At 72.4% G+C, this 230,686-nt stretch carries 179 protein-coding genes and 5 pseudogenes (2 of these 184 cut by a window edge); 89 read left to right on the top strand and 95 right to left on the bottom strand.

What is annotated here, in order from left to right:
- The 3 genes from H297_RS34740 to H297_RS34750 form a co-directional block, all read right to left on the bottom strand.
- A protein-coding gene (locus tag H297_RS34740) for a non-ribosomal peptide synthetase (RefSeq protein ID WP_051351568.1) crosses the window boundary here: on the bottom strand, window positions 1-2,290 show its 5' portion. 1,055 nt of this gene lie to the left of the window's left edge; the window shows 2,290 of its 3,345 coding nt (coding positions 1-2,290); its start codon is at window positions 2,288-2,290; its stop codon lies off the left edge, out of view.
- Window positions 2,287-8,733 carry a type I polyketide synthase gene (locus H297_RS34745; RefSeq protein WP_051351569.1) on the bottom strand — a complete coding sequence of 2,149 codons (6,447 nt, stop codon included), beginning with the start codon at window positions 8,731-8,733 and terminating at the stop codon, window positions 2,287-2,289. The genes H297_RS34740 and H297_RS34745 overlap by 4 nt, the downstream gene beginning before the upstream one ends.
- A 191-nt stretch (window positions 8,734-8,924) precedes the next feature.
- Window positions 8,925-9,656 (bottom strand): thioesterase domain-containing protein, encoded by a 732-nt coding sequence (locus H297_RS34750; protein WP_158693650.1) that lies wholly within the window; start codon window positions 9,654-9,656, stop codon window positions 8,925-8,927.
- A gap of 326 nt (window positions 9,657-9,982) precedes the next feature.
- Between H297_RS34750 and H297_RS0105860 the strand changes: the two are divergent.
- Both H297_RS0105860 and htpG read left to right on the top strand, forming a co-directional pair.
- Window positions 9,983-10,552, top strand: a pseudogene (locus tag H297_RS0105860) (alpha-L-rhamnosidase C-terminal domain-containing protein); the annotation flags it as partial.
- 181 nt (window positions 10,553-10,733) lie between these two features.
- Window positions 10,734-12,728, top strand: coding sequence for a molecular chaperone HtpG (gene htpG / locus H297_RS0105865; RefSeq protein WP_027736280.1), 1,995 nt, complete (start codon window positions 10,734-10,736; stop codon window positions 12,726-12,728).
- A 66-nt stretch (window positions 12,729-12,794) separates the two neighbouring features.
- Here htpG and H297_RS0105870 read toward each other — a convergent pair whose 3' ends face one another.
- The 3 genes from H297_RS0105870 to uriH form a co-directional block, all read right to left on the bottom strand.
- Window positions 12,795-13,502 carry an aspartate/glutamate racemase family protein gene (locus tag H297_RS0105870; RefSeq protein ID WP_027736281.1) on the bottom strand — a complete coding sequence of 236 codons (708 nt, stop codon included), beginning with the start codon at window positions 13,500-13,502 and terminating at the stop codon, window positions 12,795-12,797.
- Between the two features lie 304 nt (window positions 13,503-13,806).
- Entirely contained in the window at window positions 13,807-15,249 is a 1,443-nt protein-coding gene (gene uriT, locus H297_RS0105875; protein WP_027736282.1) for a uridine transporter UriT, read from the bottom strand.
- A gap of 5 nt (window positions 15,250-15,254) precedes the next feature.
- The gene (gene uriH / locus H297_RS34755; protein WP_486589421.1) at window positions 15,255-16,346 is read right to left on the bottom strand and encodes a uridine-preferring nucleoside hydrolase UriH; all 1,092 of its coding nucleotides are present in this window, start codon (window positions 16,344-16,346) and stop codon (window positions 15,255-15,257) included.
- A 297-nt stretch (window positions 16,347-16,643) separates the two neighbouring features.
- On the opposite strand from uriH, the gene H297_RS34760 reads away from it, so the two are divergent.
- The 4 genes from H297_RS34760 (at window position 16,644) to H297_RS0105900 (ending at window position 20,819) form a co-directional block, all read left to right on the top strand.
- On the top strand, window positions 16,644-17,927 hold the full coding sequence (locus H297_RS34760) for a LacI family transcriptional regulator (RefSeq protein WP_051351628.1): 1,284 nt from the start codon (window positions 16,644-16,646) through the stop codon (window positions 17,925-17,927).
- On the top strand, window positions 17,924-18,832 hold the full coding sequence (gene rbsK, locus H297_RS0105890; protein ID WP_027736283.1) for a ribokinase: 909 nt from the start codon (window positions 17,924-17,926) through the stop codon (window positions 18,830-18,832). Before H297_RS34760 ends, rbsK begins: the two co-directional genes overlap by 4 nt.
- 117 nt (window positions 18,833-18,949) lie before the next feature.
- Window positions 18,950-19,396 (top strand): MarR family transcriptional regulator, encoded by a 447-nt coding sequence (locus tag H297_RS0105895; RefSeq protein ID WP_027736284.1) that lies wholly within the window; start codon window positions 18,950-18,952, stop codon window positions 19,394-19,396.
- Entirely contained in the window at window positions 19,389-20,819 is a 1,431-nt protein-coding gene (locus H297_RS0105900; protein ID WP_027736285.1) for an MFS transporter, read from the top strand. Before H297_RS0105895 ends, H297_RS0105900 begins: the two co-directional genes overlap by 8 nt.
- Window positions 20,820-21,060: 241 nt before the next feature.
- On the opposite strand, the gene H297_RS0105905 is transcribed toward H297_RS0105900, so the two are convergent.
- The 4 genes from H297_RS0105905 to H297_RS0105920 all read right to left on the bottom strand — a co-directional run bounded on the left by H297_RS0105905 (window position 21,061) and on the right by H297_RS0105920 (window position 26,025).
- Window positions 21,061-22,425: a GH1 family beta-glucosidase gene (locus tag H297_RS0105905; protein WP_027736286.1), complete on the bottom strand. Its 1,365-nt coding sequence runs from the start codon at window positions 22,423-22,425 to the stop codon at window positions 21,061-21,063.
- A 212-nt stretch (window positions 22,426-22,637) separates the two neighbouring features.
- Window positions 22,638-23,477: an ABC transporter permease subunit gene (locus H297_RS0105910; protein ID WP_027736287.1), complete on the bottom strand. Its 840-nt coding sequence runs from the start codon at window positions 23,475-23,477 to the stop codon at window positions 22,638-22,640.
- Between the two features lie 85 nt (window positions 23,478-23,562).
- Entirely contained in the window at window positions 23,563-24,660 is a 1,098-nt protein-coding gene (locus H297_RS34765) for a carbohydrate ABC transporter permease (protein ID WP_051351629.1), read from the bottom strand.
- Between the two features lie 48 nt (window positions 24,661-24,708).
- A complete protein-coding gene (locus H297_RS0105920; protein WP_027736288.1) occupies window positions 24,709-26,025 on the bottom strand; it encodes an ABC transporter substrate-binding protein in 1,317 nt (438 codons plus the stop codon).
- 236 nt (window positions 26,026-26,261) lie between these two features.
- Here H297_RS0105920 and H297_RS0105925 point away from each other — a divergent pair, with 236 nt between their 5' ends.
- On the top strand, window positions 26,262-27,527 hold the full coding sequence (locus H297_RS0105925; RefSeq protein WP_027736289.1) for an ROK family protein: 1,266 nt from the start codon (window positions 26,262-26,264) through the stop codon (window positions 27,525-27,527).
- A gap of 69 nt (window positions 27,528-27,596) precedes the next feature.
- Here the strand turns inward: H297_RS0105925 and H297_RS0105930 are convergent, their stop codons facing one another.
- Window positions 27,597-28,136: a GNAT family N-acetyltransferase gene (locus H297_RS0105930; protein WP_027736290.1), complete on the bottom strand. Its 540-nt coding sequence runs from the start codon at window positions 28,134-28,136 to the stop codon at window positions 27,597-27,599.
- Between the two features lie 126 nt (window positions 28,137-28,262).
- Complete coding sequence (locus H297_RS34770; RefSeq protein WP_078513774.1) at window positions 28,263-28,970, bottom strand: TetR/AcrR family transcriptional regulator; 708 nt, start codon at window positions 28,968-28,970, stop codon at window positions 28,263-28,265.
- Window positions 28,971-29,042: 72 nt separating this feature from the next.
- Between H297_RS34770 and H297_RS0105940 the strand changes: the two genes are divergently transcribed.
- The 3 genes from H297_RS0105940 (at window position 29,043) to gad (ending at window position 32,787) form a co-directional block, all read left to right on the top strand.
- Entirely contained in the window at window positions 29,043-30,572 is a 1,530-nt protein-coding gene (locus H297_RS0105940; protein WP_027736291.1) for an FAD-dependent monooxygenase, read from the top strand.
- Between the two features lie 162 nt (window positions 30,573-30,734).
- A complete protein-coding gene (locus tag H297_RS34775; protein WP_051351572.1) occupies window positions 30,735-31,259 on the top strand; it encodes a molybdopterin-dependent oxidoreductase in 525 nt (174 codons plus the stop codon).
- Window positions 31,260-31,365: 106 nt separating this feature from the next.
- Complete coding sequence (gad, locus tag H297_RS0105950; protein ID WP_027736292.1) at window positions 31,366-32,787, top strand: glutamate decarboxylase; 1,422 nt, start codon at window positions 31,366-31,368, stop codon at window positions 32,785-32,787.
- Window positions 32,788-32,851: 64 nt separating this feature from the next.
- On the opposite strand, the gene H297_RS34780 is transcribed toward gad, so the two are convergent.
- From H297_RS34780 to H297_RS42585, 5 genes and pseudogenes are all read right to left on the bottom strand, one after another.
- Window positions 32,852-33,331, bottom strand: coding sequence for a hypothetical protein (locus H297_RS34780; RefSeq protein ID WP_051351573.1), 480 nt, complete (start codon window positions 33,329-33,331; stop codon window positions 32,852-32,854).
- A gap of 50 nt (window positions 33,332-33,381) precedes the next feature.
- Entirely contained in the window at window positions 33,382-34,020 is a 639-nt protein-coding gene (locus H297_RS0105960; protein ID WP_027736293.1) for a YceI family protein, read from the bottom strand.
- Between the two features lie 239 nt (window positions 34,021-34,259).
- On the bottom strand, window positions 34,260-35,447 hold the full coding sequence (locus H297_RS34785; protein WP_158693651.1) for an alpha/beta fold hydrolase: 1,188 nt from the start codon (window positions 35,445-35,447) through the stop codon (window positions 34,260-34,262).
- 64 nt (window positions 35,448-35,511) lie between these two features.
- A complete protein-coding gene (locus tag H297_RS40160; protein ID WP_078513776.1) occupies window positions 35,512-36,546 on the bottom strand; it encodes an AraC family transcriptional regulator in 1,035 nt (344 codons plus the stop codon).
- A gap of 500 nt (window positions 36,547-37,046) precedes the next feature.
- Window positions 37,047-37,578: pseudogene (locus H297_RS42585) on the bottom strand (IS5 family transposase); the annotation flags it as partial.
- A gap of 144 nt (window positions 37,579-37,722) precedes the next feature.
- Here H297_RS42585 and H297_RS0105975 point away from each other — a divergent pair.
- Entirely contained in the window at window positions 37,723-37,914 is a 192-nt protein-coding gene (locus H297_RS0105975; protein ID WP_027736294.1) for a hypothetical protein, read from the top strand.
- Window positions 37,915-38,019: 105 nt separating this feature from the next.
- Here the strand turns inward: H297_RS0105975 and H297_RS0105980 are convergent, their stop codons facing one another.
- Together H297_RS0105980 and H297_RS0105985 are read right to left on the bottom strand one after the other, a co-directional pair.
- On the bottom strand, window positions 38,020-38,823 hold the full coding sequence (locus tag H297_RS0105980; RefSeq protein ID WP_037792998.1) for an alpha/beta fold hydrolase: 804 nt from the start codon (window positions 38,821-38,823) through the stop codon (window positions 38,020-38,022).
- A gap of 79 nt (window positions 38,824-38,902) precedes the next feature.
- Window positions 38,903-39,862, bottom strand: coding sequence for a GntR family transcriptional regulator (locus H297_RS0105985; protein ID WP_027736296.1), 960 nt, complete (start codon window positions 39,860-39,862; stop codon window positions 38,903-38,905).
- Window positions 39,863-40,022: 160 nt separating this feature from the next.
- Between H297_RS0105985 and H297_RS0105990 the strand changes: the two genes are divergently transcribed.
- The 3 genes from H297_RS0105990 to H297_RS0106000 all read left to right on the top strand — a co-directional run bounded on the left by H297_RS0105990 (window position 40,023) and on the right by H297_RS0106000 (window position 44,089).
- On the top strand, window positions 40,023-41,324 hold the full coding sequence (locus tag H297_RS0105990; protein WP_027736297.1) for an aspartate aminotransferase family protein: 1,302 nt from the start codon (window positions 40,023-40,025) through the stop codon (window positions 41,322-41,324).
- Between the two features lie 206 nt (window positions 41,325-41,530).
- A complete protein-coding gene (locus H297_RS34795) occupies window positions 41,531-42,250 on the top strand; it encodes an alpha/beta hydrolase (protein ID WP_486589422.1) in 720 nt (239 codons plus the stop codon).
- A 252-nt stretch (window positions 42,251-42,502) separates the two neighbouring features.
- Window positions 42,503-44,089 carry an acyl-CoA synthetase gene (locus H297_RS0106000; RefSeq protein WP_027736298.1) on the top strand — a complete coding sequence of 529 codons (1,587 nt, stop codon included), beginning with the start codon at window positions 42,503-42,505 and terminating at the stop codon, window positions 44,087-44,089.
- 201 nt (window positions 44,090-44,290) lie between these two features.
- Here the strand turns inward: H297_RS0106000 and H297_RS0106005 are convergent, their stop codons facing one another.
- Window positions 44,291-46,630 carry a SpoIIE family protein phosphatase gene (locus H297_RS0106005; protein ID WP_486589423.1) on the bottom strand — a complete coding sequence of 780 codons (2,340 nt, stop codon included), beginning with the start codon at window positions 46,628-46,630 and terminating at the stop codon, window positions 44,291-44,293.
- Window positions 46,631-46,896: 266 nt separating this feature from the next.
- Here H297_RS0106005 and H297_RS0106010 point away from each other — a divergent pair, with 266 nt between their 5' ends.
- Window positions 46,897-48,243, top strand: a complete 1,347-nt coding sequence (locus H297_RS0106010) for an MFS transporter (protein ID WP_027736300.1) — start codon at window positions 46,897-46,899, stop codon at window positions 48,241-48,243.
- A 102-nt stretch (window positions 48,244-48,345) separates the two neighbouring features.
- Here H297_RS0106010 and H297_RS0106015 read toward each other — a convergent pair whose 3' ends face one another.
- The 6 genes from H297_RS0106015 to H297_RS0106040 form a co-directional block, all read right to left on the bottom strand.
- A complete protein-coding gene (locus H297_RS0106015; protein ID WP_027736301.1) occupies window positions 48,346-49,221 on the bottom strand; it encodes a glycoside hydrolase family 16 protein in 876 nt (291 codons plus the stop codon).
- Window positions 49,222-49,803: 582 nt separating this feature from the next.
- Window positions 49,804-50,598 carry a class I SAM-dependent methyltransferase gene (locus tag H297_RS0106020; protein WP_027736302.1) on the bottom strand — a complete coding sequence of 265 codons (795 nt, stop codon included), beginning with the start codon at window positions 50,596-50,598 and terminating at the stop codon, window positions 49,804-49,806.
- 134 nt (window positions 50,599-50,732) lie between these two features.
- Window positions 50,733-52,394, bottom strand: coding sequence for an ATP-binding cassette domain-containing protein (locus tag H297_RS34800; RefSeq protein WP_051351576.1), 1,662 nt, complete (start codon window positions 52,392-52,394; stop codon window positions 50,733-50,735).
- Window positions 52,391-53,281 (bottom strand): ABC transporter permease subunit, encoded by an 891-nt coding sequence (locus H297_RS0106030; protein ID WP_078513778.1) that lies wholly within the window; start codon window positions 53,279-53,281, stop codon window positions 52,391-52,393. The genes H297_RS34800 and H297_RS0106030 overlap by 4 nt, the downstream gene beginning before the upstream one ends.
- Complete coding sequence (locus H297_RS0106035; RefSeq protein ID WP_027736304.1) at window positions 53,278-54,225, bottom strand: ABC transporter permease; 948 nt, start codon at window positions 54,223-54,225, stop codon at window positions 53,278-53,280. The genes H297_RS0106030 and H297_RS0106035 overlap by 4 nt, the downstream gene beginning before the upstream one ends.
- A 1-nt stretch (window position 54,226) precedes the next feature.
- Window positions 54,227-55,768 carry an ABC transporter substrate-binding protein gene (locus H297_RS0106040; protein ID WP_027736305.1) on the bottom strand — a complete coding sequence of 514 codons (1,542 nt, stop codon included), beginning with the start codon at window positions 55,766-55,768 and terminating at the stop codon, window positions 54,227-54,229.
- 178 nt (window positions 55,769-55,946) lie between these two features.
- On the opposite strand from H297_RS0106040, the gene H297_RS0106045 reads away from it, so the two are divergent.
- From H297_RS0106045 to H297_RS34810, 3 genes are all read left to right on the top strand, one after another.
- Entirely contained in the window at window positions 55,947-56,405 is a 459-nt protein-coding gene (locus tag H297_RS0106045; protein WP_027736306.1) for an Rrf2 family transcriptional regulator, read from the top strand.
- 172 nt (window positions 56,406-56,577) lie between these two features.
- Window positions 56,578-57,498: a sulfite exporter TauE/SafE family protein gene (locus H297_RS34805; RefSeq protein ID WP_486589424.1), complete on the top strand. Its 921-nt coding sequence runs from the start codon at window positions 56,578-56,580 to the stop codon at window positions 57,496-57,498.
- A 164-nt stretch (window positions 57,499-57,662) separates the two neighbouring features.
- Window positions 57,663-58,910 (top strand): acyl-CoA dehydrogenase family protein, encoded by a 1,248-nt coding sequence (locus H297_RS34810; protein ID WP_037793003.1) that lies wholly within the window; start codon window positions 57,663-57,665, stop codon window positions 58,908-58,910.
- A gap of 54 nt (window positions 58,911-58,964) precedes the next feature.
- Here H297_RS34810 and H297_RS0106060 read toward each other — a convergent pair whose 3' ends face one another.
- On the bottom strand, window positions 58,965-59,774 hold the full coding sequence (locus tag H297_RS0106060; protein WP_027736307.1) for a methyltransferase domain-containing protein: 810 nt from the start codon (window positions 59,772-59,774) through the stop codon (window positions 58,965-58,967).
- 207 nt (window positions 59,775-59,981) lie between these two features.
- On the opposite strand from H297_RS0106060, the gene H297_RS0106065 reads away from it, so the two are divergent.
- Window positions 59,982-60,653 carry a chitinase gene (locus H297_RS0106065; RefSeq protein ID WP_486589440.1) on the top strand — a complete coding sequence of 224 codons (672 nt, stop codon included), beginning with the start codon at window positions 59,982-59,984 and terminating at the stop codon, window positions 60,651-60,653.
- Window positions 60,654-60,821: 168 nt separating this feature from the next.
- Here H297_RS0106065 and H297_RS34815 read toward each other — a convergent pair whose 3' ends face one another.
- Window positions 60,822-61,157, bottom strand: a complete 336-nt coding sequence (locus H297_RS34815) for a WhiB family transcriptional regulator (protein WP_064744781.1) — start codon at window positions 61,155-61,157, stop codon at window positions 60,822-60,824.
- A 234-nt stretch (window positions 61,158-61,391) separates the two neighbouring features.
- Here H297_RS34815 and H297_RS34820 point away from each other — a divergent pair, with 234 nt between their 5' ends.
- The 4 genes from H297_RS34820 (at window position 61,392) to H297_RS0106090 (ending at window position 67,567) form a co-directional block, all read left to right on the top strand.
- Entirely contained in the window at window positions 61,392-62,615 is a 1,224-nt protein-coding gene (locus tag H297_RS34820) for an MBL fold metallo-hydrolase (protein ID WP_037793004.1), read from the top strand.
- 304 nt (window positions 62,616-62,919) lie between these two features.
- Window positions 62,920-64,071, top strand: coding sequence for a trypsin-like serine protease (locus tag H297_RS0106080; RefSeq protein WP_027736309.1), 1,152 nt, complete (start codon window positions 62,920-62,922; stop codon window positions 64,069-64,071).
- Window positions 64,072-64,386: 315 nt separating this feature from the next.
- Window positions 64,387-66,561, top strand: a complete 2,175-nt coding sequence (locus tag H297_RS0106085) for a PI-PLC domain-containing protein (RefSeq protein WP_037793210.1) — start codon at window positions 64,387-64,389, stop codon at window positions 66,559-66,561.
- 211 nt (window positions 66,562-66,772) lie between these two features.
- The gene (locus tag H297_RS0106090) at window positions 66,773-67,567 is read left to right on the top strand and encodes a GntR family transcriptional regulator (RefSeq protein WP_051351580.1); all 795 of its coding nucleotides are present in this window, start codon (window positions 66,773-66,775) and stop codon (window positions 67,565-67,567) included.
- A 40-nt stretch (window positions 67,568-67,607) separates the two neighbouring features.
- Here H297_RS0106090 and tmpA read toward each other — a convergent pair whose 3' ends face one another.
- From tmpA to H297_RS0106110, 4 genes are all read right to left on the bottom strand, one after another.
- Window positions 67,608-69,257: a 2-trimethylaminoethylphosphonate dioxygenase gene (tmpA, locus tag H297_RS34825; protein ID WP_037793007.1), complete on the bottom strand. Its 1,650-nt coding sequence runs from the start codon at window positions 69,255-69,257 to the stop codon at window positions 67,608-67,610.
- Between the two features lie 483 nt (window positions 69,258-69,740).
- Window positions 69,741-70,331 (bottom strand): hypothetical protein, encoded by a 591-nt coding sequence (locus H297_RS0106100; RefSeq protein WP_027736312.1) that lies wholly within the window; start codon window positions 70,329-70,331, stop codon window positions 69,741-69,743.
- A complete protein-coding gene (locus tag H297_RS40165) occupies window positions 70,331-72,628 on the bottom strand; it encodes a DnaB-like helicase C-terminal domain-containing protein (protein WP_051351581.1) in 2,298 nt (765 codons plus the stop codon). The genes H297_RS0106100 and H297_RS40165 overlap by 1 nt, the downstream gene beginning before the upstream one ends.
- Before the next feature lie 232 nt (window positions 72,629-72,860).
- Window positions 72,861-73,838 carry an alpha/beta hydrolase gene (locus H297_RS0106110; RefSeq protein ID WP_027736313.1) on the bottom strand — a complete coding sequence of 326 codons (978 nt, stop codon included), beginning with the start codon at window positions 73,836-73,838 and terminating at the stop codon, window positions 72,861-72,863.
- 243 nt (window positions 73,839-74,081) lie between these two features.
- On the opposite strand from H297_RS0106110, the gene H297_RS0106115 reads away from it, so the two are divergent.
- Window positions 74,082-74,306 carry a hypervirulence associated TUDOR domain-containing protein gene (locus H297_RS0106115; RefSeq protein WP_027736314.1) on the top strand — a complete coding sequence of 75 codons (225 nt, stop codon included), beginning with the start codon at window positions 74,082-74,084 and terminating at the stop codon, window positions 74,304-74,306.
- Between the two features lie 2 nt (window positions 74,307-74,308).
- On the top strand, window positions 74,309-74,644 hold the full coding sequence (locus tag H297_RS0106120; RefSeq protein ID WP_037793010.1) for a DUF3140 domain-containing protein: 336 nt from the start codon (window positions 74,309-74,311) through the stop codon (window positions 74,642-74,644).
- Between the two features lie 15 nt (window positions 74,645-74,659).
- Here the strand turns inward: H297_RS0106120 and H297_RS0106125 are convergent, their stop codons facing one another.
- The 9 genes from H297_RS0106125 to H297_RS0106165 all read right to left on the bottom strand — a co-directional run bounded on the left by H297_RS0106125 (window position 74,660) and on the right by H297_RS0106165 (window position 84,097).
- Window positions 74,660-76,171 (bottom strand): cryptochrome/photolyase family protein, encoded by a 1,512-nt coding sequence (locus H297_RS0106125; RefSeq protein WP_486589425.1) that lies wholly within the window; start codon window positions 76,169-76,171, stop codon window positions 74,660-74,662.
- 104 nt (window positions 76,172-76,275) lie between these two features.
- Entirely contained in the window at window positions 76,276-76,656 is a 381-nt protein-coding gene (locus tag H297_RS0106130) for a VOC family protein (RefSeq protein ID WP_027736317.1), read from the bottom strand.
- 96 nt (window positions 76,657-76,752) lie between these two features.
- Window positions 76,753-77,616, bottom strand: coding sequence for a lysozyme (locus H297_RS34835; protein WP_051351582.1), 864 nt, complete (start codon window positions 77,614-77,616; stop codon window positions 76,753-76,755).
- A gap of 323 nt (window positions 77,617-77,939) precedes the next feature.
- Window positions 77,940-78,938: an ester cyclase gene (locus H297_RS0106140; RefSeq protein ID WP_027736318.1), complete on the bottom strand. Its 999-nt coding sequence runs from the start codon at window positions 78,936-78,938 to the stop codon at window positions 77,940-77,942.
- A 108-nt stretch (window positions 78,939-79,046) separates the two neighbouring features.
- Complete coding sequence (locus H297_RS34840; RefSeq protein WP_064744782.1) at window positions 79,047-79,856, bottom strand: aldolase/citrate lyase family protein; 810 nt, start codon at window positions 79,854-79,856, stop codon at window positions 79,047-79,049.
- Window positions 79,853-80,689, bottom strand: coding sequence for an SDR family oxidoreductase (locus H297_RS0106150; RefSeq protein ID WP_078513780.1), 837 nt, complete (start codon window positions 80,687-80,689; stop codon window positions 79,853-79,855). Before H297_RS0106150 ends, H297_RS34840 begins: the two co-directional genes overlap by 4 nt.
- Window positions 80,686-81,996, bottom strand: coding sequence for a histidinol dehydrogenase (gene hisD / locus H297_RS0106155; protein WP_027736320.1), 1,311 nt, complete (start codon window positions 81,994-81,996; stop codon window positions 80,686-80,688). Before hisD (H297_RS0106155) ends, H297_RS0106150 begins: the two co-directional genes overlap by 4 nt.
- Before the next feature lie 155 nt (window positions 81,997-82,151).
- Window positions 82,152-82,964, bottom strand: a complete 813-nt coding sequence (locus H297_RS34845) for an alpha/beta fold hydrolase (protein ID WP_064744783.1) — start codon at window positions 82,962-82,964, stop codon at window positions 82,152-82,154.
- A complete protein-coding gene (locus H297_RS0106165) occupies window positions 82,964-84,097 on the bottom strand; it encodes a cupin domain-containing protein (protein ID WP_027736321.1) in 1,134 nt (377 codons plus the stop codon). Before H297_RS0106165 ends, H297_RS34845 begins: the two co-directional genes overlap by 1 nt.
- A gap of 248 nt (window positions 84,098-84,345) precedes the next feature.
- Between H297_RS0106165 and H297_RS0106170 the strand changes: the two genes are divergently transcribed.
- Window positions 84,346-85,344: a LacI family DNA-binding transcriptional regulator gene (locus tag H297_RS0106170; protein ID WP_027736322.1), complete on the top strand. Its 999-nt coding sequence runs from the start codon at window positions 84,346-84,348 to the stop codon at window positions 85,342-85,344.
- A 148-nt stretch (window positions 85,345-85,492) separates the two neighbouring features.
- Here the strand turns inward: H297_RS0106170 and H297_RS34850 are convergent, their stop codons facing one another.
- The 6 genes from H297_RS34850 to H297_RS0106200 all read right to left on the bottom strand — a co-directional run bounded on the left by H297_RS34850 (window position 85,493) and on the right by H297_RS0106200 (window position 92,895).
- On the bottom strand, window positions 85,493-86,995 hold the full coding sequence (locus H297_RS34850) for an amino acid permease (protein WP_486589426.1): 1,503 nt from the start codon (window positions 86,993-86,995) through the stop codon (window positions 85,493-85,495).
- Window positions 86,996-87,053: 58 nt separating this feature from the next.
- Complete coding sequence (gene hisD, locus H297_RS0106180; protein WP_027736323.1) at window positions 87,054-88,415, bottom strand: histidinol dehydrogenase; 1,362 nt, start codon at window positions 88,413-88,415, stop codon at window positions 87,054-87,056.
- A 170-nt stretch (window positions 88,416-88,585) separates the two neighbouring features.
- A complete protein-coding gene (locus H297_RS0106185; protein ID WP_027736324.1) occupies window positions 88,586-89,497 on the bottom strand; it encodes a LysR family transcriptional regulator in 912 nt (303 codons plus the stop codon).
- Between the two features lie 182 nt (window positions 89,498-89,679).
- A complete protein-coding gene (locus H297_RS0106190) occupies window positions 89,680-91,113 on the bottom strand; it encodes a WGR domain-containing protein (RefSeq protein WP_027736325.1) in 1,434 nt (477 codons plus the stop codon).
- A 233-nt stretch (window positions 91,114-91,346) separates the two neighbouring features.
- Window positions 91,347-91,772 (bottom strand): SRPBCC family protein, encoded by a 426-nt coding sequence (locus H297_RS0106195; protein ID WP_027736326.1) that lies wholly within the window; start codon window positions 91,770-91,772, stop codon window positions 91,347-91,349.
- A gap of 163 nt (window positions 91,773-91,935) precedes the next feature.
- Window positions 91,936-92,895: an NAD-dependent epimerase/dehydratase family protein gene (locus H297_RS0106200; RefSeq protein WP_027736327.1), complete on the bottom strand. Its 960-nt coding sequence runs from the start codon at window positions 92,893-92,895 to the stop codon at window positions 91,936-91,938.
- A 247-nt stretch (window positions 92,896-93,142) separates the two neighbouring features.
- On the opposite strand from H297_RS0106200, the pseudogene H297_RS41235 reads away from it, so the two are divergent.
- The 5 genes and pseudogenes from H297_RS41235 to H297_RS43155 form a co-directional block, all read left to right on the top strand.
- A pseudogene (locus H297_RS41235) lies at window positions 93,143-93,331 on the top strand (fumarylacetoacetate hydrolase family protein); the annotation flags it as partial.
- Complete coding sequence (gene ilvD, locus H297_RS0106210; protein ID WP_027736328.1) at window positions 93,328-94,974, top strand: dihydroxy-acid dehydratase; 1,647 nt, start codon at window positions 93,328-93,330, stop codon at window positions 94,972-94,974. The pseudogene H297_RS41235 and the gene ilvD, both read left to right, overlap by 4 nt.
- 342 nt (window positions 94,975-95,316) lie before the next feature.
- Window positions 95,317-95,664: a VOC family protein gene (locus tag H297_RS0106215; protein ID WP_027736329.1), complete on the top strand. Its 348-nt coding sequence runs from the start codon at window positions 95,317-95,319 to the stop codon at window positions 95,662-95,664.
- Window positions 95,665-95,818: 154 nt separating this feature from the next.
- On the top strand, window positions 95,819-96,652 hold the full coding sequence (locus H297_RS0106220) for a DUF8017 domain-containing protein (RefSeq protein WP_486589427.1): 834 nt from the start codon (window positions 95,819-95,821) through the stop codon (window positions 96,650-96,652).
- Window positions 96,653-97,093: 441 nt separating this feature from the next.
- The gene (locus H297_RS43155) at window positions 97,094-97,270 is read left to right on the top strand and encodes a hypothetical protein (RefSeq protein WP_158693653.1); all 177 of its coding nucleotides are present in this window, start codon (window positions 97,094-97,096) and stop codon (window positions 97,268-97,270) included.
- Here the strand turns inward: H297_RS43155 and H297_RS0106225 are convergent.
- Window positions 97,267-98,067: an FCD domain-containing protein gene (locus H297_RS0106225; RefSeq protein ID WP_078513782.1), complete on the bottom strand. Its 801-nt coding sequence runs from the start codon at window positions 98,065-98,067 to the stop codon at window positions 97,267-97,269. The two genes, H297_RS43155 and H297_RS0106225, sit on opposite strands and share 4 nt — an antisense overlap.
- 96 nt (window positions 98,068-98,163) lie before the next feature.
- Between H297_RS0106225 and H297_RS34855 the strand changes: the two genes are divergently transcribed.
- From H297_RS34855 to H297_RS0106240, 3 genes are all read left to right on the top strand, one after another.
- The gene (locus tag H297_RS34855; RefSeq protein WP_051351584.1) at window positions 98,164-98,994 is read left to right on the top strand and encodes a carbon-nitrogen hydrolase family protein; all 831 of its coding nucleotides are present in this window, start codon (window positions 98,164-98,166) and stop codon (window positions 98,992-98,994) included.
- Complete coding sequence (locus H297_RS34860; protein WP_051351585.1) at window positions 98,988-100,454, top strand: APC family permease; 1,467 nt, start codon at window positions 98,988-98,990, stop codon at window positions 100,452-100,454. The genes H297_RS34855 and H297_RS34860 overlap by 7 nt, the downstream gene beginning before the upstream one ends.
- Window positions 100,455-100,632: 178 nt before the next feature.
- Window positions 100,633-101,457, top strand: a complete 825-nt coding sequence (locus tag H297_RS0106240; RefSeq protein WP_027736332.1) for a glycerophosphodiester phosphodiesterase family protein — start codon at window positions 100,633-100,635, stop codon at window positions 101,455-101,457.
- A gap of 91 nt (window positions 101,458-101,548) precedes the next feature.
- On the opposite strand, the gene H297_RS34865 is transcribed toward H297_RS0106240, so the two are convergent.
- Both H297_RS34865 and H297_RS0106250 read right to left on the bottom strand, forming a co-directional pair.
- Window positions 101,549-102,748, bottom strand: coding sequence for a chitinase (locus H297_RS34865; RefSeq protein ID WP_078513783.1), 1,200 nt, complete (start codon window positions 102,746-102,748; stop codon window positions 101,549-101,551).
- 145 nt (window positions 102,749-102,893) lie between these two features.
- On the bottom strand, window positions 102,894-103,832 hold the full coding sequence (locus H297_RS0106250) for a helix-turn-helix domain-containing protein (RefSeq protein WP_027736333.1): 939 nt from the start codon (window positions 103,830-103,832) through the stop codon (window positions 102,894-102,896).
- Between the two features lie 242 nt (window positions 103,833-104,074).
- On the opposite strand from H297_RS0106250, the gene H297_RS0106255 reads away from it, so the two are divergent.
- Together H297_RS0106255 and H297_RS34870 are read left to right on the top strand one after the other, a co-directional pair.
- Window positions 104,075-104,602: a hypothetical protein gene (locus H297_RS0106255; protein ID WP_027736334.1), complete on the top strand. Its 528-nt coding sequence runs from the start codon at window positions 104,075-104,077 to the stop codon at window positions 104,600-104,602.
- On the top strand, window positions 104,599-105,042 hold the full coding sequence (locus H297_RS34870; protein WP_051351586.1) for a DUF6010 family protein: 444 nt from the start codon (window positions 104,599-104,601) through the stop codon (window positions 105,040-105,042). Before H297_RS0106255 ends, H297_RS34870 begins: the two co-directional genes overlap by 4 nt.
- A gap of 33 nt (window positions 105,043-105,075) precedes the next feature.
- Here the strand turns inward: H297_RS34870 and H297_RS0106265 are convergent, their stop codons facing one another.
- Window positions 105,076-105,441, bottom strand: a complete 366-nt coding sequence (locus H297_RS0106265; RefSeq protein ID WP_027736335.1) for a hypothetical protein — start codon at window positions 105,439-105,441, stop codon at window positions 105,076-105,078.
- A gap of 5 nt (window positions 105,442-105,446) precedes the next feature.
- Window positions 105,447-107,213, bottom strand: coding sequence for an aa3-type cytochrome oxidase subunit I (gene ctaD, locus H297_RS0106270; RefSeq protein WP_027736336.1), 1,767 nt, complete (start codon window positions 107,211-107,213; stop codon window positions 105,447-105,449).
- Between the two features lie 765 nt (window positions 107,214-107,978).
- Here ctaD and H297_RS0106275 point away from each other — a divergent pair.
- The 3 genes from H297_RS0106275 (at window position 107,979) to H297_RS0106285 (ending at window position 111,744) form a co-directional block, all read left to right on the top strand.
- A complete protein-coding gene (locus H297_RS0106275; protein WP_051351587.1) occupies window positions 107,979-109,406 on the top strand; it encodes a serine hydrolase domain-containing protein in 1,428 nt (475 codons plus the stop codon).
- Window positions 109,407-109,557: 151 nt separating this feature from the next.
- Window positions 109,558-110,379, top strand: a complete 822-nt coding sequence (locus tag H297_RS0106280; RefSeq protein WP_037793231.1) for an SAM-dependent methyltransferase — start codon at window positions 109,558-109,560, stop codon at window positions 110,377-110,379.
- 72 nt (window positions 110,380-110,451) lie between these two features.
- The gene (locus H297_RS0106285) at window positions 110,452-111,744 is read left to right on the top strand and encodes an FAD-binding protein (protein ID WP_051351588.1); all 1,293 of its coding nucleotides are present in this window, start codon (window positions 110,452-110,454) and stop codon (window positions 111,742-111,744) included.
- A 126-nt stretch (window positions 111,745-111,870) separates the two neighbouring features.
- Here H297_RS0106285 and H297_RS0106290 read toward each other — a convergent pair whose 3' ends face one another.
- The 5 genes from H297_RS0106290 to H297_RS0106310 form a co-directional block, all read right to left on the bottom strand.
- On the bottom strand, window positions 111,871-112,632 hold the full coding sequence (locus tag H297_RS0106290) for a hypothetical protein (protein WP_027736340.1): 762 nt from the start codon (window positions 112,630-112,632) through the stop codon (window positions 111,871-111,873).
- A 171-nt stretch (window positions 112,633-112,803) separates the two neighbouring features.
- Window positions 112,804-114,015: an MFS transporter gene (locus H297_RS0106295; RefSeq protein WP_037793016.1), complete on the bottom strand. Its 1,212-nt coding sequence runs from the start codon at window positions 114,013-114,015 to the stop codon at window positions 112,804-112,806.
- An 8-nt stretch (window positions 114,016-114,023) separates the two neighbouring features.
- Window positions 114,024-114,584, bottom strand: a complete 561-nt coding sequence (locus H297_RS0106300; RefSeq protein WP_027736342.1) for a GNAT family N-acetyltransferase — start codon at window positions 114,582-114,584, stop codon at window positions 114,024-114,026.
- Window positions 114,581-115,900, bottom strand: coding sequence for a DUF6271 family protein (locus H297_RS0106305; protein WP_027736343.1), 1,320 nt, complete (start codon window positions 115,898-115,900; stop codon window positions 114,581-114,583). The genes H297_RS0106300 and H297_RS0106305 overlap by 4 nt, the downstream gene beginning before the upstream one ends.
- The gene (locus H297_RS0106310) at window positions 115,882-116,946 is read right to left on the bottom strand and encodes a phytanoyl-CoA dioxygenase family protein (RefSeq protein ID WP_027736344.1); all 1,065 of its coding nucleotides are present in this window, start codon (window positions 116,944-116,946) and stop codon (window positions 115,882-115,884) included. Before H297_RS0106310 ends, H297_RS0106305 begins: the two co-directional genes overlap by 19 nt.
- A 725-nt stretch (window positions 116,947-117,671) precedes the next feature.
- Between H297_RS0106310 and H297_RS0106315 the strand changes: the two genes are divergently transcribed.
- The 3 genes from H297_RS0106315 to H297_RS41240 all read left to right on the top strand — a co-directional run bounded on the left by H297_RS0106315 (window position 117,672) and on the right by H297_RS41240 (window position 122,175).
- The gene (locus tag H297_RS0106315) at window positions 117,672-119,198 is read left to right on the top strand and encodes a glycoside hydrolase family 3 N-terminal domain-containing protein (RefSeq protein ID WP_027736345.1); all 1,527 of its coding nucleotides are present in this window, start codon (window positions 117,672-117,674) and stop codon (window positions 119,196-119,198) included.
- A gap of 229 nt (window positions 119,199-119,427) precedes the next feature.
- A complete protein-coding gene (locus H297_RS34875) occupies window positions 119,428-119,877 on the top strand; it encodes a hypothetical protein (RefSeq protein ID WP_037793018.1) in 450 nt (149 codons plus the stop codon).
- A gap of 282 nt (window positions 119,878-120,159) precedes the next feature.
- Window positions 120,160-122,175 (top strand): SpoIIE family protein phosphatase, encoded by a 2,016-nt coding sequence (locus H297_RS41240; RefSeq protein WP_051351589.1) that lies wholly within the window; start codon window positions 120,160-120,162, stop codon window positions 122,173-122,175.
- Between the two features lie 18 nt (window positions 122,176-122,193).
- Here H297_RS41240 and H297_RS0106330 read toward each other — a convergent pair whose 3' ends face one another.
- From H297_RS0106330 to H297_RS0106340, 3 genes are all read right to left on the bottom strand, one after another.
- Window positions 122,194-123,210 (bottom strand): PHP domain-containing protein, encoded by a 1,017-nt coding sequence (locus H297_RS0106330; protein WP_027736347.1) that lies wholly within the window; start codon window positions 123,208-123,210, stop codon window positions 122,194-122,196.
- 272 nt (window positions 123,211-123,482) lie between these two features.
- On the bottom strand, window positions 123,483-124,472 hold the full coding sequence (locus tag H297_RS0106335) for an adenosine deaminase (RefSeq protein ID WP_027736348.1): 990 nt from the start codon (window positions 124,470-124,472) through the stop codon (window positions 123,483-123,485).
- A 57-nt stretch (window positions 124,473-124,529) separates the two neighbouring features.
- On the bottom strand, window positions 124,530-125,141 hold the full coding sequence (locus tag H297_RS0106340) for a TetR/AcrR family transcriptional regulator (protein WP_027736349.1): 612 nt from the start codon (window positions 125,139-125,141) through the stop codon (window positions 124,530-124,532).
- Between the two features lie 331 nt (window positions 125,142-125,472).
- Here H297_RS0106340 and H297_RS0106345 point away from each other — a divergent pair, with 331 nt between their 5' ends.
- Window positions 125,473-128,376 carry a penicillin acylase family protein gene (locus tag H297_RS0106345; RefSeq protein WP_027736350.1) on the top strand — a complete coding sequence of 968 codons (2,904 nt, stop codon included), beginning with the start codon at window positions 125,473-125,475 and terminating at the stop codon, window positions 128,374-128,376.
- Between the two features lie 202 nt (window positions 128,377-128,578).
- Window positions 128,579-129,721 carry a M24 family metallopeptidase gene (locus H297_RS0106350; RefSeq protein ID WP_027736351.1) on the top strand — a complete coding sequence of 381 codons (1,143 nt, stop codon included), beginning with the start codon at window positions 128,579-128,581 and terminating at the stop codon, window positions 129,719-129,721.
- Between the two features lie 8 nt (window positions 129,722-129,729).
- On the opposite strand, the gene H297_RS0106355 is transcribed toward H297_RS0106350, so the two are convergent.
- A complete protein-coding gene (locus tag H297_RS0106355; RefSeq protein WP_027736352.1) occupies window positions 129,730-130,638 on the bottom strand; it encodes a LysR family transcriptional regulator in 909 nt (302 codons plus the stop codon).
- A gap of 84 nt (window positions 130,639-130,722) precedes the next feature.
- Between H297_RS0106355 and H297_RS34880 the strand changes: the two genes are divergently transcribed.
- The gene (locus H297_RS34880; protein WP_486589428.1) at window positions 130,723-131,712 is read left to right on the top strand and encodes an EamA family transporter; all 990 of its coding nucleotides are present in this window, start codon (window positions 130,723-130,725) and stop codon (window positions 131,710-131,712) included.
- Window positions 131,713-131,761: 49 nt separating this feature from the next.
- Here H297_RS34880 and H297_RS0106365 read toward each other — a convergent pair whose 3' ends face one another.
- The 4 genes from H297_RS0106365 to H297_RS0106380 all read right to left on the bottom strand — a co-directional run bounded on the left by H297_RS0106365 (window position 131,762) and on the right by H297_RS0106380 (window position 138,473).
- Complete coding sequence (locus H297_RS0106365; protein ID WP_027736353.1) at window positions 131,762-133,678, bottom strand: DUF2264 domain-containing protein; 1,917 nt, start codon at window positions 133,676-133,678, stop codon at window positions 131,762-131,764.
- Between the two features lie 116 nt (window positions 133,679-133,794).
- The gene (locus tag H297_RS0106370) at window positions 133,795-136,227 is read right to left on the bottom strand and encodes a polysaccharide lyase 8 family protein (protein ID WP_027736354.1); all 2,433 of its coding nucleotides are present in this window, start codon (window positions 136,225-136,227) and stop codon (window positions 133,795-133,797) included.
- A 111-nt stretch (window positions 136,228-136,338) separates the two neighbouring features.
- On the bottom strand, window positions 136,339-137,433 hold the full coding sequence (locus tag H297_RS0106375; protein ID WP_078513785.1) for a LacI family DNA-binding transcriptional regulator: 1,095 nt from the start codon (window positions 137,431-137,433) through the stop codon (window positions 136,339-136,341).
- Window positions 137,434-137,486: 53 nt separating this feature from the next.
- Window positions 137,487-138,473 (bottom strand): hydroxyacid dehydrogenase, encoded by a 987-nt coding sequence (locus H297_RS0106380; protein ID WP_027736356.1) that lies wholly within the window; start codon window positions 138,471-138,473, stop codon window positions 137,487-137,489.
- A 276-nt stretch (window positions 138,474-138,749) separates the two neighbouring features.
- Between H297_RS0106380 and H297_RS0106385 the strand changes: the two genes are divergently transcribed.
- From H297_RS0106385 to H297_RS0106405, 5 genes are all read left to right on the top strand, one after another.
- Entirely contained in the window at window positions 138,750-139,748 is a 999-nt protein-coding gene (locus H297_RS0106385; protein WP_027736357.1) for an ABC transporter permease subunit, read from the top strand.
- A 109-nt stretch (window positions 139,749-139,857) separates the two neighbouring features.
- Complete coding sequence (locus H297_RS0106390) at window positions 139,858-140,736, top strand: carbohydrate ABC transporter permease (RefSeq protein ID WP_027736358.1); 879 nt, start codon at window positions 139,858-139,860, stop codon at window positions 140,734-140,736.
- Window positions 140,737-140,806: 70 nt separating this feature from the next.
- The gene (locus tag H297_RS0106395) at window positions 140,807-142,480 is read left to right on the top strand and encodes an extracellular solute-binding protein (protein WP_027736359.1); all 1,674 of its coding nucleotides are present in this window, start codon (window positions 140,807-140,809) and stop codon (window positions 142,478-142,480) included.
- Window positions 142,477-143,982, top strand: coding sequence for a M1 family metallopeptidase (locus tag H297_RS0106400; protein WP_027736360.1), 1,506 nt, complete (start codon window positions 142,477-142,479; stop codon window positions 143,980-143,982). The genes H297_RS0106395 and H297_RS0106400 overlap by 4 nt, the downstream gene beginning before the upstream one ends.
- Complete coding sequence (locus H297_RS0106405; protein ID WP_051351590.1) at window positions 143,979-146,207, top strand: right-handed parallel beta-helix repeat-containing protein; 2,229 nt, start codon at window positions 143,979-143,981, stop codon at window positions 146,205-146,207. The genes H297_RS0106400 and H297_RS0106405 overlap by 4 nt, the downstream gene beginning before the upstream one ends.
- Window positions 146,208-146,275: 68 nt before the next feature.
- Here H297_RS0106405 and H297_RS0106410 read toward each other — a convergent pair whose 3' ends face one another.
- Complete coding sequence (locus H297_RS0106410; RefSeq protein WP_027736362.1) at window positions 146,276-146,686, bottom strand: rodlin; 411 nt, start codon at window positions 146,684-146,686, stop codon at window positions 146,276-146,278.
- 261 nt (window positions 146,687-146,947) lie between these two features.
- On the opposite strand from H297_RS0106410, the gene H297_RS34885 reads away from it, so the two are divergent.
- Window positions 146,948-147,565 (top strand): DUF6328 family protein, encoded by a 618-nt coding sequence (locus tag H297_RS34885; protein WP_051351591.1) that lies wholly within the window; start codon window positions 146,948-146,950, stop codon window positions 147,563-147,565.
- 46 nt (window positions 147,566-147,611) lie between these two features.
- On the opposite strand, the gene H297_RS0106420 is transcribed toward H297_RS34885, so the two are convergent.
- Window positions 147,612-148,529, bottom strand: coding sequence for an NADP-dependent oxidoreductase (locus H297_RS0106420; protein ID WP_199787164.1), 918 nt, complete (start codon window positions 148,527-148,529; stop codon window positions 147,612-147,614).
- Between the two features lie 375 nt (window positions 148,530-148,904).
- On the opposite strand from H297_RS0106420, the gene H297_RS0106425 reads away from it, so the two are divergent.
- The 4 genes from H297_RS0106425 (at window position 148,905) to H297_RS0106445 (ending at window position 154,186) form a co-directional block, all read left to right on the top strand.
- Entirely contained in the window at window positions 148,905-149,735 is an 831-nt protein-coding gene (locus tag H297_RS0106425; protein ID WP_027736364.1) for an IclR family transcriptional regulator, read from the top strand.
- A 138-nt stretch (window positions 149,736-149,873) separates the two neighbouring features.
- A complete protein-coding gene (locus tag H297_RS0106435) occupies window positions 149,874-151,550 on the top strand; it encodes an OPT/YSL family transporter (protein WP_078513788.1) in 1,677 nt (558 codons plus the stop codon).
- 138 nt (window positions 151,551-151,688) lie between these two features.
- Entirely contained in the window at window positions 151,689-152,753 is a 1,065-nt protein-coding gene (locus tag H297_RS0106440) for a 2,5-dihydroxypyridine 5,6-dioxygenase NicX family protein (RefSeq protein WP_027736366.1), read from the top strand.
- Window positions 152,754-152,836: 83 nt separating this feature from the next.
- Window positions 152,837-154,186: an alpha/beta fold hydrolase gene (locus tag H297_RS0106445; RefSeq protein ID WP_051351592.1), complete on the top strand. Its 1,350-nt coding sequence runs from the start codon at window positions 152,837-152,839 to the stop codon at window positions 154,184-154,186.
- Window positions 154,187-154,275: 89 nt separating this feature from the next.
- On the opposite strand, the gene H297_RS34890 is transcribed toward H297_RS0106445, so the two are convergent.
- From H297_RS34890 to H297_RS0106490, 9 genes are all read right to left on the bottom strand, one after another.
- On the bottom strand, window positions 154,276-154,641 hold the full coding sequence (locus H297_RS34890) for a hypothetical protein (protein WP_051351593.1): 366 nt from the start codon (window positions 154,639-154,641) through the stop codon (window positions 154,276-154,278).
- 106 nt (window positions 154,642-154,747) lie between these two features.
- On the bottom strand, window positions 154,748-155,917 hold the full coding sequence (locus H297_RS0106455) for a beta-1,3-glucanase family protein (RefSeq protein WP_027736368.1): 1,170 nt from the start codon (window positions 155,915-155,917) through the stop codon (window positions 154,748-154,750).
- Between the two features lie 485 nt (window positions 155,918-156,402).
- The gene (locus tag H297_RS0106460) at window positions 156,403-158,682 is read right to left on the bottom strand and encodes an AAA family ATPase (RefSeq protein ID WP_027736369.1); all 2,280 of its coding nucleotides are present in this window, start codon (window positions 158,680-158,682) and stop codon (window positions 156,403-156,405) included.
- A gap of 155 nt (window positions 158,683-158,837) precedes the next feature.
- A complete protein-coding gene (locus H297_RS0106465) occupies window positions 158,838-161,933 on the bottom strand; it encodes a glycoside hydrolase family 38 N-terminal domain-containing protein (protein ID WP_027736370.1) in 3,096 nt (1,031 codons plus the stop codon).
- Window positions 161,934-162,003: 70 nt separating this feature from the next.
- Window positions 162,004-164,145, bottom strand: a complete 2,142-nt coding sequence (locus H297_RS0106470; RefSeq protein WP_027736371.1) for an endo-beta-N-acetylglucosaminidase — start codon at window positions 164,143-164,145, stop codon at window positions 162,004-162,006.
- Window positions 164,142-165,479, bottom strand: a complete 1,338-nt coding sequence (locus tag H297_RS0106475) for a hypothetical protein (protein ID WP_027736372.1) — start codon at window positions 165,477-165,479, stop codon at window positions 164,142-164,144. The genes H297_RS0106470 and H297_RS0106475 overlap by 4 nt, the downstream gene beginning before the upstream one ends.
- A gap of 67 nt (window positions 165,480-165,546) precedes the next feature.
- Window positions 165,547-166,494, bottom strand: a complete 948-nt coding sequence (locus tag H297_RS34895) for a carbohydrate ABC transporter permease (protein WP_078513789.1) — start codon at window positions 166,492-166,494, stop codon at window positions 165,547-165,549.
- Window positions 166,491-167,420: a carbohydrate ABC transporter permease gene (locus tag H297_RS0106485; protein WP_027736373.1), complete on the bottom strand. Its 930-nt coding sequence runs from the start codon at window positions 167,418-167,420 to the stop codon at window positions 166,491-166,493. The genes H297_RS34895 and H297_RS0106485 overlap by 4 nt, the downstream gene beginning before the upstream one ends.
- A gap of 57 nt (window positions 167,421-167,477) precedes the next feature.
- The gene (locus H297_RS0106490; RefSeq protein ID WP_027736374.1) at window positions 167,478-168,761 is read right to left on the bottom strand and encodes an ABC transporter substrate-binding protein; all 1,284 of its coding nucleotides are present in this window, start codon (window positions 168,759-168,761) and stop codon (window positions 167,478-167,480) included.
- A gap of 482 nt (window positions 168,762-169,243) precedes the next feature.
- Here H297_RS0106490 and H297_RS0106495 point away from each other — a divergent pair, with 482 nt between their 5' ends.
- Complete coding sequence (locus tag H297_RS0106495) at window positions 169,244-170,260, top strand: LacI family DNA-binding transcriptional regulator (RefSeq protein ID WP_027736375.1); 1,017 nt, start codon at window positions 169,244-169,246, stop codon at window positions 170,258-170,260.
- Between the two features lie 83 nt (window positions 170,261-170,343).
- On the opposite strand, the gene H297_RS34900 is transcribed toward H297_RS0106495, so the two are convergent.
- Genes H297_RS34900 through H297_RS0106515 form a run of 4 tightly spaced genes read right to left on the bottom strand, consistent with a single transcriptional unit; the run spans window position 170,344 to window position 174,909 of the window.
- Window positions 170,344-171,375 carry a tocopherol cyclase family protein gene (locus H297_RS34900; protein WP_051351595.1) on the bottom strand — a complete coding sequence of 344 codons (1,032 nt, stop codon included), beginning with the start codon at window positions 171,373-171,375 and terminating at the stop codon, window positions 170,344-170,346.
- Window positions 171,372-172,466 carry a polyprenyl synthetase family protein gene (locus tag H297_RS34905; protein ID WP_037793022.1) on the bottom strand — a complete coding sequence of 365 codons (1,095 nt, stop codon included), beginning with the start codon at window positions 172,464-172,466 and terminating at the stop codon, window positions 171,372-171,374. Before H297_RS34905 ends, H297_RS34900 begins: the two co-directional genes overlap by 4 nt.
- The gene (locus H297_RS34910; protein WP_078513790.1) at window positions 172,463-173,812 is read right to left on the bottom strand and encodes a prenyltransferase; all 1,350 of its coding nucleotides are present in this window, start codon (window positions 173,810-173,812) and stop codon (window positions 172,463-172,465) included. The genes H297_RS34905 and H297_RS34910 overlap by 4 nt, the downstream gene beginning before the upstream one ends.
- A complete protein-coding gene (locus H297_RS0106515; protein ID WP_027736376.1) occupies window positions 173,809-174,909 on the bottom strand; it encodes a methyltransferase in 1,101 nt (366 codons plus the stop codon). Before H297_RS0106515 ends, H297_RS34910 begins: the two co-directional genes overlap by 4 nt.
- Window positions 174,910-175,053: 144 nt before the next feature.
- Between H297_RS0106515 and hppD the strand changes: the two genes are divergently transcribed.
- The 6 genes from hppD (at window position 175,054) to wrbA (ending at window position 182,828) form a co-directional block, all read left to right on the top strand.
- A complete protein-coding gene (gene hppD, locus H297_RS0106520; RefSeq protein WP_027736377.1) occupies window positions 175,054-176,235 on the top strand; it encodes a 4-hydroxyphenylpyruvate dioxygenase in 1,182 nt (393 codons plus the stop codon).
- Between the two features lie 32 nt (window positions 176,236-176,267).
- Complete coding sequence (locus tag H297_RS34915; RefSeq protein WP_078513791.1) at window positions 176,268-177,005, top strand: demethylmenaquinone methyltransferase; 738 nt, start codon at window positions 176,268-176,270, stop codon at window positions 177,003-177,005.
- On the top strand, window positions 177,002-178,456 hold the full coding sequence (locus tag H297_RS34920) for a geranylgeranyl reductase family protein (protein ID WP_078513792.1): 1,455 nt from the start codon (window positions 177,002-177,004) through the stop codon (window positions 178,454-178,456). Before H297_RS34915 ends, H297_RS34920 begins: the two co-directional genes overlap by 4 nt.
- A gap of 1,154 nt (window positions 178,457-179,610) precedes the next feature.
- The gene (locus H297_RS0106535; protein ID WP_027736378.1) at window positions 179,611-180,186 is read left to right on the top strand and encodes a DUF4232 domain-containing protein; all 576 of its coding nucleotides are present in this window, start codon (window positions 179,611-179,613) and stop codon (window positions 180,184-180,186) included.
- Between the two features lie 525 nt (window positions 180,187-180,711).
- Window positions 180,712-182,142, top strand: a complete 1,431-nt coding sequence (locus H297_RS0106540; protein ID WP_037793024.1) for a cytosine permease — start codon at window positions 180,712-180,714, stop codon at window positions 182,140-182,142.
- A gap of 62 nt (window positions 182,143-182,204) precedes the next feature.
- Window positions 182,205-182,828, top strand: a complete 624-nt coding sequence (wrbA, locus tag H297_RS0106545; RefSeq protein ID WP_027736380.1) for an NAD(P)H:quinone oxidoreductase — start codon at window positions 182,205-182,207, stop codon at window positions 182,826-182,828.
- Window positions 182,829-182,979: 151 nt separating this feature from the next.
- Here the strand turns inward: wrbA and H297_RS0106550 are convergent, their stop codons facing one another.
- Window positions 182,980-184,431 carry an MFS transporter gene (locus H297_RS0106550; RefSeq protein ID WP_027736381.1) on the bottom strand — a complete coding sequence of 484 codons (1,452 nt, stop codon included), beginning with the start codon at window positions 184,429-184,431 and terminating at the stop codon, window positions 182,980-182,982.
- 185 nt (window positions 184,432-184,616) lie between these two features.
- Between H297_RS0106550 and H297_RS34925 the strand changes: the two genes are divergently transcribed.
- Entirely contained in the window at window positions 184,617-185,117 is a 501-nt protein-coding gene (locus H297_RS34925) for a MarR family transcriptional regulator (protein WP_051351596.1), read from the top strand.
- Window positions 185,118-185,221: 104 nt separating this feature from the next.
- Entirely contained in the window at window positions 185,222-186,211 is a 990-nt protein-coding gene (locus H297_RS0106560) for a patatin-like phospholipase family protein (RefSeq protein ID WP_027736382.1), read from the top strand.
- Window positions 186,212-186,276: 65 nt separating this feature from the next.
- Here H297_RS0106560 and H297_RS44045 read toward each other — a convergent pair.
- The 3 genes and pseudogenes from H297_RS44045 to H297_RS34930 form a co-directional block, all read right to left on the bottom strand.
- Window positions 186,277-186,597, bottom strand: a pseudogene (locus H297_RS44045) (hypothetical protein); the annotation flags it as partial.
- A gap of 155 nt (window positions 186,598-186,752) precedes the next feature.
- Entirely contained in the window at window positions 186,753-188,126 is a 1,374-nt protein-coding gene (locus tag H297_RS0106565; protein ID WP_037793025.1) for a cryptochrome/photolyase family protein, read from the bottom strand.
- Between the two features lie 204 nt (window positions 188,127-188,330).
- Window positions 188,331-189,416 carry a M64 family metallopeptidase gene (locus tag H297_RS34930; RefSeq protein ID WP_051351597.1) on the bottom strand — a complete coding sequence of 362 codons (1,086 nt, stop codon included), beginning with the start codon at window positions 189,414-189,416 and terminating at the stop codon, window positions 188,331-188,333.
- Between the two features lie 182 nt (window positions 189,417-189,598).
- On the opposite strand from H297_RS34930, the gene H297_RS0106575 reads away from it, so the two are divergent.
- Window positions 189,599-190,936 carry a helix-turn-helix domain-containing protein gene (locus tag H297_RS0106575; protein ID WP_027736384.1) on the top strand — a complete coding sequence of 446 codons (1,338 nt, stop codon included), beginning with the start codon at window positions 189,599-189,601 and terminating at the stop codon, window positions 190,934-190,936.
- Between the two features lie 36 nt (window positions 190,937-190,972).
- On the opposite strand, the gene H297_RS0106580 is transcribed toward H297_RS0106575, so the two are convergent.
- From H297_RS0106580 to H297_RS0106590, 3 genes are all read right to left on the bottom strand, one after another.
- Entirely contained in the window at window positions 190,973-192,142 is a 1,170-nt protein-coding gene (locus H297_RS0106580) for a substrate-binding domain-containing protein (RefSeq protein WP_027736385.1), read from the bottom strand.
- A gap of 219 nt (window positions 192,143-192,361) precedes the next feature.
- Window positions 192,362-193,057, bottom strand: a complete 696-nt coding sequence (locus tag H297_RS0106585; RefSeq protein WP_051351598.1) for a heparin lyase I family protein — start codon at window positions 193,055-193,057, stop codon at window positions 192,362-192,364.
- A gap of 52 nt (window positions 193,058-193,109) precedes the next feature.
- Window positions 193,110-195,620: a polysaccharide lyase 8 family protein gene (locus H297_RS0106590; protein ID WP_027736387.1), complete on the bottom strand. Its 2,511-nt coding sequence runs from the start codon at window positions 195,618-195,620 to the stop codon at window positions 193,110-193,112.
- 180 nt (window positions 195,621-195,800) lie between these two features.
- On the opposite strand from H297_RS0106590, the gene H297_RS0106595 reads away from it, so the two are divergent.
- From H297_RS0106595 to egtD, 5 genes are all read left to right on the top strand, one after another.
- A complete protein-coding gene (locus H297_RS0106595; protein WP_027736388.1) occupies window positions 195,801-196,088 on the top strand; it encodes a hypothetical protein in 288 nt (95 codons plus the stop codon).
- 157 nt (window positions 196,089-196,245) lie between these two features.
- Window positions 196,246-197,685, top strand: a complete 1,440-nt coding sequence (gene egtA, locus H297_RS34935; protein WP_037793028.1) for an ergothioneine biosynthesis glutamate--cysteine ligase EgtA — start codon at window positions 196,246-196,248, stop codon at window positions 197,683-197,685.
- Entirely contained in the window at window positions 197,682-199,025 is a 1,344-nt protein-coding gene (egtB, locus tag H297_RS0106605; RefSeq protein ID WP_027736389.1) for an ergothioneine biosynthesis protein EgtB, read from the top strand. Before egtA ends, egtB begins: the two co-directional genes overlap by 4 nt.
- Entirely contained in the window at window positions 199,025-199,777 is a 753-nt protein-coding gene (egtC, locus tag H297_RS0106610; protein WP_027736390.1) for an ergothioneine biosynthesis protein EgtC, read from the top strand. Before egtB ends, egtC begins: the two co-directional genes overlap by 1 nt.
- Window positions 199,774-200,745, top strand: a complete 972-nt coding sequence (egtD, locus tag H297_RS0106615) for an L-histidine N(alpha)-methyltransferase (protein ID WP_027736391.1) — start codon at window positions 199,774-199,776, stop codon at window positions 200,743-200,745. Before egtC ends, egtD begins: the two co-directional genes overlap by 4 nt.
- 85 nt (window positions 200,746-200,830) lie before the next feature.
- Here the strand turns inward: egtD and H297_RS34940 are convergent, their stop codons facing one another.
- Window positions 200,831-203,554, bottom strand: a complete 2,724-nt coding sequence (locus H297_RS34940) for a SpoIIE family protein phosphatase (RefSeq protein WP_037793031.1) — start codon at window positions 203,552-203,554, stop codon at window positions 200,831-200,833.
- Between the two features lie 166 nt (window positions 203,555-203,720).
- Here H297_RS34940 and H297_RS34945 point away from each other — a divergent pair, with 166 nt between their 5' ends.
- The 9 genes from H297_RS34945 to H297_RS0106665 all read left to right on the top strand — a co-directional run bounded on the left by H297_RS34945 (window position 203,721) and on the right by H297_RS0106665 (window position 211,890).
- The gene (locus H297_RS34945; protein WP_051351599.1) at window positions 203,721-204,182 is read left to right on the top strand and encodes a tautomerase family protein; all 462 of its coding nucleotides are present in this window, start codon (window positions 203,721-203,723) and stop codon (window positions 204,180-204,182) included.
- 4 nt (window positions 204,183-204,186) lie between these two features.
- Window positions 204,187-204,459 carry a DUF6332 family protein gene (locus H297_RS0106630; protein WP_027736392.1) on the top strand — a complete coding sequence of 91 codons (273 nt, stop codon included), beginning with the start codon at window positions 204,187-204,189 and terminating at the stop codon, window positions 204,457-204,459.
- Between the two features lie 232 nt (window positions 204,460-204,691).
- Window positions 204,692-205,810, top strand: a complete 1,119-nt coding sequence (locus H297_RS0106635; protein ID WP_078513826.1) for an ROK family transcriptional regulator — start codon at window positions 204,692-204,694, stop codon at window positions 205,808-205,810.
- A 65-nt stretch (window positions 205,811-205,875) separates the two neighbouring features.
- Window positions 205,876-207,210: an ABC transporter substrate-binding protein gene (locus H297_RS0106640; RefSeq protein ID WP_027736394.1), complete on the top strand. Its 1,335-nt coding sequence runs from the start codon at window positions 205,876-205,878 to the stop codon at window positions 207,208-207,210.
- Window positions 207,211-207,219: 9 nt separating this feature from the next.
- Window positions 207,220-208,221 carry a carbohydrate ABC transporter permease gene (locus tag H297_RS0106645; RefSeq protein ID WP_027736395.1) on the top strand — a complete coding sequence of 334 codons (1,002 nt, stop codon included), beginning with the start codon at window positions 207,220-207,222 and terminating at the stop codon, window positions 208,219-208,221.
- Between the two features lie 3 nt (window positions 208,222-208,224).
- Window positions 208,225-209,163 carry a carbohydrate ABC transporter permease gene (locus H297_RS0106650; RefSeq protein ID WP_027736396.1) on the top strand — a complete coding sequence of 313 codons (939 nt, stop codon included), beginning with the start codon at window positions 208,225-208,227 and terminating at the stop codon, window positions 209,161-209,163.
- A gap of 7 nt (window positions 209,164-209,170) precedes the next feature.
- A complete protein-coding gene (locus H297_RS0106655; protein WP_027736397.1) occupies window positions 209,171-210,436 on the top strand; it encodes a 6-phospho-beta-glucosidase in 1,266 nt (421 codons plus the stop codon).
- Between the two features lie 14 nt (window positions 210,437-210,450).
- Window positions 210,451-211,494 (top strand): BadF/BadG/BcrA/BcrD ATPase family protein, encoded by a 1,044-nt coding sequence (locus H297_RS0106660; protein WP_051351640.1) that lies wholly within the window; start codon window positions 210,451-210,453, stop codon window positions 211,492-211,494.
- A 141-nt stretch (window positions 211,495-211,635) separates the two neighbouring features.
- Window positions 211,636-211,890 carry a hypothetical protein gene (locus H297_RS0106665; RefSeq protein ID WP_051351600.1) on the top strand — a complete coding sequence of 85 codons (255 nt, stop codon included), beginning with the start codon at window positions 211,636-211,638 and terminating at the stop codon, window positions 211,888-211,890.
- 94 nt (window positions 211,891-211,984) lie between these two features.
- Here the strand turns inward: H297_RS0106665 and H297_RS0106670 are convergent, their stop codons facing one another.
- Both H297_RS0106670 and H297_RS0106675 read right to left on the bottom strand, forming a co-directional pair.
- A complete protein-coding gene (locus H297_RS0106670) occupies window positions 211,985-212,176 on the bottom strand; it encodes a hypothetical protein (RefSeq protein ID WP_027736400.1) in 192 nt (63 codons plus the stop codon).
- Window positions 212,177-212,423: 247 nt separating this feature from the next.
- On the bottom strand, window positions 212,424-214,046 hold the full coding sequence (locus H297_RS0106675; RefSeq protein ID WP_027736401.1) for a hypothetical protein: 1,623 nt from the start codon (window positions 214,044-214,046) through the stop codon (window positions 212,424-212,426).
- Between the two features lie 624 nt (window positions 214,047-214,670).
- Between H297_RS0106675 and H297_RS34950 the strand changes: the two genes are divergently transcribed.
- From H297_RS34950 to H297_RS34960, 5 genes are all read left to right on the top strand, one after another.
- On the top strand, window positions 214,671-215,147 hold the full coding sequence (locus tag H297_RS34950) for a hypothetical protein (protein ID WP_486589429.1): 477 nt from the start codon (window positions 214,671-214,673) through the stop codon (window positions 215,145-215,147).
- A gap of 173 nt (window positions 215,148-215,320) precedes the next feature.
- On the top strand, window positions 215,321-215,992 hold the full coding sequence (locus tag H297_RS0106685) for a DUF5134 domain-containing protein (RefSeq protein ID WP_027736402.1): 672 nt from the start codon (window positions 215,321-215,323) through the stop codon (window positions 215,990-215,992).
- Window positions 215,993-216,147: 155 nt separating this feature from the next.
- Window positions 216,148-217,086, top strand: a complete 939-nt coding sequence (locus H297_RS0106690) for a M56 family metallopeptidase (protein WP_027736403.1) — start codon at window positions 216,148-216,150, stop codon at window positions 217,084-217,086.
- Between the two features lie 131 nt (window positions 217,087-217,217).
- The gene (locus H297_RS34955; RefSeq protein ID WP_078513796.1) at window positions 217,218-217,937 is read left to right on the top strand and encodes a phosphatase PAP2 family protein; all 720 of its coding nucleotides are present in this window, start codon (window positions 217,218-217,220) and stop codon (window positions 217,935-217,937) included.
- Between the two features lie 474 nt (window positions 217,938-218,411).
- Window positions 218,412-219,173, top strand: coding sequence for a TetR/AcrR family transcriptional regulator (locus H297_RS34960; protein ID WP_078513797.1), 762 nt, complete (start codon window positions 218,412-218,414; stop codon window positions 219,171-219,173).
- 72 nt (window positions 219,174-219,245) lie between these two features.
- On the opposite strand, the gene H297_RS34965 is transcribed toward H297_RS34960, so the two are convergent.
- Window positions 219,246-219,920: a DUF6214 family protein gene (locus tag H297_RS34965; RefSeq protein ID WP_486589430.1), complete on the bottom strand. Its 675-nt coding sequence runs from the start codon at window positions 219,918-219,920 to the stop codon at window positions 219,246-219,248.
- A gap of 384 nt (window positions 219,921-220,304) precedes the next feature.
- Between H297_RS34965 and H297_RS43160 the strand changes: the two are divergent.
- The 4 genes and pseudogenes from H297_RS43160 to H297_RS0106725 form a co-directional block, all read left to right on the top strand.
- Window positions 220,305-220,562, top strand: a pseudogene (locus tag H297_RS43160) (exo-alpha-sialidase); the annotation flags it as partial.
- A 67-nt stretch (window positions 220,563-220,629) separates the two neighbouring features.
- Window positions 220,630-221,307, top strand: coding sequence for a uracil-DNA glycosylase (locus H297_RS0106715; protein WP_027736404.1), 678 nt, complete (start codon window positions 220,630-220,632; stop codon window positions 221,305-221,307).
- Window positions 221,304-222,473: a BadF/BadG/BcrA/BcrD ATPase family protein gene (locus H297_RS34970; protein ID WP_037793036.1), complete on the top strand. Its 1,170-nt coding sequence runs from the start codon at window positions 221,304-221,306 to the stop codon at window positions 222,471-222,473. The genes H297_RS0106715 and H297_RS34970 overlap by 4 nt, the downstream gene beginning before the upstream one ends.
- Window positions 222,474-222,717: 244 nt before the next feature.
- The gene (locus H297_RS0106725) at window positions 222,718-223,719 is read left to right on the top strand and encodes a hypothetical protein (RefSeq protein ID WP_027736405.1); all 1,002 of its coding nucleotides are present in this window, start codon (window positions 222,718-222,720) and stop codon (window positions 223,717-223,719) included.
- A gap of 300 nt (window positions 223,720-224,019) precedes the next feature.
- Here the strand turns inward: H297_RS0106725 and H297_RS0106730 are convergent, their stop codons facing one another.
- Together H297_RS0106730 and H297_RS0106735 are read right to left on the bottom strand one after the other, a co-directional pair.
- A complete protein-coding gene (locus tag H297_RS0106730) occupies window positions 224,020-225,123 on the bottom strand; it encodes a lactonase family protein (protein WP_027736406.1) in 1,104 nt (367 codons plus the stop codon).
- Between the two features lie 131 nt (window positions 225,124-225,254).
- On the bottom strand, window positions 225,255-228,527 hold the full coding sequence (locus H297_RS0106735; RefSeq protein WP_027736407.1) for a family 78 glycoside hydrolase catalytic domain: 3,273 nt from the start codon (window positions 228,525-228,527) through the stop codon (window positions 225,255-225,257).
- Window positions 228,528-228,795: 268 nt separating this feature from the next.
- Here H297_RS0106735 and H297_RS0106740 point away from each other — a divergent pair, with 268 nt between their 5' ends.
- Window positions 228,796-229,479: an HAD family hydrolase gene (locus tag H297_RS0106740; RefSeq protein WP_027736408.1), complete on the top strand. Its 684-nt coding sequence runs from the start codon at window positions 228,796-228,798 to the stop codon at window positions 229,477-229,479.
- Window positions 229,480-229,585: 106 nt separating this feature from the next.
- On the opposite strand, the gene H297_RS0106745 is transcribed toward H297_RS0106740, so the two are convergent.
- Window positions 229,586-229,795: a hypervirulence associated TUDOR domain-containing protein gene (locus tag H297_RS0106745; RefSeq protein WP_027736409.1), complete on the bottom strand. Its 210-nt coding sequence runs from the start codon at window positions 229,793-229,795 to the stop codon at window positions 229,586-229,588.
- An 18-nt stretch (window positions 229,796-229,813) separates the two neighbouring features.
- A protein-coding gene (locus H297_RS34975; protein ID WP_051351601.1) for a cytochrome d ubiquinol oxidase subunit II crosses the window boundary here: on the bottom strand, window positions 229,814-230,686 show its 3' portion. 198 nt of this gene lie beyond the right edge of the window; the window shows 873 of its 1,071 coding nt (coding positions 199-1,071); its start codon lies beyond the right edge, outside the window — the gene reads right to left on this strand; the stop codon is at window positions 229,814-229,816.

Raw genomic sequence — 230,686 nt, forward strand, 5'->3', positions numbered from 1 at the left:
TCAACGCCGGAGCCGAATTCCACACCGTCACCCCACACGCCACCATCTCCTCCGACCACACCGCCGGATCCCGCCGCGCATGCTCACCCGGCAACACCAACCCCGCCCCCACACCCAACGCACCAAACACATCCCACACCGACAAATCAAACGACAACCCCGACACACCAAACACCCGATCCCCCACCCCCACACCCCACCGCTCACACACACCCACCACCGTATTCACCGCAGCACCATGCTCCACCGCCACACCCTTCGGCACCCCCGTCGACCCCGACGTAAAAATCACATACGCCAGATCACCGGCCTCGGACCGCACGACAGGAGGCAGCGGCGCCGCGTCCTCCGTAGCGGGAAGCCGGTCCACCTCCAGCGCTCCGGGAACGGCGAGCCAGGACTGGGACAGCACCTGGCCGGCTCCCGCGCGCCGCAACACGCTGTCCCGCCGGTCCTGCGGCCAGCCGGGGTCCACAGGCACGTAGGCGGCGCCGCACTTGAGCACCCCCAGCACCGCCGCGATCTGCTCGCAGCTCTTGTCCATCACCACGCCGACCAGCTCGCCCCGCGCGCAACCCTCGGCCGCCAGCCGACCTGCCACCCGGTCGGAGAGGGCGTCGAGTTCCGCATAGGTGAGCTGCTCGTCCTCACAGATCACCGCCACCGCATCCGGCGTACGCTCCACCTGCCGCACGAACAGACCGTGCAACGTCTCCGCCGGCACCTCACCAGCCGTATCGTTGTACACCGCACGCGCCGCACGCTGCTCAGCCGGCAGCAGACAGGGGCCGGGCCCGTCCCAGCCCTCCTGGTGCTCCAGGGAGCCGAGCAGCCGGACACAGGCGTCGAGCATCGCCTCGGGCACTCCGTCGGGGAACAGGTCCGCGACCACGTCCCAGTGCATCTGGAGCGCACCGTCGTCCTCGAAGACCTGGTGGTCGATCCACACCTGCGGAGTCTGCGAGATGCCGTGGACCTGCTCGCCCAGCCAGCGGAACGGCTCCATGCCGTGTCCGCGGTGGTTGATCAGGCTGGTCAGTACGACCGGCGCGGACGCCTCGCCCTGCTGCCGGGTGATCTCCCGCAGCACCTCGACACCGCTGACCCGGGTGTGTTCCAGCCGCTCGTGGAGCTGCTCCTGCAGGCGGTGGGCGCGCTCCGCGAACGGGACGTCACCGCTGTGATCGGCGTCCAGCAGGACGAAGGAGGTGAAGTCCCCGGCGATGTCGTCGACCTCGCGATGGAGTGGCAGCCGGTTGAAGAGGGTGAGGGACAGCAGATGGCGGGGGTTCCTGCTCCACCGGGCCAGTACGGCGCTGTAGGCGGTCAGCAGCACGGCGGAGGGGGTGAGCCCGTTGAGAGAGGTCCGCTCCTTGATGCGCGCCCACACCTCGGCGGGCACCTGCCGGGCGTGCCGTTCGAAGCGTGTGCTCTCCAGGGTGTCCGGGGCCTGGCGCAGCGGAAGCTGCGGCGGGGACGGCAGTTCGGCCGCGCAGGCGCGCCAGTAGTCCTGCGCGGCCCGGTACTCCGGCCCGTCGCGCAGGGCGCGTTCGGCCAGCACGTAGTCGCGGAAGCCCAGTTGAAGTGGCGGCAGTGCGCAGTCCGGGTCCTCGTAGAGGCGGCCGCACTCGGTGAAGGCCACCTGCCAGCTCCAGCCGTCCATCGGGAGGATGTCCCCGCTCAGGTGCACCCGGCGGCGGCCGTCGGGCAGCAGGCTGACCCGCAGGTCGTGCAGCGGCCAGCGGTCGGCAGGCAGCACCTGGTGCGACATCTGCGCCCGGATGCCGGCCAGTTCCTGCTCGGCCTGTGTCTGCTCCAGCTTCCGCAGGTCGTGCACGCGCACCGTCGCTTCGGGCGGGTCGGGCAGCACGCGCTGGAGGCCGTCCGGCCCGACGACGGCCCGCAGCATGCCGTGCCGTCGTACCACCTGCTGCCAGGCCCGCTCGAAGCGGCCGGGGTCGAGGTGGTCGTTGTCGAACTCCATGTACAGGTGCGCGGAGACCCCGCCCATGGAGTAGGCGTCGGTACGGCCCAGCCAGTACGCCTCCTGGATGTCGGTGAGGGGGAAGGGCTCGTGCGCGTGGTCCGGATCCGGGCGCAGGACCGGCCCGGTCAGCTCCGCGACCAGTGCGTCACGGTGCCGGGTGAGGGCCCCGCGCAACCGGGCGTCGAGCACCCCTTCGGGGGCGCGGCAGCGCAGCTTGCCGTCCTCGACGCCGAGTTCGGCGCCGCGCCGGCGCAGTTCGGCCAGCAGTTCCTGGGGGGTCGTCTCCTCGTAGGGGGCGCTCACAGCTCCACCACCTCCCAGCCGTCGTCGGTGCGGGTACTGGTCGGGACCTCGGCCGGGCCGTCCGCCGCGGTCTGCGGGGCGGACGGGGCGCTGTCCTCGGCGGTGCTGCCGAGTTTCTCCCCGACGGCGGCGGCCACATCGGTGAGTGTGTGCCGGCCCAGCAGCTTGACCACCGGAAGGGTGACGTGCAGGTCGCGCTGGATCCGTGTGCGTACCTCGGTGGCCATCAGGGAGTCGAGCCCCAGCCGGTTGAGCGGGCGGGTGTGCGGGATGCGGTCCGCGCTCGACCCCAGGACACGGGCGAGCTGTTCGGCCAGGTAGCGGTGGAGCCCCTCGCTGTCCTCCGGGAGCACAGCCGAGGACAGCGGCGCCTGTTCCGGGTCGGGTTCCGGTTCCGGCGCCGCGGCCTGTGCGGCAGGGCCGCCTGCGGCCTCCGGCGCTGCGGGTACTGCCACCGCGCGCAGCAGCGGGGCCTGAGCCGCCTGCGGGTAGGCCGCACGCCAGGTGGCCCAGTCGGTCGGCATCACCACGGTGCCGTCCGCTGCTTCCGGGCCCTCGGCGAGCAGTGCCGCGAGGATCTGGATGCCCTCCGCCGGGGCGAACGCCCTCATGCCGCGCGGCACCAGTGAGCGCTCCTCCTCGGCCGCTGTCCGGGCGACCATGCCGACCTCGTCCCAGAAGCCCCAGTTGACCGCGAACGCAGGCATTCCCGTGCGGCGCAGGTGGCGGGCGAAGGTGTCGAGGAAGGCGTTTCCCGCCGCGTAGCCGCCGAGCATGGGAGAGCCCAGCACGCTGGAGCCGGAGGAGAACAGCGCCAAGAAGTCCAGCGGCTCCTTCTCCAGCACCCGGGCCAGCACCCGGGTCCCCTCGATCTTGGCGCGGGTCGCCCGTTCCAGGTCCGCCGCACCGGTGTCGGCGAGCGTCCGGTACTCCAGTACACCCGCGGTGTGCAGCACTCCGCGCACCGGCGCAAGACCGGCGGCCGACCGGCGGTCCAGCACCTGGCGCAGCGCCGGTTCGTCGGCGGCGTCGAGTGCGGCGTACTCCACCTGGGCGCCGGCTTCACGCAGTTGTGCCAGCAGCGGGTGCGGGTCCGCCGGCAGTGCGCTCCGTCCGGTGAGGAGGAGCTGCCGGGCACCGCCGGCCACCAGCCAGCGGGCTGTCTCGCCGCCGATCCCGCCGAGTCCGCCGGTCACCACGTAGGTGGCGTCCGGACGGATCGCCGGCCCCTCCTGTGGCCGGCCACCCGGTCGGCTGGTGCGGGACATGTCGAGCACGACCTTGCCCGTGTGGCGGGAGCGCGCCATCAGCCGGAAGGCGGCGACCGGTTCGTACGCCGGGAACTCGTGGTACGGCAGCGGCCGCAGCACGCCCTGGCCGGCCAGGGAGAGCACCTCCCGCAGCACGCGCCCGGCCTCCTCGGGGCGGTTCTCGATCATGTCGATCACATCGACGGCCGAGAACGACTGGTTGCGGGCCAGCGCCGCCATGCCGATCGGCCGGTTCTCGGCGATGTCCCGCTTGGTCAGCTCGACGTAGTGGCCGTAGGGGGCGAGGAGTTCGAGGTTGGTGTCCACGGCCTCGCCGGTGAGGGTGTTGAGCACCACGTCCACTTCCCCGACGGCCTCGGCGAACTCCCGGCCGAAGTCCAGGGAGCGCGAGTCGGCGACGTGGCGTACGCCCAGCGCCCGCAGCAGGGTCCGTTTCTCCTCGCTGCCCGCGGTGGCCAGCACCCGCGCTCCGCGCCACTGTGCGATCTGGAGCGCCGCCATGCCGACTCCGCCGGTTCCGGAGTGCACGAGCACACGGTCGCCCTCGGTGATCCGGGCCAGTCCGACCAGCGCGTGATGGGCGGTGAGGAACGCGGCCGGCACCGTCGCGGCCTCGGCGGTGGTCATCCGCTTCGGCACGGGCGCCGCCAGGCAGGACCGGGTGACCACATGGTCGGCCAGCGTGGGATGCGCGAGGGCCACCACCTGGTCGTGCACGGCGAGTTCGTGCACTCCGGGGCCGACCGCGCTGACGGTGCCCGCGCACTCCCAGCCGAGCATCGGGCTGCCGGTGCCCTGCCCCGGGTAGGCGCCCATGGCGCTGAGCACGTCACGGTAGTTGAGCGCGGCATGCGCCACCCGGATCTCGATCTCACCGGGCCCCGGCGCCCGCCGTCCGGTCTCCCGCAGCTCCAGGTCGTCCAGGCTTCCGGGGGCGTCCATGCCCAGCAGCCGGGTGCACTCCTGGGCGGGCGCCTGCTGCGGGGTGCGGGGGCGGCGGGGTACCAGCCGGGCGGCGCTGCGGCGGCCGCTGCGCAGCGCGATCTGGTCCTCGGCGGTGTCGCCGCTCAGCAGTTCGGCGACGAGGGTGCGGGCCGCGTCTCCCGGGTCCTCGGCCGGATCCAGGTCGAGCAGGGTGGTGCACAGCCCCGGCTGTTCCTGCGCCAAGGTGCGGCCCAGACCCCACAGGGGTGCCTGGGAGGGGTTCACGTCGTCCGCGGAGCCGACCTGCTGGGCCCCTCGCGTCACCAGCCACAGCCGGGGCTGTGCCTCGCCGAGTGCACGCACCTGTTCCAGTACCGGGCCGCAGACGTCGGCGCCGCCGGGCGGCGCGGACGCCGTGGTGGGCACCGTGGTGGGCACCGCGGTGAGCGCACGCAGGTCGACGAGCGCCTCGGGGACGGTGCCGGCAGCGGTGAACTCCTCCGCACCGCGGGCGTGGTGGCCCGCCTCCCGCAGCAGCGTGACGACCGCGTCCCGCGGCCCGTCCGGGTCTCCCACCACCAGCCAGTCGGCCGGGGCCGTGCCGGGCACGGCCGGAGCGGGCTGCCAGCGGAGGGTGTACTGCCAGTCGGGGTGCGTCCCTGCGCTTCCGTCCTGCGGCAGGTACCGCAGCCGCAGGTCCCGCAGCTCGGCCAGGTGTGCTCCGCCCGCGTCGAGGACGTCGATGTCACCGGTGAAGGCTTCCCCGGCCACGTCGGAGGTGAGGCGTACGTGTGCCCACATCCGTGTGGTGGCCTTCCGGTGCACCCGCAGTCGTCCGAGGCTGCCCAGGACGAAGGCGTCCTCGGCGCAGTCGGCCTCACCGGGCCAGGCGACCGTGGCGGCGAGGGTCTGCCCGACGGCGTCCAGCAGGGCGGGATGGAAGACGTGCGCGGACAGGTCACGCAGCGGCGGGCACTCGATGGTGGCCACGGCCTCGCCGGCGCCCCGGGCGACCTCGTTGATGCCGCGGAAGACGCCGCGCCACTCGTTGCCGCGCTCGGCGTGCCGCCGGTAGAACTCCTCGCCCGCACGCCGGTCCCCGCAGCGGGCCGCCACCTGCTCCATCGGCTGCGCGGGGTCCGCCGGGCCCGCAGGCAGGAGGAGGCCGGTGACGTGCGGCTGCCAGGGCTCGTCGGACGCCACCCGGCTGGCCACCTCGAAGCGGTGCCCGGCGCCCTGCGGGGTGGTGCTGATGCGCAGTGCCGGAGGTTCGCCGGGCAGCAGGAAGAGGGCGGAGCGGAAGTCCAGGCCTGCGACCTCGGCGCAGCCGCCGAGGAGTTCCCGCCCGGCGGCCAGTGCCAGCTCCACGTAGGCCATGCCGGGCAGGATCACGGTGCCGTGCACCCGGTGGTCGTTGAGGTAGGCGTTGCGTGTCAGGTCCAGCGGTCCCTCCCACACCCCGTCCGCGACGAACCGGCCCAGCAGCGGGTGCGGGGCGGCGGCGGACGGCGCCTGCCCGCCCACCGCGGCGAGGGCGGGGGCGGCGGGCGGCGAGGGTGCGTGCCAGTGGCGTTCGCGCTGCCAGGGGTGGCCCGGCAGGGTGGTCAGGCGGGCCTCCGGGTCGCACACCTCGGCCCAGTCGGCCGTCACGCCCGCCGTGTGGAGCAGGCCGAGCGCATCCAGCAGGCTCTCCCGCTCGCCCTCCTCCCGACGGAGCGAACCGGCCGAGCGGCCTTCCAGACCGAACGCGTCGAGGTTCTCCTGGACGGCGGTGTGCAGGATCGGGTGGGGGCTGATCTCCAGGAAGACCGTGCGGCCCCCGGCGTCGCTCCCCTCCTGGGCTTCGGCGCGGACGCAGGAGGAGAACGCCACCGGACGGCGGAGGTTGTCGGCCCAGTAGGCGGCGTCCATGGCACTGCCGTCGATCACCGCGTCCCGCACGGTGGACCGGATGGGGATCTGCCCGGCGGCGGGGCGGATGTCGGCGAGGGAATCGGTCAGTTCCGTGCGCAGGGCGTCCATCTGCGGGCTGTGCGAGGCGAAGTCGACGTTCACCCGGCGGGCGAAGATCTCCCTCTCGGTCAGGTCGGCCAGCAGCCGGTCCACCGTCTCGGGAGCGCCGGAGACGACGGTGGAGCCGGGGCTGTTGCTCACGGCGACGGAGACGGAGTCCGCGGCGCCGGTGTCCCGCAGCAACTGCTCGCACGCGTCGGCCGGCAGCTCCACCCAGGCCATCGTGCCCTGCCCGGAGAGCCGTTTGGCGAGCTTGCTGCGGCGGCAGATGACGGCACCGGCGTCGGCGGTGCTCAGCGCGCCGGCGACGCAGGCGGCGGCGGTCTCCCCCATGCTGTGCCCGAGGACGGCGTCGGGGTGGATGCCCCAGGAGCGCCACTGTGCCGCGAGGGCGACCTCCATCGCCCACAGGGTGGGCTGGATGATGTCGAGCGTGCCGAACCGCTCCTCGTCGCCCGCGCGCAGCAGTTCCAGGACCGACCAGCCGGCTTCGCGCTGGATCACCGCGTCGCACTCGGTCAGGGCGCCTCGGAACGCCGCGGAGGTCTCCAGGAGTTCGCGTCCCATGCCGAGCCACTGCGAGCCCTGGCCGGGGAACACGAAGACGACGCGGGGCCGTGCAGCCGTCGAAGCGGTGTCGCAGTGGGCTCCCCGCGGCAGTGCGCGGTCGGAGCCTTCGCAGTAGCCGCTCAGCGCGGCGGCGGCCTCCTCGGTGGTCCGCGCGACGACGGCCAGGCGTATCTCCTCGTGCTCGCGCCGTACCGCCTGGGAGTACGCCAGGTCCCGCAGCGCGGGTGCCTGTGCCGACCGCAGCAGTCCGGCGGTGCGGGCGGCGAGGTCGCGCACGGCTTCCTCGCTCTGCCCGGAGACGGTCAGCAACTGGGGGCGGCCGGTGTCCTGCGCGGGCTCCGGAGCCGGAGCGGCCTCCACGACAAGGTGCGCGTTGGTGCCGGAGATGCCGAAGTTGGATATCCCCGCCAGCGCGGGTCGGCCGTCCTCGGGCAGCTCGGTGACCTGGGTGGGCAGGTCGAAGGGGAGCCGCTCCCACGGAATGGCGCTGGAGGGGGTGCGCAGGTGCAGCACGGGCGGCACCGTGCCGTGCTGCAGGCTGAGCACCGTCTTGAGGAGCGAGGCGATGCCCGACGCGGCCTCGGTGTGCCCGATGTTGGTCTTGACGGAACCGACCAGCAACCGCCGGTCCCGCCCCGGGCCGAGCACCTCTCCCAGCGCCTCCAGCTCCACCGGATCTCCGGCCCGGGTGCCGGTGCCGTGCGCCTCGACGTAGTCGACGCGGGCGGGGTCGACACCGGCGTCTGCGTACGCGGCCTGGAGGACCTGCCGCTGCCCCTCGACTGCGGGGGTGGTCAGATAGCCGCTGGAGCGGCCGTCGTTGGTGACGGCGGAGCCGCGCAGCACGGCCCGGACACGGTCGCCGTCGGCCCTGGCCCGGCTGAGCGGTTTGAGTACCACCAGCCCGGCACCGTCGCTGCGTACGAAGCCGTCGGCGCGCTCGTCGCCGAACTTGCAGCGGCCGTCGGCCGCGAGCATGTCGGCGCTGCGGTAGGTCAGCGTCTCGTGCGGCAGCAGGACGAGGTTCACCCCGCCGACCAGCGCGAGACCGCACTCGCCCGAGCGCAGCGCGCGCAGTGCCTGATGCACCGCCACCAGCGCGCTGGAGCATGCGGTGTCCACGGTGAAGCTGGGCCCGCGCAGGTCGTAGGTGTAGGAGAGCCGGCCAGAGGTGGCGGCGCGGGAGGCCGCCCCGGTGGTGGAGTACAGGCTCAGGTCGTGCGGGTCGCGGCACTGCAGGTGCCAGTAGTCCCCGCCGAGCTGTCCGACGTAGACACCGGTATCGCTCCCGGCGAGCGACGAGGCGGGGAGCCCGGCGTCGACCAGGGCGTCCTGGGCGACCTCCAGCATCAGCCGCTGCTGCGGGTCCATCCGGGCCGCTTCCTTGGGCGAGATGCCGAAGAACGCGGCGTCGAACCGGTCGATGTCCTCCAGGAAGCCGCCGAGCCGCCCGGCCTGACTCTCACCGGTGAGGGCCTCGGTGATCTCCGCACGCTCGGGAGGCACGGGAGCGATGGCGTCCCCGCCGGAGGCCAGGAGTTCCCAGAAGGTCGCGAGGTCGGGCGCGCCCGGGAATCTGCCGGCCATTCCGATGACGGCGATCGGCTCGTGATCCGGGGCGTGCGCTGGGCCGGTACCGGCCGGCGATTCTTCGGAGAGCAACACCGATTCCCTTTCGTACGGGGCCGCGCGACGTGCAGGTCTGCACAGCGACAAGGATTTCCCCGGCGCCTCCGGCTTGCCGGGGCCCGAGACACGCTGGTGCCGTCGCGCGAGTGGCAGAACGCGACGGAAGTGGAATCAGCAGGCGTGCGAGACGCGGGTGGGCAGGAGTTACGGGAGAGAAGGCACGTATATCAGCGGGCGAGGCGGGCGCGTGCGCGCATCCCGCGCTGAATACCGCTTTCCACCATGCCCGTCAGCAGGTGACGAGCGGAGTTGAGGAAGAAGTGGTCGCCGGGCAGTTGCCGCGAGCGGAACACCCCGGTGGTGGTCTCCCGCCAGGCGGCCAGCTCCGGTTCGGAGACGGTGGGGTCGCTGACGCCGCCGAAGGCGGTCACGGGGCAGTCGAGCGGCGGCAACCCGGCCCAGGTGTAGGTGTCGCTGATGGTGAAGTCGGCGCGCAGCGCGGGCAGCGCGTAGCGCAGGAACTCCGGCTCGGCCGCCAGTTCGGCCGGCATGCCGCCCAGCTCGGTGACGCCGTCCACGAACGCGTCGTCGGGCAGCCCGTAGAGCGCGGGCACCCGGTCCGGAAGCTGCGGTGCGCGGTGCCCGGCGACGAACAGGTGGTCCGGGCCGGTCAGGCCCGCGTCCCGCAGCCAGTGCGCGGCGTGGTACGCGACCAGCGCCCCGAGGCTGTGCCCGAAGAGCGCGTAGGGAACGTCGAGGTGCGGACGCAGGGCGGTGGCGGCGCCGTCGACCAGGCTTTTCAGGTCTGCGCACGGCTCCTCGTCCACGCGGTGTTCACGCCCGGGCGGCACGAGCGGAATCACCTCGACCCACGGCGGGAACGACTCGGACCAGTCCCGGTAGACCGCGGCTCCGCCTCCCGCATAAGGAAAACAGAAAAGCCGGAACCTGACGTTCACCGGGCGTATTTCTCGCGGAAACCACGAGTCGACCATGCATTCCCCCCGTGCCGTGGAGCACCTGCCGCCATTGCCAGCCACCTTCCTACCATGCACGCATCCGCCATGGCGGCTCTGTTGTGATTTGTCTCGAACAACTCCCAAAGAATTCCTGATGATTAACGCTGTGTAACACAGAGTTCCTGGTCGACGGGGATGAGGAATCCACCCTTCCATGAGGAAGCATTGCTTCCGACCACTTCCCCTCGACAGAGGGCATGAATTCGAGCCATACGAGCGGGCGGACACGCCACCCGTCCACGACGGGATCGGCGGGAGGCAGCGGGCGCACCATCACGGAGAAGGACGGCAGCCACCTGGACACCGGCATCTTCGGCACCCGCTACCTGGTCGACGCCCTGGCCGCCGTCGACCGCACCGACCTGGCCATGACGCTGCTCCACCGCCGCGACTACCCGGGCTTCGGCTTCCAGATCGCCCACGGTGCCACCACGAGCTGGGAGCAGTGGCTCTACCGCGCCTCCATGGACACGCACGACCACGCGATGTTCGCCGGCGTCAACACCTCGCTGTACACCGTGCTCGCGGGCATCCGGCCCGCACAGCCGGGCTACCGCCGAATCGACGTCGCACCGGCCGTCCCCCGCTCCCTGGACCACGTCTCCGCCGCGCTGGAGACGGTGCGCGGCCGCGTCGCCAGCCGGTGGAGGCGCAGCGGCGGCACGCTGCGGCTGTCCGTCACGATCCCGGCCAACACCACGGCCACCGTCGGCGTTCCGGTGACGGCGCGGCACCACCGGGTTCAGGCTCCCGACGGGGCCCGGCAGACCGAGGCCACCGAGCGCACCGCCGGCTACCGGGTCGGCTCCGGCACCTGGACCTTCACCGTGTCGTGAAGCCGCGGGCCCTGCCGACTCCGCCGGGCGGTCCCTCGTCGGCGCATCGGGGACGCCGGTTCATGGTGAGCGCGGCGGCGTGCGCCGGTGTGCGCGGATGCGGCAGCGGACGTCCCACCTGCTCGCATACAGTGCGTAGGTCAGTTCCGTCACCGGATGGCCCGAGAAGGAATCACGGATCATGTCGACCGAGACAATCGAGACGTTCGAGTTCCAGGTGGAAGCCCGTCGGCTCCTCCAGATGATGGTGCACTCCATCTACTCGAACAAGGACGTGTTCTTGCGGGAACTCGTCTCCAACGCCTCCGACGCGCTCGACAAGCTGCGTCTGGAGGCGCTCCGCGACGACTCCCTCGACGCGGACATCTCCGACCTGCACATCGACATCGAGGCCGACAAGGAGGCCCGTACGCTCACCGTGCGGGACAACGGCATCGGCATGTCACGCGACGAGGTCGTCGAGCTGATCGGAACGATCGCGCACTCGGGGACCGCTCAATTCCTGGAAAAGCTCTCGGAGGCGCAGCAGGCCAAGGGCGGCGGCGAGGACGGCGGCTCCCCCGCGGCGGAGGAGCTGATCGGGCAGTTCGGCATCGGCTTCTACTCCGGCTTCATGGTCGCCGACGAGGTGACGTTGCTGACCCGCCGTGCCGGCGAGGAACAGGGCACCCGCTGGAAGTCCACCGGCGAAGGCACCTACACGATCGAGGACGTCACGGACGCCCCGCAGGGCACCTCGGTCGCTCTGCACCTCAAGCCGGTGGACACCGAGGACAGGCTCTACGACTACACCTCGCCGTGGAAGATCAAGGAGATCGTCAAGCGGTACTCGGACTTCATCACCTGGCCCATCAGGATGGCCGCCGAGCCCGTCGGGACGCCCGGCGGCGGGAGTGCGGACGAGGAGGGGCCGGACGGCGAGAGCGAGGCCGGTGAGGGGGCCGCTCAGGAGCCCGAGACGCTGAACTCGATGAAGGCCCTGTGGGCCCGCCCACGCAGCGAGGTCTCCGACGACGAGTACCACGAGCTGTACAAGCACATCAGCCACGACTGGAACGACCCCCTGGAGACGATCCGGCTGGCGGCGGAGGGCACCTTCGAGTACCAGGCGCTGCTGTTCATCCCCTCCCAGGCGCCGCACGACCTCTTCCAGCAGGGGGCGAAGCGGGGCGTCCACCTGTACGTGAAGCGCGTCTTCATCATGGACGACTGCGAGGCGCTGCTGCCGCCCTACCTGCGGTTCGTCAAAGGTGTCGTCGATGCGCAGGACCTCTCGCTCAACGTGTCGCGGGAGATCCTGCAGCAGGACCGGCAGATCCAGCTCATGCACCGCCGGCTGGCGAAGAAGGTGCTCTCCACGGTCAAGGAGATGCGCACCAAGGACCCGGACCGGTACGCCACGTTCTGGCGGGAGTTCGGCAGCGTCCTCAAGGAGGGGCTGCTGAGCGACTTCGAGAACCGCGAAACCCTCCTGGAGGTCGCCTCCTTCGCCTCCACGCACGACAAGGACGAGCCCACCACGCTGGCGCAGTACGTGGAGCGGATGAAGGAGGGCCAGGAGCACATCTACTACGTCACCGGCGAATCGCGCTCGGCCGTCGAGAACTCGCCCCACATGGAGGCGTTCCGGGCCCAGGGCATCGAGGTGCTGCTGCTGACCGACCCGGTCGACGAGGTGTGGGTCGAGGCCGTCCCCGACTTCGAGGGCAAGCAGCTCCGCTCCGTCTCCAAGGGTGAGGTCGATCTCGGCACCGAGGAGGAGAAGCGGGAGAGGGAGACCGAGCGTGAGCAACAGCAGCAGGAGTTCGCGGACCTGCTGTCCTGGATGACCGAGCGGCTGAGCGAGGACCTCAAGGAGGTGCGCCTCTCCTCGCGGCTCACCGACTCCCCGGCCTGCGTCGTCTCGGACACGCACGATGTGACGCCGGCGCTGGAGCGGATGTACCGGGCCATGGGACAGGAGGTGCCGCACAGCAAGCGGATCCTGGAGCTCAACCCCGGGCACCCGTTGGTCAAGGGCCTCAACCGTGCCTACGGCGAGCAGACGGACCGCACCGAGCTGGGCGGGACGGCCGATCTGCTGCACGGCATGGCGCTGCTGGCCGAGGGCGGTGAGCTGGCGGACCCGGCGGGCTTCGTCAAGGTGCTCGCCGACCGCCTGGAGCGCACCTTGTGAGCACCGGGGCGGCCGTGCCTCCGCCGGAGGGCGGGGGCACGGCCGCCCCGCGGTGGGCTCCGCCACTCATGCACCGCGCTCGGACCCGGCCAACGCGGTGTCCACGGCCGCCTGTGCGTGCAGCCGGGCGGTGGGGAAGACCGGCACGGGGCTGTCCGCCGGACCGATCAGCAACTCGATCTCGGTGCAGCCCAGGACGACACCTTCCGCCCCCGCCGCGACGAGGTCCTCGATGATCCGCTGGTAGGCCCTGCGCGAGTCCTCCTCCACCCGCCCGAGGCAGAGCTCCTCGTAGATCACCCGATGCACGAGCGCGCGGTCCGCGGGGGCGGGCACGTACACCTCCGGTCCGCCGGCCTCCAACCGCCCGCGGTAGAAGTCCTGCTCCATCGTGAACGCGGTGCCCAGCAGTCCGACCCGGCGCACACCCGCTGCCCGTACGGCAGCGGCCGTGGCGTCGGCCAGGTGCACAAAGGGAATCGACACGGCGGCCGCGACCTGGTCGGCCACCTTGTGCATGGTGTTGGTGCAGAGCAGCACCATGTCGGCGCCGGCGCGCTCCACGGCCCTGGCGGCCGCGGCCAGGAGCTCGCCCGCCTCCGGCCAGCGATCCTCGACCTGTAGCCGCTCGATGCGGGCGAAGTCCACCGAGTACAGCACGCAGGAGGCCGAGTGCAGCCCGCCGAGCCGCTGCCGCGTGAACTCGTTGAGCAGCCGGTAGTACTCTGCGGTCGACTCCCAACTCATCCCGCCGATCAGCCCGATCGTTCTCATTGCCGCCTCCTCGCGCGCTGCCGGGGGCTCATGCTGCAAGAGAGCCCGGATCAAAGCAATTCAAGATTTTGTGCGGCACTCCAGAAGGGTCGCTTATGCCCCGGGCTCGTCCGGGTCGGCGTCCGGTGGGCCGACCGCTCATCAGCATGTGCAGCGGCGAACGCTGGAGCCGCCGCATCAGAGGACTCGCAGTCCGGACGCGAGCCGTACGCCACCGCTGAACACCCGTGTGGCCTCCCCGTCAGGAGCGCGTCCCGGACGGGGAGGCCACACGGTCGGCCGGGTGGGTCCGGCCGGAGACCGGTCATTCCGCTTCGGCCGCGACCGGCTTCGGGATGAGGAAGGAGGTGGCGAACGCGAAGGCGAGCAGCACCACACCGGCGGTCATACCGGCCGCGTACCCGGTGGGCGAGGAGGCGTCATCCGGCAGGGCTGCAGTCTGCACGGCGTAGACCACCGCGAAGCTGAGCCCCGAACCGAGGTTGAAGGCGCCTGCGTTGAGCCCCGGCAGGAAGCCCGGGTTCTCGCGGGGCGAGTGCACGATGCCCAGTCCGTTGAGCACGATGTTGGCCACGCCCGCGTACGCCGCACCGACCAGGATCGAGGCCGCCAGCAGCAGCCAGCGCGAGTGCGCGTCCAGAGTGAGCAGCATCAGCACGACCGTGGCCGCCGCACCGACCAGTCCGGCGCGCAGGATCCGGCCGTAGCCGTGGGTGGCGGCCAGCCGGCCGGCGAGGGGCCCCATGGCGAGGCCCGCCAGCGCGTACGGGGTGAGCGTCCACCAGGCGGACTGCTCGGCCGACATGCCCAGTCCGGCTTCGGCGTCCTGGGCGAACGACGGCAGCAGGCCGTTCATGACGGCGAAGACACCGGTCATGGTGAGCACCGTGGTCAGCAGCGTGGCCCAGGTGGCCCGTCGCCGCAGGTGGTGGGTGGCCACCAGCGGGTGCGCGCCGCGGTCCTGGACGCGCCAGAACAGTGCGAAGGCCGCCGCCGAGACCACGACGAGCCCGACGGCGAGCGGCCAGTTCGCCGCCCCCAGCTTGCCCGCCTCGTTCAGTGCGATGAGCATCGCGCCCACGGAGACGACGAGCAGCAGGACTCCGGGCCAGTCCATCCGCGTGCCGGAGGCGGCGCACGACTCGGGCGCCAGCGTCGCCACGAGGACGGCGCCGAGGGCGGCGACCAGGGTCATCGCCCAGAAGACGGCGGAGAAGCCGTGGTGGTCGGCCAGGTAGCCGCCGGCCAGCGAGTCGACGCCGGCGATGCCGCCGTTGACCGCGGTGATGACCCCGAGCAGGGTGCCGTACCTCTTCGGCTCGCCGACCTCGACCCGCAGCATGATCAGACACAGCGGGACAGTCGGCCCGGACACGCCCTGGACGACGCGGCCTGCGAAGAGCATCGGGACGCTGTTGGCCAGCGCGGCGACGACGCAGCCGACGGCCATCAGCGCGAGCATCCCGACGAGCACCTTGCGGCGGCCGACGAGGTCGCCGAGGCGCGGAAGGAAGAGGGAGAAGAGGGCGGCCGAGGTGAAGAACGCCGTCTGCGTCATCCCGATCTCGGCCGAACTGGCGTGCAGCGTGTGCTCGATGCTGTTGAGCGCGGGGCTGAGCATGCTCGCGTTCAGCTGGAAGGCGAAGCAGGCCACGAGCAGCGCCGCCATCAGCACACCGACGCGTACGGGTCTGCCGTCGCGCAGGTGGCCTTCCGGGGCGGCCGTGACAGAGGTGGTGCCGGTCATGTGCGTCACGCCCGCTCGTGGCGCGCGCCGGCCGGAGCGTCGGTGGACTCCGGCGCGGTGCCCGCCTGCGGGGCGGTGTCCACGGAGGTGGCCTCGGCGGCGGCGCCGACGGTGCCCGAGGCGTCCTCGGCGGCCGAGCGTGCCGCGTCGGCACCGCCCCCTTCGCCGATCCGCTCCAGCGCATCGATCACCAGGTCCCAGAACCGGGCGTGGTCGAGGTCGACGGCGACCTGGGTGCGGCAGCCGTCCGGCGCCGGTGCCCGGAAGTCGGCGACCGTCATGCCCAGCGTCAGCCCGCCGCGCAGCTCGATGTCGACGGGCGCCTTGCGCACCGTCATCACGTCCGGGTCGATGACGTAGGCGACGGCACACGGGTCGTGCACCGGCGGGTGGGCGAAGCCCTGCTCCTGAAGGTAGGTGGCGCCGAAGAAGTCCAGCAGTTCGTTGACGAAGGCCGCCGGACGGGTCCCCAGCTTCGCGATCCGCTCGGTGACCTCACCGGTGGCCAGCGCCTGGTGGGTGAGGTCGAGGCCGACCATGGTGACCGGCCAGCTCTCGTTGAAGACGATGTGCGCGGCCTCGGGGTCGATGACGATGTTGAACTCGGCCACCGGGCTCCAGTTGCCCTGGTGGTAGCCGCCACCCATCAGGACGACCTCGCGCACGCGCTCCGCGATCCGTGGCTCCTTGCGCACGGCCAGTGCGATGTTGGTCAGCCCCGCCGTCGGGACGAGGGTGATCTCGCCGGGTTCGTGAGCCATCACCGTGTCGATGATGAGGTCCACCGCGTGCCGCTCGTCCACGTCGAACGCGGGCTCGGGCAGCACCGGGCCGTCCAGGCCGGACTCACCATGAATGTCGGGCGCCGTCTCCACCGTGCGGACGAGTGGCCTGGGGCAGCCCGCCGCGAACGGGACACCGGTGATGCCCGCGATCCGGGCGACGGCGAGCGCGTTGCGCGTCACCTTCTCCAGCGTCTGGTTGCCGACGACTGTGGTGACGGCGACCAGCTCGACGTCCGGGTTGCCGTGCGCGAGCAGCATCGCGATCGCGTCGTCGTGCCCCGGGTCGCAGTCGAGGATGATCTTTCTGGCCACGAAGAGCCCCTTTGCTCAGCCCTTCCGCCGCTTCGCCCCCGGGACCCGAGCGGCGGTGCGACGAGAGGGCGGGAGGCATGTCACGGAGCGAAGGAAGGTGGGAAAACGTTCTCCCACGACTCTGCTCAGCACCCTGGTGGATGTCAATGGACGACTGGATCACATCAGCACACAGCGGTATGGGCCGGGCGCCGACCGGCTGATAACGTTTGCCGACCTCCGGTCGTGCGTGCGGGACAAGCCCCCGCCGCCCGAGGTGGAGATCCCGCCGGCTCCGACGAAGAAGTGGTGGCCGCCATGCGCCCAGGCTCCGACATCACACTGCGCGATGTGGCGCGCGCCTCGGGCTGCTCCGTCTCCACCGTCTCGCGCGTACTGTCCGAGGCCCGGCCCGTCGGGGCCGGGACCGCGCGCCGGGTCCGCGAAGCCGCCGAACGCCTCGGCTACCGGCCCAACCACGTCGCGCGCGCCCTGCGCAGCAGGAGCACCGCCACCGTCGGGCTGGTCCTCCCCCAGATCACGAACCCCTTCTACCCCGCACTGGTGCGCGAGCTGACGCACGTGCTGGACGAGCGCGGCCTGGCCGTGCTCCTCGCCGACTGCGACGACGATCCGGACAAGGAAGCCGCCCGGATCGAAGCCCTGCTGGCCCGGCAGGTCGACGCACTGCTCGTCGTGCCCGTGGACGAGCACCGCAGCCGGCCCGCCGTCGCGGCGGCCGCCGCACGCGTCCCGCTCGTCCTGCTCGACCGGAGCTGCGGGCCGGGGGTCGCCGACCTCGTGGCGGTCGACAACGCCGCCGGGATGGCGCTGGTCTTCGAGCATCTGGCCGCCCAGGACCGGCACCGCCCCTGCTACATCGGTGCCGTCGGCACCACATCGGCGGCCACGGAGCGCCGCGCCGCCTTCGAGGCGGGAGTCTCGTCCCTGGCCCCCGACGATCCGCCCCTGCTCGCCCTGGGTGAGTTCTCCGCCGCCTGGGGCAGGGAAGCCGTCGACCGGCTGTGGGACGAACACCGCCGCGGCGCCGCCCCCGCGCCGGATGCCGTGGTGTGCGGCAACGACCTGATCGCGCTCGGCGCGCTGCAACGGCTGCGGCAACGCGGCGCCGAGGTGCCGCGCCAGGTCGTCGTCACCGGCTTCGACGACATTCCGCCCGCCGATCTCGCCGACCCCGCCGTGACCACCGTGCGGCAGCCGGTGCGGGACATCGCTGTCGAGGCGGTGCGCCTGCTGGAGGCGCGGCTCGCCGACCGGCACGGTACCGGCGGCGCCGAGGCCGAAGCCACCGGTTCGGCACCCGGCGGCGGCGCTCCGGCACCGGACACCGGCCGTTCGGCACCCGATGCCGTCGGCTCCGCCGCTGACGGCCACGCCCGCGCCGCCCGCAGCGGGTCACCCGGCGGGGGCGCGGCCCGGCACGCCGTGCGGCTCGCGCCGCAGCTCGTCGTCCGGGCGTCGACGGTGCCGGTGCCCGGCGCTCACCCGTCCTTGACGGACGGTGACGCCCGGGACGCCCGTGGCGGCCCCGGCACCCCCGAGTCCCCGTCCGTTCCTCTCCCCCAGAAGGCAACACCGTGATCGCAGTCGTCGGAAGTCTCAACCTCGACCTCGTCACCTCCGTCCCGCACCACCCGGTGCCCGGCGAGACGGTGCTCGGCGAGGACCTCGTCCAGCACCCCGGTGGCAAGGGCGCCAACCAGGCTGTGGCCGCGGCGCGACTCGGTGGGGACGTCTCGTTCGTCGGCCGGGTCGGTGACGACGACGCCGCGGAGGTGATGCTGGGAGCCGCCAAGGAGCAGGGTGTGGACGTGGGTCACATCCAGCGGACCCCGGGCGTCCCGACCGGCCGTGCCCTCATCGCCGTCAGCCCGGAGGGTGAGAACACCATCATCGTCAGCCCGGGGGCCAACTCCCGCCTTGCCGCGGCCGACTGCGCGGCAGCGGCGGACATGCTCGGGCGGGCGGCGGTCACCGTGCTCCAGCAGGAGGTACCGCAGGAGGCCAACAACGAGGCCGCGCGGCTGTCCGGCGGTACGGTGCTGTACAACCCCGCGCCCGCCGTGGCTGGCGTCGAGCCGCCCTCCGGGGTCGACCTGCTCGTACCCAACCGGACCGAACTCGCCGCACTCGCGGGGCTGTCCGGCACGCCGGGAACGCTCGACGAGGTCGCGGCGGCGGCCCGGCGCCTGCGCGCGGCGGCCGCCGTCATCGTCACTCTCGGCGGGGACGGTCTTCTCCTGTGCGAGGGGAACGCGCATCTGCACATCCCCGCCTTCCCCGTGACCACCGTCGACACCACCGCTGCGGGCGACTCGTTCTGCGGCGCCTTGGCCGTGGGTCTGGCCGAGGGGCGCTCCCTGGAGCAGGCGGCCCGGTGGGCGGCCGCCGCCGCGGCCGTCAGCACCACCCGGGCCGGCGCTCAGCCGTCGCTGGCCCGGCGCGCTGAGGCCGACTCCCTGTTCACCCACGGCGCCCTCATCTGAGCTGAGCCCTCTCCCGGATTCGGCCGTCCGTACGGGCGGGCGGCCGGAGCGGACGGAGGCGTCCGCCATTACACAGGCAACCTGTACAGTCATGCCTGTGGACGTTGGCGCGGCAGCATGAGCGGGAACCAGGACGTGTCGCCCTCGGCGGCGCAGGCCTCGCGCGAGATCCGTGCGGTCATCAGCCGCCTGCGGCGCCGCATCCTCGCCGCCTCCCGGACCGAGGACCTCACTCCGACACAGGCGACCGTCCTGGCCCGGCTGTCCGGCAAGCGGAACGTGACGGCGAGCGAGCTCGCCGCCGCCGAAGGCGTACGTCACCAGTCGATGACAGCGACGGTCTCCTCGCTCGCCGCGCTGGGGCTGGTGGAGCGCGCTCCCGACCCGGACGACGGGCGGCGGCTGCTGATCACGCTGACCGGGGAGGGGCGCCGTCGGGTGGCGGAAGGGCGGACGGCCCGGAACGAATGGCTCGCCGGCCGGTTGCAGGACAACTGCACGGAGGAAGAACGCCGGACGGTGATCGCCGCCATGGCCGTACTGCAGCGGCTGACCGATGAGTGACGCCACGACGAGGGCCGGGAAAGAGGCGGACGAACCCGGTTTCGACCGGCGGCTGCTGCCCCCGATGCTGCTGGGCTCGGTCCTGAACCCGATCAACTCGACGATCATCTCCGTCGCGCTGGTACCCATCGGTGCGGCCCTGGGTGCGCCGTCCTCCCAGACCGCCTGGCTGGTCTCCGCCCTCTACCTGGCCACCTCGCTCGGACAGCCGGTCGTGGGCCGGCTCATCGACCTCTTCGGGCCGCGCAGACTCTTCCTCCTCAGCACCGGTCTCGTCGGTGTCGCGGGCGTCGTGGGCGCGCTGGCCCCGCAGCTGGGGGTGCTGATCGGGGCCCGGGTCCTGCTCGGGTTCGGCACCTGCGCCGGCTACCCGGCCGCGATGGCACTGCTGCGCAGTGAGGCCCGGCGCACCGGACGGGACAGTCCCGGCGGAGTGCTCACCGCGCTGGCTGTCGCCAACCAGACCATCGCCGTCGTCGGACCGCTGCTCGGCGGTCTGCTGATCGCGGTGGGCGGCTGGCGCGCCACCTTCGCGCTGAACGTGCCGCTGGCCGTGGCGGCCGTGCTGCTGGGGCTGCTGCGGCTGCCCAGGTCCGCCGGGACGGGCGGGACAGGCGGGGCCCCGCGCCGTGGGAGCCTGACGACCCAGCTCGACCTGCCCGGCATGGGGCTGTTCGCCGTGATGCTCACCTCGCTGCTGCTCTTCTTGATGAACCTGCACCTGCGCGACTGGTACCTGCTGGTGATCACCGTCGCCGCGGGGGCCGGGTTCGCGGTGCGCGAGCTGCGGGCCGCCGTCCCGTTCATCGACCTGCGGGTGCTCGGCGGCAACACGCCGCTCGTGGCCACCTACGGGCGCGCGCTCGTCGCCTACGTCGTCGCCTACGCGTTCCTCTACGGCTTCAGCCAGTGGACGGAAGAGGGCTACGGGCTGTCGCCCTTCCACGCCGGGCTGGCCCAGATCCCGATGTTCCTGCTGGCGATCGGCGCCTCGATCGTCTCCGGGCGACGCAGGGGCGTACGCGGGAAGCTGCTGATCGGGGCGGTGGGGCAGATCGTCGCCTGCCTGGTGATGCTGACACTCACCGGGCAGAGCCCCCTGTGGATGCTGCTCCTCGTCGCCCTGATCTTCGGCATCCCGCAGGGACTGAACAACCTGGCCCTGCAGAACTCCGTGTACTTCCAGGCCGATCCCGAGCGCACCGCGTCCTCCGCCGGGCTGCTGCGCACCTTCGCCTACATCGGCTCGATGATCGCGTCCTCCGCGACTGCCGGGTCGTTCGGGCAACGCGCCGACACCGGCGGCATGCACCGGCTCGCCTGGGTGATGCTCGCCTCCGGTGTGCTCTACCTCCTGCTGACCGTCCTCGACCGCACGCTCGGCCGCGTGGCGGCTGCCGACGACACCCAAACTGCGGAGTAGTTCTTCCGGCCCGGACCCACCGGAGTGCCGGCGCGCGGCCCTTGACGGCCCACGACTCCCCGGCCGCATCGGCGGGTTCGGCACCTCGGACCGGGCGAGCCGGTGCCTCTCCACGCCCCATGGGCGGCCCTGATCCGGGCAGCGGGGCACCGGTGGCCGGGAGTCCACTGCCGGGGGCGCGGCAACCGACCCGTCCGGTAGCCGTCGCCCTGGGCAACTGCGACTGGCCAGGCAGGTGGGTTCAGGCGGCCTTGCGTCGGCGGGAGCGGTGAGCGGCCGCCAGCTCGGCGTACCGGCGGCCGCTGGTCTTGATGGTGCGCTTCTGCGTCGGGTAGTCGACGTGGACCAGACCGAACCGCTGCGCGTACCCGTAGGCCCACTCGAAGTTGTCCAGCAGCGACCAGGCGAAGTAACCGGCCAGCGGCACGCCTTCCCGCACGGCGCGCCCGCAGGCGGCCAGATGCTCCTCCAGGTAACGGGTGCGCTCGGGATCGTGCACCTGCCCGTCGGGGCCGACCGTGTCGGGGTAGGCGGCGCCGTTCTCGGTGACGTAGACGCAGCGGGCGCCGTAGTCCTCCGCCATGCGCCGCAGCGTCCGGGTGAGGCCGTCGGGGTGGACCTCCCAGCCCATGCCGGTCGTGCGCGCGCCCTCCGGCAGGGCGGCGGCCCGGGCCCGGGGGAAGGGCCCTGCGGGGTCGTCGCGCAAAACGTTCCGGAAGTAGTAGTTCAGGCCCAGCCAGTCCAGCGGCGCCGCGATGGTCTCCAGGTCTCCGGCACGGGCGGGCGGCTCGGTGCCGTACAGCTCGACCATGTCCTGCGGGTAGCCGCGCCCGTGCACCGGGTCCAGCCACCAGCGGTTGACGTGCCCGTCGGCGCGGCGGGCCGCTGCCACGTCGGCCGGGTCGTCGGTGGCGGGTTCGCAGTGGGTGAGGTTGTTGACCAGACCGACGCGCGCGCCCGGCGCGTGGGCACGCAGCGCCTCGACCGCGTAGCCGTGGCCCAGGTGCAGGTGGAAGGACGCGCGCACGGCCTCCGCCATATCGGTGGTCCCGGGGGCCATCCGCCCCTCGTAGTGCCCGATCCAGGCAGAGCACAGCGGCTCGTTGAGGGTGGCCCAGTGCCGGATACGGTCACCGAGCCGGGCGGCGGCGACGGCCGCGTACTCCCCGAACCGCTGGGCGGTCTGCCGCGCGGGCCAGCCGCCCTGGTCCTGGAGCGTCTGGGGCAGGTCCCAGTGGTAGAGGGTGGCGAAGGGGGTGATGCCCGCTTCCAGCAAGGCGTCGGTGAGCCGGTCGTAGAAGTCCAGCCCGCGCTCGTTGACGCGCCCGCCGCCGTCCGGCAGCACCCGGGGCCAGGCAAGGGAGAAGCGGTACGCATCCAGGCCGAGTTCCCGCATCAGGCCGAGATCCTCGCGCCACCGGTGGTAGTGGTCGCAGGCCACGTCCCCCGTGTCGCCTCCGTCCACCTTGCCGGGCGTGTGGCTGAAGGTGTCCCAGATGGAGGGCGAGCGGCCGTCCTCCGTAGCCGCCCCCTCGATCTGGTAGGCGGCTGTCGCCGCGCCCCACAGGAAGTCGTCGGGAAGCTCCGCCGTCGCGTCGTGCGGCAGGTCGGACGTGGCGGCAGGGGTGGGACCGCCGGAGCCGGCGGGCGGTGCGGCGGGATGGGTGTCGGACACGTGGATCCTCTCGGTGGGGAGGGGTGCGGGAGAGCGGGGCACGGCGAGAGAGACCTGCCGGGCGGCGCGGACGAACTTCTGCGGCGCGGGGGAAGCCCCCCGGGGGGGTGCCAGGACCCTCCGGGGCGCTGCCCGGGCCGGGGCTACTTGACGGAGCCGGCGGTCAGGCCGGCGACCAGGTAGCGCTGAAGGAGGAGGAAACCGGCGACGAGGGGCACGCTCACCACCAGCGAGGCGGCCATGACCTGGTTCCAGTAGACCTCGGTCTGGGTGGAGTAGCCCTGTAGGCCGATGGAGAGAGTCCGGGTGACGTCGTTGGTCATCACGGACGCGAACAGGACCTCGCCCCAGGCCGTCATGAAGGAGTAGACCGCGACGGCGACGATGCCGGGCGTGGCGGCGGGCACCAGCACACGGAAGAGCGCACCGAGTGCGCCGCAGCCGTCGACGAGGGCCGCCTCGTCCAGATCGCGGGGGATGGAGTCGAAGTAGCCGGCGAGCATCCAGATCGACAGCGGCAGGGTGAAGGTCATGTAGGTGAGGATCAGCGCGCCCCGGGAGCCGTACAGGGCGATGCCGGTGGCGTTGCCGATGTTGACGAACAGCAGGAACAGCGGCAGCAGGAAGAGGATGCCGGGGAACATCTGCGTGGACAGCACCGTGACGGTGAAGACCCGCTTCCCGCGGAAGCGGTAGCGGCTGACCGCGTACGCGGCGAAGGTCGCCACGAGCACGGAGCACACCGTCGCTCCCCCGGCGACGATCAGCGAGTTCACGAAGTACCGTCCCAGCGGCACCGTCTCCCAGATGTCCAGGTAGGGCCGTACCGTCAACTCCGTGGGGATCCAGTGGAAGGAGTCCGTCACATCCTGCAGCGGCTTGAGGGAGCTGCTGAGCATCACGTAGAGCGGAGTGGCGGCGAAGACGGCCAGCAGCGTCAGCAGGATCCGCCGGGTCCACAGGAACGAGGCCGGTGCTGCCATGGGGCTGCAGGCCCGGCGGTCGCCACCGGGGCGAGCGGGACGGACGGTACGGACGGGCTGTGCGGTGCCGGGCATCCGGACTCCCTCAGACATGGGCCCTCCCCTGCCGTCCGCCGCCCCGCCGGGCCGCCCGTGGCGTCCTCTCCCGGGTGGCCAGCAGGTATCCGGCCGTGACGACCAGCAGGAACAGCAGCAGGAGGACGGACATGGCCGAGCCGGCGCCGAAGTCCCAGGTCGCGAAGGACGACTGGTAGATGTGCAGGGACACCAGCTCGGCCGACTCGGGGGCCGACTTGCCGAACAGGACGAAGGGGACGTTGAAGTCGTTGAAGGTCCACAGGAACAGCACGAGGATCAGCACCAGGTTGACCGGCCGCAGTGCAGGCAGCGTGATGTGCCGGATCTGCCGCCACACACCCGCCCCGTCGATGGCGGACGCCTCGTAGAGGTCGCGGGGGATGGTCTGCAACCCGGCCGTCAGCATCAGGAAGGCGAACGGCCAGATCCGCCAGACCGACACCACCAGCAGGGACACGAAGCTGTTGCCGCCCACCAGCCAGAACGGCTTGGAGTCCGTGAGCCCCGTCTGGTCGTGGAGTACGGCGTTGACCAGCCCGTTGTCCCGTTGCAGCAGGAACGACCAGGTGATGACCGCCGCGTACACGGGCAGCGCGTACGGCGTCAGGAACAGCGCCCGCAACACGCCACGGCCGCGGAAGGTGTCCTGCATCAGGATGGCCGCCGTGACCCCGAGCAGCCAGGCGAGTCCCACGGCGAGCGCCGTGAACGCGCAGGTGACGGCGAACGAGCGCAGCAGAGCCTCGCCCACCGGGGCGTGGAAGTCCACCGCGACGCGGAAGTTGTCCAGGCCCGCCCACGGGGCGGCGCCCCAGTTGTGGATGTACTCCTGCGTCAGGTCCCGGAACGCCATCACGATGCCGGTGACCATCGGCGCGAGGTGCACCAGCAGTTCGAGGACGAGTGCGGGCACCAGCAGCAGGTACGGCATCCCGGCCTGCCGCACCTTGTCCCGCAGCAGGGCGCCCCGCCGCGGGCGGGGGGCAGCGGTGCCGGGTCGCCCACCGGGGTGGCCGGCGCACTCCTCCGGCTCGTCGCTCCCTCCGCCGGCCGGCGCGGACGAGGCGGGTGGCGCGGCGGATTCAGGCGCAGCGGGCGGGGGCAGGGCGGAGGCCGCGGCGGGCTTCGAAGAGCGGGTTCCGTGGATCACGGGTCACTTCCGCATCTGCTGCTGTGCCTTGGTGAGCGCGTTGTGCACCGCCTGAGTGGTCACCTTCCGCCCTGCTGCCGCGTCCGCGAAGAGCCGCTTCATTGCGGTGCCGACCAACGTCTCGAACTTCGACTCGTCGGCCACCTGCGGGAGCGGCGCCGCGCTGTCCGCCAGCACGGAGCGCAGCACCTTCTCGTCCTTGTCGCGGGGTGCGACCCGCTGGGCGGACAGCACCGGGGACAGTGAGCCGTAGGTGGTGTTGAGCTTGTGCTGCTCGCCGTCCGAGGTCATGAACTTCACGAACTTCAGGGCGCCGTCGCGGTTGTCGGTGTTCTTGAACACCGCCAGGTTGATGCCAGCGACCATGGAGGTGGTGGCCCGCTCACCGGAGTCGGACGCGCTCTGCACGGGCACCGGGACGACGCCGTATTCGTTCGGTTTCATCCCGTTGCCCAGCAGTTGGGAGCGGGCCGCCTGCCACAGCAGCATCCCCGCCTTGCCCTTGGCGAAGTCCCGCACCGACTGGCGGGCCGCATACTCGGCGTTGCCCTCGGCGGCGATCCGGTCCCCGGCGAGGAAGTCCACGTACTGCTTGACGGCCTTGACGTTGCCGGGCTTGTCGAAGGTGGGGTTGCCGGAGTCGTCGAAGAAGTCGGCGCCGTGCTGTTTGCCGAAGACGAACGCGTGGTGGGCGTTCTCCACCGGGTCGCCGGCCTCCAGGGCGAGACCGTAGTGCCCGTCACCGGAGACCTTCTTCCCCGCCGCGACGAGCTCCTTCCACGTGCGGGGCGGCTGGTCGACGCCCGCCTCGCGGAACATCTTCTTGTTGTAGTAGAGCGCGTACGTCAGCGAGTACAGCGGTACGGCCGCCGGCGGCTTGCCCTTGGCTCCGGTCGCGGCCAGCGCCGAAGGGCTGAACCGGTTCTTGCCGCCGATCTTGGCCATGGTCTTGTCGTCGAACGGAAGCAGCGCGTCGCTCTTCTGGAGGGAGGAGGACCACGTGTTGCCGATGTTGAGGACGTCGGGGCCCTCCCCGGAGGAGGCCGCGGCCAGGATCCGGTCCAGCAGGTTGGACCAGGGTATGACCTCCAGCTTGACCTTGATGCCGGTCTGCTTCTCGAACTTGGCCAGCTCGGGCTGGAGGATCTTCTTGTCGGTCTCCAGGCTGGACCCCTGGTTGGTGGCCCAGTAGGTCAGTTCCTTGGGCTTGTCGTTGCTGCCGTTGCCTCCGGCGGTCGTTCCTCCGCCGCAGCCGGTGGCGAGCGCGGCGGTCAGTGCGGTGCTGAGGGCGGCGGTCGCCACCGTACGAAGTCTGCGCATGGTCGTGCGGCACCTCCAGGAGGCGTGCGGAAGCAGTGAGCGTCGGCCGCCCCGGACGCGTTCACTCCCTGAAGGCGGCTCGCACTTAACTTAGGGCGTGAGTTAAGTAATGGAAGAAGTCAGCGTCAAGACAGCGCGCACGGGTAAATTGGTTCGCGGACCGCCCGCCGGGCCTGGAGCAAGGCGGCAGGACCATCGCGGCGAGCCGCCGGCGCGCCGCCCCGGAGAGGAGCCAGATGACCGGCGGGAACCGGCGGACGGTGCGCGACCTGCGCCGCACCAACCGCGCGACGCTGCTGCGCCGCCTCTACTTCGAAGGGCCGCTCAGCCGCCAGGAGCTCGGCCCGGCGACCGGCCTCAGCTCCGCGTCGGTCTCCAACGTCACCTCCGAACTGCTCGCCGAGGGCCTGCTGGAGGAGGCCGGCTCCGTCGGGTCGGACGGCGGCCGGCCGCGGACCCTCCTGCGCGTGGCGCCACATGCCGGAACGCTCATCGGGGTGGATGTCGGCGAGACCCGCCTGCGTGTCGAGCTCTTCGACCTGACGCTGACCGAACGCGCCCGCGCCGAGTACCCGTTGCCGCGCGGCGGGCACGCCGTGCCGCACATCCTGCGGCTGATCGGCACCGGACTCGCCGCGGTGCGCACGGAAGCGGAACGCGGCGGAGTGCCCGGCGCCGCCGCCCCGTTGGGCATCGGCATCGGCGTGCCCGGCATCGTCGAGCAGGATCCGCACCTCGGTGCCGTCGTGCACGGCCAGAGCGTCGGCTGGGAGGCCGTACCGCTGGAGTCGCTGCTGAGCGGGGAGTCCGCCTTCGCATCCGGGACGCCGCTGTTCGTCTCGAACGGCGCCAAGACGCTCGGGCAGGCGGAGATGTGGTTCGGGGCCGGGCAGGGCGCCAAGGACGCCGTCGTCGCACTGATCGGCTCCGGGGTCGGTGCCTGTGTCGTCACCGGAGGGAGCGCTTACAGCTCCGCGTCCCGTGGAGCGGCGGAATGGGGTCACACCACACTGCACTTGGACGGGCGGCTGTGCCGGTGCGGCGCGCGGGGCTGCCTGGAGGCGTACGTCGGTGCGTCGGCGGTGCTGGAGCGCTGGCAGGAGGCGGGCGGCGCGGCACCGGACGACGAGGAGGAGGCGGCCCTGGAACGGTTGGCCGGGGCGGCGGGCCCGGACGCCGAACGGGTGCTGGGCGAGACGGCGCGCTGTCTCGGCGCGGGCATCGCGGACCTGGTGAACCTCTTCAGCCCCGAACGCGTCGTCCTCGCCGGCTGGGCCGGCCTGCTGCTGGGGCGCAGGCTGCTGCCCGCCGTACGCGCCGCGACCGAGAAGCGGGCTCTTCGTCACCCGGCGGCACGGACCACGGTCGTACTGGGCCGGCTGGGCCCGGACGCGGTCACTGTCGGAGCCGCCACTCTCCCACTGACCCGTTTCCTGGACGCCGGGGGCCGCAGGCCCGGGCCCGTACCCCGCGACGAGACGGCGGTGGTCCGCCCCGGGTGAGCGCGGGCGAGGGCGGAGCGGGGATCGCAGAGGACGGTCGCCGCACAGCTCGCCCGGCGGCCGGCATCGTCACGGCCGCGCGTCGCGGGAGATGCGGAAGACGGCGTTCGGGCGCAGCGGCCCCTCGGGCGCCGCGGGGTCGTCGAAGTCGTCGGCCGGGTTCCGTGTCATACCGATCCGCCGCATCACGGCCTGGGAGCGGAGATTGGCCGCCGTCGTCACCGCGAGGATCTCCGGGAGGCCGAGTGTGTCGAAACCGTAACTCAGGACCGTCAGCGCCGCCTCGGTGGCGTAGCCCCGTCCCCAGGCGTGCCGGGCGAGCCGCCACCCGATCTCCACCCCGGAGAACGGCATGTCCTCCTCCACCTCGTCCAGCCCGGCGAAGCCGACGAACTCCCCTGTGGCCCGGACCTCGACCGCCCACCATCCGTGGCCCCGCCGCTCGAACTCGGCACGGAACCGCGCCACACAGGCGTCACTCTCCTCGCGGGTGAGCAGGCCGCCGAGGTGTTCCCGTACGGCGGGGTCGGCATTCATCGCCGCCCAGGGCGCGAGGTCCACGTCACGCCACGGCCGCAGGACGAGGCGATCGGTGTGCAGTGTGGTCATGGCGTCCCAGCCAACGCGAACACCCCCTGCGCGGCAACTCGTTTCCCGCACGCTCCGGGCCCGCGCACCCTCCGTCCCGCTCGCCGAGGGCGCGGTCGCCGCGGTCGGCAGCCGGGGCCGCAGGCGTCAGGACGAGCGGGCCGGCGCCGGCGCACCGGACGGAGCTTCGGCGGCGCCCAGCAGCGGCAGCCACACCTCGTCCACGATCTCGACGAGCGTCTCGTCCGGCACCGCCCGCAGGGTGACCAGCATGTCGTGGCGCACCAGGTCGAAGGGCAGGTTCACCACGCGGGTCGAGCGCGGCGCATCCGGCAGTTCGCCGCGCTCAACCGCCCGGGCGAGGATCACCGCGAAGGGGCTCTTCGGGTGCGGGCCGCCGAGGGTCGCGCGAAGATCGCTGAAGCTGGTGCCGGTGTCCTGGAAGTAGTCCGTCAGTTGGACGCTCAGCATGGTGAGGGTGCGGGCACGGTCGTCGTTGACGTTGCGCAGGAAACCGAGCGCGTCGTCGCGGAGGCCGCCGGTGTCGGGCACCGCGATCGGCTTCCAGAACCTGGCGAGGGTGGCCAGCAGCAGGTCCTCGCGCCGCGCCCAGCGCCGGTAGAGAACGGGACGACTCGTGCCCGCGCGGGCGGCGACCGCCTCGTAGGTGAAGCCGCGGTACCCGTGCTCGACCAGTACGTGCCACGCGGCGTCGAGGATCGCGTTCTCCAGCGCGGCACCCCGGCGGCGGGAGGCCCCGCCGCCGCGTGAGGGGCCGCCGCCGGTACGCCGCTCCCCTGCCGGTACGCCCTTCCCGCTGCGCCTGCCCGGCGCCCCCTCGCCCTTTGGATTCATTTGTGTATCTTACCGCGACCGCTTACGGTGACGCCCTTGGATACAGTCTCGTATCGTATTGAGGAGTCGGCAATGTTCGACGTCATCGTCGTCGGCGGGGGACCCACCGGGCTCTTCCTGGCCTGCGAACTCCGTCTGGCGGGGGCCCGCCCCCTGGTACTGGAACGGCGGCCGGAGCCGGATCCGTCGGACAAGGCGCACGGTCTCGCCGGACAGGTCGTACGCCTGCTCGACCACCGTGGCCTCTACGCACGCTGCGGTGGCCAGGGCGCACCCCGGCCCGCACCCGGTTTCTTCTTCGGCGGGATGCCGCTGCCGCTGCACACGCTCGGCGAGGAGAACCCGATGCATCTCCTGCAGATCAACCAGCGCGACCTCGAACGGGTACTGGACGAGCGTGCGGCCGAACTCGGCGCGGAGATCAGGCGAGGCTGGGACGTCCTGTCCTTCGACCAGACCGACGACCGGGTCGAGGTCGCGGCACGCTGCCCGGACGGCACGGAAACGCGCCTCGCGGCCCGGTACCTCGTCGGGTGCGACGGCGCCCGCAGCCTGGTCCGCAAGCAGTCGGGCATCGCCTTCCCCGGCACCAGCGACGACACCCTCGTCGACCGGTCGGCCCTGATCGGACCGAACGAGCACTTCCGTTTCACACCGCAGGGCCGCGTCGAGATCGACGGCCTCGGCGAGATCCCCACGGCCTTCCACCGCACCGAGCGCGGCGTCTTCACCCTCCTCCCCCACGACCCGGAGCGGCCGCTGATCAACACCACCGAACAGGAAGCGCACCCCGCGGGCGACTCCCCCGGGCCCGGCGCGCCGATGACCATGGCCGAGATGGAGGACAGCGTCGAACGTGTCCTCGGGGTACGCCTGCCGCTGACTCCCCCGCCGGAAGGGTCACCGGTCCTGCTGCGCCGCCTGTGCGGCCGCAACTGGCGGATTGCCGACCGCTACCGGGAGGGCCGCGTCCTCCTCGCCGGTGACGCCGCACACGTGAGCCACGGGCCGACCCTGAACGCGGGGCTCCAGGACGCGGCCAACCTGGCCTGGAAACTCGCGGCCGCGCTCCAGGGGTGGGCTCCGGGCGGGCTGCTGGACAGCTACGAGAGCGAACGCCGCGCGAGCGGCGAACGCGTGCTCACGCACACCCGGGCCGACACCGCCCTGACGGCTCCTGGCGACGGAGTGACCGCACTGCGCCAGATCGTCGGGGAACTCCTCGACCACCCCGGGAATCTGCGCGCGATCGCCGCCCTCACGGCGGGCTCGGACGTCCGCTACCCCACCGGTGAGGAAGACCCGGCCGCGCCCACCGGCTGGTTCGTGCCCCCGATCGATCTGACCACCGAGGACGGAGGTACCCGGCGCCTCGCGGAGCTGCTGCACGATGCCCGGCCCCTGCTCCTCGACCTCACCGGCGGGAGCGCTCTCGCCGGTGTCGTCGAGCCGTGGCGCGACCGGGTACGCCGTGTGGCCGCAACCGCCGCCGACGCCCCCGCGCCCGCGCTGCTCATCCGCCCCGACGGCTATGTGGCCTGGGCCGGCGCGGACCCCGACGGTCTCAAGGCTGCCCTCACCCGCTGGTTCAGCCCGGACTGAGGCCGCGCCGACCATCGGACGGCAGAAGCAAGGGTATACCGCCCGACGGGGCCCCATCTGCGCTCTGCGTGCCGATTCCGGCTGGCTTCTGCGGTTCCCGGCGCTGCCCAGGGGGCATACCCGGGTCGTATGCGTCAGGGGAGACAGCGCAAGGGGGCGGTGATGAGGCGACTCGGCAGTCCGCATCGCGTGACGACAGCGCCGGTCAAGGTGTTCGCGCTCACGGGGGAACTGGCCAGTCCGGCGGCCCTGTCCGTCGCCGATCTGCGCGAGGGATGGCCCGGGCAGCAGGCCGACGTCGTCTTCGACTGCGCCACCAGCGGGTCCCGGCGGCACACCTTCTCCGGGCCTCTTCTGCGGGATGTGCTCACCGAGGCCGGGCCGCTGTTCGACGCCCGCAGCCGCAAGGACCGCTCCCGCTTCCTGGTCGCGATCGAGGGCGGGGACGGGCACCGCGCCGTGCTCTCCTGGGCGGAGATCGACAGCGACTTCGGTGACGCTCCCGTCCTGCTCGCGACCGCCATGGACGGCTCGGGGCTCGACCTGGCCGGAAGCCAGCTCGTGGTGCCCTCGGACCGTTGCGGAGCGCGCTACGTCAGTGCGATCAGCAACGTATGGGTGGGGGCGCCGGCCTCGTTCCCCCACGGGGCCGGCACCGAGCGGTCACCCGCGGGCCGGCCGGGCTGACAGCCCTCCCGGAGGCACGAGCCGTGCCGGATCACGCCACCGGGCCTACGGTCGGGGTACGGGCGCGCTCTCCGTCGCCCGGGCCGGCTCGTCGAGGGAGGCGCATGTGTCCGTTCACCACGGGACAGGAAGCCGCGGCGCGGACGGCACCGACCCCCGTCTGAAGGTCAACCCGTTCCACGGAGCGGCGAATCCGGCCGCGGGCATGGAGGCGGTACCGCCGGTGAACCGGCTGCCGGAGGGGATGACGGCCCCGGAGACGACGTACCGGCTCGTCCGGGACGAGCTGATGCTCGACGGCAACGCACGGCTGAACCTCGCCACGTTCGTCACCACCTGGATGGAACCCCAGGCGGACACCCTGATGGGCGAGTGCCGGTCGAAGAACATGATCGACAAGGACGAGTACCCGAGAACAGCGGAACTGGAACGGCGCTGCGTGGCCATGCTGGCGGACCTGTGGCACGCGCCGGACCCCGGCCACGCGGTGGGCTGCTCGACGACCGGTTCCAGCGAGGCGTGCATGCTCGCCGGAATGGCCCTCAAACGCCGCTGGGCCGCCCGCAACACGGACCGGTATCCGCACACGGCCCGGCCCAACCTGGTCATAGGGATCAACGTCCAGGTGTGCTGGGAGAAGTTCTGCGACTTCTGGGAGGTGGAGCCCCGCGTCGTACCGATGGAGGGGGAGCGCTTCCACCTGGACCCGCAGGCGGCCGCGGAGCTGTGCGACGAGAACACCATCGGCGTCGTCACCGTCCTCGGCTCCACGTTCGACGGCTCGTACGAGCCGGTCGCCGCCACGTGCGCGGCGCTCGACGCCCTCCAGGAGCGCACCGGACTGGACATCCCCGTGCACGTGGACGGCGCCTCGGGGGCGATGGTCGCGCCCTTTCTCGACCCGGAGCTGGTCTGGGACTTCCGCCTGCCCAGGGTCGCCTCCATCAACACCTCCGGGCACAAGTACGGACTCGTGTACCCGGGGGTGGGCTGGGCCGTGTGGCGGGACGAGGCGGCCCTTCCGGACAGCCTGGTCTTCCGCGTGAACTACCTGGGCGGCCGGATGCCCACCTTCGCGCTGAACTTCTCCCGGCCGGGCGCACAGGTGGCCGCCCAGTACTACACGTTCCTGCGGCTGGGCCGCGAAGGGTTCCGCGCTGTCCAGCAGGCCTCGCGGGACGTGGCGGAGTGCCTGGCCGGGGGCATCTCCCGCCTTCCGGACTTCCGGCTCCTCACCCGCGGTGACCAACTGCCGGCCTTCGCCTTCACCACCGCAGCCGACACCACCGCTTTCGACGTCTTCGACGTCTCCCGGCGCCTGCGGGAGCACGGCTGGCTCGTACCCGCCTACACCTTCCCCGCCCACCGCCAGGACCTGTCGGTGCTGAGGATCGTGTGCCGCAACGGCTTCAGCAGCGACCTGGCCGCGCTCCTGCTGGACGACCTCGAACGCCTGCTGCCCGAACTGCGGCAGCAGCCGCGGTCGCTGGTCACCGACAAGCGGCGGGAGACCGGCTTCCACCACTGACCGCCGTCACCAGGTGGCCCGGCTCGTCATGCCCGAGGGGCCGGGCACGGCGTCGCCGACCCGCTCACCCGGCAGCGGCCTGCAACGGCGTGGCACCGTACCGCTGCGCCAGCGCCGCGACCTCGTCCGCGATGGCGGAGTCGTCCTGCCAGGCGCGCTCGCGGGCGACGACGTCCACACCCGCCGGGGTCAGCAGGGACCGCGAGAAGGTGATCACCGCCCAGGTGTAGTCGTGGTTCCACGCAGTGACGCTCCACTCGCTGCTGAGCGGGCGGAGCATGCCCAGGCCGCGCCAGCGGAAGACCACACCGGGACGGTCGAGCCGGGTGTCGATGCCCTTCATCCGCTTCTGGCGGCCGTCACGGGTGTAGGAGACCTCGTCGGCGAGCCGCAGCGACCCCTCCTCGGAGGGCGACAGCGGAGTGTAGCGGAAGCGGGGCTCGGCGCGTCGGCCGCGGGTCCACATCGGGAACGTCGAGGCGACGATCCGCCAGGAACCGGCGAAGCGGTCGGGGTCGAATACCTGCTCTCGGTGCACTGTCATGGACCAGCCAGCCTAACAAGCGGTGTGCCGGTTCCCGCTCCACGGGACATTCACTGCGCTGCGGTGTTCCGGATCGCGGCTATGTCGAACTGCAGGCGGACCTTCTCACTCACCATGGAGCCGCCCTCGGCCAGCCGGCTGTTGTACGTCAGACCCCAGTCGGTGCGATTGATCGTGGTCGTGCCGTCGAAACCCACACGCTGGTAACCGAAGGGATCCACCACCTGGCCTATGTAGGTCAGTTCCAGCACGACGGGGCGGGTCACGTCCCTGATGGTGAGATTCCCCGCCATGCGGTACACGTCGCCGCCGGCGAGCTGGACGTCGGTACTGACGAACTGCATGCGGGGAAAGCCGGCCGAGTCGAAGAAGTCGCGTCCGACCAGGTGGGCATCGCGCTGCTCCACCCCGGTGTCCACGCTGCCCGTGGCGATGACGACCTCCGCCCGCGAGCGGGACGGGTCGTGACCGTCGAAGTACAGGCGGCTGCTGTAGTCGGTGAAGGCGCCGCGCACGGTGGTCACCATGGCGTGGCGTACGGAGAAACCGATGCGGCTGTGCGCGAGGTCGATGACCCATTCCCCGGTGAGTTCCCGCAGTGCCGGATCCGCCCCGCCCGCCTCGGCAGGGGCTCGGTCGACCGCGGGCGCCTGGGGGCGGGGTGACGTGTTGCGCGTGAACAGTTTCATGCTTCACCTGGCGACTCGACGACGGACTAGGACGGGAAGTACGGCAATGCTGCACACCCGCCACCACGCCCTAGCTCCGCATTGGAGCGTTTTTGAGCGGTGATCACATAGTTGTCTCCCGCGAAATCTTCACACGATCAACGGTATTTCTTCGGCCTTACGAAAGGGACAGGCCTGGGACGCCCGTGAAGCCCGGGTGCGCTCGTCGGAGCCGGTGCGGGGACGCCGGGATCGCGAAGTCACCGGATGACGGATTCGCCCCGTTGCGGCCGTCGCGTGAAGACATCGTCCAGCCAGTCGCAGACTTCCTGGGCCAGGCGAGTGGGGTTGTTGGCCTGGCAGTGCGCGTCCGCGCCAGTGGACGCGTCGAGTTCGAGCAGCGTCTTGTCTTCGACGGGGAGTCGGTCGTGCCAGCGGCGGGCTTGGTCGATGAAGCCAGGCCCCTCACCGCTGCCCGCGATGGACAGGAAGGCGCAGTCGACCCCGGACGGATCGGCCCGGAAGGTAGCGAAGAGTTCGGCCAGTTCCGCCGCCGTGGTCAGGCCGGAGCGCCACAGGTACATGAGGAAGCTGCCGTGTACCGCGCCACCTGTGGCGGCCATGGCGTCGAGCGCCTCGACGGGAAGCATGCTGCCACCGTCGTAGAGCGGGGTGCTGGCGACGCAGGCAGCGACGCGGCGTTCGGTCATCACGGCACGGCTGACCATGTAGCCGCCGGCGCTCATGCCCATGAGGGCCAACCGCGCGGGATGGGTGCCGTAGGCGTCGACGAGGTGGTCGATGACCGCTCCGATGGGCCGTTCCGTCTCGCTCATCAGGTGCAGGCCCCGCTGGGGAGTGGTGCCCTGGCCAGGCAGGTCGACCATCACCGCAGTGTAGCCTCGCCGCCACGCGTTCAGGCCGATGAGGTGGTACACGTCCTCCCGGCAGGTGTCGAGCCCGCCGTGCAGCAGCAGCGTCGGGGCCCCGGGACCGGCGTCCAGGCGCAGCCCGGGAAGCGACGCGGACCCGAACGGCACCTCCAGGTACGTCAGAGGCAGCTCCATCAGCCTCGTGGCGTCGGCGAACGCGCTCTCGAACTTACCGATCAGGGCCTCGAACGCCGCAGCGTCCCCAGCGGCGAACTGCCACGCCTGCCGGTAGGCGTAGTACGCCTTCATCAGGATCTCGCCGGCGCTGCGGCGGCGCCCTTGCGCCTCCCAGTCTGCGGCCAGGGCACACTGCGCATCGCCGTAGGCTTCGAATTCTTTCACCCAGCTCTTCGTACTGCCGTCTTCGATCCGGGAAGCGATGGCATACAGTTCGCCCGCGTCCGGGCCGCCGGTCTTGGCGGCAGCCACGGACATCTGGAACACGAAATCCATGTCGCGGTCGTCAAAACGGTAGTGAATCGCAGCACTGCTGCGCTGAATCGGCTCATTGCTCATGCACGCCACGCTAAAGCGGTACGAGCGGTGGCGGGAGGACCGGATCCGCGGACTCGGAGACCGTTCACGCGACGGTGTCACGCCGCCGATAAGCGTCGGGACCGCAATCGTGCCGCCGGTGGAAAGCGCGACGGAACGCCCGGTCATCGGAATAGCCGAGCCGGGTCGCGATGGCCCTGACCGGCAGTGGGCTGTTGCGCAGCAGATCGACCGCCCGACTGTCGCGAGCCGCCTCGACCTCGGCCCGCCAGCTGGTTCCGGCTTCACGCAGGTGCTGCTGCAACATGCGAGGGCTGACCGCCAGGTGCCGGGCGGCGGTGTCGAGCGTGACCAGACGGTCGGCGAAACCATCGGCCAGGAAGGCGCGTACCCGATCGGGCCAGGTCTCCGCGGGCAGCCGACGCCCGTCCGCATGCCGACGCAGCATCGCGGCGAGCATGGGATCGGCTCCGAGCAGCGGCAGGTCGAGGTCCCGGCGCGTCAGTGTGATGGTGGTCGCCGGGCACCCGAAGTCGACGTCGTCCACCCCCAGGATCTCGGTGAGCGCGTGGTGCCGCTTCGGCGCCGGCTGCACGAGACCGATGTGGGCGGGGCGGATCGGGCTTCCGGTGGCGTGCCGGGCCATGGTCAGATGCCAGCTCAGCACGTAGGACTCCGCGTGCAGGAAGTGGGTGCCGCCCGGCAGTATCCGTTCGACGACGGCCCCACCGTCGCCTTCGGCCCATCTGTACGCACCACCGGTGGCGGCTACCGAGATGTACCGGATCGCCGTGTCGAAGGCTGCCGTGAGTGAGTCCGCCGTGAGGAACAGGTAGTCGAACAGTCCCAGCCTGCCTGGCTGGTGATCACGGCCGAAGCGCGCGCCGAACAGGGGGTCGCCCACCGTGTCGGCAGCACGGTTCAGCAGATCCATGCCGAGCCGGCCCTCCATCCAGCCCGCCGGATCGGTGAGCCGGTCCGTGTCAAGACCGGTTGCGCGAGCCAGTCGGCGGCTGTCGACTCCCATTCTGGACAACAGGTCCAGGAGCACTCGGGGCCCGGCCACCGAAATGGTGCCCAAGCTCGACGACAGCGACCTGCCGCCACGGGGAGAGCTCATTGGATCACTCACTGTGCCTTTCACCTCATACCTGAACAGCGTGCCCCTCACCGCTTTTACGGGTCATCGTGGTCGATCCTTTGTGTGACCGCGTTTCCAGGAAGGCCATGCCGCCTCGCATTCTTCTCACGTTACACACTGTGCGATCAGTGCCGCCACTGACCGCTTCTTGCGTAATGGTATTTGCCGCAACCTGGCCGTACTCGGACCTTTCTTGCAGTCCGTTTCAGAGTGAGTCCGGCGCAGGGGACTGGTCGTGTGATGCGGTGGCGGCAGGCCTTCTCGGGGGCCGGGTGATCTTGTGCCTGATGACCTATGGGAACGTGATGGAAGCGACTGCGGAGCCCGCCGATCGAGCCGATGCTCGCGCACAGCATCGAGCACCTCCCCCGGCGAGCCCAGGTGAGACGGGTTCCATCGCCTGGTCTCCGCCCGCCTCGGCCGGTCCTGTCCCCGGGCCCGCCGAGGCCTCCGACCTCAGCCGGCCCTTCCCCGAAATCGGGCCGGTGACGGGGCCGACCGACCAGGCCGCGGACGCAGGGGATGCTGTCCAGCAGCGGCATGAACTGGGTGGCGTCGTGCCGGTTTCCGCCGGTCAGCGATACTGCGAGGGGTGATCCGTGACGGTCGGTGTCCAGGTGGTGCTTGCTGCCAGGACGGGCGCGGCCGACCGGCGAAGGTCCGGCGTGATCCCCCCTTTTCAGGGCCCGGACGTGCGAGCCGTCGATCGCGGTGTCGTCCATGTCCAGCAGACCTGCTTTGCGCAGTTCCGCGAGGAGGATGGCGTGCAGACGCGGCCAGACGCTGGCCGAGGTCCAGTCCCTCAGGGCGCCGCCAGCACGTCACTCCGCTGGAGCCGATTGTCTCGCTCGGCACGTCCGCCCAGTTCACACCCGTGCGCAAGACGTAGAGGATCCTGCGCAGAGCCGCACGCTCGTCCGCCGGCAGCCGACCCGGGCAGTGCCGGTGTCGAGGCGGGAGCAAGGGGGCGACACGGTCCCACAGGACATCAGTAACGGGATCATCCGACACCCGCAGAGCTCCGCCGCCCGCCAGCCCAACTGACAAGCCCCCGAGCCGAACTCATTCTGAGATGATCAGTTGGGCAGCCGTTGTCCACACTTTTCCGGCCACGCAGCTCACGGCATGGCCGGTGTCCGAAGGAGGCAGAACCGTATGGGCGACACGGAGCGCCGCCGCGAGCGGTATGCGCAGGCGCTGTACAGCACGCTGGGGTTCAGCGCGGAACGCCACCCGTGGTCGGGCCTGGCCCCCGCCAGGCGGCAGGTCTGGTACCAGCGGGCCGAGGCCGCCATGGCAGTGGCGGACCAGGAGATCGCCGAACGGCTCGCCGCCCGCGACGGATGACGCGAAAGCGCCCGGAGGCGACGGCCCGGCCCAGGCCGCCCGCGTACACGCTGACACACTGCCCGGCGGCCGAGGAAGCGTGCACGCTGAGCCGTCAGGTGTGTCTCAGGCCCGGTCCGCCCGGTCCCACAGCGCGAGCAACGCGTCGTTGACCCGCCGGGGCTGCTGCACCTGGGGATAGAAGCCCGGTACGGTCCTGACCTCGGCACCGATGCGGTCGGCCAGCGCCCGGGACGCGATGGTCAGCGGCTCCCCCACCAGTTCGAGGTAGGCGGGTGGTGCGCCCGCCCAGTCCCCCACGATCACCATGGCCGGCCACTGCGCCGACGCGAGAGGGGCCAGGTCGATCTCGGCGTCCCAGCACGGCCGCTCCCCCATCGATGTCCACGCGGCGCGCAACCGCTCCTCGGTGGCGGGCGGGGTGCTCATTCCGACCGACTCCGTGGCCAGTCGCAGGTAGCCGGCCGCAGTGAGGTCGTCGGGCAGTTCCGTGACCGAGGAGCGGGCCCGGGCCAGCCTGTCCCGTACGACCGGGTGCTCTTCGGCCACCCGCAACGAGCCGGGCTGGATGAGGCACAGCGACCGGACGAGGTCGGGACGGGCTGCCGCGGCGAGGAGGGCGGCCACGCCGCCGTAGGAGTGCCCGACGAGGTGAGCGCCCTCGCCGAGCAGGGAGACGATGTCGTCCGCGTCGACCGCGTAGTCCGTGCGGTAGGGGCCCGGCAGATCGGGACTCGCCCCGTGGCCTCGCCTGTCCATCAGTACCAGCCTGCGGTGTGCCGCCAGCGGCCGTTGGTGGCCGAAGCCGTAGCGCTCGTCGCAGCCCCAGGACAGCACTCCGTGCACGAAGACGGCCGGTGGTCCGGCGGCACCGGGTTCAGCCAGCACCGTGGTGTGCGGTCGCGTCATGCGGGGCGCCCTTCTCTGTGGTCGGTGCCGAGGCGGATCAGGAGCGGAACAGGACGGAAGCCGGCGCAGTACACCTGGATCAGGGCCGGGGCTGTCGCGTGTGCGGGCTCCGGGGTGCGGCCGGCCGCAGGTCCCGGACCACGTCGCGCACCATGCGGAGCGAGGCGGTGTCCAGGACGTTTCCGAAGTCGATCACTCGGACCCGCCCCTTGAAACGCTGTCTCAGTTCGGGCATCTCGCTGGGCACCACGACGAGGTCGACGCCCTTGAGGTCCTCGTCGCTCGTGCCCGCGAGAACCCTGGTGTTGGTGACGCCGGCCTGTGCAAGCGAGTCCCCGATGGTCGCCGCCTGGTCCTCGGTCGAGTAACACAAGCCCACCGTACGGCTCTTCGGCACCTGGGCGATCTGGAGCAGCGTCCGGACGTGCGGGGCGACCACGATGGCGATGACCTCCGTCGTCGGGCGGCGCAACAGGGTGCGCACCTCCGCGAGGTGGAAGAAGGTCGTCAGCACCAGGTCGGGGTGCTGGTCGGCGGGTTCGAACGCGCCGAGGACCAGCGGTTCGACGGCGATGCCCAGGTGTTTTTCGAGTTCGTCGGAGAAGTAGCCGGCCCGGTCGGCGTTGCACTCGACGAAGGACACCTTCGGCAGGGTGTCCGGCGCCCGCGCTGCGGAGTCCGTCACCAGGTGCTGGATCTCGGCGGGTGTCAGCCCCAGGTCGACGCAGGTGCGCACCGCTGCCTCGACGACCTCACGGGCCCGCTCCCGAGCCACCGAGGTCGAGCGTGCCTGCTCACCGCCGACCACGACCATGCCGTTGCGCCCCCGCGCCTCGACGAGCCGCTGTCCTCGCAACTCCCGGTAGGCGTGCGCCACGGTGTTGCGGTTGATGCCGAGGTTGTCGGCGAGCAGCCGGGAGCCGGGCAGGCGGTCACCGTCGCGCAGCTGCCCCGTCTCGATCATGATCGTCACCTGCCGGACGATCTGGCGGTAGACCGGCACGTCGGAGTGCTGGCTGACACGGAGGTTCGCGACCATGGCCCCTGCTTCGCTGTTATGACCTACCGAGGAGGTTAATGCAGTAGGACAAAAAAATCACCCGCCGCCGACCAGCGCTGTCTTCCCCTGACTGCCCGTTGGCGGCGGACTGCAAATGGCATAGCCTGCTATGGCAGACAGCTTCGAGGCAGGAGAGCCCATGAGCACCGACACCTTCTGGGGCGACGTCGACCGTCACATGGTCAGGTACGGCGCGCCCTTCACGCCGCGCATCATCGAGAGCGCCCACGGCGCCTACGTCCACGACAGCGACGGCGCGGCTGTCCTCGACTTCACCTCCGGCCAGATGAGCGCCGTCCTGGGCCACGCGCACCCGGACATCGTGCGCGCGGTGTCCCAGTCGGTCTCCTCCCTGGACCATCTGTTCAGCGGGATGCTGTCCCGGCCGGTCGTCGACCTGGCCAAGAAGCTCGCCTCGACGCTGCCCGGCTCCCTGAGCAAGACGCTGCTCCTGACGACCGGAGCGGAGTCCAACGAGGCCGCGGTCAAGATGGCCAAGCTGTACACGGGCAGGCACGAGATCGTCTCCTTCGACCGCTCCTGGCACGGCATGACGTCGGGAGCCGCCGCAGCGACCTTCTCCGCCGGGCGCCGCGGCTACGGCCCGGCGATGCCGGGCAACCTCACGCTGCCGACCCCCAACGGATACCGCTCGCCCTTCCGCCGCCCCGACGGCTCCTACGACTGGGAGGCCGAACTCGCCTACGGATTCGCGCTGGTCGACCAGCAGTCGACGGGAGAGCTCGCCGCGTGCCTGGTGGAGCCGATCCTGTCGTCCGGCGGCATCATCGACCTGCCCCAGGGCTATCTCGCCCGCCTCAAGGAGATGTGCGCCGAGCGCGGGATGCTGCTCATCCTCGACGAGGCCCAGACCGGGCTGGGTCGGACAGGCCACATGTACGCGTTCGAGCGCGACGGGGTGGCCCCCGACATCCTCACCCTCTCCAAGACGCTCGGCGCCGGCCTGCCGGCCGCGGCCGTGGTGACCAGCAGCGAAATCGAGCAGGTCTGCCAGGACCGCGGGTTCCTCTTCTTCACCACCCACGTCTCCGATCCCCTGGCGGCGACCGTCGCGCTGACCGTCCTCGACGTCATCGAGCGCGACGGTCTCGTGGCGCGCGCCGCGACGCTGGGCGAGCAGCTCACCGAGCGGCTGACGCAGATGCGCGACACCTACGAGGTCGTCGGCGACGTACGGGGGCGCGGGCTTCTCCAGGGCATCGAGTTGGTGACCGACAAGGAGAGCAGGACCCCCGCGGACGCGCTCGGACAAGCGGTCACGTCGGCCTGCCTCGAACGGGGCCTGCACCTCAACATCGTCCAGCTCCCCGGCATGGGCGGCATCTTCCGCATAGCCCCGCCGCTCACGACGACCGACGAGGAACTCCACGCCGGGATCGACATTCTTCAGGCGTCGCTCAAGTCCGTGCTCGACTCCTGAGTTCGCGACCACTTACGGCTCCCGGAAGTGACAGCCCGACAGCCTGCCGACTCTTTCGCCGGTGGCGATACCGGACGCCGGCGGAGGGCCGCGGGCCTACCGTGTCCGGATGACCCCACCGTTGACGGGTACGGCCGCCGGTGCGCCGTTCACCGCGCTGCCTCCGGTCGGGCAACGGCACCGCGCCCTTGATCGTCACATGGCACATGCTCGACGCACCGCGCTCGGACGCCGCCTCCGCCGCCGCGCTGCCGATGGACGGACTGCCCGCGTGGCGGGTGCACCTGGGCCTGCCGATGTGCGGGGCGCGCATGGCGGACGGCAGCACGGCGGCCGTTCAGGAGCTGTTCCGCGGGGATCCCCTGATGTCCTTCCTGTGGCCGTTCGTACGGCAGGCCACGGAGGAGTTCCCGGCCGCGCTGGCGTCGCTCCGCGCACAACTGCCGGTCGGTGACGGCCCGATCGGGGTGCTGGGCGGCTCCTTGGGCGGGGCCGTCGCTTTGCGGGTCCTTGCGCGTACCGATGTTCCCATCTTCGCCGGCGCGGTCGTGAACGCTGCCGTCCGGATGCGGTCCGTGGCCGACCTGTTCCCCGGCAACCACCCCTACGACGCGGAGTCCCGGGGGATCGTCGACAGCCTCGACTTCGTCGCCGAGGCGCCCACCCTCGCGCAGCGCGCCCCTGTGCTGGTCGTCAGCGGCGAGCTGGACCACCCCGCGCTGCGCACCGACGCGGCGGAACTCGTCGACGCGATGGCAGGACGGGCCGAGCTGCTGACGGTGCCCGGCCTGGCGCATCCTTTCGCCGAGGAGCCCGGTGTCGAGCCCGCACCGCAGCTTCCCCTGGCCCGCACGGTGGACGCCGGTCTCACCTCCTGGTTCCGGCGCCGCCTGACGGCTGCGGACCGGTCCGAGCCGGTGGTGTGAGCCGGATCCGGCGGTGGACCGCGGCCGTTGTCACGCGCGGCCGAGGCGGACGCCTTCCGGGCACGCCGGCTACCGGGTACCGGCACGGAGACGTCACCGCTTCCGGTGGGGCACGAAGATCCCGCAGGGGTATGGCGCCCGTCGGCCGGCGCCGGACAGTATCGGACTGTCGTGCACCCGGCGGCCCGGCACGGTCCGCTCGACGACAGGCCGCACACCCCAGCCCCAGCCCCAGCAAACCGGAGCGCGCCGATGACCGACACCACCCCGATCCGCGGCCACGCGCTGGGCGACCTGTTGCGCCGCACCGCCGCCCGGCTGCCGCACAAGACGGCCCTCGTGTGGCGGGAGCGGCGGGACACGTTCGCCGCACTCGACGCGGCCGTCAACCGTACGGCGCACGCGCTGGCCGACCGCGGTGTGGCCAAGGGCGACCGGGTGGCGCTGTTGTCGCACAACTGCCGGGAGTTCGTGGTCCTCTACTTCGCGCTGGCCCGGCTCGGGGCGCTCTCGGTCCCGGTCAACTTCATGCTGGGCGGCGCAGAGGTCGCCTACATCCTGCGACACTCGGGGGCCTGCGGCATCGTGGCCGAGGAGGCGCTTCGACCCGTCGCCGAAGCGGCGTCGGCCGAGCTCGGCGACGCGAATCCGGTGCGGCTGCGCGGCTGGATCGGGCCGGGTGGCGGTCCGGTGCCCGAGGGCTGGGAGGACGTGGCGGACTGGGAGCGCCACCCGGACGCCACCGCGCCCCGCACCGTGGTCGAGGACGACGATCCGCTGCAACTGCTCTACACCTCCGGAACCGAGTCCCGTCCCAAGGGCGTGGTGCTCTCCAGCCGCAGCCTGCTCGCCCAGTACACATCGGCGGCGGTGGACGGTCAGATGAGCGCCGACGACGTGGAGATCCACGCCCTCCCGCTCTACCACTGCGCCCAGTTGCACGTCTTCCTCACCCCCGACATCCAGCTCGGTGCCACCAGCATCGTGCTCCCCGGCCCGGACCCCGCCACGATTCTGCGTACCGTCCAGGAGGAGCGGGCGACCAAGCTGTTCTGCCCGCCGACGGTGTGGGTGGCGCTGCTGCGCAGTCCCGATTTCGACACCTACGACCTGTCGTCCCTGCGCAAGGGCTATTACGGTGCCGGCCCCATGCCGGCGGAGGTGCTCAAGGAGCTGCGCACCCGCCTGCCCGGGGTCCGGCTCACCAACTTCTACGGTCAGACGGAGATGTCCCCGCTGGCCACCGTGCTGCGGCCCGAGGAGCAGCGCACGAAGCCGGGCTCGGCGGGACGGGCCGCGCTCAACGTGGAGACACGGCTGGTCGACGACGAGGGCCGGACGGTACCTGCGGGGGCGGTCGGGGAGATCGTGCACCGCTCGCCGCACGCGATGCTCGGCTACTGGAACGACGAGGAGAGGACCGCGGAGTCCTTCCGCGACGGCTGGTTCCACAGCGGCGACCTGGGGGTCGGCGACGAAGAGGGCTACCTCTATGTCGTCGACCGCAAGAAGGACATGATCAAGACGGGCGGCGAGAACGTCGCCGGGCGGGAGGTCGAGGAGGCACTGCACCGGCACCCCGCGGTGGCTGAGGCGGCGGTCTTCGGCATTCCGCACCCGTACTGGGTCGAGGCGGTCACGGCCGTGGTCGTACTCCGGGACGGCAGCGAGGCGACCGGGGAGGAGCTGATCGGCCACTGCCGTGAACAGCTCGCCGGCTTCAAGGCGCCCAAATACGCGGCCGTGGCGGGTGCCTTGCCCAAGAACCCCAGTGGCAAGATCCTCAAGCGGCAGTTGCGCACGGAGTACGCGCACCTGGCGGCGGAGGACGACGCCTGACGGCCACGGGCCGATGACCGTCGGCGGGTGCGGGGCGACGAAGAAGTCGTGCCGTACCTCGCCCTCGGCGATGAGGCGTTCACCGCTCCGGAAGACCGGGCGCACGATCATGCTCGTCGTCCCGAGCCGGGTGAGCGGCATCTGCCTCGCGGTCCTGCCCGAGCACGACAGGCGACCGCGGCGGGGGTCGGACCGGCCGTCTCACAGGGGGGTGAGGGGCTGCTCGGACCAGATGGTCTTGCCCTCCCCTGTGTGGCGCGTGCCCCAGCGCTGGCTGAGCTGAGCGACCAGCAGCAGGCCGCGCCCGCCCTCGTCGAGGACCCGTGCCCGGCGCAGATGCGGCGAGGTGCTGCTGCCGTCGGAGACCTCGCAGATCAGGCTGTTGTGGCGGAGCAGCCGCAGGTGGACGGGCGGCCGTCCGTGGCGGAGGGCGTTGGTGACCAGCTCGCTGACCACCATCTCGGTGGTGAAGACGGCCTCGTCCAGGCCCCAGGCAACGAGCTGGGCGGCGGCCTTCCGGCGTGCCTCGGCCACCGCCGCGGGATCGTCGGGGATCTCCCAGGAGGCGACCTGGTCGGGCGTCAGGGCGTGGGTACGGGCCAGCAGCAGCGCGACGTCGTCCTCGGGACGGTGCGGAAGCAGCCTGCCCAGCACCGTGTCGCACACGGTGTCCAGGGACACGGCCCGCGGGTCGAGGGAGCGCCGCAGCTCGGCCACTCCCTCGTCGACGTCCCTTTCGCGGGCCTCGACCAGGCCGTCGGTGTAGAGGGCGAGCAGGCTGCCCTCCGGAAGTTCCACCTCCACCGACTCGAACGGGAGGCCACCCACCCCGAGCGGCGGACCGGGCGGAACCTCCAGGAGCCGCGCGGTTCCGTCCGGCTCGGCCACCACGGGCTGAAGGTGCCCGGCTCGCGCCAGGCAGCACCGGCGGCTGACGGGGTCGTAGACGGCGCACAGGCACGTGGCGCCGATCCCGCCGAACGTGGTGCCGCCGGCCTCCCCCACGACCTCCGACGACAGGCGGATGACCAGGTCGTCCAGGTGGGTGAGCAGTTCGTCCGGCGGGAGGTCGATGTCGGCCAGCGTGCGTACCGCCGTGCACAGCCGCCCCATGGTGGCCGACGCCTGGACTCCGTGGCCCACCACGTCCCCGACCACGAGGGCGACCCGGGCTCCGGACAGCGGGATCACGTCGAACCAGTCGCCGCCCACACCGCTGCGCGCGCCGGCGGGAAGGTAGCGGGAGGCCACCTCGACCGCGGGCTGCTCGGGCAACTGCTGCGGCAGCAGGCTGCGCTGCAGCATCTCGGAAGCCGTACGCTCACGGGTGTAGCGGCGCGCGTTGTCGACACAGACGGCTGCCCGTGCGGTGACCTCCTCGGCCAGCAACCGGTCCTCCTGGGTGAAGGCCTCCGGCCGCCGGTGCCGGGCGAGTACGGCCACTCCGAGCGTCACGCCACGGGCCCGCACCGGGACGACCAGGGCCGAGTGCGTGCCCATGGCGCGGACACGGTCCGCCCTGGCGGGGTCCGCGGCGGCCCAGTGCTGGACTGTCGCATCGGTCATCTCGTAGATGGCGGCGCGCCCCGTCGCCAGGCACTCGGCCACCGGGGACTGCTCGGGGTACCGGGTGAGCGTGCCCAGCTCGACGGTGCTCTCGGGGCTCTGGTCCAGGACGGACCGCTTCGCCGCACGGCGCAGCTCGACGGGGCCCGTCAGCGGGCCCGCTGGGGGCTCGGTCTGGTCGAGGGAGGGCAGGACGTCGACGTTCACGTAGTCGGCCAGTCCGGGCACCATGACGTCGGCGAGTTCCTGCGCGGTCCGTACGACGTCAAGGGTGCTGCCGATCCGCACGCTGGCCTCGTTCAGCAGCAGAAGGCGCTGCCTGGCCGCCTCCTGCTCGGTCACGTCGCGGGCCAGCAGGCTGACGCCGACCACCTGGCCGGACGGTCCCGGTAGCGGGGAGACCGTGAGCGACCAGGCGTGCGCGTGCTCCTCGCCCGGTGCCCGCACGTGAGTGTCCAGATGCGTGCTCGTCCCGCTGCGGAGCACCCCGCGCATGGCGTGCTCGGCCTCCTCGCCCTCCGCCCCGGGCATGATCTCCGCGAGCCGCAGCCCGAGCACGTCCTCCTCGGCGAGATCGAGGACCTTCTCCAGCGCGGCGTTGACCCGCACCAGTCGCAGGTCGGCGTCGTGGACCGCGGCCGGGAACGGCAGCCCGTCGAAGGCCCCCAGGACGAGTGCGTCCCGGTCGGACGGCGCCTCGCCCCGCGTCCCGGACGAGACGACCAGCCAGCCGGAGCGCCCGCTGCCCCGCGGCTGCCGGTGACCGATGGCGCGTACCTCGACCGTGCTGCCCGAGGAGTGACGCAGTACGAGCCGCCCGTGCCAGCGCTGCTGCTCTGCCGGCAGTGGCCCCTCCGCACCGGCGATGCCGCTCGCGGGCGGCCCCTCGACCAGCAGCTCCCCCCACGGGCGGCCCACGACCTGGTCCGACCGGTAGCCCAGCAGGCGCTGCGCCCCCTCGCTCCAGTCGGTCACGACACCTTGCTCGTCGAGACGGATCACGGCCGTGTACGGGTCGGGGCCCGGTGCTCCCTGCCGCCCGCCAGGAGGGGTGTGTCGCCCCATACTCGCCATCCCGATACCTGTGCATTACGGACTTTCGCGCCAGCCTACAGGCAGCCCCTCGTCCCGGACCTCACGGCGATGTCCACTTGGCGGGACGGACCGGCGCGCAGGAATGGAGCCGTGGCACCGCCGGGTTACCCGGTGCGCAGAGCAAGCGCATCGGAGAGGAACCATCGATGACGAAGTCGACGGAGGAGTCGCGGGACTCCGCCGGGGAGCCGGCCCGTGAGCCGGGACGGACACAGCCGGAGGCGGCACACGACCGGCCGCCCCGGCGCTCGGGCCGGCAACTGGTGGCGGCCTCCATCGGCAACGGGGTCGAGTGGTACGACTGGTTCGCGTACTCGTTCCTCGCCACCTACATCGCGGACGAGATCTTCCCCAAGGGAGCGGACAACTCCCTGGTCCCGCTGCTGTCGACCTTCGCCGTCTTCGCGGTCGGCTTCTTCATGCGTCCGGCGGGCGGACTGCTGCTCGGCGCGGTCGCCGACCGGGCCGGACGGCGGACCGCACTGACCCTGACGATCCTCCTGATGGGCGGCAGCAGCCTGCTGGTCGCGCTCACCCCCACCTACGCACTCGCCGGCGCGTTCGGGCCCGTCCTGCTGGTGGTGGCGCGGCTCGTCCAGGGGCTGTCCGTGGGCGGGGAGTTCGCGGCCTCCACCACCTTTCTGGTGGAGTCGGCGGGTCCGGGCCGCCGCGGCCTGTTCTCCAGCTTCCAGTACGTGTCGACGACGGCGGGCCAGCTGGTCGCGTCCGGGGTCGCCGCGCTGTTCGTCTCCGCGCTGAACGACGAGCAGATGCACCAGTGGGGCTGGCGGGCCCCGTTCGTGATCGGGGCGCTGCTGAGCCTGGCCGGTTTCTGGGTACGGCGCGGAGCGCAGGAGACCCGGAGTGAGAAGCACACCCGCACATCCCGCCCCGGCCTCTTCGACGCGCTGCGCAGCCATCCTGGGGAGTCGGCGCTGATCGTCGGGATCACGGCCGGCGGGACCATCGCCTACTACGTGTGGACGTCTTATCTGCCGACCTACGCGGAGGTCAACGCGGGCTTCGACAAGGGGGACGCCCTCCTCGTCGGCACGATCTCGCTGGTCTTCTTCATGCTGCTGCAGCCGCTGGGCGGCATGCTCTCCGACCGGGTGGGCCGCAAACCCCTGCTTTTGACCTTCGCGTTCGGGTTCGCCGTGCTCTGCGTACCGCTGCTGCATCTGATCGGGGACTCCTTCGTCTCCCTGCTGCTGGTGCAGTGCGCCGGCATGGTGCTGCTCACCGGCTACACGGCGATCGCGGCGGCGGTGAACGCCGAGATCTTCCCGGCCCGGGTACGTGCCGCGGGAATCGGCTTCCCCTACTCGCTGGCCGTGGCGCTCTTCGGCGGAACCGCGCCCTACGTCGGCACCCTCTTCAAGCAACTGGAGCTGCCGGACGCCTTCCCCTGGTACGTGGCCGTGCTGTGCCTGCTGTCCGCCCTGGTGTACCTGCGGCTGCCGGAGCGCGCCAAAGACGTGCTGGAACGCTGACGGAACGGCGCTCGCCCCCTCGTGCCCGCACCCCCTCGCCGGCCCCGGTCACGGGACCGGCGTCCGGGGTGCGGGCACCGGGTGGCCGCGGTGCCGGCCGGGTCAGTCGTCGGTGGTGACCCGCACGTAGTCGACGGTCATCTGCTGCGGGAAGCTGGTGGAGCCGTCCGGGTCGCCGGGCCAGTCGCCGCCGACGGCCAGGTTGAGGATCAGGAAGAACGGCTTGTCGAAGACCCACTCGTTGCCGCCGACGTCGGCGGGCGTGCGCGTCTGGTAGACCGTCCCGTCCACCGACCAACTGACCGATCCCGGGGACCAGTCGATGGCGAAGGTGTGGAAGTCGTCGGCGAAGGCCGCGCCGTCAGGCAGCGTGTACCCCGCCCCGACGCCGCCCGAGCCGGAGTAGCCGGGGCCGTGCAGGGTGCCGTGCACGGTGTCGGGCTCGAAGCCGACGTTCTCCATCACGTCGATCTCACCGCAGGCGGGCCAGCCTGCGCTGCCGATGTCGTCACCGAGCATCCAGAAGGCCGGCCACATCCCCTGGCCGCGCGGCACCTTGATGCGCGCCTCGACGTGGCCGTGGGTCTGGGTGAAGCGGCCCGCGGTGTTCAGCCGCGCGGAGGTGTATTCGCACTTGCCGTACCAGCACTGGTAGTCGCCGGGGTTCTCCTTGCGTGCGGTGATGACGAGGTTGCCGTTGCCGTCGAGCGCGGCGTTGTCGGCACCGGAGGTGTAGTACTGCCGTTCGTGGTTGTCCACGTTGTCGCCGGTCTCGGTCTGCCACTTGGCCTCGTCCACCGGGGCGCCGGCAGGGCCGTCGAAGTCGTCGGAGAAGGCCACCGCTCGCGTGCCCTTCCCGGAGTGTCCGCTGCCTTGGGCCTGGTCGGCCGATGCCGTTCCGGGCAGCAGCGCGGCGGTGACGCAGCACAACAGGGAGGCGCCGCAGACCGTTGCGCGGCTTCGCCAGGAGAGTCCCATGTCAGCCCGTCCTTTCGTGGGGGGAAGTTGAACTCAGGCGTGCTCATGACAAGTTGACGTCGCAGGGTGAACGCAGTGAGCGCGACAGACCCGGGACTTTCTTCATGACTTGTTGTAAGCGCGCTGCATCGAGCCGTCAAGGTATTGGTCCGGACCAGATTGCGTTCAGGTCGAAACTGCGCATGCCGCGGGATCACCTGCCGGCGGCGCCCCGGCCGGCCCAAGTCGGTACCGACGGTCGGCACGAGGCGGCCCAGCCGCCAGGTGACCGGCTGCTGCACCCGCCGCACAGGGACGTCCACGCGCACCGTCGCCGAAGTCGGTCCCGCTCTCCGCCCCCGGAGGCGGCGTACGGAAGCCCGCCACTCCCCTCGCCCCGGGCCTCGAAGAACACGGCCCGACGGCCCGCATCCGGCGCGAAGCGAGCGGCACGCCGCGCGCTCTCCTCCTGCCGCCGACGTCTTCTCCTGCGCCGACCCGGCACCGGCTCAGCAGGCTCGATCCGGGCCGACGCAACGACATGACGGGCACGTGCACCCCCGGGCGGCCGCCGGGGCCCGCCCGGGGGCGCCCGGCCGGGCCTCAGCGCAGGGCTGCGAGAACCGCGTCGCTCGCGGAGCACCACATGCGGCGTACCTCGCTGAAGCCCGCAGCGCGCAGGGCCTCCAGATGCCACGCCGTGGTCACGGGGCGGCCCTCGCGGACCCGGCCGTCGCCACCGGGCGCGGGCAGACGCGGATCGTCGAAGAGGGCGAACCGCTCCTGCGCCTGCGCGGCGAGTGCCGGGTCGTCGGCGGCCTGGCCCCACCAGGCACGCCAGTCCTGGGCACCGGCGGACAGCTCGCTCTCCTTGCGCCTGGTGTGGAACGCCTCCATGGCGGCGTTGAGACGAGGCGCCTCGTCGTCGCGCATGTGGTCGGCGTTCAGGAACACTCCCCCTTCACGCACGACGCGGGCGATCCGCCCGTAGACGGACCGCAGCGCGTCGGCACTGAGCCAGTGCAGAGCGGTCGCCGTCACCACGGCGTCGTACGAGGCGTGCGGCAGCGCGTCGGGCCAGTCGGGGTCGGTCAGGTCGGCGGTGACGAGCCGCACCCGCTCGTCCCCCTCGAACGTGCCGCGGGCGATGGACAGCAGGACGGGGTCCAGATCGAGTGCGGTGCTGCGGGCACCGGGCAGCCGCTCCAGCAGCCGGGCGGTGATGCTGCCGGTGCCGCAGGCCAGATCCAGCACGACCGGTTCGGGCCCCGCCACGGCCTCGACGGTCTCCAGCATCACCCGGAACCGCTCCTCCCGGTCGGGCATGTACCACTCCTGTTGACGGTCCCAACTCCTCTGCCACGCCTGCCAGTCCTCGCGCAGCGGTGTCTCGGTCACGATGGGGTCCTCCTTGCGGGTCGGTGCGGTGGCCACGCGACGGTGGCCGCGTGGTGCTGAGGTGAAGATGTCGTCGGTGGTCACGCCGTGGTGGCCGGTGCGGTGGTCACGAGAGCTGTCCGTGCGGCGGGGTCTCATCCCTTCTGTGCGGCCCCTGCCTGTGCGGGGACCGTCGCGTCCCGGCGCCGGGCGCCGAGGTCCTCCGCGTCCAGCAGGCGTCGTGTCGCAGCCGCGCCCGGCGAGGCCAGTACCCGCGCACACTGTCCGGTCTCGGCGACCCGGCCGGCGTCGAGCACGACGAGCCGGTCCGCGACGCGGCGCATCAGCTCCAGGTCGTGGCCGATCCACAGCACTCCGGTTCCCGAGGCGCGCAGCCGCTCCACCTGCGTGAGCAGCCGTGCGGTGGCGGCCGGGTCGAGGGCGCTGGTGACTTCGTCGCAGACGAGCACGTCGGGGCCGGCCAGCGCCGCACGGGCGAAGGCGGCGCGCTGGAGTTCTCCACCGGACAGCTCGCCGGGGCGGCGGTCGGCCGTCGCCCGCGCCACGTCGAGCTCCGCCAGCAGGGCGGCCGCCTCGTCACGGGCACGGTCGGCCGTGAGACCGCGCAGCCGCTCGGCGGTACGGGCCACTTGGTCGAGGACCGCGCGCCGGGGGTCGAACGAGCCGTGCACCTCCTGCCACACGTACTGCACCCGCCGCTTCTGGGCACCGTCGCGGCGCCGCAGCACGGGCAGCGGGGAACCGTCGAGCAGGATGTCGCCGTGACAGCGTTCGTGCAGCCCCGCCAGGCAGCGCGCCAGTGTGGTCTTTCCGCTCCCCGAACGGCCCACCACACCCAGGCATTCCCCCGGCCGCAGGCCGAGCGAGACGTCATGAAGGACGTCGTCCCGGCCGCGCCGGCGCAGCCAGGCGGTCAGGCTCCGGGCCGAGAGCAGCGACGCACGGGACGGATCCCCTTGCGGATGCCCGCCCTCGGCGGCGGTACGGCACGCGGGGACGGACGACCCGCCGGCCTGCCGCCCGGTTCCGGACGGCGGGTCGGCGCGCGGTGCGGGAGCGGGCGCGAGCACGTCGTCGGGCGTACCGCGGGCGGTGACCCGTCCGCCCTCCAGCACCACGACGTCGTCAGCGAGCGCGCGCACCATGGCGCGGTCGTGGCTGAGCAGCAGGACCGCCGGACCGGTGTCGGCGAGCTCGGCCAGCTCCCGGGTGAGTGCGGCCCGGGTCACCGTGTCCAGGCCGGTGCCCGGCTCGTCGAGGATCAGCACCCTGGGCCCGCACACGAGCACCTGGGCCAGCGCGACGCGCTGTTGCTGCCCGCCGGAGAACTGGTGCGGGAAGCGCCGCAGCGTCGCCCGGTCGCCCGGCATCTGGGCCCCTTCGAGCGCGGCGCGGGCGCGCGCACGGGCTGCGCTCCGCCGGATGCCGGGCGGGACGGCGTGCAGGGCGGCGAGTTCGGTGAGGACCGAGCCGGTGCGCCGGGCCGGGTTGAGCGCGCTGCCCGGGTGTTGCGGCAGGTAGGCGACGGTGCCGCCGCGCAGGCCGGCCGCCTCGCGGGTCACCCCGTCGGCACCGACGGTCTCGATGCCGCCGACCCGGACCCGCCCCGACAGCCGCACCCCCTCTCCGACCTCGCCCAGGAGGGCCAGGGCGGTGGTCGTCTTGCCGCTGCCGGACGGCCCGACGAGTGCGGTGACGCGCCCCGGCCGCAGCACCAGACCGACGTCCTGGACGAGGACGGTGCCGTCGCAGGCGCGGGCGGTGAGACCGTGCGCCTCGGTCACGGGAGAGGTCATGAGGTGGGCTCCCTTTCCGCGTCCCGCGTCCGGACCGTTCGCGGGCCGGTCCCGCGGGTGCGGTCCCGGCGCCCGAGCAGCCGGTCCGCGAGGAGGTTGAGACCGACCGTGAACATCAGGAGCATCGCGGCCGGCGCGCAGACCGCCCATGGCTGGACGAGCAGGGCTTCCCGTCCGGCGGCGATGGTGACGCCCCAGTCGGGCGAGGTGGGTTGCAGGCCGAGGCCGAGGAAGTTGGCGGCGGCCACCGTGAAGACCGCGCCCGTGAGACGGGTCCCGATGTCCGCCGCGACGACGGGCAGCACCGAGCCACCGACGTAGCCCAACTGGATGCGCGACCACGACTCGCCCTGCAACCGCATGGCTTCCGCCACCGGGCTGCCGGCCGCCCTGAGTGCCGCCGCCCGTACGAGGCGCGCCACGGCGGGGACGTTGACGAGAGCGACCGCCGCGGTGATGGTGAGCGCCTGTCCGTGGTGCCCCACGCCGACGACGCTGATCACCAGGAGGGAGGGGACGGGCAGGATCACCTCGACGGGTCTCATGAGCAACTCGTCGAGCCAGCGGTGGCGGCTGACGGCGGCTGCGAGGCCCACCGCTCCGCCGACCAGGCAGGCCAGACCGACCGCGGCCGCCGCCGAGCCGAGTGCGCTGCCGCCGCCTCGCAGCAGCAGAGCCAGCACATCGCGGCCCAGCCCGTCGGTGCCGAGGGGGTGGCGCCCGTCCAGCGCGTAGGGGGCACCCGGTCCGGAGGCCTCGGCCAACGGGGCGAGGAGCGGCCCGAAGACGGCGACGGCCACCGGGAGGGAGAACAGCAGCGCGGCCAGGCCCGTCGTCACACCGGTGCCGCGGCGCCGACGCGTCCCCGCCGTCATCACCGCCGTCATCGCAGCACCTCCACCCGCGGCGAGAGCCGGTGGGAGACCAGGTCCGCCATCACGTTCAGGGACAGCGCCACGGCCGCCAGCAGCAGCGTCAGCGCCTGGACGGTGGGCACGTCGCGGCTCTGCACCGCGTCGATGAGCGCGGTGGCCGTACCCGGTACCGAGAAGACGGCCTCGACCACGAGAACGCCGCCGAGCAGGGCGTCCCCGGTGCGGGCGAGTTCTTGGACGCCCGGCACGGCCGCGTTCGGCAGCACGTGCCGCAGCACGAGGCGCATCTTCGGCACCCCGAGCCGGCGCGCCTGGACGACGTATCCGGAGCGCAGGGCACCGAGAGTGCCCGCCCGCACCTGCCGGACGAGCTGGCAGACCGTCCGTGCCAGCAGCACGACGACCGGCAGCACCAGCAGCCCGGGACGGGCGAAGAGGTCACCGGCGGTCGCACCGACCCAGGTGGACGGCAGCCAGCCCAGCTTCAGCGCGAACACGGCGACCAGGACGAGGGAGAGCACGAAGTCGGGTACGGAGTTGAGCGCCAGGGTCACGGCGGTGACGGCCCGGTCGAGCCTGCCGCCTTCACGGCAGCCCGCCACCAGGCCGAGTACGAGGGCCAGGGGCACCGCGACGAGCACGGTGGCGAGCGCGAGCAGAGCGGTGGCACCGAGGGACTCGGCGGCGATCTGCGAGACGGGCTGCCCTCCGGTCAGCGAGGTTCCCGGATCGCCGGTGAGCAGGTCGCCGGCCCACTCCCAGAACCGCTGGAGCAGCGGCTGATCGAGGTGCATCTCGTCGCGCACCTGGGCGATCTGCCGGGTGCCCGCCTTGTCGTTGAAGAGGACGTCGGCCGCGTCGCCGGGCAGCAGCGAGGTCAGCAGGAAGACGACAGCGGACAGCGCCACCAGCTGACCGGCTGCCAGCAGGATGCGGCGCAGCGCGTGCCGTGCCATGTCAGTCCACCCACACGGTGTCGAAGCGGGCCCAGTCGAGGGTGTTGGGCGGGGCGGGACGCACTCCGTGGACGGAGGTGGTGACGGCGTTGAGCCAGTCGGGATGGCCCCACAGCACGAGCCCTCCCTCGTCGCGGACGGTGCGCTGGAGTGCGCCGTAGGCGCGCGTGCGGGCCGCCTCCTTCCCGATGCCCTGGGCCCGGGCGAAGTCCCGGTCGAAGTCCCGGCGGTGCCAGGCGCTGGCGTTCTGCGGGCCCTTGCTGAGCAGCCGCTGGGAGAGGTAGGTGGGTATGGGCATGGCGCCGCAGCGGTGGTTGCCGATGTCCCCCGTGGTGAGCTGGTCCGTGTAGTAGGTCTCGGGCGGGCCGGTGACGACCTTCACCGAGATCCCGGCTTCCGACGCCATGTCGGCGAAGAGCTGTGCGGCGTTGACGAAGCCGTCGGCCGCGGTCGAGGTGTAGAAGGTGAGCCGCCGGTGGTGGAGTCCGCTGCGGCGGGCGAGCCGGCGCGCCTCGGCGACGTCGTGCTCGCGCTGCGGCACGCCCTGCGGGTAGTACGCGTAGCCCTTGCCGTAGATGTCGTTGCCCAGCCGCGCCCGGTTGCCCGAGACGACCTCGACGAGCCGGCGCCGGTCCACGAGCAGCTTGACCGCCATGGTGGCGTCGGGGTCGTCGAAGGGCGGCCGGTCGGTCTTGAGCGCGAAGCCGTCGACGCCGCTGAGTGGCGTGGAGACCAGCTCCACCCGGGAGTTGCCCTCGACGACACGGGCGAACGTGGGGCTCATCTCGTGCGCGTACTCGATCTCGCCGGCCTGGACGGCGCTGCCGCGCGCCTCGGTCTCGGCGGAGAGGATGCGCAGTTCGTCGAGGTGCGGTGCGCCGCCCCAGTGGTCGTCGAAGCGGTGGGCGGTGAGGGAGCGGCCCGCGCGGAAGGAGCCGAACCGGAAGGGGCCGGTGCCCACAGGGCGGGCCGGATCGCGGTAGCCGCGACGGACGATCACCGCGCCGGTGGCGGCGAGCAGGGACGGGAACTCGGCACCTGGCTCGGTCAGCCGCAACTCGACGGTGTCCTTGCCGACGGCCCGGCACCGGCGCAGATCGACGGTGGCCAGCGAGCCGGCTGCCAGATGGTCGGGGGCGCGTGGGTCGAGGATGCGGTGCAGGCTGTAGAGCACGTCCTCCGCGTCCAGCCGGTGTCCGTCGTGGAAGACGGCCTCGCGCAGCCGGAAGCGCCAGACCGTGGAGTCCGCGTCGGACTCCCACTCCCGGGCCAGCCGCGGCACGGGGCGCAGGGTGGGACCGAGCTCGACGAGCTTGTCGAACATCGCCTTGTGACGGGCGATGTCGACGAACTGCCGCTGCTTGTGCGGGTCCAGCGTCTCCTTGGCACCGGCGCCGGGGAAGGCAGCCCGCAGCACCCCGCCCCGCCGTGGCCGGTCTGATCCGGCAACGCTCTTCGTCTCCCGGCACCCGGAGAGCAGCGCCGCCGCGGAGGCCCCGCCGGCCAGCCCGACGAGGTGCCGCCGAGTACACTCCCCGGACACTCTGCTGACTCCTTCTTGCTGTTGCAAGCCTTACGCAACTACTGCCCAGGATCATCGCACCTGGTCACCGCACCGGACAAGGAGGGGCCCCGAGCACGCGAAGACCGCTCCGCGGGGCCGGGGAGCGCCAGCGCCTTCTCGCCGTCGAGCTGACCGGCCTCCGGGGCATAATGTGCGCATGCGGATCTCGGCCAAGGCGGACTATGCGGTGCGTGCCGCTCTGCAGCTTGCGACGGTCGAGACGGGCGGGACGCTGAAGGCCGAGGTCATCGCGGACGCACAGGAGATCCCGCACAAGTTCCTCGAAGGCATCCTCAACGACATGCGCCGCGGCGGGCTCGTCGTCAGCCAGCGGGGCGTCAACGGCGGCTACCGCCTGGCGAAGCCGACGGAGGACGTCTGCATCGCGGACATCATCCGCGCCGTCGACGGGCCCCTGGTCTCGGTCCGCGGGGTGCGGCCTCCGGAGCTGACGTACAGCGGCCCCGCCGCATCACTGCTGCCGCTGTGGATCGCGTTGCGGGTCAACGTGCGGCGCATCCTGGAGGGCGTCTCGCTGGCGGACGTGATCTCGGGCCGGCTCCCGGAAGAGGTCTCCTTGCTGACCGAGGCGCCGTCGGCCTGGACCAACCCGTAGTCCGCCCGGGCACCAGCCACGGGACAGCCGCCCGGAAGAGCGTCGGCCACCGGGCGGCTGCCCACTGAGCGAGACACGAACCGCCCGGATGATGGACAGCCCCTTGTAGCCCAGCGCCCGCTCCGGCCATTATTCCTACTATTCCAGTAGGGAAACTAGGAATCTCTGTGAGGTGGCTGTGCGCACGCTGATACTGCTGGCTTTGGCCGGGCTCGGTGCCCAATTGGTGGACGGCAGCCTGGGCATGGCCTACGGCGTCACCTCCACCACCCTCCTGCTGGCCGCCGGGACGAACCCGGCCGCGGCCTCCGCCACCGTGCACCTCGCCGAGATCGGCACGACCCTGGCCTCGGGCGCCGCCCACTGGCGTTTCGGCAACGTCGACTGGCGCGTGGTCGCCAGGATCGGGATCCCCGGCGCCGTCGGCGCCTTCGCAGGCGCCACCTTCCTGTCCAAACTGTCGACCGAGGCGGCCGAACCGCTGATGTCGCTGCTGCTGCTGGCACTCGGCCTCTACGTGCTGGTGCGCTTCACCCTCCAGGGCCTGCCGACCGACCGGCTCGGCAAGCCGCTGCGCAAGCGGTTCCTCACCCCGCTGGGTCTGGTCGCCGGATTCATGGATGCCACGGGCGGAGGCGGGTGGGGCCCGGTCGGCACACCGGCCATCCTCGCCAGCGGCCGGATGGAGCCGCGCAAGGTCATCGGCTCGATCGACACGAGTGAGTTCGTTGTCGCGGTCGCCGCCAGCCTCGGGTTCCTCTACGGCCTCGGCTCCGAGGGTGTCAACGCGGGCTGGGCGGTCGCACTGCTCGTCGGTGGTCTCGTCGCCGCTCCGGTGGCCGCCTGGCTGGTCCGCCACGTGCCGCCGCGGGTCCTCGGGTCCGCCGTGGGAGGCCTCATCGTGCTCACCAATGCCCGCACGCTGCTGCGCGGGGACTGGATCTCCGCGGGGGACACCGCCCAGTGGATCACCTACGGCATCATCTACGCGGCCTGGGCGGCAGCGCTCGTCCACTCCGTGCGAGAGCACCGCCGGAAGCCCGCCCCGCAGACGGAACCCGCCGACGAGTCCGCACAGCCGGCATCCGTCTGAACGCCTTCCCGGCCGCCGGCCCCGGCACGGCAGGACCCACTCCGGCCGACACGGCAAGGACACGTTCCTGCCGCGCGGACGGGGCCGCGCCGGGCTTCGGCCGGGAACCGGGCCGGGCCCCGGCGGGTTCCGGCCGCACCACTCCATCTCCCGGAGGCGCACGCATGACATCGGTTGCGGAGCCCGTCGAAGAGGCCGCTGCCCCTGGACCGTGGGAGCAGGTGGGCCGAGAACTCGCGGACCACCTCGCCGTGGACGCGGCCGAGCGCGACCGGGCGGGCAAGGCGCCTGTCGAGGAGATCGCCTGCATCCGCGAGTCCGGCCTTCTGACGGCTCTCGCTCCGCCCTCCCCCGACGGCCACGGCATGGACTGGCCGACCGCCTGCCGCGTCGTCCGCCGGATGGCTGCCGCCGACAGCTCCCTCGCCGAGCTTCTCGGCCGACACTACGTACTCTCCTGGAGCGGACGCTTCCTGATGGCCGCCGACCGCGGTCCCTCGTGGGAGTCCCGTACGACCGGCCGGGGGTGGCTGCTGGCGGGCGAGGTCGGGGCGGACACGGCCGGAGCGGACACGGGTGACGAACGGTCCCTGGACGACGCGTTGACACTCACGACGGACGACGGCGGCTACCGCCTCAGCGGGCGCGGCGTGCCGGTGCCGGGTGCCCTGGTCGCCGACCGGGTCCTGCTCCCGGCCCGGCACGCCGGCACCCGGGAGTCGCACATGGCGGTGCTGGTGGACCCGGCCGCAACCGGTGTCACCACCGACCCCGTGGACGACCTGTTCGGCCAGCGCCTCACCGGCGCGGGTGTCCTCAGCTGCGATCATCTGCACGTCGCGGACGACCAGTTGGTCGGCGTGGTGGCGACGGATGACGAACTGGCTCCGCCGGTCTCCGCCCTCGCCTCCCTCGCACTGCGCATGATGACCGCCCACGTCGTCCTCGGTATCGCCGAGGGCGCGCTGGCGGAGGCGCGCGACGCCATCCTCGTCACGTCCCACACCTGTGCCCCCTACCGTCGGCGGTACGACTCCGCCTTCCCCTCGGCCGCCGCCGACCCCGATCTCCTCCAGGCCTACGGGGAACTCGCGGCGGCGGTCCACGTGTCCGCCACCGTCGTCGAGCACGCCTCGCACGCGCTCGCGGACGGTGCCCGGCACGGCCCGGAACTCGACACCGTGCACAGCTCCGGGATCGCGGCCTCGGTCGCCACGGCGGAGGCCACCGCGAGCGAGTCGGCGTTGCACGTCACCGCGCGCGTCATGGAGCTGGTCGACGCCGCGGACATGGACCGCTTCTGGCGCAACGTCAGGTCGTTGACCGCGCACCGTGCCCCCGCCCGTGAGCTGCGCGCGATCGGGGAGCACTTCCTGTACTCACCCGGCGCCGCGTACGCGCTGGGCAGCTGACGCCCGGCTCACACCTCCGGCAGCGGCGCGGGCGGCCCGCCGAGCCGGGCGGCTCTACGCCGCGTCGCCACCGGGGCGGCGGCCCCAGGCCGAGACCATCGGTGAGGTGGCGAGGTCGAGCCGTCCGGAGGTGACGGCGGCCAGGTGCGACTCGATCTCCTCGTGCGTGGCAAGGCCTGCGGCGACGAGCTTGTCGCGCACCTGGTGGACCGTCGCCGCTTCCAGGGCCGCACACGCGGGCGAGGTGATCGGGAAGTAGGCGTCCGCCTCCACGTCGGCGAGACCGGCCTCGCGCAGCAGCCGTGGCAGCTTGCGCCCGTAGGCGAGGTCGGCGCCACGTTGCTGGAGGAGGTGGCGGAAGCCGCGGCGCAGCCGGTTGGCCAGCTCCTGTTCGGGGCCGTACTCGTCGGGGCAGATCAGCGGTTGCAGCGCCGGGTCGGCGTCCTCGACGAGCAGCCGGCCGCCGGGGCGCAGCGCCCGCACCATGGAGCGCAGGGCCGCATCGCGGTCCGCCACGTGGACGAGGACGAGGCGGGCGTGCACCAGATCGAACCGCCCGGCCGGAGGCGCGTCGACGGCGACGTCGTGGCGGAGGACCTCGACCCCGTCGGACGCGGCCGTGCCGGTCCAGGACACGTCGATGTCGGTGGCGACGACCCGCCCGTGAGGTCCGACGCGTGCGGCGAGCCAGGCCGGGACGGTCGGGCCGCCGGCGCCGACCTCCCAGCACCGCCACCCCTCGTCGACCCCGAGGGTCTCGAAGCGGCGGAACGTGGAGGCGTCGAAGAGCGCCGCCAATGCGTCGAACCGTGCGCCTGCCTCGACCTGCCGGTTGTCCAGAAGGTAGCGGTTTTCCTGCTCCATGCGCCGATCTTGTCACGGTCGAAGAGGCGGCTTCCCGCGCCGGCCGGGTGGCCCGGGTGGAGTGGCGGTACCGCATCTTGACTTGGTACAGACCAATGCGGTTGAGTTCCCAGCGCCCCCTACAAAGCGAGGAGTGCGCCCGTGTCCAAGCGACGCATCATGGCGCTGATGACCGCACTGCTGGTCGGATGCGCCCTGTGGTTTGTCATGCCCACGACCTCACAGGCGGCCCCGGCATCGTCCGAAAAGGGAACCGCGGCCGAATTCGTCGTGAGCGAAGCCCAGTTCGAGCAGATGTTCCCGGGCCGGAACTCGTTCTACACCTACAGCGGTCTCACGGCGGCCCTGGACGCCTACCCGGCCTTCGCCAACACCGGCAGCGACACCGTCAAGCGCCAGGAGGCTGCCGCGTTCCTGGCCAACGTCAGCCACGAGACCGGCGGTCTGGTCTACGTGGTGGAACAGGACCAGTCCAACTACCCCCACTACTGCGACGCCGACCAGCCCTATGGCTGCCCGGCCGGTCAGGCCGCCTACTACGGTCGCGGCCCCATCCAGCTCAGCTGGAACTTCAACTACAAGGCCGCGGGTGACGCCCTGGGCATCGACCTGCTCAACGACCCGTACCTGGTGGAACGGGACGCCGCGGTCTCCTGGAAGACGGGGCTGTGGTACTGGAACACCCAGACCGGCCCCGGCACCATGACCCCGCACGACGCCATGGTGAACGGCGCCGGCTTCGGCGAGACGATCCGCGCGATCAACGGCACCCTGGAGTGCGACGGCGGGAACCCCGGCCAGGTCCAGAGCCGGATCGACAAGTACCAGGAGTTCGCCCAGATCCTGGGTGTCCCCCCGGGCGACAACCTGAGCTGCTGACGCTCCGGTGCGCACGCACCGCCACCGGCGTCGGCCCCGGCGGTGCCGCACACCGGTCACCGGGACCGTCCAGGCCGAGAATGCCCGGCCTGGACGGTCCTGGTGACCGCGGTGCGCCGACCGGCGCATCGTTTCTGCTACGGCCGGTGAGCCGACGGGCGGCTGTCATCAGGCGCCGAGCAGCCTGCGGGGCGCGCGCTGCTCCTCACCCGAGGACGCGTCGGCCCGGCTCAGGTGCGCGGACCGGGCGGTCGCGAGGAGCTGGTGCCAGGATCTGACGGTCGGACGCCGACGCAGCAGCGCTCTGCGCTCACGCTCGGTCATGCCTCCCCAGACACCGAACTCCACGCGGTTGTCGAGTGCGTACGCCAGACACTCGGTGCGTACGGGACAGGCGCCGCACACGCTCTTCGCCTGGTTCTGCGCGGCACCCTCGACGAACAGGTCGTCAGGGTCCGCCTCCCTGCATGACGCGCGGTCGGTCCAGCACTCCTGGGAAATCATCCCGTGCACTCTCCTCCCCATCCGGCCCAACCTTGGCCTTTCACTTGGCATATGACGCTATGCGGTGACGCGCGGCGTGACATCATCCGCTCGAATCTGTCACCGGATCGAGTGAGTTCATTGTCGACAAGGAGCCCTCGGTCCGGGCAGGTCCGGCCGAGCACGAACGGATCCCGCCGGACCACGCCCGCAGGGGAGGTGATGGAATGGAGTGACGATTCTCCAGGAGGTCCCGTGGCCGGCCAAGACAGGCAACCGCAGCGCTCACTGGTGCGCAAGCTGCGCCCGCTCGCTTTCGGGGCCGACCCGGCCGGCGCGCGCCTGGAGCGGATCCGGCGATCCCCCCACTTCGCGGACGGGATCTTCCGCAACCCCGAGGGGCCGCAGTCCACTCCCCCCGCTTCCAGGGGCGAGCTGGCGAAGGCGCTGTTCAGGAAAGAAGGCCGTCGACGTCGCCGCCCCGCCGCGCCCGTCCCCCTCCACCGCACCACCACCGAGGAGCTCACCCGCCCTCCGGCCTCCGGGCTGCGGCTCACCTGGGCGGGACACTCCAGCGTCCTCGCCGAGATCGACGGTCGGCGCGTGCTCTTCGACCCCGTATGGGGCCGGCGCTGCTCCCCGTTCGCGTTCGCCGGGCCCAAGCGGCTGCATCCCGTTCCGCTGCCGCTCGCCGCGCTGGGCCGGGTGGACGTGGTCGTCATCTCCCACGACCACTACGACCATCTCGACCTCCCCACGATCCGGGCGCTCGCCGCCTCGGACGCTCTCTTCGCGGTGCCGCTCGGGGTCGGGGCCCACCTGGAGCGCTGGGGCGTCCGGCCGGAACGGCTGCGGGAGCTGGACTGGACCGAGTCGGCACAGGTGGCGGAGCTGCGGCTGACAGCGACCCCGGCCCGGCACTTCTGCGGGCGCGGCCTGCGCAACCAGCAGCACACGCTGTGGGCCTCGTGGGTCGTCGAGGGCCCGTCCGGTCACCGGATCTACCACAGCGGTGACACCGGCTACTTCCCCGGGTTCCGCGAGATCGGCGCTGAACACGGCCCGTTCGATGCCACCATGATCCAGATCGGCGCCTACAGCGAGTACTGGCCCGACATCCACATGACACCCTCGGAAGGCGTCCAGGCGCACCTGGACCTGCAGCAGGGGGCGCCGTCCGGGGTGCTGTTGCCGATCCACTGGGCCACGTTCAGCCTGGCACCGCACCCGTGGGACGAGCCCGGAGAGGGCACTGTCGCAGCGGCCGCACAGGCGGGCGCACAGGTCGCTCTGCCCCGCCCGGGTGAACCGTTCGAGCCGACCGGCGAAGCCGTACCGACCACGCCCTGGTGGCGCGCTGCGGCCCACGCCCCGGCCACGGAAGGGCCAGCCGGCGCACCGGGCGGCCCGACCGGCCGGCGGAACACCGGCGCCTCCTCCTCGGACCCGGACACGACCGAGCCGGCTCCGGCGTCGTGACGGCGGCGCGTGCGGGCGGCGCCTGACGACAGGTTGCGGCACCTTCCGGCGCGGCGCGCCTCTTCCTTCCTGCCGTCTCGGCTCGCCGCGGCCCTGCGCAGCGGCCTTTCGCGCCGCAGGGCCGACAATGGCGGGTGCATGGCGCCCTGTTCCCGGGGGTGCTCGGCCGACTTCGCACGGCGCCTTCCGGCATTGGCCTGGACCTGTTCATGATCCCTCGCTAATCTGCGCACCGGCATACCCGGGAGCTCTTCCGGGCCTTGCTGTTCCACTCCATGACGCTGGAACAACGAAGGGCCGATCCATGAGACGTGACAGAACCCCGCGCGCCGTCCTCTCGGCATTACTGATCAGCGGCGCCCTGGTGACGGCGGGCGCACTGCCGTCCCCCGCGGCAAGCGCTCAGGACACCTCGCACGACGCGCCCGCCTCCGAGGGCGTACTCACCGCCATGCAGCGCGACTTCGGCCTCAGCAAGCAGCAGGCCGAGGAGCGGCTGGCCGCGGAGAAGAAGGCCACCGCCACCGGGAAGAAGGCACGGAAGGCCGCCGGGCCCGCCTACGCGGGCTCGTGGTTCACCCCCGGAAGCCGACGGCTGACCGTCGCGGTGGCGGACCGGGACAAGACCGCCGCGGTGCGGGCCACCGGCGCAGCCGTGAAGCTGGTCGACCGCAGCGCCGCGGATCTCGACGCCGCCAGAAAGCGCATCGACGCGCTCGACGCGCCCGCAGGCGTGAGCAGTTGGCGCGCCGACTGGAAGACCAACCGGATCGTCGTGGAAGTGCTCGGCGCACGACAGCGCGACAACGATGTCAAGGATTTCCTGGCCCGGGCTCGCCGTACCGGTCCGCTGACGGTGCGCACGACGGACCACGCTCCCACGACCTTCGCCGCCGGCACGGTCGGAGGGGACCCGTACTACACGGGCAACGTCCGCTGCTCCATCGGCTTCTCCGTGCAGGGCGGCTTCGTCACCGCCGGGCACTGCGGAGGCGCGGGCCAGTCGGTCAGCGGCTGGGACGGCAGCCACGTCGGGAGCTTCCAGGGCTCGTCCTTCCCCGACAACGACTACGCATGGGTCGACGTCGGCAGCGGCTGGTGGACCGAACCGGTCGTCCTCGGCTGGGGAACGGTCTCCGACCAGCTCGTCCGCGGCTCCGCGGAAGCCCCGGTCGGTGCCTCCATCTGCCGCTCGGGGTCGACCTCGCACTGGCACTGCGGCACGGTGCTCGCCAAGAACGAGACCGTCAACTACAGCCAGGGCGCCGTCCATGAGATGACCAAGACCAGCGTGTGCGCCGAGGGCGGCGACTCGGGCGGCTCCTTCATCAGCGGTGACCAGGCCCAGGGCGTCACCTCCGGCGGATGGGGCGACTGCTCCGGCGGCGGTGAGACGTGGTACCAGCCGGTCAACGAGATCCTCGCCCGCTACGGCCTGACCCTGCACACGGCCTGATCCCGCTTCCCCGCACAGGCACCGCGTCGCACACCGCCCCGCCACCGCGCAAGCTCGGGTGGCAGGCATTAGCAGTGACGACGCGGCTCCTCTAGCCTGGCTGCCAGGCGGGGTGCTGCCACGCACGACGTCGTGGCAGCACCCCGCCCCGACCGCACACCACCGGCCGGCACGAACGACACAGCGGGAGAACGGTTGTCCCGGAACGCGAAGGAAGACGTTCCCGACACGGACGGCGAGGAGAGGGACCGGGCCCCCACGTCCGGGACGTCGCCGTCCCCCGCACCGCGCGGGCACTGGCGCCACACACGCCGGGTGGCCCTCGCCCGGGCCCTGGCGGCAGTGCTGGCGGTGCTGTGCGTGACGGCGCTGGCGAGCGTGAGCACGCTGCGCACCACCCTCCTGGACCGCGGCTACTACCAGCAGGTCCTGGACAAGGAGCACGCGTACGACAGGCTCTACGACGAGGTGCTCGTCGACCCGGAGGCCCAGCCGGTCACCCGGAGCCTGCTGGCCCGGCTCCCGGTACCGGAATCGGTGGTGACCGGAAACCTGAAGACGGTCCTGCCCCCGGCGACCGTGCGCGAACTCACCGACGAGCAGATCGCCGCCCTCACCAGCTACCTGCGGGGCGAGACGAAGCCCCTGTCCGTCTCCGTCGACCTCTCCCCCGTGCTGGCCAACCTGGACAAGCTGGCGGAGGTGTACCTCAGCGGCCTGGTGTCCCAGGCACAGGGCAAGGAGAAGGCCGACTTCCCCGCAGCCGTCAAGAGCGTCGAGGCGGCGCTGGACGACGTGGCCGCCGGACGGCGTCCGGCCAACCTGCCCACCGTCGACCTGAGCGACCAGGCGGTGAAGAACGTCAGCAAGCTGCTCCTGTCCGGCGTGCCCAGCAGCCAACGGGCGGCACTGCGTCCGCAGGTCGAAGGGGCACTCGGGGTGGGCGATGTCGCCACGGCGCTGGCCGCCGCCGGCCCGCATCTGGCCGGCGGGCGTGCCGGGTCCGGCGCCGATGAGGGCGAGAAGGAGCTGCTGCGCCTCACCGAGGGCGGGCGCTGGAACGTCGTGGACGACCTGGAGCGCACCGGCATGCACACCGGCGCCCTCGAATCCGCCCGCGGGGTCACCCACCTGGCACTGGGATGGGTCTACACCCTCGCCGTCGTCATCGGCCTCCTCTCCGTCGCGTTCCTGTGGGTCACCGGGCCGCGCCGGCGCCTGCGGAGGCTGCGCGCCATCGGCTGGAGCCTCGCCGCGGGGGGCGTGCTGACGGCGGGTCTCTTCTGGCTCGTCCGGTGGAAGACGGACAGCCTCTGGGGGCAGGCGCCCGGCTCGTGGCCCCCGTCGCTCGCCTCGCTGGTGGAGGATCTGGAGAGCACCGCGGTGCGGACGCTCACCGTCGCGGGCCTCTCCGCCGCCGCCGTCCCGTTGCTCGCCGGGCTGTCGATGGCTGCGCTCTCGTCGGTGCGCCGACGGCCGCGGGCCGCGCGCTCGCTGAGCCGGCGCGGCCGGACCAAGCTGCTCGCCGGAACGTCCGCGGTGACGACCACCGCGGTGGTGCTGGGCGTCACCTTCGCCCCCACCGCGGCCAGCGGCTCGGAGGAGAGGTACTGCAACGGCTCGCGCCGCTCGTGCGAGCTGCGCTACGACCAGGCCGCCTACGTCGCCACCCACAACTCGATGTCGACGACCGCCGACCGCTTCATCAGCCCGCTGCAGGACGGCGACATCACCACCCAGCTCGACAACGGCGCCCGGGCGCTGCTCCTGGACACCCACTCCTGGGAGCAGCCCGATCAGATAGCTCAGCGGCTCAAGCTGTCGGAGTTCGCCCCGGACATGCGCAAGGAGATCACCGGGCTCCTCGACAAGTCGCACCCGTCCCGGCCGGGGCTGTGGCTGTGCCACGCCGTGTGCCGTGGCGGGGCGATCCCCCTGGTGGACACGTTGCGCGACATCAGGTCCTGGATGGACAAGCATCCGGGCGAGGTGGTCACGCTCATCGTCCAGGACGGCATCACGGGGAAGCAGACCGCCTCCGCGTTCCGCAAGGCGGGGCTGGACCGGCTGCTGTTCACCCCCGACGACGACCCGCAGGCCGAGTGGCCGACCCTGGGGCAGATGGTCGAGGACGACAAGCGCCTGGTCGTCTTCGCCGAGCACGCCGACGGCCCGGCCCCCTGGTACCGCAACTTCTACCGGTACGGCATGGAGACGCCGTACGCCTTCTCCGCTCCACACGAGATGAGCTGCGCCCCCAACCGCGGCGGCACGGACAAGCGGCTCTTCCTGATGAACCACTTCGTCACCAGCGGTGGGGGCAGCCGGATCGACGCCCGGGAGGTCAACGCGGAGGACTTCGTACTGGACCGCGCCCGGCGGTGCGAGGCCCAACGCGGTCGCCCGGTGAACTTCGTCGCCGTCGACTTCGCGAACCTCGGCGACACCGCCGCCGCCGTGGACACCCTCAACGCCCGGCGGAGTCCCTGAACAAGGACCGACGCGGTACCGGCACCCCGGTACGGCCAGGGGCGCGGAGTGCCCTCGCGCGGGGAGCACGTCGGACGCCCGCCCGGGCCATGGAGCGTCTTGGCTGCACAACTTCTTCGGAGCTCTGAGGCCCTTCGGCCGTTTCGCACGTACGGCGCGGTTAGGCTCACCGGGGAACGGAAGACGACCGGCGGACACGGGAGAGGCAGCAGTGGGCAACGGCGCGACCCCGGACGGCGCGGATCCGGGCCGGCCGGGGACGCTGTACCGGAAGGTGGCGGCCGACCTCGGACGGGAGATCACCGAGGGGGCCTACGGCTCGGGAGGCCGGCTGCCCGCCGAGGGCGAGCTGGCCGAGCGGTACGGCGTCTCCCGGGGCACCGTCCGCCAGGCGCTGTCCGTCCTGCGGGCCGACGGCCTGGTCACCTCCCGGCGGGGTACGCGGCGGGTCGTGCTGCGCACCTCACATGTGCAGAGCTTCGGCGAACTGCTCAGCTTCACCCGCTGGGCCCGCTCGATGGGGCAGGAGCCCGGCGGGCGCATCGTAGGAGTGCGCTGGGACGACGCCGACGGCACCGAGCGCGAACAACTCCGCCTGGACGAGGCGGCGGTCCGGGTCTGCCGGGTGCTGCGCGTCCGCACGCTCGCGGGGCGGCCTGTGATGGTCGAACGCACGGTCTACCCGGAGGTCATCGGGACGCTGGTCTGCGGTCTGGAGTCCGACACCGTGTCGTTCACCGTGCGACTCGAAGAACAGGGCGTGCTGTTCACCGACGCCCAGCACACCGTGGATCTCGTCCAGGCCGACGAGGACGACGCGGAGTTGCTCGGCTGCCGCCCCGGCGACCCGCTGCTGCGTGAGCGGCGCCGCAGCACCGATCCCGCAGGGGCCCCCATCGAGTGGTCGGAGGACCGCTACCTGCCCGGCACCGTGGCCTTCACCGTGCACAGCTCCGCCACGTCCGGTTCCCTCGCCCGGCGCCCGGGCGGCCCCGCCACCGACTGAGACGGGGCGCAGCCACGGGCCGGTGCGGCGGGGCGGGGTGTCAGCCGCGCGGCGGGCGCAGCAGGGAGGCGAGGAGCGGCCGGAAGTGGTCGAAGCCGGGCGTGGCCGCCGTGGCGTCCTTGGCCTGGTCGTCCCACCTGCGCAGGGCCACGGCGTCCTGCGCGTAGGGGGCGGCCTCGAACCGGGCCACATCCTGGTCCGACATCGGCCCGCCCTGCACCCGCAGCGTGTACACCGAGGATTCGGAGAGCGCGGCCAGGTACTCGGGTTCCACCGCGCACAGGTACCGCTTGGCGGCGACGTGCAGCCGCACCGGCTCGGTGACCTCGGGACCGAACCACTCGGCGAGCCGGTCGGCGCCGGTGTGGCTGTGCCGGTTGTCCGTACCCTCCATCAGGTCGGTGCCGTGCAGCGGACCGTGGAAGTGGCCGATGTCGTGCAGCAGGGCCGCCGCGACGAGGTGGTCCGGCGCCCCGGCTTCCTGCGCGCGTGCGCCTGCCTGGAGCATGTGCTGCGCCATGGTCACCTCTTCGCCGAGGTACTCCTGCGCCCCCTCTTCGGCGAACAGCGCGGCCAGTTCCTCCAGGGGCCCGGCCTCGGCGGCGGTCTGCCCCCTGCGGAGCACGGCCAGCGTGCTCGCCAGCCCGTCCACGTCCGCGTAGGTGCCCTGGAGGTGGCGTGCGCCGTTCTCCGAGAAGGCGGTACGGGCGTGCAGCAGCCGGACGTTGTCGAAGATCAGGCAGTCACCGGGGGTCAGCCGGAAGTCGAGCTGGAGCTCGGGCCGCAGCAGGAGCTCAGCGAAGGTGCGGTAGGCGCGGTAGAAGGCCTCCAGGTTCTCGGCTGGCAGGCGGAGCGTGCCGATGGACCGGTTGTTGAAGCGCACCTCCCGCACCCGGCCGAGCGGGTCCACTGCGATCAGCGGCCGGTCCGCCGCCAGGGCCGTGGCGGCGTCGTCGAAGCGGAAGGGTACGGGTGTACGCGTCAGCACGCCGAACGCCGCCGGGTCCTCCTCCCGCAGCAGCGCGGCGGCCTGGAAGCCGTCCACCAGCCCTGAGTCGCCGCCCACGGCGGCGTTGGTCAGGCAGTGCAGGAGCTGGAGGGTCGGTACGGGGTCCCGGTACGGGTTGTCGGTGTGCGGGGTGATGCGGGCGCCGGTGAAGGCCAAATTGTTCGGGTCGGGCTCGACGCGGACCTCGAACAGCCGCCCGTAGTTGGTCTCCCGTACGAAGCCGAATGTGCGGGCCACGTCGAGCACCTGGCCGTCCTCGCAGGGCACGTCCCGCAGCAGCGCGAAGCCGTACCGCAGCACGGCGTCCAGCGTGCGGGCGCGGACCGCGGGGTCGTTCCCGTACGCCTCCCAGGGCGCTTCCGGTATCCGGCCGGTGAGGTCGGCGGCGCGCCACAGCGTCTTGTCGGCTTCGGTACGGCCGTCCCCCGCGCCGCGGCCGGCGGCCGGCTCGTTCTCGGCCAGCCACTGGTGCGCGTAGACGGACCGGTGCCCGTCGGGGGACCACACCACCTCGACACCGGCCCCGTCCGGCGTCCGGCTCGTCTCTGCGACAGCGAGCTCCCGGGGCAGATCGACGATCTGGAACAGCTTCTGCCCGCTGCGCGGGTCGCGGCACTGCGCGCAGGGGCAGTTGTCTCGCAGCCAGGTGGCCGGAAGGCGGTCAGGTGCCGGTGCGGGCATCGCGGGACTCCCCTCAAGTTGTATAGCCAACTTCTTCTCGTCTGAGCGGGACCCTATCCACGAAGAAGGCGACGCGCCATGCCACACCTGCGCGGCGCACCGGGGACGGCAAGGGACCGCAGAGCAAATCAGGGCCGCGGGACGGGAGTTGACCGGCACCGTCGGCTCCGCTTCCGGTTCCGTCTGCCGGGGCCGCCCTGGCTGTCGAGCGCGCCCCGCCGCGCTGAGGGGCGAGACACGGGCCGTCCCGGCGGTCGGTACCGACCTGGCGGTTCACCTGGCCGAAGCACGGCAGTTGTCACCGACTCGGCGCGCTACTCGCCACCTCGCCCGGTGACGTCACGCTTGGTCTCGCTCACGGTCCGGCTGAGTGTGGGGGCAACTGGGCAACTGCCTCGTCGCGAAGCTCGCGGCTCACTCCGCTTCCACCACCGGACTCGGTGACAGCAGACCCGTCTGTGTGACACCTGTCGTCCGCCGCTGCTACGCGGAGAAGCCGACCGATGTGACGTACTCGTACTGCCCCCACTGCGAGCCGAGATCGGTGAGCCATCCCTCCCACGCGTCGGCGAGCGCCTCGTCGTCACCGGCGACCCAGGCGTCCACGATCCCGTCCCAGCGGCGGATCCGCAGCCGCCGGAACCCTGCGGCGTCGGTCTCGATGATCCGCCGTCGCGGGTCGGCGACGGCGCTCTGGTCGAGGGGCTGGATCTCCACGCGGGTGCCGCCGCGGGCGTTGAGGCGCGCCAGCAGGTGCCGGGCGACGTTGCGGCGCCGGTAGCCACGGTAGGCCGCGTCGATGCGAGCGAGGTTGTCGGGGGTGGGGGTCTGCCGGTGCCGGAGCCAGCGGCGCAGCGTGCCCCGGGTCACGGTGATGCCCGCCTCGCGCATCGCCTGGTAGCCGGCGGCGGAGTTGGTGAGGTAGTTCAGCCGGGCGTACAGCCCACGGCGGGTGGTGACCGGGGAGCGGATGCCGCCCTCCAGGGCGAGCCGGTCGAGGACCTCACCGGCGAGCTGGGCGCTCCTGGTGCCCTGGGCGCCGTAGAGGCCGAAGTCGAGCGTGCGCTCCGGCATCAGCCCACCTCCCGCTCCCGGTAGCTGCCTTCGCCCACCTTCTCGATCCGGTAGGTGTGTTTGGGCTTGACCTGGGTGACCTCACGCCCTTCGGGGAACAGCAGGGTGTCCTTGTTTGCTGCCCGTGCCTGTCGCCAGTCGCCGGCCAGATGCAGTTCGTCGGTGCCCATCATCCGTACGACGGTGAGACCGGCCTGGTGGGCGGCCCAGGCCTTGCGCCACAGGTTGGCGAAGGCCTGGGAGCGGATGATGTGCATCCAGTCCTGACGGTAGAGGGCCCGGTTGTAGTTGGACTCGCCCATCGTGGAGACCAGCTTGGAGTACATCGCCTTCACGTACTCGTACGCCGCCTCCCCCTCCCCCGAGTCCGCGGTCAGTGCCCGGGTGCGGACCTGCACCAGCGCCCGGCGCACGGTCTCCAGAAGCTGCTCGGTCGAGCCGGAGGTCCAGGACTCGTGGATCAGCGGCCGCTCGCACAGACCCACCTTCGGGCTGGCCAGGCGCAGCAGCAGACGCAAGGTGGACTCGGTGATCCACAGCGGGCCCGGCTCCTCCCGGTCTCCGATCGGATGCGGCAGCGCGGGATGGTCCCAGGCCGGCGGCGTGACCAGGTGGACGCCGGAGCGCCTGGTGTCGTGCGGGGGGCCGCCGTCGTCCGGACCGAGGTGGTGTTCCAGTTGGCCGATCGGCAGGTGGGCCTTGAGGGCACTGAGGTAGGCGCCGTTGATGTCCAGCGCGGTGACTGTGGCCGCCTGGTCGGCGAGCGGGTCGAGGACCTGGGGCGGTGCGGCCCAGCGCGGGCGGGCCTCCCAGATGTCGTCGGCGTCCTGCCGGCCGCGCTTGTGCAGGATGTCGGGCAGGTCGGGGTAGTTGCGGAAGTCGTAACGCCCCCCGGCACGGCTCTCCTCCAGCAGGGCCATCACGTCCGGGATGGCGGTCTTCTTCAACGCGGCGACCGCCTTCTCCACGTCTCCCTGCGCGTCGCCGAGGACGGCCCGGACCTTGCCCTCGATCCGCTCGGCCAACTCCCCGGTCTTTCCGGCGTCCTTGTGCACCGCCGACGGACGGGACCCCGCACCGTCGCCTCCGGGGCGCGGTGGGCCGGACGCCGCTCGCCGATGCCCCGGAACGGGGGCCGGGGCGGCGGCCGGAGGACGGGAGCCGGTCCCACCGGGTGCGGGTACGGGTGCAGGTGCGGGTACGGGCGACGGCGCGGGCTCCGGCGCCGGGGCCGGAGAGACGGGCGGGTCGAGGAGACGGAGGTGGGTCATGTCCAGCGCGACCTCCACCGCCGCCAGGGCGCCCAGGTCCCGTGCGGTCACGGTGACGCGAGCGGAACCGGTCTCCGGGTGCCGGGTCAGGCGGAAGGTGCGGTCGGCATCCAGCTGGGCCACCAGGCCGGGGTCGTCGGTGTCCAGCAGCGCCACGACGGCGACCTGTTGCTCGTCGGCCAGACGCGCCAGGGCCTTGACCGCGCTGGGCAGGGCCCGGCCCGACAGAGGGGCGGTGTCGGCACGGACGTGCTGCAGCCGGTCGACGACCACCAGGCCCAGCCCTTCGATCCGGGAGGCCTCCTGGGCGATCACCTGTGCGGTCGGCTCGGGCCGGGTGAACGACAAGGGCGCCGACCGCAGCCGGCCGTCCGCGCCCACCACCGCCTGGCGCTGCTGGGCGGAAAGGGTGCCCGCGGCGAACTGCGCGTACGGCACGGGCGCCTCGGCAGCGATCAGACGCCGGGCGGCCACCTGCACCGGCACCCCGGAGAGGGCGTAGAGCACCGGTACCGGTTCCTCGGGGTGGAAGGCGGCCGCGCGTGCCGCCTGCAACGGCAGCAGGCTCCCGCCCGCGTTCGGCGGCGCCACCACCAGGGTGAGGCTCCCGCGCACGAGCCCTCCCGAGGCCCGGTCCAGGGCCGCGACGCCCGTGGACAGGCCGGTGTTCTCCGGCTCGGTCCCCAGCAGTCCGTCCAGGACGTCGCCGAGGCCGGTGACTCCGGGTACGCCGTCGGGCTGCCGCGGCCCGGGGCGGGACGGTGCCTGGTAGGACACGGTGGCGGCAGGCCGACCGCCGACCGTCAGCACCTGTGTCGCTTCCTGTGCCGCAGCGACCAGAGCGCCGAGCTCCTGCCGTGCCTTCGTACTCGGCCACACCGGACCGGCCGGTTCGTCCCCCTGCGGGCAGCGCATCACCGCGGCCTGCCGGCTCTTGCTGTTGACCAGCACGATCTCCGCACCGTGCCCGAGGCTCTCGACCACTTCGCTCCACTGCTCGCGAGCCTGCGAAAGCGTCACATCCATCGAGAGCCTCCTTCAACCGGACGCTCAGCCTAGCAAGTAGCCACATTGCCGGTACGTGTTTCATGCATATCCGGGCAGGTGTCGTGCACCCCTCGGACTCACGTCCGGGAGAGGGAGCGGATGGTCCGGCGGCCGGGCGTGCGCTGCGTCTGACGGCCCTCACTGCCCGCGCCAGGAACCGGGGACCGGGAGGGTGCAGGGCCGGTGACGCCGGTGGGGCAGCGCGCGGGTTTCACACCGGCAGGGCGGCGAGCCACGCAGTCAGAAGCCGGTTGACCTCGTCAGGGCGCTCCTGCTGGATCCAGTGGCCGCAGTCGAGCAGATGGGAGGAGACCAGGCCCGGCAGGGTGACCGGGTACGCGTCGATGGCGTCGGCCAGCCATGTGGTGGACGCGTCACGGCTACCGCCGATGAACAGGGAGGGCTGGTGGAGAGGGGCGCCGTCGAAGGCGGACAGGTCCTCCCAGTCGCGGTCCATGTTCCGGTACCGGTTGAGGGCCCCGGTCAGACCGGTCCGCTCGAACTCCCCGGCACAGACGTCGAGGTCGCTCTCGCCGAGCCACGCGGGCAGCCGGCCTGCGGGGAACCGTTCACGCAGCGTCCCTCCCCTGCTGACGAAGTGCGGGTCAGGGGCGTCGGGTGCGGGCATCGTGTCGGCCGACAGCGCCGCGTAGAAGCCCGCGAGCCAGCCGCGCACATCGGGCTCGATCTCACGCTCCGCGCGGCCGGGCTCCTGGAAGTACGACACGTAGAACTCCTCGTCCCCGCCCATCCCGGCGAAGATGTCGCTGGGCCGCGGTCCACCGCGCGGGGCGTACGGAACGCTGAGGATGCCGACGGCGCGGAAGACCTCCGGCTCGACCAGGGCCGAGTTCGCGGCGATGGTCGCGCCCCAGTCGTGGCCGACGATCACCGCCGACTCCTCCCCCAGTGCGCGCACGACGGCGACATTGTCCTCGACCATGTCGAGCATCCGGTAGGCCTTGGTGGCGGACGGCGCAGAGGAGCGCCCGTGACCGCGGACGTCGATGGCGGCCGCGCGGTACCCCGCCGCCGCGAGCACCGGCAGCTGGTGCCGCCACGAGTACCAGGACTCCGGAAAACCGTGTACGAGCAGGACGAGGGGGCCGGATCCCTGTTCCACGAGGTGGGTGCGGTGCTCCCGCGAAAGGATCACTCGGTGGACGGGTTCCGCGATGTGCTGCGCCATGTCTGTCCTCCAGGGTCGGAGAGGGCCGTCACCCACCGGGCGGCACCGTCCGCGACGTCGTCCGCTCGACGCCGATCATGCGAACGGTCCGGTGGGATGACGAGCGTTTTTGCCGGTCCGGCAACGACGGGCCCGGCACCCCTGCCCCCGCCTGCCTCCACCCTGCCCGCACGGTTTTCCCGGCATTTCGGCTGGGGACCCGGTGGGGCGACATGTACCTCGCGTCACCTGCCGGAGGCGGACATGGCCAAGGAGCAGAAGCCGGAGAAGAACGAGCGGGTCACCTGGGCGTCCCACGGCAGTCGGACGGTCGGCAGAGTGAAGAAGAAGATCACGGGGCGTACCCGCGCGGCAGGCCGGACGGTCGACGCCTCACCCCGGGACCCGCAGTACGAGGTGGAGAGCGAGAAGTCGGGCCGCAGAGCGGTGCACAAGCCGCAGTCGTTGCGCAAGAAGGGTGGTGACTGAGGGTGGCAGCGTCGAAGGAAGAGGTGCTCACCGCGTTCGACGAAGCCGTCAACATGAAACCGGGTGAACTGGAACGGTGGCTGCGCAGCGAAGCCTCGCAGCAGGTGGGGCAGCGGGGGAAGAACCAGGAGAGCACCGGACACGCCTCGGGGCGGCGCATCGCGCAGCTCCAGCGGAAGAAGACCGGTGAGCTGACCGATGACGACCTGGCGCACATGCGCAAGGTGGTCGGCTATGTCCGCCGCCACCTCGCACAGCGTCCCTCCGGGGACATCCACGAGTCGCGGTGGCGTTACTCCCTCATGAACTGGGGCCACGATCCCGAACGGTCGAAGTGAGAGGCGGCTGCGGGGTCAGGGCGGTGCGTCGGGGTCGCGTCGCCGGGCGTCGCGCAGGAGTTCGTCCAGGTCGCCGAGCTGGTCGAGTTGCTTGACAGCGCGTGCGGTGCGGTAGTTGTGGGCCAGCCGTGCGCGGTGGCGGTGCATGAACTCCCAGTACCCGGCCGTGTAGGGGCAGTGGTCCGCACCGGTGCGCCGGGTGGGCCGGTAGGCGCAGGGCCCGCACAGGTCGCTCATCGTGTTGATGTACGAGCCTCCGGCGGCGTACGGCTTGGTGACGATGCGGCCGCCGTCGGCGTACTGGGACATGCCGATGACGTTGGTGAGCATCACCCAGTCGTACCCGTCGACGAAGCAGCGGTGGAACCAGTCGGTCACCTGTGCCGGGTCCCAGCCGCGCTGGAGTGCGTGGTTGCCCAGGACCATCAGGCGGGGGATGTGGTGCACCCAGCCCCGATCGCGTACCTGGGCCAGGGTGGTGGACAGGCAGCGTGCCTGCACGGCGTCGGCGTCCAGGCACGCGAACCACTCCGGCAGGGGCGCATGGTGGCCGAGCTCGTTGGACTCGCGGTAGTGGGGACCGAAGTACCAGTAGAGGTTCCACATGTACTCGCGCCACCCGGCGACCTGCCGGACGTACCCCTCGACGGAGTTGAGCGGCGCTTCGCCCGCGCGGTAAGCCTTCTCGGCGGCCTCCACGCACTCGGCCGGGTCCAGCAGTCCGAGATTGAGTGCGGCGGACAGCATGCTGTGGCTCATGGCCCAGTCGTCGGCCAGCATCGCGTCCTCCCACGGGCCGAACGTGGGCAGCCGTTTCCTCACGAAGGCCCGTAGGGCGCGTCGTGCCTCGGCACGGTCGGCCGGGAACCGGCGCGGTCCGTCCCGGCCGACGAACGCGGCCTTCCCGTCCCGCTCCCAGCGGTCCAGGTCGGCTCTGACCTCCTCGTCGATGGTGTCCTCACGTGGCCGGTAGGGAGCCGGCACGGGCAGCGTGGCGGTGTCCTTGGGCGGACGCTCACGGTTGTCGGCGTCCAGGTTCCACCGCCCGCCCACGGGCTGGTCACCGTCCATGAGCAGGTCGTGGTCCTCACGCACGTGCCGGTAGAAGTCCTCCATGCGCAGGTGACCGCCGCGAGCGGAGCCCGCCCACCGGGTGAACGTCTCCGGCTGTACGAGGAATCCGCGGGGCGGCAGGACCTCCACCTGCGGCAGGCCCTGCACGAAGCGGAGGGGGGCGTGCGAGGTGGGGTGGTGCACGGTCACGGGCGCGTCCCCCACCGCCCGGCGCAAGCCCTCACGGTAGGTGTCCGCCTGGACGTAACGCACCCGGTCGCCGAGCTCGGCCGCGCGGTGGCGCATGGCGGACAGCAGCAGGTGGGCCTTGGCCCGGTGGAAGCGGCGCCTGCGGAGGACGGCCCGGGACTCGATCATGACAGCGGTGCTGCCAGGCCGGAGGAAGTGCGGGCCGAGCTGGTCGCCGAACAGCCAGTGGAAGCGGGTCTGCAAGCGGTCGTCGTCTGCGCTCACGCAGGTCCTTCCCTCGGCGGGCTGCTCGTCACCGTTCAGTCTCGGTCACGGAGTGCCTCGCGCGCGGGCGGCGCGCTCGCTCCGTCAGCTGCCGGGCGCGTGGCTCAGCTGCTGGGGGCGTGGCTCAGGTCGACGACGCAGAACACGTTGCCGTCGGGGTCCGCCAGGACGACGAAGTCGGGGTGGGCCGGATAGCGGTCCCAGTGCGGCTCGGTCGCACCGAGTGCGAGCAGGCGTTCGACCTCCGCCTGCTGCTCGGCAGCGGTCTCCACGAAGAGGTCGAGGTGGAGACGCGGGTGCGGCTCGACCGGCGAGCTGCTGCGCATCAGCCCGAGGGCGCGGCCGGAACCGTCACGGTGGCAGAGAGTCCGCCAGTTGTCGCTCCGCCACTCCTCGGAGACGGTCAGATCCAGCGCGGCCGACCAGAAGTCGGCAGCACGCCCGAGGTCAGCGACACCGATCACGGGGATACCGAGTGTGAGCATGCCCCGATGCTAGGGCGCCGGCCACGGTGCGTACCGGCCCGCGCCACACCCGGTCGGCCCGGACGTGGCGCGGGAGGGTTGCGCAGCGGGCGCGCGCTACCCGTTGGCGAGCGCCGTCAGACGTTCGGCGGAGCCGTTGAAGCTGTCGTGGTCGCCCACGGTGGGGCCGGTCGAGGTGTACTGCCAGAACGTGTGGGTTCCCCAGCCGGCGGGCAGGGCGCCCGGCCCGTCGGCGTAGCGGGCGACCCACAGCGGGTTGGACTGCCCGAAACCGGCGTTGTTGCCGGTGCACTGGGTCCACCAGTCGGTCGTGGTGTAGATGACGGCGTCCCGCCCCGTGCGGCTCTTGTAGGTGGCGGTGAAGTCCTTGATCCAGTTGACCATGGCGCCCTGGCTGAGCCCGTAACAGGTGGCGCCGTACGGGTTGTACTCGATGTCGAGGACACCGGGCAGGGTCTTGCCGTCCTTGCTCCAGCCCCCGCCGTGGTCGGCGAAGAAGTTGGCCTGCGCGGCACCGCTGGAGCTGTCCGGCAGCGCGAAGTGGTAGGCGCCACGGGTCATGCCGGCGTCGTAGGAGCCGTTGTACTGCTGGGTGAAGTAGTCGCTCCGGTAGTCGGTGCCCTCGGTGGCCTTGACGTAGGCGAACCGCACGCCGCTGCCCCACAGGCCCGCCCAGTCGACGTTGCCCTGGTGCCCGCTGACGTCGACGCCTTCGACGGTGGCGTCGAGCTGGGGTGCGCCGTCGTGCTTCCAGCCCTTGTGGACGGCTATCCCGGCTCCCATGTACGCCTCGCCGCGCTTGAGTTCACTCGTTCCGTCGGACGCCTGGGCAGCACCGGTGGCGCCGACGGACAGGGCGCTGAGGGCGCAGCAGAGCGCAGCCGCGACGAGGGTCCGCCTCCCCCGCGGGGTCGCCGGGGCGGGGGTGAGGGAGGTGTTGCCGCATCTGTCACTGGACATACCTGCTCCAAGTGCTCGGTGGGGGGTGCTGGTGGCGCCTCCTGTACCAAGTGACGGGCCGGCCAGGGGTGGGGCCCGCCGGACAGGTGCCACGAGCCGAACTTCGGCCGCGTACGCGCTGGTTGGCGCGTACACGTCAGGCAATATAGGCAGTGCTCCTCAGCCGTGAGAAGAGGGGCATGTCAATGCCGTTGGTCCGACCTGTGCAAACTCCTCACCGCACAGCCGTGCCGGCAGCGGCCGGGACACCGGCACCGCGGTACCGGCCGGTGGACGCACACGAAGGGGGCACCGGGTCCGGTGCCCCCTTCGTGTGCCGCCTGTCAGTAGATGTTCGCCTCCACCTCCGGACCGTCTCCGCGGGCGCTGTTGATCTGGGCGCGGAGGGCGATCTCGTCGTAGACCCGCATCTCGCGCACGATCCGGCCGCCCTGGACGAGGAACTGGGACGCCCCGAGCACGGTGACCGGCGCGTCGGTCAGCGAGCCGAAGACGGCCAGGCCGCGGTAACTGCCGTGCAGGGTCCACAGAACGGCGATGCGGAGCCCCGCACAGCGCTCGGAGTAGTTGGTCTGGATGTCACGCACCTCGAAGCGGGCGTCGGGGAACGGCCCCACCAGGGCGAGCAGATCGCTTTGGTATCGCTCCGGACGGATGACGGTGCGGTCGCCGACGGTGTGCAGGAACAGGTCCCGCGCCATGAAGTCGGAAACCTTGTGCAGGCGGCGCCGGGACCACACCTCGTCGACGAATTCGAGGACCATCTCGCACTCAGGCCGGAAGTCGTCGGGGCGCGGTCCGCTGACACCGGCCGCCAGCACGTCCTGCGGAGCCGGCTCGGTCATCGAACCGCTGTACCCCTGGAAGCGCAGCCGCCGGGCCGCTTCGTCCGGGTCGGCGCCGCGCTGGAGGCAGTCGGCGAGCTCGTCGCGGACCACCCATTCCTCCACCATGCGGCCGCGCCGGTAGAGGCAGTTGGCGACCGTCCGCTTGCGGATCCGCACGTTCCGGCCCTCCACCAGGTGCTCGTCGGCGGAGAAGACCAGGTGCGAGCTCAAGAACGCGTCGTCCCCGCGGGCCTCCCACACCACGTCCTCGGCCTGGCCGATGTGCTGCGGCGTGCTGCCCATCCGCATCGTGGTGCCCTCGATGACGCCGTCCCGCCCGACGACGGTGCCGAGACCGGTGTGCACGATCGAGTCGGGTTCGTAGTTGTCCACGATGTAGGAGATGTCGCGGTCCACCCAGATCCGGTCGGTCACCTCACGGATGAAGTCGTCGGGATCCGCGTACGGACGGTAGGCGACGGGGTCGAGCGGCATGGTGTTCTCCTTTCGTCGGCAGGGCGCCGGGCCGGGCGCGCCGACGGGCCTGTCGTGGGTACGTGCTTCGGGAAGGGTCCGGCCGGGAGCAGGCCGGGCCGGTACGGGTCAGCTGTGCGTCGGCACGTCCGGCTGTCGGCGGCCGCCGTCAGGGACCGGCTCGGGCGGTGCGGTGAGCCGTGCGAAGGTGTCCATCAGGACGTGCGCCATGTTGTAGAGGATCAGCCGGGCACCGGCCGCCTCCGCCTTCCGCGCGCCCTCGGGGCCCGGCACGATCGACATCACCGCACGGCCCGCGCCGAGCGCGGCGCTGTGCACCTGGGAGGTCAGCCGGGTCACGGTCTCCGCTCCGGGGAAGCCGCAGTCCACGGCCAGGTCGGCCGGGCCGACCAGCACAGCGTCCACGCCCGCCGTCGCCGCGATGTGGGCCGCGGCGGCACAGGCCCGCTCCGTCTCGGCCATGACCACGACCAGGGTCTCCGCCGCAGCGTCCAGATGCTCGTGCGCGGAGACCGTGCCGAACCGGCCGGCTCTGCTGTAGGTGGCGAACCCCCGCTCGCCCAGCGGCGGGTAGTGGTCCGCCGCGACCGCGCGCCGGGCGTCCGCCGCGCTGTCCACGTGCGGGTGGATGATCCCGGCGGCTCCCAGGTCCAGGCAGCGCAGCGCCAGTCCGGCGTCGGCCGCGCCGACCCGGACGAGGACGTCCAGCCCGTGCGCCGCGGCCGCGGTGAGGTGCTGCTGGAGGGACAGTTGGTCGGCGGGTCCGTGCTCGCAGTCGATGACGACGTAGTCGAGGCCCGCGACCCCGGCCATCTCGACCAGCGTCTCGGACGGCAGCCGCAGCAGTGCCCCGTACAGCCGTTCCCCGTCCGCCAGCCTGCGCCTGAGGGAGCGGCCCGCCCCTCGCACGGCGGTCACCGGGCCACCATCCCGGCGGACAGGTCGATGTCGGCGCCGCACAGCCCCGGCATCCGCAGCATCGCGGTCACGGCGGCACCGACCTCGTCCTCGGTGACCATCCGGCGCAGCGCCGAGCGGTCCACGAAGGCCGCCTCCGCCTGCTCGTAGCCGGCGCCGGTGCGCTCCGCCTCCAGCCGGAAGTTCCGCTCCATCCTGGGGCCGGATACCGGCCCGGGCGAGAGGGAGTTGACGGTGACCCCGAAGGGGCCGACCTCTCCCGCGAGGGTGCCGGTGAGGCCGATGACCGCCATCTTCGAGGCGCAGTAAGGGGTACGCCGCAGCAGCGGCCGTTTGCCGGAGACGGAGGCGATGTTGACCACGTCCCCGGCACCCCGTTCCACCATCGCCGGCAGGAACGCCCGGCACATCAGGAACACCCCGCGGACGTTGACGTCGAACACCTCGTCCCAGTCGGCCGGATCGATCTCGGTCAGCGGGGCCACCGGGCCGGCGATCCCTGCGTTGTTGACGAGAATCGAGATCTCCTCGTCGACAAGGCTCTCGGCGAGGGCTTCCACCTCGGCGGGCACCGACACGTCGCAGACCCGGTGCCCGGCCGCCGGACCGAGCAGGGCGGCGGTCTCCTGGAGCCTGCCCGCGTCGCGCCCGGTGAGTACGACGCGGGCGCCGTCCCCGATCAGTGCCCGGGCTGTCGCCCGGCCCAGCCCGTTGCCGCCCCCACTGACCAGGGCGGTCCGTCCGGCCAGCGGTCCTCCGCCCGCATCCGGTGCGGTTGCCTCGCCGGGCACGGTGGTCACCGTCCCGGGTGCCGCGGTCACGGAGGCCGTCATGCGGCACCCTCGTCGTTCCACGGCAGCGTGCCGTCGCCGTACTTGGCGGCCCGCACGTCTCCGGAGCGGGCGTGTCCCTCGAACAGCTCGACCCGTGCGGCCCTGCCGCACACCTCGCCGAGCCGGGCCGACGAGGCGGGGTCGGTGACCTCCTGGTGGGTCACCGTCTTGAGGTACTTGCCGACCCAGAGGCCACCGGTGTAGCGGGCGGCGCCGCGGGTGGGCAGGACGTGGTTGGTGCCGATCACCTTGTCGCCGTAACTGACGCAGGTGCCCTCGCCGAGGAAGAGCGCGCCGTAGTCGCGCATCTGCTCCAGCGCCTGGCGGGGGTTCTCCGTGAGGATCTCGACGTGTTCGCTCGCGTAGGAGTCGGCGAGGGTGAACGCCTCGTCCAGCGCGTCGACGACGACGATCTCGCCGTGGTCCCGCCAGGCCGGCTCGGCGAAGTCGCGGGTGGGCATGGCGGGCAGCAGCCGGTCGATGTGGCGCGCCACCTCACGGCCCAGTTCCTCGGACGTGGTGACGAGAACGGCCGGGGAGTCGGGACCGTGCTCGGCCTGCGAGAGGAGGTCGACGGCGACCACGAACGGGTCCGCGTGCTCGTCCGCGACGACGAGGATCTCGGTCGGGCCGGCGAACAGGTCGATGCCGACCTCACCGAACAACTGCCGCTTGGCCTCGGCCACATAGGCGTTGCCGGGCCCTGCGATGAGCGGAACCCGGCCGATGGACTCGGTGCCGAGAGCGAGGGCGGCGACGGCTTGGACGCCACCGAGCAGGTGGATCTCGTCGGCTCCCGCCATGTGCATGGCAGCGACGGTGGTGGCGGGGATCTCGCCGCGGATCGGCGGGGTGCAGGCGGCGACGCGGGGAACACCGGCCACCTTGGCGGTCACGATCGTCATGTGGGCGGACGCGGTGAGCGGATAACGGCCCCCCGGTACGTAGGCGCCCGCCCCGGCCACCGGTACGTGCCGATGGCCGAGGTGCACGCCGGGGAGCGTCTCGATCTCGACGTCCCGCAGCGAGTCGCGCTGCGCCTGCGCGAACGTCCGCACCTGTTGCTGCACGAAACGGATGTCGTCCAGCACCGTATCCGGCACGGTGGAGACGATGCGTGCCACCTCGTCGGGGCCGAGCCGGAAGGATTCCGGGCTCCAGCCGTCGAACTTCTCCGAGTAGGTGCGTACCGCCTCGTCGCCGCGGTCGCGGATGTCGTCGAGGATGGCGGCCACCCGTTCGGCGACGCCGGTCTGCGCGGCACGCTTCGTGTCCGCGGGTGTCGCTGTCTTGAGGAAGCGGGGCATGAACGGCTCTCTTCCGGTGAGGGATGGGTCGGCGGAGACGGGGAGTCGGTCGGGGTCGGCGGGGTCGCACGGGTGCGGAGTCGGGGGCACGGAGACCGCGTCGCCCCCGGGGGGGCCGGGTACGGAGACGGGGCGGGTACGGGGGCGTGGGCGGGTTACAGGGCGGGGTCGCCCGGGGTGTGCGGGGGCGGAGTGTGGGAGCGGGCAGGGGATGCCGGGTGCGGGGCGGCTGGTCGGCGATCCGGGGTGGGGCGGCGCGCCGGTGCACTCCCCTCGACCGCCGCGAGCAGGTCGGCGAGGGCGGCGGAGACCGCCTCGGGCCGCTGCCAGGGCAGCAGGTGGCCGGCGCCGGGTACCTCGCGCAGTCGGGCGTCCGGCAGTGCCCCGGCAATCGTCCGGTGGAACCGGGGCGGGCACAGGGCGTCGCTGGTGCCGGACAGCACACGGGCCGGACAGCTCGCGGAGCGCAGCGCGGCGACCGCGTCGGCCCTGGTGGCCTGCGCCGCGAGCTGGGCGCGGGCGGCCTCGGGCCCGACCGCGTGCGCCATGCGCCGGTAGCGGTCCGCCTCCTCGCGGGACGGGTGCGGGGACGCGAACATCCCCGTCAGGGTCCGCTCGACGGCCTCGCCGAACCGGCCGTCGGCGATCAGGTGGTCCAGCGCGCGCCAGGAGGCGTACTGGTCGGGGCGCGGCGCCCCCGCGTTGGTCGACATCACGCAGAGCCCGGCGACCCGGTCCGGCGCGCGCCGCAGGATCTCGAAGGCGACGATCGCGCCGAGGCTGAGCCCCACGGCGACGAACCGGCCCCGGACACCGTCCAGTACGGCCTCGGCCTGCAGCCCGATGTCCGGCTCCCGGAGGACGACGTGCCGCACGGGGTGCCCCGAGGGGAAGGTCACCTGCGACCAGAGGCTCTCGTCGCAGAGCATGCCCGGCAGCACGAGGAGCGGCAGCGGGTCGGTGGCCATCAGCGTGCGGAGCGGGGCAGCAGCGCGTACGGGGCGACGTAGCCGTTGTGGTCGAGCCCGAGCCCCGCGTCGGCGGCGGCCTTGACGACCTCCTCGTCCCACTCCAGACGCACCCGGCCGTCGCCGGAGTTGACGACCAGCACGTCGCCTTCCGCCTCACCGACGTTGCGCAGGGTCCGCCAGGCGTCCTGGGGCACGGAGAGGATGTCGCGCGGGCCCAGCCGCACCGAGACCGGGTCGGTGCGGTTGAGGGTGACCTCCCAGGAACCGTCCTTGACGATCAGCGTCTGCGTCTCGTGCTGCCGGTGCAGCGAGACGCCCTGGCCCGGCTCGGCACGCAACCAGGCGGCGTTGTGCCCGTGCGGGTTGAAGATCCGCGGCTCCTGGTGCAGGTCCTCGGTCATGCCGTAGCCGATGACGCAGCTCAGGCGCGCTCCACCGCCGGGCAGCGTGCTGTCCAGGAACGGCCGCTCGGACCAGACCAGTTCGTCGCGCGCGGCGACCCGGCGCTTCATCTCCTCCGGCGTGTAGTGGCGCAACCGGTCGATGTACTCCTGCGCCATGGGCCGGACCAGCTCGGTGCCGGCCGGGACCTCGTCACCGGCCACCGTGTCGACCAGTTGGTTGTCCGCGGTGAGGTGGAGGCCGTGTCCCTCGGCCTCCCGCAGCACCGAGGGGCCCCAGATGATGCCGCCGGTGTCGTCCATGCCGAGCACGGTGAACAGCCAGCCGTCGTCCGGCCCGGTGTTGGTGAAGCCGCGGAAGACCCAGGTGGGCACCGACGCGATGTCGCCCGCCTGGAGCAGCAGTTCGCCCTCGGTGCCGTCGGCGCCCCAGCGCAGCAGGTACTCCCCGGCCGTGCAGACGAAGACCTCCGCGGTGTAGTGGAGGTGCAGGTTGTTGGTGATGCCGTGCGGCATGGCCGCGGCACCGATGTTGAAGCCGTGCGGTATGCGCAGGTTGACGTGCTGGCCGGACGCCTGCGAGACGCCGGGCCCGACCATCGCGTAGTTCTCCTTCCGGTCCGAGCCCGGCGTACGGCAGTCGATGAAGGCCTGGTTGCAGGAGACGAACTCACTGCGGCGGACGGTGCGGCGGCCCAGTTCCGCGGTGGAGACGACGACGTCGGACACGAGCACTCCCTCGGTTCAGCTGCGTTGGAATACGTATGCATTCCATCTCAGGCGTTCCGCCGGGCGCTGTCAAGGGGTTCGCTGCGGTCGGCTCTACGTATGCCAGCAGCGGCACGGCGTACCGCACCGCCTTACCGGGGCCGGAGGACCGCGCGGGCCGGCAGCGGGCGCCGCCCGGCCACGTAGTCGACATACGTATGATGGGTGGCGCGCGTCGCAGGGGCGTGCGGGGCGACAGGAGAGGGCCGATGGCGATCACGAGTCACGACGTGGCGAGACTGGCGGGCGTGTCGCAGCCCACGGTGTCCCGGGCGCTCCGTGACGACCGCCGCGTCTCGGCGACCACCCGCGAGAAGGTCCGGCGCGCGGCGGAGGCGCTGCACTACGTGCCCAGCGAGGCCGGACGGACCCTGTCCACCCGGTCCACCCGCAGGGTCGGAGTGATCGTCACCGATCTGACCAACCCGTTCTACCCGCACGTGGTCGCCCCCCTCCACGACGAGCTGCACCGCCTCGGTTACCGCATGATGCTCATCACCGAGCGCTCCGACGAGGCGGTCGAAGGGGAGAACCTGCTCGACCAGTCGCTGGACGGCGTCGTGTTGGCGACCGCGACCACCCGCTCCAGGCTGCCGGCCGAGCTCGACCGCCGCGGCGTGCCGTACGTCTTCCTCAACCGGGACACCGGGGGCCGGGGAGAGACCGCCTCGGTGGTGGACAACGAGGGCGGCGGCCGTCTCGTCGCCGAGACACTGGCCGGACTGGGCCACCGGCGGATCGCGGGCATCTTCGGTGCGGCCAACACGACGACCGGGCGGGAGCGCGAGCTGGGCTTCCGGCTGGCGCTGGCCGACGCCGGTATCGGCCTGCCGGAGGAGCGCGTGGTGCGCGGACCTTTCGAGTACGACACCGGGTACCGGGCGCTGCCGGGCCTGCTCGCCCTCGAAGAGCCCCCCACAGCGGTGTTCTGCGGCAACGACGTGGTTGCCATCGGTGTGCTCAACGCGGCGCTCGCGGCAGGCGTCCGGGTGCCCGAGGACCTCACGGTGATCGGGTTCGACGATCTGCCGATGGCGGACTGGGAGGTCTTCCGGCTGAGCACTGTCCGGCACGACCTGCGGGAGCTGTCCCGCCAGGCAGCCCGGCTGCTGGCGCGCCGGATCAGCGGTGAGGCGGCGGCAGGCGGGGAACGGGTGGTGCTGCCGACCGAGTTCGTCCCGCGCTCCACACACGCCCGCCCCGCCTGACCGCGCGGCCGTCTCCCCCGGGCACCCGGCCACTTCGTGCCGGCAGCCCGCGTGGACGGCCGCGGCACGCGCCGTGTGCGCTCGCTGTCGGCCCCGGGGCCGGCCGACCACGAGCCGCTGGGCGCGGAGGCGGTCGGGCGGGGGCCGGTCACGGGGCGTCTCCGCCTCCCGAACCGATCCGTTCCGGCGGGTCGGTGGCCGCTACGGTCACGCTCATGACCCGGCCCGTCGAGCGGCGCTGGACCAGGGCGCCCACCGTGACCAGTACCGCGGCGAGGCCGAGCGTGAGCCACAGCTCCAGGCGGTGACCGGGGAGCACCGCCATCAGGATCAGCACGCCCGCGATGAAGGCGATGGTGGCCAGCGTCAGATACGGGAAGGCCCACATGCGTATCTCGGCCACCCGGGGCTGCCGACGGCGGGTGGCGTACTGGGTGATCGCGATGACCATGTACATCATCAACGCGATGGCCCCGCTGGAGGCGATCAGGTACGTGAAGACACTCGGCAGCAGGTAGTTGGCGACGACCGCGACGATGCCGACGGCGGCCGACGCTGCGACCGCGTTGCGCGGGACCCCGGCGCGGGAGGCGGCGGCGAAGACAGCGGGCGCGTCACCGCGCCGGGCCAGCGAGAAGACCATCCGGGAGGCGGTGTAGACGGCCGAGTTGAGGCAACTGCACACGGCCACCACCAGGACGACGTCCATGATCTGCCGGGCGCCGGGAATGTTCATCCGGTCCAGCACGGCCTGGTACGAGCCGTCCGCCAGCCCGTCGGCGTCCCAGGGAACGAGGCTGACCACGATGAAGAGCGAACCGAGGTAGAAGAGCCCGAGCCGCCACACCACGGCGCGTACCGCCTTCTTGATGTTCTTGCGCGGTTCCGCGGACTCGGCGGCGGCGATGGTGACGATCTCGCTGCCCTGGAAGCTGAACATCGCGGTCAGCAGGCCGGCGAGGATCGCGACGCCGCCCTTGGGTGCGAAGCCCCCGTGCTGCCACAGGTTCGTGACGCCGCTCGTCCCGGAGCCCGGCACCAGACCGAGGACGGCGAGCAGGCCGAGCACCAGGAAGGCGACGATCGCGACGACCTTCAGCAGCGCGAACCAGTACTCGAACTGACCGTAGTTGCGGACCGCGAGCAGGTTGCTCCCGGTCAGCACCAGGATCAGCACCAGCGCGGGCAGCCAGCTCGGCAGGCCCGTCAGTCCCGCGACGACCTCTCCGGCGGCGATCGCCTCGATGGGGATGACCAGTACGTAGAACCACCAGTAGAGCCAGCCGATGGAGAAGCCGGCCCAACGGCCCAGCGCGCGGTCGGCGTAGGTCGAGAACGAGCCGGTGTCGGGCTGGGCGACCGCCATCTCGCCGAGCATCTGCATCACCAGCACCACGAGCGCGGCGGCGAGCAGGAAAGAGACCAGGACGGCGGGCCCGGCCGCCGCGACGGCCTGCGAGGAGCCGACGAACAGGCCGGCGCCGATCACCCCTCCGATGGAGATCATGGTGATCTGGCGGCCCTTGAGTCCCTGAGTGAGTTCCGTACGTGCACCGCCGGGCGCGGTGCCGGCGCGTGCGTCGCCGAAGGGCGTGGTGCTGCCGGTCGCAGTGCCGCTGGGTGCGGCGCCGCCAAAAGGGTCGTGCGGCAAGGGGGATCCTCGGGTGATGAGTGCGTACGCGCAGGCCGTCCGGCGTGCGGCGGTGGCGTCAGAGCTGTTCGCGCAGAGCCGCCGGAACGGTGTCGAACGCGTCGGACTGCCGTCCGATCCGGTCGATGCGGAGTGTGGCGGTGGCGCCGTGCGCGGCGAGCCCCTCGAAGGCCGAGATGCGTTCGACGGCCGGCGCGAGTGCCGCGGTGCCCTCCTCCGTGGCGCGCTGGTAGGTGAGCGGTTTCAGGAAGCGGGACACCGACAGGCCCGCGTTGTACCGGGCGGTCTTCCCGGTCGGCAGTACATGGTTGGTGCCGGCGATGCCCTTGTCGGAGTAGGCCACGGTGGACCAGGGGCCAAGGAAGAGTGAACCGTAGTTGGTGAGGTGCTGGAGGTAGTGGTCGTCGTCCGCGGTGTGGACCTCCAGGTGCTCGGGGCCGATGACGTCGGACACGGCGACGGCCTCGTCCGCGTCCCGGACGAGGATGACCGAGCCGAAGTCGCGCCAGGCGGGCCCGGCGATGTCCCGGGTGGCCAGCGAGCCGAGCTGGCGTTCGACCTCTGCCAGTACCGCCCGCCCCGTCTGCTCGGACGTCGTGATCAGGGCGGCCGGTGAGTTGGGGCCGTGCTCGGCCTGACCGAGCAGGTCGGCGGCGACCCAGACCGGGTCGGCGGTGTCGTCGGCGATGACCGCCACCTCGGAGGGGCCCGCCAGCAGGTCGATGCCGACCTGCCCGAAGAGCTGGCGCTTCGCCTCGGTGACGAAGGCGTTGCCGGCGCCGACGAGCATGTCGACCGGCTTCTCCCCCAGCAGCCCGAACGCCATCGCGCCGAGGGCCTGCACACCGCCGACGGCGAAGACCCGGTCGGCCCGCGAGAGGTACGCCCCGTAGAGCACGGCAGGACGGGCGCCGTGCTCACCGGACGGCGGCGTGCAGGCCACGACGGTGGGCACCCCCGCGGTCTTGGCCACTCCCACCGTCATGAACGCGCTGGCCAGCAGCGGGAACCGGCCCGCCGGGAGGTAGGCGCCGACCCGGGTGACCGGGACGTGACGCTGCCCGCACAGCACGCCCGGGGCCAGCTCCGTCTCGAAGTCGGTCAGGTGGGCGCGCTGCGCGGCGGCGAACCGGTGGGTGCGCTCGTAGCCCGTCTCCAGGGCGGTACGGACGTCGGCGGGCAGCACGTCGCCCGCCTTCTTCAGCTCGGCGGCGCCGATCTCCAGGTCCCCCGACCAGCCGTCGAGTTCCCGGGCGTAGGCGCGCACCGCGTCCATACCCTGCCGCTCGATGGACGACAGCATCTCGGAGACCCGCGCGGTGACCTTCGGATCGCGCTGCGCCGGCGGGCCGTCGACAGCCGGCTTCTTGAGCCAGGTGAGGGGAGGGAGGGCTTGTTCTTCGTCGTGCGTGATCTGCATGGCTGGGACGGTAGACGCGCTTCAGCCACAGGACCAGAGGGGCAGATCCTAGGCTTCCCGCAGGGTTTCCCTGTGGGGCTTGTGCCCGTGGGCCGGTGCAGCCTCCCTCCCGGGCGGCGAAGCGCAGGGTGGGCGGGGAGGGAGAGGCCGGTAGAGATGAGGCAGGAAGGTCAGGGGCGCGCCCGGGAGCCGAGCTCCCGGAGGGTGTCCTCCGCCAGCCGGGCCAGCTCGCGCGTGGCGCGGGAGAGCGGATGCCCCCGGCGCCGGACCAGCGCGATGGTGTCGAAGAGCGGCTCGGCGAACGAGGCGGTGTGCAGTCCGGCGGGGAACCCGGGACCGTCGATCACGGCCCGGCTCGCGATCGTGTCCCCGGTGCCGGCTGCGGCCAGTTTCAGCGCCGCCTCGACGTGCTCCAGCTCGATCATCGGCTCGATGGTCACCCCGGCCAGTTGGGCGCGGTCGGCGAGCTGCCTGCGGGTGGGGTCCTTCCAGCCGTAGTGCGCGTCGTAGAGCACGAGGGGGGCCGCAGCAAACTCCTCGATCCGCACAGGGGCGCGGGTCCGCTCCGGATCGGCGCTCACGTAGCGCACCTCGTCGCGCAGCAGCGGAGTGACCACGAGTCCGTCGTCGTCGATCGGCAGGACCGCCAGACCCGCCTCGATGCGCCCGGCGGCGACCGCGTGTGCCGTCTCGGCCGAGTTCTGGCCGACCAGGCGGACCCGCACGGCCGGGTACCGTGCGTGGAACATCTGGACGAGATCGGCGAGCAGGTAGTAGTCCGCGTTGCGCAGCACGCCGAACGTGGCGGTGCCGCCGCCGAGGGAGCCCAGCGAGTGCACGGCCCTGGCCCCGCCGTCCGCTGCCCGGAGCGACTCCTGGGCGTACGGCAGCAGTTCCCGCCCCGCCGCCGTCAGCGCGAGCGTGCGGCTGCCGCGGACGAAGAGCTCCGCGTCCAGTTCGTCCTCCAGGCGCCGCACCAGCTCGGAGACCGACGCCTGCGCGATGTCGAGCGCGCGGGCCGCCGCGGTGAAGGAGCCCAGCCGCTCCGCCTCGACGAATGCCTTCAACTGGTTCAGGGTCACTCCGCGTCCTTCCGTCGGCCGAGGGAGCGGCGAGCGCCCGGGGCGACGAGGGCCGCAGGTGTGGTGCGCATGCCCGCACCCTATGTGCAGGTTCTCGGGCCTGCTCTGCCCGCCCGATCGACCGGGCAGGCCGGGACGGGGAGCGCGCCCCGCTCCAGGGCCCGGCCGCCGGGCCGGGCGGGTCACCGGAGCCTGCGGATGTCACCCCTGACCCGGTAGAAGCCGCCGGACGCCGGGTGCAGTGCGTCGACGACGTACCGCGCGCCGACTTCACGTATCGCCCGGGGGAACTGCACGTTCCACGACGGCTCGTACCCCTCCGAGACCACGTGGACGCGGGTCCGGCTCCCCTGCTGCACGCACTCGACGACCACCGCTCCGGCGGGTGCCTGGGAGACGGTCGTCACGAAGGACGTGTCGGTGGCCGGGGCGTAGGTGGGCAGCGCGGCGGCGAGCTTGATGTCACGGGCGACGGGCACCGATCCGCGCTGGGCGGCGGTGACGGCGGTTTCTCCGGCGTCCACGCATACCAGGGAACCGTCCGTGGTGACCAGGTAGAGCCGCTCGTCGCGGTACTGCATCGAGAGCGCCGAGCCGCCGCCCGTGCCCAGCTTCCACAGCCGCGTGCCGTCCTGGTCGAAGCAGTAGACGGACGAGGCGGAGTCACCGGCGAAGACGAACCGGCCGCCGGGCGAGGTGGCGCAGGAGTACACGGAGCTGTCGCAGTGGTAGGTGGCCTCAAGGGCGCCGGTCGCCTTCGACAGGCGCTGCACCTGGCGGTGCGACGTCCCGGCGTAGACCGCGTCGTCCTCCTGCCAGCCGAAGAGGACGCTGCCGCGCGTGCGCGTGTGCCACAACTCGGTACTGCCGTCCGGGGCGTGAGCCGTCACACCGGCGCTGTGACCGTGGTAGACGGCGTGGTCGTCGGCCCGGACCATCCAGGCGTGCTCACCGGGGCCACCGCGTGCCCACTGGTGCTCGTCCTCGTGGTCGATGACGGTGAGGCGGCCTGCGCGGTCCGCCACGTTCAGCACGCCCTCGTGGATGTCGAGCCAGAAGATGTCGACGTCGGCAGCGATGTCGTAGGCGGCGAAGGGCAGTTTGGACGACAGGTCGTACACCCGGCCGTCGTCGCACCCGGCGTACATCCAGAAGTCGTCGGCCACCAGGCACTTGACGCCGTCCGGCAGTTGGTAGCGGGCCAGGACCTCGCCGCCGTGCGCCACCGTGTACACGTCACCGGCCTGGTTGCCCACCCAGCAGCGCTCGTCGTCGATGTGGATACCGAACGCGGGCGACTCCGTACGGAACCGCCACAGCACCGGGGCGACGGTGCGGGCCGTCGAAGGAGCGGAGGTCACCGTGCGCCGGGTGACGGCGCGGGGCGGGCGCTGCCCCGGCACGGCCGGGGCGTAACCCTTGCGCACCTTCTCGCCGACCTTCTTGGCCGCGGCTGCCTGCGCCTTCTGGGCCGTCGCAAACGTGGAGGTCTGCGTCTGCCCGGCAGCGCCGATCCTGCCGTAGCGCACGGACACCGCGTTGCCCTGCACCGTCACCTCGTAGAACTTGTGCGCACCGCCGTCGTCCTGCGACAACTCAAGATACGTCTTCGACATGACAGACCTCTCCCCCACTTCAGGACCTGCGGCGTGTTCCACCGGCTCCACTGACTGCACATTAGAAGCAGCCACTGACAACGCCGGGGGGCGAGCAGGAACCGGGAGAGAGGGGAGAGCCGAGGAAGCACAGGGGAAAGGACCGAGGGGTCGGTACGTGCACAGCACCACGCCGGCACGGTGGCGGAGCGTGGCCACCGCTCCGCCCTCGTCCGCTGCACGCGCCGCGGAGCTCAGTCGTGTGCCGCTTTCTCCGCCATCTTCTTGAACTTGCCCAGGTCGTAATTGGCCAGCGCGGAGTCGAGGTTGGTCAGAGCCCCCAGGCGCTCGACGAAGCCGTGCGGTTCGTACTCGATCTGGAGGGTGACGCGGCTCGTGGAGTCGGAGAGCCGGTGGAAGGTGACGACCCCGGCGTGCTGGACGCCCTCAACTGTTTTCCAGGCGATCCGGTCCATGGTCACCAGCTCGGTGATCTCGGCGACGAAGTCCCTGTCGGCGCCCGGCAGGTCGAGTTGCCACGAGAAGCGCTTGTCCCCCAGGGACTCGACCTGCCGGACGTGACTGAGGAAGCTGGGCCACCGAGTCACGTCCTTCCAGAGGTCCCAGGCGATCTCGACAGGAGCGTCCAGATCCACGGCCTCGATGAGCGAGGAGGACATCACCGTTCCTTCCGTTGCGGGCGATGGTCACCTTCCGCATACCCGGCACGGCCCCTCGTCACGCACCGTGAGACCCCAACCGCCCCGCACGCGCCGGTGATCCGGCTCCCGTGCGCACCCGTACGGCTTCCGCCCGGCTTGCGCTGCGGCCGATCCTGCCTGCTCAGTGGGCGTCGGCGAGGAACGTGCGGTACCAGGCGAGGGTGTCCTCCAGGGTGGTGTCCAGGGAGCGCGGCTCGACGCCGAAAGTGCACCGGATCGCGGAGGAGTCCACGATCTGCGGTTCGGTGTGCTGGTAGAACAGTTCGGCGTAGGAGTCCATGAACTGCTGGTCGAAGGGGCCGAACGGGCTCGGCTCGCTCTTCACCATCAGGTCGAGGGGCTGTCCGACCTTCTCCTCGATCATCCGGAGAATTTCGCGGGTGGTGCGGGCCGGTGCGGTGGGCAGATGCCAGACGCGGCCGTCGCCCTGCGGGTCCTCTCCGAGCGTCGCCAGCCCCTCGGCGACGTTGCGGATGTCCGTGTAGCTGTGCGGCAGATCGATGTCGCCGAGAGCGGCCACCTGACCACCGGTCAGAGCGCCGGGAAAGACAGCCGCGCCAAGGGTGGAGTTGAGCACTCCCGGGCCGACGAAGTCCGCGGAGCGGCCCAGCACCACCCCGGCCCGGCCCGCGCGGTGCGTGGCCAGGTACTTCTCGTCCAGGGCAGCCCGCATCCTCCCCTTCGCACCGGTCGCCCGCCACGGGGTGTCCTCGGTCATCACCTCGCCGCCCGTCTCGCCGTACGGGTAGATGGTGTCCAGCACGACCAGGCGTGCCCCCTCGGCCTCGACGGCACCGAGGACGGCTTCCTGGATGCGGGGCATCACCTCGACCTGAAGGTGATAGGCGACGTTGACGCAGTGGTAGACCACGGCCGCCCCCTCGATGGCGGCCCGGGCTCCGGCGACCGTACCGACGTCGCCCTGCCGGCGGACGACGCCGTCGGGGGCAGTGCCGGTCCCCGAGCGGTCGACCAGGTGGACCGGGTGGCCACGGCGGGCCAGTTCCCCGGCGAGCGTGGTGCCGGCCGGCCCGGCTCCGAGCACGACGTGCAGGTCGAGATCGCGTGCGGTGGTGGTCATGGTCGACAGCCCTTCCCTCGACTCGGCCCGGACCTGGCGGCCCGGGCACTCACTAGTTACAAGGTATAACACTTTCGAGTTCTTATCACTTCCGAGTCAGTCTCTGTCGGCTGCTGCGCGTTCTCACGGATGGGCCGACGATCGGCGCTCAGGGATGAACGGAAAGAGGGCGCAGGACACAGCTCCCCCCAGAAGCTGGTCTTCGGAGTGTCCGGGATGATCTCCCACCGCCTTCCGCTTCACGGCCTTCCAGCCGGGTGATGTCATCACCACGGGCACCCCGTCCGGCGTCGGAATGAGCTGCGGCCCGCCGCTGTGGCTGCGCAATGGCGAGGAGGCCGAGGCGGGGGCCGAGCGGATCGGCACCCTGGGCACGACCGCCTGCTTCACCGACTGCACCCGGCTCTCGCACGAGCTCGCGAAGGAGACACCATGAACATCGCCGACGATCCTGATCGCGCACCGGCACGGTCCCACCTGTACGCGATGGGGCTGACCGAGGAGGAGATGCGCCGGCCCGTCGTCGGCATCGCCTCCACCTGGACGGGCACCATGCCCTGCAACCTCACACACCGCGACCTCGCCGCACGCGTCGCGGAGGGGGTACGCCGCGCGGGCGGCACTCCGATGGAGTTCAACACCGTCGCCGTCTCCGACAATCTGACCATGGGCACGCCGGGCATGCGGGCCTCGCTGGTGAGTCGCGAGGTGATCGCGGACTCGATCGAGCTGATGGGCCGCGCGCACCAGTTCGACGGCCTGGTCTGCATCGTCGGCTGCGACAAGACGGTACCGGCGGGCATCATGGCCCTGGCCAGGCTCGACATCCCCGCCGTCGTCCTCTACAGCGGCAGCATGCTCCCCGGCCGACTGCAGGATCGCGAGGTGACCATCCAGGACATGTGGGAGGCCCTCGGCGAGCGTGCTGTCGGCCGGATGACCCAGGACGAGGTCGACGACCTGGCCCGGCACGCCTGCCCCGGCGCCGGCACCTGCGCGGCCCAGTACACCGCCAACACCATGGGCGGCGTCGCCGACTTCCTGGGGCTCGCGCCCTTCGGCGTGGGCGACGTCCCGGCGGTCGCCGAGGGGAAGGGCGAGGCGGCGCAGCGTACCGGCGAGGTGGCGATGCGCGTCGTGGAGCACGGTATGCGCCCCTCCCGGGTCCTCACCCCGTCCGCCCTGCACAACGCGATCGTCTCGGTCGCCGCGATGGGCGGCTCCACCAACGCCGTACTGCACCTGCTGGCCATCGCCCACGAGGCGGGGCTGCCGCTGCGCATCGACGACATCGGTCAGGTCTGCCGCCAGGTGCCCGTCATCACCGGGCTGAAGCCCGGCGGTCCGTACACCGCGGCCGACCTGTGGCGGGCGGGCGGCACCTCGCTCGTCGCCCGCCGCCTGCTGGAGGCCGGGCTGCTGCACGAGGACGTCCGGCTGGTCGACGGCCGTTCCCTGAGCGAGGTGGCGGCCGACGCGGTGGAGGCGCCGGGGCAGCAGGTGGTCGCGCGGGCCGACCAGCCGGTCAAGCCGGCCGGGGCGCTGGCCGTGCTGCGCGGTTCGCTCGCCCCCGACGGGTGCGTGCTGAAGCTGGGCGGCAAGGAGGACTTCGTGCGGGAGGGCCCGGCACGGGTCTTCGACTCGGAGGAGGAGTGCTTCGCCGCGCTCCAGTCGGGCGAGGTGACCGACGGGGACGTGGTGATCGTCCGCTACGAGGGCCCGGCCGGCGGACCCGGTATGCGGGAGATGCTCTCCATCACCGGCGCGCTGGTCGGCCAGGGGCTCGGCGACTCGGTCGCGCTGGTCACCGACGGGCGGTTCAGCGGCGTCTCCCACGGGCTGGTCATCGGCCATGTCGCACCCGAGGCCCAGCAGGGCGGCCCCATCGCACTGGTCCGCGACGGTGACACCGTGCGCATCGACAGCGCCGCGTCCCGTCTCGACCTGCTCGTTCCAGGGGCGGAGCTGGATGCCAGGCGGGCCTCCTGGCGAGCCCCGGAACGCCCGGTGGAGCGCGGCGTACTGGGGAAGTACGCCGCCACCGTCCGGTCGGCCTCCCAGGGCGCGGTCACCTGCTGAGCTCCCTGCCTGAGCGCACGGGCCCGGGAACCCCGCAAGGCGGAGGTCCAGGTGCCGTAGGTGACCGTCGTGCCGCAGTACGGCGTCGGCGCGGCCGGGTTGTCGACCATGGGAGCGGCCGCGAACGGCGTGAGTGGGCCCCGCCCGTACCCGGCTCTCGCGGCAGTGGAACGGGGCAGGGTTCCGCCTCGCCACCGCCCGTGCCGGCGTGGCGCTCCGCCGGCGCCGCCGCTCGCAGAAGTCGGTGACTGCCTCGCCGACACTTCCGGGATCTCAAGCGAGTTGGGTCGGTACCCGAGTAGACTTCTGCACACCAGTTCGAATCCACCGACAGGAGCCCCCATGTCCGTTCGCCGGGTCGTTCCCGACATCCAGTCCGAAGCCATGGAGGAGAGCCGGGACTTCTACGGGCTGCTGGGGCTGGAAGAGGTCATGAACCTGGGCTGGGTGAGGACCCTGGCCTCGCCCTCCGAGCCCGCGGCACAGGTCATCCTCATGACCCAGGACAAGACCGCACCCGTCCAGCCGGACATGAGCATCGAGGTGGACGACGTGGATGCCGTGTACGCCGCCGTCGTCGACAGCGGCGCGGAGATCGTGCATCCGCTGCAGGACGAGGAGTGGGGCGTGCGCCGCTTCTTCGCGCTCGACCCGAACGGGCGCGTCGTCAATGTCCTGGGCCACCGCTGAGACCGGCGCGGTCCGGCTCGAACGTCACGCGCTCGAAGCCCACTGCTTCGAGAACAGCAACACATGTCCGCGTTCTTTCATCGCCAGGTGCGCATCTCGTCAGGGATGCGCACCTGGCGAAGGAACGAAATGCAGGCCACCTAGGGTGTCGACCATGTTCCGGTCAACCCTTCAGCGTTCTGCTCAGCGCAGGCAATATCCCTCGGCGCCGGGCCGCCGAACGAAGAACACCCTGATAGCCGCCGTCGGCATCGGGATGGTCGTCGCCCTCAGCGGGTGCAACGACGACAGCGGCAGCAGCGCGGACAAGGACGCCGACGCCGCGAAGTCGACGTCACCCGGGGCCGAATCGTCCCGGCCCTCCGACCCCGACAACCCCTCGGGGGACAAGCCGGCATTCTCCGGGTGGCAGACGCAGACCTCGCAGAAACACCATTTCCGCTACGACGTGCCGTCCAAGGCCCAGAAGTGGAAGGTACTTCCCAAGGACTCCGCTCTCTCGTACACCGACAAGTCCGGCCAGCCGATCGTCGTCATGACCGGGACCGCCACATACCGCGCGGGCGGCTGCTCTTCGAGCCCCAACCCGAAGGCCTTCGGCGAGGCCGGCAAGGGCCAGCTCGCCACCGTGGGCACCACGGGCGGCGGCAAGGACGGCAGCTTGCAGAAGAACGCCCGAAACTGGGCAGGGAACTGGGGTTTCGCCGCATACGGCGGAGAGGACCACAAGCCCAGGATCAAGGTGGGCAAGGTCCAGCCGTGGAAGCACGGCGGGATCGAGGGTTACACGGCGACCGCCGAGGTCACCGTCACCCACCGTCCCAGCGCGTGCGTCCCGCCCAAGGCGGTGGTCCACAGCATCGCGCAGAAGCTGCCCGACGGCACCATGCACGGCTGGGTGGTCTACGCGGACCAGGGCGTCTCGAACGCGCTGTCCAGCGCCGAGATAAAGAAGATCATGAGCACCGTCAGGCCCGCGAACGGCTGACGTCTCCCGCGCCCAGGGGCGGCACGGGCGCTGCACACCCACCCGCAGGCACCCGTGTCGCCCCCGCAGCCTGGCCGCCGACCGTCACCCGCGAACGGCTTGCACGGCTTGCGCCACAGGGAGGCCATGAACCCGGTCGAGGACGCGGAGCCGACCGATGTCACCGGCTGACCCGCGCGTCCGGCCCCGGGGCCCGCATGGGCGCGGGGCCGCTTCGGCGGCCAGGCGTCGCGGGGCAGGTGGTTGTGGACAGGTCAGGAGCTTTGCGTGGCGTGCTGGCGTCCGATCGACAGTTGAATCGTCAGTACGGCCATGGTGCTGGGAGGAGGCGTCCTCCGTGCCGACTGGTGATCAGTGCGTGCCTGTGCGCACGACGCCATGAGGCCCCCAGCCATCTCCCCGGGAGGGTCCTGCGCCACGTGTCCGCACCACCAGAGGACCATGGCCGATGAGCTCCTCCGCGCCCAGGAATTCGACAGCGAGGGCCGGCGCAGCGCAGCGATCAGCGCCTGGAAGTTCCCCGACAACTGCCACCGGCCGCATGGCGGAGCGGGCAGTGGACCACCCGCATCACGACGAGGAACCGGCGTCACCGGCGCCCAGCCCTCGTACAGCTAGGGGCTTCCCGCGGCGTCCTGGCCGGTGAGGCCCACGTACATGGTCTGGTGCAGTTCGGCCGCGTGCGCGGAGAGCAGGCGGGCCGCCCGCGTCGCGTCCCCGTCCGCGCAGGCCGCCTTGATCTGCTTGTGCTGCTCGTTGCTGGTGCGCAGGTAACTCATCGAGTAGGGCAGGAAGTAGCAGTAGAGCTCGCGGGTGACCTGCGTGTACATCGCCACGGCCCCCGGCAGGCCGGCGGCGGACGCGAGCGTGGCGTGGAAGCGCTTGTCCCCGGCATGGAAGTCGGCCCAGGTGGTGGCGGCGTCCATCTCCGCGATGGCGGCATCCAGCAGTTCGAGCGTGGCGGCGTCCATGCGCTCGGTGGCCAGGTGCGCGAGTCCCGCCTCCATGACGACCCGTTCGTCGATCAACCGCCGTACGCGGGCCGCGTCCTGACGGTATGCGTCACTTTCGGCCACCGCATGCAGCCGTGGCTGCTCGGCGATGAAGGTGCCCCCGTTCCGGCCGGGCCGCCGCCGCACGATTCCCTCCCGCTCCAGCGCGCTGAAGGCGCGGCGGACGGTGATCTCCCCGACGCCCAGCGCCGACGCCGTCGCCCGCACGTTCGGCAGCTTCTCCCCCGGTGCCAGCAGCCCCAGGTCGACGGCCAGGGAGATGCGTGCCCTGACGGTGTCGAGGGCGCTCGTCCGGCGGATCGCGGTCAGTGGGCCGTGGCTCAGCGGCCCGGTGGCACTGTCACGGGCCCCGTCACGGGCCGCCGGGTGACCGGCCTCGGAGGCACGGGCCTGGGATTCCATCGGCACAGCCTAATCCCGCAGGTCTTTACGTGGTCAAAGTGAGCATGTTTCCATGACCGGAAGTCGCCCCTCCCCCTCCCTGTTGCGAAGGTGCCGATGAAGATATCCGGGCTCCAGACCGCCGGAACCCCTGGTGAGGTGTCCGCCAACCTGCGTGAACTCGACCTGGCGTGCGCACAGGCCCGGGCGCGGGGCAGCCGCCTGCTGATCACCCCCGAGATGTTCCTCACCGGCTACAACATCGGGGACCGCGTGCACGAGCTGGCCGAGGAGGACCTGCTCCCACCGGTGCGCAGGATCGCCCGCGAGCACGAACTGGCCCTCGTGGTCGGTCTGCCGGAACGGGAGCACGGCGTCTGCTACAACAGTGCGGTCTTCGTCGCCCCGGACGGTGAGGTGCTCGGCCGCCACCGCAAGACCCACCTGTTCGGAGACCTGGACCGCGCGTACTTCGCCCCGGGCGACCGGTTGACCACGGTGGTCGACTTCGAGGGCGTCCGTGTGGCGCTCCTGATCTGCTACGACGTCGAGTTCCCCGAGACCGTACGCGCCGCCGCCGAGGCCGGGGCCGACCTGGTGGCCGTGCCCACCGCGCAGATGGAACCGTACGCCTTCGTCGCCGACCACATGCTGCGCGTCCGCGCCTGGGAGAACCAGCTCTACCTCGCCTACATCAACCACGACGGCGCGGAGGGGGATCTGCGGTACGTCGGGCGCAGCTCCCTCGTCGCCCCCTCCGCCGAGGTCCTGGACCGCGTCGAGTACGGCAGCCGGCTCCTGTCCGCCACCGTCGATCCGGAGGTCGTGAGGCGGGCGCGTGGTGCCAACCCGTATCTCGCCGACCGCCGCACGGACCTGTACGCGGATGCCGCCGCCGACCCGCACACCCCTGCCACCACCCGCACCTCCGAGGACTCCGCATGCTGACCGACGACCGTCGCACGCCCGCACAGCGCGAGGAGAAGGCCGGCGACCTGCGAGGACGTCTGGGCACCGGCTCCATCGTCTTCATGGTGATCGCGGCGGCCGCACCGCTCACGGTCGTCGGCGGCAACGTACCGCTCGCGGTGGCCGGCGGCCCCGGTGCCGGCGCCCCCGTCGGCTTCGCCCTGGCGTCCCTGCTGCTGCTCGTCTTCGCGGTCGGCTTCGTCACGATGACCCCGCACATCCCGCAGGCGGGCGCCTTCTACGCGTATGCCACGCGCGGACTCGGCGGCCGCGTCGGGGTCGGCACGGCCGCCGTCGCGCTCGTCACCTACACCGCCATCCAGGTCGGGGTCTACGGCTACCTGGGCGGAGCGGTGAACGACGCGCTCGGCCTCTTCTCAGGACCCACGGGTATGCCGTGGTGGGTCTGGTCGGTTCTGGCGGTCGGCGCGGTAGCGCTTCTGGGGTACCGGCACATCGAACTCAGCTCGAAGGTGCTCGGTGTCGCCCTCGTGCTGGAGATCGCCGTCGTGGTGGTCCTCGACGCGGTGGTCTTCGCCCGCGGAGGCGCGCACGGGATCACCGGCACCTCGTTCACCCCGCACGCCGCACTCGACGGGCCGCTGGGCATCGCCGTGCTGTTCGCGCTCACCGGCTTCATCGGCTTCGAGGCAACGGCGGTCTTCCGCGACGAGGCCCGCGCCCCCGAGCGCACGATCCCGCGCGCCACCTACCTCGCCGTGCTGATCATCGGCGGGTTCTACACCGTCTCCTGCTGGGCACTCGTGCTGGCCGCGGGCACGCAGGACGCCGGGAAGGTGGCACAGCGCACGGTGGACGGCCGGGGCAACATGCTGATGGACACGGCCCAGGCGTATGTCGGCACCACCTTGCGGGACCTGATGCAGGTTCTGCTCCTGAGCAGTCTCTTCGCCTGCGTCCTGTCCTTCCACAACGTCATCGCCCGCTATACGTTCGCTCTCTCCCGGCACGGTCTGCTGCCCGGCCCGCTGGGCACCGTCCACCCCCACCACCGTTCGCCCTCCGTCTCCTCCGTCGCGCAGAGCCTCACCGCGCTGGTGCTCGTGGCCGCCTGCGCGCTGTGCCGACTGGACCCGCTGGCGGGCGTCTTCAGCTCGATGGCCGCCATCTCGACGGTCGGCATGGTCGCGCTCATGCTCCTCACGTCCGTCGCGGTCGTGGTCTTCTTCGCCCGCAACCCCTCGCTCGTACGCAACCGGGTCTGGCAGACCCGCCTCGCCCCGTCCCTGGCGGTGCTGGGCCTGCTCGTCGGGATGTGGCTCGTGCTGACCAACTTCACCCTGGTCACCGGCGGCGGGCCCCTCCTCAGCACCGTCCTGGCGCTCATCCCCTTCGCCGCTCTCGCCGCCGGCATCGCGCGCGGACCGGGGAGCCGGGACCTGGCAGCGGAGACACCACCGGACACGCCCCCGGCCTGACCCGGCCCCTCCCCGAGGGGCTGCGCACAAACGGTGACAGCAGGGTTACGCGGTCCCCCGCCGCGCCGTATGCTGCGGCACCGCGCCGCTCGGATGCGCGCGGTCCGTACCCGCGCAGGTCACGCGGCGCCCGTGTACCGGCTGCACGGTGTGCGCCGGTGGAGCCGAGGGGGGCACCGTGAAGTGGAGACGATGGTGGGCTGCCGCCGCGGGGGCGGCCCTGCTGCTCGGAACGGTCCAGGCGGTACCCGCGGGGGCCACGGCACAGCCCGTCTGCCCGACGGTCTTCGGGCACGGCGGCTACCCGACCGGGGCGAACCCCTGGGACCGCGACCAGGTGCGTCAGCCGAACAGTGCCAAGGCGCTCGCCCAGCAGAAGAGCTGGGGCGCCGGTGGGGTGGAGGCCGACCTCCAGCTCACCCGCGACGGCACCAAGGGCGTGATGTGGCACAACACCACGACCAACGGACTGACCGGCACCCGCAAGGCCGTCACGGAGCTGTGGTGGGCGACCGGCGCCGACCAGCTCAAGGGCCGGACGATCACCCGAGGCCCGTACAGCGGGGAGACCGTCCTCACGTTCCGTGAATGGCTCGACAGCGCCAGGTCCGACGGGCTGCTGCCGCTGGTCGAACTCAAGCCCGAGGCCGAGCAGTCACTGCTCAACAGCGACACAGCCGTCCGCGAGAGGGCGTGGCAGGAAGTCATCACGCCGATCTCGGAGCGGGCCCCGTCGCAGGAGATCATGATCTACACGCATGACGCGGCGCTGCAACCGGAGCTGAAGAAGCACCTCGATGCGGCGGGTCTCGGCGCGGCACTGACCGGGCACCCCGCGTGGGTGGACAGCGTCGACTGGGAAGAGCCGCCCCCGGCCGCTTCCGGCAATCACGCCTCGTGGAGCGACAGTCTCTCGCGCCTCGGCTCTCCCACGCGCTCCGTGGGGATGGCCACCTCCTGGACCAAGGACTTCAAGAGCTGGCTGTCCGGCAAGTGCACCTGAGCTTTCGCCACTTCCCGTAGCACGCGGCGGGCCGGGGGGACGGCTGGCCGCAGCCGTACCCCCGACCCGCCATCCGCCGGCGCCTTCCGCGTCAGGACACGTCTCGGCCGAAGTACCGGTCGAAGTTCTCGGCGAACTCCCCGCCCGCGAAGCGGTCCCAGTTGATCGACCAGGACATCAGCCCGCGCAGGGCGGGCCACCGGCCGTGGGGCTCGTAGGAGCCGCAGCCGGTGTTCTTGGTCAGACAGTCCAGCGCCGTGTCGACCTCGCCGGCCGGGACATGCCCGTTGCCGGCGGACGGGGAGGCGGGCATGCCGAGCGCGACCTTCTCCGGGGGCAGGGCAGGGAAGAAGTGCGCGGGGTCGCCCTGGACGGGGAAACCGGAGAGCAGCATGTCGGTCATGGCGACATGGAAGTCGGCGCCGCCCATCTGGTGGTACTGGTCGTCCAGGCCCATGATCGGGCCCGAGTTGTAGTCCTGCACGTGCAGCAGCGTCAGGTCGTCCCGCAGGGCGTGGATGACCGGCAGGTACGCGCCCGCACGCGGGTCCCCGCCCCCTTCGCCGGGGCCGTAGCGCTGGTAGCCGAGCTGGACGAAGAACGTCTCCGGGGCCATGGTGAGGACGAAGTCCTCACCGTACTTCGCTGTGAGGGACTTGAGCGCCGAGATCAGGTTCACCACGACCGGGGTCGTGGGGTTCTCGAAGTCGGTGTCTCCCGCGTCCAGGGACAGGGAGTGGCCCTCGAAGTCGACGTCGAGGCCGTCGAGGCCGTACTCGTCGATGACGGCCGAGACGGAATCGACGAACTTGTCGCGGGCCTCCGCCGTGGTGAGCTGAACCTGGCCGTTCTGCCCGCCGATGGACAGCAGGACCTTCTTGCCTTGCGCCTGCTTGGCCTCGACGGCGGCCTTGAACTCCTGCTCCGTCTCGACGTCCGGGCACTCCGTCTGCGGGCACAGGCTGAAGCGGATGTCGCCGGACGTCGCCGACGTGGGTTCGCCGAAGGCCAGGTCGATGACGTCCCAGCTGTCGGGCACGTCCGCCAGGCGCGTGTAGCCGGACCCGTTGGCAAAGCTCGTGTGCAAGTAGCCGACCAGTGCGTGTTCGGGCAGGTCCGCCGCGCTCGTGGCAGGGGCGGACGGATGCCCCGCGGAGGAGGGCGTGCCCGAAGCCGCGGGCTCCACCGCGAGCAGGGCACACGCCGTGGCGGCGCAGACCGCTGCCGCGGCGCGGAGGCGGTGCCGTCTGCGCCGGGCCGCTCGGGCGCGGAAGGGGTGAAGGGGTGCCACAACTGCCTCCCGGTGGGGGGATTCGGCGGGGTGCGCGACACCTGCTCAAGTTGGTCCAGACCAAAGAGGTTGTCAAGGCCCTGCCGGACCGATCGGACGTTTTCGGCGCGACGTCCGGCGCGGAGGGCGAGGAGCGGAGGCGGTGTCAACTGAAGGTGCGGCGGTAGGTGTGGGGGCTGACGCCGGTGGTGCGCTTGAACCGGTCGCGGAAGGCGGTGGGCGAACCGAAGCCGACCTGCACAGCGATGCGTTCGACCGGGTGGCGGGTCGTCTCCAGGAGGTGCTGGGCCCGGCGGATCCTGGCGCGGTGGAGCCACTGGAGTGGAGTGGTGCCGGTCTGTTCACGGAAGCGGCGGATCAGTGTCCGGGTGCTGGTGTTCGCCTCGGCGGCGATATCGGCGAGCGTCAGGTCGCGGCCCAGGTTCTCCTGCAGCCACGTGAGCAGGGGTTCGAGAGCGGAGCCCTGCGGGGCCGGCGGGTGCTCGTGGACGATGAACTGCGCCTGCCCACCCTCACGTTCGAGCGGCATCACGGACAACCGTGCGGCGTCGGCGGCGACAGCCGAGCCGTAGTCGCGGCGGATCATGTGCAGACACAGGTCGAGTCCGGCCGCGGCGCCGGCAGACGTGAGGAACTGGCCGTTGTCCACGTACAGGACGTTCGGATCGACCTCGATCTGCGGGTACGTGGCGGCGAGCAGGTCCGTACCGAGCCAGTGGGTGGTCGCCCGCAGGCCGTCCAGCAGCCCGGTGGCCGCAAGCGGGAACGTACCGGAGCAGATGGAGGCGATGCGCGTCCCCTCCCGGGCAGCCCTCCGCAGCGCGTCACCGACTCCCGGCGCGAGCGGAGCCGTGGGCGTAGCCGTGCCGGGCACGATGATCGTGTCCGCTCCTTCGAGCCCGTCGAGCCCCCAGGGGGCGCGCAGGGCGAAGACCCCCGCGTCCGTCTCCGGCGCTTCGGTACACACCCGGATCCGGTAGCCGGCCCGCCCGTCAGGGAGACGGGTACGGGTGAAGACCTCGACAGGGGTGGACAGGTCGAACGGGACGACCTTGTCGAGAGCGAGCAGGGCGACGGTGTGCATGGCCAGAACCTACCTGCCCACCGATCGACGTCCAGGGCCTGGAAGCCGGCTCCCACTTCTTCCCAGCAGCTCATCGGCGCACAGCAGCCTGTGGCACTTTCCCGTTGAAAGGTGTCACTCGCGCCACTGGGAGGCCCCGGCGCAGCCGCATACCGTCGAGTCGCACTCGCTCCTCCGCACCCTTGAGGAAGTCCCATGTACGTTCACGACCTCCCGCCCGACCACGCCGCAGAGGCCCGCCCGTGACCAAGCTCCTGCTCTCCCTCCATGTCCTGGCCGCCGTGCTGGCCGTCGGACCGGTCACCGTCGCGGCGAGCATGTTCCCGGCGACGCTGCGACGCGCCCACGGCGACCCGGGCGGCGGCGAGGCACTCGTCTCGCTGAGCCAACTGCACCGCATCTGCCGGGTCTACGCGGTCGTCGGCGTGGCGGTGCCCGTCTTCGGATTCGCCACCGCGAGCAACCTCGGGGTCCTGAGCAGCGGCTGGTTGATCGCCTCGATCGTTTTGACGGCCGCGGCCGCCGCTTTGCTGGGGCTGATGATCCTGCCCGCCCAGGACGCGGCCCTCGTCGCGGCGCGGACAACTGCCGCCGCGCCCGCCCAGGCCTCCGAGCCGCGGACTCCCGCCCCCGCTGCCGCCGTGCCGGATGCGACCGTGCCGGCGGCGGGCCGCCTCGCCATGCTCACCGGCGTCTTCAACCTGCTGTGGGCCACGGTCACCGTGCTGATGATCGTCCGCCCCGGCTCCACCACGGCGGCCCTGTCATGAGCTACCTCGCACCTGTCCTGATCGGTCTCGGATACGCCCTGCTGATGTCGCTGATCCGCGAACCGCACCGGCGCCGTTTCAACGCGGTCATGGTGGCGGGAGCGGGAGCCGCCTACCTCAGTGGCGGCGGCTTCGGCGGCTGGGAGTTCCTCGCCACCGCGGTGCTCACCTACGTCGCCTACCGCGGCCTGGAGTCGTGGACCTTCATCGGCGTCGCCTGGCTGCTGCACACCGTCTGGGACGTGTTCCACCACATCAAGGGGGCTCCGATCATCCCCTTCGTCCACGACTCCTCGCTCGGTTGCGCCGTGTGCGACCCCGTCATCGCCCTGTGGTGCCTGCGCGGCGGCCCGTCGCTGACCGACCTGGTCCGCGGCCGGTTCGCGGACCGCAGGAACTCCGGCTCCGCCGAGGGGCAGACCGCCCCACGCGCCCCATGAACCGACGGACGGTCCGCTACCGGGGTCCGGCGCTCAGCGCAGGAGCGTGGGGCTCGTCAGCAGCGCGCTGCCGGTCAGGCAAAGAGCTGTCAGAAGCAGGACCGTCGTGCGGGTGAACAGGCGGCGGCGGAGGCGGCCGTAGTGCTCCGTGTACTCCTCGCGGAGCTCCGCGCAGCGGTCGGACACGCCGTGCAGCACGCGGCGGCACAGCTCCATGCGTTCCGCCGCGTACAGCCGGACGACCTCGTCCCGCTCGCCCGCGGTGAGCCAGGGCAGTCGGTCGGCGAAAGCCTCGGCCTCCGCCCGGGCCCGGTCGCGTTCCGCCTGGGCCAGCAGGTAGCCCTCGATCCGGTTGATGCCGCGGGCGGCCTCCCCGGCGGCGGGGTGACCGGCCCGCACCGCGGCTACTTCCCCTCCCGGCCGCGGCCGTGCCCGCCACCGTCGCCGGGCGGTGGCGCAGCCCCCGCACCCGGTTCGACGGCGTCACGCCGGCCGGTCCACTCGGCCTGGTCCAGTTGGGAGACCTCGGGGTGGTGGAAGTCGAAGGCGGGCGACTCGGAGCGCACACGCGGCAGGGCGAGGAAGTTGTGCCGCGGGGGCGGGCAGGAGGTCGCCCACTCCAGGGAGCGGCCGTAGCCCCAGGGGTCGTCCTGATGCACCAGCGGAGCGGTCCGCGCGGTCTTCCACACGTTGTACAGGAACGGCAGCGTGGAGGCGCCGAGCAGGAAGGCGCCGATGGAGGAGAGGGTGTTGAGTGCGGTGAACCCGTCGGCGGCCAGATAGTCGGCGTACCGGCGCGGCATGCCCTCGGCCCCGAGCCAGTGCTGGACGAGGAACGTCAGGTGGAACCCGACGAACAGAATCCAGAAGTGGACCTTGCCCCAGTACTCGTCGAGCATCCGGCCGGTGAACTTCGGCCACCAGAAGTAGAAGCCGGCGAACATCGCGAAGACGACGGTGCCGAAGACGACGTAGTGGAAGTGCGCGACCACGAAGTACGAGTCGGAGACGTGGAAGTCCATCGGCGGGGAGGCCAGCAGGACCCCCGTCAGTCCGCCGAAGAGGAAGGTGACCAGGAAGCCGGTGGTCCACAGCATCGGCGTCTCGAAGGAGAGCGAGCCCTTCCACATGGTGCCGATCCAGTTGAAGAACTTCACTCCGGTCGGTACCGCGATGAGGAAGGACAGGAAGGAGAAGAACGGCAGCAGGACGCCACCGGTGACGAACATGTGATGAGCCCACACCGTGACCGACAGTCCGGCGATCGCGATGGTGGCGCCGATGAGACCGACGTATCCGAACATCGGCTTGCGGGCGAAGACGGGGATGATCTCGGAGACGATGCCGAAGAACGGCAGCGCGATGATGTAGACCTCGGGGTGGCCGAAGAACCAGAACAGGTGCTGCCACAGCAGCGGACCGCCGTTCGCCGCGCTGTAGACGTGCGCCCCGAACTTGCGGTCGGCTTCCAGCGCGAAGAGCGCGGCGGCCAGGACGGGGAAGGCCATCAGCACCAGAACGCTGGTCAGCAGCACGTTCCAGGTGAAGATCGGCATGCGGAACATGGTCATCCCCGGGGCGCGCATGCAGATGATCGTCGTCACGAAGTTGACCGCGCCCAGGATGGTGCCGAAACCGGACATCGCCAGGCCCATGACCCACAGGTCGGCGCCCACTCCGGGTGAGCGGATGGCGTCCGAGAGCGGCGTGTAGGCGAACCAGCCGAAGTCTGCCGCCCCGTTCGGGGTGAGGAACCCGGCGACGGCGATGAGCCCGCCGAACAGGTAGAGCCAGTAGGACAGCATGTTCAGCCGGGGAAAGGCCACATCGGGGGACCCGATCTGCAACGGCATGACGGCATTGGCGAAACCGGCGAACAGCGGTGTGGCGAAGAACAGCATCATCACGGTGCCGTGCATCGTGAAGGCCTGGTTGTACTGCTCGTTGGAGAGGAACTGCATTCCGGGGCGGGCCAACTCGGCGCGCATGAACAGCGCCATCAGCCCGCCGAGCAGGAAGAAGAGGAACGCGCTGATCATGTAGAGCGAGCCGATCTTCTTGTGGTCCGTCGTGGTGAGCCACGCGACCACGACGTTGCCCGGCCGCCGCTGCCGGCCTCCCCTCGGCCCCCGCGGCCCCTGCGGTGCGCGCGTCTCCGTCTGTACTGCCACCTTCGCCCTCTCCCTGTGGTCCGAGCCCGTGAGTGCCCCGCGTGGTCAGCGGCGCCACCAGGGACGCGCTGCGCACCGAGAGCGGTACGTCACCGGTGTGTGCCGGGGATGTCCGTTGCCGCTCGCGGTAACTACAGCGTGCTCGGCGGCGTCCGCTCCGCATTCCGCCATCAGTGGGCCCGCCGGTGCATCGGTGCGCGAGCGGCGTCCAGGGCCGAGGACGGGCGCCATGACCGCGTCCGCCGTCGGTGAGGCCGAGACGTGGCAGCGGCCCGCCGCAGCGGGGCAGTCGGCTTGCCCGGCGACGAGTTGGCGCGGGGCGGGGCACTACACCGAGGCACGGGAGTCGGGTGGGCGCACGACGCGTCCCTCGACTCCGCCGCCTCCCGCGTCGTCGGGGGTTCGGCTCGTTCGGTACTGCCAGGCACATGACAGTGCAGCCCGGCCGCCGGTGAAACCTTCTTCAGCCGCACGCCGAGGCACTACCGAAGTCCTCCCGTGCTCGTCCGCAGGGGCCGCGGAGGGAGGAGGACACCGGTCGGCAACGGTTCGGCTGCCGTGAGATCACGTTCGGCTGCGGCCGGTTTGCCGCGCCCGGGGGGCGGCAACGCACGCGAGTGCGCGGAAGTGACGTCCTTCGCGTAGGCACCGGCAGGTTGGTCCCACAGCCGCCGGTGCCGCTCCTTCGTCCCGGTCCCGGCCACCCTCCAGCTCTTCATTCCTCTCGTCCGGCTGCACACAGCCCGGCCGTGATGGACTGAGCCCATGAGCGAGCCGCTGGAAACCGAACCCGTCCGCCCTCCCCGTCCCGCGCCCTTCGTCGGGGAACTCCTGCCCGCCACCCGGCGGGCGCTGGTGCACCGGATCGCCACGGCGCAGGCTGAGGGCCGGGCCCCTTCCCTGGTGGCGGCGGTGGCCCGCGAGGGGGAGCTCGCGTGGACGGGCGCGCGAGGACGCCTGGACGGGCACGGGCCCGACGAGAACGTGCAGTACCGCATCGGGTCGATCACCAAGACGTTCACGGCCGTTGTGGTGCTGCGGCTGCGCGACGAGGGTCTGCTGGACCTGTCGGACCCGCTGGAGCGGCACCTGCCGGGTACCGGCACCGGCGAGGTGACGGTGGCCCAGTTGCTCTCGCACACGGGCGGCCTCGCCGCGGAGACGCCCGGCCCGTGGTGGGAGCGCAGCCCGGCGAGCCTGCGGACCACGCTGTCCGACGTGCTGGGCGACCTGCCCGGCAAGCTGCCCGCAGGGCGCCGCTACCACTACTCCAACCCCGGCTACACCCTGCTCGGCGCGCTCGTCGAGGCGGTACGCGGTGCGCCGTGGCACGAGGTGCTGGAGCGGGAGGTGCTCGCCCCGCTCGGCCTCCACCGGACCGGTCCGCAGCCGCGGGAGCCGCACGCCGCAGGCTGGGCCGTGCACCCCTGGGCCGACGTACTGCTGCCCGAACCGGCGCAGGATCTCGGCCTGATGGCAGCGGCGGGACAGTTGTGGTCCACCACGGCCGACCTCGCCCGTTTCGCCGCGTTCCTCGTCCAGGGAGACGAGCGGGTACTGAGCCGGGAGTCCGTGCAGGAGATGCGGATGCCCGCGGCGCCGCCCGCGCCGGGTGACGGGGAGGGCGGCTACGGGCTCGGTGTCTCCCTCGCGCGACGCGGCGGCCGCACCGTGTTCGGCCACTCCGGCTCGCTGCCCGGCTTCCTCGCGGCGCTGTGGGTCTGCGAGTCGGAGAGCCTGGCCGCCGTCGTCCTCGCCAACTGCACCTCGGGGCCGGCCGTGGAGACGACGGCCGTCGACCTGATCCGGATCGTGGCCGAGGCGGAGCCCCGCGTCCCCGCCCCCTGGCACCCGCTGCCCGAGGTGGACCCGTCGGTGCTGGAGCTGACGGGCCCCTGGTACTGGGGCACCCAGGTGATCGGGGTGCGGCTGGCGGCAGAGGGCGCTCTGGTGCTGGAACCGCTCGCGGGAGGCGGACGGCGCTCCCGGTTCCGGGCCGAGGACGACGGCTCCTGGACCGGGTTGGACGGCTACTACGCAGGGGAACGCCTCCAGGCCGTGCGACGGTCCGACGGCACGGTGAGCCATCTGGACCTCGGCTCGTTCATGTTCACCCGCCGCCCTTACGACCCCCAGGCCCCGGTGCCGGGCGGGGTGGACGCCGGTGGTTGGCGCGGGCTTCCGGAGGCGTGATCGCATGCGGCGGCCGGCCGGGGACGGGTCCGCGCCGGACGGGCCGTCGACCGTCGTCCGAGGTGGCCCGCACACATCGACGGGCGCCTGATGTAGCGCGAACGGGCCCTCGTGTTACAGAGTGTGGGCAGCGTCTTTGGGGAGGGTGATGATGAGCACAGGACAGGTGAGCCGGCTGAGCACGGGCAAGCCGCACAGCGCCCGGATGTACGACTACTTCCTCGGGGGCAAGACGAATTACGAGGTGGACCGCAAGGCCGCGGCCGTCGCCCTGGGCGCGCTGCCGAACATCATGGTGGCGGCGCGGCAGAACCGTGAGTTCATGCACCGTGCCGTGCGGCTGCTCGCCCGCGAGCACGGCATCGCCCAGTTCCTCGACATCGGAACGGGCATCCCCACCTCTCCCAACCTGCACCAGGTCGCCCAGCGGGAGCAGCCGCAGGCGCGGGTCGTCTACTCCGACAACGACCCGATCGTGCTCACGCACGCCCGGGCTCTGATGAACAGCACCCCCGCGGGGGCCACCGACTACATCGAGGCGGACGTGCGAGAGCCGGACGTCATCGTCGAGTACGCCCGCAAGACGCTCGACTTCACGCAGCCGGTCGCGCTGTCCCTGGTCGCCCTCATGCACTTCGTGCCGGACGCCGACGACCCGCACGGCCTGGTCCGCGCGCTCGTCGACGCTCTTCCTCCGGGCAGCGCGCTCGTCCTCTCCCACGGCACCGCCGATCTGGAGCCCGATGCCGAGGAGGTCGCCCGCATCTACCGGGAGCGCGGCATCGATCTGCACGTGCGCACCCACGCGTCGGTCGCGGAGTACTTCGTCGGCCTCGACCTTCTCGACCCCGGCCTGGTGGCGAGCTGCGACTGGCGTCCCGACTACATCGGCGAGGACGAACTGCCGGGCCTGCCCGGTGCTGTGACCCCCGCGCAGTCCTGTGTGTGGGCAGGCGTGGCCCTCAAGCCCTGACCTGTAGCGGGCGCGGCATGATCGCGTGGCAGGGAACGTGCACGAGGGGTGCCGGAAAGGGGACGTGACGCGGTGACGGGCGAAGCGTGTACGGCAGCGGCGGCGGACACCGGGCCGGTCAACTGGGCGGGGAACATCCGGTACACGGCCGACCGGGTCCGGCGCCCCGCATCCGTGGAGGCGCTGCGCACGCTAGTGGCCCGGAGCCGCCAGGTACGGGTCCTGGGCAGTGGCCACACCTTCAACCGGCTCGCCGACACCGACACGGCCGACGGTGCGCTGGTCTCGCTGGCGGGACTGCCGCCGGTGCTGGAGCTGGACGCCGCGGCCGGCACCGTACGCGTGGGCGGCGGGGTACGTTACGCGGAGTTGGCCCGGTACGTGCACGAGCGCGGTTTCGCGCTGGCGGCGATGGCGTCACTGCCGCACATCTCGGTTGCGGGGGCGGTCGCCACGGGCAGCCACGGCTCGGGGAACACCACGCCGCCACTGTCGGCGGCCGTGCGGGAGGTGGAGATCCTCACGGCGGACGGGAGCTCGTCCACGGTGCGGCGCGGCGAGCCCGACTTCGCCGGAGCGGTGGTCTCCCTGGGCGGGCTGGGCGTGGTGACGGCGCTGACGCTGGACCTGGAGCCCGCCTACGAGATGGAACAGTACGTCTTCGACGGGTTTCCGCTCACGGGCCACGGCGACGGCGGCCTCGACCTGGCGGCGGTGACGGGATCGGCCGCGAGCGTCAGCCTGTTCACGGACTGGCGTGCGCCGCGCTGGACCCAGGCCTGGCTGAAGCGGCGCTGCGACGGCCCCGAGGTGGTCTTTCCCTGGTCCTCCCCCGTGACCGGGCAACGGCATCCGGTGCTCGGCCGTCCCGGAGCGAACTGCACCGTGCAGGGCGGGCTGGCCGGGCCCTGGCACGAGCGACTGCCCCATTTCCGGCCGGAGTCCCCTCCGAGCAGCGGAGCGGAGCTGCAGTCGGAGTACCTGCTCGACCGGGACCAGGGGCTCGATGCGCTTGGTGCGCTGGCACAGGTGCGGGAGGCGGTGGCGCCGGCCCTCCAGGTGTGCGAGGTCCGCACGGTGGCGGGCGACGACCAGTGGCTGAGCCCGGCGTACGGGCGGGACTCGTTGGCGGTGCACTTCACCTGGGAGCCCGAGCCGTCCCGGGTGCGGGGCGCGGTGGCGGCCGTGGAGGCGGCACTGGCCCCGTTCGCGGCCCGCCCGCACTGGGGGAAGGTCTTCGCTTCGTCTTCCGCGCGGCTGGGCGAGGTCTGCCCGCGGCTTGCGGACTTCCGTGCGCTGCGCGCCCGTTGGGACCCGCAGGGCAAGTTCCGCAACGCCTTCCTGCGCACTGTGCTGGGGTGCTGAGACGGTCGCGGGCGTCACCCGCCGGGGGTTACGGCAGGCGACGCCCCCACGGACCGGCTCCGGTCACGGGCGGCGGTGGCCGCTAGGTGTGAGCGGGTGCCGCCACGGACGTGGGTGCGGGTCGGCTCACGAGACGAACCCGCGCGTCACGTGGGTGCCCGCGCCGTCGTTCTCGGCGTGGTAGCCGGACTCGCCGACGCAGTCGCTGTACTCGTAGTTGGCCCGGCTCGTACCGCTGAGGCCGCCCGCCGCAGTAATGGTGGGCCCGCCGAAGACCACGTCCGAGCGGGGCATCTCCGCGCAGCTGGGGATGGAGGAGTAGTACTCCACGAAACCGCCCTGCGACCCCTGGAGGTCTCCGCTGCCCGCCGGGAGCGTGTACGTGCCCAGGTGCGTGGCCTTTCCGGAGACCGTGTCCGTGGCCGTTCCGGTCCACGTGTCGGTCCCGGTCCGTTCGACCTTGATGTCGTAGCGGTGGCCGTACACGGCGTCGAAGTCCACCGCGCAGGTCACGCCGGGACCGCCGTCGGCTCCGTCGTGGCACAGCGGGTCGGAGGTGGTCGCCCCGTCCGTGAAGGTGGAGAAGCGGGCGGACATCCGCTCGTTGCCGCCGCTGTCCTCCCGGGGCTGGAGACCGGTGTAGCCCATGGCGTCGGCGAAGTCGTACTGCTGGGCGAAGTAGATGCCCGCCTGGTGGGCTGTGGCCGGGTTGACGGTGATGGGGAAGGTGATGTCTGTCATCCCCGAGGAGGGTGCGTCCTCGATCGACCAGCCGACCGACACGTTGCCGCCCCCGACATCGGCGGACGCGGTGTGGGGAACGGCGGCGAGCAGTCCTGCCGCCAGGAGCGGTAAGGCACAGCGGCGCAGGGTCGTGGCTACCGGCATGCTGTTCCTCTTCTCTTGAGGGGTGCTGAGGCCGGGCCCGTAAGCGGTCCGTCGGCGGGGAGCTCGACGGACGCCGGGCCTTGTCATGTGGTACTCGGCCGCGCACGGCGGTGCCCATGGACTATCGCGGGCGGCTCGTTGGACTCCTGACGCCGCCGGGTCCGGGCACGCTCATGCGGCGCTCGCCGTCTCGGGGGACGCGCTGCGCTCGACCGGCCGCCACCTGATGCGCGTGCCGCAGGCGGAGACGAGGAGCGCCGACACCGCGACGAGGGCCATGCCCCACGCCAGGCTGCTCCCGTTCGCCACGAAGCCGATCAGTGGCGGCCCGGCCAGCAGGCCCGTCGTGCCCATGGCCGCGACCACGGTGAGGGAGTCCGAGCCCTGTTCGGCCGCGGCCACGTAGACGCAGGGGGTGACGGCGGCGATGCCCAGGCCGACGCAGGCGAATCCGAGCAAGGCCGGCACCACCCCGCCGGCCGCGAGGGCGAGGAGCAGGCCGACTCCGGCCAGGGCGCTGCCGAGGAGCACCACGTGCCGGTCGCCCCAGCGGTCACGCCAGTGGTCGGCGAAGAGACGGGCGATCACCATCATCCCGGACACCACGGCGATGCCCGCGGGGGCGAGTTGGGCCGAGGCGTGGGCGACGTCCTTCAGGTAGAGGCTGGACCAGTCGTTCATGGCGCCCTCCGTCACCGTGCCGAACACCATGGCGCCGCACATCCAGTAGGTCGTCCGGCTGGGCAGGACCCATCGGCGACGGCGCTTCTCCGGTCCTCTCCCCCGGCCGTCCGGTGCCTCTTCTTGCGGGGCGGTCCCGTCCTCCTGGCGCAACAGTCCGGTGCGCGCGCAGGCTGCGAGGAGGGCCAGGACGACGGCGGCCACGGCGAAGTGTGCCGTGACGGACGGGGTGAGCGCGGTGACACCGGAGGCGAGGGCAGCCGCGAGCAGGGAGCCGCCGCTGAAGGTGGCGTGGAGCCGGGCCATGGCAGTGCGGCGGTACGCGTTCTCCAGCGCCGCGCCCTGTGCGTTCATGGCGGTGTTGAGGCATCCCACCAGGACGCCGTCGGCGCACAGCACCAGCAGGGCGGTCGGATAGCCGGGGGCGGCGGCCAAAGCCGGGAGCAGCAGGGTCAGGCCGCACAGGGATGCCAGGGCCAGCCGCCGTGACCCCATGCGTCTCATCAGCACCGCGACGAGGGGGAAGGACACCGAGGCGCCGACACCGGCGGCCATCAGCAGGACGCCCACCTCGGCTGCCGTGAGACCGAGTTCCGTCTTCAGGGCCGGGATCCGGGAGGCCCAGGTGGCGTACTGGAAGCCCAGGGAGCAGAAGAGCGCGGCGATGGCCACCTGGCCGCGTCGGGCGGGAGCAGCGGACACGTGTCGCCTCACTTCGTCGCGCACGGACGGGCGGCGCGGTGCCGCGCCGCCAGGGGGAGAAGCCGGTCGGCAGGCGGCAGGGGCTTGGACATGTAGACGGCGTCCGGGCCGTATCCGGCGGGGGCGGCGACCTGCGGCTGGGCGGCGAACCCGCACGCCGCCCAGAACCGTCCGCTGGGGCCCACAGCGACGAGGGACATCCGCTCGAAACCGTGGGCCCGCGCCGTGCTGGACAGGTGGCGGAACAGCCGCCGGCCCAGCCCCCTGTGCCGCAGCGGTGGGGTGATCACCATGTCGTGCAGGTGCAGATTGCGCGAGACGAAGGACGGGTCCTCCGTCCACGCCAGGTCGGGGAAGTGTGCGGGCGGGTACGGCAGTGCCAGCAGGTACCCGGCGGGCCGGGAGGCGACGTCGAGTACGAAGCAGGTGTCGGGTGAGACCTGCGCCTTGGAGCGGAGCGCGGCCCGTCCCTCGGACAGTCCGAGAGGGGTGTAGGTGCGGTCCTCCAGCGCGACGATGCCGTCCCAGTCGGTCTCGGCGATGCGGCGTATGCGTACGGTGTCGCTCATGCGGGCCGCCCCGTGGCCGAGGCGGGTGGGCAGTTGTGGGCAGCGTGCACCAGCGCCGCCCACGACTCGGCGAGTACCGCGAAGTCCTCCATGTCGCGGCGCGCCTCGTCCAGGAGACGTTCGCGTCGCGGGGCGAGGCGGTCGGCGAACGCCGCATAGCGGCCGCCGAGCCGACGGTAGGCGGCGTCGATCCGGTCCAGCCGCCACACGTTCTCGGCCTGGTCGAGGTGGGTGCTGCCATGGACGAGGTCGGCGACGGCCGGCGCGCTCACCTCCCCGTCGCCGTCGAGCAGCGCCGCACCGTCCTGCGCCATCCGGTCGTAGACGACGTTGAGGTAGCGCATCGACAGCAGAAACTTCACGAAGCGCGTCTGGTAGGCCACGAACCCGGCGTCGGTGCGCCGCTCGGGGGTGTAGTAGTTGACGATGTTGCGGTTGTGCAGCACACCGGGGAGCGCCGCGTCGTGGACGAGGTGGATGAGGAAGTAGTCGCTGCCGATCGTGTCGGTCGCCGGCGGCAGCGGCACCCGCTCGTGCACGCCATGGAAGCTGATGTTGCACATGTCGACGCGCATCGGGTCGACCAGTGTGAGAAGGGAGTCGTCCTGGGTGAACGGCTCGCTTCCGGCGCCCCGGAAGGACTCCTCCACCAGCTCCCGCTTCTGCTGCGCGGACCACTGCGGCGGCGCCCAGAGGCTGACCACGTCGTGGTAGACGTCCCGGTCGAGCGCCTGCATCTCGCCGATGTCCACCGAGAGTTCGCCCACGAAGGAGCCGCCCACCATCGCCACCCGCTTGTGGCGGTGCTCGGCCGCCAGCGCCGTCCGGGAGACTCCGGATGCGGCTTCGGCCGCCGGTCTGCCGAGCGAGCGCAGCTCGTGGTGGACGGGGAAGACGGTTGCGCCGTCCACCACCTGGTAGCGGCTGTCGGAGTCCCTGCGGTGCACGGACCGGCAGCCGAGTGCGGCGGCGAGCAGGAACGCCCGGTTGGTGCAGGCTCCGTAGGAGAGCCGGCTGGGGAGCATCAGGTCCAGCAGCAGGTCGGGTTTGGTGGCCTCGGCCGCCCCGATCACCTTCCGGAGAAAGGCTTCCTGTGCCGCTTCGTCGAGGTGGTGCACGACGGTGTGCGGGATGGCCGGCAGGTCACGGACGGCCGCCGCGTTGGCCTGGTACGCCTCGGTCTCGCAGCTGTCGAGGATCAGCAGCCGCACCTCGACCCCGTGGTGGGCGACGGCGTAAGCGGCTTCGGCTCCGAGGGCCGCGATGGTCCGGGGGCACGGCCTGTCGGTGGGCAGGGTCAGGCAGATACGGCGCATGCTGCCTCTCCGATGCGGCGCTGCGGGTCGGTCCCGGTCCACGAGGTGAGGCCGAGCAGTCTGGCGCCCAGTTCGTTGAGTTCGGCGGTGCCGTAACGCAGCGCCTCGGGCTTGTCGGCGTCGCCGAGGAGTGTGGGGTTCCAGTCGGGTGTGGCGAGAGTGCGCCAGGAGTCGACGCGGGAGCGGCGCAGCTCCTGATGGGTCTCCAGCGCGGGCATCATCGACAGGTACTGGCAGGCGCGGACGCTGTCGGCCGAGGTGTTGGGGGCCACTCCGTGCGCCAGCAGTCCGTTGAAGATCAACAGGTCGCCTGCCCGCAGGTCGGGCCGTACGACGGGCATCTCGGTACGGTCGATCTGCGGCCTGATCGGGTCGCGCCCTTCGGGCTGGAGGGCCCGCCAGCGCTCGAACTGCCGGAAGAGTTCGGGGCAGCACTGGAAGCCGCCGCACTCGTCGCTGGTGTCGTTCAGCGCGATGATGCCCTGGACGCGCTGGGGCAGCACGCCCAGGGTCGTGTCGATGTCCCAGTGCAGAGTGATGTCGAAGCCCTGGTCCCGTTGCCCGATCAGCGCGCGGTCCCGGTTGCGGACATTGGGCGGGTTGAGGTTGAGCCGGTCGAGGGTCACCCACAGCTCCTCGCAGTCCCAGACGTCGACGAACGCGTCGTAGACCCGCTGCGTCTGGCGGCTGTCCCACAGGAGTTGGTGGTGGTATGCCTCGACGAAGCCGTAGATGTGCAGTTCCCGGTCCAGCTCGGAGCGGAACTCACGCTCGTGGTACCAGGTTTCAAGCCGGTCGGGGTCCAGGCCCTGGTACTCCCAGGAGAAGTCGAGGAGGCGCCGGGCGGCCGCTGCGGGAACGGCTTCGCGCACGATCACGTAGCCGTAGGTCTGCCAGTGCGCGAAGTCCTCTTCGGAGAGGACCCGCAGAGGGCGGGACTTGTCCAGGTCGCGCAGCGGTGTCTGTGCCAGGTAGGTCTCACCGTCCGAGCTGAAGTACGGGACGGGCGAGGCAGCGCGGTGCAGATATCGGTCGGAGGTGGTCATGGTGCTCCAGGGCTCGGTCTCTTCGGTCGCTGTCGCTCCCGTGCCAGGACCGGCCACTGAACGGCGTGGGGGGACCGGTACCGCAGCGCGTGGCGGCCGGCTCACGGCCGGACGCCTGGGGGCCACGGTGCGCACGGTGTCCGGAAGCACCGCGCACCGCGGCACCGCCTCGGCGCTCGTCGCCCGGCGGCCACGGCGCGGGCCGCCGGCTGCTGCCTCGGAGGAAGCGTGGGCGGGCGCGGGTGGCGCGGCGAGGAGAAGGTCTCGGTGCGGCAGATCTGCGCCAGACCCACCAGGACGCGGCCTGTCACTGCCGCCCCGGGTGGCTCTCACGCCTCACCAACGTTGGACTAGACCAACTGTCGCTGTCAACACCGCCCGTGCGAGGCGCTCCGAGGGACGGACACCGTGCCCGCGCCCAACCGATCCCGTATGGCGCACACTTGGGACTCTGCGCCAGTGCCCCGCCGTCCGGCACGCCGACTCCCGGCGGCCGTCGGCCGCCGTGGACGGAGCACCACGGGCCCGCCCCGTCCACAGCACCGCGGTCTCCCCCGGACCGCGAACGGAAATGTCCGCAAAGTGACGCAGCATGCTTGACAGGGGTGGTTAGCCTGGGCGGACACTCCTTGGTCTATACCAAGCATCATGGAGCCCTCGACCAGGCACCGACGGCAGCCCCAGGTGCGCCCGCCCACGCTCGCTCCCACCGAAAGGCGCGGCAGATGCCCTCCAGCACACACGACGAAGAGCTGCGACGTCTCGCGCTCTCCATCCTCCAGCCGGGGTTCGTGGGCACCACAGCACCGGACTGGGTCCTCCGTGACATCGCCGACGGGCTGGGCTCCGTCGTCCTCTTCTCCCGCAACATCGCCTCGCCCGGCCAGGTCGCCCGGCTGGTGGGGCAACTCCGGTCCGAGAACCCGGACCTGATCGTCGCGATCGACGAAGAGGCCGGAGACGTGACCCGCATCGAGTTCGCCACCGGCTCCACCCGGCCCGGCAACTTCGCCCTGGGCGCCGTGGACGACGCCGCGCTCACCGAGACGGTCGCCGCCGACCTGGGGCACGAGCTGCGTGCCACGGGCATCACCCTCGACTACGCCCCCAGCGTCGATGTCAACTCCAACCCGGACAACCCTGTCATCGGCGTCCGTTCCTTCGGGGCCGACCCGCAACTGGTCTCGCGGCACGCCGCCGCGTGGATCCGCGGGCTCCAGTCCTCCGGAGTGGCCGCCTGCGCCAAACACTTCCCCGGGCACGGGGACGTCGCCGTCGACTCCCATCACGGGCTGCCCACCTACGGCGCCGACCGCGAGCGCATCGCCGCCGAGGCCCTGCCGCCGTTCCGGGCCGCCCTCGACGCGGGCGCCCGCGCGGTCATGAGCGCCCACCTGCTGGTGCCTGCCCACGACCCCGCCGAGCCCGCCACGCTCAGCCGCGCCCTGCTCCACGACCTGCTCCGCACCGACCTCGGTTTCGAGGGCATGGTCGTCAGCGACGCCATCGAAATGGGCGCCGTCTCCGACCGGTACGGGATCGACGGCGCGGCCGTACGGGCCGTCGCCGCCGGGGTGGACGCCCTCTGCGTCGGCGGCGAGAACGCCGACGAGGGCACCGCCCGAACGATCGTCACGGCTCTCGTCGACGCGGTCGTGCAGGGGCGGCTCCCTGCGGAGCGGCTCGCCCAGGCGGCAGACCGCGTGAGGGAGTTCGCCGCCTGGTCGGCTGAGCTGCGCCGCACCTCCCCCGCCGGGCCGCTGAGCAGCGGGATCGGCGTCGAGGCCGCCCGGCGCGCCGTCCGGCTGACCGGCTCCGCACCCGACGCCCTCCCGCTCACCGCACCGCCCCACGTGGTGGAACTGGCGCCCGGCACCAACCTGGCCGTCGGCTCCCACACCCCCTGGGGCGTCGCCGCACCCCTCACCGAACGCCTCCCCGGCACCACCTCCGTCCGGCTCCAGGAACAGGACCTCGGCTCACCCGACGCCGTGCGGACCCAGGCGCTGGCACCGGCCGCGGGGCGCCCTCTGGTCGTCGTGGTGCGGGACGCCGCCCGGCACGGGTGGCTGGCGCGTACCCTCACGGGCCTGCTGGCCGAGCGTCCCGACGCGATCGTGGTGGAGATGGGCCTGCCGGACCCCTCCGCACCCGGCGCGGTCCACATCGCCACCCACGGGGCCACGGCCGCCTCGGGTATCGCCGCCGCGGAGCTGCTCACCGGCGCCCTCCATTGCCTGGCCACGACCTGAGCGCGGGTCGCACCGCGCCACCTGCGCTGTACCCCCGCGGGTAGGGGAAGAGAGCGCGCTCCCCCTACGGGGCGGCACGGAGCCGCCCCCCACAGCGGCGGTGCGACGGGTCGTCCGGGCAGACGATGCCCGGCCGGACGCGCGAGGGCGATCCTGGTGACGACGTAGACCCCGGGCCCTTCAGCAGGGGCCGGGCCGGGACAGCGCCACCGGAGAAGCGAAGGACACCATGCCCGCAACGCCCGCCGCAGAACAACACCCGGGCCCCGGCCCGGACAACCTCCGTTTCCGAAATGCGCTACGCGGCACCCTGCTGCTCATCGGCTGCTACGCGGGGCTCAGCCTCTGCACGCTCGTCGCCGTCCTGCTGCTGCGCGACGATCACGCCGTGGTGACCGATGCCGTATGGGTCCGGGTCACCGTCGTGGTCGTCACCTCGCTGCTCATGGCCTCCTTCGCGGCGCGCACGGCACGCGGACACCGCCGCTCCTACCTGCGGTTGCGGCTGGCCTCCGGCGTCATGGTGGTGGCTGTCGCGCTCGTCGTCGCCCTGCCCGGCGGCTTCCCGGCCTGGTTGAAGGTCGAACAGGGCGTGTGCGGGGTCCTGCTGCTCGGCGTCGTCCTCCTCGTCAACAGCCGACCCGTACGAGCCGCGTTCGCCCGCCCGGCCACCCGGTAACCCCTCTCGTCGCCGGGAGCCCGCTCCACGGCAGGTGCGCCGGGCGCCCGCTGCCGACGACGCCGCAGAGGATGCCTCCCCCGGCCCGGAGCCGTGGCCGAAGGTGCGGGAGGCCCGGTGGCTCCCGCCCCGCCCTCCCGCGTCACGGTGACGCTCTCACGCGGCAGAGGGTCCCTGTGATTGAGCACGGCACGGTCCGGGGAACGGTGGTGGCCACGGCGGACGGAGAGCAGGGATGGTGGCGTCACCACACAGGGGTGCCCAGGTCCGGAGGACCGGACAGTGACGGGGCCCGCACGTAAGGACGCGCTGCTGTCCGCAGCCCTGGAAAGCCTGGGTGCGGGAGTCCTGACGATGGACATGTCAGGGCGGATCACCTCGGCCAATCCCTGGGCCGAACGCCTGGTCGGATGGACCGCCGGGCAGATGGTCGGCCACGACTCCCACGACCTGCTGCACCGCCGCAGGGACGGCGGCACCATCCCGCGCGAACAGTGCGCACTGCTGGCTCCGCTTTCCGGAGCGGGACCGGCCCAGGCGGGCAGCGACGAGTACTTCCAGCGGTCCGACGGCGTCGTGGTGCCGATCATCTGGGCCACCACTCCGCTGCGGATGGACGGCCGGCAGGTCGGCATGGTGCTCCTCTTCCACGATTTCAGCCTGCACCGTCTTGCGGCCCAGCGGACTGCCGCACGGACGGCCGAGCTGGAGACGCTGACCGTCCGCCTGCGGCTGGCCGCCGAGGTGTCGGCCGTCCTGATGCGGCCCATGGACACCGTCGGCCAGATGCACCACCTGCTCCGGCTGCTCGTACCCGACGTCGGCCAGTGGGCGGCGGTCGACCTGTGCTCCGCGCAGCCGGAGGTGATGGAGCGGGTCGCCGTGCGCAGCAACCGGCACCACCGGCGGGCGGCACGGCTGGAAGGGGCGGTGTCCCTGCCCGAGGGGGCCCGCACGGTCGTGAGCCGCCTGCTCAACGGCCACCGGCCCGTCCTGCTGCGGTCCGAGGAGCTGGGGCACGGCGCCGCCCACGACGCGTTCGCCGCCACGCACAAGGTGCTCTTCGACCACCTCGGTGACGGCGCCGCACTGTTGGTGCCCATCCGCACACGGCAGCGGCCGTTCGGCCTGTTGACCCTGGCCTGCGACAGCGAGCTCTTCGCCGCGGACGAGTCCGGTCCCGAGACGGAGACCGACACCGGCCCGGAGACCGGTACCGGGGCCGGTGACGGAACCGTGATCGGGACCAGGGACATGGTCACCCTCACCGCGACCGCCTATGACACCGGCACCGAGTCCGACGCGGACGAGGGCGCGGGAACCAGCACCGAGGCCGGAGCCGGGGTCGCCTCCTGGTTCGCCGACATCGGCCGCCGCGTGGGCCTGGCTCTGGACAACGCACGGCTCCAGCACGAGCAGCGGAACGTCGCCGAGACGATGCAGCGCCAGTTGCTCGCCCCGCTCCCCCAGGTGGGCCACCTGCGCATGGCCGCGCGGTACCAGGCAGCGGAGAGTGCCATGGAGGTGGGCGGCGACTGGTACGACTCCTTCCTCCTGTCCGACGGAACCACCACGCTGATCATCGGAGACGTGGTCGGTCACGACCTGAAGGCCGCCGTGCACATGGCCGAGGTCCGCAACATGCTGCGCGCCCTGGCCTGGGACCACGAGGAGCCGCCCAGTCTCATCATGCGCCGGCTGGACGAGGCGGTGACCCACACCAGTGACGCCCCCATGGCCACACTCGTCTTCGCCCGGCTCGAGGGCTCCGAGGGAGGGCCGTGGCGGCTGCGCTGGGTCAACGCCGGGCACCCGCCCCCGCTGCTCATCACCCGGGAGGGGGACACCCGGTTCCTGGAGGACGGCCACGGCCCGCTGATCGGTGTGAGCTCCGCTCTGCATCCGGAACTCGGATGGCCGGACGCCCACACGGACCTGCCCGCGGAGAGCACGCTGCTGCTCTACACGGACGGGCTGGTGGAGAACCGGCGCCACCCCATCGACCTGGGCATGGCCAAGCTCCGGCACCACAGCTCCGTCCTCGCCCGGCGGCTGGCGCGGCACAGCGTGGACGACTTCTGCGACGCGCTGCTGGAGCGGATGTCGCCCAGCGGCGACGATGCGGCCCTGCTCGCACTCCAACTGCCCCCGCCCGGCGCGAGCGCCCCCGGCGATCCGCAGGCGGCGCCGCCCCCGCAGGAGCCGCACGCCCCGGCAGCGGACGAGCGGGCAGCGCCCGGCTCCGTGCAGGAAGGCACCCCGGTCGAGGACCCCACCGGCACGGGCCACCAGGAGTAGCGCGGTCGCGCGAGGTGGTCAGCCCGCCTCCGTCCAGCGCAGCAGGCTGTCGACCGGCAGGGTGTTGACGATCCGCTCCGCCGGTACGCCGCACTCGGCTGCCCGTACACAGCCGCCGGACTGCCAGTCGAGCTGGCCGGGCGCGTGCGCGTCGGTGTCGACGGCGAAGCACGCTCCCGCTTCGAGCGCCTGCCGCAGCAGCCGCCGGGGCGGATCGCTGCGCTCGGGGCGGCAGTTGATCTCCACGGCTGTCCCCGAGGCCGCACAGGCTGCGAAGACCTCTCCGGCGTCGAACTCCGACTCCGCACGTCGCCTGCCCGACAGCAACCGGCCCGTGCAGTGCCCGAGCACGTCCACCAGCGGATTGCGGACCGCGCGGACCATGCGCCGGGTCATCCGGCCCGCGGGCATCCGCAGGTCGGAGTGGACCGAGGCCACGACGAGGTCGAGCCGGGCGAGGAGTTCCTCGTCCTGGTCGAGGGAGCCGTCCTCCAGGATGTCGCACTCGATGCCGGACAGCAGGCGGAAGGGGGCCAGCCACTCGTTGACCTCGGCGACCACGTCCAGTTGGGCGCGCAGCCGGTCCGCGGACAGTCCGCGGGCGATCGTCAGGCGCGGGGAGTGGTCGGTGAGTACGGCCCACTCGTGTCCGAGTGCCTTCGCCGTGGCGGCCATCTCCGCGATCGGACTGCCGCCGTCCGACCAGTCCGAGTGCAGATGGCAGTCGCCCCGCAGTGCGGCACGCAACTCTGCCGCCGCCACGGGCAGCGCCGGCTCCTCCGCCGCTTCGGCCTCCAGCTCGGCCAGGTAACCCGGTACCCGGCCGGCCAGCGCCTCCCGTGCGACCTGCGCCGTCTTGGGCCCCACTCCGCGCAACGACTCCAGCGAGCCGGCCTCCGCCCGTTCCCCGACCTCTTCGGGAGGAAGGCCGGCCAGCACCCGCGCCGCCGTACGGAACGCCCGTACCCGGTACGTCGGTGCCTGGCCGCGCTCCAGGAAGAACGCGATCCGCTCCAGCGCCGCCTGCGGTTCCACCAGCGCCCCTTTCCCCGTCACGAGCTGCGCTCCAGCCTGACAGCCCGCTCCCGAGGAACGCGGAGGCCCACGCGGGCGGCCGGGGCACCAGTGAGAGGGCGTAGGCGGTTCCTGCGCCACGGGAGGGGCGGCGGTCACCCCGCAGCCGCAGTCGGAGAAGAGCCTGCGCCGTTCGGCGTCGGTCCACTCCCACCGCTGAGCCGCGAGGCTCCCCACAGTCACCTGGCCCCCCATCGCGATCGGCCAGGTTCTTTTTCGCCCCCCGGGGGGGGTCAGAAGGTGTGGGCTTCGACTTCCTTCAGGTAGGCCTGGCGTGCGGTCTCGTCCAGGAACGAGGCCCGGAAGGAGTTGCGGGCCAGTGTGCGCAGCACCTCCGGGTCGAGGCCGAGGGCGGCACGGACGGCGGAGAAGTTGTCCTCCGCGTAGCCGCCGAAGTAGGCGGGGTCGTCGGAGTTGACGGTCACGAGGAGCCCCGCTTCGAGCATGGCCGGCAGCGGATGGTCGGCCAGCCGGTCGACGACGCGGAGCCGCACGTTCGAGAGGGGGCAGACCGTCAGCGGTACCTGCTCGGCGGCCAGCCGGGCCACCAGGTCGGGGTCCTCCAGACTGCGCACCCCGTGGTCGACCCGGTCCACACCCAGCACGTCCAGGGCCTCCCACACGTTGGCAGGCGGCCCCTCCTCCCCCGCGTGGGCCACACACTTGAGGCCGGCCTCCCGCGCCAGGGCGAAGACCTCGCGGAACTTCGCGGGCGGGTTGCCGGCCTCCGCCGAGTCGAGGCCGACGGCGGCGATCCGGTCCAGGTAGGGGCGGGCGTCCTCGAAGGTCCTGACCGCGAAGTCGGCACTCTCGTCCCGCAGGAAGCACATGATCAGCCGCGTGCTGATGCCGTGCCTGACCGGCGCCGCGTCCAGCGCCCGCGTGAGCCCGCGCACGACGGTGCCCAGCGGTACTCCGCGGGCGGTGTGGGCCTGCGGGTCGAAGAAGATCTCGGCGTGCCGCACCCCCTGCTCACGGGCGCGGATGAGGTACGCGTCGGCCAGGTCGGCGAAGTCCTGCTCGGTGCGCAGCACCGCCATCAGCGCGTAGTAGAGGTCCAGGAAGGACTGGAGGTCGCGGAAGGAGTAGGCCGCCCGCAGCTCGTCCTGGGAGGCGAAGGGAAGGCTGACGCCGTTGCGCTCGGCGAGGGCGAAGGCGAGCTCGGGCTCCAGGGTGCCCTCGATGTGCAGGTGGAGTTCTGCTTTGGGAATCGGTGGTGCCATGGCGGGCCAGCCTACCGGCTCGTGCGGGGTCACCCCCGGCGACCTGCGGCGATGCCCTCACCGTGGGGCGGCCTCCCGGTGCCGCAGCAGGGTGACGAGATGGTCGGCGAGTGCGTCGAGGACGGCGGCGGCGTCCTGCCCGCGACCCAGCACCAGGTAGTTGAGCGTGAGGCCGTCGATCATCGAGGCCAGGTAGCGCACCAGGGTCCCGTCCGGTACGAGCAGCTCCAGTCCGAGGTCCCGGCACAGGTGGTCGAGCAGGGCCCGGTTGGCCGCGGCGTACTGCTCGTACTGGCGCTCGGCCAGGTATTCGAAACCGGGCTGACGCAGCGCGTACTGGGTGAGCTCGTAGGTCAGCATGTGCTCGTCGGGGTGGGCGAGCACGTGTTCCCAGTAGGTGTGCAGAGCGGCACGGACCGCGGCACGCGTATCGGCACCGGGCTGGATACGCTCCGCGACGGGGGTCACCGAGTGGGCGGTGATCGTCTCCATGACGTCCTCGATGAGCGCCTGCTTGGAGTCGAAGCAGTAGTGGAAGACGCTGAGCGAGACGCCGGCCTCGGCGCAGATGGAGCGGGTGGTCGCCTTGGCGACGCCGTCACGGGTCATCACCCGGATCGCCGCCTCGACCAGCTGTCTGCGGCGCTGCGTGGACGGCAGTCGTCCCATGGCCCCTCCCGGGTCCGTCGGCCCCGCTCCTGACACCGCGCACGGCAGGCGGTGAAGACCCGGTGAAGGTTGTACGTGAGGCCGGGGGTGGCGGTCGCCCGGCGGGACTCAACAACCGGGCAACGGGGGCGATTTGGCCCCTGAAAACCCGAATTGCACCTGCTCCGCACGGGCAGAGAACACCTTGAGGATCCGTCAGGAGCCCTTGCAGGTCAAGCGTCCAGGACGATTGACCTGGTCATGCGGCGGCTGCATTCTGTGCCGGTCACAGGACACGGGAGGCCGGTCCGCGGCGAGCCCGTCGAGCAGCGATCGCCCCAAGGAGCGTCAGATGCGAAAACGATGGACCGGCCTCGTCACGGCAGCGGCTCTGGTGGTGACCGCCGCACCCTCGCTCGCCGTGGCCGCCCCGGTCACGCACGCCGCACCGGAGCGCGCGAGAACCGGGTCCGCGGAGGCGACCGACTACTGCCAGGGGCAGTGCCACGACGTCCTGCCGCCCGGCGAGAACGGCTCGGCCACCGCGGCGCAGATCATCCTCAACAAGCTGACCGGTGCCAAGCCGAAGCACACCGACGACCAGTTGGGCAAGTACGCCGACCTGGTCGACAACTACACCGGGCTGACCAACGGCAAGCTCTCCACCTTCTTCAACGACTCCTCCTTCGGCGTCCCCGACGACCAGGTCGAGAGCACCAAGAGGCCCGGCGGTCGCACAGACGTCACCATCACCCGCGACAGGACCGGGATTCCGCACATCAAGGGAACGACGCGGGACGGCACCGAGTACGGGGCCGGGTACGCGGCGGGCCAGGACCGGCTGTGGATGATGGACGTCTTCCGGCACATCGGCCGCGGCCGGCTGACCTCCTTCGCGGGCGGCGCCGAGGGCAACCGGCAGTTGGAGCAGCAGTTCTACCTGGGCGGCGCCTACAAGGAGAGCGAGCTCAGCGACCAGGTGGAGCGGGTGCGGGATTCGGGCCCGCGCGGCAAACAGGCCTACGAGGACGTCACGGCCTACCTGAAGGGGCTCAACCGGTACATCGACGACGCGAAGAAGGGGCTGTACTTCCCCGGCGAGTACGACCTGACCGGCAACGCCGACATCCTCACCGGTGAGGGCATCGAGCCGTTCGAGCCGACCGACCTGGTGGCCATCGGCACCGTCATCAGCGCGCTGTTCGGCGCCGGCGGCGGGGACCAGGTGGCCGCCGCGCTGGTCAAGCAGGCCGCCCAGCACAAGTACGGCAAGGAGAAGGGCGAGCAGGTCTACCAGGCCTTCCGGATGCAGAACGATCCGGAGGCCGACCTCACCCTCCACGACGGCCAGCGGTTCGACTACGCGGCCAGCCCGCGGCAGCCGCGCGGGGTGGCCATGCCGGACGCGGGCTCGGTGAGCAAGCAGCAGGTCGTGTACGACCCGACCGGTTCGGCCGGTCAGGCGGCGGACGGGAAGACGGCGAAGCGGTCCCCGGGCAAGAGGGCCGAAGGCGGCACGGCGGCCGGGGCCGCGCAGGACCGCGCGGCCACCGCGAAGACCAACCTGCGGCACAAGCCGAAGCTGGCCGAGGCGAAGGGCGCGATGTCGGACGGCGTCCTGCCCAAGGACCTGTTCGCCCGCAAGCACGGCATGTCCAACGCGCTGGTGGTCTCCGGCAAGCACACCGACACCGGCAACCCCGTGGCCGTCTTCGGCCCGCAGACCGGCTACTTCGCACCGCAGCTGCTCATGCTCCAGGAGATCCAGGGCCCCGGCCTCAGCGCCCGCGGCGCCGCCTTCGCCGGGCTCAACCTCTACGTCCAGCTGGGCCGCGGCCAGGACTACGCCTGGAGCGCCACCTCGGCGAACCAGAACATGACCGACACCTACGCCGTGGACCTGTGCAACACCGACGGCAGTCCGGCGACGAAGAACTCCACCGCGTACATGTTCCACGGGAAGTGCACGCCGATGGAGAAGCTGGTCCGTGAGAACGCCTGGAGCCCGACCATCGCGGACGGCACCCCGGCCGGCTCGTACAAGCTGGTCGCGCACCGGACCAAGTACGGGGTGGTCCGCTACCGGGCCACCGTGGACGGCAGACCCGTCGCCTACACGACGCTGCGCTCCACCTACCAGCACGAGGTGGACACGCTGATCGGCTTCCAGATGTTCAACGACCCGGACGTGGTGACCGGGCCCGAGAGCTTCCAGAAGGCGGCCTCCCACATCGGCTACACCTTCAACTGGTTCTACGCCGACGCGCACCACACGGCCTACTACAACTCCGGGCTCAACCCGACGCGCCGTCCCGACGTGGATCCCAACCTGCCGATCAGGGCGAGTGAGAAGACGGAGTGGCAGGGCTGGGACCCGCTGACCAACACCGTCCCCAACACCTCCTTCGACGCGCATCCCCACGACATCGACCAGGACTACTACGAGTCCTGGAACAACAAGATCGCCAAGGGCTACACCGTGGCGTCCTTCGGCGACGGGCCGGTCTACCGCAGCAACCTGCTCGACAGCCGCATCAAGTCCCTGATCAGCGGCGGGAAGAAGGTCTCCCGCGCCTCCCTGACCCGCGCCATGGAGGACGCCGCCGTCACCGACCTGCGGGGCGAGTCCGTCCTGCCGCTGCTGCTGAAGGTCATCGACAGCGAGAAGGTCACCGACCCCGAGCAGAAGGAGGTGGTCGAGGGCCTGCGCAACTGGCTGGACGACGGTGCCGAGCGCAAGGAGACCGGCGCCGGCAGCAGGACCTACGCCCACGCCGACGCGATCCGCGTCCTGGACGCCTGGTGGCCGCTGCTGGTCAAGGCCGAGTTCCGCCCCAACCTGGGCGGTGACCTGTACGACGCCCTCACCGGCGCACTCCAGGTCGACGAGACACCGTCCACCCCCGGCGACGGGGTGGCGCACAAGGGGTCCGCCTTCCAGCAGGGCTGGTGGTCGTACGTCCACAAGGACCTGCGCAAGGTTCTCGGCGAGAAGGTGCCGGGTGCCGCACCGCAGGCGTTCTGCGGCGCCGGCGACCTCGCGCAGTGCCGCCAGACCCTGCTGAGCACCCTGGAGAAGGCCGCGCAGACCCCGGCGGAGACGACGTACCCGGGCGACGACGTGTGCAAGGCGGGCGACCAGTGGTGCGCCGACTCCATCCAGCAGCGGCCGCTCGGCGGTGTCACCGACGACCTCACCAACTGGCAGAACCGGCCCACCTTCCAGCAGGTGGTGCAGTTCCCCGCTCACCGGTGAGCACCCGCTCCCGCCCCCGCGGATGAGCCGAACGAAGGGGGTACCGGCCCGGCCGGTACCCCCTTCGCCGTACCCGCTGCGCCCCGCGGCCGAATCGGATGGTCGCGGGGGCCCGCCCGGCAGTAGGTTGCCACCGACACGCGGCGTCGGCGACGCCGCCCCTCGCCGCCCCCGGCGGCCCGCACGCACCCACGGAGACCCGATGGATGACCGGAACGACACCGCAGCAGCCTCGGGCCACGACCTGTATCCGGCCGGCCGCCTCGGTGACGCCGCCGCGGCCGCGGCCCGCGCGGGGCTGGACGCGCTGCTCATCTCCCCCGGCGCGGACCTGCGGTATCTGACCGGCTACGACGCCCTGCAACTGGAGCGGCTGACCTGTCTGGTCGTCCCCGCCGACGGCCGGCCCTTCCTGCTCGTACCCGCCCTGGAGGAGCCTGCGGCGCAGGCCTCGCCCGCCGGCTCCCTCGGCGTGGAGTTCCTCCCCTGGCAGGAGACCGAGGACCCCTACGCCGCGATCGCCGCCCGCCTGCCGTCGTCCCCCACCCGCGTCGGGGTCGACAACCACATGTGGGCCGAGAAGACCCTCGCCTTCCAGGCCGCTCTGCCGCAGGCCCGGCAGGAGCTGGCCGGAACCGTGCTGAGCGAGCTGCGGGTCCGCAAGACCCCCGCGGAGGTCGCCGCCCTGCGCCGCGCCGGGGCCGCCATCGACCGCGTCCACGCCCGGATGGGCGCATGGCTGCGGGCGGGCCGCACCGAGCGCGAGGTCGGGCGGGACATCGCGGCGGCGCTCACCGAGGAGGGGCATGCCCGCGTCGACTTCGTGATCGTCGGCTCCGGGCCGCACAGCGCCAGCCCGCACCACGAGCTGTCCGACCGGGAGATCAGGCCCGGCGACCCGGTGGTGGTCGACATCGGGGGCACCACGCCGGAGGGGTACTGCTCCGACTCGACGCGGACGTACGTCGTGGGCGAACCGTCCGCGGAGTTCCGACGGCTTTACGACGTCCTGCTGCGGGCCCAGCGCGCCCAGACCGAGGCCGTACGCCCCGGCCTCACCTCCGAGGAGCTGGACGCCGTCGGCCGCGAGCTGATCGCCGAGGCCGGATTCGGTGACCACTTCATCCACCGCACCGGCCACGGCATCGGCCTGGAGACCCACGAGGAGCCCTACATCGTCGCCGGGAACCGGCTGCCGCTGGCTCCGGGGATGGCCTTCTCCGTCGAGCCGGGGATCTACCTGGCGGGCCGGTACGGCGCGCGTATCGAGGACATCGTGGTCTGCACCGAGGACGGCGGGGAGCGCCTCAACACCACCGGCCGGGAACTGGTCGTACTCCCCTGACCCACCGCTCACCGCGGCGCGGCGCTCCGCCGGGCGAGCAGGTCGGTCAGCAGCGCGAGCGGGGGCCAGTTCAGGCGCCCCGGGCGGGTGACCGCGTACGCCCGCAGGACCACGTCGGGCTCCGCGAGCGGAAGCAGGCCCACGCCGGGCAGGGTGGGGGAACCGGCCGGCAGGAGTCCGATCCCCAGGCCCGCCAGGATCATGTCCTGCACCAGTTGGAGGCTGTCGGCACGGTGGGTGATCCGGGGCATGAAGCCGGCCATGGAGGCGAGGGTACGCACGACCGTCTCGTCCGAGGGGTCGCGCGAGTTGACGATCCAGTCGCTGTCCCGGAAGCGGGCGAAGACGTCCACCGCTGTGCCGTGCTCCCCTGCGCCACTCCGCGCGGTCTCGGCCGGGACGCCCAGCCCCCAAGGGGCGGTCCACAGCGGGGTGGCGCGCAGCGCGGGGTCCCGGCCGGCGGGGGCGAGACCGAAGTCGTAGGTCAGCGCGAGGTCCGCGCCGTCCGCGCGCAGCAGGTCGAGGGCCTCGGCGGGCTCGTGTTCCCGGACGAGCACGTGCAGCCTCGGGTGGTCGGCGGCCAGCTCGGCGACCAGCGGCAGCAGGTGGACCCGTAGGGCGGTGGCGAACCCGGCGACCCGTACCGTGCCGCTGGGCTCCGCGCCCGGCGCCAGGTCCCGGCAAGCGGCCTCGACGCCGGCCAGGATTCCCGCCGCGTGTTCGGCCAGGCGGCGGCCCGCGGGCGTCAGGCGGACGCGCCGCCCGTGCGGCTCGGTCAGGGCGGTGCCCATCTCGCGGGCCAGGACGGCGATCTGCTGGGAGACCGCCGACGTACTGGCACCCGCCTCCTCGGCGACCGCGCGCATCGAGCCGAGCCGGGCCAGGTCCACCAGCAGTTGCAGTCGCCTCGTCTCCACCAGGGCATTGTCCAGGTTTCCTGGACGGTACGTCCAGCAATGACACGTGGACGCGAACGATGGCGGGGCCTTCTACTGGAGCCCATGAGCGCGCACGACCTCTCCCCCGGCCCCCGGGCGGGCGCCCTGATGGGCGTCGCCTCGATGTGCATGGTCCAGCTCGGCTCCGCCCTGACGGTGCCGCTGTTCGACCGGCTCGGTGCCGCGGGGGCGGGCGGACTGCGGCTGGCGTGGGCCGGCGTGCTGCTGCTGGTGCTCGTGCGGCCCCGGCGTCGCGACTTCACCGGCCGGGACCTGGGGGCCTGCGCCGTGCTGGGTGCCGCGACCGCCGGGATGATGCTCTTCTTCATGCTCGCCATCGACCACCTGCCCCTGGGCACGGCCAGCGCCCTGGAGTTCCTCGGCCCGCTCGGCGTCTCGCTGCTGGGCCCCGGTGGCGGGCGCAAGCGGTGGACCGTGGCCGCCGCGGCGGGCGTCGCCCTGCTGACCGAGCCCTGGCACGGCGGTGTCGACGCCGCCGGTCTCTGCTACGCGCTGGCCGCCGCCGCCTGCTGGGCCACCTACATCCTGTTCACCCAGCGCGTCGGCGACCGCGTCACCGGGCTGAGCGGGCTCGCGGTCTCCATGCCGGTCGCCGGAGTGACCGGGCTGCTGGTGTCGGCCCCCTCGCTGACGGACCGCCTCACCTGGCAGCCCGTGCTGGTCATGCTGGCGCTGGCCGTGCTCAGCCCCGTGCTGCCCTTCGCCCTGGAGTTCCTCGCCCTGCGCCGGCTGACCGCCTCCGCCTTCGGCACCCTGATGAGCCTGGAGCCGGCCTTCGCCCTGCTGATCGGCCTGCTGGTGCTGGGCCAGGTACCCGGCCCCGGGCCCGCCGCCGGTGTCGCCCTGGTGGTGACCGCCGGCGTCGGCGCGACCCGCAGTGGCGCCCGCCCGGCACCGGCGCCTCCGGTCGCACCGCCGTCTCCGGGCATCCCACCGTCCGACGGTCCTTCGCCCGGGGTGCCCCGGCGCGGCGCACCGGCCCAGGACGGCACGCCGGACGCCGACCCGGCCCCCGCCTCCCACGCACCGTGACTCCCACGCACCGTGAGAGGCGGAGCACCGTCCGGTGTCCTGCCCCGCCTCAGGGTGCGGAGGGTGGCGACGGGCGCAGCACGGTGCCGTCCGCGAACCGGACCACCAGCTCACCGTCGTCGACGTGTGCGCTGACCGTCTCCCGCAGCGCGGCGGGGTCGACGGCGTCTCGGGTGAGGACGATCAGGCAGACGTGCAGGGTGGTGCCACCGGGGTGCCGGGCCAGCGTCAGGGTCGGTGTCGCCGAGTGCGGGCCGAAGGCGTTGGCGTGGCTCTGGCGGGAGACGGCGGTAGCGGCCTCGTCCCAGTTGTGCAGCGCGATCACGGCGCTGGTCAGCCCGTCAGCGGTACGCGCCAGGGCCCAGCCCGGCCCCGTCCGGATGACGGGCTGCCGCCGGTGGGCGACCGCGTAGCCGCTCTCGCGCACCGGCACGCCGCGGGGCGCCTGCACGCGGTGCGCCCGGATCTCCCAGGGGCCGTGCGGCACGGAGGCTGTCGCGATCCGGAAGCGCTGCCGATGGCCGGGGAGCTCGGCCTCGTACCAGGAGGACGCCTGCTCCTCGTCGCAGCGCACCGGGTGGATGCGGCCGCGCCGGGAGGGGGTGCCGTCCGGGGCGAGGAGCGCGAGGTGGTTGTCGACGGTCCGCTGCCGGGCGTGCGCGGCGGCCTCGGGTGCGGTGGCCGTCGTGTACGCGAACGCCGAGTAGTGCGGGTCGTCGTCACCGCTGCCGGAGGAGTCCGGCTGGTGGTCGCTGCCGTGGTTGAGGAGCCGGACGACACCGTCGTGCCGGGTGCTGTGCAGCAGCCACCCGGGGGCCGGGAGGGCCACTTGCCGGTCGGCCTCCTCGACGGGCAGCGGGGACTCGGTCCGGGTCCAGACGGGGTGGTCGGCGGGCAGCAGCAGGCCGAGGAACCCCTTGGCCGCCCAGTACGGTGAGGCCGGCCCGGAGTAGGGCTGGGTGGTCGGCAGGAACGTGCCGTACCAGCCGAGGGGCAGCAGGCCCTGCTCGTCGGGCACGCCGCGCTCGACGAAGTGCCGCAGCGTTCCCGAGCAGACCCGGCGGGTGAGACCCGGCTCCAGGGGGGTGCAGTCCGCCAGGGCCCCCATCCACAGCGGTGCCAGGACGGCGAAGCGGTAGGTGAGGGACCGCCCCTGGTGGACGGGTGCGCCGTCGCTGCCGAAGAAGTGCGGGTAGGTCGTCAGGTAGGCGCCGAGCCGCTGCCGGTAGACCTCGCCGCGTCCGCCGTCCGCGCCCTCGGTTGCGACCGCCATCCTGGACCACAGCAGCGGGTAGAGGTGCAGGGCCCAGCCGGCGTAGTAGTCGAAGTTGCGGCCGTCGCCGTCGGTGTACCAGCCGTCGCCGAGGTACCAGTCCTCGATGCGGTCCAGGCCGTCCTCGATGTCCTGCCGGCGGTGGGGGGCGCCGACCGAGGCGAGGAACTGTTCGGCCACCACCTGGAAGAGCCGCCAGTTGTTGTCCCACGTGCGGGCGCCGACGAACCCGGAGAGCCAGTCGACGACACGCTCCTGCACGCGGATGTCCAGCTTGTCCCACAGCCAGGGGCGGGTCTCGTGCAGGGCGACCGCGACGGAGGCGGCCTCGACCATCTGCTGCGAGCAGTCGGTGAGCGCGGGCCAGCTCTCGCCGCTCGCGGGATCGGTGCCCGCGGCGAGCCCCGCGGCGTACCGCTCGGTCAGCGCCGCGTCCACCGCGCCCCGGGCACCGGCGATGCGGCACGCGGCGAGCAGGAAGGAGCGGGCGAAGCCCTCCAGCCCGTCGACGACTACACCCGACCAACTGCCCCGCCCCGGAAGCCGGTACTGGGCGAAGCCGGGCGTCGCGTACGGCACGAACGCCTCCAGCAGCCGGTCGGCGACCGCTTCCCAGTGGTCGCGGGTCCAGCCGGTGCGGGGAGAGCGGACACGGTCGGTGGCGGGAAGCGCCAGATGCGGCGGCACGGACATGGGTGGACGCTCCTGGTTCGGACGGTGACGCGCCGGGGGCGGGGTGGGACGGGGTGCGCAGAAGGAGGGAACGGGAGGGGCGGTGGAAGAGGGAAAGGGGTGGACCGGTCGCCCGGTCAGACGAGGCGGGCGTGGTGGGTACGGCCGCGGGAGCCGCCGACGGCGACGGTGAGCAGCGGGTGGCGCCCGGTCGTCACGGTCACGGTGTCGTCGTGGGAGGCCACGGACCGCACGGGGAAGGGCAGCCGGACGGTGACCCGCTTTGCGGTCCGCCCCGGGTCGGCGACCGCGACGGACGTGGTGCCGCCCGTGCGGCGGACCAGCACGGTGGCGGGACCGTCGCTGGTGAGGCCCGCGACGCTGCCGGCCCGCCAGAAGTGCGCTGCCGTCAGACCGTGCCGACGGGCCTCCACCGCCTGCACTCCTGAGGAGTTGGCGAGGACGCGCACCGGTCGGGACGCCGACCACACGGCGGTCGCCGCCGCCGAGGCTCCCGGCAGCAGCACGTAGGCGTACCGCGCGGCCTGCGGGGCGACGCCGTGGTCGAGCCGGAGGGTGAGGTAGCGGCGGGTCAGCGGCGTGGAGGTACCTCCGGTGTCGGCGCCGGTGTCGATGTCCCGCCAGGCGCCGGTACGCTCCTCGCGCAGGGCGTGCAGCGCGGAGCGGGCAGGGAACACGTAGCCGCCGACGCCCTCCAGGTGGGCCCAGCGGGCCCGGGGAAAGGTCTGCGACCAGCCCTGTCGCGAGGGGGTGCGGGCACCGTCGATGCGCAGGGCACGGGCGCCGTCGGCGTGCAGGTTGCGGTTCTCCACGACGGTCCAGGCGCTGCGGCCCTCGTCGGTACGGATGCCCGCGCCGAGGGCGACGACCACGTCGTCGAGGAAGAACCACGCCTTACGGGCCCGCAGGCCGCTGTCTGCTCCGATCAGTTCCATGGCAGCCGCGCCGTACCGGTCCTCCAGGACGGCGCCGCCCGCGACGTGGTTGGCCGGCCGGTGGAGGCCGGTGCCCTCCCCGGTGCCCGCGTCGTCGCGGTGGCGGTCCTCGCCGGTGGTGCCCGGCAGTCGGTACGGGTCGACGGTCGGCCAGAAACCGTCTCCGAACTGGCCGAGGTCGTCGGCCAGGTACAGGTACGTCATGCCGTCGCCGGTGTACCAGCCGTGCAGGTTCTCCCCGTTGCCCGCCTCGTAGGCCGCGATACGCCGGGAGGAGAGGGCCACCGCCAGCGCCCAGCGGGGCCGGCGGTGCACCACCCGGTCCATGTCGGCGAGGACGAGATGCGGGGCCGGCCGGTCGGCGGGAGGTGTCCGGTGCTCGTTCAACAGGCGCTTGGCGCGGGCCGCTTGGGCGACGTCCGCCGCGGCGTAGTAGGGGTGGGTGCGGTTCCGCTCGATCCAGCCCCGCACCAGGGAGCACCATTGCGTGGTGCGGGCGGAGGGTGCGCTCTCGGCGAGCAGCAGGACGGCGGATATCAGGGCAGCGCCGGCGACGTGGTCGGGTTCCCGCTGCCGGGAGACGGCGCGTCCGCGTACGGCGTCCGCCATCACCCCGTCGAAGACCAGCGGTGCGAAGGTCCGCTCCACCGCTGCGTACACCACCTCGATCCGCGGATCGGTGACCGCCCAGGGCGAGTCCGCCAGCAGCGCGACCGCCCGCGCCACCCCGTCGAGCAGGACGGTGCCGTACGAGCCGGTGTAGGCCACCGCCTCGTGCTGGACGAAGGAGCCGTCCTCGTAGAAGCCGTCGCCCGAGGTGACGTACTGGAAGAGGCTGTCGCGCCCGTCGCCCCGGGTGTCGGACAGTCCGTCACGGGCAGCGGCGAGCTTGGCCTCGTCCCTGCCGAGCATCCCGCGCAGCGCCACGATCACGCACTTGTCGGCACGGTTGGCGCCCGTCTCGGCGAGCGAGGGGAGGTTGGTGCGGCGGTCGGGGCCGGGGCAGAAGCGGTCGACGGCGGCCAGGTAGCGGTCCATGTCGTCGGCGGGAAGAGTGGCACGCAGCAGTACGCACGTGTCGAGCAGCGCGCGGGGCGCCCCGATCTCCCAGAACCACCAGTTCCCCTTCTCCTGCGCCCGGTCGTGGTAGGCCTCCGCGTGCAGAAAGCGCAGTGCCTCGATCAGCGCGTCGTGCACCTGCGTCGAGCCCGAGAAGCGGCTGTCCGGGGTGGCCCAGGCGGTGGCGAGGGTCCGCAGGCGGGTGTAGCTCTGGCCGAAGTTGCCGGGCTCGGCGACCGGGGACAGATCGCTCCACAGCGCGGTCCGGGTGGCGGAGTTCTCCAGACGCTGCCACAGGTCGTCCGCTTCGGTGTCGAGCCGTCGGCGGGCGGCGGCGATGTCACGGTCGGCCGGGTCGGCGTCACCCCCCGTCTGGAGCCGGGCGGCACGGTCGAGCAGGGTCCCGTACACGTCACCCGTCCCGGCACGGGCACCGGACGTGGGGCGCGGCGCGGCGTGGGCGGGTGCTGTTCCGGCGACCGCCGGGAGCAGCGCGGCGGCGGGTGCGGCCGCCAGCAGGGTGCGCCGGGCCGGACGGTGCTGCGGCGTGTCCATGACCGTTCCTCTCCGCTGTGTGTCGGGGCGGTGGCCCCGTGGCCGGGTGGTCCGGCAGCCCGGTGGACGAGTGGTGCGGACCGCCGGTGACGTGGCCGTCGGGTGTGCGGGTCACCGGGGTGGCAGGCGGCGCACGGAGTCGCGCACCACGATGTGCGTACCGAGGCGCACGGGGCCCGTCGTCGGCTCGCGCCAGGCGTCCTCCTCCTCGTCCCCCAGGGCAACTCGCACGGCCTGCCGCCCCAGTTCCTCCAGGGGTACGTGCACGGTGGTCAGCCGGGGGCGCATCTCCTGGGCCACCGGCACGTCGTCGTACCCCACCAGGGAGACGTCCTGCGGCACCCGGACCCCCGCCTCCTCCAGGGCCTGGGCCGCCCCTGCCGCGACGATGTCGTTCGCCGCGAAGACGGCGGTGAACTCCGTGCCCGCGTGCAGGATCTCGGCCATCCGCCGGGCACCGAAGCACCGGCTGAAGGCCCCGGGTGCTTCGAGCGCCGGGTCCGGTGCGACCCCGCGCAGCTCCAGTGCGCGGCGATGTCCCGCGAGCCGGTCGCGGGTGGTGGACAGTCCTGGCGGGCCGCCCAGATAGAGGATGCGCCGGTGCCCCTGGGTGAGCAGGTGGTCGGTGAGGGCGAAGGCACCGCCCTCGTTGTCGTACTCGACCGACACCGTGGGGGCGCCCTCCTCCAGCGGCGGCCGGCCGCAGAGCACCAGTTTGGCGCCGTCCGCATCCAGTTCGCGGGCCCGGCGGGCGAGTTCCGCCGTGTAGGCGCGGTCGGCGACGCTGCCGCCGACGACGACGACCGCGTCGGCCCGGCGTTCGTGCATCAGCTCGACGAAGGCCAGCTCCCGCCGCGGATCGCCCTGGGTGCAGCACACCAGGCAGAGCCGGTCGCCGCGGGCCGCCTCGCGCTCCACGCCGCGTGCGATGTAGGCGTAGAAGGGGTCCACGACGTCGTTGACGATGATGCCGACCGTCCGGCCCGAGACCCCCGCCAGCGCGCGGGCGTGCGCGTTGACGACGTACCCCAGCTCCTGGATGGCCTTCTCGACGCGTGCGCGAGTGGCCGCTGCGACGGGGTAGTTGCGGTTCAGCACCCGGGAGACGGTCGCCGTGGAGACCCCCGCGTGCCGCGCCACATCGGTGACCGTGGAGCGGCGCTGCCCGTCTGTTTCCGTGCCGTTGTGCCGCCCCATCCGGCCCATCCCCTCCCTGACGTCCTGTGGCGCAGAGCCTATGACCCGCGGCGTGCGGAGCGTCACGCCAGGCGCTCCCACTCGGTGCGCCGCACCGGGTGGGCGAACGGCTCACCGCGCGCGTAGCGGGCCAGTTCGTCGACGGCCAGCGCCCCCAGCCGCGCCGTCTCGTTGCCCTGCGCCCCCGCCAGGTGGGGGGTGAGCAGGACGTTCGGGAGCTCCCACAGCGGGTGGTCGGGTGGGAGGGGTTCGGGGTCGGTGACGTCGAGGACGGCGTCGATCCTTCCGGCGGCCAGGTGCGCGGTGAGCGCCTCGGTGTCGACGAGCGCACCCCGCGCGGTGTTGACGAACAGCGTGCCGGCCTTCATCAGGCCGATCCTGCGGGCGTCCAACAGGTGGCGGGTGGCCGGGGTTTCAGGAGCGTGCAGGGTCACCACGTCACTGGCGGCCAGCAGGGTGTCCAGGTCGGCCGGGCTCGCCCCCAGGGCGTACGCCTCGGCGGCGGTCACGTAGGGGTCGTACAGCAGGACGCGGACGTCCAGGGCGCCGAGGAGTTCGACGAGGCGCCGCCCCGTCCGGGAGGCGCCGACGACGCCGACGGTCAGCCCGTTGGTGCCCAGCCAGTGGCGGTCTGCGAGGTCGGCTCCCGTGCGGTGGGTGCGGCGGGTGCGGAAGAGCTCCGCGAGGGGGAAGGTGCGCTTGGCGCCCATGATGACGGCCGCGAGGGTGAACTCGGCGACGGGCAGCGCGTTCGCGGCGGCGGCGGACGAGACGACGATCCCCCGCTCGAACACGGCCGGCCCGAGAAAGGTCTTGACTGTACCGGCCGCGTGGACGACCGCGCGCAGAGCGGGTGCGTGCTCCAACAGCCGGGCGTCGACGGGCGGGCAGCCCCATCCGGTGAGCAGCACCTCGCAGCGGGCCAGGGCGGCCCGCGACTGCGGGGATCCGAACTCCGCCAGGGGCTCGGGCGCTTGGAGCTCCGCCGTCTCGTCGAGCAACGCCCGGGTGGGAGCCGTGAAGAGGCGGTCGGTCAGCCCCGGCGCCATGGCCAGCAGGGTGCGCGGGCGGCGGTCGGGCCGCGCCGGGGTGTCCGTACCGGCTTGTGCCGGCGCCTCGTCGGTGGTGCGCACCTTGCCTCCGGACAGTAAACGCATTCTATGGACTGAGGGAAAAGCTAGGGATCGCCTGAAGCCGCGTCAAGCGGTCCACCAGCGAAGCAGGAACAGCGTGACGTTCCCTCTCTTGACGCTTCACGTAAGCGGTTACTACGTTGCGGGCCCAGTAGGCCCCGTGGCATCGCCCCAGCCCGACAGGACCGCATCATGGCTGACACAGCTCCCCCGGTACCGCTGGACTCTCCACCCGAAGGCGCCCGAAGACCCGCCGCCCCGGCCCGCGGACGCCGGCTGGGCCTGTGGCAGCGGATCAAACGGGACCGGGTGATGCTGCTGCTCGCCCTGCCCGGGCTGCTGTACTTCGTGGTCTTCCACTACGTCCCGCTGCTCGGCTACGTGGTGGCCTTCCAGGACTACCAGCCCTACCTCGGCTACCTGCACAGCGTCTGGGTGGGCTTCGGCAACTTCACGGCGGCGTTCGCGCAGCCCGCATTCTGGTCCGCGGCCGGGAACACCGTGCAGATCGCCGTCGTCCAGCTCGTCTTCTTCTTCCCGGTGCCCATCGCACTGGCCCTGCTGCTCAACAGCGTCGCCAGCGACCGGATCCGCCGCTTCGTGCAGAGCGTCGTCTATCTTCCGCACTTCATCGGCTGGGTCATCATCGTCTCGGTCTTCCAGCAGATCCTCGGTGGTGCCGGCCTGCTCCCCGACGTCCTGGGCAACCTGGGGCTGCCCCGCTACGACATGATGAGCGACCCGGACGCCTTCCCCTGGCTGCTCACCCTGCAGACCGTCTGGAAGGACGCGGGCTGGGGCACCATCATCATCCTCGCGGCACTGCTGAACATCGACCGGCAGAGCTACGAGGCCGCGGCGATCGACGGCGCCGGGCCGGCCCGACGGCTGTGGCACGTGACCCTGCCAGGGCTCGCCCCGGTCATCATCCTGCTGCTGATCCTCAACCTGGGCCAGATCCTGTCGGTGGGCTTCGAACAGATCCTGCTGCAACGGGACGCGGTGGGCCCCGGCGCCGGAGAAGTGCTCGACACCTACGTCTACTTCCACGGCATCAAGGACAACGACTGGGGCGTCGCCGCGGCCGTGGGCCTCGTCAAGGCCGTCATCGGCACCGCCCTCGTCCTGGGCGCCAACACGTTCGCCCACCGACTCGGCCACGAAGGGGTGTACCGCGGTGCTGACCGCTGACCAACGCACCGACGACTCCGCACCGGTACCGGGCCCCCGCACCGGGCAGCCCGGCGGACGCGCGCGCCGCACCACCGCGTGGACCGCGGCCGCGGGGCGACGCGCGACGGTGGACCGACCGCCGTGGCAGGAGCAGCCGCGCAGGAGCACGGTGGCGGCGAAGGCCGTCGCCCTCACGGTGGTCGTGCTCGCCGTCGCCTACCCGCTGCTGGGCGTGATCGGGACGAGCTTCGCCTCCCAGACCGACATCGTCGAAAGCACCGGGCTCGTCCTGTGGCCCGACCACCCGTCCCTGGAGGCGTACCGCACCCTGTTCACCGGCGGAGTCGTCCTGCGCGCCCTGCTGGTCAGCGTCGGCATCACCGTGCTGGGCACCGCCGCCAGCCTGCTCATCACCATCGGCATGGCCTACGGGCTGTCCCGGCGGGAGGTCACCGGGTCCCGGTTCATGCTGATGACGGCCCTGTTCACGATGCTGTTCAACCCGGGCATCATCCCCAACTTCCTGCTCATCGACCAGCTCGGCCTCTACGACACCTACGCCGCGCTCGTGCTGCCCACCCTGGTCAGCGCCTTCAACCTGGTGGTCCTCCGCTCGTTCTTCATGAACCTGCCCGACGAACTCCTCGATGCGGCACGCGTGGACGGAGCGGGCGACCTGCGCATCCTGGTACGCATCGTCCTGCCGCTGTCCAAGGCCGTCCTCGCCGTGATCAGCCTCTTCTACGCCGTCACCTACTGGAACGCCTTCTTCAACGCGCTGCTGTATCTCGACGACGCGGAGAAGTGGCCGATCCCGCTGGTGCTGCGGACCTTCGTGCTGCAAGGGCAGAGCCTGAGCGGGACCGCGCTCGGCGAGACCACCGCGCCCCACCAGTCCGTGCAGATGGCCGTTCTCGTGGTCGCCGTCGTACCGATCCTGCTCGTCTACCCCTTCCTCCAGCGCTACTTCACCAAGGGAGTCCTCACCGGTGCCGTCAAGGGCTGAGCGCGTCCCACCGGCCCGGCCCCGCCCCGTCGCCCTCCGCCCGCCCCTCCCTACGCAAGGAGATGACCAGGTGCCGCCCTCCACCCCGATCGGCCGCAGAGCGCTGCTGCGCACCGCTGCCGGGCTCTCCCTGGGGCTCGCCGGGACCCCGTTGCTGGCCGGCTGCGGCGACGGGGGCGTACAGGCCGAGGCCGGGCCGCGCAGCTCCGCACTGCTGCCCACCACCGCGCTGCGCGACATCGGCCTGAAGCCGGATCTGCCGGGCACGTCCGAGGGGGTGCCGCAGGCGTTCTTCCGCTACCCGGCGAAGCCGCTCCCGTCCGTCGAGGGGCATCCGCTGCGGGGCGCCGACCCCGTCTCGGCCGCCGTGGAGACCTTCGCACCGCCGCCCACCGGGCGCGACGAGAACGCCGCGTGGCGGGCGATCGAGAAGAAGCTGGGCGGCTCCGTCGACCTCACGGCCGTGCCCGCCGACGACTATCCGGGCAAGTTCTCCACCATGATCGCCGGGCACAACCTGCCCGATCTGTTCATGTACCCGGAGACCGGCGGCGTCGACAACATCGCCGGCTTCCTCGCGGCCACCTGCGCCGACCTGACGCCGTTCCTCGCCGGCGACAAGGTGAACGCCTACCCCAACCTCGCCGCGATCCCGAAGTCCGCATGGCAGAAGGCCGTCTTCAACGGAAAGCTGTACGGCATACCGATCTCCCGAGGTGTCACGGGCGGCGCCGGCGTCTACCGCCACGACCTGTTCGCCCGCGCGGGAGTCGACGATCTCGACGAGATCACCGGACTCGACCGGTTCGTCGAGCTGTGCCGCGAACTGACCCGGCCGAGGCAGGACCAGTACGCGATCATGGCGAACGTCACCAACCTGCTGGCCATGTCGGCGGGTGCGCCCTACTTCTGGCGGATGGACGCCAGGAGCGGCACCTTCACCGCCGACCTGGAAACGGACGAGTACCGTCTCGCCGTCGAGACGGCCCGGAAGCTGCATGCGGCGGGCTGCTTCTATCCCGGCTCGCTGGGCATGTCGGGCGCTCAGAAAGCCCAGTACACCGACCTGTTCAAGAGCGGCAAGGCCGCCTACGTCTACGACGGGATGCCGACCTACCTGACGCCCAGCACCGGCTACGTCGCCGCCATGGCCGCGGTCGACCGGTCCTACGACCCGCGCCCCATGGTCCCGTTCGGCCCGCGTGCCGTCGCCTGGACGGACAACGTGACGCTGTCGAACACCTTCATCTCGAAGGCGTCGCCCGCACGCGTCAGACAGGTGCTCGCCGTGGCGGACTTCGCTGCCGCGCCGTTCGGCAGCACGGAGTACACCCTCATCAACTACGGCGTGGAGGGCACCGACTTCACGCGGGACAAGCACGGCAACCCGGTGCTCACCAAACGCGGCACCCAGGATGTGGCGGCGCCATGGAAGATGCTCGCCTCGGCCGTCCCCGCCGTCTTCGACTCCGCATCCGAGAGCGCGGTGCGCCACGTCCACGCGGCCTACTCGAAGATGATCCCGAAGGTGGCCGACAACCCCACCCTCGCGCTCTTCTCCCCTACCTGGGAAGCCAAGGGCAGCGGCAGCCTCCTCACGCTCAAGCAGGACGGCCTGGGGGACATCATCTCCGGCCGCAAACCGATGTCCGCCTACGACAGCCTCGTCAAGGAGTACCTGGACAAGGGCGCCGAGAAGGCCCGAGCCGAGTTCGAGGAAGCCGTCCAGAAGGGGACGAAATGAGCCGTCAGCCCGCCAGCCGGCGTACCGCCCTGCGTGCGGGAGGAGCAGCGGTGGCCACCGCCGTCACCGCTCCCGCCCTCGCTGCTCCCGCCCTCGCCGCGCAGCCGAACGGCCCCGGGGGTGGCGGCCTTGCCGGGCGGGCTCCGCGACCGGGTTCCGACGGGCTCGGCGACCCGCTCTTCCCGACACTGGGCAACGGCGGCTACCGGGTCGGCCACTACGACCTGACCTTCGACTTCACCCCGACCCGGTACGACTACACCGGCCGCGTCGTGCTGCACGCCCGCGCCACCCAGGCCCTTTCCGCCTTCAACCTGGACACCGACGGCCACACGATCGACTCCGTCGCCGTCGACGGGCACGCGGCCGCCTGGAAGCTGTCCGAGGGGGAGAGCGGGCAGGAGCTCACCGTCACCCCGAAGCGGGCGCTGCGGCACGGCGCCGCCTTCACGGTCGAGGTCCGCTACCACGGCAACGGCAAGGGGCCACGCTCCGGGCTGACCGGCTGGAACTTCGGCTCCGACGGCGGCTTCGCCTGCGCCGCCCAGTCCTCCCGGGCGGACACCTTCTTCCCCTGCAACGACCACCCCTCCGACAAGGCGACCTGGACCTTCCACATCGCCGCCCCCCAGGGGTATGTCGCCGCCGCCAACGGCGAGCTGCTGCGCAGGACGCCGCGCGCCGACGGCTCCAGCGTCTGGCACTTCGCCCTGCGTGAGCGCATGGCCACCGAACTCGTGGGCATCGCGGTGGTCAAGGGCACGTACCTGTACGGCAGCAGCCACCGCGGCCTGCCGCTGCGGCACCTCGTCCCGCGGGGCCAGGAGGAGACGTACCGGCCCGTCGTCGCCCGCACCGCCGACCACCTCGACTGGCTGGAGGCGAAGTTCGGGCGCTACCCGTTCTCCCTCTACGGCTGCCACCTCTACGACGGCTACTCCGACGCCCTGGAGAACCAGACGCTCAGCCTCTTCTCCACGCACTGGTTCGAGCCCGACGACCAGGGACGGCCGGTGTGGGAGACCACCATGGTGCACGAGCTGGTGCACCAGTGGTACGGCGACTCCGTCACACCCGCCGACTGGCAGCAGGCGTGGCTGAACGAAGGGCCCGCCGTCTACTACGCGGCGCTCTACGGGCAGGAGCGGGGCTGGTCGGTCCTGGAGGAGAAGATGAAGGCCACCTATGCCCAGCTCGACAAGGTCCGCGCCGAGCACGGGCCGCCCGGGCGCCCTGGGGAGCTGGGCGGGACCAGCATCTACGACGGTGGCGCACTCGTCCTGTACGCGCTGCGGCTGCGGACGGGCGAGCGGCGCTTCGCCCGCGTCATGCGGTCGTGGCCCGAGCGCTTCAAGGACCGCAACGTCACCAGCGAGGACTTCGTCCGGCACGCCGTGCGCGAGACCGGTGACCGCTCCTTGGAAAGGTTCTTGCGCGCCTGGCTGTTCGGCCCCGTCAACCCGCCCATGCCCGGCCGACCCGATTGGAAGGCAGCCGCGTGAACCGTCTCCCCTACACCCTGCCCGCACTCCGCCGTGCGGCCACCGCCGTACTGACGGCGACACTCCTGGCGTTGCCCTTCCTCCCCGCCGCGCAGGCCGCGCCCGGGCCCCGCACCCTCTACGCGGCGCCACACGGTGACGGCGACTCCTGCACCGCCGCCCGCCCGTGCTCCCTGGAGGGGGCGCGGGACGCGGCCCGCACCGTGACCGGCCGCGACGTGCGGATCCTCCTCGGGTCGGGCACGTTCACGCGTACCGGGCCGCTGCGCCTGGGCGCGCGGGACTCGGGACGGGACGGCCACACCGTCACCTGGGGTGCCGCCCCCGGCGCCCACCCCGTGCTGTCCGGCGGCAGGGCACTGGCCGGCTGGTCCCCCCACGGGGACGGGACCTGGAGCACCCGTGTGCCCGACGGTGTCACCCCGCGGCAGATGTTCGTGGACGGCAAGCGCGCCACCCGGGCACGCGGCGAGGCCTGCCCGGCCGAGGTCTGCGACGCCTCCACGGCCGGGATGAATGGTGCCGAGGCAACCGGTGCTGCCGAGTGGAAGCGACCCGCGGACGCCGAGGCGGTCGTCAAGGTCCGCTGGCGCAACTACCACTGCCGGATCACCGGCGTGCACGGGGACACCCTCTCCTTCGCCCGGCCGTGCTGGACCAACTCCGCGAGCGGCACCGGGCGCACCGGCCCGTCCTGGGACAGCACCACGGTCGACTCGGAGGGCTACAGCGGAGTCGCCTTCTTCGAGAACGCCGTCGAACTGCTCGACGCACCCGGTGAGTTCGCCTGGAACTCGAAGGAGCGCACGGTCACCTACCTGCCGCGCAAGGGTGAGAACATGCGCCGCGCCCAGGTCGTCACCCCGCACACCGAGCAGCTTCTCGTCATCGACGGCGCACACCGGGTGACCGTCAGCGGTATCTCCTTCGCCCACGCCGCCTACCGGCAGCCCGACACCGACGAGGGTTACGCGGGTGCCCAGGCCGGCTTCACCCTCACCGGCGCGAACGGGCCCGTCGACCACGCCGGCCGCCACTACACCAAGCCGTCCGCAGCGCTCACCGTGCGGGGCGGGCGCGGCATCACCGTCGACCGCGCCCGGTTCAGCCACCTCGGCGGCGCGGGCGCCGTCCTCGAAGCCGGGACCAAGGACTCCGCAGTCACCCGCTCCTCCTTCACCGACCTGTCCTCCGGCGCCGTCTACGTGGGGGACACCGAGCCGCGCCCCACCGACGCGCTCACGGGCGAGCGCAACACCGTCGCCCGCAACACCATCCGGCACACGGGCGTGGAGTACACCGACTCCGTGGGCATCTGGGCCGGGTACGAGGCCGAACTGACCCTCGACCACAACACCCTCGACCATCTGCCCTACTCCGGCATCTCCGTCGGCTGGGGCTGGAACCAGCCGGAGGCGAGGCGCTCCGTCCTCCGCGACAACCAGATCACCCGCAACCGGCTGACCCACGTGCTGGAGGTGGCCCACGCCCAGCACGACGGCGGCGCCGTCTACACCCAGGGCTCCCAGCCGGGCACGGTGATCAGCGGCAACTACCTCGACCGCTCGGGGTACGGCAACACCGAGCGCGACGGCAACGGCATCTACCTCGACGAACAGAGCAGCCACATCCGTGTCGAGCGCAACGTGGTCACCCGCGTCGGCTACAAGTGGGTCTCCAACTGGGCCGACTACGGGATCGAGAACACCGTGCGCGGCAACTGGGCGGACACCGCCGCCCCCGACCTCGGTGGCCGTGGCTCGGTGATGACCGGCAACCGGACCGGGCTGGACACGCTGCCGGCCGAGGCCCTGCGTACCGCGGCCTCGGCGGGGGCCCGTCCCGGGCCCGTCGATCCCCTGCGCCGCGACCTGGCTCGCAGCGGCACCGCGAGCCAGTCCTCCACCGACGGCTCGGCCGCGGCGGACCTCGCGCTCGACGGCGACGTCACGACCGACACCCGCACGCTCGCCGAGCCGGGCGCCTGGTGGCGCGTCGACCTCGGCCGCCCCCAGCGCGTCGGCCGGGTCGAGGTGTGGAACGACTCGGAGATGGCCACCGCGGACTTCGACGTCGTCACCGACACCGGCACCGTCCACGTGCGCGGCACCGCGCTGCGCCCCACTCCGGTGGACCTGCACAGCACGACCCGGTACGTCGCCCTCAAGCTGACCGGTACCGGCCGGATGGCACTCTCGCACGTCCTGGTCCACCCGGCGCCGTAGTGCGCGGCACGGCCACGGGCCGGGCACCGGTACACGCCGGTGCCCGGCCCGTGGCCGACTCGTCCTCCTCAGCGGTTGCCGGCGCCGTTCCCCGACAGCAGCGGCACGTCGTCCACCACGTGCGAGAGCGGCTCGTCACCCTTGTCCTGCGCGGAGTTGTCCGCGCACTGCTGGTTCTGCGGCTGCGAGAGGACGTTGACGTCCTGCACGGCGACGTTGGCGATGATGCCGACGACCGACCCCGCGTTGACGTCGGCGGGCAGCCCGACACACAGCTTGTTCAAAGTGCCCTGCACGAGTTCGAACTGCGGGCTCCCGTTGCCGCCGGTCGCGGCGTTGCCGTAGGACTGGTCGGCACCGTTGCCGTTGACCGTGGTGGTTCCCTGGTCGTCACCGACGGCCAGGGCCTGGGGTGCCGCGGCGGCGGAGGCGCCCACCAGGGAGGCCGTGAGCGTCGCCGCTGCCCACATCTTCTTCATCACCGGATCTCCTTCTCGGCTCTTTCACGTGGATCACCCTGGCGAACCCCGGCAGCCCGCGGACAGTTATCACGCTTCACCCGAACGGGAGGACGGGCCGTCGCCTCGGACGGGCACCCCGCCTCCACAGCACGCCCGCCGGCACCGGCCTGCGCATACATGCGGCCGCAGAGGGCACCTGAACCTCCCTCGGACGGGGCGAGCGGGACGAAGCGGGACGTCGAGAAGGACTGGGAGAACGGGGAGGACGGGGAGAACGCCATGGCCCTCACACAGGAGCCGGCCGAGCAGGCGCGAGCCGGGGACCGGGCGGCCCCGGGAGGCGAACCGGTACCGGGCCCGGGCCCGGACGGCCGGGCGGTGGACGAGGCGGAGCCGCCGGAGTCGGCACGCGAACGCGTCAACCGAAGATGGATCGAGACCCTTCAGGAGACCCGGGTCGCCCAGACCGGTGTACAGATCCTCTTCGGTTTCCTGCTCAGCGTCGCCTTCACCCCGCTCTTCCGCGACCTGCACACCTTCGACCGCGTCGTCTACACCGTCACCGTGGTGCTCGGCGCGTCCGCCACCGCGGCACTGATCGCCCCCGTCTCCCTCCACCGGTTCCTGTCGGGACAGCGCATGAAGGACGACGTGGTGCACGCCGCCGGGCGGCTCATGGTGTGCGGAATGGTGCTCCTCTCGCTCACCATCAGCGGGACGCTGCTGCTGATACTGCGCGTGGTGGTACCGGGGCTGCTCGCGGAGTTCCTGGTCGGCTGCGTCATGCTCTGGTTCGCGGTGTGCTGGTACGGCCTGCCGTGGTGGCTGCGTCACCGCTCCGGGCGGCGGACCGGACGCGGAGGGCCCCCGCCGTCGCCGCCACGCGGCCCGCGGTGAGGGGCCGCACCCGCGCCGGGCGGGGCGGCCCTTGGCAGGTGTGGTGTCAGGGGGTGACGACGATTTTGCCGTGCACGTGGCCCGCCTGGCTCAGTTCGAAGGCGTCGGCCAGTGCGGTCAGCGGGAACGTCTCGGCGACCCTGACCGACAGCCGGTCCGCGTCGGCCAGGTCCGCCAGCGCGGTCAGGCCGTCCGCGTCGGGACGTACCCACATCCACTGTCCGCCGTGGCGCGTCACCGTGTCGTCCGCGATGGAGGCGTGGCGGCCCCCGTCGGCCAGGACGGCCAGTGTCGCATCGAGGACTCCGCCGACGAAGTCGACGACCACCTCGACGCCGTCCGGGGCCAACTCCCGTACCCGCTCGGGGAGTCCTTCGCCGTAGGCCACGGGTTCGGCCCCGAGTTCCCGCAGCCGCCCGTGGTTGGCCGGCGAGGCGGTGCCGATGACGCGGGCCCCTTTCGCCCGGGCGATCTGCACCCCCAGGGAACCGACCCCGCCGGCCGCGTTGTGCACCAGCACCGTCTCGCCCCGGCCCGTCCCCAGCCGGGTGAGCGCCTGGTAGGCCGTCAGCCCCGCCAGGGGGAGGCCCGCCGACTGCTCCCAGGTCAACGAGGAGGGGCGCCGCGCCAGGCACCGCACGGGGACGGTGACGAACTCGGCGAACGTCCCACCGTGCACGTAGTCCTTGCGGGCGTAGGCGATCACCTCGTCCCCACGGGAGAACTCGGGCACATCGATCCCGACCTGCTCGACGACACCGGCGACGTCCCAGCCCGGAACGACGGGGAAGACCGTGTCCATCAGGTCCTTCAGACCGCCGGCCATGATCTTCCAGTCGACGGGATTGACCGCCGCGCAGCGGACCCGGACCAGCACCTCTCCCGGCCCCACCTTGGGCAGCGGCTGCCGGGTCACGGCCAGCACCTCCGTGCCGCCGAACCGGTCGTAGGTCATCGCCTGCATCGTCTCGCCGTCGGGGTTGCCCTTGGCCATGGTGATCGCGCCCTTCCTTCGGTGCTCTTCGGTCGGTCTCGGGCCGGGAGGCCGGAGTCCGAACAGTACGGGTAGCCCGGTGGCACGGCCCGACAGCGTGGCGGCGGTCACGTCCGGACGGGTGGCCACCGCGGGATGCTGGAAGCCCCGCCCGGTCCGGTCGGTCCCGGCCCGGTCGGCCTGTGGTGCGTTTCGCCGTCCCAGGGCCCCCGGCGTCCGCGAAACCCTTGACACCTCTGTGAGCCGGACCCATAGTGCTCCCCTCACAGCGCAACAGCGTTGCGCTGAGCGCACCGGCACAGGGTGCGACACGGCAGGCAGCACGGCACAGCAGGAGGTGGGCGGATGGCCGGGACCACGGGCCGGTCGCCGCGCGCGACGGAAGATTCCGGCACAGCCCCGGCGACCGCTCGGGCGCCGGGCCGCGCGACGGCGACGCTGCAGTCCGCCGACCGCGCCCTGGTGGCGCTGCTCTCCTTCACCGAGCAGCGGCCCGAGTGGGGCGTCAGCGAGCTGGCTCGGCACCACGGCTGGGACAAGGCTGTCGCTCAGCGGCTGTTGACGACCCTCGCCGAACGAGGCTTCCTGATGTGCGACAGCACGACCCGCCGCTACCGGCTCGGACCGGCCGTCTCCCGGCTGGCGCGGGTCGGTGAGCACAGCGGGGTGCTGCCGTCACTGGTCCGGCCGGTGCTGGCGCGCCTGCTGCGCGAGACGGGCGAGAGTGTCGTGCTCAACGTGCCCAACGGGGGCGGCTACCGCTGCGCCGCCGCCGTCGACGGCACCGGCCCGATCCGCTACACGGCACTGGTGGGCGCCCTGATGCCCGGGCACGCCGGAGCCTCCGGACATGCGATCTTCGCCTACTACCCCGAGGCGGAGATCCGGCAGATCTTCGGGGCCACCGCCCTGCAACGCTTCACCCCCACCACCCTGACCGGCCTCGACGCCCTGCTGGAGCGGTACGCACAGCTCCGCGAGCGCGGCTGGGGCATCAGTCACGGCGAGTACGACGAGGCGGTCACCGCCGTGTCCGCCCCCGTCTTCCAGGCCGGTTCCGTCGCGGCGTCCCTCACCGTCATCGGTCCCGCCCACCGCGTCGAGGCCGCCGCCGACTCCCTCGTGGCAGCCGTACGGGCCGGGGCGGCCGAGGCGACCAGGGCCTTCGGCGACTGACCGCCTGCCGACCCCTACCGCTGCCCCCTCTCCCCCGTCCCGACTTCCGTATCCGGTTCCTCCCTTCCGCACATCAGCCCGGTCGCGGCGTGCTCCCGCGCCCTGCCGCGGCTCCGCCCTGCCCTTGCGAGGTCCGCCATGCCTTCTTCCGCCTCACCGGACACGGACGCCACCGAGGTGTCACCCGGCGGAGCACCCGCCTCCCCGCCGCGGGCCACCGAACCGTTCGTGTGCACCGTCCTGGTCGTGCTGTCCGTCGTGGGTGCCGTCATCGGCATCGATCTGGTGGCCAAGCTGGGGATCTCCGCGAACACGGCGGTCGTCGGAGCGCTCCTCGCCATGCTGATCGGCCGCATGCCGCTGACGCTGCTGCGCCGTATGCGCTCGGTGCACCGGCAGAATCTGGCCCAGACCGCCATCTCGGCGGCGACGTTCGCCGCCGCCAACGCGCTGCTGACCTCGGCGGCCGTGCCCTGGGTCTTCGGTCGCAAGGACCTGGTGTGGCCGATGCTGGCGGGCTCGTTCATCGGCCTGCTCATCGACGCCTGGGTGCTCTACCGCTCCTTCGGCTCGCGACTGCTGCCCGCCGAGGGCCCGTGGCCCCCGGGGGTGGCCGCCGCCGAGACCATCCAGGCCGGGGACAAGGGCGGCAAGCGGGCTGCGGTGCTCGCCGGCGGCACGGTGGCCGGACTCGTCGGTACCCTCTTCCAGCTGCCGCTCTCGGCCGCCGGTGTCGCCTTCCTCGGCAACATCTGGGCGCTGCTGATGTTCGGCATCGGGCTGGGACTGCGGGAGTTCGGACCCGAGCTGTTCGGCACCGACCTGGGCACCGGCTACGTACCGCACGGCGTGATGGTCGGCGCGGGGCTGGTCGCGCTCGGGCAGGCGGTGACCGTCCTGGCACGGCGCGGAAAGCGGCGCGGTGCCCGTGCGGAGCCGGTGTCCGCCACGCCCCCCGCCACCTCTTCCGCGTCTTCCTCCCCCGCGGCTCCCGTCGTGGACGAGGCCGCGCTCCGCCGAGCCCTGCTGCGCGGCTACGCCCTGTTCACAGCGGGCGCGGCCGTGCTCGCCGTGGCGGGCGGGCTGTTGGGACGGATGAGCGTGCCGGCGCTGGTCGGCTGGGTGCTGTTCGCCGCGCTGGCGGCACTGGTGCACGAGCTGATCGTGGGGCTGGCCGCGATGCAGTCCGGCTGGTTCCCGTCCTTCGCCGTCACACTGATCTTCCTGATTCTGGGCCTGGTCATCGGCATCCCCTCGGTACCGCTCGCCCTGCTGGTCGGCTATGTCTCGGCCACCGGGCCCGCGTTCGCCGACATGGGGTACGACCTGAAGGCGGGCTGGCTGCTGCGCCGCGACCACCGGCCCTGGGACCCGTGGGAACGGGCCGGGAGGCGCGAGCAGTTCCGGGCGGCGCTGATCGGATTCGCCGTGGCCCTGGCGGTGGTGGCCGTGCTGTGGCAGTCGTACTTCCGGCAGGGGCTGATACCGCCGGTCGCCCAGGTCTACGCGGACACCGTCCGGCACGGACTCGGTGACAGCGACGCGCTGCGCACGATGCTGCTGTGGGCGATCCCCGGCGCGCTGATCCAGTTGCTGGGCGGTACCCGGCGGCAGATGGGCGTCATGCTGGCGACCGGGCTGCTGATCCTCACCCCGCACGCCTGTCTGATGGTGCTGGCCGGACTCGCGGTGCGCGTCGTCTACCGGCGGCTGCGCGGCGGCGAACGGGCCGACACGGAGCTCAACCTGGTCGGTGCCGGGCTGATCGCGGGCAGCTCGCTGGGGGACTCGGCGCAGATCATCAAGGCCGGGTGAGCCCCGTATGAGCGCCCCGCTCCCCCGCCGGGCCCGCCCGCCCCCTCCCGCACCCAGCCGCCGGCCCGCCGCGCCGGACGCTCCGTCCACCACGCGGAGCCGGCCCACCGTACGACGCACGCAGCACGAGGAGACCCCATGGAAATGCACAGCCGTCTCGAACCGCGCCCCGAGTACCTCGGCTTCGAACTGGCGCTGGCCGCACGGAAGCTGGTCGAGCAGGTCATGCTCGTCAAGCCGGGCGAACACGTCGTCCTGACCGGTGACACCAGCAGCGACCGCCGTGTCGTCGACGCCACCGCGCACGCTGTCGCCGCCGCCGGTGCCCACCCCGTCGTCGTCTGGTACGAGACGCTGCCCGGCTCGTCCATGGAGCCGCCCCGGCCGGTCGCGGGAGCCATCGCGGACGCGGACGTGTGGATCGAGTTCGCCGTCTCCTACCTCATGCACTCCGACGCCTTCCGCACCGCCATGCACAACGGCTGCCGCTACACCAACCTGACCGCCATGGACGTGCAGATGCTCGTCGCCACCGTGGGCCGCCCCGACTTCGACGGTGTCATACGGCTCGGCAAGGCGCTGGTGAAGCTGCTGGAGGACGCCGACGAGGTGCGCATCACCTCCGCGAACGGCACCGACATCCGCGGCCGCAACGGCGACCGCCCCGTCAATCTGCGCGGCAAGCCCGCCGAGAAGCCGGGCGAGACCGTCATGCTCTCCGGGCAGATCTCCTGGAACCCCCTGGAGGAGACGCAGAACGGCACGCTCGTCTTCGACGGTGCGCTGTGGCCGCCGGACGAACTGGGGCTGCTGCGCTCCCCGGTCCGCTGCACCGTGGAGAACGGCGTCGTGACCGCCGTAGAGGGCGGCCAGGAAGCAGCGACGTTCCGCCGCTGGATGGAGTCGTGGGACGACCCGAACATGTTCCGGGTCGCGCACTGGTCGCTGGGGTTCAACCCCGGTGTCCCGGCCCCCACCGGACGCATCGTGGAGGACGAGCGGGTCTTCGGCTGCGTGGAGCTGGGCATCGGCACCAAGGGCGCCTGGATCGGTGGCGAGCCGTGGGTCGCGGCCGCCCACACCGACGGCAGCGTGCTGGGCCCCTCCCTCTATCTGGACGGCGAGGCCATCGAGAAGGACGGCCACTACGTGCACCCGGAGCTGGTCCGCATCTGCGCCGAGCTCGGCGTCGCGGGCTACTGACAGGCAGCGCACCAGCCCTCGCACCGCGGGCGGGGAGGGCGGCCCTCGCACCTCCCCGCCCCGCCCTCTTCCTGGAGCCACGCATGAACTCCCCCACCGGGCCCCGTCCCGAGCCCCCGGTCACCTACCGCCACGACGGACTGGTCTGCACCGACCACACCCTCGACGTCCCCCTGGACCACGCCGACCCGCACGGCGCCTCGCTCTCCCTGTTCGCCCGCGAGGTCGTCGCGGCGGACCGCGAGGGGGAGGAACTGCCCCGGCTGCTGTGGCTGCAGGGCGGCCCCGGCGGACGCGCCGAGCGCCCCCACGCCGCCGGTGCCTGGCTGCGGCGTGCGCTGCGGGAGCACCGGGTCGTGCTGATGGACCAGCGCGGCACCGGACGCAGCACGCCCGCGAACCGCAGGACCCTGGCCGCCTTCCCCGACGCCGAGGCGAGCGCCGCCTACCTGGCGCACTTCCGCGCCGACTCCATCGTCCGCGACGCCGAACTGCTGCGCGGCCACCTGCACGGCGGCTCGGCCCCGCAGGACGCACCGCCCTGGACCGTGCTCGGCCAGAGCTTCGGCGGATTCTGTGCGCTGACCTACCTCGGCCTCGCCCCCGAGGGGCTGGCCCAGGTGCTGATCGCCGGTGGACTGCCCACGCTCACCGGGCACGCCGACGACGTCTACCGCGCCGCCTACGTCCGCACCCTCGCGCACAACGAGCGCTACTTCGCCCGCTACCCCGGCGACCAGGCCCTCGCCGACGCCGTTGCCGCACACCTGGCACGGCACGACGTGCGGATGCCGTCGGGCGAGCGGCTGAGCGTGCGCCGCTTCCAGACGCTGGGCATCACCTTCGGTACGGCCGCCAAGTTCGACAGTCTGCACTATCTGCTGGAGACGGCGTTCGTCACAGGGCCGCGCGGGCCGGAACTCTCGGATGCCTTTCTGCGCGGGGCCGACGCGGTGCTCTCCTTCGCCGAACGCCCCCTCTACGCGCTGCTGCACGAGCCGATCTACGCCCAGGGCGGCAGGCCGACCGCGTGGTCGGCGCACCGGGTCCGCGAGGAGTTCCCCACCTTCGACGCCGCGGGGATCACCGAGGGCGGTGCCGGGCCGCTCCGTTTCACCGGGGAGATGATCTACCCCTGGCAGTTCGAGGAGGATCCCGCTCTGGTGCCGCTGCGGGAGACCGCGGAGGTGCTGGCCCGGCGCACCGACTGGCCGGCTCTCTACGATGTGGACCGGTTGGCGGCCAACGAGGTGCCGGTCGTCGCGGCCGTCTACCACGACGACATGTTCGTCGACCGCGACCAGGCGCTGCACACCGCTTCGCTGGTACGCGGGTTGCGGCCCTGGATCACCGACACCCACGCCCACGACGGGATCCGTGTCGACGCGGCCGTGCTGGACCGCCTGCTGGCGATGGCCCGCGGCACCCTCTGAGCCGAGGGGCCGCGCACGGTCGGTACGGCCGCGGCACGGCGACAGCGAGGACAGGGCCCGGTCTCACCGACCGGGCCCACCACTCGGTGTCAGGCACCCGGCGGCGGGCCGGCCGGGGGCGGCGGCACGGTGGGCGGGGCGGCGGCCGGGCCGTGCGGGGCGGCGCTGTCGTGGAGGAGCCTGGCCAGGGTGAAGCGGCAGTGGAAGACCGACGCGGTTCCTTCGACGACGAGAAGGTAGCCGCCGTCCTTGTCGTCGTGGACCCAGCGGCGGTGGGCGCCGCCGCGCGGGTGCACCGGGACGTGGTGCAGCGCGTGCTCGTACAGCGCCCGCCTCGCGTCCCGGCGGGTGCCGATGGTGTGGCCGAGGGCGCGGGTCATCCAGGTCAGCCCGGAGCCGCTGCCCCGGTACTCCCCCACCATCAGGCCCCAGGTGGCGGTCCGTGCCCCGTCCATCCCCGTCCCCCCCGTTCCCCTTCGCTCGTGCCACCGGGTGTGGCCCGCACTCTGCCACACCCGGTGGACGGGCTCCCCGCGCCCGGGGAGGGGGGGCGCAGCCCGGTTACTCGAAGGGGGTGAGGGTGAGGGTCATCTCCTTCGCGCCGCCGTCCTCGATGTACGAGGCGAAGCCGGCCACGTCGTCGAAGGCGAAGCCGTAGGCCTTGCCGTCCTCGGTGGCGTCGTGCATGGCCTTGGCGTAGTGGTGGGTGACGTCGCCCTGGTAGAAGGCGGCCGGGTCGGTGGTGGGCTGGTCGGCCGTCGACAGCAGCGTCGTGCGGTTGAAGGCGGCACCCAGGATCGCGGCCACCGGCCCGGTGGTGCCGTCGTTGGGTGCTGCCAGGGCGCCGTCGCAGAAGAGGACGTCCTTGGTGGTGGGCTTGGAGAAGGAGACGGACCCCGGGCCGGTGAAGGAGAGGCTGTCGCCCGACACGCGGCCGGTGAAGGTCCCCGCGTTGGTGGTCACCTTCAAGTCCTTGCCACCGTAGGCGGACCAGACCTCGTCGATGTAGCCGGCGAAGTAGTCCTCGGCGAACAGCCCGGCGCCGAGGCCGTGGCCCGGGGCGATGACACGCTTGTCGTCGATGACGAGCTGGGAGAACGCCTCGACGGACTTGACCTGTTCGAAGATGGCGTTGCGCGCGCCTGCCTTGAGCGTGCCGGTGGTCTGGTCGGAGTCGCCCTGGAGGGCGATGGCCAGCGGAACGCTGAACATGTCCACCATGGTGGTGTTGCAGTACATGGCGCCGCCCTTGTAGGTGAACTCGGCGCAGTCGTGCACGATCGGGTAGTTCGGGTCCGACTCGACCCAGGCGGCGGGGTAGGCCAGCGCGGCGCCCTGGTCGCCGTCGACGGCCTTGAACTTCAGCTTCTCGCCGCAGGACACGTAGATCCGGCCGGACATCTCGGGGAGCTGGATGGTGGTCTCGGAGCCGGTCAGGGGGATGGCGTAGTCGGTGTAGCCGTCCGGACCGTTGTCGGACACCTGGACCGGCTGCAGCTCCCCTTCAGGGGTGACATGGCACTGGTTGGTGCCGTCGTTGCCCACGATGTACACGTGGATCGACCCGTTGTCGTAGGCACCGCTGTTGTTGACGATCTTCAGCGGCAGCCCGGCCGCCTTGGTGCGGGACGGTCCCGCGCTCGCCTGCTGGACTATGAGCCCGGTGGCGGGTACGGCGAGCGCGGTGGCCGCGGCGGTACGCAGGAGTCCGCGTCGGCTGAGAGGGGTCACGGGGTGGAACCTCCGGTGTTCGCGACGGTCACCCGGCCGGCGGGCGGTTCCCCGCCGGGCCCGGTGGTTTCGGTGCGGGTTGCCTGCCGGGCCTGGCCCTGGGGAGGGGCGCCGTCCAGGGCGGGGCCGGGCCGGGGGAAGTGACGTCGCGCGCTCGCGGTTCGCGGGTTGTCGGGCCGTGCGGCCCCTCCCGGGCGCCCCGGAGCCGGTGCCCCGGTCTCTCCGCGCACAGGCGTAGCCATGGTCATGACTTGCGCTCCTCTGAGGTGGGGGGTGAGCGCTCTCACATCACGGGACAGCACCGTGCCGAAGGTATGGACCAACGTCAAGAGGTGAAGCGGAACTCCTCACTTCCCACCGCCAGTCGGCCCGCACGCCGTGGTCGTGCGCGACGCCGTCGCACCCCACCACGGCTCGCGGCACCGTCCGGTTCATCAACCGGCCGACGGGGTCACGCGGTTACCGGCCTCACCGGGTCGACAGCGTCATGCGGGCGCTGCGGTGCCCGCACCGACCGCACCGGCCAGCCCCTGCGGGAGCGGCGCCTGGTGCACGACGCCCAGGGTCTGGGTGGCGCGGGTCAGCGCCACGTACAGATCGCTCGTGGTGAACTCCGCGGGCTCCACGACCAGGACGCGGTCGAATTCCAGCCCCTTCGCCTGGCGCGGGACCAGCAGCACCAGATGCCGGGCCAGATCCGGCTCGGCGCCCGCGGCGACGCCGGGTAGGCGGGCGGCCAGTTCCTCGTGCAGCCTGCGGGGGGCGATCACCGCGAGGCGCCCTTCCGCGGCGGACTGGGCGCCCGCCGCCTCGGCGACAGCCGCAGCCAGGCCGTCGGGCACCTGCCGGATCCAGGGCAGCGTGCCGGTGGAGCGGACCGAGGAGGGCGGCTCGAAACCGGGGCGTTCGGCACGGACGACCCCGGCTGCCAGTTCCATGATCTCCGTCGGGGTGCGGTAGTTGACGCCGAGCCGGGTGTGCTCCCAGCGGTCCTCGACGTAGGGTTCGAGGATGGCGTCCCAGGAGCCGACCCCCGCCTCCTCGGCGGTCTGGACCGGGTCGCCGACCAGCGTCATGGAGCGGGACGGGCAGCGCCGCATCAGCAGCCGCCAGGCCATCGGGGAGAGTTCCTGGGCCTCGTCGACGATGATGTGCCCGAAGGCCCAGGTGCGGTCGGCGGCGGCCCGCTCGGCCGCCGTGCGGTGGTCGGTCTCCTCCTGCCGGTCGGCCATCCCCTCGGCGTCGATGATGTCGTGCGCGGCGAGGATCTCCGACTCGGTGTCCTCGAACTCGAAGGACTCGGAGCCGCGGGCCACGTCGAGCACGCCCTGCGCGTAGGCGATGCGCCGCTGGCGTGCGGCCTCGGCGGCCGCCTGCTGCGCGCTGTCGTCGTGGCCGAGCAGTTCGGCGGCCTCGTCCAGCAGCGGGACGTCGGCCGGTGTCCAGTCGGCGGGCGAGGTGACGGGTCGACGGACGGCCGCGGTCTCCTCGTCGGTCAGCCGGGTGGGTTCGGCCAGGTAGTCGGCGACGCACTCCTCGGCCGTCAGTCGGGGCCACAGCTCGGCGATCGCCGCGTGCACCTCCGGGTTGCCGGCCACGGCCTTGCCCAGTTGCGCGACGTCGTCCGGGCCCAGCAGGTTGGGCCCGCCGTAGGGATCGGTGCCGATACGTTCGACCAACTGGGCCGTGAGCGCGTCGATGACGCGGAAGGCGAAGTGCGGGCGGGCCAGGTTGTGCGGGAGGCGGGTGGCACGGGCGGCCTCGCGTGCCTCGTCGGCGAGGTGCCAGTCCAGCAGGAGGTCACCGTCGTCGTGCGGGACGACCATCGGCTCGCCCGGCTCCGGCACCTGCTGCCGGTCGCGGACGGCGAGGCGCAGGACCTCCGCCATCTCCGCACGCCCCTTGACCTCGGCGGCGTGCGGGCTGTCGGTGCCGCGCGCCTCGACGCCCGGGAAGAGCTCGGCCAGGGTGGACAGCAGTACCCCCGTCTCGCCGAGGGAGGGCAGCACCTCGCCGATGTAGGCGAGGAACGCCGGGTTGGGGCCGACGATGAGTACGGCCCGTTTGGCGAGCAGCTCGCGGTGCTCGTAGAGCAGGTAGGCGGCCCGGTGCAGCGCCACCGCGGTCTTCCCGGTGCCGGGCCCGCCCTCCACGACGAGGATGCCCCGGTGCGGGGCGCGGATGACGCGGTCCTGCTCGGCCTGGATGGTGCGCACGATGTCGGTCATGCGGCCGGTGCGGGCGGCATTGAGGGAGGCGAGGAGGACGGTGTCGCCGGTCGGGTCCTCGTGCCCGGTGCGCTCCGCGTCGCCCAGATCGAGGATCTCGTCGTGCAGCTCGGTGACGGTACGGCCGATGGTGGTCAGGTGACGGCGCCTGCGCAGACCCATGGGGGTGTGCCCGGTGGCCAGGTAGAACGGCCGGGCCACCGGGGCGCGCCAGTCGATGAGGATCGGCGTGCGCTCGGGGTCGTCCTCCGCCTCCTCGCGGAGCCCGATCCGGCCGATGTGGTGCGAGGCGCCGTCGGTGAGATCGATACGGCCGAAGCACAGCGAGCCGTCCACCGCGTTCAACGCGCTCAGCAGCCCCGAGCGCTCCGCGACGCGCACGTCCCGCTCCACCCGCGCCTGCCGGGTGGTGCTCTCCGGCGTCTGCGCCTCCTCCAGCGCGGAGGCGGCCTCTTGGCGCAGGGTGTCGACCCGGGCATAAAGGTGGTCGACGTATTCCTGCTCGCTCCGCAACTCGGCGCTTTCCCGGTTTGACAAATCGGCTCCCTGCCCGCTAGTCTTTCGAATGTATTCAGGGCTCCGTTTTCGGGGCCCTTTTTCTGTGTGCACACAGAAACAACCAATCTAGCCAAGGAAATCCCCGGCCGCAATTCAGCACCGGGGATTTCCTGGCCGGGGGCCGTGCCGGGTGGTCAGTTGCGGGCGGCCTCCCCGGAGAAGCGCAGCGTCACCAGCTCGAACGGGCGCAGGGACAGCTCCACGTCACCGTCGGCCGTGGCCCGCGCCGTCTCCTGACCGCCGGGCAGCGGCCGCTCCAGCAGGTCGCAGGCGGTCACCTCGGCGAAGGGGAAGCCGGCCGCCAGGCGCACCGGGGCGCGGCCGCCGTGCGACTCGTGGAAGCGCACCACCACGTCCCCGCTCCCGTCGTCGGCGAGCTTGACGGCGCTGACGACGACCGCGTCGTTGTCGAGGGTCACCAGTGGTGCCACCTCGGCGCCGCCTTCGGTCTCGCGCACGGGCAGGTTGATGTGCCAGCCCTCGCGTACCGCGTCGCCGATGGTGGCACCGGGCAGCAGGGCGTAGCGGAAGCGGTGGAGTCCCTGGTCGGTGCGCGGGTCGGGGAACCGGGGGGCGCGCAACAGCGAGAGCCGCACGGTCGTGGTGGTGCCGCCGGCCGAGGAGGTGCCGTCCGCTGCCGTGCGGGCGGCGCGGGTGACGTCGTGCCCGTAGGTGGAGTCGGTGACCAGCGCGGCGCCCCAGCCGGGCTCCGCAAGATGGACGAAACGGTGGTTGCAGGCCTCGAACTTGGCCGCGTCCCAGCTCGTGTTGGTGTGCGTGGGGCGGTGGAAATGGCCGAACTGCGTCTCCGAGGCGTACCGGTCGGTGTGCAGGTCGAGGGGGAAGGCCGCCTTGAGGAACTTCTCCGTCTCGTGCCAGTCGACCTCGGTGTCGACGTCCAGCCGCCGGGCACCGGCCGCCAGGGTGAGCACCTGCACCGCACGCGAGGCGCCGAAGGTACGGGTGACCCGCACCGAGGCCTCGGCGGCCCGCCCGGGGCGCGCCGGCTCCTCGTCCAGGGTGACCTCGTCCACGTCCGTGAGGTCGGTGACGGTATTGCGGTAGAAGGCGTCCACGTCCCAGGCATCCCACATGTTGGGGAAGTCGGGGTGGAGCTGGAGCAGGTTCGCCGCCTGCCCCGGCGCGACCGCCTCCCGGCGCGCCGCCAGGTCGTAGGCGGAGACGACCAGTCCGCGCGCGTCGATCTCCACCCGCAGCAGCCCGTTGTCGAGCACGAAACCCCCGCCGTCCCGGGTGGTGGCGGTGACGGCCCCCGCGGGCGTGGTGAGAGGCGCCGCACCGCCGGCCGGGATGCCGTCGCGGGCGTGCGGAGAGGCGTTGAACGCGATCCGCGTGCCGCCACTGTCGGTGCCGGTGCCGGACGCGAGGGCACGCTGGGCCGCCTCGACGATCTCGGTCAGTTCGGCGGCGACCCGCGCGTAGGTCTCCGCCGCCTCCCGGTGCACCCAGGCGATGGAGGAGCCGGGCAGGATGTCGTGGAACTGGTGGAGAAGCACCGTCTTCCACAGGCGGTCCAGCCGCTCGTACGGGTAGGGGTGGCCGGTCCGTACGGCCGCGGTGGCTGCCCACAGTTCCGCCTCCCGCAGCAGGTGTTCGCTGCGCCGGTTGCCCTGCTTGGTCCTGGCCTGGCTGGTGAGGGTCGCCCGGTGCAGCTCCAGGTACAGCTCTCCGGCCCATACCGGCGGGTCGGGGTACTCGGCCTCGGCCTTGGCGAAGAACTCCGCCGGGCTCTCCCATGCGACGGTGGCCGAGCCCTCCAGGTTCCGCATGCGGGCGGCCTTGGCGACCATCTCGCGGGTGGTTCCGCCGCCGCCGTCGCCGTACCCGGTGGGCGCGAGCGAGCGGGTGGCACGGCCCTTGTCCTTGAAGTTCCGCGCGGCGTGGGCGATCTCCGAGCCCTTCATGGCGCAGTTGTAGGTGTCCACGGGCGGGAAGTGCGTGAAGATGCGGGTGCCGTCGATGCCCTCCCAGGAGAAGGTGTGGTGCGGGAAGGAGTTGAGCTGGCTCCAGGAGATCTTCTGGGTGAGCAGCCACTTGGAGCCGGCGGCCTTGATGATCTGCGGGAGCCCGGCTGCGAAGCCGAAGGTGTCGGGCAGCCAGGCCTCGTCGTTCTCGATGCCGAACTCGTCCAGGAAGAACCGCTTGCCGTGCACGAACTGGCGCGCCATCGCCTCGGAGCCCGGCATGTTGGTGTCGGACTCCACCCACATCCCGCCGGCCGGCACGAACCGGCCCTCGGCCACGGCCTTCTTCACCTTGGCGTAGACCTCCGGGCGGTGCTCCTTGATCCAGGCGTACTGCTGGGCCTGCGACATGGTGTAGACGAAGTCGGGCTCGTCCTCCAGCAGCGCGGTCATGTTGGCGGTGGTGCGGGCCACCTTGCGTACCGTCTCGCGCAGCGGCCACAGCCAGGCGGAGTCGATGTGCGCGTGGCCGACGGCACTGATGCGGTGTGCGGAGGCACGCGCGGGGGCGCTGAGGACCTCGGTGAGGCAGGCGCGGGCAGCGGCGGCGGTGCCGGGCACGTCCTGCAGGTCCAGGGCGTCCAGTGCGCGCTCGACCGCGCGCAGGATCTCCCAGCGCCGGGCGCCGTCGGACGGCAGCTGAGGCATGAGTTCGCCGAGGACCTCCAGGTCCATCACCAGCTCCCAGACGGTCTCCTCGAAGACCCCCAGGTCCATCCGGGCCAGCGTGTACTGAGGCTCGCTGCCCGCGGTCTCCTTGTCGCCCAGTTCGGTGGGGAGGAAGGGGTGGTAGTCGAGGATGACCGGGTTGGAGGCGGCCTCGATGTGCAGGTCGACCGTCTCACCGCCGACCGCGCTCTCGGCGACGCGTACCCACTGGTTGCACGGGTTGAGGCCCTTCACCGGTGAGCCGTCGGGGCGGTGGACCAGGCCCTCGCACTGGAAGCCCGGCATGTTCTCGTCGAACCCGAGGTCGAGCAGGGCTTCCACGGTGCGGCCGGCCCAGTCGGCGGGCACGGTGCCGGTCACCCGGAACCAGCTCGTGCCCCACGGCGCCCCCCACTTGTCCCCGACGGCGATCGGGGCGTGCTCGGCGGCCAGGCCCTCGGCGACCGGGACGGGCTCGTCGGGCGCGTGCCAGACCGTGACGTCGAGCGGCACGGAGGCGGAATGGACGGCGGGGCGGATGCGTTCGTCGAGGACCCGCTTGAGGCGGCCTTCGGTCAGTGCGCGGTCGTCGTGCATGAGTGCTGCTCTCCGTGAGGGGTTCCGGTCGGACCGGCCGGAAGCGGCCGGCTTGCCAGGCGTGGCTGACTCACCAAGGGTGGCTGGTGGAAGCGGCGGAAGACGAGTGGGTGTACAGCTCCCCCACCGCGTGCAACGTGAACCGGGCGGCCTCCTCGCCCTGTTCGGGACGGAGCCCGGGGACGAAGAAGGCGTGCTGCGGGGTGGCGCCGAGGAAGCGCCGGGTGCCGTCGGGAAGTACGCGGTGCAGCGCGTAGTGGCGTACGTCGCCGGGAGACGGCTGCCAGCGGAAGCGCAGCCCGGTGGTGCCGTCGCCGTCCGGGGCGGCGCCGGTGACCCGCAGCGCGCGGGGCGCAGCAGGAGGGGCCGTTCGTCCGTCACGGACGGCGAGGGCTCCCAGCCGCCAGTCGACCTCGCAGGCCGGCCCGCCGGGTGCCTCACCGCTGGGGGTGAGCCGTACTCCCAGCGCCCGGACGGTACGTCCCCAGGCTCCGGCCAGGTGGGGCCCGAGGCGGACGGTCGCGGTGGTCCAGCCCGTGCCGCCGCTCCTGGCGGTCCCCGCGGGCAGATAGGTCCAGGGCACCGGGGCGCCGGGACGAGCGGGCTCCGCGAACGCGACGGCCAGTTCGACGGTGACGTCCGTCGAACCGTCGGCGGCGCGGTGGGTGAGGGAGCAGGTGGTGTGCGGGCCGACGGGCAGGCGGGTGGCGAAGAGCTCGACCGTCACCGGCGCGCCGGGCCGGCCCGCGACCAGCAGGCTGCTGCCGCCGCACCAGGCGTCGGCGAAGTCGAAGCGGACCGTCGGCCGGGCCCCGGTCGTCGTGAGGGACCAGCGCCGGGCGGGCAGCCGGTCCTGCAGGCCGAGGTGGTTCCACTCCGCCGCGGAGGTCACCCGGCCCTCCTCGTACCAGCGCAGCCCGTGCCCGGTGTTGAAGGTGGTGGCGAACGGGAGGGCGTCGAGGGTGGACCGGTCCGCGACGACGGCTGCCGGTGCCCGCCACCCGTCTTGGGAGCGGGCGGCACCCGTGGGGTCCAGCGCCCGGCCCGTCCAGAACCGCTCGTCTTCCGCGTGGAAACGCTGCGGGGTGCGCTCGTCGTCGGTCAGGTGGGTGAGGGTCCACTCCGGGCGGTAGAAGCCGATGCTGACGGTGTGCGGGCCGTCGGCGGGCACGACGGCGTCCCAGTCGACGTCGGCTGCCCAGCCCCGCTCCTCGACGTCGACGCCGGCCTGGAGCGCGTAGCGGTCCCTGCCGAGATCCTCGGCAAGCCGCCCGGAGGCGGCCAGCTTCTTCGCCGTCCACCGGAAGTCCAGGAACATCGAGTCGCTGACCTTGCCCCGTGCGTCCTGGAAGAACTCCCGGTTGCGCTCGTTCAACGCGCCCTGCCAGCCCACCTCGCCCTCTCGGTCGAGCGCGTCGTACCAGGTCAGGCGGAGGTCATGGGCGTCGGACAGGGTCCGCATCCGACGCAGGAAGCCGTGCATGTGCCCGGCCAGTTCCGCGTCGCCGCCCGCTGTCTCGGCGTTGACGAACCAGCCGTCGAAGCCGTGGGCGACGGCCACCTCGGCGAGCTGTTCCGCCAGTGGGTAGCGGCCCGCGGCGTCCCGCTGCACCAGGTCCCGGGTCCAGCGCAGTACGCCGCCGTGGCCGACGGGCGGCAGGAAGACGGTGCCGAGGACGGGCACACCGTTGCGGTGGGCGGCGTCGACGACCGGGGCGTTGGGGGCGAGGATCAGCCCCTCCCCCGCCGACCCGCCCCAGAAGACCAGCTCGTCCAGGTACCCCCACTGGGTGAGGGCGTAGTAGTCGGCGCAGCCGGCGCCCGTACCGCCCTGCGAGGGGTTGCCCGCCGTGTGGCCGAAGGAGACCAGTGCGCTGATGCGGGCCTGCCCGTCCTTGGCCGAGGTGTTGGCGGCGACGGGGGTGAAGCGCGGGGCCAGCGGGACGGAAGCCCTGTTGAAGGGGAGGTCCTCGTCCTCCTCGGGCCGCCAGTTCTTCAGGCTCCGCCACACGACGCCCTCGCCGGGCGAGCCGGAGGGAAGCGTGTCGGGGAACCAGTAGGAGGCGTACGGCTGTCCGGCCGCGCCACCCGCCGGGGCAGAAGCGGATGCGGCACGGCGGGAGGCGGCCCGTCCGGGAGCCGGCACCGCGAGCGGGCCGAGGAGGGCGGTGGCGGCCGTGCTGGCCGAGCCGAGAACCGTGCGGCGTCTCATGTGTGCTCCTCCGTGGTCGGTGCGGCGGTCCGTGCAGCCGTCTGCTCGACGGTGACCAGTTCGGTGATGCCGCGTGCGGACAGGTGCGCGGCGTCCCCGGCGCGTTCGGCGAGCACCACGGCGGGGCGTATCCCACGGGCGGTCAGCCGGGCGAAGGCATCGAAGAAGGAACCGCCGGGCGCGCACACGGATCTGCCGGGCCGGGCGCCCTCCGCCCCCTCGCTCCCCTCCGGGCCTTCGGGGTGGGCGTCGAGAACAAGAGCGGTGGTGCGGGGCGCCGGCGGCCGCGGGGTGGCCCGGTACTCACGGGCGGCCTCCGCCAGGGCGCGGGCGGCGGGCTTGGGGCGCTGGTCCTCGGTGAACAGGCCCAGGGAGTACTCCAGTTCGGGGAAGTCCGCGAGCCGGCGCGGCACGTCGTGCGAGCACCACCAGGTGACGCCCCACACGTCCGTGCAGTCGAGCGCGGCCTCGACGGTGGCGCGGGTGAACGCGGCGGCGTGCTCGGCCGGGACGTGCGGCGCGGGTGCTCCGACCTCCTGGAGCCACACCGGCCGGTGCGGGTCCTCGGCCCACGCCTTGGACAGCTCGATCAGGTAGGCGGCGTGGTGCTCGGTGGCGACGCCGTCGTGTCCGTACCGCTGGGCGGTGCCGTTGAAGACCCACGAGTGGACGGCGGTCGCCGCGCCCAGGCGGGCGGCGTGCGCGGGCGTGAAGGGGTGCCCGTCCAGGTACCAGGCCGCGTCGTACTCGGCGTGCAGGTGCCACTTGTCCGGGGCGCCCTCCTGGCAGGCCCGCAGCATGCGGCGCAGCCACCGTGCGGCCTGCTCCTGACTGATGCGGTCCGGGTCCGGGTGCGGGTCACCGGAGAACTGGTTGATCTCGTTGCCGACGGTCATGCCGAGGAAGTGCGGCCGGTCGGCCAGGGCGGCGGCCAGGGTGCGCAGATAGGTGGCCTCCCCCTCGACGACGTCCGGGTCGGTGAACAGGTTGCGGCGGTGCCAGGTGCCGGTCCAGGCGGGCAGGAAGTCGAAGCTGGACAGGTGGCCCTGCAGCCCGTCCACGTCGACGTCGAGGCCGCGCTCACCGGCGGCGTCGACGAGCTGCACCAACTGCTCGACGGCGCGGGGCCGCACGACGGCACGGTTGGGCTGGAAGAGCGGCCACAGCGGGAAGACGCGGATGTGGTCGAGGCCGAGGGAGGCGATCGCGTCGAGGTCGGTGCGGACTGCGTCGAGATCGAAGTCCAGCCAGTGGTGGAACCAGTCGCGGGAGGGGGTGTAGTTGACGCCGAAGCGCGGCGTCCCGGTGGGTGCGGGCGTGGGGGCAGTGGCCATCGTGGGGTGCGGTTCCTGGGGTAGAGGGCGGTCGAGCGGACAGCGGGCGCGTGTGCCGGCGGCGGGGTCAGCCCTTGACGGCGCCCTCGCCGACGCCGCGGAAGAAGTAGCGCTGGAGGCAGGCGAACATCACGATCAGCGGCGCCACGGCGATGATGGTCCCGGCCGCCACCAGCCGCTGGTCGTCGGCGAAGGTGCCGTGCAGGTAGTTGAGTCCGACGGTGAGGGTGAAGTTGGCCGGGTCGCTCAGCACGATCAACGGCCACAGGAAGTCGTCCCAGGCCGCCATGAAGGCGAAGATCGCGACGACGGCCAGGGTGCCCTTGACGGAGGGCAGCGCGATCCGCACGAACCGCTGCCACACGTTGGCCCCGTCGACGAGGGCCGCCTCCTCCACCTCGTACGGCAGGTGGGAGAAGGCGTTGCGCATCAGCAGCACGTTCATGGCTCCCACCGCGCCGGGCAGCAGCACCCCGAGCAGGGTGTTGTTCAGATGCAGCGCCCGCGCCATGGTGAACTGGGCGATGATGATGCTCTCCAGCGGGACGAGCATCGCCATGACGAAGACCACCACGGCGGCCCCCCGGCCCCGGAAGCGCAGCCGGGCGAGCGCGTAGCCCGCCAGCGAGGCGCCCACCAGGTTGGTCAGGACGCTGGCGACGGCCACCGTGAGGGAGTTGAGGGCGTAGTCCCACACGGGGATGATCTTCGCGACGCCCGCGTAGTTGTCGAGCGTGGCGTGCGAGGGCAGGAGCTTCGGCGGGTAGCTGTAGAGGTCCTCACCGGGTCCCTTGAGGGACGTGGAGAGCTGCCACAGGAACGGCCCCGCCATGAGGGCGAACACCGCCAGCAGCAGGACGTAGCGCAGCACGGTCTGCCATACGGGCGGGCGTCTCCCGTCGTCACCGACCGGAGCACGCGAGCCCCCGGCGGGCGTACGGTGCGGCCGACGGGCCCCTTCGTCCGGGCCCGTGCGGGCGCGCGGTACCGGACCGGTGGTGACGGCTCCCCTCACGCCTCCTCCTTCCGGTTGGCCCGCAGCACCAGCAGCATCAGGCCGAGTGTGATGACGAAGACGACGACGGAGAGCGCCGAGGCGTAGCCGACGCGTCCGTTCAGGCCGGTGCCGACCTGCTGGACCAGTTGCACCAGGGTGGTGTCCTCGCCCGCGGGCCCGCCGTTCTCGCCGGCGAGGAGGTAGACCTCGGAGAAGACCTTGAACGCGCTGACCGAGGAGAGGGCGCCCACCAGCACCATGGTGTTGCGGAGCGCCGGCACGGTGACGCTCACGAAGCGGCGGACGGGGCCCGCGCCGTCGACCGCGGCGGCCTCGTGGAGCTCGCGGGGGACGTTGGTCAGCGCCGCCAGGTAAATGATCATGTAGTAGCCGAGGCCCTTCCAGACCGTCAGCAGCATGGCGCTGAGCAGCAGCAGCCAGGAGTCGCTGAGGAAACCCACGGGTCCGGCACCCAGCGCCTCAAGGATTCCGTTCACCAGCCCCCGGTCGTCCAGTAGCCACGACCAGATCAGCCCGACGACCACGACCGAGGCGACGACCGGGGTGTAGAAGGCCGCGCGGAAGAAGGTGATCCCCGGTATGTGGCGCCGTACCAGCATCGCCAGCAGCAGCGGGAGCAGCACCAGCAAGGGCACGGTCACCAGCACGTACAGGCTGCTGTTGCGCAGACCGGTCCAGAACATCTCGTCGCCCAGGAGCTCACGGAAGTTGGCGAGCCCCACGAAACCGCCGGGCACCAGCGTCCGGTTGTCCGTGAAGGAGTTGCCCACCGTCAGCAGGAACGGGGCGAGGCTGAACGCGGTGACGGCCAGCAGGCCGGGCGCGAGGAAAAGCCACGGGCTGGCGGGCAGATGTCTGCGCACCCGGCGGAGCGGCGCCGGTTCGGGCGCTGCCCCGGGTGGTGCGGTGGCGGCGGTCGTCATGACGGGTTCCTGGTCCTTCGGCTCGGCCCTGCTCGACTCGGCTTTCCCTGACGTGACTCAGCCGAGTTTCAGCAGGCGGTTGCATTCCTCGGCGGCACGGTGCAGCGCCTTCTCGGGCGGCTCGTCACCGCGCAGCGCCCGGGTGACGGCGTTCTGCAGAACCGTCTTCATGTCGTCGCTCAGCAGTACCGGGGTGTAGTTGACGGCCTTCTCCAGCGACGCGGCGGAGGCGACACGCACCCGCGTCTTGTCGGTGCCGTCCTGCTCGGTGAAGAACTTCGTCTCCAGCGCGCCCTCGGTGCTGGGGAAGACAGTGGTCTCGTGGGCGAATTCCGTCTGGTTCCGGGCGTCGGTCACGAAGTGGGCGAACGCCACCGCCGTGGCCTTGTTGTCGCCCGCGGCGTTGACCATCAGGCCCTGTACGTACATGTTCGGGTGCCCGGTGTTGTTCGGCGCGTCGGTGATCCCGATGTGCCGGTACAGGCTCGGGGCGTCCTTCTTGAACTTGTCGAGGTCCAGTGCGCTGCCCGGGTTCATGGCGACCGACTGCTGCATGAACTTCCGCCCGGCCTGCTCCGGCGTGGAGGTGAACGCCTGCGCGTCGAGGGCTCCGGCGCGGTGCAGTTTCCTGTAGCGCTCCAGCAGTTCGACGCCCTTCGGCCCGTCGAACGTGAAGGCGGTACCCGCCGCGTTCATCAGCGGTACGCCGTAGCGCCCGAAGTCCTCGATGGTGGGCACGTTCGCCAGCGTCGCGATCTTCCCGCCGCTGCGCTCGGCCAGCGTCAGCGCGTCGTCGAAGAGTTCGTCGTAGGTGCGGGGCGGGTCGTCCGGGTCGAGACCCGCCTTCTCGAACAGGCGCTTGTTGTAGAAGAGCGGCCCGGTGTTGAGGTACCAGGGGAAGGCGTAGGTGCCCTTCATCCCCGGTATCCGGGTGCTCTTCCAGGCGGCGGGCAGGTACTCGTCCCGGTACTGCGGAGCCGCCTTGTCGAGGTCCAGGGCGAGGTGGGCCTTTGCCAGGGGTGCCGCCAGGTCGGGAGAGACGTTGACGACGTCGGGCAGGGTGCCGCCCGCCGCGTCCGCACTGATCTTGTCGGCGTAGCCCTCGGCGGGCTGATCGACCCACTTGACGTGCGTGCCCGGATACTTCTTCTCGAAGTCGCCGATCAGCTTCTCGAAATAGCCACGGTAGGCGGCCCGCAGGCTCCAGGTCTGAAAGGTGACCGTGCCGCGCACCTCGCCCTCGGCACTGCCGGTGTCCACGTTCTGCGTGCCCACGGTGCACGCGGACAGCACAAGGGCTGCGGCAAGGGCGAGGGCGGCTGCGCGGGACGTACTGCGCACGGCTTCACGGGACTTGCGCACGGCGAACGGCTCTCCTTCGAGCAGGCGGGAGGGGACAACTCCCCCCGAGGGGCGCTGACATCGATGTCAGGCGTCGGCGCCGAGGGATAAGCTGCACGGCCCGTAAGAGAAAGTCAAGAGTTCCGGTCAACACTTGCGCCGCTCAACTAAAGCGCTTTAGCGTGACTGGACTATAGCGCTTTAGCTGACACCGGTACCGAGGGGCGAAGATGCGGTGGCCGGTGCCCGGACGGCCGCGAGTTGCCACAACGACGCGGGAGGGGGAGGCTGTTGCGGCCCTCACAGGGCGACGGCACGGACACGAGGGGCGGCGAGCTGCAGTGGACTCCGCGGACGCGGTAAGCACGGGGACGGCGGGGGCCGAGGAAGCGGCGCGCGGTACCCCTGGCGGCGGGACCGCGGGACGACCGGCCGCGGGGGCGGCGAAGAACCCGGGCCGCAAGGGGGGTCCGGGGTCTCCCGTGCGTCGGCCGACCATCAAGGACATCGCGCTGCAAAGCGGCGTCTCCGAGAGCGCCGTGTCGTTCGCGCTCAACGGCCGGCCGGGCGTCTCGGAGGCCACGCGCGCGCGGGTGCGGCGGGTGGCCGAGCAGGTGGGATGGCGCCCCAGCACGGCGGCTCGGGCGCTGTCGGGCGAAGGGTCCGCCACCATCGGGCTGGTGCTGGCGCGCCCCGCACGGATGCTGGGCGTCGAGTCGTTCTTCCTCCAGCTCATCTCCGGCATCCAGCAGGTACTGGCCGGGCGCCGTCTGGGCCTGCTCTTCCAGGTGGTGGAGGACGTGGCGGCGGAGTGCGCGATGTACCGCCACTGGTGGGCCGAGCACAGGGTGGACGGCGTCCTGCTGGTCGATCCGCGAGCGGACGACCCGAGGCCGGACCTGCTGGAGTCGCTCGGGCTGCCCGCGGTCGCCATCGGCGGCACCGAGACGCTGCCCCGCCTCTCCGCCGTCTCGGCCGACGACGCGGGGGCCATGGCCTCGGTCGTCGCGCACCTCCACGCGTTGGGGCACCGCGACATCGTGCACGTCGCGGGCCTGCCGGGGCTGGCGCACACCGAGCGCCGCATCGCCTCGCTGCGCACCGAGGCACAGCGCCGGGGCGTACCGCACGCTCGGTCCGTGACCACCGACTACTCGGATGCGGAAGGTGGGGCGGCGACCCGTCACCTGCTCGACGAGGGCCGCCCGCCGACCGCCGTCGTCTACGACAACGACGTGATGGCTGCGGCCGGGGTCGCCGCGGCCACCGAGCGCGGGCTGTCGGTGCCGGGCGACCTGTCGATCGTCTCGTGGGAGGACTCGGTGCTCTGCCGCATGGTCCACCCGTGGCTGACGGCGCTCGCGCGGGACCCGATCGCTTTCGGACGCAGCGCCGCCGAGGAGCTGACCCGCCTGCTGGACGGCTCCCCGGCCCGCACCGTCCAGGTGCCGCTGCCGCAGTTGCTGGTACGGGAGAGCACGGCCGCTCCGCACGGGTGAGACCGCCTCTCGACGGGTGCCCCGGGGCGCCCCAGGGCAGGGACCTGGTCCGTCCGCCCGAGGCCGTGGGAGAGGCCCGCCCGTCAGCGCGTGCCGACGCCCCTGGGCCCTCCGGTCTCCAGGCTGGCCAGGTCACTGGTGCCGCTGTAGAGGAGCCGTCCGTCCCGCCGGACGCGCACGTGCAGCCGTCCGGCGAGGTGGTGGAGGGAATGGCCGAACCGGTGGCGTTCGAGCAGGGGGACGGGGAGGCGGAGTGGTTCGTCGCTCAGGGCGGTGCCGGTCATCTCCACCTGGTGGCGCGGGGAACGTGCGCGGACGTGCCACCGGCCCTCCCGCACGGCACCGCGTACGGCGGCGACGGGCGGGACGAGGCTGATCACCTCGTCGCCGAGACGGACGACGAGACCGCCCACCGGCACGGTGAGGGCACCCCGGCCCAGGAGGCCGCCCGCGAACGCGACGCACAGGTCGGGGCGGTCGGAGCCGTGGGCCTGTCCCCACCACCAGGCGGGCGGGAAGCCACGGCCCCAGGACTTCTCGGCGTAGACGTGGCAGCCGGACAGGTCCCAGCTCTCACCGCCGACGTGCGCGGTCCCCTCCACCGCCGCGCCGAAGAGGTGGGGGTGCCAGTAGTGGTTGAGCCCGGGGGCGAGGGAGAAGAGTCCGCTGCCGTGCAGCACGCGTCCCGCGGGCCAGGAACGCACCGGCCGCAGCGCGCACGTGATGCCGACGGAGTCCCCGATACGGACGCGCATCCGGTGCCCGGCGAGACGGAAGGCGGGGGGCGCGGTGATCCGGTAGGCGGTGGTGTCCGCCCAGGCACCGTCCACGCTGGCCGAGCGCACCAGCCCGGAGGGGTGGGCGGCGACGACGACGGTGGCCCAGGGGTGCCGGGGCTGGTTGCTGACACCGCACGCGATCAGCAGCACCCTGCCCTTGGTCGGGTCCGTGAAGCGCCACAGGTAGCCCTCCATGGGCGCCTGGTGGGAGGGGAGCGGGTCCCCGCGGGGCAGGTCGGCTCCGGTGCCGCGCCACAGTCCGCGCAGTCGGCCGGTGAGGGAGCCGGTAAGGCGGGGTGCCCGGCGAGCGGGTGCGGCCGTCCGGCCGGCCCTCACGTCTCCCTGCTCGTCATGTAGTCGGTCAGGGCGAGCAGCCGGGTGCGGACGGCACCGGACATCGGCAGACCGGCGACCACGGCGAGAGCCGCTTCCTGCTGGCGGCGCGCTTCCGCCTCGGCCGCGGCCCTGCCGCCGGCGGCCTCGGTGAGTTCCAGGGCGGTGTCCAGGTCGTCCGGGCTGAGCTGCCCTTGCGGGGGCGGCAGCAGGGCGCGCAGACGCTGGCCTGGGTCGGTGCCGGAGTGCAGAGCTACCAGGACGGGCAGGGTCTTGCGTCCCTCCAGCAGATCGGAGCCGACCGGCTTGCCCGTCCTGGCCGGTTCGCCCCACAGGCCGATCACGTCGTCGGCGCACTGGAAGGCCACACCGAGCCGGCGCCCGAAGAGGGCGAACCGTGCGACCTCCCGTGCCCCGCCGCCGGCCAGCAGGGCGCCGAGCGCGGTGGCACCCGCGAGCAGTCCGCCCGTCTTGGCGGCGGCCGTCCGGCGGTAGTCGGCGAGGGTCACGGCGCCGGGCCCGCTCCAGGGGGACCGGGCGAAGCCGTGGTCGGAGGCCTGGCCGTGGAGGGTGAGGAGCATGGCCCGCACCAGCAGGGTGACCGCCCAGGTGGCCCGGGTCGTGCGCGGTGTCGTCAGCACGTCGGCGGCGAGGACCTGGAGGCCGTCGCCGGCCAGCAGCGCGGACCCGGTGCCGTACTGCTGCCACAGCGTGGACCGGCCCCGGCGGGTCGCGTCCTTGTCCATGATGTCGTCGTGGATGAGGGCGAAGTTGTGGACGAGTTCCACGGCGGCGGCCCCGGGGACGGCGGCCGCGGGAGGAGCGCCGAGGGCCTCGGCGGCGAGACAGGCCAGTGCGGGCCGGACGGCCTTGCCGGTGGCGGCCTGGGCCGGCGGCTGCCCGTCGGGGCCCCACCAGCCGAGGTGGTAGCCGTTCATCCGGGCGAGCTGCGGGGGCAGCCGGTCGACGGCCGCTCGCAGTGCCGGCTCGGTGCGCGCCTGCGCCCGCTGACAGGCCGTCACAGCGATGCGGTGGGCGCTGTCCGCCGGATCCGTGGGGTCCGACGTGTCCGTCCGGTTCGGCGCCGCAGTCATCGCGCCTCGTGCTCCTCGGGCAGCGGATCCCCGGACATGACGGCTTCCTCCGTCTCGTGAGACCTGAGCGGTGCGCGGCGTCCGACTGTTCGGCGTCCCGCACCCGGCGCCTCCTGCGGCGCCCGCGCGGACGCTTCCTGGGCGGGGCGTTCCGGGGCTCCGGACCCGAGCTGCGGGACGGCACGACCGGGGGCGGCGGCATGTCCGGGTGCGGCGGTGCCGTCGGGGGCGGCCGGTCGACGGGCGGAGCGCACCGCCCGGTACAGCCATACCGCGAACAGCAGTGCGGTGCCGCCTGCGAGTGCGGACCAGAGCGGAGGTGCGGTACGCCCGTTCAGCGCCCCGTCGGCGAGCAGCCCGAGGATGGTCGCGCAGGTGGTGAGCGGCAGGTGCACGGACGCCAGGAAGGTGACGCCGCCGGCGCGGCCCTGCTCGCCCATCGCGCCGGTGAGCAGACCGCGCACCACCAGGCAGGCGACCGGGGCGACCAGCAGTTGGGCGAGAGCCACCACCCAGGGAAGGACGTGCACGGCAGCGAGCGTCACCACCCCGGCGTACAGGACGGTCTGACCGGCGGCGTAGACCTGCGTCAGACGGCGGGGCCCGAGCACACCGGCGAGGGTGGCCTTGCCCACGAGGGCGTCGCCCTCGATGTCGGCCAGGTTCATGATCAAGCAGCGCAGCACCTGGAGGGCGGCGACGAAACCGGTGCACCACAGCAGCAGCGGGGTCAGATGTCCGGCCTGCAGGACGGCGGCGAGGAGGGGCCCCATCGCGTACAGCACGGCCGCGCAGGTCAGCTCTCCCAAGGCGCGGTAGTTCAGCCGGAACGGCGGTGCCGTGTAGAACCAGGCGAGGGCGGTCAGCGCGCAGGCCAGCAGCCGCGCCGGCAGCGTCGGCATCGTGGCGATGAGCACCAGCGAGGTGAACAGCAGGACGAACGCGGCCCCGATGCTGGTGGCCGGGGCGAGAAGGCCCTCGACGAGAACGCGGCTGCCGCCGGTCCAGGCCGTGGGCCGCGGGTTCGCCCGGTCGGCCTCCAGGTCGAAGTACTCGTTGCAGAAGTGGGTCATCAGGTGCGTCGACCAGGCGAAGGCCAGCGTCACCAGGTACCGGCCCGGCGAGAAGGTGCCGGTCGCATGGACGGCGAGCGCGACACCGAAGCCGGTCACCATCATGCTCTGGAAGAGGAACTTGACCCGCGCCAGCTTGAGAAAGGCCGCGAACGAGCCGGGGGCCGCACAGGGAGCGCCCGCCCCCTCGCCTTCCGCCGCCGCACCACCTGCCGCCGAGGCGCCGTCCGCATGCACGGCCGGCCCGCCGCCGGGGCGACCCGCACGGCTCATGTGTCCTGCTTGGTGGCGACGATGATGCCGTGCGGCGTCCAGCCGGGTACCTCGATACGCCGCATCGCGGTGAACCCGGCCTCCCGCAGGCACTGCTCGTGCAGCCGCCAGGGGTAGATCATCCCTCCCTCGGCCGGCAGCGAGGCGAAGTAGACGCTGTCCAGGGCCGCCACCACGGGGCCGTCGCCCTCGTCGTTCGACATCGAGCTGAAGAGCACGACGCGCCCGCCGGGGTTGAGGGCCTGGTGGGCCTTGCGGAGCAGCGCGGTGTTCTCCTCCGGCGTCCAGATGACCAACTGGTGGGCGAAGAGCACCACGTCGTTGGCGGCAGGGAAGGTGTCGGTGAACATGTCGCACGGCACCACGGTGACGCGGTCACGCAGCCCGGCTTCGGTGATCTTCTTCTCCGTCATGGCCGCCGAGGAGGGGATCTCCAGTACGGTCGCCTCCAGGCCGGGGTGGTGCTGGACGAGAGCGAGCGCATTGACGGCGTCGCCGCCACCGCAGTCGAGCAGCCGGGTGGCGCCGGTCAGGTCGAGGGCGCTCACAAGGTGCTCGTTGGCGAGCTGCGACCACGAGCGCATGTACCGGTAGAACACCTTCTCCAGGTGGGGGTGGTGGCTGAAGCGGTGGTACAGGTCGGGGTGGTCGCCCGGGATGCGCCGCAGTCCCACGTTGGAGTTCTCCCGCAGCGACTCGACGAAGTCGGCCTGGCCGGGGTAGACGATGTGCTGCTCGAAGGCGACGGTGTCCTTGAGCTTGTCCCAGGTGCCGTGCTCGGCCAGCGACTCGATCAGCGGCGCCGTCCCGTAGCGGTCCTCCTCCTTGCGTGTGAGCCCGAGTGAGGTGCAGCCCAGCAGCAGGATGTCGGCGGCCCGTTCGGCCAGTCCGAGTTCCGCCCTGATCTCGTCCCGGGTCAGCGGTCCCCGCTCCATGAGCAGGTCGAGCAGCTTCAGCTCGCAGGCGGCGTTGAGGTACTGGAACGCCGCGTGGCCGAAGAGCAGGAGCGACAGCCGATCCATGGTCAGCTCGCCCGGCTGTGCGGCGTCCAGGGCCGCCGCCGGGTTCGACGAGGTGGTCATCGTGGGGATGGTCATGGGCTTCCCTCTTGCCGTTCGGCGCGTTGCCGGTATGGCGTACGGAGACGGATCGGCGAAACGACACAAGTCGGTCAATAGGCACTATAGGCATAACATGGATACATATAGTGATAGCGCTGCTGCCGACCCGGGGAAGCCACCATGAAGCCAACGGCACTTGAGACGACGACGCCCGACGCCGGTGAACCGGCCACCCGCACCACCGCGCGCCGGGACGGCGCGGCCCGCCCCTGGGACATCGTCGGGATCGACCACATCAGGCTGTGCGTGGGCAACGCGCGACAGGCCGCCCACTTCTACGTCTCGGCCTTCGGCATGGAGCTGACCGCGTGCCGGCGCCCGGAGAGCTCGCCGCACGGGCACGCCGAGTACGTGCTGACCTCGGGCTCCGTGCGCTTCGTGGTGACCGGCGGCGGGGAACCCGACAGCCCTGCCACCCGTTGGGCCGCCCTCCACGGCGACGGTGTCAGCGACATCGCCTTGCAGGTCCAGAACCTGGACGAAGGTCTGGCCTACGCGCAACGCGCGGGCGCTCGGGTGCTCCAGGAACCGGAGAAGAGCGAGGACGAGTGCGGGGCGGTCCGCACCGCGGCCATCGCCACCTACGGCGAACTGCGCCACACCCTTGTGGAGCGCTCCTCCTATCGGGGGCCCTTCCTGCCCGGCTTCCACTCCCCCGCCCCGGGCGGGCCCCGCCCCGCGGGCCCACGCCTCTTCCACCGGGTGGACCACGTGGTGGGTTGTGTCGAGCTGGGCCTGCTGGACGACTGGGTCGACTTCTACCGGCGCACGATGGGATTCGGCACGATGGCCGAATTCGTCGGCGACGACATCGCGACCACCTACTCGGCCCTGATGAGCAAGGTCGTCACGGACGGCTCCCAGAAGGTCAAGCTCCCGCTGAACGAGCCGGCCCCCGGCGAGCGCCGCTCCCAGATCGACGAGTACCTCGCCTACCACCGGGGCCCCGGCACCCAGCACATCGCCCTGGAGACCGACGACATCCTCGCCGCCACGGACGCGCTGCGCGCCGAGGGCATCGACTTCCTGGCCACTCCGCACACGTACTACGACGACCCGGTGCTGCGCTCCCGGATCGGCTCGGTCCGCGTCGGCATCGACGAGCTGCGGTCCCGGGGGATCCTCGTGGACCGCGACGAGGACGGCTACCTGCTCCAGATCTTCACCCGCCCGCTGGTGGACCGGCCGACTTTCTTCGTCGAGCTGATCGAGCGGCACGGCAGCGAGGGCTTCGGAAAGGGCAACTTCAAGGCCCTGTTCGAAGCCGTCGAACGCGAACAGGAACTGCGCGGAAACCTCTGACGCCCACCGCCCGCACTGCCCCGGGAGTACCCGTGCCGAGAGCGACCCTCGCCAAACGACCCGACGACGTCTCCGCGATGTTCGACCAGGCAGCGCGGCGCTACGACCTGACCAACACCCTCCTGTCGGCGGGCCGGGACCGGATGTGGCGCACCCGCACCCGCGAGGCGCTCGCGCTGCGCCCCGGGGAACGCTGTCTGGACGTCGCCTGCGGCACCGGCGTCTCCACCGAAGCCCTCGCCCGCTCGGGCGCCACCGTGGTGGGCATCGACCGCTCCCCCGGCATGGTGCGCCGCGGCGCGCACCGGCCGGTCACGCTCCGCGTGGGGGACGCGCTGTCCCTGCCGTTCGCGGACGCGGAGTTCGACGCGGTGACCATCGTCTTCGGGCTGCGCAACGTGGTCGACGTACCGGCGGCCCTACGCGAGATGGCCAGGGTGGTGCGGCCCGGCGGACGGCTGGTGGTATGCGAGTTCAGCCACCCCGCATGGAGCCCGTTCCGCACCGTCTACCTGCGATACCTGATGCGTGGTCTGCCGCGCGTCGCCCGCCGGGTGTCGAGCAACCCGGACGCCTACACCTATCTGTCGGACACCATCCGCGCCTGGTACGACCAGCCGCGGCTCGCCCGTATGATCGCCGACTGCGGATGGTCGCGGGTCGCCTGGCGGAACCTCACCGGCGGCATCGTCGCCCTGCACCATGCGGTCCGTCCCGCCGAACCCGACGCGTCGGCCTCCACCCTGGAGCTCCGGGTGGTCGGGGCATGAGCCCGCAGGCGGTGACGGACGCCCAGGTCGTCGTGGTGGGCGCAGGGCCGGGTGGCTCCACGGCCGCCTACCATCTGGCGCGTCAGGGGCTGGCGGTGACGCTGCTGGAGAAGTCCCGCTTCCCCCGGGAGAAGGTCTGCGGGGACGGCCTGACGCCGCGAGCGGTACGCCAGTTGATCCGCATGGGCATCGACACGGCAGGGCCCGGCTGGGCGCGCAACCGCGGCCTGCGTTTCGTCTCCCGCGGCCGGACCCTGGAGCTCGACTGGCCGCAGAGCGGCACCTTCCCCGGCTACGGCCTCACCCGTACCCGTGAGGACTTCGACCAGCTCCTGGCCCGGCACGCCGAGTCCGCCCGGGCCCGGCTGCACACCGGAACCCGGGTCACCGGGCCGGTGCTGGACCGCGCCGGGCGGGTCGTCGGCGTCGAGGCGAGCGGACCCGACGGCCGACCGCAGACCTTCACCGCGCCCGTGGTGATCGCCGCCGACGGGGTGGCCGGACGTCTCGCCGTCGCGGTGGGTATCGAGCGGCTCAGGAAGCGGCCCGTGGGCACGGCCGTCCGACGCTACTTCCGCTCCCCCGCCAGACACCTGGATCCCTACCTGGAATCCTGGCTCGACCTGCGCCGCGAGGACGGCCGCGTGCTCCCCGGCTACAGTTGGATCTTCCCGCTGGGCGACGGGCGGGTCAACGTCGGTCTCGGCGTCCTCAACGACTCCCGCACCGGCTCCATGGAGACCCGGCGCCTCCTCGACACCTGGCTGGCCCGCACCCCCGCCGAGTGGGGTCTGGCGGACACCGGGAACGCCGACGGTCCGCTGCGCGGAGCGGCCCTCCCCATGGGCTTCAACCGGCTCCCCCACTACCGCGGGGGCCTCCTGCTGATCGGTGACGCGGGCGGCATGGTCAACCCGTGCAACGGTGAAGGCATCACCTACGCCATGGAGTCCGCGGAACTCGCCGCCGAAGTGACGGCACAGGCCCTGGCCAGGCCCGAGGGCCCCGCCCGGGAACGCGCATTGGAACGGTACCCGTCCGAAATGGCGCACCGGCTGGGACGGTACTACCGGCTCGGCCGTGGTTTCTCCGCCCTGATGGCACGCCCCGCCTTCACCTCGCTGGTAACCCAGCACGCCGTCAGGTCCCCCGCGGCGATGCGCTTCATGGTGCGGCTGCTCTCCAACCTGACCGACACCCCGGGTGCCGACGCCATGGACCATCTCGTCAACACGTTGATCCGGGTCACGCCGCGGCCCTCCCCCGAGCACCGTCGAGCTGCGGCGTCGAACGGGCGTCCCGGCCGGGATGCCACACGACGGCGCACCCTCGGGGGCACGGGACGGAGGGCGGGCGACGGCGATGACCGGCGGGAGCGGGGAGGACAGGCGCACGAGACGGGAGGGGCGAGAGGTTCGGGGCGGGCACCGGGCGGTGCCGCCCACCGCTGATGTACGCATCGAGGCGTGGGGCGCCGGCCGAGGCGGTGCCGGGCCTGGTCGGGTGCTGCGCCGACCCGTCCCGGGCCGGGCCCGGCACACGCGCCGGGTGACATGTGCGAAGCGGTCCGGCGAGGCGCTGTCGGCCGCGCTGCCGGACGAAGTGATCTTCCGAACGGTGACACAGCTGGCGCGGTTGGAATCGCGCCACAGGGCTACCACCGTGGTGGCCGGTCAAGCCCCGGGGTCCCCGGTTGCGACCCGCTTGCACGCTCGGCCCTCGAAGCCCTCGGCGCCGCGGAGAGGAGGCTTCCCGCAGCCGACCAACCCCCTGTGACCAGGTGTTTCGTGCCGAGGGCCCTGGTTACCCGAGGAACAGACATCGAAACGCTCCACAAGCCGCGCCGGGGAGAGGCTCCGGGCGACCACCAGGTCGCGGAGTCCGTCGTCGGCGACCGGTCCGCTGTCCGGAACGGGTCGCGCACCGAAGGTCCGAAAACCCCCGACGCGAGCTGCGGCGCACCCCTCCCCTCGATCACCTTTCAGTGCCATGTCCGAACCGCACGAGACACCACCGCCGCATCCGACACCCGAGCCGGAGCCGGAAGCCCAGTCGCACCTCCGGCCGGAGGAGGGCGCAGCCACCCAGCCGTCCGCACGGGAGCCGACACCGCCCACTCCCGGCCCCGGTCCCGGACCGCCCGGCCCCGAGCCGGGCCCCGGCCCCGGTCCCGCGCCTCCGCCCGGGCCCGACCCGGTCCCGCCGAAACCGCCCGCACCGGAACCGGACCCGGTGCCGCCGCGTCCCCAACCGCCGACTCCTGGACCGGAACCCGGTCCGGCACCGGATCCGGTTCCGCCCTCTCCCACGGACGAGGACACCCGGCCGCGGGACACCCGACGGTCCGCACGCGAGCGCGAGTGACAGCGCGCCCGGCCCGGCCACGGCCCAAGTTCCGGACGGGAGCGGCCCGCACGTTCCGAGCGGACCCCGGCATCGCTTCCGGGCGGCTCCCCTCCGCAGTTGCGCACGTACCCCGACATCGGTTCCGGACGGGCCCAGACGTCCGGAATCGACCACCTCTGCGGTGAACTTTTCGCTCCGTGTGCGCATCCCACCTTCTGTACGAGGCAAAGCGCCCTACCGAGAACGGGAGCGGACGATCATGAATGAGCGGAATCACCGCAGCACCAGCGCAGCGCGGGGACGAATCGCCAGGCGCGCCGCCGGGGCGGGGCTGGCTCTCCTCGCCGCCGCCGGGACAGGGGTCGCCGGGGCCGGGACGGCCCAGGCAGCCGGGAACACCTCGGTGCCCACCTGTACCACCTCCGGACTGACCGCCTCGTTCGGGCAGAAGCTCGCGGGCGGGATGAACCACCAGGGCGTGGTACTCAAGCTGAAGAACACCAGCGGCCACTCCTGCGCCCTGCGCGGCTACCCCGGACTGGGCCTGGAGAACTCCGGGCACCGGACGCTGTCCTCGTCCGTGCAGTGGGGCGACACCTGGTACGCGGGCGACCCCGGCAAGAAGACCCTCACCCTGGGCAACGGCGAGAGCGCCGAAGCCGTCGTCTCGTGGACGCACGCCAACGAAGGCACCTCCGACGCCCGGCACGCCGCATACCTTCAGGTCACTCCGCCGGCCAACACGGACCACAAGACGCTGAAGTTCCCGGAGTGGGTGGACAACGGCCGCCTTCAGATCACCGCTCTGTCGCCGCAGGCGGAGCTCAAGGGCTAACGGCGGCCCCGGCCCGAACCGGCCCCGGATCTCCGCGCGAAGAGGGGGCGCACCTTGACGGGTGCGCCCCCTCTCGCGTGTCGTTCCCGCTCGGCGGACTCCCCTTCCGGGGGCCGCCGTCCGCGCAGCACGAAGCCGTCCCGGCAGCCACGGGGGAAGCTGCCGGGACGGCTTCTCCTAGCCTACGGGTCATCGCGGGCGGTGAGCACCCGGTGAGCAGAACCCGGCCATGCTCTGGACACAACCGGGCCCCCTGCCGCCCTCGCTGGGCCGTCGTGGGGACATCATCGGCAGAGCCCATCGAAACTTTCGCCCCACCTGTCACACAGGTTTCACCCGGATGTATTGACGTCCATTCACTCTCCCTCCAGCATGAATACACCCATGCAGTCGAGGCGACCCGGCAGGCATCCGCATACGTCCAGGCCGGACGGCCGCGTCGGAACGGCCCGAGCCGGACATCCGTGCCGGGCCGGCGCGCAGGGACGTATGGGGCCTCGGGTGCGCGAAGAAAGGCGGGAGCGAATGGCCGACGTGGTGGAGCGGCGCTCGATCGATGTCGTACCGGACTCGGAGCGGCACGGGACGGCCTTCAGTCAGTTCACCCTCTGGCTGGGTGCCAATCTGCAGATCACCGCCGTGGTGACGGGCGCCCTCGCCGTCGTCTTCGGCGCGCAGGTCTGCTGGGCCGTACCCGGACTGCTGATCGGCAACCTGCTCGGCGGCTCGGTCATGGCCCTGCACTCCGCGCAGGGTCCCCGGCTCGGACTGCCGCAGATGATCTCCAGCCGCGCCCAGTTCGGAGTACGGGGCGCGGCCGTGCCCCTGGCGCTGGTCATCGTAATGTACATCGGTTTCTTCGCCAGCGGGAGCGTGCTGGCGGGCCAGGCGGTCGGGAAGCTGACCCACTTGGGCGAGACCGCGGGCATCGTCCTGTTCGCACTGATCACCGCCGTGGCTGCGGCCGTCGGGTACCGGGTGATCCACGCGCTGGGGCGGATCGCGGGGCTGGTGTGCGCCGTGGCGTTCGTCTACCTCGGCGCTCGCCTGCTGGAGCGCGCCGATCTGTCCGGACTGCTCGCCGACCGCACCTTCTCCTTCCCGCTGTTCCTGCTCGCGGTGTCGCTGGCGGCCTCCTGGCAACTGGCCTTCGGCCCCTACGTCGCCGACTACTCCCGCTACCTGCCGCGTTCCACCTCGGCGCGCGCCACGTTCTGGTGGACGCTGGGCGGCTCGGCCCTGGGCTCGCAGTGGTCCATGACCTTCGGCGCGCTGGCCGCCGCGACCGCCGGACCGCAGTTCGTGGGACACGAGGTGAGTTACGTGGTGGGCCTCGGCGGGCCCGGACTGGTGGCCTCGCTGCTCTACTTCGTCGTCGCCCTGGGCAAGCTGACCATCAACGTGCTCAACACCTACGGCGGCTTCATGTCGATGGTGACCGGGATCAGCGGTTTCCGGGGACAGCGGCAGTTGGGGCCGCGCGCCCGGGCCGGTTACGTGGCAGGCATCATGGTCGCGGGCACGGCGGTGGCCCTGCTGGGGAAGGACAGCTTCCTGACGTCCTTCAAGGACTTCCTGCTCTTCCTGCTCACCGCCTTCACCCCCTGGTCGGCCATCAACCTCGTGGACTACTACCTCGTCGCCAAGGAGCGCTACGACCTGCCGGCCCTCAGCGACCCGGACGGCCGGTACGGCGCCTGGCGGTGGAAGGCGCTCGCCGTCTACGCCGTGGGGCTGGCCGCCCAGTTCCCGTTCCTGGCCACGGAGTTCTACACCGGCCCGCTCGTCGGCCCGCTCGGCGGTGCGGACATCTCCTGGCTCGTGGGGCTGGCCGTCCCCGCCGCCCTCTACTGGCTGCTGGCCCGCGGCGACACGGCTCACGTGCCCGAGCGCACCATACTGGCGGCCCCCGCCCCCGGTTTGCCGGCGGCCGTACGAGGAAGCCGCGACGGGTGAGGATATAAGGTTTAACCTTCAACCAGGTATCCGTGAGACCCCAGGGAACGGAGACAGCAACCGTGAGCACCCAGACGAAGCTCGCCGTCATCTACTACTCCGCCACCGGCACGATCGCCGAGATCGCCAAGGAGATCAGCCGGGCCGGACAGGAGGCAGGCGCCGAGGTCCGGCTGCGCCGGGCCGCCGAACTCGCCCCCCAGGAGGCCATCGACTCCAACCCGGCGTGGGCCGCGAACGTCCAGGCGACCGCCGACGTACCGCTCGCCACCCCGGACGACATGGTGTGGGCCGACGCCGTGGTCTTCGGTTCGCCGACCCGCTACGGCAACGTCGCCTCCCAGCTCAAGCAGTACATCGACACGCTCGGCGGACTGTGGGCCGAGGGCAAGCTGGCCGACAAGGTCTACAGCGGTTTCACCTCCTCCGCCACCAGCCACGGCGGCCAGGAGTCGACCCTGCTCGCGCTGTACAACACCGTGCACCACTTCGGCGGCATCCTCGTCGCCCCCGGGTACACCGACCCGGCCAAGTTCAGCGACGGCAACCCCTACGGCACCTCCCACGTCGACGCTCAGGGCAACAACCCGGTGGACGAGACCACCCGCACCGCGGCGCGCATCCAGGCGGCGCGCGTCGTCAAGGTCGCCACCGCCCTCAAGTCCGCCGACCCCACCGGCGCCTGACCGGCAGCTGACACCTGGCGAGCCAGGGTCCGAGCGGCTGTGCGACGACGGGCGTCGGCGCCGGACAACCGCTCGGACCCCCGCACGCCGGGCAACCGTCCGTTCCGTAGGGTCCCCCTCACGGCGCGGCCCGGCCCGGGACGATGCGGAGTCAGGCCTGCACGGCCGTCGGCGCGGGATCCGTGGGCGTCGGCGCAGGGGCAGGGGTGGCGCGACGGGCAGCAGGGATGGCGGCGGCGATGAGCGCGGCGACCAGGGCGACCCCGCAGCCGATGAGGAGTCCCGCGCGGAAGCCGCTTTCCGAGGTGAAGGTGTAGCCGCCCTTGGTCACCGTCAACTGGGCGAGGACGACGCCGACCACGGCCGCGCCGATCGAGGTGCCCAGGGAGCGCATGAGGGTGTTGAACCCGTTCGCGGCGGCGGTCTCCGACTGCGGGACCGAGCCCATGATCAGGGCGGGCATCGCCCCGTAGGCCAGACCGACCCCGCTGTTGGTCACGATCATCACCAGCATCAGCCCCCAGGCCGTACCCATCAGGGGCAGGGAGACGCCGTAACCGAGGGCGATGACGAGCACGCCGCTGATCAGCGTCGTCTTGGGGCCGCGGGCGTTGGTGAGCATGCCGCCGAGCGGCGAGACGAGCATCATCATGATGCCGCCGGGCGCCATCCACAGGCCGGCCGCCAGCATCGACTGCCCCAGGCCGTACCCGAGGGCCTCCGGGAACTGCAGAAGCTGCGGGACGATCAGCATGCTCGCGTACATGCCGAAACCGACGAAGACGGACGCGGCGTTGGTGAGCAGCACCCGCGGGCGGGCGGTGGTGCGCAGATCGATCAGCGGGTCGTCGGTACGCACCTCCCAGAAGCCCCAGCCGACGAGCGCGACGGCCGCGGCGGCGAACAGCCCGAGCGTCGTCCCCGAGCCCCAGCCCCAGTCACCGCCCTTGGAGACGGCCAGCAACAGGCAGACGAGACCGACAGCGAGGCCGACCGCGCCCGGGCCGTCGAACCGCTGCCCCTTGGCCGCGGCCGGCACCTCCGGGATGAAGAACCACAGCAGCACGGCGACGACCGCCGCCAGACCGGCCGCTCCCCAGAACAGGGCCCGCCAGTCGGCGTACTGCGCGACGGCGGCGGCGATCGGCAGGCCCAGGCCGCCGCCGATGCCCATGGAGGCGCTGACCAGGGCGATGGAGGAACTGAGCTTCTGCTGGGGCACCACGTCGCGGAGCAGCGCGATACCCAGCGGCACCATGCCCATGCCCATGCCCTGCAGACAGCGCCCGACGATCATGGGGAGCACGGAGGAGGACAGGGCGCACACCACCGACCCGGCGATCAGCGGCACCGCACATACCAGCAGCATGCGGCGTTTGCCGACGAGGTCGCCGAGGCGGCCGAAGACCGGCACGCAGACGGCGCCCACCACCAGCGTGGCGGTGACCACCCAGGCGGCGTTCGACGCGGTGGTGTGCAGAATCGTCGGCAGCTCCGCGATGAGCGGGGTGACCAGCGTCTGCATGATGGCCGCCGTGATGCCGGCGACCGCGAGCGTGGCCACCACGCCGCCCGCACGGACTGGGGGCTGGGGGGTCTCCATACCGGGACTCCTCGACTGTCTGGCCGCAACGATGCGATGCGACCGGGAACGATGATGTGCATCGTACATGCCATATGTGTCATGCACTTTGTATGCCCCCTGCACAGTCATGCGACAATGCCGTAGGGGCAGCCAACGCCGCCGGGCGCCCACGGCTCGACGGAAAGCAGGAGGCAACAGAGCACATGGGCAACCGCACGCACGCAGTCGAGTACGAACAGATGCTGCTGAGCCGCCACGGACTGCTGCAGCACAGAGGCGGCCGCGGCAAGGACGGGCCGATGGAGCGCAGCGCCTACATCCTGCTCAGCCGCATCCGCGTCCAGGGACCGATGTCGATCGGGGAACTGAGCGACGCGTTCGGACTCGACGCCTCCACCCTCAACCGGCAGACGGCCGCGGCGATGCGCTCCGGACTCGTCGAGCGCATCCCCGACCCGGCAGGGGGCATGGCGCGCAAGTTCCGGATCACCGACAAGGGCGCCCGCATGCTCGACGAGAAGCGGGACTACTTCGTACAGGCACTGGACAAGGTGATGGCTGCCTGGTCCGACGAGGAGATCGCCGACTTCGCCGCGTACCTGCGGCGCTTCAACAGCGACATCGAGCGCCTCGAAGGGCGCCCCTGGCCGCGTCCGAAGGACGCGAGCGCGACCCCCGCGCCGGAAAGCGGCTCCCGCTCCTGAGCCCGAGTGCCGGGAGGCGGCTCTGCCCCGGGCGCTCGGGCTCATCGGCGCAACGTGCCGCCCGGGCTGCCCCGGGCGCGAGGGAGTTCGGAAGGAGACGCAAGGTGACGCAGCAGCTCCCGGGTGCGGCGGAGCACCCGGTCGCGGCGGTTCTGGCGGAGCGGGCGGCAGCAGGCAGCCGTCCGGGCGACCGCACCGACGGGCACCGGGTGGCGCTGGCCATCGAGGGCGGTGGCATGCGCGGCACCGTCTCGGCCGGGATGGCCCACCGGGTGCACGAGCAGGGGCTGCTGGCGGGCGTCGACGCGGTCTACGGCGCCTCCGCAGGGGCGATCTCCGCCGCCTGGCTGCTCAGTTCGCGCCCGGAGGGACTGCGCGGCTGGGCGGACCCGCGCTTCGCGAGAGCGCTGATCCGCAAGGGCAACCTGCTGCGCGGCCGGCCCATGGTCGACGTCGAGCAACTGATCGAGGAGGTCTACGTCCGCCGGTTCCCGCTCGACTACCCCTCGGTGCTGGCCTCCCCCGTCGAACTGCACCCGCTGGCCACGGACCTGCACACCGGCCGGCCGGTGGACCTGCACGGCGAACTCATTGACGAGAGGGCGCTGCGCCTCGCGCTGCGGGCCAGTGCCGCTCTTCCCGTACTGGCCGGCGGCCCGGTGTCCGTCGGAGCACGCCACTTCTACGATACCGGGCTGGCCGAGTCGGTCCCCTTCCGGCAGGCGCTGCGGGACGGCGCGACGCACGTCCTGGTGCTGCGGTCCCGGCCGCTGCCCGCCCAGCAGGCCGTGCGGACCGGGCCCTCCCTGAGCTCCCGGCTCGTCGCGCAGGTCGCCTTCCGGCGGCACACCCGGCAACTGCGGGCCGCCTACCTGAGCCGTACCGTGCGGCTGGCCGACGACGACCGGGAACTCGCCGCCTACGACGCGGCCGTCGCGGACGCGGGCACCGGGCCCGCGGTCCTGTCCGTCCGGCCGGGCTCCGCAGCGCCCGCCGTCAGCCGTCTGGCGACCGACGGCGCCGTGTTGCAGGCGGCGTTCGAGGCCGGACGCCGGGCCGTCGCGGACCGCTTCGCCCCGCTCGCCGCGCCCTGACACCGGCCGGTGCCGGCATTGGACAGGCCAGCGGATCGGGAGGGGCGGGCCCGCCCGCCGGGGAAGACCGCCATGATCTCGTGCTCGCCCAGCTTCAGTACGGCCACGTCCCGTTCCGGCACGGGCAGGCAGGTGACGGCGACCTCCGCGCAGCCGTCCGCGAGCATGCCGGGCAGCTCCTCGTCGCGGCCGGTGACCCGCACGCCCGGGTGCAGCCCGCGGTAGCGGCCGAGCAGGGCGGCACAGGGGCCGACCGCCAGAACCGTGGTGGTCACCAGTCCGAGTTCCCCGGCCAGCTCGCCGCTCAGTCCCCCGACCGCGTCGCCCGCCCGGCGCAGCCCCCGCAGCAGCAGCCGCGGGTGCGGGTGCGGGTGCGGGGCGAACATCCGTCCGGCCGGTGTCAGTGCTGCGCCGCACCCGGTGCAGCAGCCCGAGCTCCCCCTTCACGCTCCTGCACCGCCGCACGGTATCCGGCTGCCGGACTCCCCCGTGGCACTGCGCCCGGCACAGCACCCGGCACGCTGCCCGGGGCAGTCGGCCGTCACTTGCCGCGTGCGTGCAGGAACCGGTCCAGGCCGTCCCCGAGGTCGACGATGCGCTCGGGGTAGTCCAGCGCGGCGAAGTCCTCGTCGCCGAGCTTCCACGGCTCGTGCACGTACCGCTTGTCCAACTGGGCCAGTTCGGGCACCCAGCGCCGCACATAGCCGCCCTCCGGGTCGTACTTCTTCGCCTGCGTGACCGGGTTGAGCACACGGTTGGGGCGGGTATCGGTGCCGGTGCCGGCCATCCACTGCCAGTTCAGCTGGTTGTTGGCCACGTCGCCGTCGACCAGGAGGTCGAGGAAGTGCCGGGCGCCGACCCGCCAGTCGACGTAGAGCGTCTTGGCGAGGAAGCTGCCGACCAGCAGCCGGCCCCGGTTGTGCATCCAGCCCTCGTGGCGCAACTGCCGCATGGCGGCGTCGATGATCGGGTAGCCCGTGCGGCCCTGCTGCCACGCCTCGATGTCGGCGCGGGCCTGCTTGCCGGTGCGCCAACGGTCGTGGTGGGTGCGGTAGTCGGTACTCGCCGCCCGCGGCCGGGCCGCGAGCACCTGGTGGTGGAAGTCGCGCCAGGCCAACTGCCGCACGAACGCCTCGGCGCCGGGCCCGCCCCGCTCCAGGGAACGGGCGACGAGCTCGGTCGGCGAGAGCGTGCCGAAGTGCAGACAGGGAGAGAGGCGGGAGGTGGCGTCGGCGGACAGGTCGTCGTGCCGGTCCGCGTAGGTGTCCATGCCCGCGCGCCGCCAGTCCGCGAACTGCTTGCGCGCCGCGCTCTCGCCCCCCTCCGGCACGCCGGGCGAGACGCCCCGGATCCCGTCGCGGTCCGGCACCTTCTCGGAGCGGACCCCCTCGACGGCGTTCACGCGGCGCGGCGCCCCGAGGGGACTGCGCTGACGGATGTGCTGCCAGCGGCGGAAGTAGGGCGTGAAGACGGCCATGTGGTCCTTGTCCTGCGGGACCACCTCCCCCGGAGCGATCGCCGTGACCACCCGCTCGTGGACGCACAGCCGCCGGCCCGCGGCCTCCAGCGCCGTGCGGAGCCGCTCCTCGCGCCGTCCGGCGTAGCCGCTGACGTCGGCGGAGACGTGGACCTGGGCGGCGTCGGTCTCGTGCGCGGCCCGGCACACCTGCTCGACCACGTCGCCCGTACGGACCACGAGGCGGGCGCCCCGCTCCCGCAGTCCGCGGTCGAGGTCGGTGAGGCAGTCGGCGAGGAACGCCCGCCGGTTGGGCACGGCGTACCCGGCGGCGTCGATGCCGCTGTCGCGTACGAAGAGCGGGACGACGGCGTCGGCGGAGTCCAGTGCGGCCCGCAGCGCGGGGTTGTCCCGCAGACGCAGGTCGCGGGTGAAGAGCAGGACGGCGACGGCGGTCATGGGCTGCTCCAGCGTCGGTGGCGGACGGCGCCCGGCGAGGGCGGCGGTGCGGCGCCCGGCCCCGGCGGGGGCCGGGCACGGCCGTCCAGCATCCCGCGACCCGGCCCCCGCACGGCCCCTCCTCCCTCCGGCGTGTCGGCCTGCCCGGGCTCCGGCCCGAGCCTGGGGAGGGCGAAGGCAGGGGCGAGCCGGAGCCGGGAGGGCTCAGCCGCCTTCCGTGTAGCGGGCGAACCCGTCGATGAGTCCCTGGCGGCTGGGGTTGTTGAACTCACGGACGGAGAAGTCCCGCATCAGGGAGGTCTCGGTGGGGCGGTAGAGGCCCTTCTCGTAGTAGCCCGCGCCCTCGAAGGTGCCGGTCTGCCCGCCTGCGGGGTCGTCCTTACCGAGGAAGGCGTGCCACTTGGTCTGCTGCTGCGCCATCTCGTCCGCGGTGTGGGTGCTGATGTTGACGTCCTCCGGCTCGGGGCCCTGGTAGGTGCCCGACTGGCCGTAGTCGTACTCGTCGGCGAGTCGTCCGATGGAGTGCGCCATCTCGTGGACGGCGATGAGCCCGGAGTCGGAGTTGTCGGACGAGAGGGTGGAGACGCCGTCGAAGGGGTAGCCCGTGAGCCGGTTGTACCCGGCCCCGCCGTACTTGGTGGAGTTGGCGACGACCATGACGATGTCGGCGGCGGGTGCCTGCGCGGCGTACGTGTTGACCTTGTCCAGGTCGGCGCAGAGCAGCCGCTCCAGCCCGTCGCACCAGAAGTAGGAGCTGAGCGCGGTGTCCCGTACCACGTCCTGGGAGGGGTCGCCGGAGACGCCGGAGTCGTTCGAGACGGCGTCCACGGTCCATACGTTCATCTTGTCGGTGTTGCTTCCGTAGGGCTCCACGGAGGTGACGTCGGCCAGCTTCGCCTCGGCGTCCTCGTGGAAGTCGGCGAGCTGGTCGGCCGTGTAACCGTCACCGACGATCACCAGGTCGAGCCGCTCCGCCGTGGGCCCGCTGCGGTGCAGGGCGGAGACCCGGCCGTCCGCTGCCGCCTCCGGCCGGCTGAGCGCGGCGTGCGGGGCGACAGCGTGGTCCGGCGTGGCGGTGGGCACTCCCGCGTGGTGCCCGGTGGGTCCCGTGGGCCGGAAGGACTCCACGTTCTGGGTCGCGGCTACGGACGCGGGCCGCGCGGTGGGCGGGGATGCGGAGGCGGGTTCCGCGGCGTGGGCGCCGGCGGTCAGGGCGGTGGCGGACAGCAGCGCGACGGTCGCGGTGAGCGCGGCGGTCCGGCGTATCCGAGAGCGGGTGCGTCTGGGCATGGCTGCTCCAGGGGTGGGGGGTGCGCGGCACGGGTGATAAGCCGCCGGGTAAACGTGCTTAACTGGCCGCTCAACATAGGACGTTGGGCTGCACCCGGCAAGACACCGGTCACACCGGTCCGGGCGGAAAGGCCCACCGCCGTCGGGGGCGTACGGGAAGCGGCACGGACGGAGGAAGCGGCGTGGACGGTCGGTCCGAGACAGTGGGCGAGCGCGTGCACCGGCTGCGCACAGCACGGGGGATGACGCAGCGTCAGGTCGCCGAACCGGCCTACACCGCCGCGTACGTCTCGACCGTCGAGGCCGGGAAGGTGCGCCCCTCCGAAAAGGCGCTGCGCCACCTGGCCACCCGGCTGGGCGTCAGCTGTCACGAGCTGGCCACCGGGCAGCCCGCCCAACTGGCCGCCGAGCTTCGCCTGGCCCTCGCCGACGCGCAGCACACCCTCGCCACAGGGGACACCGCCCAGGCGGCTCGCGCATTCGACCGGCTGCTCGCCGAGGCGGAACGGCATGAGCTGACCGACGCACACGGCACCGCGCTGCTGGGACTCGGCGACTGCGCCCTGGAGTCCGGTGACCTGGCCGCGGCACACGCGCGGTTCGAGGCCGCCGAACGCCTCCTGGCCGACGCGGCGCCCGCCCGGCGCGCCCCCGCCGTGCGCGGGCGGGCCGTCGCCCACCTGCTGGCGGGCGAACTGCGCTACTCCTGCTACCTGTTGGAGAGCGCGCTGGACGAGCTCAACAGCTCGGGTCACCACGATCCGGACGCCTTGCTGCTGCTCTACACGGCGGCCATCGCGCCCTACCTGGACATGGGCGCGCACGCGCGGGCCGCGCACGCGGCCGAGCAGGCGCTGTCCCTGGCACCTGCGGCCACCGACACGGCACGCGTCGCGGGCATGCACCGCTCGGTCGCCCGCACGCTGCTGGCGGAGGGCCGCGTCGCCGAGGCCGACGCCTCCCTCGCCAAGGCCACGGAGCTCTACCGGCGGCTGCGCATCCGTACCGAACTGGCCCACTGCCACTGGATGCGCGGGTACGTGCACGCGCAGAGCGGCGATCTGGCGCGGGCCGAGGAGGAGCTGCGTACCGCGCGCGAGATGCTCACCGCCAAGCGGGCCACGCTGTACGCGGAACAGGTCGAGGTCGAGCTCGCCGACGTCGTCCGGCGCAGGGGACGGCCCCAGGAGGCCGCGGAGCTGCTGCGGGGGTTGTTGGCGACGGCCGGTCATGAGCGCGCCGCCGTCCACGCGGGGGCCGCGCACCGGCTGCTGGGACTGATCGCGCAGGAGGCGGGGGAAGCGGAGACGGCGGAGGAGCACTACGTCTCGGCGCTCTCGCTGCTGGAGCGCGCCGGAGCCGCCGGTGACCTGGCCGACGTGTGCCGTCTGCTGGGCGATCTGCTGCGCCGCGCGGGCCGGACGCAGGCGGCGATGGACGCCTACCGGGCGGGGCTCGGCCCACGCATGGCCCGGGGCGTCACGACACTGGGCCCCGCCCCGGCCGTACCCCCCGCCTGAACCGCGTCCTCCCCGCGGTGGGCGTCCTGCGGAGGTTCACGCCTCTCCTGCGGCACCTCCGCAGGAGGCGCGCACCCGCAGTTCCGGGAGCAGCGCGAGGTGGCGGCGGGGCGGCACCGCACTCCCGCCGGGCGCCTCCGACTCGCCCGTCGCCTGCGCGATCCGCTCCAGCAGGCACCGCACCGCGGCCGCGCCCACCGCGCGGCGCGGCGGGGCCACGGCGGTGAGGGGCACGCTCGTCAGCGCCGCCAGATCGTCCTCGTACGCCACCAGGGCCAGGTCACCCGGTACGTCCAGCCCGCGGTCGGTGAGCCGTTGCAGGACGCCGAGGGCGTCCTGGTCGTTGTGCACCAGGGCGGCGCGCACGCCCCGGCTCTCCCGCAGTCGGCACAACCGGTCGACGGCCGTGTCGATGCCGGCCGGGTCGGCGGGCGGGTCCATCCGGATCGTGACCGGCGCAGCCTCCATGCCGCAGGCGCGCCGTGCGGCGGACCACCCCTCCTCGATCTGCGGTGTACTCGGCGTGTCCCGTACGAGCAGGGCGATCTCCCGGTGCCCGAGCCCGGCCAGGTGGTGGACCGCCCGTGCCGCCCCGGCCGCGTGCTCGGAGCGCACCACGTCCAGGACGTCCGCCAGGGGGCTGCCCAGCGGTATCCGCCGGTCCACCACCACGGTCGGGCGCACCAGGCCGAGCAGGGCCTCCTCCTGTTGCGGGGCGGGCCTGCCGTCGGCCCACACCGGGGCCAGCAGCAGGCCCTCCACCCCTCCCGTCAGCAGGCGGGAGATCTGCGCCTCGTCCTCCGCGCGGCGGTAGTGCGAGATCCCCACCACCAGTCGGCCACCGCGGTCGGCGAGCTCTTCCTGGGCGCCGCGGACCAGTTCGGCGAAGTAGTGCTCGGTGCTGGGCACCACCATGCCCACGACCGTGCCCTCGGCGCCCTCGGCGCCCCGGGAGCCGCCCGGTGCGGCCAGGCCACCGGGGCCGGTGGAGCGGTCGACCGCGGGGTCGTCCGCCGCCGGTCCGGGCCAGACGACGGCCCCGTGCAGACGCCGCAGCCGGCCCTGCCCGGCCAGCGTCTCGACGTCGCGGCGCACCGTGACGGCGGAGACGCCCAACTCCTCGGCGAGTGCGGCGACCCGCAGGCTGCCGCGCTGCCGGACGATGCCCAGCACGCGCTGGTGGCGCTGGTCCACGTGCGCTCGCAAACGGGTCCTCCGGGTGGGTCGGCTCGTGGCCGGCTCGGACCGGTGGCGGCCCGAGCTGCCGGGTTCCCACGGCGAGCTGCGCGGCTCCGGCCACGAGGGCTCTTGTGCAGGCAGCGTACGCTCCCGCTCGCATCGATCAGAAAGGTGATCGGTTTCGCTCAACCGGCCCGTCGAAGGAGTCGTGTTGCGTGTGAGGCCCGAGCCGCGCCGGGAACCGGCTCAGGCGACGTCGGCGTAACTGGTGCCGACCTTCAGGCCGTCGATCCAGTTGATGGCGCGCTTGTTCTCCACCTCGGAGCCGTAGCTGCCCCAGCGGGTGTCGTTGCCCTTGTCGTCCCAGGTCCGGCCGTGGAAGTCGGCGACCTTGGTGCCGTTGTAGTACATCTCGACCCACCCGGTGCCGGCGGCGGAGGAGGTGTGGATGCCCAGCACGAGACGCTTCCAGGTGTCCTTGCTCACCGGGGTGCTCCACTTGAGGGTCCACTTCTCGCCGACCTCGATGTGGAAGAGCTTCAGCTCGCCGCCCTCCACCTTGATGATGACCGGGTAGTTCTGCTGCTGCTCGTCGCCGGCGCCGTAGGACTTCCACTGGAAGACGGTGGCCGCGTCGTCGGTGTTCGTCCTGGTGTCCCAGCCGAGGTAGTAGGTGCGGTCCTCCTGGAACGTCACGCCGGCCGCGCCGTGCGCCTCGCAGCGCTTGAGGCCGAGCGGCTTGTTGAACTTGAAGACCTGGCCGCGGCCGTCGTGGTTGTCCTGCGCGGTGACACTGCCCGGCGCGTCGCACAGGATCGAGTCGAAGACCCCGGTGCCGCCGGCAGCATCGCCGTCCCACAGGACGGAGGCCTGGGCCGAGGGGGCCGCCAGCATGCCGAGGAACGCGGCAAGGGGCAGAGGGAGTACGCGGCGTATACGCATGAGTGTCCTTCCGTTGAGTGGAGGGTGCGGTGCGGTGACGGGGTCCGGACCGTCAGCGGAGCCGGAGGCGGAGCGTGTGCGTCCCGCCTCCGGTCTTCGCAAGGTCCGTGAAGCGGACGCGGAGGTGGGAGCCGGTCCGCACGGCGGAGACCGTGTCGGGCCGGGCGAGGACCGCGGCGACCCGGTGGCGCCAGACGACCTCCAGATCCGTGCGGGAGCGCGCCGGATCGGCGACGCACAGCAGCGCCGTGCCGTCCCGCCGTATCCGGACGAGCACCGAGCAGGGGCCATCCGCGGTCAGGGGGCCTGCCGTGGCCGCGGTCCAGAAGTTGACGGCGGTGACGCCGGCGCCGGGCAGGGTGACGCCTTGGCGGTCCGCGTCGTTGGCCAGGATCCGCAGCCTGCGGCGCCCGGCGGCCGCATGTGCGACGGTTTCCGTCACGGAGGCGCCGGGCAGCAGCACATAGCTGTACGCAGCATCCTCGGGATCGGTGCCGTGGTCGAGGTACAGGGTCTGGTAGCGGCGGCGCAGCTCGCCGGTGGAGCCGCCGGAGTTGATGTCTCTCCAGCGGCCGGTGCGCGTCTCTCGCAGCGCGTGCAGCGCCGCGCCTGCGGGAAAGTGGTAGCCGCCGTGTCCCGCGAGGTGGGCCCACCGTGCGCCCCGTGCCACGAAGGAGTCGGCGGCGCTGCGGCGCCCGTCGACCAGCAGACGGGGGTTGCCGTCCGCACCCAGGTTGCGGTTGTCGACCACGGTCTCGACCGCCGTGCCGTCGGCCCCGGTGATGCCCGCACCCAGGCAGACGACGGCCTCGTCGGTGAAGAACCAGGACTTGCGGGCCGTGAGTGAGCTGAAGGGGCCGCGAAGATCCTGACCGACGGCGGCGTACCGGCCGTCGGTGGCGCCGCCCACCCAGTCCGCGTCAGGCACCGGCTGGCCCCAGTCGCCGCCCTCCCCGTCCGCCAGCCGCTTGCCGGAGGCGGTGGTGCCCGGCAGTCGGTAGGGGTCGACGGTCGGCCAGAAGGCGTCGGAATACTGGGCGTCGGGATGCGGTCCGCGCCCTCCCCGGGCTCCCGGAGCCGCGGCCCACCAGGTGAGCATGCCGGAGCCGGTGTGCCAGCCGCGGGCGTTCTCCCCGTTCCCGTACTCGTAGTGGGTGATGCGGCGGGAGGCCGCGCTCAGCCCGGCGGTCCAGCCCCGGCGCCGGTGGGTGGCCCGGTCCATGGCGGCGAACAAGCGGTGCCCGTCGGGCTCGGGCCGGGGGCGGACGGAGTCGTCGGAATCGATGGCCTCCAGCCTTGCCAGGTGCGGGACGTCCAGCGCGCTGTCGGCCAGGACGGGCCGGTAGGTGTCGCGGCGTATCCACCCCTTGACCAGACCGTGCCAGCGGTCCCGCTCCTCCCGGCTCGCCCCCTCGGCCATGAGGGCGACGGCCGCGATGATGCTGTGGCCGCGCACGTGGTCGTCCTGCGGCTCGGTGCCGGGCTCCGCGTCCTCGGTCAGGCCGCGGCTGATCGCCCGGCCGCAGACCGCGTCCATCACGAGTCCGTTGTGCAGGAAGGGCGCCCAGGCGTGCTCCACCGAGTCGAGCACGATCTGCCGCTTCGGGTCGGTCACCTGCCAGGGCGAGTCGGCCAGCAGGGCGAACAGCATGCCGAGGCCGCCGAGGAACACTGCGCCGTAGGAACCGGTGTAGGCGACGTTGCGGTGCTGGACGAACGAACCGTCCTGGTACAGCCCGTCCCCGCTGGTCACGTACGGGAAGACCGGCGAGAGGGCGTCACTTGCCAGCGCCATCTTGGCCGCGGAGCCGCCGACCAGGCCGCGTACCGCCAGTACCCGGCACAGGTCGACGCGGTTGGCGCCGGTACTGGTCCCCTCGTACTTTTCGACGGCGGAGTCGGGGACGAAGTGGTCGACAGCGGCCGTGCAACGGGCGACACGGTCCGCGCCGAGGTGCTCGAAGAGCAGCACGCAGACGTCCAGCAGCGCCTGCGGGGCGCCGATCTGCCAGTTGTACCAGTTGCCGTACCGCTCCTGCCGTTCGTTGTAAACCTGCTGAACGAGGTGGTCCATGCCGTCGAGCACGGCGGCGCGCAGCCCGCTGTCACCGGTCAGGCCGGTGCCGGGCTGCGCGTAGGCGGTGGCCATGGTCAGCAGGCGGGTGGCGGTGGTCTGGATCTTCTCGGAGAAGCCGTACGACTCGGCGTCGGTGTCCGGGTCGGGGTCCGCCCACACGGCGTCGGGCCACAGCGCGCCGTCGGACGGCCGCATGGCGTCGCGCCAACGGGCGGCCTGCCGGCCCAGTTCCGCCAGGCGGGCTTTGAAGGGGTCGGCGTTCGGGCGGAAGCCGGACCCGAGCACGAGCCCGCGCCACCGCTCGCGCAGGCGGGCGAACTCCTCGTCGGTGGCGGCGGCCGGCTCCGCGGACGAGACCACGGAGCCTTCCCTGGGCCGGGCGGCGGCCTGCCCGGCGGGGGACGGAACGGTGGCCGACGCGGCCGCGAGACAGGCACCACCTCCGGCGCGCAGCAGGGCACGTCGGGCAAGGGAAGACTTGGACATGAACGTTGTGTACGCTTCCCCGGCAGAACACTCAAGTATCGCTACCGAATCGATCGTTTCGATCGTTTCGGAGTCTGGACACTCACGGGCATACCCCCTGCCGCAAGGGGTACGGTTGCGTCGATCCGCCCCTGATCGATCCCAAGCTGACGATTCCCGAGGAGCTCCGCGAAAACCCTCATGACTGCTGACCCGGACAAGGCTGAATTCGACCTTCTCTACGAGGACGCGAAGGCGGGCGTCGCCGAGGCGCGGCAACGCGTGCTCGACGCCTCCGCCGACGGGCCCGACAGCGCCCGGCTGGCCGACGCCCTCGACGAGCTGGAGGCCGCGCTGGCGCACCGGGAAGCCGCCCGCCTGCGCACCCGCGACGACGCCTGGCTGCTCACCGCGCTCGGTGCGGCCAACGCCATCGACCCCGAGTTCCACGGCGACGCACCTCCCGCCGTCGAGGGCCCCCCGGACTGAGACGCCCGGCGCGAAGCCGCACCGCTCCGGTGGCCGAGAACCGCCGCCGCGCGGCACGGCACGGCCCGGGCGGTCTTGTGGTGTCCGCCCGGCAGCGGTTTCAGTGGTGAGAGCTCACGTCGTAGCGGGGCATCGCCGCGTGGACCGAGGGGGCGGCATGACGGTCATCGCGTCAGGGGAAGTGCGGGAGCTGCTGACCGAGGAGGCGGCGCTGGCGCGGGTGCACGGCATCTGCTTCAAGACCGGCCCGCCCGGCCGGGTCGGGGTCGAACTCGAATGGCTGGTGCACCCCGTCGACACTGCTACGCCGACGCCGTGGACGGGGAGCGTGCGGAGGGCGGTGCCCCCTCCTGACGGCAGCACCGTGAGCGCTGCCGCACTGAACGCGGCGGTGACCGAGCTACGGTCCCTGCCGCTGTCGTCGGCGATCACTCTCGAACCCGGCGGTCAGGTCGAGTTCAGCTCCCGGCCGGCGGAGTCCCTCCCCGCGTGCATCGAGGCGGTCCGCGCCGACCTGGCCGCCGCCCGGGCCCGGCTCAGCCGGCACGGCATCCGCCTGGTGGGCCGGGGCCTGGACGACCGGCGGGGCACCCGGCTGCTGGACGATCCGCGCTACCGCGCGATGGAGAGCTTCTTCGACCGCACCGGCCCGGCGGGCCGGATCATGATGCGTTCCTCGGCCTCCGTCCAGGTGTGCCTGGACGCGGGCACGGCGGAGCGGGGCCCGTGCAGTGTGGGACGTCGCTGGTTCCTCGCCCATGTGCTGGGTGCCGTGCTGACCGCGGCCTTCGCCAACTCTCCGCTGGTCGAGGGCGAGTGGGCGGGCTGGCGCTCGGGGCGGCAGGCCGTGTGGGCCGCGCTGGACGGGTACCGCAACCTGGCACCCGCGCAGGTGGGCCGGGGCGGCCCGCGCTCGTCGTGGGCGCGGTACGCGCTGGACGCCCCGGTGCTGTGCGTACGGTCCAGGGAGGGGCCGTGGGCGGTGCCCGGGGACGGGATGACCTTCCGGCAGTGGATCGGTCGCTGGTCAGGGGCCCCGCGTCGGTTTCCCGCACCGTCCACTTCGTCGAACGCCGTCTCCCGGCCGCCGGGGCCTGCGGATCTGGACTACCACCTGACCACGCTCTTCCCTCCGGTACGGCCCCGCGGCCACTTGGAACTGCGCATGATCGACGCCCAGCCGGGCGACGACGGCTGGGTGGTCCCGCTGGCGGTGACGACGGCGCTGTTCGACGACCCCGCCGCCACGGAGTCCGCCTACCGGGCCGTACGGCCGCTGGCCGCCCTGACCGCCGGGGCGCCCGCCCCGCGCAACACCCTGTGGGAGCGGGCCGCCAGGAACGGGCTCGGCGACCCCGACCTGCACACGGCCGCCGTCAGCTGCTTCGCCGCGGCACGGCAGGCGCTGCCGAGGCTGGGTGCGGGCCGGTCCGTCGTCCAGGCCGTCGACGAGTTCGCCGCCCGCTACACGGCTCGGGGCCGGTGCCCCGCCGACGACACCCTGGACGCATGCGGCCCCCTCCCCGCGGCCGCCGCTCCCCCATCCGCCGCGCCGCCCGCACCGGGTGGCGGCGCGGGAAAGGAGACGTCCCGATGACCGCAGGCAGCACGGAGGAGGCCGCACCCCTGCGGACGCGCGCACTCGGTGCGCTGGAGGCGGCCCGCGCCCGCACCCTCGGCCTGGCCGACTGCGTGACGGACGGTGAACTGACCGCGCAGCACTCGCCGCTGATGTCTCCCCTGGTGTGGGACATGGCGCACATCGCCAACCAGGAGGAGCAGTGGCTGCTGCGTGCCGCCGGCGGGCTGACGGCGCTCCGTCCCGAGATCGACTCGCTCTACGACGCCTTCGAACATCCCCGTGCGGACCGCCCGGCCCTGCCGCTGCTGGCGCCGCGCGAGGCACGCGGCTACCTGGCCGAGGTGCGCGGCCGCGCGCTCGACGTGCTGGATGCGGCACGGTTCGCCGGGGCGGGGCGGCTGCTGGCGGACGGGTTCGCCTTCGGCATGATCGCCCAGCACGAGCAGCAGCACGCCGAGACCATGCTGATCACCCACCAGTTGCGGCGGGGCGCCGCCGCGCTCACCGCCGAGCCGCCCCCGCCCGCGCCGGCCGAGGCGGGGTCGCTGCCCGCCGATGTCCTGGTGCCGGACGGGCCGTTCACCATGGGGACCGACGACGAGCCCTGGGCGCTGGACAACGAACGCCCCGCCCATCGCCGCCGGGTGGCGGCCTTCCGTATCGACACCCTGCCGGTGAGCAACGCCGCCTACCAGCGCTTCATCGAGGACGGCGGCTACCGCGAGGCCCGCTGGTGGCATCCGGCGGGCTGGGAGCAGGTACGCCGCCACGGGTGGCAGGCACCGCTGTTCTGGCACGGCGACGGGGCGGGCGGATGGTGGCGGCGGCGGTTCGGTGTCGCCGAGCCGGTGCCGGGCGACGAGCCGGTGCTCCACGTGAGCTGGTACGAGGCCGACGCGTACGCCCGGTGGGCGGGGCGGCGACTGCCGACGGAGGCCGAGTGGGAGAAGGCGGCCCGCTTCGACCCGGTCACCGGCCGCAGCCGCCGCTTCCCCTGGGGCGACCAGCCGCCCGGTCCCGGCCACGCCAACCTGGGCCAGCGCCACCTGGGCCCCGCACCGGTGGGCAGCTATCCTTCCGGCGCGTCGGCGACGGGCGCACGGCAGTTGCTGGGCGACGTGTGGGAGTGGACGGCGAGCGACTTCGCCCCGTACCCCGGCTTCGTGGCGTTCCCCTACCGGGAGTACTCGCAGGTCTTCTTCGGTCCGGAGTACAAGGTGCTGCGCGGCGGCGGCTTCGGGGTGGGCGAGGTTGTCGCGCGGGCCACGTTCCGCAACTGGGACCTCCCGGTGCGGCGCCAGATCTTCTCCGGGTTCCGCACCGCCGTCCCGCTGTCCGCCGGGAACCGCCGCTGATGTGCCGTCACCTCGCCTACGTGGGTCCTGCCGTCCCGCTCGGTCAGGTACTGGCGCGGCCCGAGTTCTGCCTGGTGCGGCAGTCGTGGGAGCCGCGCCGCCAGGGGCACGGGACGGTGAACGCGGACGGCTTCGGGGTCGGCTGGTACGCCGAGGGCGACCCGCTGCCGGCCCGCTACCGCCGGACCGGCCCGGTGTGGGCGGACGCCGGCTTCACCGACCTGTGCCGGGTGGTGTGCTCGGGCGGGATGCTGGCCGCCGTGCGGGACGCCACGGACGGGTGCGCGGGCGGCGAGGCCGCCGTCGCGCCGTTCGCCGCCGACCGCTGGCTGTTCAGCCACAACGGTGCCGTCCTCGGCTGGCCCGGCTCGGTGGCCGACGTCGCCGGTGCCGCGCTCAGCGCGCGGGAGTTGCTCGGCCTGGAGGCCCGCACCGACGCCGCCCTGGCCTGGGCGCTGGTGCTGCACCGGCTGCGGGAGGGCGCCCCGCTCGCCGTGGCCGTGGCACGTGTGGCCGCCGCGCTGGCACGGGCGGCTCCGGCATCCCGGCTGAACTTCCTGCTCACCGACGGGCGTGCCGTGGCCGGCACGGCGGTGGGCGAATCCCTGTGGTACCTGGCCCGGCCGAAGGAGTCCCTGACTCTGGCCTCGGAGCCGCACGACGCGGACCCGGACTGGCGGCAGGTGCCCGACGGGCACGTCGTCGCGGGGGACGCCGCACGTCTCGGACTGTCCCGGTTGGAGGACCTGTGAGCCCGTCCCGTTTCACCCTCACCCGTACGCTGCCGCCCCGGGACACCACCGCGGCGCTGGCGGCCGACGTGGCCGAGGGGTTGTCCGGCGTGCCGAAGGCACTGCCGCCCCGGTGGTTCTACGACGCCCGGGGCAGCGAGCTGTTCGAGGAGATCACGGCGCTGCCCGAGTACTACCCGACCAGGGCCGAAGGGGAGATCCTCACCCGGCATGCCGGTGACATCGCCCGCCTCACCCGGGCCGGCACGCTGGTGGAGCTGGGCTCGGGGTCGTCGGCCAAGACCCGGCTGCTGCTGGACGCGCTTCCCGGGCACCTGCTCTACGTGCCGGTGGACGTCAGCGCCTCGGCGCTGGAGGCGGCCGGGCTGGCACTGCTGAACGCGCGGCCCCGGCTGCGGGTGCACGCCTTGGTGGCCGACTTCCTCGGCGGGGTGGAGCTGCCCGCCGGTACCGGGCCCCGCCTGGTGGCCTTCCTCGGCGGCACCGTCGGCAACCTCCTGCCGGCGGAACGGGCCGGCTTCCTGCGCGGGTTGCGCACCGTGCTGGCGCCCGGGGACGCGCTGCTGCTGGGCACGGACCTGGTCAAGGACCCGGCGGTACTGGTCGCCGCGTACGACGACGCCCTGGGTGTGACCGCCGAGTTCAACAAGAACGTGCTGTGTGTGCTGGCCCGCGAGCTGGGCGCGGACTGCGATCCGGCCGACTTCGACCACGTCGCGGTGTGGGACGAGGAGCGGGAGTGGATCGAGATGCGGCTGCGTGCCCGTACGGCGCTGAGCGTGAAGGTGCCGGCACTCGACGCGAGCTTCGACTTCCGCGCCGGCGAGGAGATGCGGACGGAGGTCTCGGCCAAGTTCCGCACCGAGGGGCTGCGCGCCGAGTTGACCGCCGCGGGGTGGCGTCCCGCCGAGATGTGGACCGATTCCCAGGCCCGCTTCGCGCTGACTCTCGCGTTCCCGTGGGGGTGAGCCGTCCGCTGCCGGAGGAGTGAGCTTTCGGGCCTGCCCGGGATGAGCGGTGCGGCGTCGGCGTACGGGCCACCCACCGCGTGGGTCACGCCGCCGGCGGCTCGTGCCGGGCGACGGTCAGCGGGAGTTCGGCCCAGATGGTCTTGCCGTGCGGTCCGTACCTGGTTCCCCAGTGCTCGGCGAGCTGCGCGATGAGGAACAGCCCCCGGCCCCCCTCGTCCACCGTGGTGGCCCGGCGCAGGTGCGGCGCGGTGCTGCTGCGGTCGGACACCTCGCAGGTGAGGTACCGGTCGCAGATCAGCCGGACGGTGACCGGGGGTTCGCCGTGCCGGACGGCGTTGGTGATCAGTTCGCTGAGGACGAGCTCCGCGGTGAACGCCGTCTCCCGGAGCCCCCAGGCGGACATCCGCTCCACGCACGCCGTCCGTACGGGGGCGACGGCCTCCGGGTCGCTGGGCACCTCCCACTCGGCGACCCGGTCGGACGGCAGCCGACGCACCCCGGCGACCAGCAGCGCGATGTCGTCCCGGTCGGTGTGGGAGCGGCCGGGCAGCAGCGCGTCCAGCAGGGCGTCGCAGGTCTGTTCAGGAGCGCTCCCGGCGCCGGCGACGGCATCCACCAGCACGCCGAGACGCTCGTCGAGGTCGCCGCCGCGCAGCCGGACGAGTCCGTCGGTGTAGAGCACCAGCCTGCTGCCCTCCACAAGGATCACGGTACGGGTCTCGAACGGCGAGGTGCCCAGTCCGAGCGGCAGGTTGGCCGGTACGTCCAGCAGGGTGGTCGTGCCGTCGGGGTGTGCGAGCGCGGGCGGCGGGTGGCCGGCCCGTGCCAGGTGGCAGGCGCCGGTGGCGGGCTCGTAGAGGGCGTAGAGCACGGTGGCGCCGGTGATCGTCTCGGTCTCCGGGTGGCGCGTGGGGTCCTGGTCGATGCGCACCACCAATTCGTCGAGGTGGGCGAGGAGTTCGTCGGGTGGCAGGTCGAGGGAGGAGAAGTTGTGCACCGCCGTGCGCAGCCGGCCCATGGTGGCGGCCGCGTGCAGTCCGTGCCCGACCACGTCACCGACGACCAGGGCCACGCGGGCGCCGGGCAGCGGGATGACGTCGAACCAGTCGCCGCCGACCCCGGCCTGCGCGGGCAGGTAGCGGTAGGCGGCGTCGACGGCGTTCTGCTCCGGCACCCCGCCCGGCAGCAGGCTGCGCTGCAGGGTGACGGCCATGCCGTGCTCGCGTGCGTAGCGCCGCGCGTTGTCGACACACACCGCGGTGCGGGTGACGAGTTCCTCGGCCGAGGCCACGTCCTCGGGCTGGAAGGGCCGGCGGTCGCGGCGCCAGAAGCCGGCGAGTCCCAGCACCGTGCCCCTGGCCCGCAGCGGCACGGTGATGCGCGAGTGGAACCCCGCCCCGAGGATCCGCGCGGCCCGGCCAGGATCGATGCGGCGCCACTCCTCGTCGGCGGCGAGGTCGGGTTCGAAGACGGTGCGGACCGACGCCGGCCCTTCGTCGCCCCGGACGGCCACGGGCGGGATGAGGGGCAGGCTGTCCACCGGCTGGAAGGGGTGCTCGGCGACGGACGAGCGCAGTGCGACGCGCCGCACCGTGGCGGTGACGGGGTCGGGCAGCGGCTCCGCGCCCTCGATCACCGGGACGAGCAGGTCGACGGTGACGACGTCGGCGAACCGGTCGACGGCGACCTGCGCGAGCTCCTCGGCGGTCCGGGTCACGTCCAGCGTCGTGCCGACGCGCAGGCCCGCCGTGTAGAGCAGTTCCAGGCGCTGCGCGGCGACTTCGGCCTGCCCGGCCACCTCCCGCAGTTCCGTGGTGTCCCGCACGGTGGCGACGGTCCCGGAGGGGCCGCCGCCCTCACCGGTGGACCGCTGGTTGACAGCCAGCAGCCGGTCCCCCACCCGGTGGACCTCGTCGCTGGCGGTGCGTCCGGAGGCCAGCAGCGTCGCGACCTGCGACGGCAGGCCGAGCACGTCGACGGTGCGTTCCTGGGCGTCGGCGGGCAGTTCGAGCAGCCGGTGCGCCTCGTCGTTGGCGAGCAGCAGCCGCCGGTCGTCGTCGAGAACGAGGACGCCCTCGCGGACCGCGTGCAGGACCGCGTCGTGGTGCTCGTACATGCGGGTCACCTCGGTCGGCCCGAGGCCGTGCGTCTGCCGGTCCAGCCGCCTGCTGACCAGCCCCGCACCGGCCGCGGCCAGCAGCAGTGCTCCGGCGGCGCCGACGACCACCCACGGCAGCTCGCGGTGGAGCCGCGCCGAGACGGTGGCCAGGTCGACGCCGGCCGTGACGATGCCGGTCACCTTGCCGTCGGCGTCCCGTACGGGGGCGGCGGCCCGCACGGAGTCGGTGGGAGCACCGCGGAACCGCTCGGCGTAGGACCGGCCGGCCAGCGCGCGGCCGAAGTCCCCGGTGGCCCTGGTACCGATCAGCTTGCGGAGAGGGTCGGAGAGGCGCACACCGTCGCGGTCGAGCACGGTGACGAAGTCGATGCCGCACGCGTCGTGGGCCCGGAGGCTCACGGGTTGCAGGGCGGCGGTCGGGCGATCGGACCGGAGGGCCGCAACAGTCGAGGGCGCGGCAGCCAGGGTTCCGGCGCACGCCATGGCGCGTTCGCGGGCGCCGCGCTCGTCGGCCGCGCGCGCCTCCCACGCCAGGATGAACGCCGCGGCGACGACCAGCAGCAGGACGATCGCCAGTTGCAGCGAGAACACCTGTCCGGCGACGGTGCGCCATCCGAAGCGGCGCCGGTACTCACCGGCTGCCGACGACTGCCGGTTGCCCGGCCGCTTCCGCCACTCTGGAGCCATACTGCATGGTTTACCGCCCCTCGCGCGCGATTGCTCGGACCGCCTCCGGCAGGGCGCACCTCGCCTGGGTGCGCCACCGGATGTGCCGGGCCGGTGCAGCGGGCCGGTGAGCACCACACAACTGTTACTGTACCTACTGGTATGTACAGCGAGGAGAGGACCACCCGTGCCCTTCGTCCGGATCGACGCCCTGCGCGCCGGCAGCGAGCGCCTCGACGCGCTCGGCCGCGCCGTGCACGAAGCCCTGGTGGAGACACTCGGCATCCCGTCCGAGGACCTCTTCCAGGTGCTCACCGACCACGACGGCACCAGCAGCACCCTGCGCCACGGCACCTATCCGGACATCCGGCGCGACGACGGCATCGTCTACATCGCCGTCACGATGCGCGCCGGACGCACCCCTGAACGCAAGCAGGCGCTCTACCGGCGTATTGCCGAACTGGCGTACAACTACGCGGGAACCGAGCCCCGCAACGTCTTCGTGACGGTGACCGAGAACGCTCCCGCGGACTGGTCACTGGGCGAGGGCGTCGCCCAGTACCTCGTACCGGGCGGCCCCGGAGGCGCCTCAGCGCCCAACCAGGCGGGAGGCGGGGCCGGTTCGGGCCCGCGAGAAGCCGGGAGCTGAGACCATGGCGGGGTGGACAGGGGGCCGGGAGGCACGCTGGGACAAGGATGCGGTAACCGTCGAGATCGGCTACGCGCTGTTCACCGGCGCGGCGTTGGGGGCGGTCGCCGCCGCAGCGCTGAGTGCACCCGTACTGCTGTGGCATCTGCCAGCCCGCATGCGGGGCGTATGGCTCACCGCGGCCGTGGCCGTGGGCGCCGGCACCGCCCTGGTGCGGGTGGTGCGGGTGGTGCGCGTGCTGCGCCGCTTCGACCGGTGGCGGCGCGCGGGCACCTGAGCGGACCCGTCCCCACATCACGGCTCGGTCTCGTCCGGTTCCGGCCATTGACGCGCCTCCGGCCGGAGTTCTACGTTCCCGCCATCGAAAGGAAAGTTTCCTAACGGACTCCGCCGCCCGTGCACCGTCGCGCGGGGGCCCGGAAGGACGGGACACCACTGTGGCCACAGACGCCGACTCCGGCGGCGGCACAACCGCCGGCATCCCCGGCACCCCGCGCGTGCTCCGTGCGATGAACGACCGGGCCGCACTCGATCTGCTCGTCGCCCACGGCCCGTTGACCCGCACCCGGATCAGCGAGCTGACGGGCCTGTCCAAGCCGACCGCCTCCCAACTCCTGAACCGGCTCACGCAGATGGGCCTGGTCCGCACCCGCAGCAAGGAGCGCGGCAAACCCGGCCCCAACGCGTTGCTGTACGAGATCGAGCCGGCTGCCGCCCACGTGGCGGCACTCTCCGCCGACCCCCGCGGCATCTCGGCCGTGGTCGCCGACCTCACCGGCGCGGTCGTCGGACGGGCCCGCGTCGAGGCGGAGTCCGTGGCCGAGGACGTACGCCATCGCACCGCGCAGTTGGTCAAGGAAGCCGTCGACCGCGCGCTGACAGCCGCGGGGCTGGGGGCACACGAACCGCACACGACGGTCATCGGCACCCCCGGGGCCATCGACCCGGGCTCGGGCGAACTGCGCTACGCCCCACACCTGCCCGGCTGGCACTCGCGCACCCTGCGCGCCGAACTGGCCGAGGTGCTGGGCACCCCCGTCACGATCGAGAACGACGTCAACCTCGCGGCGATGGCCGAACAGCACGAGGGCGCCGCCCAGGACCACGACAACTTCGCCCTGGTCTGGGTGGACGACGGGACCGGCGCCGCCGTCGTCGTGGACGGCACGCTGCTGCGCGGCGCGACGGGCGGGGCCGGCGAGATCGGTTACATGCCGCTGCCCGGCGCCCCGCTCGCCCACGGCGGCCCCGGCGAGTACGCGACGCCGCGGGCGGGCGGGGGCTTCCAGAGCCTCGTGTCGGTCTCGGCCGTGCGCGGTCTGGCGGACGGCCTGCCGCTCGCCGAGGCGCTGGCCGCGGCCGACGTCCGCGAGGAGACGGCGCGCCGGCTGGCGTCCGGGATCGCGGCCGTGGTCGCCGTCGTGGACCCGGAGCTGGTCGTGCTGTCCGGCGCCGTACCGCAGATTGGCGGAGAGGAACTCCGCGCGCTCGTCGAGGCGGAACTCACCGGGCTGGCGCTGCCCCGCCCGCTGCTGCGGCTGAGCGATCTGGACGGCGACCCGATCCTGACCGGCGCTCTGCTGGCCGCCCTGGCGCAAGCTCGCGACCAGGTCTTCGACACGGCCTGACGGCGCCCTTGCACGCGAAGACCCCTCACACCTCCCCTCTGTCTCCCCTGCCGTGAAGGAGCCCCATGTCGCCTCCGCGTGTGCGCGCCCGGCCGGCGCTGCTGCTCGCCGTCGGACTGCTGCTGACCGGCTGCGCCAACCCCGGCGTGGGCAGCGCCGACGACGACCCCGACGCCCCTGTCACCCTGAAGTTCTGGCACGGCTGGTCGGAGCCGAGCGAGGTGAAGCCGATCGACGAGAGCATCCGGCGGTTCGAGGAGCTGCACCCCAACATCCACGTGAAGGCCACCGGCAACGTCAACGACGCGACCATGAACCAGGCGCTGCGCGCGGGCGGCGGCAAGGCGCCCGACGTGGTGTCCTCCTTCACCACCAACAACGTCGGCCAGTACTGCGACTCGGGGATGTGGGCCGACCTCGACCCGTTCCTCAAGAAGAGCGGCGTCGACAAGCGGAAGGTCTTCCCCCGCACCCTGCTGGACTACACGCAGTACAAGGGCACCCAGTGCGCCCTCCCGCTGCTGGCCGACGCCTACGGGCTCTACTACAACAAGGACGCCTTCGCGAAGGCGGGAGTCACGCGCCCGCCGCGCACCATGTCGGAGTTCACGAAGGTCGCCGCCCGACTGACCGAGCGCGACGGCGGCCGGGTGAAGCGGGCGGGCTTCATGCCCAACTTCCGGCTCTACCAGAACAGTCCGGACCGGATGTTCGCCCAGTGGGGCCCGCGCTACTTCGACAGCCACGGCAAGGCGCAGCTCGCGAAGGACCCCCGCACCGCCGAGTTCTACCGCGCGATGAGGAAGCTGTCCGAGGTCCAGGGCGGTTACAAGGCACTGGAGCGGCTCCGGCAGAGTTTCGGTGACGAGATGTCACAGCAGAGCGGCTTCGTGACGGGCAAGCTCGCCATGCACATGGACGGTGAGTGGCGCGGGCTGATGCTCAAGGAGGGCAAGCCGGACTTCGACTGGGGGGTGGCGCCGCTTCCGGTACCCGACGACCAGGCCGGCACCTACGGGCGCGGCTACCTCACCGGCACGGTCGCCGGGATCGCGCACAGCAGCAAGCACCAGAACGCGGCCTGGGAACTGCTGAAGTTCCTGACGACCGACACCGACCAGGTGGTGTCCTTCGCCAACGCGATCCACAACGTGCCCTCCACCAAGGCGGCGCTCACCTCCCCGAAGCTGGACGCCGACCCGGCTTTCCGTACGTTCCTGCGGATCGCGAGGAACCCGCACAGCCAGGCTCTGCCGCCCTCGACGACCGGCGGCATGTACGTGTCGGCCCTGCAGGACTTCTCCTACTCGGTGGAGGCGGGGAAGAGCGGGGACCTGGACGCGGGACTGCGCGAGCTCGACCAGCAGATCGACGCCGACACCCTCCAGGCCCAGGACTAGGAGCCCGTCATGGCACTCTCCCTCTCCCCGGGCACGGACGCGCGCGGCGGGGCCACCCCCGCCGCGGACACCTCGCACGCGCTGCTGCGCCGCAGGAAGAGGCGCGAGCGGCTGCGCACCGTCGGCTTCCTGTCACCGTGGCTGGTGGGGTTCACCGTCTTCTTCGGCTATCCGCTGGTGGCCACCGTCTACTTCTCGTTCATGCACTACAACCAGATCAAGCAGCCGCAGTTCGTGGGCCTGCGGAACTGGTCGTACGTGTTCACACAGATGCCGCTGTTCGGGCCGGCGCTGTGGAACACGCTGTGGCTGGTCGTGGTGATGGTGGCGCTGCGGGTGGTCTTCGGCGTCGGCGTCGGCCTGCTGGTGACCAAGCTCAAGAGCGGCGTGGGCTTCTTCCGTACCGCCTTCTACGTGCCCTACCTGGCGCCGCCGGTGGCCGCCACCGTGGCCTTCGTCTTCCTGCTCAACCCGGCGACCGGGCCGGTCAACGAGATCCTCGCGGCGGTCGGCATCCACGGCCCCAACTGGTTCAACGATCCCGCCTGGGCCAAGCCCTCGCTGGTGATGCTCTCGCTGTGGGGCATCGGCGACCTGATGGTCATCTTCATGGCCGCGCTCCTGGACGTCCCCCAGGAGCAGTACGAGGCCGCCGAGCTGGACGGCGCGGGGCCTTGGACGAAGTTCCGCTTCGTGACGTGGCCGAACATCACGCCGATCGTGATGTTCGCGGTCGTGACCGGTGTGGTGCAGACGATGCAGTACTACACGCAGGCGCTGGTGGCCGGGAAACTGGCGTCCGGCGTCTCCGTCGGCCCTGGCACGGTCATCCAGCCCGGCTACCCCGACCACTCGACGATCACGGTGCCGCAGCTCGTGTACCAGCTCGGCTTCCAGAACTTCAACACCGGCGCCGCCTGCGTGCTGTCCCTGGTGCTGTTCGCCGTCGCGATGACCGTCACGACCTTGCTCATGCGCCGCAGGAGCGGCCTGCTGTCGGCGGAGGACTGACCCATGACGACCCCCACCACCCCGGCTGCCGCCGCACCGGCCGCCGACACGGTGCCCTCCCTGCGCGCGGCGCGCGCACCGTCGCCCCGCTCCTCGGCGGCGGGCCGCAGAGCACGCCGCCAGCGCGTGCTGCGCTGGATCGCCGTGCACAGCTTCGCTGTTGCGCTCGCGCTGGCCTTCGTGCTGCCGTTCGTGTTCGTCTTCCTCACCTCGGTGATGAGCGACGGACAGGCCATGAGCGGCGAGCTGTGGCCCGCCTCCTGGCACTGGGAGAACTACGCGGAGGTCTTCCGCACACCCGGGTTCCTGGACTGGTGGCGCAACTCGCTGACGTACGCGCTGCTGGGCACGCTCTTCACCGTCTGCTCCTCCGTCCCGGTGGCCTACGCGCTGGCCAAGTTCCGCTTCCGGGGGCGCCGGACGGCGATGCTGCTGGTGATCTCCACGATGATGCTGCCGCCGCAGGTGGTCGTGGTGCCGATGTACCTGGTGTGGGCGCAGCAGTTCCACCTGTCGGGCTCGCTGTGGCCGCTGATCATCCCGATGGCCTTCGGCGACGCCTACTCGATCTTCCTGCTGCGGCAGTTCCTGCTGACGATTCCCAGGGAGTACCTGGAGTCGGCGCGGGTCGACGGCTGCGGGGAGCTGCGCACTCTGTGGCGCATCGTCGTCCCGATGGCCAAGCCCGGCATCGCGGCCGTCGCCCTGTTCCAGTTCTTCTACTGCTGGAACGACTACTTCGGCCCGCAGATCTACGCGGCACAGAACCCGGGCGCCTGGACGCTCAGTTACGGGCTCGAATCGTTCAAGTCCGCACACAGCGTGGACTGGAACCTGACGATGGCGGCCACCCTGCTGGTCATGGCGCCGGTCATCATCGTCTTCTTCTTCGCACAGAAGGCCTTCGTCGAAGGCGTCACCCTCACCGGAGTAAAGGGCTGAGACACCCATGAAGCTCGCAGTGGTCGGCGGAGGATCGACCTACACCCCCGAACTCGTCGACGGCTTCGCGCGGCTGCGCGACGTGCTCCCCATCGACGAGCTGGCCCTGATCGACCCTGCCGCCGACCGGCTGGAGCTGGTCGGCGGTCTGGCCCGGCGCATCTTCGCCAGGCAGGGCCACCCCGGGACCGTCACCACCACCGGCGACCTGGACGCGGGCGTGGACGGCGCGGACGCCGTGCTGCTCCAGCTGCGCGTCGGCGGGCAGGCGGCGCGGGACCAGGACGAGACCTGGCCGCTGGAGTGCGGCTGCGTCGGCCAGGAGACCACCGGCGCCGGCGGCCTCGCCAAGGCGCTGCGCACCGTGCCGGTGGTCCTCGACATCGCCGAGCGGGTGCGCCGCAGCAACCCGGACGCCTGGATCATCGATTTCACCAACCCCGTCGGCATCGTCACCCGCGCGCTGCTCACCGCCGGGCACAGGGCCGTGGGCCTGTGCAACGTGGCGATCGGCTTCCAGCGCAAGTTCGCCGCGCTGCTGGGCGTCACCCCCGCCGAGGTCCACCTCGACCACGTGGGACTCAACCACCTCACCTGGGAGCTGGGCGTACGGCTCGGGGGGCCGGACGGCACGGACGTGCTGCCCCGGCTGCTGAGCGAGCACGGCGACGCCGTCGCCGAGGACCTGCACCTGCCCCGGACCCTGGTCGACCGCCTCGGTGTCGTACCGTCCTACTACCTGCGCTACTACTACGCCCACGACGCCGTGGTCCGCGAACAGCGCCGCAAGCCGACGCGGGCCGCCGAGGTCGCCGCGCTGGAGAAGCAGCTCCTCACGATGTACGCGGACCCGGCGCTGGACACCAAGCCCGAGCTGCTGGCCCGGCGCGGCGGCGCCTACTACTCGGAGGCCGCCGTCGACCTGGCCGCCTCCCTGCTGCGCGAGGGCGGCAGCCCCCACCAGTCCGTCAACACGTTCAACAACGGCACCCTGCCGTTCCTGCCCGACGACGCGGTCGTCGAGACCCAGGCACGCGTCGGCCGGGACGGCGCCCACCCGCTGCCGGTGCCTGCACTCGCCCCGCAGTTCACCGGGCTGATCGGCCATGTGACCGCGTACGAGGACCTGGCGCTCCGAGCCGCACTGCACGGGGGCCGCGACCGCGTCTTCCAGGCGCTGCTCGCCCACCCTCTCGTCGGCCAGATCGAGTACGCGGAACAGCTGACCGACGAGCTCCTGGCGCACAACAAGGAGCACCTGGCGTGGGCCTGAGCAGACCGGAGTACGTGACCGAGCCGGACAGCGACCGGGCGGGTGCGGCAGCCGCCCCGCCCACGCCGGGCGTCCTGGCGATCGACGCGGGCAACAGCAAGACCGACGTGGCGTTCCTGGGGGGCGACGGGACCGTACTGGCCACCGGACGCGGCGGCGGCTTCCGCCCCTCGGCCGTCGGCGTCCGGGCCGCCGTGGACGTACTGGCCGACGCCGTGGCCCGGGCCCGGGCCGCCGCGGCGGGGCCGGCACCGCTGCCCGCCGTACGCCAGGTGATGGCCTGCCTGGCCAACGCCGACCTGCCCGTCGAGGAGGAGCGGTTGGCCGCCGCGCTCGCCGAACGGGGCTGGGGCGAGGAGGTGACGGTGCACAACGACACCTTCGCCGTCCTGCGCGCCGGGATCGGCGCGCGGGACGGCGACGCAGCGCCGTGCGGAGTGGCTGTCGTGTGCGGCGCGGGCATCAACTGCGTCGGCATGCTGCCCGACGGACGCACCGCACGCTTCCCCGCACTGGGCCGGCTCTCCGGCGACTGGGGCGGCGGGGGCGGGCTGGCCGACGAGGCGCTGTGGCACGCGGCCCGCGCCGAGGACGGCCGCGGCGAGCCGACGCTGCTGCAGCACGCACTGCCCGCCCACTTCGGCCTGCCCTCGATGTACGCGCTGATCGAGGCCCTGCACCTGGGAGAGATCCCCTACGCCCGGCGACTGGAGCTGACCCCCGTGCTGTTCGAGGTGGCAGGTGAGGGCGATGCCGTCGCCCGGTCGCTGGTGTCCCGCATGGCCGAGGAGGTGGTCACCATGGCGGTGGTCGCGCTGCGTCGCCTGGACCTGCTGGAGAAGGAGGTTCCCGTGCTGCTCGGTGGCGGAATCCTGGCCGCCGGACAGCCGCTGCTCAACGACCGTGTCACCCACCTCCTCGCGCGCCGCGCCCCCTACGCCGTTCCCCGGGTCGTACGGGCCCGCCCGGTGCTGGGGGCGGCGCTGCTGGGCCTCGACGCGATGGGCGCCCCGCTCGATGCCCACGCCCGGGCGCGCCTCCACTTCACCCCCTCCTGACCCGGGGCGGGGCCGCGACGATCCGACTTGCCCTGAGGTGCAGCGCACTGCAAAATTGCCACGCACTCATTCTTTCTGGGTGCCGGTCAACTGCCGACGGCACGCCGTACGCGCGCGCCACAACGACCATCGAGGGGCGTCATGACGGCACCCGAGGCACACGCCGCGGAAGGCGGAAGCCGGAGCTTTGAGGCGCACCAGGCCGCCGTGGAACGGGCGAACGCCGCTCTGGAGACCCAGACCCTCGGTGAGGGCTGGCACAACAGTCCCGGCGAGACCCTGGGCCGCGTGCTGGCCGACCTGTTGCACTGGTGCGACGACACACAACGGGACTTCGACGCCGCCTTGGCCCGTGCGCGCCGGCAGCATGCGGCGGAGCGGCCCGGCACCGCCTGAGTCCCTCAAGGACGCCGTCAGCCGGCCCGGCGGGGCGGAGCCGACCGGAAGACGGCTCCGCCCCGCGGCGGAGAGCGGTATCTGCTCCGGAGGGTCAGCGTCCGCCGGAGAAGATGCCGCCCAGAACGGTGTCCAGCACCTTGCCCGCGACATGCAGACCGGTCTGCTCCCGCGGAGTCAGCTTCTGGGGCTGGCCGCCGGGGGTGTCGGCGGCCACGGCGGGTCCTGCGGCCAGAGCTGTCGCGGCGAGCAGCGTGGCCAGGGTGAGAGCCGGGCGACGGAACATGCGCACTCCTGCGGTAGGTGACGAACAGTGCGCTCCCATGGTTGGCAAAGTGCCGCCGGGCGTGGTGCGCGGCTGGCCCCGCGCTGCTGCGAACGGACGAGCCCGCGCCACCCCTGCGGACGTCCCCGTCCGGGTCCACCAGGAGTCCTGGCAGTCGCCGACAGCGCCGCCGGTGGCGGTCCGCCCTTCGCCGACGGTCGCCGGCACGCGAGCTGCCGACGCGCGGGGCGGACCAGCGGCGCAGGCTTCAGTGGTCGACGCCGCCGAGCAGACGCTCCGTGTGCTCCTCCAGCAGTCGTACCGCGCCGGGTTGGCGCCCCGGAACGCGCCGCCTGAGTACGACGAGTTCGGGAGCCAGCTCACGGGCGGACTCCTCGTCCTGCCCGCGCAGCCGCTCCCACTGGTGGTGCGCCCGGTCGACGGCCCCTTCCACCTCGGAGGCGCCCTCCGCCTCCCCGAGCTCCAACCGGCCGCGGGCAACCGCCATCCACAGCTCACAGCTGCGGGCCGGGGCACCGGAGAGACGGGCCAGATCTGCGCGCACCTCCACCCAGTGCAACACCCCCTCCGAGCCGGGCCCCTCGATCTGTTCGGCGGACTCCTGCCAGGCCGCCGCGACGGCCTCGGCCTCCTCGTACCTGCCGTCCCGCGCCGCGTTCATGATGGCCTCGTGCGGGTTCTCCTCCCCGCTCGTCCGCCCCCCGGACCCGCCCCGTGCCTGTGCGGACACGGGCCCGTCCGGCCGGGGCGCCGAGGCGTTCCGCCGAGCAGGGGCCGAGTGGTCCGCAGCGGTGGGAGGGGGCACGTCGTACGGGTCGGAGGGGGCAGCCGCGTCGTAGGACGGGGGGTGTCCGGCCGGGTCCTGCGATGCGGGGGGACGGAACCCGTCCGGGTCCGGGTGACCGGCGACGGAGGGTACGGAGCTCACTGCCGGTTCCGCCGGGTACGGGCGGGAGGGCGGGGCACCGTACGGCTGGGGGGCGGCACCGTTGGCGGGCGGCGGTGGGGCGGAGCCGTCGGGAAGAAGGTGCCCGGCGTCCGGGGCCCAGGGGGGAAGAGCGGTCCGCGCGTCGGGGGCCTGGCTCTCGTACGGGGCGGGCGCCGGCTGCCAGGCGCCGGGACCGCCCTGCGGGACGTTGGAGAGGGCCGGGTGCTCCGCTGTCGTCGAGGCGACGAAGAGGGCCTGCGACTCCTCCGTCGCGTGCGCGGTCGCGGCGGCCCGTTCGTGCAGCTCGGCGAACGGCATACGGCCGCCCGCACGCCACAGCCGGACGCATTCCTGAAGGTAGGTGGGCGCTGCCGGGGCCGTGCCGCCCCGCAGCCGCCGCCACTTCGACTCCCGTGCCTGGCGCACCACTCGCCCGAAGACGCCGACACCGGGAACGTCGGGCAGGCCACCGGCGCGCACCGCGTCCCAGGCGCCGGTCTCCGCCGCGACGTCCAGCAGCACCGTCGTCGATCCGGCGGGGCGTATGGCCAGCTCTCCTACCAGCCACTCCCAGGGCAGACCGCTGTAGCGGACGGCTGCCGACCCCTGGCCGGGTGCGCCCAGACCGATGTGGAGTCCCCCTTTGCGCGGGTCCTGGCGCACCTCCCCCACGATCAGTACCAGCAGCCGGCCGGCCACGCCCGCGACGAGGCGGACGCGTGCCAGCACCATCTGCGGGTCCACCGGGCCCACCAGTTCGACGACTTCGAGGCCCCGGTGCTCCGCGTTGCCGTTGCCGCCGGCCCCGGTCAGCACTCCCGGCCACGACACCCCGCCCAGGCCGGCCACCACCACGCCCACGTCCATGAGGCCTCCGCCGACGCCTGCCACCACCAGGACGCCGTCACCCGCGGACTCGGGGCCCGCACCCGGTACCGACACCAATACCCCCCACGCACCGAAAAGCAGTAGAACACGGACAGTTCACGGCCGCGGCTCCGACGGACGACGGACCCGGGACCGTGCCGACGACGACCTCCCAACCTTCGACGGCAGACCCAATTCAACACGACGCGCCGGTCGTCGGCGATCGGGACGGCACCCCCGACCGCCCGGCGAGCGCCCCGGGCGGAGATTCGGACGCCACCCCGGTTCGCCACCCCATCGGGTGAATTTCTTCAAGTGCGCCTCTCGGCGGCGTCTTGCGACCGGTTCGACGAAGAGACGCGACCGAAGAAGAGGAAACCACGGAATCCGATCACAAACCTCTCCCGTCCGGCCTCACCGTGATCACTCATGAACAAGATCGGTACTCGCACCCGGCCATTTGTACGATGCCCTTCCGGCGGAGATCCAGGGCATTGTCCCGTGCAATTGCCGATGAATTTGCACACGGCACCCCATCGTGGCGTGCGGACCACCCCGACCTGTAGCTTCCGGCAGAAGGGGACCGCGACGGAGGGATGGGAGGGGAAGAGAACGTTGAGCGTTCGGATGCCCTCACCGTGCGAGCGCCACAGCTCCCGCGCAGAACACAGCGCCATCAGGACCGCGGTCGGGGAAACGGTGACCGCGCCCAAGGGAAGCACGAAGGCCGAGAACGGCCGGCAGTTGAGCGACCCGGGAAAACCTCCTGGCGGGACGGCCGAGGCGCCAGTCGCGTTCACCGCTTTCTGCGCGCTGTACCGCACCCGGTATCTCCAGTACGCACAAAGCTGCCTGCCCGACCCGCACACGGCCGACATCGCGGTGCGCATGGCGTTCGCCGAACTGGCGGAGCAGTGGGACCAGGCGCTGCGCAGCCCGCACACCAACGCCTACGCCTGGCGCCTGCTCAACCGGCACATCAGCGTGCGCGAACGGCCGACCGGTGCCGACAGGGCTCCGGCCGGACCGCGGGACGGCGGCAAGAGCGCGGCCCAGGGCGACCGTTCGCTGCTGCCGGACCACACGAACGAGACGCGCATCCTCCACCACGATCTGGGCATCCCGTTCGGAGAGGCCACCGAACTGATGGGACACGCCTCTCCCAGGCCCCGCTGAGCCACGGTTCCTCTCTCCCCACGCCCGCTCCCGTCGCCGCCTTCCGTCCCGCACCCCGACCCGTCGTCCGGTGCTCCCCCACTGCGCCCGTGCGCTCCCGTGTGCGGGCACAGCGGAGGGCAGCCTTTCGGGCGAGCGAGGAGGCAGTCCCGCAAGAGCGAGGGGGATGACCGATGCACGGCTCCGCCACGGTCGGCTGGTTGCTGGTGGCACTCTGCGCGGTGACGGGCATCTCATGTGTGCTGCGGGCCCGCGGCGCGGAAGCGGCCCCGCGCGCCGACGCGGCGGGCGAGGCGGTGATGGGCTTCGCCATGGCAGCCATGGCGGTGCCCGCCCTCTGGCACGGCGCTCCGGTACCGACCGCCGTCCCGGCATGGGGCTTCGCCGTGATCTTCGGCGCCCTGCTGGCGTGGGAGACGCGTGCGCTGGCCGTCGCCTCCCGGCACGGGCGCGGGCAGCGGAGCAGAGCCGAACAGCACGGGGGCGGTGTCCGAGGGGTGCACGCGCACCATCTGGTCGGCGGCGCGGCGATGCTGTACATGTCGCTGGCCATGGCCCTCCCGACGGCAGGCGGAACGGGTACCGCGGTCCACCACGCCGGTCCGGGCGGCGTTCCCGCGGTGACGGGGGTGCTGCTGGCCTACTTCGCGGCGTACGTGATCTGGACCGGAACCAAGCTGGTGGTACCCGCGCCCGAGGGCGCGGCAGCGGTGGTGGTACCGGACGGCCGCACGGCCGTCGGCACACCGGCGGGCGCGGCCCCGTCGGCCCGGCGTACCGGACTGGCCGCCGGATGCCGGCTGGCCATGGCGACCGGTACGTTCGTCATGCTGCTCACCCTGTGACGGCCCGCCTGCCGGCAGGCGAGGGCAGGCCGGCACCGCAGACACGAACCACGGGTGCCGATCTCGCACAGGGGCGGCACCGGCACCGTGAGCCGCGTCACTTCTGCACCGCCGGACGTATCACTGTCTCGTAACGGCCTCTTAGGCTGAGCGGCATGACGGTCCCGCTCGCGTTGATGGCCCTCGCCCTGCTCGCGGCCGGGCTGGCGCCTCGCGTGCTGGCCCGCTGCTCGTGGCCCGACCGGGAACCCGTGCTCGCCCTGTGGGTGTGGCAGTGCGTGGTCGGTGCGGTGCTGCTGTGCTGCGCGCTGGCGATGGCGCTGTCGGGTGCGGCCGCGTTCGCGGTGGTACGCAGCCATGTCTTCGCCGGGGCGCCGGACGGCGTGGCGCAGGTCTACACCTCCAGCGCGTACACGCCGTGGGCGGGCGCGCTGTGTCTGCTGCTCGCCTGTGGCGGTGCGTGGACCGGTGCGATGCTGCTGCGGGAGGTCAGGGACGCGCGAGTCCGGCGTCGCAGGCGCCGTGCGGAGTTGCGCGAGCGGGTGCCCCGGCTGCCGGGCGAGACCGCGGCTTCCAGCGAGCGCCTGGTCGTGCTGGAGGACGAGAAGCCGGACGCGTGGTGGCTGCCCGGCACCCCACCGCGACTGGTCATCACCACAGCAGCTCTGCGTCGGCTCAAGGGACGCCAGTTGGACGCCGTCCTCGAACACGAGCAGGGCCACGCGCGAGCCCGTCACGACTGGCTGCTGCACTGCTCCGCGGCGCTGGCGGCAGGCTTCTCGCGGGTGCCGGTCTTCGCCTCGTTCCGCGACCAGGTGCACCGGCTGGTGGAGCTGGCCGCGGACGATGTCGCCTCCCGCCGGTACGGCCGGCTGACCATCGCCCTGGCCCTGGTGGAACTCAACGAGGGCCGGGGCGTCTTCGGCCCGTGTCCGGCGCCGGTGGCGATGGTGCCGCAGCGGGTCCACCGCCTGCTGACCCCGACTCCTCGACTGTCGGTGAGCCGCCGTCTGCGGATGACCGCCGTGGCTTCCCTGGTGCCAGTCGTCTCGGTGCTGGTCGCCTTCGTCCCGGGTCTGACGGCACTGCGCTAGCCGAGCCGCGCCCGGCCTGCAACGGCAACGGCAACGGCAACGGCAACCTGCCGGACCGTACGGCGTGAGCCACAGCCCGTGACACGCCCACGACTTGTGCCGTCACGGGTGGGCCGGGTGATGATCGGGGCATGCGTGGTGGTCCGTTCCGTGACAGCTCCCGGCCCCGCTTCGGGTGGCAGGCCATGACCGCTGCCGTTCTCGGCGGCGTCGTCGTCGTGCTGCTCGTCCTGGCTGCGCTGCCGTGGCAGCCGATCACCGCTCTCGACCGCGACGTGGCCGCCGGCTTGCACGCGGCCGCTCTCGACCACCCAGGCGTCACCCGGGCCAACCGCGTCCTGTCCGACTTCGTGTGGGACCCGTGGACCTTCCGGCTGCTGACAGCGGCGTTCGTGGTGTGGCTGCTGTGGCGGGGAGAGCGGCTCCTGGGGTGGTGGCTCGGAGGCACCGTGCTGGTGGGCTCGGGAGTGCAGCAGGGGTTGAAGGCGGCGCTGGGCAGGGAACGGCCGCAGTGGCGCGAACCGGTCGACTCGGCGCACTTCTCGGCCATGCCGTCAGGACACGCGCTGACCGCCGCACTGGTGTGCGTGACGCTGCTGTGGCTCTGGCACGAACGGGGCGCCTCCACGACGGACGCACGCTGGCGGTGCGCGGCGGCGGTCGCCTGCGTCTCCGTCGCGGGCGTGGCGTTCACCCGCCTGTGGCTGGGTGTGCACTGGCTGACGGACACCTTGGTGGGCATGGTCCTCGGTACGGCGATGGCACTCGCCTCCGCAGCCGCCTGGGCGGCCCTCCGCACGGGAGAACGACTCCCCGTCCCCGCACGCGGGCCGGAGCCGGAAGACCACTGACCACCGGCCGCACGTACGCGACCACCGCTCACGGTTCGCGGGCGACGACTGCGATGTGGCTCCGGCCCGGAACGGGAGCGCGCCCGACAGGCGGCCGACGAGGTCATCGGCGGCGTCGGCGGCGCTGCCGTCGGCGGGGTACGCGGAAACGTGCACCGTGGGTGGTTCCGGATCCGTGCCGAGTGCGGCACCGTGTCGTCGAGCGTTCCGGGCTCCGGTACCGGACCGCCGGCTCTCCTCCCCAGCGCTCACGCGTGCGCCGCTCACCGTGTGCCTTGACGTACCTCCGGCGGGAGTTCGCCTGACACGACGGGGAGTGGGCCACGAGCCGGGTGATTGACGCCGGTATCGAGGCGATCCCCCGCGTCGCCCCGATACCGACTGCTTCTCCGGCTGTCCACGCACGAGGCGCTCGGGCACCCGGAGATGCCCTGAGTATACTGGCTGCCAGCCAGCCAACCCAGGAGTTACAGGATGTCCCCTCGGAGCGCATCGGTCAATGAGGAGATGCGCCGACGCTCGCGTGAACGCTTGCTGCAGGCGACCGTCGAGCTGGTCGCCGAGCACGGCTACGAGGCGACGACGCTGGGCGCCATCGCCGACCGCGCGGGAACGGCACGCGGCCTGATCTCCTACTACTTCCCGGGCAAGCGGCAGTTGTTCCAGTCCGCGGTGCACCGGTTGATGCACCTGACCCTGGCGGAAGCCCTGGGGCGGAAGCCGCTGCCCGAGGGGACCGTCGGCCGACAGGAGGTGCTGGCCCGTGCCGTCGACGCCGTTCTGGGCCTGGCGCGGGACCATCCGGTGCTCATGCGGGCACACATGGCGGGCATCCTGCAACAGGAAGGCTTCGTCCAGTGCGACGAGCAGCAGCAATTGGCGACGCTGCTGCGCGCGACGGTGATCCGGTACGGCTCCGGCGACCCCGACCGCGACTACCCTCTGCTGCGGGCGAACCTGATGGGGGCCGTCGTCGCCGTCCTGCTGCCCGGCGCTCCGATGCCCCTGGAACGGCTGCGCGGTGAGTTGTTCACCCGGTACGGGCTGGCCTGGGAGCGAGGCGTACCGCCCCTACCCGCCGGTGAACGGGAGGAGGGACCCTCGTCCGTGGCCCTCCTCCGCCGGCTGGGGGGCACCGCGTACGGCCAGGAGCCGGACCCGTCGGCGCCCGGCGCGCCGAAGACCCCGGAGGCCGGGCGGACTGCGGGCGATCCGGACATTCCGGGGCAACGATAGAGCGTTGATCCTCGGCACCGAGCTCGCTGTGCCGTGCTCCCTCGGTTCTGCCGGTGCCCTTTCCGCGGGTGCTCAGCGGCGGGCGTGCCGGGGCGGCAGCAGCCCGTCGTCCCGGGCCTCCGCGATGACGCGGAGGGACCTACGGCGGCTGTGTCCGGTCAGCAGCATGACAGCCAGCACCGGATCGGCCCCGCGCCGCCGTGCCGCGGTGTAGGTCTCGGCGACCGCCTGCCGCGCAGCCCTCCCCCGCGGTACCGGTGGCCGCCCCCGTCCCCGTACCGGTGCGGGGGGTGGCGCCGCGGGCAGCACACACGCGCCTGTGGCCCACACGGTGGGCGCCGTCTGCGGGGGCTGGAGGACCGCCGGGCACGCGTCCGTCAGCGGTTCGCCGAGCCAGGGGGCGAGACGCGCCAGCCCCTGCGGGGTCAGCGGCGGGTCAGCACGGACCTCCTCCACCCGGATACCGCCGTCCACGACAGCCGCCAGGACCTCCACCCTGGTGCTGTCCGGCAGAGCGAGTCCGACGGCGAACCAGGGAGCCTGGCCGCTGGCGTCGTACGGTGCCGGGCCCGCGCCCGTGCCGTGACCCAGCAACTGCCAGGCGGTGCAGGGGGCGGGGAAAGGCCGGGGGCCCGGCGGACCGCTGTCCGTCGCGCAGCCGTCGCAGGAGCACGCCACAGGCGAGGAGCTCTCCGGCGGGCGGGGGTTGTCCGGTGCGTTGCGGGCGTACGCGGGTTCGTCCGACACGTCGCGGGACGGTAGCGGCGGATCACGCGGGCGGGCTGTCCGGCGCGCACGAACCGGGCGACGGCACTCCGATCGACGGAGGCGGCGACAGCCCGTACGGCGTACCCGTACCGCCGTACGGGGGCCGCGCCCGCCCGGGGGGCCTTGTGCCCGCCCGGATCGGGAGGAGATGTCAGTGGCCCGGTGCAGACCGAGCGGTACCTTGCACGACGACGTCCTGGGCCTTCGTGGGCTCTCGAAGGTGCCGTCATGGCGGATGTACTGCTCGCGGTGGGTACGCGCAAGGGGCTCGTCCTCGACCGGAAGGAAGCCGGGCGGCGGGGGCCGGACGCATGGCAGTCGGCCGCACTTCACCGCGCAGGCCGTCCACTCCTCGGCATCGGCCGGGTGGCTGCCGGGCACCGCTGCCGGATCACCGTACACAGGACGCGGGCGGGCGGTGGGAGGAACCGGGGCCGGACTGCCCAAGTCGGCGCACTGCGCGACTGTGCTGCGGGGCGCCCTGTGCACGGACGACGCCGATCCGGCCGGGCTGCGACCGGCAACCGCAGCGGAGAGGTGTTCACCGGCGCGGACGAGGACGAGAGCCGGCAGCCGTCGGTGCAGCACCTGCCGGACGTGCTGTGTGTGCGGGCGCGGTGATCGGCTGAGCGGCGGAGGGGGTGATCGGGCAGCGGCGCCCGGGAGTGAGCCAGTAGAGTGACGGCCCGTGGCTGCACGACCGTTGAACGAGATTGTCGAACCGGGCTGGGCGAAGGCCCTGGAGCCGGTCGCCGAACGCGTCGCCGCGATGGGCGACTTCCTCCGCGCGGAGATCGCGGCGGGGAGAACCTACCTGCCGTCGGGGGCGAACGTCCTACGGGCGTTCCAGCAGCCCTTCGACGAGGTGCGGGTCCTCATCGTGGGACAGGACCCCTATCCCACCCCGGGACACGCGGTGGGCTTGTCGTTCTCGGTCGCGCCGGACGTGCGGCCGATACCGGGAAGCCTGGAGAACATCTTCCGCGAGATGCACAGCGATCTGGGCCACCCCCGCCCCTCCACCGGCGACCTGACGCCCTGGACGCACCAGGGCGTCCTGCTGCTCAACAGGGCGCTGACGACCGCCCCGCGCCGTCCCGCGGCCCACCGCGGCAAGGGCTGGGAGGAGGTCACCGAGCAGGCGATCCGGGCGCTGGTGGCCCGGGAGCGCCCGCTGGTGTCGGTGCTGTGGGGCAGGGACGCCCGCAACCTGCGCCCTCTGCTGGGCGGGCTGCCCTCCGTCGAGTCCTCGCACCCCTCGCCGATGTCGGCGGACCGCGGTTTCTTCGGCTCGCGCCCCTTCAGCCGCGTCAACCAGTTGCTGGAGCAGCAGGGGGCCGCGCCGGTGGACTGGCGCCTGCCGTGACCGCCGACGCTGGCGGAGAGGACGCCTCCTCGGCCGCGCACCACTGGGTGCTCGGCGTCGACTCGGGCGGTTCGGGCCTGCGAGCCGCCCTGGGGCGGCAACGCGCGGACGGGGCACCGCCCTGGACGGTGGGGACCGTCACCTGTCCCGAGCCGGTCCGTACGGGCGCCGCGGGCATCGATGCGGCGCACATGGCTGAGCAGTTGGTGCCTGCCGTGCGGAGACTGCTGGCGGACGTCGCCGAGGAGTCCGGCCCGCGCACCGGCACCCGGGCCGGCTCGGAGAGCGACCCTTGGGCCGGCGTAGGGAACGGCGTGCGGATTGCGGCGGCGTGCGTGGGTGCCGCAGGGATGGCGACCCTCGGGGCGGGGCTGCGGGCCGAGCTTCCGGGTCTGCTGGCTGCCGAGTTCGGGGTGCGGCGGGTGGCGCTGGCGGCCGACGCGGTGACGGGTTACGCGGGTGCGCTCGGTGAACGGCCGGGGGCGGTGGTGGCTGCCGGTACCGGAACGATCGCCCTGGGCACCGACCTGGCCGCCTGGTGGCGTGCCGACGGCTGGGGCCATCTGCTGGGCGACTGCGGCAGCGGAGCGTGGATCGGGCGGGCCGGGCTGGAAGCGGCCATGCGGTCCCACGACGGGCGCACCGGCGGTTCGACCGCGCTGCGCGACCGCGCCGAGGCCGTCTTCGGCGCGCCCCTCGACGGACTTCCCGGACTGCTGTATCCCCGCACCGACCGCCCCGCTGTCCTCGCCTCCTTCGCACCCGAGGTGGCCCGGTGCGCGGAGCTGGACCCCGTCGCGGCGGGCATCCTGCGTGCCGCAGCGGCGGAGATCGCGGCGAGTGTCGTCGCCGTGTGCCCTGCGCCCCCCGTACGGCCGCCACAAGGCGCCGACGGGCCCGAACGCCGCGGAGCCCCACTGGACGCGCCCTCGGGCCCCCGGGTAACGGTCGCCCTCACCGGCGGCCTGTTCCGGCTGGGCGAGCCCCTGACGGGGCCGCTGCGGTCGGAGCTGTCCGCACAGCTGCCTCATGCGCACGTGACCGAGACCGCGGGCGGTCCACTGGACGGCGCGCTGCTGATGGCGGGGCGCCTGGCCACGGGCGGCCTCGCGCTTCCCCGGGACGCCTCGCTGCTCACCCTCGCGGAGACCCCGCGCAGCCGCTGAGAGGGCTCCTCGGAACCGCGGAGGGGCACGCAGAGGTTTGCGGTGCCTGCTGCGGGATCGGGCGCGGGGGCGGCCGGCCGGCGTCCGGGACGGACACGATCTGTCCGAGAGAGAACGAGAAGGAAAACGAGGGGGCACAAGCGCCGGGGAACCGGTCACACCGAGCCGGGCGAATCAGGACATACGTCCACCGGTCAACCCCGGCCGAACAGCCGACCTCATCAAGGCATTAGCATGCGGGCGCATGAGCTCCCCCACAGGACCGGACAATGGCCTGCCCGTACGAATGCCACGTCCCCGCCGGCCCGGACGACACCGCCGGCCGGAGCCCGTCGTCGCCCCCGAAGGAGCGCCGGCGCTGGTACTGGCCGTCCCGGGCCCCCCCTCTTCCGCGGCACGTGGCGTCGCGGAGGAGACACTGAGCATCGCCCGGTCGGAGCTGCCGGGTCTGGACGCGCGGATCGGTTTCGCCGAGGGCGACGACGAGGAGTTCCCCACCATCCGCACCGCGCTCACGGAGGCGGTGGCCGACCGTACGACGCGGCTGCGGTACGCGCGGGAGGCCCACGAGGCGGCGGTCGCCGCGGCCGACGGGACGGAGTCCGAGGAGCAGGAAGCCCTCGTGGCCGCCCAGGCGCAGGCGCTGGCCGATGCGGAGAGCGGCCTGCCCGCCGTGGTGGTGCCGCTGCTGGCCGGGCCGGACGCCGCGCAGCTCAGGCGTATCCGCCAGGAGGTGCTCAACAGCGGCTCCGGCGCCGAGCTGACCGACGTCCTGGGCCCGCACCCGCTGCTCGCCGAGGCCGTGCACGTACGGCTCTCCGAGGCGGGCCTGGCCCGCGCCGACCGAGCCAGGCTGTTCACGGTGGCGACAGCGGCGGACGGCATCGTCCTGGCCACCGTCGGCGGCGAGGAGGCCGTCCAGGCGGCAGGGATCACCGGCATGCTGCTGGCGGCCCGGCTGGCGGTTCCCGTGCTCGCCGCGGCGCTCGACGACGAGGGCGCCATTCAGCACACGGCCGAGCAGCTGCGCAACTCCGGCTCGCAGAATCTGGCCGTCGCCCCGTGTCTGATCGGGCCGGAGGTCGCCGGCGGGCTGCTGGAGGCTGCGGCGCAGGAGGCGGGCTGCTCGACGGCGGAGCCGCTGGGCGCCTACCCCGCACTGGGCAAGCTGGTGGCCTCGACGTACGCGACGAAGGCCGGTATCGCCCAGCCGGAGGCGGCGCGGCAAGGCGTCCCGGCCCGCTGAGGGCCGCGCACGGCCGCGGAACCGCGCACGCCTGTCTCCTCGGCCCGCACAGCACGGCACGCACAGCGCCTGCCCGAGCCTCTCGGGCAGGCGCTGTGCCGTATCGGGACGGCTCACGGCCTGTCGGCCGGCCCTTCGGCCTCGGTCGTGCGCTCGCGGGGACCGACGGCGGACGGCTGGGCCCGCCCCCGGCCAGGCTCCGGCGGGCGTTGCGGAACAACCGCCGGCGCATGCCCTGCCCCGCCGGAGCACGGACCCGGCTGCCGGACATGGGAGAGCGCTCCCCAAAGGTCGGTCCTGTCAGCCGAAGACGACGCAGGAGGCGGCCGGGGCAGCAAGGGAGCCCGCCCGCTCCGGGACGCCGGTCGCCGGGTCCACGTCGAACCAGGTGACGTCGCCGGACCGTTCGTTGGCCGCGTACAGCCGGCGCCCTGCCGGGTGCAGGGCGAGGTCCCGTGGCCAGTGCCCGCCGCAGGGGACGCTGGTCACCACAGTGGGCAGGTCGTCCGCCGAGAGATCCAGGACGGCGATGCTGTCGTCACCCCGGTTGGCCACCCAGGCGAAGCGTCCCTCGGGCGAGAGGACCAGCGCGGACGGGTAGTTGGCCGCGGATCCCTCACCCGCTGCTGTCCGCGGCACCACACGTGTCTCGCCCAGCGGCTCCAACTCGCCCCTCCCGCCGTGCCAGCGGCAGGTCGTCACGGTGGAGTCCAACTCGTTGGCGACGTACACCCGTCGTTCCTCGTCCGCGCCCTCGGTCTGCCCGGGCCGGGCGGAGGGGAACGCCAGGTGGCGCGGGCCGGTCCCGGCCCGGAGCGGCACCTCACGGTGCAGGCGCGGAGCCGCCCCCTGGGCCCCCTGGTCACGCAGGTCGTAGATCCATACCGAATCGGTGCCCAGGTCGGTGGAGAGCAGCCACTGTCCGGACGGGTCCGGTACGACGGCGTGGGCGTGCGGTCCCTCCTGCCTGTCGGTCACCGGTCCCTGCCCGTGGTGCTGGTGGAGGGCGGGGCGGGCGTCCAGGCTTCCGTCGGCATGGACGGGCAGTGCTGTGACGCTGCCCGAGGAGTAGTTGGCCGTGTACAGGTGGTCTCGGGTGACGCTCAGATGTGTGGGTCCGGCACCGTCCACGGAAACGGTGCTCCCCACCGGCACCGGGCACGTCTCCTGCGTGAGGGAGAACGCCGCCGCGCCGCCCTGGTCGGTCTCGCTGACCGCGTACAGGAACCGGCCCGACGGCGCCACCGCCAGGAACGAGGGGTCGGCGACGACGTCGTCCGTGTGGTGCAGCGCGGTGAGCGCGCCTGTGGTGCCGTCCAGGGCGGCGGTGGTGATGCCGCGGCCTGCCGCGGAGGTGAACGATCCGATGTAGGCCCGTTCCCGGTGTTCCGTACCGTCGGCCATGGCGCTGCCCTTCGCCGCTCCGTCTGGGGGCACGAAGGTAACAGGCCGCACCTCTTGGTCCGGACCACCAGGCCGAGGTGCAGGAGCGGGCGGCCCGGGGTCGCCGGAGCCGCCCGCCGGACAAGGGCGGGTCATGGGCGTCCGCTGAAGTGCCACGAGCCGTGCGGTACGCGGTGGATGACGTACCCCGGCTCGGTGCGGACGAACTCGGCGCCTTCAGGGGCGTGGACGGAGGTCCGCGAGGCGGCAGGTGTGTGGACCTCGGCCGTGGCCCCCACCGGGACGCGCACGCTCATCCGCACGGTCGCATCGATGCGCGACCAGGCCACACGGACCGGTCCGCGTACCGTGTGCAGTTCGGTACGCGCCCACTCCACGCCTGTGCGGGCGTCGGGGCGGACGACGAAGGTGCGGTAGCCCGCGTCACCGGGGCGCAGGCCGGCGACGTTCTCGTAGAGCCACTGCACCACGGTGCCCATGAAGTAGTGGTCGCGTGAGCGCGATTCCAGCTCCCACATCTCCCACAGGGTGTCGGCGCCCTTCTCCAACCAGTACCCCCAACTCGGGTAGGTCTTCCGGGTGGCGAGAGCGTGTGCCACCTCGTAGTTGCCGCCGGCGCTCAGGGCACGGAGGAGGACGCTGGTGCCCAGGCAGCCGGTGTCGAGGTGGTGGCCGCGCCGCTTGATGTCGGCGACCAGGGAGGCCGTGACACCCGCTCTCGCGCCGACCGGCACCAGGCCGAAGGCGAGCGGGACGCAGTTGCTGGTCTGACGGTAGTCGGGGTCCTTGGCCGTGCGGTAATGGCCCTCGGGACCGAGGAACTCCTCGTTGAACGCCTTCTTGAGCTCGGCCGCAGCGCTGCGGTAACGGTCGCGGACAGCGCTGTCGCCGAGGAGGCCGGCCATGTCCGCGGTGTCGAGGAGGGCCCGGTGGAGATAGGCCGAGGCGGTGAGCCGGGTGTCCTCGGGCGGGATGCCGTCCGGGTGGCCGGGTGGCAGCCAGTCGCCGAGAGCGGTGACGGCCAGACCGTCCTCCAGGCGGGCGAGCTCCCAGTCCAGGTAACGGATCACGGCAGGCAGATGGTCGTGCACGACGCGTTCGTCCCCGTAGACCCGGTACATCTCGCGCACCAGGAACGGATAGACGGTGGTCCACTCGGGGGTCGGTGCCAGCTCTTCGAAGCCCCAGCCGCCGCTCGGGACGATCACCGGCAGTTGGCCCTCGTGGTGCTGGCTGTCCCGCATGTCGTCCAGCCACTTGCTCACAAGGCGGTGCATTCCCAGTGCGTACATCATGACCGGCGCACCGACCTGGGCGTCCCCTGTCCAGCCGTTCTTCTCGAACATCGGCGTGTCCGTGGGGTAGCCGTGCAGGTTGTTCAGCACGGTGCGCCGCATCGCCCGCTCCAGCCGCTCGTAGAGGGGTTCCGAGCACTGGAAGCTGCCGGTTTCCTGGACCTCGGAGTGGACGAGCCGGCCGAGTACGTCCTTGGGGCCGGGCTCACCGGGCAGACCGCTGATCTGCACGTAGCGGAAGCCCTTGTAGGAGAACTTCGGCTCCCAGGTCTCCGCGGTACCTCCACCCGCGCAGAGGTACTCGTCCCGCTGGCAGCGTCCCGGCGCGTTGGCGTTCTCGGCGTACACGCTGCCGTCGTCCTTGAGCTTCTCGCCGTGCGTGAGCGCGATGGTGGTTCCGGCCGGGGCCTGCACCGTCAGCTTCGTCCAGCCCGCCATCGTGCGGCCCATGTCGACGATCCAGTCGTCACCGTGGGCCTCGACACCGACCGGCTGGACGGTGCCGACGACCCGGATCGCGTCATGCGGCTGTGCGCGGAGTGTGCCCTTGGGAGGGTCCAGGCGGGCGGGACGTGTCCAGCCGCTGTCGTCGAAGCCGGGCCGCGACCAGCCCGGGGTGTGCTTGCGCGCGTCGTACGTCTCACCCGCGTAGAGGGAGTTGGACCGCGTCGGTCCCTCGGTCATCCGCCAGGAGCCGTCGGTGGCGACGGTGGTGCGCGAGCCGTCGGGGTGGTCGATCTCCAACTGGCCCAGCAGGCGGGGCTCGGCGTGCCAGGGCGGGGTGTGCCAGTTCCATACGTTGGGGGTGGTCATGCCGAAGAAGCCGCGGCCCAGGGTCACGCCGATCGCGTTGGCGCCGCCGCGGAGGTGGTCGGTCACCTCGTGCACGGCGTAGAACACCGTCTTGTCGTAGTCGGTGAAGCCCGGATCGAGCACCTGTCGGCCGACGCGGCGGCCGTTGATCTCGGCCTCGTAGTACGCGAGTCCGCTGATGTACAGCCGCGCCCTGGAGATGGGCTTGCCGACCTGGAACTCGCGGCGCAGCAGCGGCGCCGGCTGTTCGGCCGCCGGCACCTGGACGCCGGTGCCCCACGGTCCCTCGCCGTACGGGGCCAGCACCTTCGCCGCCGCCCAGCGGCTGTCGTCGAAGTCCGGCTGCTGCCAGCCGTCCTGCTCGGTGCCCGCGCACCGCCAGTCGGCACCGGAGACCAGTTCGTGGGAGTCGGCGACCAGACGTACCAGCAGCCCGCCGGGGTTCGTCGACGCGTCACCGCGGTTGGTGGCCCGCGCGGCCAGCACCACACGGCCGTGGGCGGCCCGTACCTTGTCGGTGACGTCGGCCGCTCGGGCGGTGCGCCAGCCGTCGGTACGTACCGGCGCCTCCAGCACCTTCTCCCCGTTCAGGTACAGGGTGAAGTCGTCGTCGGCCGTCGCCACCACCTGGGCCCGGGACACCTCGGCCCCGCCGGGCAGTTCACGCACCCCGCGGAACCACACGCTGCCCGCGGGAGCGTCCTCGGCGGAGGAGCCGGGGAACCAGATCCAGGAGGCGCCCTCGACGCCGGGCGGCTTCGGCGGTGCGTCGGCGCCGATCCAGTGCCCTGTCCACGCGTCCTCGGCCAGGGCGGTCTCCCACCATCCCGCGGCGCTCCACGCCGAGGGCCGCCCTTCGGCGTCCCACACCCGCACCTGCCAGTGGTAGCGGGTACGTGGTGCGAGCGCGGGTCCGCCGTAGGGGACGGAGACGGTCCGCTCGGAGGTGACCCGGCCGGAGTCCCACACCGTCCGTGATCCCGCAGCCCGTGTGACGTGGATCTGATAGGCGCTCTGCCGGGCGCCGCTGTGCGCGGCGGACAGCTCCCAACTCAGCCGCGGTCTCGCCACGTCCGTGCCGAGCAGCGATTCCGCGTACTCGACCGTCGTGCGCTCCACGCGCAGCGTGCCCTCCTGCTTCGGGGGCGCGCCCTGGGTGTGGCCGGCCGCGGCGGCTGCGGCGAGGCCCGGGCCGGCGACGCCCGCGGCCGTACCCGCGCCGACAGCCGCGGAGGCTCTCAGGAAGGCCCGGCGCTCCCACGCGCCGGCGGTGCTCGTGCGTCGGTCACGGTTCATGAGGCGCTCCTCGGCAGGCGTACGGGAGCCAGGGCGGCGGCCGGCGGACAGCCGCTCACCCGGAGTCCCTCGACTGTGGTGCGGCGCGATGAAAGGTTTCAAGACAGTCAGGGAGAAGTTAGGGACAGTCCAGCACGAGCGTCAACTGTCGCGACGGAATGCGCGTTGAACGATTCAGGCCCAGGGCTCATCGCGATCATGCGTACCGAAGAGGTGACCACCAGGAGCGCCGGACAGGAGGCACGACGCGTTTGGCATGCTGGAGCACATGACCAGTGCCTCTGCCGGTCCGGCGGTCGTCTTCGACCTGGACGGCACCCTTGTCGACAGCGAACCGCACTACTACGAGGCGGGCAGGCGTCTGCTGGCCGCGCACGGCGTCGCCCGCTTCACATGGGAGGACCACTCCCGCTTCATCGGGATCAGCACCCGGGAGACCCTGGAGACGCTCCGCCGCGAGCACGGGCTGACGGCGCCCGTGGAGGAGCTGCTGGCGGAGAAGAACCGTCTCTATCTTGAGCTGGCACGGTCGGGGACCGAAGTGTTCCCCGAGATGCGGAAGCTGGTCGAGCGCCTGCACGAGGCGGGCATCCTGCTGGCCGTCGCCTCCGGGTCGTCCCGTACCGCCATCGACGCCGTGCTGGGCGCCACGAGCCTGGACGCTCTGCTGCCGCTCCGCGTCTCGGCCGAGGAGGTGGCAGCGGGCAAGCCGGAGCCGGACGTCTTCTGGGAGGCCGCGCGCAGGCTCGGCGTCGACCCGGCCGCCTGCGTGGTCCTGGAGGATGCCGCTCCCGGCGTGCAGGCCGCCCACCGTGCGGGCATGCGGTGCATCGCCGTTCCGTACGTCGCCACCACCGCCACGGACCCCGCCTTCGCCGAGGCGGGCCTGCTGTTCGCAGGCGGACAGCGCGCCTTCGACTCCCGGACGGCCTACGACTGGATCGTCGGCTGAGCACTCCGGGCATCGGCCGCCTCGGCGGGGTCGGCCGGTGCGGGGACCCGGCGGCAGCGGCAGCGCGCTGTCCGCAGCCCGCACACCACCTGGTGGGGCACGGGCTCTAGAGCTTCGTGAGTGCGTCACCCTTGTGCATCGCGATGTGGCCCGTCTTGTCGCTGCGGATCTCGTACTGAGGGGCGTCCTCGGAGCAGCGGCGCATGTGGCCCTTGTACTCCACGTCCTGAGTGTGCTTCTTGAGGATGACACCCTGCACATGACCGGCTTCGGAGTTCCACCTGACGTGGTCTCCCTCGCTGAACTGCTGTGGCATCGCGGCTCCTCGCTCCCTTCACTCCGTCCGGTGTCCTGGCTGCGGGGGCCTGCCCGCGCCGACCCCTCCGGCGCCGCCCGCGCGGCTGTCGGGGCGCCGGTCCGGGCGCCGCTGGAAGAGGGCGTACAGCCACCACAGCGACGGCACCAGCAGTACCGCGCCGACCAGCAGGGCGAGCAGGCTGGCTGTCAGCACCGAGGCATGGGCGGCGGCCCCGCTCACGGTGGTGCCGGGCGCCAGCATGACGGGGTACTGCGCCGCACCCCAGCTCCACAGGATGAGCGTGACGGCGAGCGCGGCCGTCCCCCGAACGAGGATCAGGTGGCGCAGCATCAGCAGGACGAGGCTCAGCGCACCGCACACCGCGGAGGCGACGACCAGAGGCAGCGCCCGGTGGGTCAGCCCGTGGAAGAGGCGGGGCGCGTCGGCGTGCAGCACGAAGATCCCGGCGAGGGCCACGATGCCGGTGATGCCGCCGATGGCCAGGGCCCGTTTCCCGAAGTACCCGACCAGTTCCTCGTCGCCGTCCCGGGCCGCGTCCCCGCACAGGAAGACGGCCGCCAGGTAGGCGCACGCCAGCACGGCCAGCGCACCACCCAGGAAGGAGGTCGGGTTGAGCCAGCTCGTGACCACGTCGCCCTCGGCGAGCCCGGTCGGCACCCGCCGGGAGGCGATGCCGCCGGCGACCGTACCGAGGAAGAACGGTGTGACGACGGACGACAGCGCGAAGCAGGCGCCGAAGAGACGCTGCTGCCACAGCTGGGTGCTGGCCTTGCGGAACGCGAAGGCGGCCCCGCGGGCGATGATGCCCAACGCGGTGAGGGTGAGCGGGATGTAGAGCGTCGACATCACCGCCGCGAACACGGGCGGGAAGCCGGTCCACAGCATGAC

It is taken from the genome of Streptomyces sp. CNT360 (genome assembly GCF_000424785.1).

What these genes read in the sequence shown, in the direction of transcription:
- H297_RS0106745 (WP_027736409.1), bottom strand. Translation starts at nt 229,795, where the DNA reads ATGCCACAGCAGTTCAGCGAGGGAGACCACGTCAGGTGGAACTCCGAA.
- H297_RS0106195 (WP_027736326.1), bottom strand. Translation starts at nt 91,772, where the DNA reads ATGTCCTCCTCGCTCATCGAGGCCGTGGATCTGGACGCTCCTGTCGAG.
- H297_RS0106425 (WP_027736364.1), top strand. Translation starts at nt 148,905, where the DNA reads ATGGCCGGGACCACGGGCCGGTCGCCGCGCGCGACGGAAGATTCCGGC.
- H297_RS34920 (WP_078513792.1), top strand. Translation starts at nt 177,002, where the DNA reads ATGAGCCCGCAGGCGGTGACGGACGCCCAGGTCGTCGTGGTGGGCGCA.
- H297_RS34940 (WP_037793031.1), bottom strand. Translation starts at nt 203,554, where the DNA reads ATGGCTCCAGAGTGGCGGAAGCGGCCGGGCAACCGGCAGTCGTCGGCA.
- H297_RS34860 (WP_051351585.1), top strand. Translation starts at nt 98,988, where the DNA reads ATGCTGACCGACGACCGTCGCACGCCCGCACAGCGCGAGGAGAAGGCC.
- H297_RS0106370 (WP_027736354.1), bottom strand. Translation starts at nt 136,227, where the DNA reads ATGGACACGCCGCAGCACCGTCCGGCCCGGCGCACCCTGCTGGCGGCC.
- H297_RS0106585 (WP_051351598.1), bottom strand. Translation starts at nt 193,057, where the DNA reads ATGCGTATACGCCGCGTACTCCCTCTGCCCCTTGCCGCGTTCCTCGGC.
- H297_RS0106735 (WP_027736407.1), bottom strand. Translation starts at nt 228,527, where the DNA reads ATGAACCGTGACCGACGCACGAGCACCGCCGGCGCGTGGGAGCGCCGG.
- egtA (WP_037793028.1), top strand. Translation starts at nt 196,246, where the DNA reads ATGACGGTCATCGCGTCAGGGGAAGTGCGGGAGCTGCTGACCGAGGAG.
- H297_RS34885 (WP_051351591.1), top strand. Translation starts at nt 146,948, where the DNA reads ATGGCCCTCACACAGGAGCCGGCCGAGCAGGCGCGAGCCGGGGACCGG.
- H297_RS0105930 (WP_027736290.1), bottom strand. Translation starts at nt 28,136, where the DNA reads ATGACCACACTGCACACCGATCGCCTCGTCCTGCGGCCGTGGCGTGAC.
- H297_RS0106015 (WP_027736301.1), bottom strand. Translation starts at nt 49,221, where the DNA reads ATGGGACTCTCCTGGCGAAGCCGCGCAACGGTCTGCGGCGCCTCCCTG.
- H297_RS34910 (WP_078513790.1), bottom strand. Translation starts at nt 173,812, where the DNA reads ATGAGCCGTGCGGGTCGCCCCGGCGGCGGGCCGGCCGTGCATGCGGAC.
- H297_RS34835 (WP_051351582.1), bottom strand. Translation starts at nt 77,616, where the DNA reads ATGTCCAGTGACAGATGCGGCAACACCTCCCTCACCCCCGCCCCGGCG.
- H297_RS0106590 (WP_027736387.1), bottom strand. Translation starts at nt 195,620, where the DNA reads ATGTCCAAGTCTTCCCTTGCCCGACGTGCCCTGCTGCGCGCCGGAGGT.
- H297_RS0105920 (WP_027736288.1), bottom strand. Translation starts at nt 26,025, where the DNA reads ATGCGCAGACTTCGTACGGTGGCGACCGCCGCCCTCAGCACCGCACTG.
- H297_RS0106225 (WP_078513782.1), bottom strand. Translation starts at nt 98,067, where the DNA reads ATGGAATCCCAGGCCCGTGCCTCCGAGGCCGGTCACCCGGCGGCCCGT.
- tmpA (WP_037793007.1), bottom strand. Translation starts at nt 69,257, where the DNA reads ATGCCCGCACCGGCACCTGACCGCCTTCCGGCCACCTGGCTGCGAGAC.
- H297_RS34795 (WP_486589422.1), top strand. Translation starts at nt 41,531, where the DNA reads ATGCTCGACGCACCGCGCTCGGACGCCGCCTCCGCCGCCGCGCTGCCG.
- H297_RS0106060 (WP_027736307.1), bottom strand. Translation starts at nt 59,774, where the DNA reads ATGGAGCAGGAAAACCGCTACCTTCTGGACAACCGGCAGGTCGAGGCA.
- H297_RS0106410 (WP_027736362.1), bottom strand. Translation starts at nt 146,686, where the DNA reads ATGAAGAAGATGTGGGCAGCGGCGACGCTCACGGCCTCCCTGGTGGGC.
- H297_RS0106445 (WP_051351592.1), top strand. Translation starts at nt 152,837, where the DNA reads ATGAACTCCCCCACCGGGCCCCGTCCCGAGCCCCCGGTCACCTACCGC.
- H297_RS0106485 (WP_027736373.1), bottom strand. Translation starts at nt 167,420, where the DNA reads ATGACGACCGCCGCCACCGCACCACCCGGGGCAGCGCCCGAACCGGCG.
- H297_RS34905 (WP_037793022.1), bottom strand. Translation starts at nt 172,466, where the DNA reads ATGACTGCGGCGCCGAACCGGACGGACACGTCGGACCCCACGGATCCG.
- H297_RS0106275 (WP_051351587.1), top strand. Translation starts at nt 107,979, where the DNA reads ATGAGCGAGCCGCTGGAAACCGAACCCGTCCGCCCTCCCCGTCCCGCG.
- H297_RS0106635 (WP_078513826.1), top strand. Translation starts at nt 204,692, where the DNA reads ATGAACGACCGGGCCGCACTCGATCTGCTCGTCGCCCACGGCCCGTTG.
- H297_RS0106630 (WP_027736392.1), top strand. Translation starts at nt 204,187, where the DNA reads ATGGCGGGGTGGACAGGGGGCCGGGAGGCACGCTGGGACAAGGATGCG.
- H297_RS0106280 (WP_037793231.1), top strand. Translation starts at nt 109,558, where the DNA reads ATGAGCACAGGACAGGTGAGCCGGCTGAGCACGGGCAAGCCGCACAGC.
- H297_RS0106655 (WP_027736397.1), top strand. Translation starts at nt 209,171, where the DNA reads ATGAAGCTCGCAGTGGTCGGCGGAGGATCGACCTACACCCCCGAACTC.
- H297_RS34760 (WP_051351628.1), top strand. Translation starts at nt 16,644, where the DNA reads ATGCGCCCAGGCTCCGACATCACACTGCGCGATGTGGCGCGCGCCTCG.
- H297_RS34870 (WP_051351586.1), top strand. Translation starts at nt 104,599, where the DNA reads ATGAGCTACCTCGCACCTGTCCTGATCGGTCTCGGATACGCCCTGCTG.
- H297_RS34890 (WP_051351593.1), bottom strand. Translation starts at nt 154,641, where the DNA reads ATGGACGGGGCACGGACCGCCACCTGGGGCCTGATGGTGGGGGAGTAC.
- H297_RS34780 (WP_051351573.1), bottom strand. Translation starts at nt 33,331, where the DNA reads ATGACAGTGCACCGAGAGCAGGTATTCGACCCCGACCGCTTCGCCGGT.
- H297_RS40160 (WP_078513776.1), bottom strand. Translation starts at nt 36,546, where the DNA reads ATGAGCTCTCCCCGTGGCGGCAGGTCGCTGTCGTCGAGCTTGGGCACC.
- egtB (WP_027736389.1), top strand. Translation starts at nt 197,682, where the DNA reads ATGACCGCAGGCAGCACGGAGGAGGCCGCACCCCTGCGGACGCGCGCA.
- H297_RS0105985 (WP_027736296.1), bottom strand. Translation starts at nt 39,862, where the DNA reads ATGGTCGCGAACCTCCGTGTCAGCCAGCACTCCGACGTGCCGGTCTAC.
- H297_RS0106345 (WP_027736350.1), top strand. Translation starts at nt 125,473, where the DNA reads ATGCGAAAACGATGGACCGGCCTCGTCACGGCAGCGGCTCTGGTGGTG.
- H297_RS0106010 (WP_027736300.1), top strand. Translation starts at nt 46,897, where the DNA reads ATGACGAAGTCGACGGAGGAGTCGCGGGACTCCGCCGGGGAGCCGGCC.
- H297_RS0105960 (WP_027736293.1), bottom strand. Translation starts at nt 34,020, where the DNA reads ATGAAACTGTTCACGCGCAACACGTCACCCCGCCCCCAGGCGCCCGCG.
- H297_RS0105990 (WP_027736297.1), top strand. Translation starts at nt 40,023, where the DNA reads ATGAGCACCGACACCTTCTGGGGCGACGTCGACCGTCACATGGTCAGG.
- H297_RS0106305 (WP_027736343.1), bottom strand. Translation starts at nt 115,900, where the DNA reads ATGCGCCGTATCTGCCTGACCCTGCCCACCGACAGGCCGTGCCCCCGG.
- egtC (WP_027736390.1), top strand. Translation starts at nt 199,025, where the DNA reads ATGTGCCGTCACCTCGCCTACGTGGGTCCTGCCGTCCCGCTCGGTCAG.
- H297_RS0106725 (WP_027736405.1), top strand. Translation starts at nt 222,718, where the DNA reads ATGAGCTCCCCCACAGGACCGGACAATGGCCTGCCCGTACGAATGCCA.
- H297_RS0105900 (WP_027736285.1), top strand. Translation starts at nt 19,389, where the DNA reads ATGAGTGACGCCACGACGAGGGCCGGGAAAGAGGCGGACGAACCCGGT.
- H297_RS0106650 (WP_027736396.1), top strand. Translation starts at nt 208,225, where the DNA reads ATGACGACCCCCACCACCCCGGCTGCCGCCGCACCGGCCGCCGACACG.
- H297_RS0106130 (WP_027736317.1), bottom strand. Translation starts at nt 76,656, where the DNA reads ATGCTCACACTCGGTATCCCCGTGATCGGTGTCGCTGACCTCGGGCGT.
- H297_RS0106315 (WP_027736345.1), top strand. Translation starts at nt 117,672, where the DNA reads ATGCCCTCCAGCACACACGACGAAGAGCTGCGACGTCTCGCGCTCTCC.
- H297_RS0106380 (WP_027736356.1), bottom strand. Translation starts at nt 138,473, where the DNA reads ATGGCGCCGGGGCTGACCGACCGCCTCTTCACGGCTCCCACCCGGGCG.
- H297_RS0106000 (WP_027736298.1), top strand. Translation starts at nt 42,503, where the DNA reads ATGACCGACACCACCCCGATCCGCGGCCACGCGCTGGGCGACCTGTTG.
- H297_RS0105975 (WP_027736294.1), top strand. Translation starts at nt 37,723, where the DNA reads ATGGGCGACACGGAGCGCCGCCGCGAGCGGTATGCGCAGGCGCTGTAC.
- H297_RS0106665 (WP_051351600.1), top strand. Translation starts at nt 211,636, where the DNA reads ATGACGGCACCCGAGGCACACGCCGCGGAAGGCGGAAGCCGGAGCTTT.
- H297_RS0106470 (WP_027736371.1), bottom strand. Translation starts at nt 164,145, where the DNA reads ATGAGACGCCGCACGGTTCTCGGCTCGGCCAGCACGGCCGCCACCGCC.
- H297_RS0106440 (WP_027736366.1), top strand. Translation starts at nt 151,689, where the DNA reads ATGGAAATGCACAGCCGTCTCGAACCGCGCCCCGAGTACCTCGGCTTC.
- H297_RS0106150 (WP_078513780.1), bottom strand. Translation starts at nt 80,689, where the DNA reads ATGACGGCCTCCGTGACCGCGGCACCCGGGACGGTGACCACCGTGCCC.
- H297_RS0106065 (WP_486589440.1), top strand. Translation starts at nt 59,982, where the DNA reads ATGCCCACGACCTCACAGGCGGCCCCGGCATCGTCCGAAAAGGGAACC.
- H297_RS0106515 (WP_027736376.1), bottom strand. Translation starts at nt 174,909, where the DNA reads ATGACCATCCCCACGATGACCACCTCGTCGAACCCGGCGGCGGCCCTG.
- H297_RS0106310 (WP_027736344.1), bottom strand. Translation starts at nt 116,946, where the DNA reads ATGACCACCTCCGACCGATATCTGCACCGCGCTGCCTCGCCCGTCCCG.
- hppD (WP_027736377.1), top strand. Translation starts at nt 175,054, where the DNA reads ATGAAGCCAACGGCACTTGAGACGACGACGCCCGACGCCGGTGAACCG.
- hisD (WP_027736320.1), bottom strand. Translation starts at nt 81,996, where the DNA reads ATGCCCCGCTTCCTCAAGACAGCGACACCCGCGGACACGAAGCGTGCC.
- H297_RS0106170 (WP_027736322.1), top strand. Translation starts at nt 84,346, where the DNA reads ATGGCGATCACGAGTCACGACGTGGCGAGACTGGCGGGCGTGTCGCAG.
- H297_RS0106475 (WP_027736372.1), bottom strand. Translation starts at nt 165,479, where the DNA reads ATGGCCACTGCCCCCACGCCCGCACCCACCGGGACGCCGCGCTTCGGC.
- H297_RS0106465 (WP_027736370.1), bottom strand. Translation starts at nt 161,933, where the DNA reads ATGCACGACGACCGCGCACTGACCGAAGGCCGCCTCAAGCGGGTCCTC.
- H297_RS0106400 (WP_027736360.1), top strand. Translation starts at nt 142,477, where the DNA reads ATGAGCCGTCAGCCCGCCAGCCGGCGTACCGCCCTGCGTGCGGGAGGA.
- H297_RS34875 (WP_037793018.1), top strand. Translation starts at nt 119,428, where the DNA reads ATGCCCGCAACGCCCGCCGCAGAACAACACCCGGGCCCCGGCCCGGAC.
- H297_RS0106100 (WP_027736312.1), bottom strand. Translation starts at nt 70,331, where the DNA reads ATGCCGGAGCGCACGCTCGACTTCGGCCTCTACGGCGCCCAGGGCACC.
- H297_RS34960 (WP_078513797.1), top strand. Translation starts at nt 218,412, where the DNA reads ATGTCCCCTCGGAGCGCATCGGTCAATGAGGAGATGCGCCGACGCTCG.
- H297_RS0106250 (WP_027736333.1), bottom strand. Translation starts at nt 103,832, where the DNA reads ATGCACACCGTCGCCCTGCTCGCTCTCGACAAGGTCGTCCCGTTCGAC.
- H297_RS0106045 (WP_027736306.1), top strand. Translation starts at nt 55,947, where the DNA reads ATGCGGATCTCGGCCAAGGCGGACTATGCGGTGCGTGCCGCTCTGCAG.
- htpG (WP_027736280.1), top strand. Translation starts at nt 10,734, where the DNA reads ATGTCGACCGAGACAATCGAGACGTTCGAGTTCCAGGTGGAAGCCCGT.
- uriT (WP_027736282.1), bottom strand. Translation starts at nt 15,249, where the DNA reads ATGACCGGCACCACCTCTGTCACGGCCGCCCCGGAAGGCCACCTGCGC.
- H297_RS0106670 (WP_027736400.1), bottom strand. Translation starts at nt 212,176, where the DNA reads ATGTTCCGTCGCCCGGCTCTCACCCTGGCCACGCTGCTCGCCGCGACA.
- H297_RS0106035 (WP_027736304.1), bottom strand. Translation starts at nt 54,225, where the DNA reads ATGGCACGGCACGCGCTGCGCCGCATCCTGCTGGCAGCCGGTCAGCTG.
- H297_RS0106535 (WP_027736378.1), top strand. Translation starts at nt 179,611, where the DNA reads ATGAATGAGCGGAATCACCGCAGCACCAGCGCAGCGCGGGGACGAATC.
- H297_RS0106140 (WP_027736318.1), bottom strand. Translation starts at nt 78,938, where the DNA reads ATGCCGCTCGACCCCGTCGCCTACCGTCCGTACGCGGATCCCGACGAC.
- H297_RS0106550 (WP_027736381.1), bottom strand. Translation starts at nt 184,431, where the DNA reads ATGGAGACCCCCCAGCCCCCAGTCCGTGCGGGCGGCGTGGTGGCCACG.
- ilvD (WP_027736328.1), top strand. Translation starts at nt 93,328, where the DNA reads ATGAACATCGCCGACGATCCTGATCGCGCACCGGCACGGTCCCACCTG.
- H297_RS0106365 (WP_027736353.1), bottom strand. Translation starts at nt 133,678, where the DNA reads ATGTCCGTGCCGCCGCATCTGGCGCTTCCCGCCACCGACCGTGTCCGC.
- H297_RS34855 (WP_051351584.1), top strand. Translation starts at nt 98,164, where the DNA reads ATGAAGATATCCGGGCTCCAGACCGCCGGAACCCCTGGTGAGGTGTCC.
- H297_RS34775 (WP_051351572.1), top strand. Translation starts at nt 30,735, where the DNA reads ATGAGGCGACTCGGCAGTCCGCATCGCGTGACGACAGCGCCGGTCAAG.
- H297_RS34925 (WP_051351596.1), top strand. Translation starts at nt 184,617, where the DNA reads ATGGGCAACCGCACGCACGCAGTCGAGTACGAACAGATGCTGCTGAGC.
- H297_RS0106385 (WP_027736357.1), top strand. Translation starts at nt 138,750, where the DNA reads ATGGCTGACACAGCTCCCCCGGTACCGCTGGACTCTCCACCCGAAGGC.
- H297_RS0105980 (WP_037792998.1), bottom strand. Translation starts at nt 38,823, where the DNA reads ATGACGCGACCGCACACCACGGTGCTGGCTGAACCCGGTGCCGCCGGA.
- H297_RS0106110 (WP_027736313.1), bottom strand. Translation starts at nt 73,838, where the DNA reads ATGGCGCAGCACATCGCGGAACCCGTCCACCGAGTGATCCTTTCGCGG.
- H297_RS40165 (WP_051351581.1), bottom strand. Translation starts at nt 72,628, where the DNA reads ATGGATGTGACGCTTTCGCAGGCTCGCGAGCAGTGGAGCGAAGTGGTC.
- H297_RS34785 (WP_158693651.1), bottom strand. Translation starts at nt 35,447, where the DNA reads ATGAGCAATGAGCCGATTCAGCGCAGCAGTGCTGCGATTCACTACCGT.
- H297_RS0106420 (WP_199787164.1), bottom strand. Translation starts at nt 148,529, where the DNA reads ATGCAGGCGATGACCTACGACCGGTTCGGCGGCACGGAGGTGCTGGCC.
- H297_RS0106540 (WP_037793024.1), top strand. Translation starts at nt 180,712, where the DNA reads ATGGCCGACGTGGTGGAGCGGCGCTCGATCGATGTCGTACCGGACTCG.
- H297_RS0105925 (WP_027736289.1), top strand. Translation starts at nt 26,262, where the DNA reads ATGACCGGCGGGAACCGGCGGACGGTGCGCGACCTGCGCCGCACCAAC.
- H297_RS34880 (WP_486589428.1), top strand. Translation starts at nt 130,723, where the DNA reads ATGAGCGCGCACGACCTCTCCCCCGGCCCCCGGGCGGGCGCCCTGATG.
- H297_RS0106215 (WP_027736329.1), top strand. Translation starts at nt 95,317, where the DNA reads ATGTCCGTTCGCCGGGTCGTTCCCGACATCCAGTCCGAAGCCATGGAG.
- H297_RS0106740 (WP_027736408.1), top strand. Translation starts at nt 228,796, where the DNA reads ATGACCAGTGCCTCTGCCGGTCCGGCGGTCGTCTTCGACCTGGACGGC.
- H297_RS0106200 (WP_027736327.1), bottom strand. Translation starts at nt 92,895, where the DNA reads ATGACCACCACCGCACGCGATCTCGACCTGCACGTCGTGCTCGGAGCC.
- H297_RS0106300 (WP_027736342.1), bottom strand. Translation starts at nt 114,584, where the DNA reads ATGAGCGACACCGTACGCATACGCCGCATCGCCGAGACCGACTGGGAC.
- hisD (WP_027736323.1), bottom strand. Translation starts at nt 88,415, where the DNA reads ATGCAGATCACGCACGACGAAGAACAAGCCCTCCCTCCCCTCACCTGG.
- H297_RS0106690 (WP_027736403.1), top strand. Translation starts at nt 216,148, where the DNA reads ATGACGGTCCCGCTCGCGTTGATGGCCCTCGCCCTGCTCGCGGCCGGG.
- H297_RS0106115 (WP_027736314.1), top strand. Translation starts at nt 74,082, where the DNA reads ATGGCCAAGGAGCAGAAGCCGGAGAAGAACGAGCGGGTCACCTGGGCG.
- H297_RS0106645 (WP_027736395.1), top strand. Translation starts at nt 207,220, where the DNA reads ATGGCACTCTCCCTCTCCCCGGGCACGGACGCGCGCGGCGGGGCCACC.
- H297_RS34955 (WP_078513796.1), top strand. Translation starts at nt 217,218, where the DNA reads ATGCGTGGTGGTCCGTTCCGTGACAGCTCCCGGCCCCGCTTCGGGTGG.
- H297_RS0106080 (WP_027736309.1), top strand. Translation starts at nt 62,920, where the DNA reads ATGAGACGTGACAGAACCCCGCGCGCCGTCCTCTCGGCATTACTGATC.
- H297_RS34930 (WP_051351597.1), bottom strand. Translation starts at nt 189,416, where the DNA reads ATGCCCAGACGCACCCGCTCTCGGATACGCCGGACCGCCGCGCTCACC.
- H297_RS34800 (WP_051351576.1), bottom strand. Translation starts at nt 52,394, where the DNA reads ATGACCTCTCCCGTGACCGAGGCGCACGGTCTCACCGCCCGCGCCTGC.
- H297_RS0106640 (WP_027736394.1), top strand. Translation starts at nt 205,876, where the DNA reads ATGTCGCCTCCGCGTGTGCGCGCCCGGCCGGCGCTGCTGCTCGCCGTC.
- H297_RS0106190 (WP_027736325.1), bottom strand. Translation starts at nt 91,113, where the DNA reads ATGTCGAAGACGTATCTTGAGTTGTCGCAGGACGACGGCGGTGCGCAC.
- H297_RS0105870 (WP_027736281.1), bottom strand. Translation starts at nt 13,502, where the DNA reads ATGAGAACGATCGGGCTGATCGGCGGGATGAGTTGGGAGTCGACCGCA.
- H297_RS0106375 (WP_078513785.1), bottom strand. Translation starts at nt 137,433, where the DNA reads ATGGGCCGGATGGGGCGGCACAACGGCACGGAAACAGACGGGCAGCGC.
- H297_RS0106730 (WP_027736406.1), bottom strand. Translation starts at nt 225,123, where the DNA reads ATGGCCGACGGTACGGAACACCGGGAACGGGCCTACATCGGATCGTTC.
- H297_RS34845 (WP_064744783.1), bottom strand. Translation starts at nt 82,964, where the DNA reads ATGGCCACCGACCCGCTGCCGCTCCTCGTGCTGCCGGGCATGCTCTGC.
- H297_RS0105910 (WP_027736287.1), bottom strand. Translation starts at nt 23,477, where the DNA reads ATGGCAGCACCGGCCTCGTTCCTGTGGACCCGGCGGATCCTGCTGACG.
- H297_RS0105895 (WP_027736284.1), top strand. Translation starts at nt 18,950, where the DNA reads ATGAGCGGGAACCAGGACGTGTCGCCCTCGGCGGCGCAGGCCTCGCGC.
- H297_RS43155 (WP_158693653.1), top strand. Translation starts at nt 97,094, where the DNA reads ATGGCCGATGAGCTCCTCCGCGCCCAGGAATTCGACAGCGAGGGCCGG.
- H297_RS0106340 (WP_027736349.1), bottom strand. Translation starts at nt 125,141, where the DNA reads ATGGGACGACTGCCGTCCACGCAGCGCCGCAGACAGCTGGTCGAGGCG.
- H297_RS0106435 (WP_078513788.1), top strand. Translation starts at nt 149,874, where the DNA reads ATGCCTTCTTCCGCCTCACCGGACACGGACGCCACCGAGGTGTCACCC.
- H297_RS34770 (WP_078513774.1), bottom strand. Translation starts at nt 28,970, where the DNA reads ATGAATCCAAAGGGCGAGGGGGCGCCGGGCAGGCGCAGCGGGAAGGGC.
- H297_RS34815 (WP_064744781.1), bottom strand. Translation starts at nt 61,157, where the DNA reads ATGATTTCCCAGGAGTGCTGGACCGACCGCGCGTCATGCAGGGAGGCG.
- H297_RS34810 (WP_037793003.1), top strand. Translation starts at nt 57,663, where the DNA reads ATGACATCGGTTGCGGAGCCCGTCGAAGAGGCCGCTGCCCCTGGACCG.
- H297_RS0106350 (WP_027736351.1), top strand. Translation starts at nt 128,579, where the DNA reads ATGGATGACCGGAACGACACCGCAGCAGCCTCGGGCCACGACCTGTAT.
- H297_RS0106565 (WP_037793025.1), bottom strand. Translation starts at nt 188,126, where the DNA reads ATGACCGCCGTCGCCGTCCTGCTCTTCACCCGCGACCTGCGTCTGCGG.
- H297_RS0105940 (WP_027736291.1), top strand. Translation starts at nt 29,043, where the DNA reads ATGTTCGACGTCATCGTCGTCGGCGGGGGACCCACCGGGCTCTTCCTG.
- H297_RS0106685 (WP_027736402.1), top strand. Translation starts at nt 215,321, where the DNA reads ATGCACGGCTCCGCCACGGTCGGCTGGTTGCTGGTGGCACTCTGCGCG.
- H297_RS0106290 (WP_027736340.1), bottom strand. Translation starts at nt 112,632, where the DNA reads ATGCCGGTAGCCACGACCCTGCGCCGCTGTGCCTTACCGCTCCTGGCG.
- H297_RS0106595 (WP_027736388.1), top strand. Translation starts at nt 195,801, where the DNA reads ATGACTGCTGACCCGGACAAGGCTGAATTCGACCTTCTCTACGAGGAC.
- H297_RS0106030 (WP_078513778.1), bottom strand. Translation starts at nt 53,281, where the DNA reads ATGACGGCGGTGATGACGGCGGGGACGCGTCGGCGCCGCGGCACCGGT.
- H297_RS0106335 (WP_027736348.1), bottom strand. Translation starts at nt 124,472, where the DNA reads ATGGCACCACCGATTCCCAAAGCAGAACTCCACCTGCACATCGAGGGC.
- H297_RS0106220 (WP_486589427.1), top strand. Translation starts at nt 95,819, where the DNA reads ATGTTCCGGTCAACCCTTCAGCGTTCTGCTCAGCGCAGGCAATATCCC.